Below are 222,724 nucleotides of genomic sequence, written 5' to 3' on the forward strand. Positions count from 1 at the left end.
AGCGCGTTGACGCGAACGCCCTGTTCAGCGGCCTCTAGCGCCACCGCGCGAGTCAGCCCGACGACACCGTGTTTGGCCGCCACATACGGTGCCACCGAACCCATGCCGACCACACCGAGGTTCGAGGCGTTGTTGAGGATCGCGCCGCCGCCCGAGGCGACAATGGCCGGAACCTGGTGGCGCAGACCGTAGAACACGCTGGTCAGATTGAGTTCGAGGTCGGCGCGCCACCCCGCCTCGTCGATCTGCTCGACCGGGCCGAAGGCGTTGACGGCGCCCGCATTGTTGAATGCCGCGTCCAGACGCCCGTATTCGGTGATTGCCGCCTGCGTCAGTCGGGCCACATCGTCCTCGATGGTGACATCGGTCGGTACGAAGATCGCCCGGCCGCCCGCCGCGCGGATATCGGTCGCGACCTGCTCGCCCGCGTCTTTACCACGGGCGCCGAGTACCACCGCCGCACCCTCGGCCGCCGCTCGCGTGGCCACCGCCTTGCCGACACCCGAGCTGGCCCCGGTGATGAGCACCACCTTGTCCGCGAAACGCGTAGACATCGTTTTCGAATTCCCTTCTCGCCCTGATGATTTCATGGTCGATGAGATGGCGTGGGATGTTGTTTCGTCCGTGCGCTCGCTCATCGCTGAATCCAGTCAACTGGGCGGGGAGTGGTAGTGCTAGCGGAAATCAGCCGTTACATTTGATGTGTCATGCTCCCGTGTTCGGGATGCTCGCACTATGAAATCAATAGCGTTGGCAATGATTTGGTTACCGACCAGTCGGTGTGGGTTGTCGGTTCTGGGCGGTTCGATTGTTTAAGGCAGATGAGGGGCCCGGTTCGAGTTACTGTGCGGTAGCGGAATCTGGCTTACTGCAGTGGAATCGGGCCTTCGGTCGCGAAACGCCGATCGTCCAGAGGACTGAATGAATCTTTCTCGTGCGATCTAGCTGGGGATTTGACGGAGAGTCAACGGAAGTCAAACGTTTCATATCAATTCGACATCCGAATCAATCCGGTAGCAGCTAACCTGTGGGTGCTGTTTGGGAAGCGACCGCGGCCACATGGATCTCCTATGTGATGGACGTGGTCTCGGTGCGTTGACGGGATAGCGAATGACTACAGGTCTGGGTTTCAGCATCGGTTCAGTGAACTCTGTTTCCGCCATGGTGACCGGCGAGCGACCGTTGTCGTCGGTGCGGACGCGCCGCACGGCGGTGACCTTCGACAGTGCGGGTGGCATCCGAATCGGTGGAATCCCCCAATTCGATATGGCGGTGACGGATTTCGCTGATCTGGCGCGAGATCCGGAGTCGGTCATCGTGGGCGGTCGCTTCTGGTCGCCCGCGAACCTGGTCGCCGCCGTGGTGAACGGCCTGCTCGAATCCTTCCCGCCGACCGCGGGAGCCGTGGCCACCTATCCCGCATGCTATTCCGATAAGCAGCTGTCGCTGCTGCAGCAGGCATTGAATCTAGCCGGGGCCGCGGATGTGCTGCTCGTACCCGAACCAGTCGCGGCCGCGGAGTGGCTCGAACAGGAACGCGGACCGCTGGAGTCCGGATTCGTGCTGGTGTACGACCTCGGTGGGTCCAGCCTCGATGTGTCGATGGTGCGGGTAGGACCCGATTGGGACGATCATCCGATCGTCGGAAAGTCCGTGCGCTCATACGATTTCGGCGGTCGACCGCTCGGTTCGATGATCGCGCGCTATGCCCGGGTCGCCGAACCCGGCGACAACGGTTCGATGCTGCAGATGACCTCGATTGTCGATATCACGAGTATGCGCGACCAGCACATCCGGGATTCCCTCGATGTGGTGCACGAATGCGTGGAATCGACGGGGCGGTGCCTGTCCGATATCAGCTGCATCCTGCTGGTCGGCGGTGCCACCCGTCCCGTCGATGTCGCGCGGACTCTCGCCGAACTCGGCCGACCGGTGGTGATGTCGACCGATCCGGGCCAGACCGTCGCCGTCGGGGCCGCCAGCTATGCGGCCCGCACCTTCGCCCCACTCGCGACCGGTGGTCGGCATCGAGCGCCGAAGATAGCCGTATTCTCCAGTGCCGCAGTGGCTTCCGCAGTGGCGGTATCGGCCGTCACGGTATTCGGCGGCCCGAATATTTCGCAGATGCCGTCCCTGGTGGATGCCTCGCCGGGCAGCTTCCCGATGGACAACTTTCTGTTCGAGCCCCATGTCGAGGCGCTCGCCGGGGCCGGTTCCGCTGCGGTTGGTTGGGCGAGCACAGCGGCGGGCTTCGGCTCTTCCGGCCGACCGGCATACGGGATCGCGCCCGTCGCCCATACGACACCTCTCGGACCATCGATCGGCCCCTCCGTAGCCGAATCACATGGCGGACGACACAGCGAACCACGCGGTGGGACCGCATATTCCGGTGGTGGCACCTACGCCAACCCGGCGCAGTTCCTGAACCCCCTGCCCTTCACCCGAAGTCCGCGGGCGATCCCAGCCGCGCCCGCTGTTGGCACGCCTATTCCGAGCGTTAGCCTTCCGGGCTCGGTTCCCGCCCCGGGTAATTCGGTACCCGGTGGCACCGCGACGACCCCGGGTACCGGAATTCCGGCGACTGGCGGTACCTCGACTGTTGACGGTGCACCGGGCTCGACGACGAACGAAACATCCACCGAAACTGCGACATCGGGCGGCAGCGGGTCCGGCGGTAGCCCGGGTAATGCATCCGGCGGTGCGACTTCGGGCACCAGCGGTGCAACGTCGGGGGATTCCACGAGCGGCGGTTCGTCGGAAAGTACCGCCGATGGGGCGACAAATACTGGCACTTCAGGTGGTTCGACGGGCGGCAGTACCTCGGGTGGTTCGGCGAGCAATGGTGCTTCGAGCTCGACTGGTGGCGGTGGTTCGGCGAGCAATGGTGCCTCGGGCTCGACTGGTGGTGATGCTTCGGGTGGTTCGGCGAATGGCAGTGCCTCGGGCTCGACTGGAGGTGGCGCTTTGGGTGGTTCGGCGAATGGCGGTGCCTCCGGAGGCTCCACCAGCGGTGGTGCTTCGGGAGGTTCGACGAGCGGTGGTATGTCGGGCGACTCGACCAATGGCGGCAGGTTCGGCGGTTCGACCGGTGGCGGCACCTCAGGCGGGACCAGCGTCGGTTCGGCCGGAGGCACCTCGGGCAGCGGAAGGTCCTCCGGCGGGACCACTTCCGGCGGTAGCACCGGTGGCACCTCGTCCGGCGGGATTTCCTCACACGGTACGGGCGGCTTCGGTGGCGGCGGCGGTGCCCGCAGGTAGTCCGCTGTAGTACTCCTCGAGCGACCCGCAGTGGGGCCTCTGCGCAGCGAACTGCGATCGTCCACTGAGCGAGGCCCGAGGGGGTTGGAGCCTGCTATGGCTCCGATCGGCGGAACGGGCATTGGCCGATTGTGGGCGTGGCCCGCAGGGTGACCGTCCGGCAGTAACTTTCGGGCGTATCAGCAGTGCCTAGGCTTGCGCGGCGCAGCCTCACAAGAGGCGCGATCGTCCCGCCGCGCGGGTGGCCGAGACGGGCGCTGGAAGTGCGCGAACCCCGAGATGGGATGCTGCTGTTCGTGCCGTCGGTGCATAGGCGGCCTTACAGCTGCTTTGGTGCGGTGGCACTTCGTGCCGAAATCCTTTGGTGATCAGTGTGGAGCTGCTCCAGTGGATGTGGCCTAGCCGAGGTTGGAGTCCGCAAGTTCGCAGTGGGGCGCGAGCCCGGAAGATATCACCGCCGCAGGGTCGGCGGTTGGGTGAAAGTCGCTGGTCTGGACGGCTGTTGGTTGCGCGGCGGACGGTCACGTGACGGCGTTGATCAGCACTGTTTGTCGGGGATTCGCACATCTTGTGGCGCTGGGAAGAGGGGCGGTCTCGATGAAGAAGTGCTGCTGTTGACGTCCGGGGTATCGGCGAGGGGTGGGGACATTCGGACCGGTCGAATTCCGGTGACGCCGAGTGCCATAGCGATGCACAATGGGTTGGTGGTACATGGGGGACCTCAGCTTATTGCGCTGGATGTCGATGGAACGTTGCTGCAGACGGGATCGCCGGTCAGTGAACGGGTGATCGGTGCGGTGCGGGCGGCGGTGGAGGCGGGGGCGCATGTGGTTGTGACGACCGGGCGGACATTGATGACGACGCGGCCTGTGCTGCAGGAGCTCGGGCTGATCGACGGACATGCGTTGTGTTCCAACGGCGCAGTGCACATTGATGTGGCGAAGGGGGAGCCGGTGGCGGTGCAGACCTTCGACCCGGCCCCCGCGGTCGTGGCCTTGCGCGCGCTGTTTCCGGAGATGATCTTCGCGGTGGAGAAGGTCGGCATCGGCACCTGGGCGACGGGGGCGAGTCCGGGTGAATTCTCGATCGGCGAATACGTTCTCGTCGATGACGGCGCATTGAGCAGCGAGCCCACCCCTCGACTCAACGGCTGGTGGCCCGACGGTTCCCTGGAAGAGATGCTGCGCCTGCTCACCCGACTGCGGGTACCGGGTGCCAGCTGGGTGCACGGCGAATTCGGCCCGTGGCTTACCGTTTCCCGTCGCGGCGTCTCCAAGGGGTGGGCATTGGAGCGGCTACGCACCGCACTCTGCATCCCCCGCGCCGCCACCCTCGCCATCGGCGACGGCTACAACGACCGCGAAATGCTGCACTGGGCAGGACATTCCGTAGCAATGGCGAATGCCCCGAACGAGGTCCACACCTGGGCCGACGAAATCGCCGACGATGTCGCCGAAGACGGCGTCGCCAAAATCCTGGAACGCTGGTTCATCCACTGACCTGGACCGTGCTCACCATGCGTTGGTGGCGGCAAACATCGAGAGAGCCCCTCAACCAGAGCATTCTCGAGGCAGGGCGAGCCATGGGCCTGTGGAGAGGCGGTACTCGAGAATGTGCGACCACCAATGCTTCTCGGGGTGGTGAAGAGTTCGGGTGGGATTGCGAGGGCGGGCGGATCAGCGAGCACTGCCGCCACCATTGCCTTCTTCAGAGCAAAGTGAACCTCGGGCGGGGTTGGTAAGCGCGGGCAAAACCTCGAGAGCGCCGGGCTGCCAAGCATTCCGAGGCACGGCATGCTCAGGGTGGCGTCGTGAAGGAGTGGGCAAAGCCTGAGAAAGGCCCGTCACCGCCGTCAGTATCGGGGGCAGGGCATGTCTCGGGTGCTGTCACGGAGGGGCGAACCGCGAGGGTGCCCCGCCACCGAGGATTCTCGGGGCAGGGCATGCTTCGGGGCGTCGCGGAGGGGTGGTTGGGTGGGTAGATCATGCGAGCAACTTCGCCATTCTCAGAGCAAGTGAACCTTGGCAGGCGTCGCGAAAGGGCGAGCAACCAGCGAGAGCGCCGGGCTGCCAAGCATTCTCGGGGCAAGGTATGCCTTGGCGCGAAGGTGGGCAAACCGCGCGAACGCCTGCCATTGCATTCTCGGGCAGCTGGGGCAGGCGCTTTAGGGGCGGCTGAGTATCGCCAGGTAGTGGGGGTTTTGCATGATGCCGAGGATGTTGCCGAAGGGGTCGACCACTGATGCGGTGATGAAATCTCCGTTGCCGCGTGGGGTGATCGGCTCGTACTCCTCGGCTCCGAGGGCGAGTAGGCGGTCGAAGCTTGCCTGCACATCGTCGACATGCCAGTGCAGGATGGATCCGCCAGGTGCGTTCTGCGCACCGGCGGGTGCGAATTTGCGGTTGATGATTCCCAGTTCGTGCTGGTAGTCGCCGATGCGGAATTCGTAGTATCCGCCGGGCACTGCGTAGTACGGGGCGTAGCCGAGCAGGTCGGTGTACCAGTCTTTCGCGGCCTCGAGGTCGTCGGCATAGAACGAAACGGTGGCCATTCCTCGCAACATCTTGGTCTCCTCTGATCGGGGTCTTGTGATCCATAGTTGCGCCTAAAGTGCTCACCGAATGAGCACTTTAAGCGGCAGAATTGTGCTCATGCGAGCAGACCGATTGGTGGCGACCCTGTTGCTGATGCAGACCCGTGGGCGCGTGACGGCTGCCGAGATCGCCGCCGAACTCGAGGTTTCGGTCGCGACCGCGCGCCGGGATCTGGAGGCGCTCTCGGCGGCAGGAGTTCCGGTCTATCCGCAGTCGGGCCGCGGTGGTGGCTGGTCGCTGGTGGGCGGCGCACGCACGGATCTCAGCGGCCTGACCGAACCGGAGGCGCGGGCGCTGTTCCTTTTGGCCGGACCGTCCGCGAGCGCGGTGCCCGAGGTTAAATCGGCGCTGCGCAAACTGGTGCGTGCCCTCCCGCGGACCTTCCGCACCGATGCACAGGCCGCGGCCGACGCGATCGTGATCGATCCCGCGCGCTGGGGTGAGCGCGATCAAGCTCGGCCGAAGCTCGTCGAATTGTTGCAGCGCGCGGTGGTCGAGCGCCGCAAGGTGCAACTGACATATCAGCGGCCGGGGGAGCGTACCCGGCGCGTCGTCGACCCGTGGGGCCTGGTCGACAAGGACGCCACCTGGTATCTCATCGCAGGCACCGACCGTGGTAGGCGCACCTTCCGCGTCGACCGAATCGTCGATGCCGCGATAACAGACGAAATTGCCCACCGCCCAGTTGATTTTGATCTGTCCACGGCGTGGCAGGCGGTCGTCGGCGAGGTCGAACAACGTCGTGCCGCGACATCGGCCATCGCACTCATTGCGCCGCAACTACTTCCGATTCTGCGCAAGCAGCAGGGGCGACATTGTGCGGTGGACGGTCCGGTCGCCGACGGACGCGTTCAGGTCCGTATTACCGCGCCGACCCCGCGCATGATCGCCCAACAATTGGCGGGCTGGGGTGCCGAAATCGAGGTGCTGGCACCGCGATCCGTACAGGCGGAGTTGGCCGTGCTCGGCGCCGAACTCGTCGATCGATACCGTGAGTGACCGCGCGGCGAATCGAATCTCGCAGATCGATTCGTGCACCGCGAGTGATCACGATATGCGCTTCGCGACTAATGAAAACGCTTGTGTCACAGGGATTTACCATTGCAAAGCAGTCCGCTATAAATAGTTTCAGCCGGTTCATCGCGGACGGCCAGTCGATAAATACGACGTCGGGCCAATGCGCGCCGGACGCCATCCCGCAGGTGCTGCCCTGACTTGCATTCACTAGGGGTTCGGCGTTTGCGAGCGCCGATCAGGTATCAGGCTCGGCGGGTGCAAACGCCGAGAAGATGCGCACTCGGCGTACGCAAACGCCGAGGAGGAAGACCGCTGGGCCGCGTCCGAGTAGACGCGGCCCGTCCGGTCCGATCAGTGTGCCGGTTGGGGTAGCAGTCCGTGCAGTGCGCGCACCATCTCAGTGGCCACTACCGCATGCCCGCTCATCGTGAAATGGATGAGATCAGCGCTCATCACATCCGGCCGCAGCCGCAGCGGATGGTCCCATAACTCCACCAGCACGGCGTCGTAACGCGTGGCCAACTCGCGGGTGATGTCGTTGAGCGCCGCCATCCGTTCCCGCATCGGGCGCATCGCGGCCATCCGCTCCACTTCCCACACATCGGCGAGGGTGAAGGTGCTCACCTGCGCTCCGCTGCGGGCCAGCGCGCCGAAGATCGAGTCGAGATTCGCGCGCAGCTCGTCGAGATTGCCGCCGGGAGCGAACAGATCGTTTCCGCCGCAGCTGATGTGCACCAGGTCCGGCGCGAATTCGAGCACCCGCGGCAGTTGGTCGGCGCGCACCTGTGCGGATGTTGCGCCGATCCGGCCGGTATTCAAATAGGCCAGAGCGGGATTGGCCGCCGTCAACACCGTGGCGACGCGATCTGCCCATCCGGTGGTGTCGTACCCGGGACACGGATCGCCGACGCCCTGGGCGATCGAATCCCCGAGTACCGCGTAGCGCTGCCAGGTCGCATCGGCGAGCAGTTCGAGTGCGGCGGTGCGCGACAACAGCATCGGATCGTTGGCTTCGGTCCGAATATCTTCGTGTGTCAAGGTGACTCCTAGCTTTGAGCGGGAACGGCAACACGGACGCGCGCTGGAATCGCGATTACCAATGCGGACGCGATACCGATGCCCGCGCAAACAGCGAACAGCGTGTGGAAGGCGGCCAGCGCATCGTCGGCATTGGCGGCGAATACCGCGGCAAGCACCGCGACACCGAGCGCGCCCCCCACCTGTCTGGCCGTCAGATTCATCCCGATTCCAGCCGCAAAGCGTTGCGGCGGAAGCGAACTCGCGGCCGCGGTGCCGAGCACCGTCACGACGATCCCGACGCCGCCGCCACCGAATAGCCCGGCCGGTACCCACGCGGACCACAGTGCCGGTGTCGGTCCGAAGGCATCGGTGCTCATCCAGACATTGGTGCCGGTGTACATCAGCGCCCCGAGGACACCGAGCCAGCGCCGAGTGCTCGCCGCCGTGACGCGACCGGCGATCGTCGCGGTCACCATCGAGGACACCGCGCCCACCGTCAATGCGGCCGCCGAACCGAGCACCGAATACTGCCAGATCGCATCGAGGAACAGCGGTCCGGCGAGCAGCCAGGCGAACATGGTCGCACCGAACACGAACGAGGCGGCATTGGCCAGCGCATACGGCCTGCTCTGCCACAACTCGACCGCGATGGCCGGATTATGGTGACGCGCGGAGCGAACCAGCGCGGCCAGGATCAGCAGTGCGCCGACGCCGAGCGCGGCGAGTGTGCCGGGTGCGGTCCAACCCCATCGCTGCCCCTCGGTGACTGCGGCGACCACACCGCCGAGTCCCATGGCAATGGCAATTGTGCCGACCGGGTCGGGCAGCGCACTGCCGGGTTGGCGGGTGTCGGGCACCGGAACTCGCAGCCCAGGCACGATCAGCGCGATCGCCACCGGGATATTGATGACGAATACCGCTCGCCAGCCGAATGTCTCGACCAGCGCGCCGCCGATCGCCGGACCGACCACGGCGGCGAAACCGCCTGCGGCCGACCAGGCTCCGATGGCCGCGCCAATCTTTTCCCGCGGCGTAACGGTGAGGACGAGTCCGAGTGCCGATGGCACCATCAGCGCGGCCGTGGCACCTTGCAGCAGGCGTCCGGCAATGAGCCAGCCCGCGGTGGGCGCCAGGCCGCACAGCAGAGATGTCACGGCGAAACCGACCAGTGCGATCAGGAACAGTCTGCGCCGTCCGATGGTGTCGGCGAAGCGGCCCGCAGGGGTGAGCAGTGCCGCGAAGGCGATGGCATATCCGCTGACCACCCAGGTCAGCGTGGTTGTCGCGGTACCGGGAAAGTCGCGGGCGATCGAGGGGAAGGCGATATTGACGACGGACAGATCCAGGAAGGCGATGAACGCTGCGCCACAGGCGATGACGAGCGTGCGCACGGCGGCCTTCGAGGTCGGCGGACTGTCGGTCCGCGCGGACACTTCGGTCATGGGGGAGATCCTTCGGTGAGGCGAAATCTAAACGTACGACCGTTCGTGCAATAAAAGTACGACCGTGCGTTCGTATTTGCAACCCGATAGTGGAAGAATGACGACATGGCAGAGTCGACAACCACCGCGCAGGGCACTGATCAGCGCCTCGCCAAAGGCGCTCGTTCCCGGGCCTCGATTGCCAGACATGCCGCCGACGTCGCCTCCATCGAAGGGTTGACGGGCTTGAGCATCGGTCGTCTCGCGACCGACCTAGGCATCAGCAAAAGCGGTATAGCCACCCTGTTCGGCACCAAAGAAGCACTGCAGGTCGCAGCGGTGAAGGTGGCTCGCGAGGCCTTCGTCGAACGAGTGATCGCGCCGAGCCTCACCGAACCGCGCGGCCTACCGCGCCTGCGCGCCCTCATGGATCGCTGGTTCGACCACATCACCGACCCGACATTCCCGGGCGGGTGCTTCCGGGTGGCCACCATCGCCGAATTCGACAGCAGGCCCGGACCCGTCCGCGACGCCATCGCCGAGGATCACAGCGAATGGCTCGACTTCTTGGCCAAGCAGATTCGGCGCGCTCAGGAACAAGGCGATCTCACCGACCGCGACGCCGATGCCATGGCTTTCGAATTCGACGCGGTGATCAGCGCAGCCAATACCGCCCAACAGATGGGTGATGAGCGCGGTGTCGCCACCGCGCACACCATCGTGAACGCGCTACTGAGCTGAGCTCCCTGCGACATCCACCGATGCGTGCTTACGCACCGGGACTCAGTAGGCGTGATCTGGAGCAGGTGCGGTGAATCGCGGCAAATCGGCGATGAGTTCGGACAGCTGACGGCCGGTTCGCAGCACGGTGCCGTCCGGACGGACCAGAGCACCGCGTCCGCGCCTGAGCCAGCGTCGCAGGTCGGTCCTAGCGATAACGACCACACCGCCGCGCTGTTCGATCTCGCGGCGCTGTGCCGGTGTCGGGTGGATAGCGGTGACGATCGCGAAACGGCCCGCCGCGATATCGTCGAAACGACGGCCGTCGAGCAGTGCGTTCGGGACGAGTTTGCCCGCCAGACCTCGGTAGAAGCGATGCGCCACAACAAGTTCGGATCGGTGTAGCGGCGGCGTCTGGCCATTGGTGACCAGCTCGGCGAAGCCGGGCAACCGGTGCAACCGTGGCGCGATGAGTCGGCGCAGCAGATTTCCGAATTCGCCGCCGTCGGTCATGGCACGTCCGATGAACTTGGCGAGCCGAATCATGGCGTGCGCGTGCGGCTTTCGCTCGATCTCGTAGGTATCGAGCACGCTCGCGGGCAGGTCTTCGCTGAGAACGCCCGCGAGCTTCCAGGCGAGGTTGGTCGCATCGCGTAGCCCAGCGCCCATGCCCTGGCCGATGAACGGTGGGGTCAGGTGGGCCGCGTCGCCGAGCAGGAAGATCCGGCCGCAACGCCAGCGGTCGGCGAGCTGGGCGCGGAAGGTGTATTCTGCGACTCGCACGAGCCGCAGTTCCTCGGCCGGGGTGTTCCCGATCCACGGCGCGATCAGTGGCTGCAGGCTCGTCAAATCGCGGTAATCTGTGGCGGTTTCACCGGGACCGAGCCGGAATTCCCAGCGGTAGCGCGTGGTTCCGATTCGCATATAGGTCGCGGCGCGAACAGGATCGCAAACCTGGTGTACGCCTTCCCATTCTCCGAAGTCGGCAGTGGTGTCGACATCGATGACGAGCCAGCGCTGCGCGAAGTTCAGGTCGCGCAGCGTGGCTCCGATGGCGGAGCGGACCACGCTGTTGGCGCCGTCGCAGCCGAGCACATATCCGGCCAGGACCGACTCGACGGCACCAATGACGCGATCGGTGAAATCAACACGCACGCAATCATTTTCCTGCGTCACGGTGACGACCTCGGCATTGCCGCGGAGGGTGATGCCGGGATACCGTCGCACATTCGCGCGCAGGATTGCTTCGAGCTCCGGTTGGTCGAATAGGTTCGCCTCCGGGTACCCATTGGCGCCGCCCGCCCGATCGCGATCGAATTGAGCGAGTACCCGCATATCGGGATCGATCAACCGCAGGCCGAGCGCGGGGCGCGAGATCGCGTCGAAGTCGTCGCCGACGCCGAGACGTGCCAGGATCCGGCGGATTTCGCCGTCGAGATGGACCGCCCGTGGCTGCGGGTATATGTCGTTCCACCGTTCCAGCACCAGGGTTTCGATACCGTATTCGGCCAGTAGTGTCGCCACGGTGAGCCCCGTGGGGCCCGCGCCGACGACGACCACCGGAACCGCGTTCATCGGCTCGCTCCACTCACGAGATTCATTGCCGGACCACGACTTTCCAGCCGATGGCGTATCGGCCGAGGACCTCGGCCGCGGCATCTTCGGCGGTGGGGTCCACTTCGACGGTCGCGACGATCGCCCCGTCTTCTACTGCCGCCGTGACGGACCGCACGCCGGCGACCTGCTCGAGTGCGTCCTGCAGTTCCCGTCGAGTAGCATCCGCGCGCAGCCCGAGCTTGTACGGCTTACCGACATCGGTAACGGGCAAAGCGTCCAGGATCACAACGGATTTCGGCACCGCCGCCGGTTCGGGCACCCGCTCGCCCGCCCACGCGAGCAGTTCGGATTCGGTGATATCGGCACCGGCTCCGAGCGTGACATAGGCGATAGGTACTTCACCGGCGTGGACATCGGGACGTCCGACCGCACCGGCCGCGGTCACCTGCGGATGTGCCAGCAGGGCGTCCTCGATCAGCGCCGGGTCGATATTGTGCCCGCCACGGATGATGAGATCCTTGGCGCGGCCGTGCAGGTGGATGAAACCGTCCGCATCGATGTGCGCGAGGTCGCCGGTATCGAGCCAGCCGTCGACCGTGGTGCCGAGCCCGTCGAGAATGTGGCCGCGCTCATCGCGGCCGGTCACGTAGCCGGCGAAAACTGTTGGGCCACTGATCTCCAGTACTCCGATCGCGCCGGCGGACAGCGGCTCCCGGTCGCCCGCGCGCACCACACGCACACCTGCTGGTAGGGCATCCGCTGCCCGACCGCACCCGGTCGCGGAACGTCCGGATAACTGCGCGCGCTCGCGCAGGTCGCCTCGGTGAGTCCGTAGCCTTCGACCAGGGTGACACCGGTGTGTGTCTGGAAGTTCGCCCGCGTCGCGGGCGGCAGCGGTGACGCGCCGACCATCGCATAGCGCAGACTGCTGATCTCGGCGTCGACCGGGCATTGCGCCAGCACGGCATATACGGTCGGGACCGCGCTCATCGCGGCCACACTATAGTGCGCCACGATCTTCCAGAATTCGCCGTACAGCGCGAGATCGCGGTAGCCGAGCGGTCCGGCCCACACCACCGGCTGCCCCTTGAACAGCGGCGCGAGCAGCGTCACCACCAGGGCATTGACATGGAACAGCGGGAGTGCGGCGAAGATCGTCGCATCCGCGTCGAGCAGGGAGTTGGCGGCGATCATCCACGCATTGGCGATCTCACCGGAGTGGGTGTGGGCGGCCAGTTTCGGTACACCAGTGGTGCCGCCGGTGTGGAACAGCGCGGCTAGATCGTCGGAGGCCGGGAGCTGTCCGGCGAATGTGTCCGAATCTTCCTCGGCGGCGAGCTCATCCAGATAGCCGAGGTGTACACCGTCGATCACCGGCAGCGGGTGCGGCTCGGCGGCGCCGGTGGGGCGCAGTACGAATACGGCGTCGAGCAGTGCGTCATTCGCCAGCGCGAGCGCGGATTCCCATGTCTCGGTGGCGAGTTCGGGCCCGGACGCGATCAGCACTCTGGCACCGGAGCGGCGCAGCAGCTCCACGATGTGCCGACCGGACATCGCGCCATTGATGGGTGCGGCGATACCGGCCAGCTGCGCGGCGAGCGTCGCGGGAATCAACTCCGCGCAGTTGGGCGACATCAATGCGACCGCATCGTCGCGTCGGATACCCAACCGGTACAGCAGATTCGCATAGCGGTGCACCTCGGCAAGGAGTTCGGAGTAACTGCGCCGCACGGGTTCTCGCCACCGAGCCGCCTCCGGCAGTACGGTGAGCGCGTTTCGATCGGACCAGAGTTCGGTGGCCCGGACCAGCAGTGCGTAGGTCGATTCCGGCAGGCCGCGTTCGGCCAGTGGCACGGATTCGATCTCGGCCAGGTCGCCGGGGCCGCAGTAGCGCGGCCACAGCAGATCCGTTGTCGTCATGTTCACCGTGCGTACCGCACAACCGTGCGCTGGCGACCCAGGTCGATCGCGCCGTCATCGGTGGCCACGGTGGCCTCGATGACATCGCCGTCGCGCAGATACTTAGGGTTCTTGGCCTGACCCTTGAAGAACAGCTTCCACTTCGTCGCCGCCGGGAGCAGGGAGGCGATGATCTCGACCGGCTTCGGTGGGGCACTGATCGCGGTGCCGATAGGGGTGCCGGTTAGCAGCAGATCGCCCGCATCGAGTCGCTGGAATCGGGTCAGCGCCTGCAGTGTCTCGACGGGGGAGTAGATCATATCGGCGACCGTCATGTCCTGGCGCACTTCACCATTGACCCACAGCCGCAACCGCAGATCGGTGAATCGCTTCAGCTCGTCGGCATCGAGCAGCACCAGCGCCGGACCGACCGGTGTAAAGGTCGGATACGACTTCGCCTCGTAGAACTGGGTTTTCGGCAATTGCACATCGCGTGCCGAAACATCATTGGTCACAACGAGACCGGCGACGTAATCGCCGATATTTTCGGCGGTGATGGCGGTCCCGACCGGCATCACCTTACCGAAGACCAGTCCGATCTCCACCTCGTAATCCAGCAGCCGCACATGCGCGGGCCGGATGACATCGTCGAGCGGGCCGCTGATCGAACCCGAGGATTTGCGGAAGAACGTCAACGGTACGGTCTCCGGGTCTGCGCCCGAATCCCGCACGTGGGACGCGAAATTCGTCATCTGTGCGACCACCCGGCACGGTGCGGTCACCGGTGACACCAGCGCGAGGCTCTCGACAGGGACGATCTCGGTACTCGATGCACTCGCCGCCAGCGCCTGCCGGTCGGCGAGCAACTGACCGGTGGTGGTCGCCGCGGTATCCACCCGCGCGGCCCCAGCCGGCGTCGATACCCACCAGGCGTCGGCGGTTCGGAGAACGGAAATGGTCATGAGTTGGCAACTTTCAGTAGACCGCGTAGGCGGTGCAGATCGAATTCGTTGTCGGCACGCAGCGCGTCGAATACGCCGCGCAATTCGCGGACCGATTCCCGGCCGGGTTTGAGGCCGAGGAAGTCCTTGGTGGCGGGCGGTCCCCATTGGGCCAGCCCGGATGCGGTCATCGGCGCCCAGCCGGGCTCCAGCGTGGAGTCGAACATGTCGCCATCGCTGAAGTGCTCGACCAGGAACCCGTCCGGGTCGCGCCAGTAATCGAATATCTGGCTGCCCTGGATATGCCTGCCGATACCCCACGACCGGTGGTACCCGTGGTCGAGCAGGTATTCCCCGCCCGCCGCCAGGGCATCTAGGTCGGCGACCTGATAGGCGGAGTGCACATACCGGTTGACCGGGCCGAGCACCAGCGCGAGCGTGTGATGGTCGGCGGGGGTGCGGCCGCGGTCACAACGGATGAAGCTCATGATCGGGCCGCGGTCACGTTGTTTCGGGTAGTAGAGGAAATCGCTGACGATCAGGCCCAGGTGTTTCAGGTACCAGTCGAGCGTCTCCCGGTAGCGGGTCGTCTGCACCACCACATGCCCGAGCCGCTGCACCTTCGCGGGTTCGCGCGTCGGGCGTTGGGTCTGGTTGGCGCGCGGCGTTTCGTGGCCGAAATTGAAGGTGTGTGGCTGCTGGGCGGGCAGGGCGGCGAGCACATGGGTATCGGCGACCACCCGCACCCGCAATCCGCTCGGGTCCGGCAGGTCCACGGCGACGCCACCGATGCTCTCCGGCAGCGGTACCGGCTCGGGTCCGTTGGCCTGGGCGAGCCGGAACAGGTCCGTCGAACCTGCCGCTTGGAATGCGGGACCGATGAACCTCGACCGGCTGCCCCGGCGGATGACCACACACGGCGCACCCGGGTCGGTGCCACGCAACTGCAGTTCGTCCGCGGTGCGCAGCACGGTTGTGAAACCGAACGCGCAAGCGAAGATTTCGGCGGCAGCCAGGTCGGGCTTCTCGAACTCCAGCCACGCCAGGTCGTGCACCTTGATGATCGGATTCCTGGCCCGCCCCGGATGCTCGCCCGGTGCGGCGCCGAACTCGCTGTGCAGACCCGTATGCGGGTCATGCTGGTCGATCATCGCCCTCTCCCTTCGCTAACTGAATATATCGTCACTTACGAGTGCATATTCAGTCAAGAGGTGCTGAGGAATTCGTCATTACTGACTCGACGAGCTAGGATGACGGGATGGACCAGGGAGAGGCGATGGGCGAGCAAACCGGTACCGAACTCAATCGCTTGGAGCGGCGCAAGGCACGCACCCGGGCAGCGCTGGTCGGTGCGGCTCAGTCCTTCCTCGCCGCCGGGAAACCGAATGTGCCGATCCTGGAGATCACCCAGGCGGCTGATGTCGGGATGGGGTCGTTCTACAACCACTTCGAAAGTCGCGAGGATTTGTTCCGCGCCGCGATCGAGGAGGCGCTCGATCGACACGGCTCAACCCTCGACATGCTGACCGAGGGGATGGACGATCCCGCGCATATCTTCGCGCAGAGTTTTCGGTTGACCGGGCGCCTGCACCGCAGAAGTCCCACGTTGAGCAAGGTGCTGCTCAATCACGGTCTGGCTCTGGTCAGTTCCACGAAGGGCCTCGCGCCCCGCGCGCGCCGCGATATCGAGGCCGCGGTTCGCGCGGGACGGTTCCAGGTTCGCGATGTGGAATTGGCCATGACCATCGTCGCAGGTGCCTCGCTATGCCTGGGTCAGCTCCTGCACGACAAACCGGAACGCGACGATGCCGCGGCCGCGGACGAGGTCACCGAGGATCTGCTGCGCATGTTCGGCATTCCCGCAGACGAGGCGCGCGAGATCTGTCAGCGGCCCCTGCCGCCGATCGACGCACTGCCGGACACTGCGGCCTGAATCTCCGAAGCCGCTCAGGCTTCGGTCGCCGCACGCTGCAGTTGCTCGGTGGCCTCGGCCTTGATCCGCTCGAACTGCTCGCCCATCCGCGCGGCCAACGCCTGCGCGGCCGACAGTGGACGCACCATCACCATGAAGTCATCGATCTTGCCGTGTTCGTCGAAATGCAGGAAGTCGCAGCCGGTGAGCTGCTTGCCGTCGACGGTGGCCTCGAAGACGAAGGCATGGTCGCGGCCGTTCGCGTCGGCGATCTCGCGCACGTAGCGGAAGTCCTCGAAGACGCGGATGACGGCGCGCAGAATGGCCGCGGTGATCGCCTTGCCCGGATACGGCTTGAACGCGACCGGACTGGTGAAGACCACGTCATCGGCCAGCAGTGCCTCGATAGCGGTCTCGTCGCGGGCCTCCACGGCTGCGCGGAAGGGATGCATAACTCCACCTGTCATAGTCAATTATTTGCTTATCAAGTTCGAACAGTATCGGCGTACGCGAATCGCTGTCCAGTGTTGATTAGACAATAATTTGAATAATCATCGAAAGTGGTAACGTGAGCGGATGGCGTTACGTGACGCGGTGCTGGCCGCTCTGCTGGAAGGGGAGGCGTCCGGCTATGACCTGGCCAAGGGCTTCGACGCCTCGGTGGCCAACTTCTGGATGGCGACGCCCCAGCAGCTGTACAAGGAACTCGAGCGGATGGCCGCCGACGGCCTGATCGAGACTCGGGTGGTGCAGCAGGAGCGTCGCCCGAACAAGCGTCTGCATGCCATTACCGCGGCCGGGCGCGCCGCGTTGCATACCTTCATCGCCGAGCCCGCCAAGCCGACCGCCGTTCGCGACGAATTGATGGTCAAGGTGCAGGGCATGGACACCGACAACGCGCCGACCGTGCGCGCTGCGGTGGCCGAAAAGCTGGCATGGTCGAAGGCGAAATTGGCCCGCTACGATCGCCTACGCGCCCGCTTACTCGACGGACGCAGCGAGCAGGCGTACCTGGCCGAGGCCGAGCGCATCGGCCCCTACCTGACGTTATTGCGCGGAATCTCCTTCGAGCAGGAGAACATTCGCTGGGGAGAGTTTGCGCTTGCCGCCATCGACCGGCGCATTGCTGCGGGACCCGCGACGGCCGATCTGGACGCGATCGCCCCGCGGTGAGGTAGATATTCGGTGCAGTGGTCCTGCGCGGCGAGCAGGGCGCGTTCCGCCGGGGCCCGGCGTGCGGTGTGCCGGAATTCGCGGGTGCGCAGTCCCGTGCGGGTATGTCGAATTCAGCGATCGCTGGCCGGAGCGGCGGGTTAGCGTGCGGCGCTGAGTCGTACGAGAAGTGATTGTCCGAACGGAACTGCTCCGAGACCGTTCGAAGATCAGGCGGACAGGCTCAATGTAGCGCTGAGCGCGGTGTCGTAACGGTCCCAAACAATTTCGGTAAACGCCGTATCCGGCCCGATGACCTGCGCATGCACCACATCGGGCGCAGCGGCCACCAGGCGATCGGTGAGCAGCCCCGGCGCGAGGAACCACGGCGCCACCAGCACCTCTTCGGCACCCCTTGCGCGCAAACGCGAAATCGCTTGGGTGACAGAGGGTTCGGTGGTCGCGAAGCAGATCTCGGTAAGCCAGCCGGTCATTCTCGCGAGCTGTCGCGCAACCTCGCTGGTCCGTGCATTCGCCGCCGCCGATGCCGCCCCAACCGCCGCTACGACGACTCCGAGCGGCCGCCTGTCACCCGCCGGTTCCAGCGCAGCCGAAGTGCGGTCGCGGAGGGTGGTGATGAGCCGCGGGTCCGGTCCGAGAACATCGGCTTGGGTGAGCACGAGCTGTGGGTGGTCGGTGCGGGCAGCGGCGAGCAATCCGGGGAGATCGACTCGCGCGTGATAAGCGCTGCCCAGCAGCAGCGGTGCCACAACGGCATGCGTATGTCCTTGCACAGCAACGGCCTTCACGACCTGGTCGACCGATGGCGCATTCAGATCGAGGAATGCGAGCCGCACATCGATATCCGGCCGGGCGGCGGCGATATCGGCGACGACCGCCGACATGGTCGCGGGCGAGCGCGGATCCCGACTGCCGTGCGCCACCGCGATGAGCGCCGGTCTTGGGTGTGCATATCCGCTGATCGGGCTAACACGAACAGGCCCGAACATCGGTCTATTCGGTCCGCGCCGGTGACCCGATAGGCGCTCCAGCTCCGCCCACATGGACCCGCCCGGCAGCCACGCCACCGAGCCGATACCGCCGGGCGAATTCACCTCAGACTCCGACCTCGACCGCGGTCAGCACGTCACCGACCAGACCGGCCGCGAGGGTATTGCCGCCCGCCGGATCGATGAGCAGGAAGCTGCCGGTATGCCGGTTGACGCGGTAGTCGTCGGCCGCGATCGGCTCGGCGACGCGCACGGAGATGCGGCCGATATCGTTGAGCGTCAACGACTCCGGGCTCGCCTGCGCGGTCAGATTCTGCTCGTCGAACCGCTCGACGAGCGCGCCGACGATCGCCTGCGTGGTGCGGGTGCCGTGCTTGAGCAGCAGTCGCGCGCCGGGACGCAGCGGCTTATCGCCGAGCCAGCAGACGGTCGCGTCGAAGGAGTCGATCGGCTCCGGCGCATCGGCGGGAGAGGCGATGATGTCACCGCGCGAGATGTCCACATCGTCGGCCAGGATCAGCGTGACGCTGCGGCCGACCTGTGCGACGGCAAGCTCACCATCGGGGGTATCGACCCGCTCGACCGTGGAGCGAATGCCCGAGGGCAGCACCACGATTTCGTCGCCCGGCGAAACCGAGCCCGCCGCGATCTGGCCCGCGTAGCCGCGGTAGTCCGGGTATTCGGCGGTGCGCGGACGAATCACGTACTGCACCGGGAAGCGCAGGCCGAGCGCATGCTCACCCGAACTGTCGGCATCCACCGGCACCGATTCGAGGTGCTCGATCAGCGAAGGCCCGTCGTAGTAAGCGGTGTTCGCCGAGCGCGAGGCGATATTGTCACCATGCAGCGCGGAGACCGGAATCTCCAGCACATCCTCGCTGGCCCAGCCGAGTGTGCTGGTGAGGGTATTGAATTCGGCCGAGATCGCGGCGAATACGGTCGCCGGATCATCGACCAGGTCGATCTTGTTCACCGCGAGCACCAGCTTGGGCACGCCGAGCAGTGCGAGTACCGCGGCATGCCGACGGGTCTGCTCGATGACGCCCTTGCGCGCGTCGACGAGCAGGATCACCAGCTGCGCGGTGGACGCGCCGGAGACGGTATTGCGGGTGTACTGCACATGCCCGGGCGTATCCGCGAGCACGAAAGACCGCTTGGGCGTTGCGAAGTAGCGGTAGGCGACATCGATGGTGATGCCTTGCTCGCGTTCCGCGCGCAGCCCGTCCACGAGCAGCGAAAGATCCGGCGTGGCAAGACCTTTGTCCACCGACGCGCGGGTGACGGCGTCGATCTGGTCGGCCAGTACGGATTTCGTATCGTAGAGCAGCCGTCCGACCAGGGTGGACTTACCGTCGTCGACAGAACCGGCGGTGGCCAGCCTCAGTAGGTCGGACATATCAGAAATATCCCTCTCTTTTGCGGTCTTCCATGGCGGCCTCGGACACTCGGTCGTCGCCGCGGGTGGCGCCGCGTTCGGTCAATCGGGACGCGGCCACCTCGGCGAGAATCGCCTCGTTATCGGTCGCGTCGGAAAGAATTGCGCCGGTGGATGATCCGTCGCCGACGGTGCGGTAGCGCACCGAACGGGTCTCCAGTACCTCGCCGTCGCGCGGGCCGCCCCAGACACCGGGCGTCATCCACATGCCGTCGCGCTGATAGACCGGACGCTCATGCGAGTAGTAGATGCTCGCCAGATCGATATCCTCACGCGCGATGTAGCGCCAGATATCGAGTTCGGTCCAGTTGCTCAGCGGGAACACCCGGACGTGCTCGCCGGGAGCGTGCTTGCCGTTGTACAGATTCCACAGCTCGGGTCGCTGCCGCTTCGGATCCCACTGCCCGAAGGCGTTGCGCAGCGAGAAGATTCGCTCCTTGGCGCGCGAACGCTCTTCATCGCGACGACCACCGCCGAAGACCGCGTCGAAGCGGTGCTCGGTGATGGCGTCCAGCAGCGGAACTGTCTGCAGCGGATTGCGGATACCGTCCGGGCGCTCGGTGAGCCGACCGTCGGCCAGGTAGTCCTCGACCTTCGCGACATGCAGTCGCAGGCCATACTTTTCGACTATCTTGTCGCGGAATTCGAGAACCTCGGGCAGGTTGTGCCCGGTGTCGACGTGCAGCAGCGCGAAGGGCAGCGGCGCGGGCCAGAAGGCCTTGAGCGCCAAGTGCAGCAGCACCGTGGAATCCTTACCGCCGGAGAACAGGATCACCGGCCGCTCGAATTCGCCTGCCACCTCACGGAAGATGTGGATCGACTCCGACTCCAACGCCGCGAGGGTGTCGAAATCGGTGATGCCCAAGGAACGTGCGCTGATGGTTTCGGTCATGCTGTGTCCTTCTTTGCATGCCCGAGGGGCCCTCCGTGGTTACGCAGGCTGCCTCCTCCGGGCCCTGACTCGGTCATGCTGTGTGCAACCCGCATTCGGTCTTGGCGAGGCCGGCCCAGCGGCCGCTTCGCGGATCGGAACCCGGCTGTGGCTTCCGTGTGCACGGAGCGCAGCCGATGGACGGATATCCCTCTTCCACCAGGGGATTGACGAGGATGCCGTGCTGTTCGATATAGGCCTGCATCTCGTCATCGGACCAGGCGGCGATCGGGTTGATCTTCACCAGCCCGAACGCCTCGTCGAACGAGATGAGCGGGGCATTGGCCCGGGTCGGGGCTTCCACGCGGCGGATGCCGGTGACCCAGGCGTTGTAGCCGCCGAGCGAGCGCTGCAGCGGCACAACCTTGCGCAACCGGCAGCATTCACCGGCATCACGCGCGAACAAATCCTTGCCGAGCAGCTGATCCTGTTCGGCCACAGTGTTTTCCGGCCGCACATTGATCACATTCACGCCGTATACGGCCTCAACCGCATCGCGGGTGCCGATGGTCTCGGCGAAGTGGTAGCCGGTATCCAGGAACAACACATCCACACCCGAATGCACTTGGGCGGCAAGGTGAACCAGGACGCCGTCCTGCATATTCGAGGCGACGATGTAGCCGGTGCCGAAGGTGTCCTCGGTCCATCGCAGCAAATCCAGTGCGGTGGCATCGGGCCCGAGTTCGGCCGCGCCTTTTTCGGCGATCGCCCGCAACTCGTCTTCGGACAGCTTCGCGGGCAGGTCCGCCGTTACTTGATCTGTTGTCACGCTTGGTCTCCCATTCACCGAAGGTCGGCCTCGTCGGCACGAACGGCCCACTGGGCGAACCGTTCGCCGTCCTCGCGGTGCTTGATGAAGTTGCGCACCACCCGTTCGATGTAGTCACCGAGCTCGTTGGTGGTCACCTTGTGCTGACGCAGTTTGCGACCGAAGGCGCTGTCGAAGCCGAGGCTGCCACCGAGATGAACCTGGAAACCCTCGACATGATTCCCGGAGCCGTCATCGATCAGCTGACCCTTGAAGCCGATATCGGCGACCTGCGCACGCGCGCAGGAGTTCGGGCAGCCGTTGATATTGATGGTCACCGGAACATCCAACTGCGCATTGAGATCCGCGAGCCGCTCCTCCAACTCCGGCACCAGCGCCTGGGACCGCTTGCGGGTCTCGGCGAAGGACAGTTTGCAGAATTCGATTCCGGAGCAAGCCATCAGGTTCCGGCGCCACAGCGACGGACGTGCCTGCAGCCCAAGGGGTTCCAGCTCGTCGATCAGTGCGTCGACCTTATCGTCGGCGATATCGAGAACGATCAGCTTCTGGTACGGGGTGAACCGGATCCGGTCCGAACCGTACTTCTCGGCCGCCTCGGCGACCTTGGTCAGCACGGTGCCCGAAACCCGGCCCGCGATGGGGGAGAACCCGATCGCATTGAGCCCGTTGCGCAGCTTCTGCACGCCGACGTGATCGATCGGCTTCTTGGGCTGCTCCGGCGCCGGACCGTCGATCAGCTTGCGCTTCAGGTACTCGTCTTCGAGCACCTGACGGAACTTCTCGATGCCCCAGTCCTTGATCAGGAACTTCAACCGGGCCTTGGTGCGCAGGCGGCGGTAGCCGTAATCGCGGAAGACCGAGACGACGGCCTCCCACACATCGGGAACCTCCTCCAGCGGCACCCATACGCCGACGCGCTGGGCGAGCATCGGATTCGTCGACAGACCGCCGCCGACCCACAGATCCAGCCCCGGGCCGTGCTCCGGGTGATTCACCCCGACGAACGCGACATCGTTGATCTCGTGCACCACATCCTGCTGGCCCGAGATCGCGGTCTTGAACTTGCGCGGCAGATTGGAGTATTCCTTCTTGCCGATGTAGCGGCGCACGATCTCGTCGATCGCGGGGGTCGGGTCGATGACCTCGGTCAGCGATTCACCGGCCAGCGGCGAGCCGAGCACGACACGCGGGCAGTCGCCGCACGCCTCGGTGGTCTCGAGGCCGACGCCTTCGATCCGCTTCCAGATCTCGGGGACGTTCTCGACCTCGATCCAGTGGTACTGGACATTCTCGCGATCGGACAAGTCGGCGGTGTCGCGGGCGAATTCGGTGGAGATCCCGCCGAGGGTCTTCAGTTGCGCGACATTCAATGCGCCGCCATCGCAGCGGATTCGCATCATGAAGTACCTGGCTTCGAGAATGTCGATGTTCTCGTCACCGGTCCAGGTGCCGTCGTAGCCCTGTTCGCGCTGGGTGTAGAGACCCCACCAGCGGAACCGGCCGCGCAGATCGCCCTTGTCGATGCTGTCGAAGCCTTGCTTGGAGTAAATGTTCTCGATCCGGGCCCGGACATTGAGCGGGTTGTCGTCCTTTTTGGACTGCTCGTTCGGGTTCAGCGGCTCGCGGTAGCCGAGCGCCCACTGGCCCTCGGCCTTGCGGCGCACCGGCTTACCCGTGCGGACCCGCGGGCCCGTCGCTGCCTCGGTCCGGGGACGATCCGGACGGACGCGTCGTTCGGAGGCCGGGCGGACCGGCCGCGCGTGCTGCCCAGGCCGGGATTCCGGCTGGGGCTGATCCGTTGGACCGGCGTCGGTGCTCGACGTCATGGGGTCGCTCCTGCAGGGTGGGGGTACATCCGTGCTGAAGACGTGAGGGGCTGACTCACGCCTGCGGTGTCAGCGGGCCGATGTCCGTCGAAATCGGGAGATCACCGGGCAAACCCGGGAATGCGCGCCGCTGAGCTACCGGTGGGAACCGGGCAGACAGCAGGCACTGCAGACGCGCTTGTAGTCGACGTGGCGACGTGCCACAAGTCGTACTCCAGATCCGCGCATGCGGCTATTGTGCCACGTCAGAGTGGCCCTTCCGACCGCGCGGCCATATTTCCCGCGAAATCGAGGGAAATTCCCTGGACTATGCGAGCTGATTGTGACGGCTGTCATACTTAGCGGCCTGAATGCGTCGCATGATTCGTCAAGATCGTCGCCGGTGAACCGGGTCACTCGGATTGACCTCGAGTTGGGTTCAGGTAGCAAGCTCTGGGGCATGAGCACCGATACCGATCTCGACGCCATCCGCGAGGTTGTCGCCACCATCCAGCACTCCCAGCAAAACGAGCTCGTCGACGAATTCGTCGGCCTGTTCCGCGAGGATGCGATTTGGACGACCGGAGGCGGCAAACGCCTGTTCGGCCGCGCGGCCGTCGCAGAGTTCACCGCACGGGTGCTGCCGGGTGCGATGCGGGACGGTACCGCGACCTACGAGGTCGAGCACGTGCTTTTCATCCGGCCGGACGTCGCCGCGGTCAAGGTGGTCCAGCGGTACTTCGACGGGGACGGTCAGTTGTCCGGTCAGGGTTCGCCGATGTACGTCATGGCCAAGGAAGACGGCCGCTGGCTGCTCACCGCCAACCAGAACACCGTGGTCGCCGACTGAACCCGCCCGCAACGGTCGAGGGGAGCGGCGGTCACACTGGAGGGGTGAGTTCCATCGCCCCGATCGAAACCGAAGCGCCTGCCCTGGTGCTGCGCGACTTCGGCGGCGGCCCGTTCGGGATTTACATCCACGTGCCGTTCTGTGCCACACGCTGCGGGTATTGCGATTTCAACACCTATACCGCGGGTGAGCTGGGCACCTCGGCGTCGCCGCAGTCCTGGCTCGAGGCGCTGCGCGGTGAGTTGGCGACGGCGGCCGAACGGTTCGCTGCGCTGCCGACCGCCACGCCCGAGGTGGCGACGATCTTCGTCGGCGGTGGCACGCCGTCACTGCTCGGTGGTGACGGCTTGGCGGATGTATTGGACTCGGTGCGCGCGAACTTCACCCTCGCGGCCGATGCCGAGGTGACTACCGAATCCAATCCGGAGTCGACTTCATCACAGTTCTTCGAACGCATTCGCGCGGCCGGGTTCACCCGGGTCTCGCTCGGCATGCAATCCGCGGCCCAGCACGTGCTGAAGGTATTGGACCGCACCCATACGCCGGGCCGGGCGGTGGCCGCTGCGAAAGAAGCACGCGCTGCCGGATTCGAGCATGTGAATCTCGACCTGATCTACGGCACGCCGGGCGAACGTGACAGCGATCTGGACGCGAGCCTGGACGCGGTGCTGAACGCGGGCGTCGACCATGTCTCGGCCTATTCGCTCATCGTCGAGGACGGCACCGCACTGGCCCGCCGCGTGCGCCGCGGCGAACTTCCCGCCCCCGACGACGATGTGCTGGCCGCCCGCTACGAACGCATCGACTCACGTCTCGATGCCGCGGGCCTCACCTGGTACGAGGTCTCCAATTGGGCCGCAGGCGATTCCGCGCGCTGTCGGCACAACCTCGGCTACTGGGACGGCGGTGACTGGCTCGGTGCGGGCCCCGGCGCGCACAGTCACGTCGGCGGGGTCCGCTGGTGGAACGTCAAACACCCTGCGCGCTATGCCGATACCGTCGCGCACGGCGGTTTCCCGGCCGCGGGCTGGGAAGTCCTCACCGCCGACGAGCAGCACACCGAACGTGTCATGCTCGCCATCCGCCTGCGCACCGGTCTGCCGCTGAACGAATTGGCCTCAATGGAATCCGCCGCCGCAACCCGAATCATCGCCGACGGTCTGGCAGTTCGCTCCGCTGACCGTCTGGTCCTCACCGACCGTGGCCGCCTACTCGCCGACGGCGTCGTCCGAGACCTCCTGACCTGAGCGTATTCCGATCTTCGCGCGTGGTGTATCGCCGGGCCCGGCTCGGCGCGGCATAGTGAATTCTTCCCACTTCACTGCCGCGTCGATAGGACGCTGCCCGTTGCGCTATCACAGATCGGTAAAGACGCGTAGGCTGCGGATCAACCCAAGGAGTCCTATGCCAACGGCACGACACATCACCCTTATCTCCGAGCAGAGCGAGTTCGCCGAGGCGCGGGCAGCGGAGAAGGCCGAAACTGCGCGGCAGTGCGCGATAGCGGCCCGGACGGTCGCCAGTCACTCCCGGGACGCGGCTGATTGCGAGTCCTTACTCGCCATGCTCGGCCTCGATGCGCTGGCGGGCAAGATGGCAAGAACCGGGTCCGAGCTGTAGCTGCGGGTCCGTCGCGGTGGCGTGCCGTCGCTCGTAGGGTGAGATTCCGCAGCGACGGCTGCTCCCGGGCGTTGATACACGCCCGAATACGGGCGGCTGATGATCTGTCGCGAATGGTCGTAGTGGGCGTTCGTCCCCACGCGGTGTAACCGACCTGGCGGTCCGGTTATCTGTTGGTGCTCGGCAAAAGGTGACAACATCAAGAGCCGACAGCTATCAACGACCGACAGGCAGGACTCAGATGAATATCACCCGTATTCTCCGCGCCTGCATCGCGGCGCTCATCTCAGCTTTTACACCCGTGCTCGTGGCCGCGCCCGCGACCGCCGAACCCTTCCCGACGATCGTGCTCGTGCACGGCGCCTTCGCCGATACCACGAGTTGGAACGGCGTAGCCGCGACGCTGCGCGACCACGGTTACCAGGTGGTGGTTCCCGACAATCCGCTGCGCGGCCCTGCCTACGACGCCGCGGCCATCCAGCGAACCCTCGACACCGTCTCCGGACCCGTTGTCCTGGTGGGCCATTCGTATGGCGGCTTCGTCATCAGCAATATCCACGACACGAAAGTTCAAGCGCTGGTATACATTGCGGCCTTCGCGCCGGTACAAGGCGAATCCGCACTCCTCGAAATCAACCCCATCAGCTTCCCCGGCAGTCAGTTGCTGCCCCCGGCGCTCCAGGTGCGCCTCGTCGACGATCCAAATGGCGTGGCAGGCAGGAACCTCGACGGCTACGTGGCCCCCGAATACTTCAACTCCGTCTTCGCCCAAGACGTATCCCCCGAAGTAGCCGCCGACATGATCGCCCACCAACACTCCCTGGCCGTATCCGCCAACCTCGAACCCTCGGGCGCCCCCTCCTGGTCCTCGACCCCCAGCTGGTATCTCGTCTCAGCCGACGACCGCGTAATTCCCCCTGCCTCCCAACGCTTCATGGCAAACCGCATGGGTGCGCATATGTCGGAGATCGGCGCCTCCCACGCCTCCTTGGTCTCCCATCCCAACGAGGTCGCCGCTGTAGTAGAGAGTGCGGCCCGCTGACGGCTCCGGAAGCGTCCGCAGATTGCTCAGCACCGGCGTCCGCTCCTGGGCTCCGCCATCGAGGCGAGTCTCATGGTGGTTCGCCCCGCCTTGACCACGACCACTTGATTCGACTCGGCGCACACGCATGAGCGCTACCAGGTGTTGCTGCGCCGTTCCTCCGAGGCTTTTGGAGGGTGCACGGTCGATCCATCTGGTGATTTGGGAGGTTGTTCGCGGCTTTCGAATCCCCCTGTGACGCTGCCTGCGGCGAGAGTAGCGGTCGGATCTCGCTCCGGCGCAACGTCAGTCGGCCCCGAGGAGACCTGGGTCACAAGCGTCCATGGTGTGCGAACGGGCAATTGTCGAGTAGGCAATTAGACTGGATAAACAGACGTACCAAGTAACCTGCATCGAATTCGGGTCGATGCGGACGGTGCGCACGTGACCGTTACGACCTACCCGAGTACGAGCGAGGAGGTGGGGCCCATGTCGAGCACCGAAGATCGGCGCTTCGAGGTCCTGCGTGCGATCGTCGCGGACTATGTCTCGACCAAGGAGCCGATCGGGTCGAAGACCCTGGTGGAGCGGCACAACCTCGGGGTATCCAGCGCGACGGTCCGCAACGATATGGCGGTGTTGGAGGCTGAGGGCTACATCACCCAGCCGCACACCAGTTCCGGTCGCATTCCGACCGATAAGGGCTACCGGCAGTTCGTCGACCGCATTTCCGAGGTGAAGCCGCTTTCGCCGGCCGAGCGCCGGGCGATCATGGAATTCCTGGAGTCCGGTGTCGATCTCGACGATGTGCTGCGCCGCGGTGTCCGGCTGCTTGCTCAGCTGACCCGCCAGGTCGCGGTCGTTCAGTATCCGACGGTGTCGGCCTCCACGGTCCGCCACATCGAGGTGGTCGCGCTGAATCCGGCTCGGTTGCTGCTGGTCGTGATCACCGATACCGGTCGCGTCGACCAGCGTCTGGTGGAACTCGGCGCGCTCATCGATGACCAGGACCTCGCCGCACTGCGGGGCATGCTCGGTGGCGCGATGGATGGCAAGCGCCTGTCCGACGCCTCCGCGGCCGTCGCCGAACTGCCCGAGCGGGCGCCGGTGCGCCTGAGGGATGTGCTGGTGCGCGTCTCGACCGTGCTCGTCGAGACCCTGGTGGAGCATCCGGAGGAGCGGTTGGTCCTGGGCGGCACCGCCAATCTGACCCGCAATGCCGCCGACTTCGTTTTCCCTGGTTCGCTACGTGATGTGCTCGAGGCATTGGAAGAGCAGGTGATAGTGCTGAAGCTGCTCGCCGCCGCACAGCATCCGGGTACCGTCACGGTGCGCATCGGCGAGGAGACGCAGGTCGAGCAGATGCGCGGAACCTCGGTGGTGTCGACCGGCTACGGTGCTGCGGGTGCGGTGCTCGGCGGTATGGGCGTGCTCGGTCCGACCCGAATGGACTATCCGGGAACGATCGCATCGGTCGCGGCCGTTGCCCGTTATATCGGTGAGGTGCTCGCGGAGCGCTGAGGGCCCCCGCCGCTGATACGCTCGATTCTTCGGCGGATAAAGTTGAGTGCATCCGACTAATGCTGTTGCAAACCAAGGACTAGAGAACTCAAGTGGCACGGGACTACTACGGACTGCTCGGCGTCGCGAAGAACGCGACCGACCAGGAGATCAAGCGCGCCTACCGCAAGCTTGCGCGGGAGCTCCACCCCGACGTCAACCCCGACGAGGCGGCGCAGGCCAAGTTCAAGGACGTGTCGGCCGCCTACGAGGTGCTGTCGGACCCGGAGAAGCGGCGCGTCGTCGATATGGGCGGCGACCCGTTGGAATCCGGTGGTGGCGGAGCGGGCTTCTCCGGCGCCGGTTTCGGTGGGCTCGGCGACGTCTTCGAGGCCTTCTTCGGCGGTATGAGCGGCAGCACCGGCGGGACGCGCAAGCCGCGCGGCCGGGTGCAGCCCGGCGCGGATTCGCTGCTGCGGACCCGGCTCAGCCTGGCCGAATGCGCGGTCGGTGTGACCAAACACCTGACCGTCGACACCGCCATCCTCTGCGATATCTGCCACGGCGCCGGCACCAACGGCAAGTCCAAGGCGGTGCGCTGTGAAACCTGTGGTGGTGCGGGTGAGGTCCAGTCGGTGCAGCGTTCGTTCCTCGGTCAGGTGCTGACCTCGCGTCCGTGTCCGACCTGTCGTGGTGCGGGTGAGACCATTCCCGATCCGTGCCACAAGTGCGGCGGCGACGGCCGGGTGCGGGCGCGTCGCGAGATCGCCGCGCCGATTCCGGCCGGTGTCGCCAATGGCATGCGGGTGCGGCTGGCCGCGCAGGGCGAGGTCGGTCCCGGTGGTGGGCACGCGGGCGATCTATATGTGGAGATCGTCGAGCAGCCGCACGATGTCTTCGTTCGCGACGGCGATGATCTGCACTGCACCGTCCGGGTGCCGATGGTGGATGCCGCACTCGGCACCACCGTTGTCATCGACACCATCCTGGACGGCCCGACCGAGCTGACCATTCCGCCGGGCACCCAGCCGGGTGAGATCTCGGTGCTGCGCGGCCACGGCATGCCGCGGCTGCGCTCCGGTGCACGCGGTGATCTGCTCGCGCATCTGGACATCGTGGTGCCGACCAAACTCGACGCCAAGACCACCGATCTGTTGCGCAAGTACAAGGGCATGCGCACCGGTGAACGCGCCGAGGTGATGTCGGCGCAGTCCGAGCACAACAGCGGCCTGTTCGCCCGGCTGCGAGCGTCGTTCAGCGGGCGATAGCCGTTGGCCGCCACGGTCTTCTATCTTTCCGATATTCCGCAGCCGGGTGCCATCGCGGTGCTGGACGGGCCGGAGGGACGCCATGCCGCGACGGTCCGCCGCATCCGGGTCGGCGAGCCGATTACGCTGTCCGACGGTTCCGGTCTGCTCGCAGCGTCGGAAGTCGTTGCAGCGCAGAAGGATCGGCTCGAGCTGAAGGTGCTCGACCGGGTGCTCGCCGCGCCTGCGACGCCGCGGGTGACTGTCGTGCAGGCGCTGCCGAAGTCCGACCGTTCGGAGCTGAGCGTCGAGCTGATGACCGAGGCCGGCGCCGATGTCATCATCCCGTGGCAGGCCGCGCGCTGCATCGCAAACTGGGAAGCCAAGGCGGGCAAGGCCGTTGAGAAATGGCGCGCCGCTGCCCGCACGGCAGCTCGGCAGTCCCGCCGCGCCTATATCCCCGAGATCGCAGACCTGCACCGCACCCGCGACCTGCTCGACAAGATCCGCGCGGTCGTCGCCGCGGGTGGAATCGCGGTGGCACTACACGAATCCGGCACCGCCCGCTTCGTCGAGCTGCCTTTCGATACGGCCACCGAAATCTTGCTCATCGTCGGCCCAGAAGGCGGTCTAGACGACTCCGAGCTCACCGCCTTCGCTGGTGCGGGCGCCGACGTAACCCTGCTCGGTCCCACCGTCTTGCGCACCTCCACTGCCGCCGCCGTCGCCCTCGGCGCCTTGGGTGCGTTGACCTCCCGCTGGTAGCCGGTCGGGGCGGTACGGCACCGTGAAGATCGCGAACACGCAGAGTGTTGCGACCGCGAAGCACGCCAGCGCGTACCAGAGATTCCCGATGGGGTCGCCATTACTCGTCGAACCGTCGACGGCAGCGAAGTAATCGGGCAGCGCGGTCACCCAGAGCAATGCCATCACGCCCAGATAGACGACGCTGTAAATTCGCACGAAGCCGTTCGAGTAATCCGAGTGGTCGTCTCGTAGCCGCAGCCACTGTCGAGTGAGAACCGGAATCGCGACGATGCTGACGATGACCAATTCGGCCGCATAGAGGAATCCACGCACCGAGGTGCTACCGGCACCGAAAACCGTTGCCGGGATGGGCAATACGCCGGTTCCCAAAGACCCGAGGATACCGATGACGACGGTGCGCCACACCAATTGCGGTCCGGAGAAGCTGCGCCCTTGGTCGACATGGCGACCGACGAACAACTGGACGAAGAACGCCAGCGACATCGGCCACAGCGCGGCGAATACCACCACGCTCGGTAGCGGTACCGAATCGAACATCGGTTGATTGAGCGAGTTTTCGATCGACCACTCCCACCAGCGCAGCTGCGGTCCGAGATGGTCGAAGATCTCATAGAAACCGTGGTGTACGAAGCCCACGCAGACCGCGCCGACGAGAACGCCGTATCGACGGAAAACGCCGAGCATTCGAACGATTTCGAAGGCCAGTGTGGCCATCAATGGATAGATCGCCACGATATAGAGGGGAAGTCGACCCCAGAGGAAATCCACGGTGAAGACGTTGTGCGCGAACATGGTGTCCACGTGTTCGTCGATGCCGAAGGCGGCGGGGAAGTACAGCGGCGGTTCGATAATGAACAGGTACGCCGTCGCACCGAACCAGACCACGAGATTGGTGGGATCGCCGTGCCGACGCAACCGCACAATCGCGTAGATCAGTGCCAGCACAGCGCCGAGGACGATGGTGAACTCCAGCACCGGCAGCGTCCAGTTCTCCAATGCGAACGGATTTCGCACCTCGACGAGTCCACCGGCCTCCTGACAGGAAAAGCCGAGTGCCTTCGCGAGTTCGTCGAAGGTGGGTGCGCAATGATCGGCCATCAGTCCCCCTGCACTGCGACGGTATCGGCGGTGTACCAGTGCGATACGTCGTAACCGGCGTTATAGCGTTCGAACCACACATCGGCGAGTGCGGGAAGTTTCTCGTGATCCGGATTGTGCTTGGGCAATTGACTGCGGACGATGCCGACCATCGCGACCAGTTGTTCGCCGAGTCGCAGATCGTCGAACGCGCGCGACATCGGACCGTTGTCCTCGACGGGCAGTCGCAACAACTTCCGCAGCTTCTGCTTACTCCGGTGCGTCGCAAACATCGCCAGTGCATCGATGCGCCGATCCTCCTGCGGCACATGCTTATTGAATCCCGCGCAGGCCACCTTGATGACCTTCATGACGTGCCGGAAGATCGACGGAGCCATGCGCATGCGGTAGGCGTCGCTGCCGACAATGGAATCGAAGATGATCAGCGCAGAACTGCGATGTTCGACTTCCTCGACGAAGTGCCAGATGAACAGCGATGCGACCCGGTCGTCTCCGGGACGGAAGAGAGTCGAATCATTGTCGAGCATCAGTTTGAACACCGGGGTGAAGGTGGCCTCCAGGTCGGCGGTGTAGGCGAGCCGATACTCCAGGGAGGTGTTCACGGTGAGTCGGTCGAATTCCGCGATTACTTCGTTGAGAGTCTCTTGGAGCCCGGGGTATCGCCTGATCAGAGCGTTGGCGTGCTGGCGGTGGGCGGTCGAGTGCTGCCCCTCCTGCCGCACGAACGCGTCGGCTTCCTCCGCGACCTCGGGATCGGTTATCCGCGGCATGGCCTCGCGAATCATATTGACGATCATCTTCTCGAAGCCGATCGCCAGGAAGGACACCGCATTGGCCATGGACGAGAAGGCCGGATTCTGTTCGTTCCACAAGAACGGAACGTCGTAGTCCGCGAATGCGAATCGCATCTTTCGGATTTGTAGATCGGTCACTTGGCTGTACCTCGTGTTTCGAAAGGGGGCTGTAGCCGTGTTCGGACACGCCGAAGCTTCGATGAGTGATCATACACAAATCGGCTCGAGTGTATGATGAGAATTGCTCGGGCTGGGCAAAGATCCCCCTGTGGTAGCGTCGAGTCCCTGATCAGGACGGTCGGCGGGGTTGTCCCGCTGTCGGTTTCGCACGCGACGGACATTGGTTCGAGCCGAGGAAGCGAGCAGTGGCAGGAAGGCGTGGGTGGGGCGGGAGCCCGCCGGACAGCGATGAAGAAGCGTCCCGTCGAATAGTCGCCGCCGCGGTCGATCTCATCGGACGGACGGGTTCGGAGATCAGCATTGCCGACGTCGCGGAGTCGCTGGGGGTCATCCGTCAGACGGTGTATCGATACTTCCCCAGTTCGGACGCACTGATGCAGGCTGCGGCGATCGCTTCGGTCGATGGTTTCCTGGATCGGCTGACACAGCAGGTCAGCGGCATCGAGGACCCGGTCGAAGCCATGACCGAGGGCGTGGTCTACACGCTGGCCGAGGTGCGTCGGACGCCCCACCTGGGCATTCTGCTTTCGAGCACATATTCGAATGTGCACCCCGAAAGCCTTACCTCCCAAGAGGCGCAAACCTTCGGCATGACGATGATCAAACGCTTCGACGTCGATTGGGAGCGGTACGGATACGACGACACATCGCTGCACGAACTCGTCGAATACATTCTGCGAACGATGCAGTCGTTCTTCGTTTCTCCGGGCAATCCGCCACGGAGCGACGGTGAGCTGCGTCGATATTTACGACGCTGGATGGGAGCCGCGATCATCGCGCAACCGAAGCCGAACGGACGACGCGGGGGCTGACCCGGTTGTTGCGGTGTGTCGGGGCGTGCTGCCATTCGACTGCGGTCGTCGCGGGCCGACCCTCGATTGGGTCAGCGCTGCCACGGGCCGTTCGGCGCGCCGGGGGCGGGCTGCTGCTGCCAGGGGGCGTTGGGTGTGCCGGGCGCAGGCTGCTGCGGGTGGGCGTTGGGTACGCCAAGAGCGGGCTGCTGCTGCCAGTTGGTGTTGGGTGCGGCGGGGGCGGGCTGCTGCGGGTGGGTGTTGGGTGCGCCGGGGGCGGGCCACTGTCCGTTAGGGCCTGGGGAAGGCTGCTGGTACTGGGCGGAACCCATTTTCTCGGCGTTGGCGCGTGCGATGAGGCCGGTGACTTAGGGTACGGCGAGGGGTGTCGATGCGCCGCACCAAGTGCATTCCATGTAGTGCTTGTTACCGAGTGGGAGGATCGGGATGAAGAAGACTGTGAATGTGGTGGCGAGTCTGCGCAGCGCGTGCGCGGCGGGGTTGCCGCAGCGGCCGCAGAGCAAGGTGATCATGGCGAGCGTGTGGAGACGCCTCTGCCAGCCGAAGATCAGCATGTGAAACCCCCGAAGAAAGAGAATCTGATGTCGGTCACAGTAGTTGATCGGCCAAGCGACCTATCTAGTTAACAGGCGGCCACCTCTGCGGTTGGCGCATATGGCCCGAACCCTGTGGTGTTATCAGTGGAGCGGTATCTGGCGACATTGCTATTCGATTGCTGAAAACGTCCGAACTCAGGTGCGTACAGCCCGTTCGCCCTAGGCTCCGAGATCATTGGCCTGCGACCCCGCGGTCATGAGCGCCGACACCGCAGGTGACTGTCGGATATCACGCCGTCGGCGCGGCGCATACTTCGGAAGCGGCAACGGTTTCGACTCCGCTGCGAGCGTGAATCGTCAAGTACCACACCAGAACTGCGGCCACGACCAGCAGCGCCCCGACGCAGGCCGCCAGACCGACCCATCCTCCCTTCGCATATGCGATGCCTGCCGTACCACCGATGATGGCGCTTCCGAGGTAATAGGTGAACAGGTACAGCGACGATGCGGCGCCACCGGGAGCTATCGCGCCGACCCAGGTGCTCGCCACCGCGTGGGCACCGAAAAACCCTGCGGTGCAAAGGCTTATCCCCAAGATGACCGCGATCAACTGGTCCGGAATGGTGACCAGTATTCCGATGCCCATCAGTGCGACGGAGGCCGCGAGCACACGGTGCTTACCGATCCGATCGGCCCAACGCCCTGCCGCGGCCGAGGCGAGCGTGCCTGCCAGGTACAGCAGGAACACCGAACCCGCAACGGCCGCAGGCAATTCGAACGGCGGCCGGGTCAGCCGATAGCCGAGGAAGTTGTAGATCGATACGAATCCGCCGACCAATACGAAGGCCAACCCGAACAGCGCGAGCAGCCCGCCGTGCCGCAACGGCGCGCCGATATCGCGCAGCACGGTGCGCATTCCGGCGGGTCGGGCGACGAACCCACGCGACGGCGGCAACCCACGCACGAACCAAACGGTGCAACCGGCCGCCGCAACGCCAACCGCGGCCTCGGCCCAGCGCCACGAGGCCAGATCCAAAGCGAATGCCGGAATCAACCGCCCGGACAACCCGCCGATCGACGTGCCCGCGACATAGACGCCCATCGCCGCGCCCAACCCGTCCCCACTGATCTCCTCCGCCAAATACGCCATCGCGACGGCAGGCACTCCGGCCAATGCCACGCCCTGCAGCGCCCGCCCCGCCAGCAGCACCTCCAGCGATGGACTCAACGGCAGCAGCAGACCGATGGCCGCAGACATCACCGCCGACCCCGTCATCACCCTGGTCCGTCCGATCCGTGCGGACAACGCACTGACCGGCACGATCGCCAACGCGAGAAACCCGGTGGTCAACGACACGGCCAGCGCGGCCTGCGCCGGGGCGACTCCGAATGCGGCCGACAGGCTCGGCAGCAACGCCTGCGCGCTGTACATCGACACGAAGGTGGCCAGCCCTGCGGCGAACAGCGCTGTAGTGATCCGACGTTCGTGCGATGTGCTGGTCATGGCACCAGGATCGAGACTCGCCATTAAGAAAGGAAATGAATAGTAATCTGGTTTCTAATGTGCTAGATGCATAAGGAAAGGTCCGGACGTGCTGGGTGACGACCTGCTGTGGTTCACGACACTCGCCGAGCTGGAGCGCGTCGGCGCGGCCGCCGAGCGGCTGCATATCGCCCAGCCGACGCTCTCGCGCATGCTGGCCCGTCTCGAGCGCCGTCTCGGCGTCGAACTCTTCGACCGCCACGGAAAACGCATCGTGCTGAACGAGTTCGGCCGGACCTACTACGAACACGCCCGCCGTGCCCAGTCCGAACTCGATGCCGCCGCGCAGGCCGTCGCCGATCTCGCTGATCCCGCGAAAGGCGTTGTCCGCCTGTCGTTTCAGCACTCCTTCGGCAGCTGGCTGATCCCGCAACTGATCGGCGGCTTCCGGCGCGGTTCGTCCCGCATCTCGTTCACCCTCTGGCAGGGTGCGTTCGATGCGGTAATCGATCAGATAGTGGACGGCACAGCGGATTTGGCGATCGTGTCGCCCCGTCCGTCGGTCCCGGGCATCGGCTGGCGCAAACTGCTCGCGCAGCCGCTCGCGCTGGCCGTGCCCGCGGAACATCGGCTCGCCGCCCGCCGACAGATCCGTCTCGCCGATCTCGGCGACGCCGAATTCATCACCATGCACTCGGGTTTCGGTATGCGCCGCATTCTCGACGAACTCTGCGCCACCGCGAATATCCGCCCCCGCATCGCCTTCGAATCGAGCGATCTGCGCACCGCCGCGGGTCTGGTCGCGGCTGGACTCGGCGTCGCGCTGCTGCCGCTGGAAGATCCCACGCCCGCAGCCGGTTCGCTATCAGGCATCGTGACCGTCCCGCTCGCCGATGCCGCAGCGGCCCGTGATGTGGGGCTGATCTGGTCGGCGACCGCTCCGCCATCGGATGCGGTGCGTCGATTTCGTGACTTCACCGAGGATTGGGCACGTCGGCGCGGGGGGATCCCGATGCCACGACGGTAAGTAGCGACCGCCAGGCAATCGCCACGCTGGCCGCTGACCATTTTCGAGCGACCTGCAAGCAATCGCTACGGCGTAGGTAGCCGTTTATTCAATGCGTGTTGTCAGTGGGGCGCGTTAAACTTTCATCAACGACGCAGCAATTCGAGACCGGAAAGCAGGCTATAGCCACTTTTGAGAACACAAGGCGAGATCGGCGACCCGACCACCCCCACGGCAGGCATCGGTGCCGCAGACAACGGTTCGGGCCCGGCAGCGCGCACCGTGCGTTCCAGCATCGAACTCGCTCCCGAATCCGTCTTCCCCTTCCTCGGTTCGGCCGACCAGAACCTGCGTGAACTCGAGCAGTTGCTGGATGCAGATATCCATGTCCGCGGCAATTCCGTCACCCTCACCGGCAAGGCGGCCGATGTCGCGCTCGCCGAGCGGGTGATCGAGCAGCTCGTCGCGCTGACCGGTCGCAATCGAGTGGTGACCCCGGAGGCGGTGCGCCACACCGTATCCATGCTCACCGAGGGTTCCTCGGAATCCCCGGCTGAGGTGCTGAGCCTGGACATTCTGTCCCGGCGCGGTAAAACCATTCGGCCCAAGACGCTCAACCAGAAGCGCTACGTCGACGCGATCGACGCCAACACCATCGTGTTCGGCATCGGCCCCGCGGGCACCGGCAAGACGTATCTGGCGATGGCCAAGGCCGTACAGGCACTGCAGACCAAGCAGGTCAACCGGATCATCCTCACCCGTCCCGCCGTCGAGGCGGGCGAGCGTCTTGGCTTCCTGCCAGGCACACTCAACGAGAAGATCGACCCGTATCTGCGACCGCTCTACGACGCGCTGCACGACATGATGGATCCGGAGGCCATTCCGAAGCTGATGGCGGCCGGTGTCATCGAGGTCGCACCGCTGGCGTATATGCGCGGTCGCACGCTGAACGATTCGTTCATCATTCTCGACGAAGCGCAGAACACCACGGCCGAGCAGATGAAGATGTTCCTCACCCGGCTCGGATTCGGCTCGAAGATCGTGGTGACCGGTGACGTCACCCAGGTCGACCTGCCCAATGGCGCGCGCTCGGGTCTGCGCGCGGCGAGTGAGATCCTGACCGGCATCGAAGATATCCATTTCGCCCAGCTCACCAGCAGCGATGTGGTTCGGCACCGGTTGGTCTCCGATATCGTCGACGCCTACGAGCGGGCCGAGGCCGAACGGGTCACCCAGGTCGGACCGCACTATCCGGGCAATCGCGCACAGCGTCGTGCCGCGAGCCGGGGAGATCGGCGATAGTGGGACGGACGTGTCCGGGCCAGCCGCGCGGTGCGGACCCGGGCACACCGAATACCCTGATCAGGTGAGCATCGAGATCGCCAACGAGTCGGGTGTCGACGTACCCGAAGAAGACCTGGTCAGTGTCGCGCGATTCGTGATCCGCCGGATGGATGTGCATCCGGCGGCCGAGCTGTCGATGGTGCTCGTCGATCTCGACACCATGGCGGATCTGCACATGCGCTGGATGGACCTACCCGGCCCGACCGATGTCATGTCCTTCCCGATGGACGAACTGGAGCCCGGTGGTCGCCCCGACAGTGCCGAACCGGGTCCGTCCATGCTCGGCGATATCGTGTTGTGCCCCGAATTCGCCGCGGGCCAGGCCCGCAAGGCCGGTCACTCGCTCGATCACGAACTCGCGCTGCTCACCGTGCACGGCGTGCTCCACCTGCTCGGCTACGACCATGCCGAGCCGGAGGAGGAGAAGGAGATGTTCGCGCTGCAGGCGCGGCTGCTCGAGGAGTGGTATGAAAGCCTGCGCGAGGCACAGCGGCGAGCCGAATTGGCCGAGCGCGATGCCCGGCTGCTGGGGAAGGCCGGTTTCACAACGCCCGGTGAGGCGCTAGGCCCCGCGTGAGTTCGCTGACCCTGATCCTGCTGGCGGTTCTGCTCGTCCCGGTCGGTGGAGTGTTCGCCGCAGTCGATTCGGCGCTGAACACCATCTCACCGGCACGTCTCGACGATATGGTCCGGGCGGAGCGGCCCGGCGCGGTGCGGCTGACCAGGATCGTGGCCGATCGGCCGCGATATGTGAATCTGCTTGTGCTGCTTCGTATTCTGTGCGAGATCTGTGCGACGGTGCTGTTGGCGGCGGCATTGATTCCGCTGTGGGATGACAATTGGGCGCTGCTGTTCACCGCCGCCGTCATGGTGCTGGTGGACTATGTGGTGATCGGCGTCGGACCGCGCACACTCGGTCGACAGCACGCCTACTCCATCGCCTTGGCATCGGCGCTGCCGCTGCAGTTCATCGGCACGGTGCTCGGTCCGGTCAGCAGGCTGCTGATCCTCATCGGTAATGCGATCACCCCGGGTAAGGGATTTCGCAATGGCCCCTTCGCATCCGAGATCGAGTTGCGGGAAGTTGTCGAGATGGCGGGTGAACGCGGTGTGGTGGCCGACGATGAACGCCGAATGATCCAGTCGGTCTTCGAACTCGGCGATACCCCGGCCCGCGCGGTGATGGTGCCGCGTACCGAAATGGTCTGGATCGAGGCGGATAAGACCGCGGCACAGGCGATGTCGCTCGCGGTGCGCAGTGGTCATTCCCGCATTCCGGTGGTCGGCGAGAACGTCGACGACATCCTCGGCGTGGTATATCTGAAAGATCTTGTGCCGTATGCGGATAGAAGTCGCAAGGTGCAGGTGCGCGATGCCATGCGTCCGGCGGTGTTCATGCCCGACTCCAAACCGCTGGATAGCCTGCTCGATGAAATGCAGCGCCGCAGAAACCATATGGCGCTGCTGGTCGACGAATACGGCGGCATCGCCGGGCTGGTGACCATCGAGGATGTGCTCGAGGAGATCGTCGGTGAGATCGCCGACGAATACGACACCGACGAAACTCCGCCCATCGAGGACCTCGGCGAGGGCCGCTACCGGGTTTCGGCGCGGCTGTCGGTCGACGATCTGGCCGAACTGTACGGCCTGGAAATCGAGGAGGAGGACGTCGATACCGTCGGCGGCCTACTCGCACACGCACTGGGCAGGGTGCCGCTGCCCGGCTCCAAAGCCGTTGTGCACGGTTTGCTGCTGCGTGGTGAAGGCGGTGCGGACGCGCGGGGACGGGTGCGGGTGCACACCGTCGTGGTGCGCAAGGCGCAGGAAAAATCGCATGCCGAGAAGTCCAACGGCAAGCGCAAAAGTAACGGATCCGAGCGGGAAATCCCGTCCGATCGTGATGAGAACGGAGATAGCGAATGACCGAATTGGATGCCGAGGACACCAAACTCGTGGTGCTTGCCAAGGGCGCGCTCGGCCGCACCGACGGCAACTCGGGCGCGGCGATCCGCGATACCGACGGCCGCACCTACGCGGCCGGTGATGTCGCCTTGGAGTCCCTGCGACTGACCGCGCTGCAGGCGGCGGTCGCGGCCGCGATCTCCAGTGGTGCAGAGGGATTCGAGGCGGCCGTGGTCGTCGGCGGCAGATTATCGGATGCGGGGGTCTCCGCGGTTCGCGAGGTTTCGCCCGAGGCGCGCATCGTCTTCACCGATCGTTCGGGTGCGGTCTTCGAGATCGTCGACGATGCCGCGGGCGCGGAGGTGCAGGGTGGCTGAGAAGACCACCGAATTCCGTTCCGGGTTCGTCTGTTTCGTCGGCCGCCCGAACACCGGCAAGTCGACCCTGACAAATGCGCTGGTCGGGCAGAAGATCGCGATCACCTCCTCGCGTCCGCAGACCACCCGCCACACCATCCGCGGCATCGTGCACCGCGATCATGCCCAGCTCATCCTGGTCGATACCCCGGGGCTGCACCGGCCGCGCACCTTGCTCGGTCAACGCCTGAACGACCTTGTCCGCGATACGTATTCCGAAGTCGACGTGATCGCGCTGTGCATTCCGGCCGACGAGAAAATCGGCCCCGGCGATAAGTGGATCCTGCAGCAGATCAAGCAGATGGCGCCGAAGACGACCCTGCTCGGTGTGGTCACCAAGATCGACAAGGTGAGCCGCGACCAGGTCGCCGAACAGCTGATGGCGCTGTCGCGACTACTCGGCCCGGACAACGATGTCGTACCGGTCTCCGCCGTCAAGGGCGAACAGGTCGAGGTCCTCGTCGACGTCATCGCCTCGAAAATGCCAGAGGGTCCGGCCTTCTACCCCGACGGTGAGCTCACCGACGAGCCAGAGGAAACCCTCATGGCCGAACTCATCCGCGAGGCCGCCCTGGAGGGCGTGCGCGACGAGCTCCCGCATTCGCTGGCCGTGGTCATCGAAGAGGTCCTTCCGCGCGAAGAGAACGAAGACATGCTCGACGTGCACGCCCTGCTCTACGTCGAACGCCCCTCGCAGAAGGCCATCGTCATCGGCAAGGGTGGCGCGCGACTCAAAGAGGTCGGCACCAACGCCCGCCAACAAATCGAACACATCCTTGGTGTCCGCATCTACCTACACCTGCACGTCAAGGTTGCCAAGGATTGGCAGCGCGACCCGAAACAGCTTGGCAAGCTGGGGTTCTGACGGCAGGGATACCCCGAAAATGGGGAGCATTCGAGCCCGCTGTGGCAATGCGCCCGCACTGTTATAGTCGGCCCGTTGGCGGCTGTCCGTGCTGATTCCGGGCCGCCGGGAGTGCTTCGGAAGGTTCGCGACGCAAGTGCGGGAGGTCTGGACCTCGCCCGATCGCTGACTCACCACCACGGTTCGGGGCGGTGGCGTTCCCAGCGTATCTCCGATTCCAGTTGTGCCGCAACGGAAACCAGGAGTGGTTCGGTGTTCGCGGTGCCCATGAGTTGCGCGCCTACCGGCAGGCCATTATCTGTGAAACCGGCCGGAACATTCACCGCCGGCCAGCCGAGTACATTCCAGGGCCAGGTGTATGGGCATGCGGCTGTGATGAGGTCGTTGGTGGCGTTGACGCCGATGCCATCGATCTCTTCGGCACGCGGCGGGGGAGTCGCGGTGGTCGGGGCGAGCACCAGATCGTAGTCGCGGAAGAAGCCGCCGATTCGCTTGTGCAGCAACGTTTCCGCTTGACGTGCCGCGAACAGTGCGGGCCCGCTGAGTGCACGGCCGAACCGGACATTCGCGGTAGTGCGTGGATCCACTTGTATGCCGGGCATTCTGTCGTGGACGTGGCTGACCCCTGCCAGCGAGCGCGGTAGGAAGGAAGCGCCGATCATGATGCCGTAGTGCAGGTCCGCCACGGTTACCGAATGACCGAGGCGACGCAGTGTGGTGGCGATGCGCTGCACCGCGACTTCGACCTCCGGATGCAGCGCGGTTCTGGTGGCGGTGAACGGGATTCGCAGCGAGAGGGCGATGCGCAGTCGTCCCGGATCGCGGCCGACGGCATCGGACACGGTGAGTGGTTCGGGTGTGTGCAGATCGCCGGGATTCGGTCCGGCGGCGGTATCGAGCAGCAGTGCGGCATCGGCGACGGTGCGTGCCAGCGGTCCGTTCACGGTGAGCCCGTGGAATGCCTCGGCGGCCGGCCAGGTGGAGATGCGGCCGCGCTGCGGTTTGATGCCGACGAGATTGGTCCACGCGGTCGGGATGCGGACCGAGCCCGCGCCGTCGGAACCCAGTGCCGCGGGTACCAATCCGGCCGCGACGGCGGCCGCGGAGCCGCCGGATGAGCCGCCCGGTGTGTATTCGGCACCCCATGGGTTGCGGGTGTGGCCGAAGGCGGCACCGCTGGTGAACGGCAGTTGGCCGAGTTCGCAGGTATTGGTCTTGCCGACGATCACCGCACCGGCCGCGCGCAGCCGTCGAACCGCTTGCGCGTCTTCGGTTTTCGGCGGGAGATCGCCGCCGCAGCCGAATGCCGTTGGCTCACCGGCGATATCGGTGTCGTCCTTGATCGCGATCGGTACGCCGAGCAGGGGGAGTCGTGCACCCGAGGCCAGGCGCTCGTCGGCCGCTGCCGCTTCGGTGAGTGCCTTTTCGCGCCGGACGATGCGGAAGGCATTGAGGGTCGGCTGGCTCGCCTCGATCCGGTCCAGCGCGGCGCCGACCGCGGCCACGGAGCTGATCCTGCCCTGTGCGAGGGCGGCCGCGAAGTCGGCGAGGCCGAGTTCGGCGGTCTCGAATGGGCGCAGGGTGGCGTCGGACACCGTCATGTGAGCTCCGTCTCCTTCAATCGTTCGTTGCACCGTAGCGCGGAGTTGGTCAACCGTCCACATCGGCTCACGAATCTCCACCCCAGGTAGGAGGCTGAACTGTGGACATACATACCGTATGTATGTAATGGTGGAAACACACTGCCAACACATGGAGGAACCATGGGAATCAGTACGTCACTCGGCCGCACGCATGAGGTGGATCTCCCCGGCGGCCGCATTCGGTTTCACGACACGGGGCAGGGCGCGCCGGTCGTTTTCGTACACGGTCTGCTCGTCAACTCCGATCTCTGGCGCAAAGTCGTTCCCACCATCGCGGCGGCGGGCTATCGCTGCCTCAGTCCGGACCTACCGCTCGGCTCACACGAAATCCCGGTCCCCACAGCCGATCTCACGCCCACCGGGGTCGCCGATCTGATCGCCGAGTTCCTGGAGCGACTCGACCTCATCGACGTCACCGTGGTCGCCAACGACACCGGCGGCGCGATCACCCAACTGCTGCTGACCCGTCGACCGGAGCGGATCGGCCGCGTCGTGCTGACCTCGTGCGACGCCTACGAGGCGTTCTTCCCGCCTGCCTTCGCGGCGCTGCCCGTGCTGGCGCGGGTGCCCGGCTCGCTACGGCCGCTGACCGAGTTGATGCGGATTCGTGCGCTGCATCGTCTGCCGATCGCCTTCGGCTGGGTGGCAAAGCGCCCGGTCCCGCCGGAGATCGCCGACTCCTACCTGTGGCCGAGCCGGAATTCGGCGGCGATCCGCAAGGATCTGCGCCGGTTTCTGAAGACCGTGCATCGTCGCTACACGCTCGACGCCGCCACCCGATTTCCGTCGGTGCGGATTCCGGTGCTGATCGCCTGGGCCCGCGAGGACAAAATCTTCCCGGTGAAATTCGCCGAACGCCTGGCCGCGGAGCTGCCGAACGCGACGTTGAAGTTCATCGACGACTCCTACACCTTCCTGCCCGAAGATCAGCCCGAGTTGCTCTCCGAAACGATTCTGGAGTTCACTCGGGCGCATGCAACGCCGTAGTCAGGAGGATCGCTCCCGTGCCACCCGAGCCGCGCTCGAACAAGCCGGTCGCCGGTTGTTCGCCGAGCGCGGTTTCGCGGCGACCTCGGCCGAGGAACTCGTGACCGAGGCGGGAGTCACTCGCGGTGCCCTGCACCACCACTACGGTGATAAGCGCGGACTGTTCCTGGCCGTGCTCGAGCAAATAGAGGTCGAGACCACGCAGGAAATCGAAAAAGCCATCGGCGCAGGGAATCCCGATGACATCCTCACCTCGATGGCCATCGGCCTGAATGTCTTCCTGGAGATCTGTCAGCGCCCGGAGATGATCCGTATCACCCTCTACGACGCCCCCGCCGTCCTCGGCTGGCAGGCGTTTCGCGAGTTCGAGGCGCGCCATGGGCTGGGATTGGTCATCGCCGAATTGGAACGCGCCCGCGATGCGGGGCTGATCGCCGACGCGCCGATTCCGGTCCTGGCTCAACTGATTTTCAGCGCGGTCGCCGAAGCGGGACTGATCGTTGCCCACGCCACGGATAAGGCGGCCGCGCAAGCGCAGGCGCAGCAGTCGCTGATGCTGCTCATCGGAGGGATTCTCCGCACCTGACATTTGCCCGGTGTCGCATAACTGGTGGTCTCCACACATAGGTCGCAACTTGTGTGGGAGGGCACGGGTTGTGTCGAGTCGGCTATTGGATAGGGAAGTCGAAGTATGTGGTTGGGAATGGCTCGGTCTTCAAGGTGAAGTGCCACCATTCCTCGGGGAGGTTTTTGAAACCGTGCTCGTCCATGAGGTTTGCGAGCAACTCCCGGAGTGCGCGCTGGTTACCGTTCGGTGTCGGGTTGGCCGTATGCGCGAGCGGGTCGAAGCAGTCGTAGCCGGTGCCGAAGTCGAGGCTGTTGTCCCGGAAGCGCTGGTCGGCGGGCAGTGTGCAGGCGCGCAGCGGATCACCGCCGTGATACTGCTCCTGATCGGCGGGCGGAAGCGCGACGATCGTGAGATCCAAGGTGCTGCCCCGGCTATGTCCGGACTTCTCCGCGATGTACCCGTCCCGGAACAGATTCGCCTTGTCCACCATCGGATAGAACTCCGCGCGCATCTTGGTATCGCCGAGATCCTTTGCCCAACTGACGAATTGGTCCACCGCCCGCTGCGGCCGATAGCAATCGTAGGTCTTCAGCCCCAACCCCATCGGACGCAATTCCCGCTGCACTTCCGCAAGCGCCGCACCGGCCTGCTTCGTCAACAAGCACTTCGGCGCCTCATACCCATTGATCCGCCCACCGATGAAGTTGTGCTCCCCGAAGTACCGCGCATCGACAACGATCGTCGGATCGAGCTCCGTCACCGAAACGAATGCCGTCTCATCGGCCGCGGGCGAGCTCGGGTCGTCTGTGCAACTCGCGACCGCGACAGTCGCGACCGCCGCCAAAACCGCTGAGCAGAACCGAATTCCGCGCATTCGCAGATCATAACCACCGATCTACGTTCTCGGACCGAGTTCCGCGCGCAACCGCCCGCCCAACTCTGCCGCCTCCGCAGCCGACCACGGAATCACCCCGTTCTCCGCCATCAACGCATGAAACTGCTGACGCTCATACGGCGTCCCGGGCGTAAGCGGCTGCACATGCCAGTGCACATGCGTATTCCCCTGCTGGCTACCGAGCGAGAGCAGATAGGTGCGCTCGGACGGCACGACGGCTTCTACAGCACGCGCGACCCGATAGACCACCGCCTGCAATCGCAGGAACGCGTCCTGTTCGAAATCCCGGACAACATGCTCGATATGCGCCTTCGGAGCCACCAGGACGTGCCCGTACATCGTCGGATATCTCCCGAGAAATGCGATATGCGTGCCGTCATCGAAGACGACCTCGTGCTCGGAACCGGGTGCACCCGCCACCAGGCCGCAGATGAAGCAGCCACCCGATCGCACCCGCGTTAGGTAGGCAGCCACGTCGAACGGAATTCGATCTCCACGCACGTTCCCCTCCAGTTGGATCTATGACGGTCCTCGCGAGCCATACTCGTCCGCGTCGCCCGAGGGGCACCGGCAATCCGTTCGACTCGCCGACTACCCATACGAGCAGAAAGATCAGGCCTTCGTCGACGCCGTCGCCTGCGCTCGATGACGAGTGAGGCGTGCTCGAACACCGCGAATGGCGTCGATGTGTTCCGAAGGCCGTGCCTGGGCGTGAGGGTCGGGGGTTCGTGGGAGGATAGGGGCGTGCGGTTGTATCGGGACGAGGCGGTTGTGGTTCGCCAGCATAAGCTGGGGGAGGCGGATCGCATTGTCACGTTGTTGACGCGGCAGCACGGGTTGGTGCGGGCGGTGGCCAAGGGGGTGCGGCGGACCAAGTCGCGGTTCGGGGCGCGGTTGGAGCCGTTCGCGTATGTGGACGTGCAGTTGCATCCGGGGCGCAATCTCGACACCGTCACCCAGGTGCACACCATGGAGGCATTCGCCGCCGATATCGTCGACGACTATGGGCGCTACACCACGGCATGCGCGGTACTGGAGACCGCCGAGCGGCTGGCCGGTGAGGAGCGCGCACCCGCACCGAAGCTGCACGCATTGACCGCGAGCGCGCTGCGGGCGATCGCCGCCAAACAGCGCCCGCACGAGCTGATTCTCGACGCATATTTGTTGCGCGCCATGGGTTTTGCCGGTTGGGCTCCCGCACTGGACGAATGCGCGCGCTGTGCGACGCCCGGCCCGCATCGTGCCTTCCATGTCGCCGCCGGCGGCGCGGTCTGCGTGCACTGCCGCCCACCCGGTTCGGCCACCCCGGCCCCGGGCGTGCTCGACCTGCTGATCGCCCTGCTGAAGGGCGACTGGGATTACGTCGAGCAGGTCCCCGAACAAGTCCGCAGACAGGCCAGCGGCCTGGTCGCCGCCCATCTGCAGTGGCATCTGGAGCGTCAGCTGCGCACCCTGCCGCTGGTCGAGCGCTCACCCGGAACGAGCACGGTATCCGCTACGGCCGGACAAGCGGGCTGAACGGCGCCAGGTCCGAGGGCCTGAGCGCCCATTCCCTCGCCACTCACGGGGGATCCCGCGGAATTCTGCGTTGAATGGTCGCTCGGACCAAACCGCCTGCACATCCGATCAGGTGGTCCGCACAATCTCTCCACAACCATCAGGCAGGATAGTTGCCGTGATCCTCCGTCGAGACTCTGCCGCGCCGACCAGGTCGACCAGCGCACGGTCGGGTGCCGAACGCACCGTCCGTCCGCCGTCGCCGCATCCATCGGGGGCGACGCCACCGGAACTGCCGCCGGAGCTGGTGCCCAATCATGTGGCGCTGGTGATGGACGGCAACGGTCGTTGGGCGCAGGAGCGCGGGCTGCCGCGCACCGCGGGGCACGAGCGCGGCGAGGCTGTCCTGATGGACACCGTCGAGGGCTGCATCGAGATCGGTGTGAAGTGGCTCTCGGCCTACGCCTTCTCCACCGAGAACTGGCGGCGCAGCCCGGATGAAGTGCGCTTCCTCATGGGGTTCAACCGGGACGTCATCCGCCGCCGCCGCGACGAGATGCACGAAATGGGTGTGCGAGTGCGCTGGGCGGGGCGGCGACCGCGCCTGTGGCGCAGCGTGATCAACGAACTCGAGACCGCGCAGGAGCTGACCAAGGACAACACGGTGATGACCCTCACCATGTGCGTCAACTACGGTGGTCGCGCCGAAATCGCCGATGCGGCAAGGGAAATCGCGCGTCGCGTGGCCGCAGGTGAGATCGATCCGGAGCGGGTGACCGAGGCGACGATCGCCAAATACCTGGACGAGCCGGATATGCCGGACGTCGACCTGTTCCTGCGCCCGTCCGGCGAATTCCGTAGTTCGAACTTCCTCATCTGGCAGTCCGCCTATGCCGAGTTCGTCTACCAGGACACGTTGTTTCCCGATTTCGACAGGCGCAACTTGTGGGAGGCCTGTCTCCAGTACGCTTCGCGTGATCGCCGCTTCGGGGGGACCAAGTGAACGGCGGCAGCAAATGAACGGCGGCACCGATATGGACGCAGCAGTCACCCCCGAACAAGAGCTACAGGCCCGCGCCGGCGCCTGCCTATCGCTCTACGACGTCGATGTGCGCGTCGACCCGGAGGGTTCGATCGGCTTCGAATACCAGGGCGCGCTGTGCTCGTTGCGCGCGGTAACGCTGGCACCCGGCCTGGATGTGCTGACGCTGACCTGCGTGCTGGCCTGGGACCGCCCGCTCAAGCCGCAGCTGCACAAGCGAGTCGCCGAGCGCAACAGTGCGCTTCAGTTCGGTTCGATCACGCTGATCACCCGCGGCAATCAGGCCGATGTCATGTTGCGCTATACCTTTCCGGCCGCCGGTCTGGACGATCAGGCGCTGGCCACCATGCTGCTGCTGGTGCTCTCCGGCGCGGGTAAGGCGCGGCAGGGACTGCTGCCCTGAGTCGTCGACCGCATGGCCGCTGACTGCATGGCCGTTGACTGCATGACAGATGTCATGGCAGGTTCGTGACACACGTGCGAGGTATCGGCCCCCGGTTTGCGTGACCGTTGAGTCATGACATCGGCACTGACATCCACGGCCATCTTGGCCGCGGCGGGCGGCTCGGGCAGGCACCGGGCGTCGTTTGCGATCGAACTGCGCGACCTGCACAAGAGCTTCCGACTCCAGGGCGGCGGCGAGGTGCATGCCGTCGACGGACTCGACCTGGTGGTCGCTCCGGGGGAGATCATCGCTTTCCTCGGCCCCAATGGCGCGGGTAAGACCACCACCATCGATATGCTGCTCGGGCTGGCAACGCCGGACTCCGGCAGTGTCCGGGTTTTCGGCGGCCCACCAGCGGAAGCGCTTGCGGCAGGCCGCATTTCGGCGGTCATGCAGTCCGGCGGCCTACTGCCTGATCTGACCGTCGCCGAGACCGTGCAACTGGTGGCCACCCTGCACGCGCATCCGCGGTCGGTCGATGCGGTGCTCGCGCGCGCCGGTATCGCCGATATCGGCGGTCGGCTGGTCGGCAAATGCTCGGGCGGCCAGAAGCAGCGGCTGCGCTTCGCACTCGCGCTGCTGCCGAATCCGGATCTCATCGTGCTCGACGAGCCGACCACCGGCATGGATGTCGAAGGGCGCCGGGGATTCTGGAATGCGATGCGCGAGGATTCCGATCGCGGCCGCACCGTCCTGTTCGCTACCCATTACCTCGACGAGGCCGACGCATACGCCGATCGGATCGTGCTGGTGCGTGCGGGTCGCGTCGTCGCCGACGGCAGTGCCGCCGAGATCAAGAACCTGGCCGCGGGACGCGCCGTCAGTGCGACACTGCCCGGTGCCGATCCTGCCCGCCTGCTCGCGGTCCCGGGCATCGATGACGTCGAGCTGCGCGGTGACCGAATCATCGTGCACACCAAGGATTCCGACGCCATCGCCCGCTATCTGCTCACCGAGACCACCGCAGTCGATCTCGAAATCACCTCGCACAATCTCGAATCCGCATTCCTGGCGCTCACCACCGGAGACAATTGAAATGACAACCGTTGCCCCACAAGCTGTTTCGACGCGCATCTCACTCGGCGGCTTCAGTCTCGGCTTCCTGCGCCTGGAACTGCGCCGCATGCTGCGCAATCGGCGCACCATGATCTTCACACTGGTCATGCCGCCGCTGTTCTTCGTCATCTTCGGCGTGCAATCCGATTACCGGACAGAGTCATTCGGATCGGGCAATGTGACCGGCTATGTGATGGTGTCGATGGCGGTGTACGGCGCGATGCTGGCCACCACTAGCGGCGGCGCCATGGTCGCGATCGAACGCGCGCAGGGGTGGAGCCGCCAATTGCGGCTCACCCCATTGCGTCCCGTCGCCTACATAGCCACCAAGGTCGCCGTCGCGATGGTGCTCGGGCTGGTCTCGGTTACTGCGGTCTTCCTCATCGGGGGAATCTTCGGCGCCCACCTGACGGTCACCGCCTGGGTGAGCTGCTTCCTGCTCGCGTGGATCTGCTCGCTGGTCTTCGCCGCCTTCGGCCTGTTCGTCGGCTACCTGCTGCCCTCGGAGAATGTCATGCAACTGCTCGGTCCAGCCCTCGCGGGCCTGTCCTTCGCGGGCGGCCTGTTCATGCCGCTGCACGGCTGGTTCGAGACGGTCTCCAAGATCTTCCCGACAAACGGCGTCGCCACCTTGGCCCGCATGCCCTTCGGCGACACCAGCGCAGGATCGATCGCGCTGGCCATCCTCAATGTCGTCGTCTGGGCCACGATCTTCGTCGGCGGCGCGGCCATTCTGTTCCGCCGTGACACCGCACGTTGAACGATCGGGCACGACCAGCCGCCTGCCCAGGAGGGTGGGCGGCTATGCAGTGCTCAGTGCCCGCGGCCAGTGGCCCTACGGTGCCGGGGTCCGCCGTGACGTGCTGGGCGGTGTTGTGCGGTGGCGTCGTGCGAGTTGACCATGTGATGCGAGGTTGCCGGGCGCGGCTGTTCAGCGATTCCGCATCGGCGGGCAATACGGTGTCGCGCGGCCACGAGGCTGGGCGGGTGTGCGGTGCTGGGCGGCTGTGCCGTGCAGGGTGGCACGCCGTGCACGGCGCTGACATGCGAGTCGGGTACACGATGCGGTGTCGGCGTTCGGACGGGGATGCCGTGGCGTGCGAGGCAGTTGCGCGATGCGGAGTGGCGATGTGGCCCCGGCCCGGCATATGGAGCCAAGAGGCGATGGCGTGTCGGGCGCGGTGCGAGGCAGCGTTAGTGCGCGCTGTGCGCGGCAGCGATGCGGTGTCGGTCCGGAATGCAGAGTGAGGATGCTGTGGCGTGCTGGATGTTGTGTGAGGCGGTTGCGCTGTGCGGGGTAGCGATGCGGTGTCGGTCTGGAGTGCGGAGCGAAGAGGAGATTGCGCGCCGGGCGTTGTGCGAGGCGGTGGTGATGCGCGAGGTGGTTGCGCTGTGTGGGGTAGCGATGCGGTGTGTCGTCCGGAGTGCGGAGCGAAGAGGAGATTGCGCGCCGGGCGTTGTGCGAGGCGGTGGTGATGCGCGAGGTGGTTGCGCTGTGCAGGGTAGCGATGCAGTGTCGGTCCGGAAGTGCGCAGCTAGGAGGCGATGGTGTGGCGGTGACTGTACGAGGCGGCGTTGACGTGCCGGGCGACAGTCACATGCGAGGCGGCGGGGTGATGCCGGGCGGTCATCCTGGGTCGGTTGGCGCGGCGGAGCCGCTCGGCTGGGGAGATCGTGCGGGGCGTGGGGTTTCGGCGGCGCGGACAAGTGCGGGTTCGGTAGCGTCGAGACTCGTGATCGACCACTGTGCGCGCAACCGGGGTCTGGGTTCGGCGTGTGTGCTGTTGGTGTGGGAGTGCCGATGCGGGTGAAGTCCGTGCTGCGGGGTGGTGCGGCATCCGAATTACTCGATCGGGTGGTCCGCGACGGCGGAATCGGGGCGAACGGGAAGCGGCGCGGATGGTTCGGCGGGTTCATGTCGGTCATCTGGCTGTCGTACATGATCGGACCGATCATCCAGAGCTGGCAGGACGCGGATCAGCCGACGGCGAGTCTGGCGACCGCGACACTGCTCGCGTACGCGGCGCTGATCGTCGGTTCTTTTATTGTCTTCCGGCGGACCGATGGCACCAGCCAGTTGGTGGAGCGTCCGGTCGATCGGCGCATGTGGCCGGTGCTCGTCGGTATGACGGCGTGCAGCGCGGGGTTGATGGCATTGCTAGGCGCGGTCGCACTGCCGACATTGATCTTTGTCAGCGTGATCGCGATCTTTCATATGCCCTCGCGGGAATCCGGTTATGTCGCGTTCACGGTGACGCTCGCGATGTTGCTCGTGCCGATGGTGCTGCCGCGCCTGTCCGGGGTGCCGTTCTACGTGTCGTTCGTACCCGCCCTGATCTGGATGGCCAGGCAGTTGGGCGTGCGTGGCGAGCGGTTGGCCGAGCTGGCCCGACGGCAGCAGGCCGAACTCGCGATTGTCGAGGAACGCAACCGGGTCGCGCGCGACGTACACGATATCCTCGGCCACTCACTTACCGTGATCACGGTGAAAACCGAACTCGCACAACGTCTTATCGATGTGGATCTGACGCGGGCGAAGGCTGAGATGGCCGATGTCGAGCGGCTGGCGCGGGAGGCGCTGGCTGGAGTGCGGGATACCGTCGGCGGTCTGCGTGAGGTATCGCTGCGCGGTGAATTAGCCAATGCGCGAACCGCACTGGCAGCCGCCGATATCGACGCCGCGCTGCCGGATGCCGTACCCGATACACGCCACAGCGAATTGTTCGGTTGGGTGCTGCGCGAGGCGGTCACCAATGTGATTCGGCACAGTGCCGCACGACACTGCACGGTCACGGTGACCGATACGAGCATCGAGGTCGTCGACGATGGTCGCGGGCTGGGGACCGTCGAATCCGGGTCGGGACTGTCCGGCCTGCGCGAACGGGTGCGGGCCGCTGGGGGAACATTGACGCTGTCGTCCGAGGGAGGTGTTCGTGTTCGTGCAACGGTGCCCGAGTGATCCGGAAATGGGTTTGCACTCGTGCAGTTTCCGCTGCGATTCGGCCGAAAGTGCACGCTCAGGCCAATTCCCGTCGTCGAAGGACCACCTCGCATGATCCGTCTGCTCCTCGTCGACGACCAGGCACTCGTCCGTGGCGCACTCGCCGCACTGCTCGGCCTGGAATCCGATCTGGAAGTCGTCGCGGAGGTCGGCCGCGGTGATGAAGTCCTCGATGCGGTCGCGCGCACCACACCCGATGTGGTGCTGCTGGATGTGGAAATGCCGGGCATGGACGGCATCGCGGTCGCGGCGCAACTGCATGCCGCTCATCCGGATCTCCGTATCCTCATGGTTACGACCTTCGGCCGTCCCGGCTATTTGCGGCGCGCAATCGATGCGGGCGCAAGCGGATTCGTCGTGAAGGACACCCCGGCCCGCGAACTCGCGGACGCGGTGCGCCGAGTCCACATGGGCTTACGCGTTGTCGATCCCGCCCTCGCCACCGAAACCTTGACCGTCGGTACTTCGCCACTGACAGCCCGCGAACGCGAGGTCCTCGCCGCCGCGGCCGACGGTGCTACCGCCGGCGCCATCGCCAAACAGTTACACCTGTCGGAAGGCACTGTCCGCAACCACCTTTCATCCGTCATCGGCAAAACCGGAACCAGCACCCGCGCCGAAGCCGTCCGCGCCGCCGAACGCCTCGGCTGGCTCTGAGCGCTCGGCGGGTGACAGCCGGACTGTGCTGCCGCATAACCAATGCCTACCTTGCGAGGCTGCAACTAGTGCGAGGTAGCAACTGGATATGCGACCGTGCCTCGCTCTGACTGAGGCGCCCGCGGATCCGAGGCTCGCGTCGAACGGCCGGAGTGCACCTCGGACTATGTGTCGCCGGTGTGGGCGGCCAATTGGCCGAAGGGCAGCAGGGTCGCGACGCCGCGAGCCAGGGTTTCCGGATCCACGTCGCCGATGATCAAGTGCTGCAACATGAATCCCGGCACCAAGCCGATGATCGCCGTTGTGACCGCGTGGATATCGGTATCGGGCGGTAACCAGCCGACCTCCACCATGCGTTCGACGTATTCGTACCACCGATCGCGCATCGCGCGCACGGCGTCCTTGACGTATTCGGCTGCCTCCTCGTGCACCAGCGCCAGCGCCCACGCCTGCGGTGCGAGCCGGACCGGACCTTCCGGACCGCTGCGCTCGACTATGTACTCGGCGATGACCCGGACGAGCTGGGCCGGCGTCGGCAGCGGATCGGACCGGATTGCCCTGGTCATCGTGGCGCGCAGCTCGACCGTTGTCTCGGCGGCCAGGGCGGCGATGATGTCGTTCTTGCTCTTGAAGTACCGGTAGACCGCCCCGGCCGAGAGGCCCGATTCGGTGAAGATGTCCTGCATCGACGTCTCGTAGAAACCCTTGCGGGCAAAGCAGAGCTGCGCGGCGTCGAGGATCTGCTGCCTGCGACGTTCCAGGTGTTCTTCACTGACTCTGGGCATGGCTCCAAAGTAAAACGAATGCTCGTTCTTGACAACCTCGAGAGGTCGTGCGACGGTATCCACATCGAAAGAGAACGGTCATTCGATTTTCGGGAGAACGTCATGAATACAATCCAGCGGGCAGTCGGTGTCGGCGTCGCCGCGGCCCTGCTCCAGGCATTGATGTTGATCGCCTTCGCCTGGCCAGCGGCCCATATCGCGCCGCGCGATCTGCCCATCGCCGTCAGCGGCCCGCTGGCCGCCGTGGTCGCCGACAAACTGACCCAGCACGATCCCGATGCCTTCGATATCAGCAACCCCGCCGACGAAGCGGAGGCGCGCGAGGCGATCGAGAACCGGGACGTCTACGGTGCCGTCATCACCGGCGGCGGCGCCCCGCGCGTATTGGTCGCCTCCGGCGCGAGTCCCGTTGTGGCACAACAGCTCACCGCGATCGCCCAGCAGCTGTCCGGTGCGCCGGCCCCGGCGGTCGAGGATGTGGTGGCCGCCGATCCGGACGATCCGCGCGGCACCGCCTTCGGGGCGATGGTATTGCCGCTGGTCATGTCCGGTATCGCGGCGGGTGTCGTGCTCAGCCTGTTGATTCCGTCGGTCGGTGGTAAGACGATCGGACTGATCACCTTCGGCATCGCGGGTGGGCTGTTGAGCATCGTGATCATCCAGGCCTGGATGTCGGTTGTTCCCGGCCCCTATCTGACGCTGGCCGCCGTCGCGGGCCTGGTGTCCTTCGCGGTCTCCGGTGCGGTCGTCGGCCTGTCCAGTGCGATCGGCCGCGCGGGCATCGGTATCGCCGCGCTGACCATGCTCCTGGTCGGCAACCCGTTCTCGGCCGCGACCTCGGCTCCGGAACTGCTGCCGCAGCCGTGGGGAGCCATCGGCCAACTGCTGCCGCCGGGCGCCGCCGCATCACTGCTGCGCTCGGTTGCCTTCTTCGACGGCGCCGCCGCCACCAAACCACTTGTGGTCCTGGGCATCTGGGCTCTGGCCGCACTTGCCCTCTTGGGTGTAGGCGCACTTCGCGAACGCCGTTCGGCTGCGGAGTCGACCCCGGTCCGCTCCGGCGACCCGGTCGCCGTCTGATCCCAAAACGCTCCGAAATCGACTGCAGGCCGCCACTACCGGGTAATCCGGCGGTGGCGGCCTGTGTCATGTGTCAGCCGCGACGCATCGCGTTCACGGCGTGAGCGATCCGTATCCCTGGGACCCGCACTTGTTGTGCGCGCCTATAAAGGAGCGGCGAGACAAGCGGGCCAGCGCCGTTCGAGTTATCCGAATGATATTGGCCCGCTGGTATTCTCAGGAGATGGTGAAGGAGAAATTCGGGGCGCTGCCCGCACCCTTCTCCGCGTCGTAGGCCACCACGTAGGTACCGGTGGGCGGGGACGGAACCACGAAAACGACGTAATTCTTTGCGTTGTCGATAGTTTCGTTGGTATTCAGCAGTTCGTTGATCGGCCCGCGGATATCGGCCGGAATCGTTTGGCCGTCCGGGGTTTTCACGGTGAAGTAGTCGTAGAAGACATTCAGTCCGCCCGCCGAGATCCCGGGGCCACCAATGATCTTGATGCGCAACGAGAGATCCATCTTGTCGCGCTCGTTCTTGGTGTAGCTCGGAGCCACTGTGCCGCTGGTGATTTCGATCGTCGTCTGATCCTGCACCAGTTTGCCGGTGACATTCAGCGTCTTCGGCGCGACACCTTCGACCTGAGTCGAGGCCTTCAGTGGAATCTTGGTCTGGTTATCCGAGGCCTGTCCGTAGATCACGGTAATGGTGTCGAGCAGGTGCTCGGCATCGTGCAGCGTCTTGACCGACGTGGTGACATTTCCGGTGGCCGAACCCTTTCCGGGCACGGTCGGCGAGTCGAAGCTCGCTCCGGCGTCGATCTCCTTGTCGACCTGCAGGTAGGTGTTATTGCTGATCGTCTTGTTGTCGGGCGTGGTGTTCTTGTAGGTGATATCGATCAGCACCTTGGCGCCGCCGAACTCGTCGGGCACCACGGTCGCTTTGTCCACCGTGATATCGAAGCCCTCGTACCATCCGGTCTTGCCGATACTGCGGACGGTCGACTGACCGGTTTTCGCCCCCGGCTGCCTCTGGCCGACGGTGCTCTGCGCGGACGCCGTCGTGGTCGGTCCCGACTTGGCGTCCTTGTCGTTGCACGCGGTCATGAGCAGGGCGGAGCTGCCGATGAGCACGGCCGCTCCGATTGTGGTGATTTTCCGGCGTCTGTCCGCCGCAAAAATGGTCGATCGCACGCTGCCTCCCAGAAGATTTCGATCTCAGTGCGCGACGCCCGGAACCCCCGGACGTTATGTGATTCGCAGTGAAATCTTCCTCGGCACCGGCGCCGTTAACTGTGTGACTGTCGTCACACGTTGGAGCGGTCCGCCTTCGCGCATTCGCAGCAGGTTCCGAAGATCTCCATGGTGTGGCTGACCTCGGTGAATCCGTGTTCGCCCGCGATGGTTTCGGCCCATGCCTCGACCGTCGGGCCCTCGACCTCGACGGTACGACCACAGTGTCGGCAGACCAGATGGTGATGGTGTCCGGTGGAGCACTGCCGGTAGACGGATTCGCCGGTGTCGGTGCGCAATACGTCGACGAGTCCGGCATCGGCCAGCGACTGCAGGGTGCGGTAGACGGTGGTCAACCCGATGCCCTCGCCGCGGCGGCGCAATTCGTCGTGCAACTCCTGCGCGGAGCGGAACTCCTCGATATCACCGAGCAGCGAGGCGATCGCACTGCGCTGTCGGGTACTGCGAATGCCAACCGGCTTCTCCGGCAAGGCCGTCTTATCTGGCACGATCACCCTTCCTCGGCATGGGCCACGGCGTCGACAACGATATGCGCCAGGTGGTCGTCGACGAGTTCATACAGCACTTCGCGGCCGGAGCGTTCCCCGTGCACCACGCCCGCGGACTTGAGAATCCTCAGATGCTGGCTGACCAGCGGTTGGGTGACACCGAGGACATCGACCAATTCGTGTACGCAACGCGGCGATTCACGCAATTGCAGCACAATGGCGATGCGCACCGGGGCGGCGAGTGCGCGCAGCAGTTCGCCCGCGTCCTCCAGGACGCTCCGCGTCGGCACCGGCACTGGCGCGGGTGATCGGTACGGGTTGTGCGGATGGGCGGTGGCGGTCTCGGCGGTCATCGAACCAACTCCTTATTGGAAAGCATTACCATTTTGATATGCACAGGTGCGCATGTCAAACGAGGCCTGCCTCGGAGTGTCGAACGAACGTCGGTGAATGCGGCGCGAAAACCGAATGGCCCGTGCGGTGGAAGACGGCTGGGACCTGGGCGATAGTCTGTAGTCAACGCTATAGGTTGTGGTCAACGCTATATGTTTGTGATCAACGCTGTGGCGTCGGGGCATACCGCATCGGGCCTCACCCGATCCGGCCGATCTGAATCCGACTCGTACTGGATGGAGAATTCTCGCGTGGCACCCAAGTCGAAGGTGGACACCGTTGCCAACCTCGCCAAGCGCCGGGGTCTGGTGTACCCGTGTGGTGAGATCTACGGCGGCACCAAATCGGCGTGGGACTACGGTCCGCTGGGTGTCGAGTTCAAGGAGAACATCAAGAAGCAGTGGTGGCGCTCCATGGTCACCAGCCGCGAGGATGTGGTGGGCCTCGACTCGTCGGTGATTCTGCCGCGTCAGGTGTGGGTCGCCTCCGGCCACGTCGGCGTATTCAACGATCCGCTGGTCGAATGCCTGAACTGTCACCACCGGCACCGGCAGGACCACCTGCAGGAGGCCTACGCGATCAAGCACAAGATCGACGATCCGGACTCCGTCTCGATGGAGCTGGTGGTGTGCCCGGACTGCGGCACAGTCGGTCGCTGGACCGAGCCGCGTGACTTCAACATGATGCTCAAGACCTACCTCGGCCCGGTCGAGTCCGAAGAGGGCCTGCACTACCTGCGTCCGGAAACCGCACAGGGCATCTTCATCAACTTCGCCAATGTGATGACCACCGCGCGCAAGAAGCCGCCGTTCGGCATCGCGCAGATCGGCAAGAGCTTCCGCAACGAGATCACCCCCGGCAACTTCATCTTCCGCACCCGTGAATTCGAGCAGATGGAGATGGAGTTCTTCGTCAAGCCGGGTGAGGACGCGCAGTGGCACAAGTATTGGATCGACACCCGGTTCGCCTGGTACACCGACCTCGGCATCGACCCGGAGAACCTGCGGCTGTTCGAGCACCCGAAGGACAAGCTGTCGCACTACTCGGCAGGCACCACCGATATCGAGTACCGCTTCGGCTTCCAGGGCAATGAATGGGGTGAGCTGGAGGGCATCGCCAACCGCACCGACTTCGATCTGAAGACCCATTCCGAGCATTCCGGCAATGACCTGAACTACTTCGACCAGACCACCAATGAGCGCTACACCCCGTACGTCATCGAGCCCGCGGCAGGCCTGACCCGCTCGCTGATGGCGTTCCTGGTCGATGCGTACACCGTCGACCAGGCGCCCAACGCCAAGGGCGTCATGGAGGAGCGCATCAGTCTGCGGCTGGACCGCAGGCTCGCGCCGGTCAAGGCGGCGGTGCTGCCGCTGTCGCGGAATGCGGATCTGACGCCGAAGGCGAAAGATCTTGCCGCACAGCTGCGTAAGAGCTGGAATGTCGAATTCGACGATGCCGGCGCCATCGGCCGCCGCTACCGGCGCCAAGACGAAATCGGCACGCCGTTCTGCATCACCGTCGACTTCGACACTCTCGAGGACCAAGCGGTCACCGTCCGCGAGCGCGATTCCATGACGCAGGAGCGGATCGCGCTGGACAAGGTCGAGGGCTACCTGGCGCAGCACCTCATCGGCGCCTGAATTCGATAGCGATCAACGCCCTGTCGCGCTGCGGCAGGGCGTTTTCGTAGCTTGCACCGCAGGTGAATTCAGCGCCTGTCCGGTTTCCGGTCCGACTGGAGGATCAGTCCGTTCCCGCTCGGTAGCAGTAGCGCCCCAGGACACCGCGACCAGAACGGCCAGAAGTATCAATTTTCGCACGGTCTGCGTCCTCTGCCAGCAGCCTTTCCTCACCCACGGGTGTCAGCTCAGGGCTGGTGCCGTCGGTGGCAGTACGCCTCGACGGTCGTCGGTGCATGGAAATTTCCCACGCGGTTACTCGGTTGACGGCGTATGTCACCGAGTAGGCGGGAGCCGGATATGGCAAGAGCTGTGAAGTTCGATCGTTATGGCGGAATCGAAGAACTGAAGGTGGTCGAGGTGCCGACACCGCAGGCGGGGCCCGGTCGGGTCGTCGTCGAGGTGGTAGCGGCCGGTATCAATCCGGGGGAGGGGTATATCCGTTCGGGCGCGCTGCACGAGCGCTGGCCCGCGACATTTCCTTCGGGTGAGGGCACCGATTTCGCGGGTCGCGTCGTCGAGGTCGGATCCGGCGTCGGCGGGATCGAGATCGGCGCCGAGGTGCTCGGATTCACCGATGAGCGGGCCAGTCATGCCACGCACGTGGTGGTGCCCGCCGAACAGGTGACACTCAAGCCCGGGAAACTGGATTGGGATGTCGCGGGATCGTTGTATGTCGTTGGGACAACGGCTTTCGCCGCCGTGCGGGCAGTGGACCCGCAAGCGGGCGATACCGTCGCGGTTTCGGGTGCCGCGGGTGGCGTCGGCTCGGTCGTCGTACAACTCCTGCGGGCCAGGGGCGCAACGGTTCTCGGCATCGCGAGCGAGGTCAATCACGATTGGCTACGCAAGGTCGGGGTGATTCCGGTGGCCTATGGTGAGGGGCTGATCGACCGGATCCGGGCGGCCGCCCCTGCGGGCGTCGACGCGTTCATCGATACCTTCGGTGCCGAATATGTCGATCTCGCAATCGAACTCGGCATTGCGGTCGATCGCATCGACACCATCATCAATTGGGAGGCTGCCGAGCGGTACGGCGTGAAGACCGACGGCAACGCTGCCGCGGGCACCATCGATGTGCTTGCCGAACTTGCCGATCTGGCCGCCGCTGGCACCGTCGAGGTACCCATCGCGGCTGTTTATCCGCTCGACAAGGTCCAGGAGGCGTATCGCGAACTGGAGCAGCGCCACACGCGCGGCAAGATCGTGCTGCACCCTTAGCCGGACACGTCCCAGAATTCGTATTCGTGGCGCATGCCCTGTAGGAATAACTCTTCCGCACGCGCCGGGTCGCCACCCGCCTCATCGAGCATCTGCCCGCAGCGGCGGGTGAGCGCCGCGAATCCGGGGTCGGCGTAGGTGTCGACCCAGCGCCGATAGCGCGGTTCCGATGGCGGATTCTCGGCGAGGATTGCGCCGAGGGTCGAATAGCCCCACATGCACGGATACAGCGCCGCCAGTCCGTCGGCGTAGCACGCGGCCGACTCCAGCAGGAATGCGGTGTAGGCCGCGCACGGCGCACCCTTCGTCGCACCGTCGAGATCCGCGCCGAATTCGGCGGCCAGCGACCGATGCAGGGACAGCTCCTCGTGATAAGTAGCGTGCGCGAGATCCACCAGGTCGCCCAGATGCGCTGCGGGCGCCTGCGAGGCCAGCCGGGCGAATACCCGCACATAGTCCAGCAGGAACAGATAGTCCTGTTCGAGCCAGGACCGGAAGACCGATGCGGGCAGATCGCCTCCGGCGATGCCCGCCACCGTCGGATGCGCCAGCTGGCTTATAACCAGCGGAAAACCGAGCTCCTCCAGGTGCGCCGAGAGACTGATGTGTGCCGCGGGACTCATGTGGGCAGTCTCTCTCAGTCGGAGGGGTTTCGGGATTGCGCCCCGCTTGTAGTTGCCGCACGCTGGGCCATGTGTTGTGGGAAGAGGAGGTTTTGGTGCGGGTGTTGGGTGCCTCGGAACAACGTTTCGTGCGGGCGGGGACCTACACCGGACGATCCGTGACGGTCGTCGGTGATCTCGATACGAATGCATTGGGGGCGGCGTTCACCGCACTACAGCATGCCTACCCGGTGGTTAGCTGCCGGATCGGCGAGGACGCCACCGGCCGCGGATATCTACTCCGACGTGGCGAAACCCCGGAGATCGGTATGACGTCGAGTCTCGGTGATCCGGATCCCGTCCGCATTCCGGAGCCTATCGATCCGGCCGGACAGCTGGCCTACCTGGATGTGGTGCACTCCGAGCGGGGCCGCTCGCGCGTCACACTTTTCGCCCACCACAGCATCGCTGACGCGGGCCACTGCGTCGAACTGCTGTCCCGACTATGGGACTTCTACACCGATTACGTCGAATCCGGGACGACAACCGTTGTGCCGCACGACTATCCGCAGTCGCTGGAATGGCATGTATCGGCGCGCGGGATCGCCCGCTCTTCGGTCTCCGGCTTCGAGGACGTCACCAAGCCGCTGCAACCCGTGGTCATTCCGCCCGCACCCGCGATCCCCGCGCCGCCCGCGCTGGACCGGCCGCGACGCATCATCTTGGACGAGGATGCGAGCGCCCGCATCATCGGCCTCGGGCGCTATCCGGGAGTGACCGTCAACGGGCTCGTAACCGCCGCCCTGCTACGTGCCTTCGCTTCGGAAAAGGCCAGGGCCACCGGCGATCCGGTGCTGCTCGGCTGTCTGTATCCGGTGGATATGCGCACCCGACTGGATCCGCCGGTCGCGCGCGCAGAGGGCACAAATATGGCGGGTCTGGCCTCTTTCGCCGCGACGGTCGACCTCTGCGTGGACATCCTCGAACTGGCCCAACACATTTCGGCTCGATTGCAACATGACCTGGCCGAGGGCATTGTCCAGCAATCGGTGCTGCACTTTCCGGATTACTTCGGCCCCAACCGGATCCACTCCTTGGCCGGGCATATCGCGGTGACGAATACCGGTGCCGTGCCTGCCTTCCGCATCCCCGCGAATATCGCGCTCACCGACTACGAGATCGTTTACGTCTCCGCCCATCCGCGTCCGTCCGCGGGTGCCTCGGCGGCAATCACCTTCCTGGTCTACACCTTCGAAGGCCGACTAACGGTCGGGGTACTCGGCCGCGACGCCGACCGGCTCGTGTCCGCGGTGCGCAGTGAATTGACGGCTCTCGCGGGGGAGGCCGTCAACTCCTGAGGCCACTATTGATAGGTGGCGTGCGTCGGGCGCATGACGAGCACGACCCGGCGCGGATGGTCGGCGACCGGGCGTTGATACGGCAGGTCGTAGCGGCGTGCGAGCACATCGAAGAATTCGCCGTCCGGATCGGGTTCGATGGCCTCGATGACGCCGCGGACCTCGAGGTAGCGGTAGGGCTTGTCCGGATCGTTGATGCTCACCGCGACTTCGGGATTCTGCTTGGTATTGACGGCTTTGCGTCGATCGATCGTGGTGGTGAAGCGCAGGCGACCGCCATCCCACACCTGCCATACCGGCGTCACCTGCGGAGTGCCGTCCGGGTTCAGCGTGGCGAGATGGGCGAACAGCGGCCGGGATAGCAAATCGGCGTGACTCTCGGGGATTACGGGGTTATCCATACTTCAAAGACTATCAAGGCTTTGATAGTTCAGCTATCTTTGACACTTATGAAATTGCCTGCGCAGCAGCGGCTCGGTCTGGACCTCAAGCGCGCCGAGCAGGAGCTGATGGCCGTCAAACACGAGGCGGTCAAACCGCTTACGGTGCCGCAGTACGCCGCTCTCTACGCGCTGTCGGAGAACCCGGGCATCTCCGCTGCCGCCCTCGCCCGCGAATGTCTGGTGACGCCGCAGGCGATGACGGTGGTCCTCAAAAATCTGCAGGAGCGCGGTTTCGTGGAGCGCACACCGCATCCCTGGCACCGCGGTGTGCTCGAAACCCGCCTCACCCCCGCGGGTCGCAAAGCTTTCGCCAAGGCCGATGCCAAGGCCGCCGCGATCGAGCGCCGTGTGGCCGCCGCCTTCAGTGCGAAGGAGCGCGAACTGTTGCGAGAGTTGTTGGCCCGGTTCATCGAGGCGCTGCAGGAATGAGGAGGCGGTAGGTTCGTAGATGTGTCGAGGAGAGCGGGTGTTCGAACGGTGCGGACCAACGGAGAACGCGGGGGCGTGCTCGGTGCCGCCGCGATCGGCGTCGGGGCGCTGGGCGTCGGCGAGTTGATCGCGGCCTCGCGCGGTGATTCGCTGATCGATGCGATCGGTCGGGTCATGGCCGATACCGCGCCGGTGCCGGTGGTGGAGACGACCGTCGCCTTATCCGGTAAGCACGACAAGGTCGTGACGCGCATCGGCGTCGGGGCCGGTGCGGTCGCCGCGACGGTCGGGCTCGGTGTGCTTTCCGATCAAGCGCGTACCCCTGCCCTCGCAGCCGTCGGTGCCGCCGCAGCCGCTTTGGGTTTCCGTCGATCGACCCGATCGTCCGCCACCGTCGCCGGTGCGGTCGCCGCCGCAGGTGTGCTCGGCCTCGGGCTGCGTAGGCGCCCGCGTGGACCGCTCGGCGCGCTGCTGTGGGCAGGCGCCGGTGCCGGACTGTTGGCCGGGGCGCGGGCGCTGATTCGCGACCACGACCGCAGACACCGCGATGCGATCCGTCGGGTCGGCCCGGTGGGTGGGATTTCGATGGTGCCGCGGGATGGGTTGGAGGACGAGCCCGGTCTGTCGTCGCTGATCACCGCGAACCGAAGTTTCTACGTGGCCGATGTCAATCTGAGTCCGCCGCGGATCGATCCGACGCGCTGGCGGCTGTCGGTGACCGGCAAGGTCGCGCATCCGCTGCGGCTGTCGCTGGCCGAATTGGCCGCGGACGCAGTGGAATTCGATGCGGTCATGGTGTGCGTGCATAATCGGCCCGGTGAGCGTCGCGCCGGTAACGGCCGCTGGTACGGGGTTCCGCTGGCCGAGTTGCTCGAGCATGCCATACCCGAAACCGGTGCGACCCGGCTGGTCACCAGGGCCACCGACGGCTACACCATCTCACTGCCGGTGGAGCCGCTGCGCTCCGGTGCGTGGCCCGGATATCTGGTGATCGGTGTGAACGGCGAGCCACTGGCCCCGGAGCACGGATTCCCGGCGCGCGTTTTCGTGCCCGGCCTCTACGGCCAGTACACCGGCGCGAAATGGCTTGCTGAACTGGAACTGACCGACGACAACCATGTCGACTACTGGTGGAAGCGCGGTTGGCCCTCGGATCCGATCTGGGTGACACCGCAGGCCCGCATCGACGTCAGCTCGCCCGGCGCGGGCACCACCAACATCGCCGGTGTCGCATGGGCGCCCCCGCACGGCGTTGAGTCCGTCGAGCTCCGCATCGGCGAAGGCGATTGGCGCCCAGTAGATCTCGGCACCGAACTCGCCCCCGCCGCCTGGCGCCGCTGGCGCACCACAGTCGACCTGCCTCCCGGCGAACACACCGTGCAGGCCCGCGCCATCAGCCGCTCCGGCGAGATCCAGGACGGCGCCCCACGCTCACCCTTCCCCTCCGGGCCAGCCGGCTTTCACACCGTCACGATCAAAATCTGACTGTCCGTCAAGTTGCCGTCGCCCAGCCAATTGGGAGCACGGCTAGCATCGAAGCGTGATCACGATCGACCTGCCGTACACCGGTCACGTGTCCCCTGGATCGAATCCGCAACAGCGGGACGTCCCCGGTGCCCGCATTATCAAAATGTCCGTCGGTGGCATGGACAATAATTGTTATCTAGTGCAGTGCACCGCCACAGGCGCGGCACTGCTCATCGACGCAGCCAACGAAGCCGACCGCATTGTCGAACTCGTCAACCAGGAGACGCCGGGCCGCATCGCCTTGGTCGTCACCACCCATCAGCATCGGGACCATTGGTGGGCCCTGGAAAAGGTCGCCGCCGCCATCGGCGCGCCGACCGCCGCGCATCCACTCGATGCCGAACCGCTGCCGGTGCGCCCCGATCGACTACTCGCCGACGGCGACCTCATCGAGGTAGGCGACCTGGCCTTCGAGGTCGTCCACCTGCGCGGTCATACCCCCGGTTCGGTTGCCCTCGCCCTGGTAGACGGCCCGGGCGTGCACTTGTTCACCGGCGACTCCCTTTTCCCGGGCGGCCTCGGCCGCACCACCAACCCGGAAGATTTCAACTCCCTCTACACCGACGTCACCACCAAGATCTTCGATCGCTATCCCGATGACGCCGTCGTCTATCCCGGTCACGGTGATGACACCACGCTCGGCGTCGAACGTCCGCACCTCGGCGAATGGCGCGAACGCGGCTGGTAGGACTTATGCGGTGCGCGGGTTGAGGCTTTCGAACATCCGCTCACTGCTGTGGGCGCCGTAGCCGTCGGCGACCTGGCGATCGACGAGATTCTTGATCGCGCCGACAATGTCCAGGTCCACACCCGCATCGCGGCTGGTCGACACGATGGCATCCACGGCGGCCTTGGTGAAATCCAAGGGTTGGAACGGTTTCGAGTAATCGCCGGAGTCGATGGTGGCTCCGGCTCTCGGGAGTGATCCGGTCATCGCGGCGATCCAACCCGATGCGCGTTGGCCGAACTCCGCTGCCGACATGCCGATCGTGCGAACCATGGCTGCCCCGTGGTAGAAGCCCGCGAACATGGCATACATCCCGGCGAGCAGGGCGAAGTCGACAAGCGCGGCCTGCCCGGCGTCCGCGCCGAAATACTCTGCGCTGCCGAGCAATTCGAGCGTCGCGCAATGGTCGTCGAAAAGCTGGCGGGAGCCGCTGTAGAGCACGGACGAGCCGGGCCGGCCGATCATCGGCGGGACGGCCATAATGCCGCCGTCGAGGAAGTCGATGCCGTGGTTCGCGGCCCATTCGGCCAGCTCGCGCGACCCGCGCGGCTCGGTGCTGGTCAGGTTGACCAGGGCGCGCCCGGCCAGGCTATCGGTCACCGGATCGAGTACCTCGTGCACGGACCGATGGTCCAACAGGCAGGCAACCACGAGATCGCTCGCGGTCACCGCTTCGGTCACCGTCCGCGCCGACTTCGCCCCTGCCGCAATGAGTTCCGCGTCCCGACCGGCACTGCGATTCCAGACCGTTGTCGGGTGTCCGGCCCGTACGAAGGCCGCGGCCAGCGCCTGTCCCATCGCGCCGAGCCCGAGGACCGTCACCGATGTCGTCATATATCCACTCCTCAAAGTTATCGAGATGCTGGTCGGCGCCGGAATCCATTCTCGATAGCCGCTGCACTATCGACAAGTACTGACTAATAAGTTCAGTACTAACCAAAAGGTAAGCATTGGCCGATCGATATCCGCCGGTTACGTTCTCGTCGACGGTGACCTGGCAGACTTGATGAGGTGAATTCGGCGACCCTGGCCTCGGCTACCGGAACCGGCCCGTCCCGCGGCGTCGGAGGCGGGCTGGTGCGCTGGGCGCGGCGGCTGGTCCTGGGCGCGATCTTGATGGGCGCGGTGCTCGTCGGCGGCACAGCATTCCGGGTGTGGCAGGTGGCGCGAATCGACGACTACACCAAGGCGGATGCGATCGTCGTCCTCGGCGCCGCGCAATACTCCGGCACACCGTCGACGGTGTTCGAGGCGCGACTGGATCAGGCCTACAAACTGTTCAAGGCCGGTGTCGCACCCAAGGTGATCACCGTCGGCGGTAAGCAGGAGGGCGATCTTTACACCGAGGCCGCCTCCGGCAAAAACTATCTGGCGGAGCGCGGCATACCGAGCGACCGGATCCTCGCGGTGGAAACGGGTTCGGACACCCTACGTAGCATCGAGGCCGTCGCGACCGCCATGAGCGCCCGTGAGATGTCCTCGGCGGTGCTGGTCAGCGATCCGTGGCATTCGCTGCGCACCAGAACCATGGCCCGCGACGCCGGGCTGGATGCCTGGACCGCCCCGACCCGGACCGGCCCCGCCGTCTACACCAGAGAATCGCAGGCACACGGAATCGCAAGGGAGACCGGGGCTTTGCTCTGGTATCAGCTCACGCACTTCTCGTCGGACTTCAAATACTCAGCGGGGCAGTGAGATTCGATGTATACCGAACACGCCCGCGAGCGAATGGTGGTGGAGGGAGCCAAGACCGCCGGACTGGGCCCGCCGCGCAGTGAATTCGAAACCGGCCACCGCACCGAATTCGCCCGCGACCGCGCCCGCGTACTGCACTCCGCGGCGCTGCGCAGACTCGCCGACAAAACCCAGGTCATGGGGCCGCGTGACGGCGACACCCCGCGCACGCGCTTGACCCATTCGATCGAAGTGGCTCAGATCGGGCGCAGCATCGCCGACGGTCTCGGCTGTGATCCAGATCTGGTCGACCTGGCCGGATTGGCGCACGATATCGGCCATCCGCCCTACGGCCACAATGGCGAGAAAGCCCTCGACCTCTTCGCTGACGCATACGGCGGATTCGAGGGCAATGCACAGAATCTGCGCATCCTCACCCGGCTCGAACCGAAGGTTTTGGATGCGGACGGCACGAGCGCGGGCTTGAATCTCACGCGCGCCGCACTCGACGCGGCTATCAAATACCCTTGGGGTAGAACAGGTTCGGGCACCAAGTTCGGTGCCTACGATATCGATCTGGATCGGCTGGAATGGGTGCGCAAGGACGCGCCGGACCGTCGCAAGAGCCTCGAGTGTCAGATCATGGACTGGTCCGACGATGTCGCGTACTCGGTGCACGATGTGGAAGACGGCGTGATCGCGGGGCGCATCGAATTGCGCGCCCTGGCCGATCCGTCCGAACAGGCGGCACTCGCCGAACTCGGGCACGGCCAGCATCCCACGCTTTCGGTGGACGACCTGATCGGTGCCGCTCAGCGGCTTTCAGAACTGCCCGTAGTGGCTGAAGCCGCCTCCTACGACGGCACCCTCGCCAGCTCGGTTGCGCTGAAGCGCCTCACCAGTGAACTGGTCGGCCGCTTCGCCACGGCCGCGATCATGGCCACACGGGAGGTCGCCGGGGCAGCGCCGCTGTCCCGTTATGCCGCGGATCTCGAGGTTCCACCGATCGTCGCCGCCGAGGTCGCGATGCTCAAAACCGTCGCCCTGCGCTACGTCATGTCCGATCTCGTGCACAAGCAGCGCCAAGCCGAGCAGCGCGAGCGGATTCAGGCGGTCGCGACCCGACTGCTGGCGACGGCACCGCACGGGTTGGATCCGCTGCTGCTCCCGTGGTGGCACGCCGCGACCGACGACACCGCGCGGGTCCGGGTAATCGTCGACCAGATCGCGTCCTACACCGAGAGTCGACTGGAGCGAGTAGACGCGTGACCAGCCGCTGGGCGTGTCGAGGCCGGACTAGCCTAGACTGACCGCCGTGGCCGGACGACTCCCAGATCGCGATATCGCGGCAATACGCGAACGCGTCCGGATCGAGGATGTGGTGGGGGAGTACGTCGCGCTGAAGCGGGCGGGTGCGGACTCCATGAGGGGCCTGTGCCCATTCCACGACGAGAAGTCGCCGTCATTCCATGTGCGGCCCAACCACGGCCTGTACCACTGCTTCGGCTGCGGTGAGGGCGGTGACGTCTTCGCCTTCCTGCAGAAGGTCGAGCACACCGGTTTCGTCGAGGCGGTGGAGCAGCTCGCCGATCGGATCGGCTACCAGATCAACTACGAAGGCGGCGGCACCTCGGTGCAGCGCGACCGCGGCACCAGGGGACGGTTGGTTGCCGCCAATGCCGCCGCGCACGAGTTCTACATGGCCAAATTGCGCGAGCCCGATGCCGAGGTTGCGCGCAAATTCTTGACCGACCGCAACTTCGACGGCAATGCCGCCCAGCAATTCGGCTGCGGCTATGCCCCGGCGGGCTGGGATACGCTCACGAAGCATCTGCTGCGTAAGGGTTTCGACTTCAAGGAGCTCGAGGCGGCCGGGCTGTCGCGTCAGGGCCAGCGCGGACCGATCGACCGCTTCCATCGGCGGCTGCTGTGGCCGATCCGCAATCTCGGCGGTGATGTCATCGGCTTCGGTGCGCGCAAGCTGTTCGACGACGACACCATGCCCGGCAAATACATCAATACGCCGGAAACCTTGCTGTACAAGAAGTCTCAGGTGCTGTTCGGCCTGGACCACGCCAAGCGCGAGATCGCCAAGGGCCACCAGGCGGTAGTGGTCGAGGGCTATACCGACGTGATGGCCATGCATCTGGCCGGGGTGAAAACCGCCGTCGCCTCCTGTGGCACCGCCTTCGGTGACGAGCATCTCGCCCTGTTGCGCCGACTGCTCATGGATGACAACTTCTGGCGCGGCGAAATCATCTACACCTTCGACGGTGACGCGGCCGGACAGGCGGCGGCATTGAAAGCCTTTGCGGGCGACCAGAAGTTGGCCGGGCAGACCTACATCGCCATCGCCCCCGACGGCCAGGACCCGTGCGAACTGCGCCAGCGCTCCGGCGACGGCGCCGTGCGCGACCTGGTAGCCCGGCGAACCCCGTTGTACGAGTTCGTGATTCGCGGTCTGCTCGCCGACCACAACCTGGATACCGCCGAGGGACAGGTGGAGGCGCTGCGCCGTGCCGTGCCGGTGGTGGCGCAGATCAAGGACAACGCGCTGCGCAAGGCGTACGCGACCAAGCTGGCGGGCTGGGTCGGCTGGGACGATATCCAGACCGTCGTGCGGCGCGTCGGTGAGGAAGCCAAGCGCAATCGCAACGGTGGTCGCCCGAGCGGTCGTGGCCCAGTAGCGGGCACGCCGCAGCCCAGCGCGGTCGTCGCCGAACACCCCGCAGCCCGTCCCAACCCGAACGACCCGACGCTGCTGCCGCAACGGCAGGCGCTCGGCGCGGCACTGCAGTATCCGGCGATGGCGGGCGCGGTTTTCGATTCGATCGAGAACGAGGCCTTCACCCATCCGGCTTACGCGGCCGTGCGCGCCATGATCGCCGAGGCCGGTGGCACGGCATCCGGGCTCAGCGGCGCCGAGTGGGTCAACGCCGTATCGGACGGGACCGATGATTTGACCATGCGGGCCTTGGTCTCCGAGTTGTCGGGCGAGCAGATGCCGGTGAAGTCGGCCAATGACATTCCCCGGTTCGTCACCGGGGTGCTGGCCCGAGTTCAGGAAGCCTGGGTCGGCCGTCAGATCGCGGAGCTGAAGTCGAAGCTGCAGCGTGTGTCCTCGACCGAGCAGGCCGACGCGTATATGGCGCTGTTCGGTGACCTCGTGGCGCTGGAGCAGTACCGCAAGAGTTTGCTCACCCAGGCGATGGGGAATCACGACGATTTCGCAGCGGGCTGACTAGCTCCGGAGTCCGGGTAGCCACTGCGTGCGATTCGTCGTACCGCGCATGTCGTAATCAGAGAAGTAGCCGCGCTGACGGCCAGCCGCTGCGGTTAGCGGTGCACCCGAGGACGACTAGGTGCACCACTTCGACTGCTAACCGGCACATTTCCGGCTCGAATCCCCCGAATTCAGCGGCGCAGCTGATCCTGCGGCACCAGAATCGTGGTCCGCTCATCCAGCGGCACCATCGGCTCCAACTTCGCCTGGGTACTGAGCTTGTCCGACAGCTTCTGTCGCCCGAAGAGAACCAGCTTGCGAGTCACCGGGCTCCCGGTGACCGCGCGGGTCGCCGCACTGATCTGTTCATAGCGACCCCGCCCGGCCTTCGTCCCGAGCACGTAACCGGCCGCAATGCCGATGATCAACCGCAGCATCTCGTAGAGCTCCTCCCAAAGTGCCTGTGCGCGGCTACCATCCTGCCCGACGCCGGGTACACCTGTCGATCCGGATCCACCCCCACCGCGCGCCACCCCCAGACACGCCGAAGCCCCCGCATGTCTCCAGGTAGAGACGCGATTTGGGAAGGCGAGCGCCGATACGCTAAAGTTTCACCTCGGCCCGCCCAGTACGGACGAGCCAAGGATAGTCCCCTATAGCTCAATTGGCAGAGCAGCCGACTGTTAATCGGCAGGTTTCTGGTTCGAGTCCAGATGGGGGAGCTTTGACCAGGGCGAACTTATCAGTTCGACCCTGGTTTTGTCCGTTTTGGGGGTCGAACGACACGGAAACGACACGTTTTCAGCCGGAGAGGCGTCCCAAGGCCGCCGTGAAGTCGGGTGCTTCGGTCGGTTGGTCGATGTAGTGGCGCTTGGTGACCGAGTCGTTCGCGTGGCCGAGTTGTTGGGCTGCGGCCTGGGGGCCGTATTCGTCGGCGATGAGGGATGCGACGGTCTTGCGGAAGGTCTTGGGCGTGACCCAGGCGAACTTCTCCCCGCGGGCCTGTCGCCACAGCCGGTTGAAGTTGTGCGGGTCCCAGATCCCGCCGTCGCGGTTGGGGAAGACCAGGTCCAGGTCATTGTCGACCGCTTCGGCTTGACTCGCCGGAGGGTCTCGACGACGAACTGGGGCAGGACCACTGTCCGATAGCCCGAGTCGGTCTTGGTCCATTCCTGGCGGATAAGTCCTTTGCCTTTGATTCGAATGATTGTGCCGGAAAAGGTGATTCGCGCCGGTTTGTTGTCGAGGTCGACATCGGCCCAATGCAGGGCGAGTGCTTCTCCGGGGCATGGGCCGGTTCCGAGTTCGATGTCGGCGACGTCGAGGACCCGCGGGTTGCGTTTGGGGCCGTGGGTGTAGGCCAGCGCGCCATCGAATAGCTTTTCCGGCCACCCACGCCTGCAGCTGCGCGCGCAGCTCTGTGAGGGTCTCCATGTCGGCTGCACGCGATTTCTGGCGCTTCGAGGAAGGTCCGCGACCTCGCGGACCGGGTGCGGTCAATGGCGTCATGGCGGACGGCCATGCTCATCATCTCGGAGGGAATGACCCGCTGTCGCCGCGCTTTCTCACGGTGGTCGTCGAGCACGATCCGTTTCAGGTGCGCATCGATACGGATGTGGTGGCATCCCACAGGCGCAGGCCGCCGAGCGCTGATTTGATCTTGACGGTTCCCTCGCAGTTCCGCGGGTGTTGCAGTGTTGACATACGCTGCCGAACTGCAAGGGGACCGGCCGCTTTTGCAGGTAGCGGGGATACCGGTGCGGGGGAGAGAATAGATGCCTGATGTTATGTGCACCATCAGTATTTGGGTATGTCCCTGACATGCGCCGTGTCCGTCCAGCGGGGTGCCCGAAGCGGGCAGTGCCGTTGTGAATGAACCCTTGCGCCCTTTTTGTTGGAATAACGGGCAGCCTCCCGAAATCTCTGCCTCGATATCCGATTCGTGACCAGGGGGACTCGATGAATCCCACGGCAACCATCCGCCCGGAATCTGTGGAGCGAGCCGACCTCGGGCCGCCGCCACGTACTCGGGAGTGTCCATGACCGATACCACCGCTTCGGTCACCGAAAAGCCGAGCCAGGCTAGGCCGCATTGCTGGGGCTTCGGCATCGACGTGGGCGGTAGCGGCGTGAAGGGCGGCGTTGTCGATCTCGGCACTGGGCAGCTGATCGGCGACCGCTTCAAACTCCCGACCCCGCGGCCGGCTACTCCGGAGGCTCTCGCCGACACGATCCACGAGGTGGTGAAGCATTTCCAGTGGGACGCGCCGCTTGGCGTCACCTATCCGGGTGTGGTCAGCGGCGGCGTCGCCCGTACCGCCGCGCACCTCGACAAGTCTTGGATCGGAGTGAACGCCCAGGAGGTGATCAGCGCCGAACTCGGCGGACAGCCGGTGACCCTGCTCAATGACGCCGACGCGGCGGGATTGGCCGAAGTCGAGTTCGGTGCCGGCAAGGACAGCGACGGCGTCATTGTGCTGCTGACGTTTGGCACCGGCATCGGTTCGGCGGTAATCCACAACGGGGTGTTGTTGCCCAACACTGAATTCGGTCACATCGAGGTCGGCGGAATGGAGGCCGAGCGTCGGGGCGCCGCGTCGGTCAAGGAAAGGCACGCCTGGAGCTACAAACGGTGGGCCCCGGAGGTGACGAAGGTGCTGGTCGCCATCGAAAACGCGATCTCGCCCGACCTGTTCATCGCCGGTGGCGGGGTCAGCCGCAAGGGCGACAAATGGATTCCGTTGCTGAAGAACCGCACGCCGGTGGTGGCCGCCGCGTTGCAGAACACTGCGGGGATCGTCGGGGCGGCAGTGGCTGCGCGTGCCGATCCAACGCGCGCAACGAGCCCGCTCGGCGGCAGCGGTCGTCTTCGCTGGGCTTGATGAGTGGGACCCGGCCGTGGTTGTCGCTGCGGTGTCTGAACATGCGCCTTCGGCGCCGCCAGCTGACTGAATCGCGAACCACGTCGGTACTGCCAGATGTGGTCAAGAGTTTTGTCGAGACCTTCTGCCACTGAGGCGCATCTCCATACCCATGTGTTCGGCGAAAGCCGGCGGGGCGGCGGTGCCTACGTTAGGGAGCACTCCGCCTCGACAATGTCTGCCACGCCGGCTGCACGGAACGGTCTCCCTGACGGGGGACACCGAGGGTCAGAACTGGACGCTGGCGTGCATTTCCCAGACCAGGATCTCGGCGGGCTCGCTCGCGGTGACCTGCTGGCCGCCGGTAGCGGTGAAGCGCACCGCGTCGCCGGTATACAGCGGGCCGGCACTCTCCAGTGTCACCGCGCCGCGGGCCACGAACAGGTGCAGGAACGGTGCGTCGGGCAGGTGCACCGACTGTCCTGGGGCGAGCCGCGCGACGTACAGGGCCGCGTGCGAGTTCCGGATCCGGATCGCGGCGTGGCCGTCATGTTTGCGCATACCCGAGGCGACCGGCAGCAGACCACCGGACAGCAGTTCCGCCTCGATCTCCAACTGCTCATAACCGGGGGTGATACCGGCCTCGTCGGGCACCACCCACATCTGCACGAAGTGCACCGGGTCCTGGTGGACGTCGCCGCTGAGCCGCCACGAGTCGTTCTTCTCCGAGTGCAGGATGCCGGTGCCGGCGCTCATGCGCTGCGCCAGGCCGGGGTAGATCACGCCGTTGTGGCCGGTGGAGTCCTGGTGGACCAGCGAGCCCTCCAGCACCCACGTGACGATCTCCATGTCGCGGTGTGGATGGGTGTCGAACCCCGTACCGGGATCGACGATGTCGTCGTTGTTGACCAGCAGCAGCCCATGATGAGTGTTGGCCTGGTCGAGATGGTGGCCGAAGGAGAACGAGTGTTTGGAATCCAGCCAGCCGAAGTCGGACTTGAACCGGTCCTCGGCGCGGCGGATGTCGACGGTGGGAGTCAAGTCGATGGTGCTCATGAGGTGCCTTCCTCCAAGATCGGTGCCGGCCTGATCACCGACCCACAATTTGGTTTCCATGGAAACTAACCCGCGTCGGAGCGGAACTATTCCGCCGGCGATCACGCCGCATCCGGTTGTCGCTTCCATTTGTTAGTTGCTATGTCCACCACCGGCGCTCTCGGGTTGTCACCGTTGTCGTCTGTCTTCCAATTGCCTTCGAAGGCCGTCAGTTCGGCCGGCTGGCGCTGGCCTATGAAAACCCCGGTCTCCTCACTGGCATTAGCTGGATCGGCATCAGGATCGCCAGGACCTCGAGCGCGATCGAGACCGTTGACCTCCGATCAGGACATGCGTGGACGGCGGAGCGTCACTGGTCGTTAGGGCCTCGAAACAGCTTGCCGAAGGCCGTCTACCGGCGCCCCTGTTCCGGCAGGACCAATCGGTTTCCGTTTTTCGCCTTGTCGGACCGTTTCATGCCTGTGGCGCGGTCGGGAGGATTGGCGGTGTCGAATATCCGGCGGCCGGCCGGTCGCGCCGATCCGAAGGAATTGATATGGCCACTGCTGTAGGAATCGATCTGGGAACTACGAATTCTGTCATCGCGAGCTGGCAGGGCGGGGAGCCGGTGGTGATCGCCAATGCCGAGGGCGCGCGCACCACACCGTCGGTGGTTGCCTTCACCGAGAGCGGTGAGCGACTTGTCGGTCAGCTTGCCCGCAGACAGTCGATTTTGAATCCGAAGGGCACGATCTATTCGGCGAAGCGATTCATCGGTCGCCACTTCGACGAAATATCAGAGGAAGCCAAGGCGGTGAGCTTCGACGTCGTCGAGGGTGAGGGCGGCGTTGCTAGGTTCGATGTGCGAGGCAAGAAGTATGCGCCCGAGGAGATCAGCGCGCTGGTGCTGCGCAAGCTGGTCGATGACGCGAGCAAATATCTCGGGGAGCGGGTCAAAGAAGCGGTGATCACCGTGCCCGCCTACTTCAACGACGCACAGCGCAATGCCACCAAGGACGCGGGCCGGATCGCGGGACTCGACGTCCTGCGCATCATCAACGAGCCGACCGCCGCAGCATTGGCGTACGGATTGGACAAGCAGACCCACGAGACGGTGCTCGTATTCGATCTCGGTGGTGGCACTTTCGATGTCAGTCTGCTCGACGTCGGTGACGGTGTGGTCGAGGTCCGCTCCACCGCGGGCGATTCCCATTTGGGCGGCGACGACTTCGACCGGCGCATCGTCGACTATCTCGCCGACGAATTCCAGCGCGCAGAGCACATCGACCTACGTGCCGATCCGCAAGCGCTGCAACGACTTTTCGAGGCGGCAGAGAAGGCCAAGGTCGAGCTGTCCTCGGTGTCACAGACACAGGTGAATCTGCCCTTCGTCACCGCCGACGCGAACGGACCCAAGCACCTCACCACCACGATCATGCGCTCGAAGTTCGATGACCTGACCGCGGATCTGGTGCAGCGCTGCCTCGGCCCGGTGGAGCAGGCCATGAAGGACGCCAAGGTCACCGCCAATGACATCGACGAGGTGATCCTGGTCGGCGGTTCCACCCGTATCCCGGCGGTACAGGCGCTGGTGCGCAGGCTCACCGGCGGCAAGGACCCGAACATGAGCGTCAACCCGGACGAGGTCGTCGCGCTCGGCGCGGCCGTCCAGGCCGGTGTGCTCAAGGGTGAGGTCTCCGATGTGCTGCTGCTGGACGTAACGCCGCTGTCGCTCGGCGTGGAGACCCAGGGCGGCGTGATGACGAAGATCATCGAGCGCAATACCACCATTCCGGCCCGGCGCAGCGAGGTGTTCTCCACCGCGGAGGACAACCAGCGCGCGGTCGATGTGGTGGTGCTCCAGGGCGAACGTGAGCGCGCCTCCGACAACCGCGTGCTCGGCCGGTTCCGACTGGAGGACATCCGGCCCGCACCACGCGGCCAGGCGCACGTCGAGGTCACCTTCGACATCGACGCAAACGGCATCCTCAATGTCACCGCACGCGACAAGGACACCGGTAAAGAGCAGAGCATCACGATCAGCGAGCAGTCCAATTTGGACCAGAGCGAGGTCGACCGGATGCTCGCCGAGGCCGAGCAGCACCGCCGCGAAGACGAGGAACTGCGCAAGGCCGTCGATGCCCGCAACGCGTTGGATTCGGCCGCGTACCAGGTGGAACGGCGCCTGGCCGAACTCGGTGACAGCGCGCCGCCGCACGAGAGGGCACGCGCCGAGATGCTGATCGCCGACGCCAGACAGGCCGTCAAAGAAGAAGCGCCGCTGGATCGCGTGCAGTCGCTCACCTCGGAACTGCAGCAATTGCAGTACGGGTTGCAGCCCGCGCAAACCGGCGGCGGCGACGGACAGTCGAGCTACGCGGGCGCGGGTGGAGGCGCGGGCTCACCCGGTGACGACGACGTGATCGACGCCGAATTCGACCGGAGCTGAGGGATTTCCGATGGAAACCTCCGCAGACCAGTCGACCACCGACACCCCCGATCCGGATGCGGCGCCCGAACAACCCGCAGCCCAGATCGCACAGTTGGAAGACCGCTGGCGCCGCGCCGCCGCCGATCTGGACAACCTACGCAAGCGCTACGCCAGGGATCTCGATCGAGAGCGCGCGGACGAACGATCGAAGGTGGCAGGTGCCTGGCTACCGATGCTGGACAACTTGGAACTGGCGCTGGCGCACGCGAAAGGCGATGCGGACCCACTCGTCGCGGGCGTTCGCGCGATCCGGGACCAGGCGGTGCAGGTACTCGAACAGCTCGGCTACCCGAGGCATTCGGAGGTCGGGGTGCCGTTCTCCCCGGAAATGCACGAGGTGGTCAGCGTGGTCGACCGGCCCGATTTCCCGCCGGGAACCGTGGTCGAGGTGCTGCGCCCCGGATACGGCGAGAACGGACGGCAGCTGCGTCCGGCGGCCGTGATCGTCAGCAGACGCGAGGAGTGAGCGTCGATGGCGCGCGACTACTACGAGGTCCTCGGGGTTCCCCGCGACGCCGACAAGGACCAGATTCAGCAGGCATATCGCAAGTTGGCGCGGCGATATCACCCGGATGTGAATTCCGATCCGGCGGCGGAGGATCGGTTCAAGGAGGTCAGCGAGGCGTACGAGGTCCTGTCCGATCCGTCGACGAGGAGTCGCTACGACCGCTTCGGTGAGGACTTCCGGCGGGTGCCGGAGGACTACGACGAACGGGTCGGCGCGGCCACCGGTGGTTTCGGTGGCGGCAGCGGTGGTTTCGGTGGCAGCAGGGGCGGTTTCGGTGGCGGGACCCGCGTGCACTTCGGTCGCGGTTTCGACGGCAACGTCGACTTCAGCGACATATTCGGCGACGTCTTCGGTGGCCGTGGCGGCGGATACGGACCGATTCCGGGTGCCGATCAGGAGGCGGTCCTGGAGCTGACCGTTGAGGAGGCCTACCGCGGCGGCAAGCGCAAGCTCGGGCTCGACGGGCGCAGCTACGACGTTGATATCCCGGCCGGGGTGATAGACGGCCAGCGGATCCGGCTGGCCGGGCAGGGCGGCAGGGGCAGTGGCGACGCGCCTGCTGGGGACCTCTACCTGGTCGTGCACATCAAGCCGCATCCGCGCTTCCGGTTGGTTGGCCGCGACATCTACGTCGATCTGCCCGTGTCCCCGTGGGAGGCGGTGCTCGGCGCCACCGTCGCGGTCCCGACTCCGGGCGGCGAGGCAAAAGTCAAAGTGGCGCCGGGCTCCTCGACCGGGCGCAAGCTGCGATTGCGTGGCGCGGGCATGCCCAATGCCCGCGGCGCCGACGGCAACCTGTACGCCGAGGTCAAGGTCATAGTGCCGTCGAAACCGACCGCGCGGGAACGGGAGCTGTTCGAGCAGTTGGCCGCCGAATCGACCTTCGATCCGAGGAGAGAGCAATGAGCGCGCCCACACCGCAATACGTGATCGTGCGGCAACCGGGGCTGCGGCTCGACGATTTCGCACAGCGGTCCGGTCTGCATCCGGACATGGTGCGCAGATTGGTCGCGCTCGGACTGCTCGACGGTGCCCGCGAAGGTACCGAACTTCGCTTCGAACCGTCCGCGGTGGCCGTTGTCGCCCGAATCCAGCGCTTGCGGTCCGGGCTCGGATTGAACTATGCGGCAATCGGGTTGGTGCTCGATCTGCTGGACCGAATCGAAGAACTCGAAGCCGATCCTCGTAGAAGGAGGACGTCCCGATGGACACCAGCAAGTTGACGGAGAAGTCTCGGGAAGCCTTGAGCGAAGCGCAGAACGCGGCGACGCGATTGGGGCACAGCGAGGTCGACGGCGAACATCTGCTGCTCGCCTTGATCGACCAGCCGGACGGGCTGGTGCCCCGGCTGCTCGACCAGGCGGGCGCGGATCTCGACGCGTTGCGCGCTGACCTGAATCGCGAGTTGGTCCGCCGACCCAAGGTCAGCGGGCCGGGCGCCGCGCCGGGGCAGGTGATGGTCACCCGGCGGTTGGCGGCGCTGCTCGAATCGGCCGAACGAGAAGCCAAGCGGCTCAAGGACTCCTATGTTTCGGTGGAGCACCTGGTAATGGCGCTGACCGAAGAGGGATCGGGCACTGTGGCGGGCCGGCTCCTCGCGGGTCAGGGCATCACCGGAGAGTCGTTCTTGCAGGCGCTCACCGCGGTTCGTGGTAATCAGCGGGTGACCTCGGCGACCCCGGAGGGCGCTTACGAGGCACTGGAGAAATACGGCCGCGACCTCGTCGCCGAAGCCAGCGCGGGCAAGCTGGACCCCGTTATCGGCCGGGACGCCGAGATCCGCAGGGTGACACAGATTTTGAGCAGGAAGACCAAGAACAATCCGGTATTGATCGGTGATCCCGGCGTCGGCAAGACCGCGATCGTGGAGGGCTTGGCCCAGCGCATCGTCCGTGGCGATGTGCCAGAAGGCCTGCGCGACAAGACGATCTTCTCCCTCGATATGGGTTCGTTGGTGGCGGGGGCGAAATATCGAGGCGAGTTCGAGGAGCGTCTGCAAGCCGTGCTGTCGGAGGTGAAGGCGGCCGAGGGCCGCATTCTGCTCTTCGTCGACGAGCTACATACCGTGGTCGGCGCGGGATCGGTCGGCGGTGAAGGATCCCTCGACGCGGGCAATATGCTCAAGCCGATGCTCGCCCGCGGCGAGCTACACATGATCGGCGCCACCACCATGGACGAGTACCGCAAACACATCGAATCCGATGCGGCACTGGAACGTCGATTCCAGACTGTGCTGGTGGACGAGCCCAGCATGGAGGATGCGGTGTCCATCCTGCGCGGCCTGCGCGAACGCCTCGAGGTCTTCCACGGCGTGAAGATCCAGGACGGCGCGCTGGTGGCGGCCGTGACCCTGTCGCATCGCTACATCACCGACCGCTTCCTGCCGGACAAAGCCATCGACCTGGTCGACGAGGCATGTGCTCGGCTGCGCACCGAAATCGACTCGATGCCAGCGGAACTCGATGAACTCACCAGGAAGGTGACCCGGCTGGAGATCGAAGAGGCGGCACTGTCCAAGGAGACGGACGCGGCAAGCAAGGCTCGTCTCGAGGAGCTCCGAAAGGAACTTGCCGATCTGCGGGCCGAGGCCGACTCGAGACACGCCCAATGGGAGGCCGAACGGCAGGCGATCCGGCGGGTGCAGGAATTGCGTGGACAACTCGAGCAACTGCGCCACGAAGCCGAAGAGGCCGAACGCAATTACGACCTTAATCGCGCGGCCGAGTTGCGCTACGGCGAGATCACCAAGCTGGAACGCAATCTGCAAGCGGCAGAGGAACAATTGCGAACCAAGCAGGGCAAGCAGCCGCTGCTGCAAGAGGTTGTCACCGAGGACGAGATCGCCGAAATCGTCGCCGCGTGGACCGGAATCCCGGTAGCCCGGCTAAAAGAGGGCGAGCGGGAGAAGTTGCTACGGCTCGATGAAATCCTGCACGAGCGGGTGGTCGGGCAGGAGGAGGCGGTGCAACTTGTCGCGGACGCGGTGATCCGGGCCCGGTCGGGAATCCGCGATCCACGCAGGCCGATCGGATCGTTCATCTTCCTCGGACCCACCGGCGTCGGCAAGACGGAACTCGCGAAGACCTTGGCCGCGGCGCTTTTCGACAGCGAAGACAATATGGTGCGCCTGGACATGAGCGAGTACCAGGAGCGGCATACGGTCAGCAGGTTGATCGGTGCGCCTCCCGGCTACGTCGGTTATGACGAGGGCGGGCAGCTCACCGAGGCGGTGCGCCGCAAGCCGTATTCGGTGGTGCTGTTCGACGAGATCGAGAAGGCGCACGCCGACGTGTTCAATACTCTGTTGCAGGTGCTCGACGACGGTCGGATCACCGATTCGCAAGGCCGACAGGTCGATTTCCGCAACACCGTGATCATCATGACCTCGAATATCGGCTCCCACCATCTACTCGAGGGTGTCACCGCCCACGGCGAAATCAAGCCGGACGCGCGGGATCGGGTACTCGCCGAGCTGCGGGGACACTTCCGTCCCGAGTTTCTCAACCGCGTCGACGACATCGTGCTGTTCACGCCGCTGACGCTGCCGCAGATCGAGCACATCGTCGAGCTGCAACTCGAAGAACTCCGACAGCGCCTGGCGGAACGGCAGATCAGGCTCGACATCACTCCGGAGGCGCGCAGGCTCATTGCCCAGCACGGATTCGATCCGGTCTACGGTGCGCGGCCGTTGCGCCGCTACATCGCGCACGAAGTCGAGACGAAGATCGGCCGGGCGCTCATGCGCGGCGATATCGGTCAGGGCGGCGCCGTCACGGTCACCGTGGACGGTGCCGATCTCGCGGTCGCGTACACCGCGCCCGCGATCGCGGCATGAAAACGAGGTACGACGATGGAAACCGCGAAGATCAAATGCCCCAACTGTGGGAAGTTCAACCGGGTTCCGGCCGCGGCGGAGGGCACACCGCGATGCGGTAACTGCCACAAACCGCTGCCATGGATCGTCGCGGCGGGGGACGACGACTTCACCGAGGTGACCGAAAAGTCTTCGGTGCCAGTCCTTGTCGACCTGTGGGCAACCTGGTGTCGGCCCTGTCTGATGGTCAGCCCTGCGCTCGAACAGCTCGCGACCGAACGTGCCGGTCGGCTGAAGCTGGTCAAGGTCGACGTCGATGCCGCACCCCGCACCGCCGAGCGGTTCGTCGTGCGGGCGGTGCCGACCTTGCTCGTGCTCGACCACGGCGAGGTGCTGGCCCGGCAGGCGGGCGCCGCTCCGGTACCGGAACTGCGGAGGTGGCTGGACCAGGGCCTCTCCGATCGAGCGGATAAGGGGGTGACCGCATGACCTCCACCTATACCGATCCCCACGTCGCGGCGATCCAGCCGGTGGCGCCGCGGACACCGCAGGGCTGCGAAGAGTGTCTTCGGCTCGGCACGCCATGGCTGCATCTGCGGCTGTGCCTGACCTGCGGGCACGTCGGCTGCTGTGACTCATCCCCGATGCGGCACGCGCGAGCGCACGCCACCGGGACCGGCCACCCCATCGTCCAATCGATGGAACCCGGCGAGAATTGGCGCTGGTGCTACGTCCACCAGAACTTCGTCTGATGAACGTCGAAACCCCGGACGATATCGGCGCGTTTCCGCGATTGTCGGACGCGCAGGTGGCGACGCTCGCCGTCGGCGGCGCCCGGCGAGCGGTGCGTGCCGGTGAGACGTTGGTGCGCGCCGGCGCGCCGAGCGACGAGTTCTTCGTGATCCTGTCCGGCAACGTCGCGATCGTCGATGACGATGCGGGGGAACGCCGGGTGCTGCGCATCCACGGGCCCGGCCGATTCCTCGGCGAGCTGGGCCTGCTGGAAGGTCAGGTCGCGTTCTACACCGCGGAGATGATCGAAGACGGCGAGGTGCTGGTCGTCCCGATCCAGCGGGTACGCGCGCTGGTCGAACACGATCCGGTGCTCAGCGACCTCATTCTGCGCGCTTATCTGATCCGCCGCTGCCGGCTGCTCGGTATCGTCTCCGGGTTCCGAATCATCGGTTCCTGCTACTCGCCCGACACCCGGCGGCTACGCGAGTTCGCGATGCGAAACCGATTGCCGCACACCTGGATCGACCTCGAGCGCGACAGTCGGGCCGAAAAACTCCTGCGTGATCTCGGGGTCGCACCCGAGGACACTCCAGTCGTCATCTGGCGTGGCGAGCGGGTGCTGCGCAATCCGACGAATGCCGAATTGGGGCGCCTCATCGGCCTACCGGTGCCGGACACGCTGCGCGAGGTGTGCGACCTCATCGTGGTGGGTGCTGGCCCGGCCGGCCTGGCCGCCTCGGTGTACGGCGCCTCGGACGGGCTCGACACCTCGATGCTGGAGGCGATTGCGGCGGGTGGACAGGCGGGCACCTCTTCGCGCATCGAGAACTACCTGGGCTTTCCCGCGGGCATCTCCGGCACCGAGTTGGCCGAGCGAGCGGTCATCCAGGCCGGAAAGTTCGGTGCTCGATTGCTGGTGTCCGCGGAGGTAGTCGGGCTGGAAGCCGAGGATGGACACCATCTGCTGCGGTTGGCCGGTGGCGGCGCGCTGCTCGGCCGCACCGTCGTCCTGGCCACCGGCGCCCGCTATCGCAGACTCGCCGTGACCGGAATCGAGCGCTTCGAAGGCGCCGGCGTGTACTACGCCGCGACCCATCAGGAGGCGTCGATGTGCGGCGTGGACCCGGTGGCGATCGTCGGCGGCGGTAACTCCGCAGGGCAGGCAACGGTGTTTCTCGCCGGTCACGTCGAGCACGTGCACCTACTCATCCGGGATGGCGATCTCGGCAAGAGCATGTCCCGGTATCTGGTCGAGCAGATCGAGCAGCACCCGCGTGTGACGGTGCACCGCAACACCGAGGTGCGCGAGGTAGCCGGTGTCAGCGAACTCGAAGAAATCGTAGTCGAGAACAATCGCACCGGGGAGCGGGAGGAGCTCGCGGTGCGCGCCCTGTTCGTTTTCATCGGGGCCGTGCCGTGCACAGTTTGGTTGGCGGACACTGTCGCGCTAGACGCGCACGGCTTCGTCCGGACCGGTCCGGATGCGGTGTACCCGGCCGAGGATCAGCGCGATTCCGGCCGTCGACCGCTACCGCTCGAAACAAGCAGGCCCGGCGTCTTCGCGGTGGGCGATGTCCGTAGTGGCTCGGTCAAACGAGTCGCGTCCGCCGTCGGTGAAGGCGCGATGGCGGTGCGCCATATTCACGAGTACTTCGAGAGGAGCTGACCGAAATGCCGGTAATGGGCGTTGTCAAATTTCAGCGTTTCTTCCGAGCCGCGGCCGGGCTGCAGGTGGACCGCAATGATCTCAAGCGCTACACCGAATTCATCGACGACAAGATCTATGACCTGTTCGTCGTTGCCAAGGCGTCGGCGAAGGCGAACTCGCGCGATGTGATCGAATCGTGGGACCTGCCGATCACCGCGGGACTGCAGCAGAGCATCCATCGGTTCGAGAAGCTGGATGAGGAGATCGAGCTGCAACCGCTGCTCGACCAACTCGCCGCGCGCCCGCCGCTCGACCTCGCCCTCTCGGACGACACCGAGCGTCGGCTGCCGCTGATCGCCGGTGGTCTGAGCGTGGCGCTCGCGCAGACGTTCGTCGCGATCGCACCGAAGGTCAAGAATCCGGGAACCGCCGAATGGTCCGTGGTATTCGAGATATTTCATCGGCTGCTTTGATGCGGCAACGGCATATTCGGCATGGGCGGCAAACGCCGGATTGATCGGTGTACCGTCGATGATCAACGCCCGCAGAATTAATCCGCACCTGGATGTTGTCGTTCGAAGTGGATCGGTGCGCGTGGCGGCGAGTGGAACGGCCGAAAATTTCGGGGTGGGCGCGGCCGAGGACGCCGCAGCGCCGGGTCCGACCTCGAAACCTGCTGCCACAGGCCAGAACCCGCCATGAATCAGCAATTGTTGAGTTATCCAATCGCCGACAGCTTGGTGCGCGCACAACTGGCGTCGCTGCACGGGCTGTGCAGGCTGTCGGCGGCGCTGTCGAGCGAGCACGAAGAAGTCGAAATACTTCGAATGGCCGGTGCGGCTGTCCCGTCCCTCGGCTCGTGTCGCACGCGGGCGAGCTATCACCGGGTAGACGGCGAATTCCTGCGGTACCCGCAGACGCGACCCGCACAGCCCGGCCTGGACACGCAGGTCAGTGCCCAGGGCGGCGAGGGCAGCGTGAACCTGGCCGACGAGAAGTGGGGGTGGGCGTTCGTCCTGCGAAGTTCGTCCGGAGCGGTCGGTTCACTCATTGTCGGCTCCGACCGCGCGCCGCGGCCAGACGAGATATTCCTGCTGGAAGTGCTGGCGCAGCTCACCGGTGCGGCTCTGGCCAATGCGACCACGCACGAACGGGCTTCCGCCCACGCGACCGAGCTCACCCAGATCAACGAGCGCTTGACCGCCACGGTGCGACGCCTCGAACGGCAGACGCGGGTGCACGAGGTGCTCGCCGGAGCCGCCGCGTACGGACAGGGCGAACAGGGTATCGCCGACGCCCTCGCTCAGCTGACCGATTTGCCCGTCGCGGTCGAGGACCCCTTCGGCAATCTGCGGGCCTGGTCTGGACCCGGCCGACCGGAACCCTATCCCAAAGCCGCACCGGAGCAGCGTGATCAACTGCTGCATCGTCTCGCGACCCACAATGCGCCGCTGCGGGTCCAAGATCGGGTGATCATGCTGGTGAAACCACGTACCGAGGTCCTCGGCACGCTCGCACTGATCGACCCGGACCAGCGCGTGGTCGAGGCTCAGCTGTTCGCACTGGTGTACGGCAGCACCATGCTCGCCCTCGAACTCGCACATCAACGCAATCTCGCCGAGATCGAACTGCGGCTACGTCGCGAGCTCGTCGACGATCTCGCCTCCGGCACCGACAATGACAGCGCCTACGCCCGCGCAGAAGCATTGGGACACGACCTGCGCGGACCGCACTACGTCGTCCTGGTGCACAGCGCGCGCCGCGCCGACGACACGATCGCAGAGGCCGCGAGCCACGCCGCGTCGGCCCTGAGTCTGCAATATATCCTGGGCCGCCACGGCGGCACGGTCGTGCTGATCACCGACCGCAGACCGGATCCGGGCGCCTTCCACCACGCAATCCGCGAACGCGTCGACGCGACGCCGATAACCATCGGCATCAGCGGCCGGTGCGAGCAGCCGAGCGATTTCGCGCGATCGTTCGCCGACGCACTCCGTGCCGTCCAAATCCGGCTGCGGTCGCGGATACCGGACGGCGCGACGGCATTCGAAGAACTCGGCTTCTATCGTCTGGTCGACGCGGCGCGCGCCGACGGTCAAGTCGACGACTTCATGCGCGAATGGCTCGGTGCCCTCCTGGATTACGACGCCACCCGGAACTCGGACCTCGTGTACACCCTGGCCCAGTATCTCGAATGCGGCGGCAACTATAACGATTCCGCCGCCGTGTTACACATCCATCGCAGCACCCTGCGCTATCGCCTCGGCCGCATCCGCGAACTCACCGGCTTCGACCTACGTGATGTGAATATCCGATTCAATCTCCAAGCCGCAACGCGCGCGTGGCAATTCCTGTCCGCCGTCCCTGATCCGTGACGTTGTTGCGACCGCCAGTTGCGGTCTCTTCCTTGACTTCCCGGATCAGGGCTTGGTCGATGGATTCGCCGGAATCGACTTTGCCGCTGGGAAGTTCCCAGATCCCACCCATGAAGTCGTCGGCGGGGCGTTGCAGCAGAAGGACTTTGCCGCTGTGTTGGACGACAGCTCCCACGGCGAGTTGTTGCACCTCGTCCCGGTCGGCTTCCCGCGTCAACTTCTCCAGCAGCGTGGTCTCGATCATCGAGTTCTACCCCTTCAAATCGGCGTGGTGGGTGATGACTTTGTAGAGCGCTTCGACGTAGCGGTCGACGAGCGGCAGGTCCTCGTCTCGATGCCAAACAGGGAGTCACGTCGGCCTGAACGGCACACGAGGGTGGTGTGGTGGAGCTCTTCGGCTCTTGGGTAGTCGCCGGGAGCGTAGGCCAGTTCGCCGGTGAAGGCCGGGAACAGCGGACCTGGCCACGATCCTCTACGACAGTGAATTCTTCGATGACGTGCCGGTCGAGGAGTTCGTCGTGGATGTGCTCGGCGATGCGATGACGGCCTACGAGGTAGTCATCCAGATGTGAAAGCTGTTGCAGTGCAAGGGCTGCAGCCAGCGGGTGGATGCGATGCTCAAGTCCCATGCCCGTCACGGCGTAGCGACTGAGGTCCGAATGCGCTGGGATCCGAACTGCGCAATATGCAGGCCCGACAGTGTTTCCGCTTCCCGTCAGTGGTGAGTCCGCCGCACGCGGGCGGATATACGATGCGCATCGTTCACGCAGTGCGCCAACGGATTTCGTCGGTCGAAGGATACCCCCTCAGCTGCCTGCGTTCGTTCGAAGGAGCCGCCATGACCAGATACGCGCATTTCGTCGGTAGCCTGCCCGAGGCCCTGATGACCAGCGATCGAGACGTCCTGGAATGGTTCGCCGACCAGAGTGACGGTTGGCCACTGACCGCAGTGCCGCGCGACCTCGATGCCGACTGGGTCGTCGCCTATCTGCGTACTCTCGAAGCACGCGACGCCTTCAGCATCGTCCGCACGGGCGACTACGCCGACTACAGCGACATGCGCAGCTACGGTGTGCGGCCCGGCCACATCCTCGAACCACGCGATGCGGCGATGGGGCGAGTCGAGCGGATCGGTGCGATTGTCTCGGAGTTCGAGTCGCTGCAGCGCAGCCGTCCAGAGTTGGCGGACAAGCGGGTTCAGATCAGCCAGCCCAACCCATTGGATCTGGCCCTGTACGTTTTCGCCGGCGCGGCGGTCTCGCTCGGCCTTCCCATGGGGCCCGCAGTCCGCAACCTCGGTGTGGTCGTCACCGCTCTTCAGCATCTGCCCGTATTCACGGACGCAGTGCTGCAGGAGATGTCCGAGGTGACCGCTCGGTACGGCGATCGCGTTGTGTGGCAGGTGGAATCACCGATCGCAACGCTCGGCATGGTCAAAGCCGAGCAACTGCGGGCGCAGTGGTCACTGGGACCGCTGCTGGCACGCCAGCTCGGCGGCTTTCTCATCCGCACCCACGAGATCGGCGCGGCAACAACCCTGCACCTGTGCTACGGCGACTACAAGCACAAGAACCTGCTGACCCCCCGCGGCTTGGCGCCAGTGGTGAACCTACTCGGCCACCTCTCCCGGCTACTGCGCAAACGCGGAGTGCCCCTGCCGGTCGTACATGTTCCCTGCGCCTACGGTGCCGATCCGGCCCCGTTGGATCCGGCGTTCTATCGCCCGCTGCGGCGACTGGATCCCGGCTGGCAACTGATCGCCGGTGTCGTCTCTGCCGACGATGTCGACGACAGCATCCGCGCGCTGACACTGTTCGAACAGGCCTCCGGCCGAGCCACACATGGGGTAGCCACCGCGTGCGGGCTCGGCCGACGAACCGTCGAGGACGCTCGGGCGGCCGCCGCAGCCACGGTCACCACGGCACGTGCCGACGTCGGCGCACCTCGCTGACCACGCGGTCCGCGTAGCGCAACGGCTCTCCGGACGGAAGATGTAGCGGCCACGCGGACCAGGGGATAAACCAGAGTGTTTGATCGACCTAGTGCACATTTTCGACTCCGTGTTAGCAGGTGTCGAGAAGGCAGCGGGCAGCGTGAGGTCGAGCCACGGTCGGAACCATGAACAGTCGTCGGGTTCGTCCTGGAGGAACTTCTGGAACGGCTCGGACTCCTCTGGAGGCTTGTAGGTGTCCTGAACTTCCAGGTGGAACGCCTACGCTGGCAGGAGTGGAATAGGCGGTCGAACGCCTCATCCTGCGCGAGTTGCACCGTAGGACGTCCTTTTGCCTTCATGAGGGAAACAATGGATAGCGAGAGCTTCGGGCCGTCCGCAATCGCTCTCGCTTCCTCGATGACCGGGTCGTCGAACGTTTCCCTATCGCCGCGTGTTGACCGAGTACCCGGACGACATTGTCGCTGAACACTTCGAGTTGGCCGACGGATCGTGAAACGACTGACGCGCCTCGACTGGTGGGGCTAGGGCGCGTTGAGGTTTCGGCATGTCTGGTGTCAGGTGATGCGCACGGAGATGGTGGTGCGGGTGGTGACCGATGGCGGCCCTGAATAGCGCTCGCTGCGATCTGCACCTTGACGAGATCCTCTGGGCGACGGTCCGCCCGGTCATGGTGCAGCGTGGCGGCAGGGAATTGCCGGTTCCCGCTGAGCCTCCCGAGCATCCAGAAATGCCGATGAGCGTACATTTGCGCAGAGCCGTGGGTTACCTATTTCATCGACCATACGGATCGAACATATGCCATGGACATGCGGCAAACTGTCACCTATGCTCGGAGATATTCCGAAGTCTTTCGATAATTCGTGTGGCTGGCGGATATAAATATATGGTTCCAAATCTCTTTTCGTATGAAAGGGATATATCTATGGGCACAAGCAAATGCCGGGCTTCCGACCCGCGTCGACAGAAGATGGTATCGATTGTCGTGGCGGCAGCGGTTCCAGTGGCGCTCGTGCTCGGGGGAACCGCGATCGCGCAAGTCGGCGCTACGTCGGCCACAGTGACCCGGTCCGGCTACCTTCAGTCCGTCTACTCACTAACCGTGCCGCCTCCGCCGCACGTGCCGTCGCCCGATGAGCCGCTGCTCGAGCCTCACCCAGAGCGGCCTAATCCAGAGCAGACCCAGCCTGAGCAGCCTCCGCCGGACCAGTCGATCCCGTGATTCGAGCTCCTCGAGCCGAGTAACACTCGCCGAACCGCTCTCACAGACGAGCGCGCGTACCGAGTCGAGCGATGTCGCGCGCTGAAAGATCCGCAGGAGATCAAAATCCCGGATAGCCCATGCGACCTCGCGCCTGCGGCCGACGTCGACCCGAGCGGTCAGTGAATCCGACGGCACTGGCGTGTGCGGTGACCTCGCTGCCCAGCGTCACTCGGTCATATTGGAATTGCTGTACGGCTGCCTGAGCGGCCGGCGAGAACGCGTCACCGGCACGGCAGCAGCACGCCCGTGAACCCCGCCCGCGCTCTGATACTCCTGCCTTCCGGCACCTTCGCATCCCCCGTAGGCCGCACGGAACTCGCGTGGCATGGCCCGAGAAACAATCGTTCGTACGGGAGCCACAGCACGGCTGCTGGCATTCCTCGGCCACATCGCGGATCAATTCGATTGTGAACCAAACGCTTTCGTGTCCCATCGGGAATACGTTGCGTGTCGCGGCCGCGGTGGCGGCGTAGTCGAAAACCATGCCGCCCAGCCGGATGGTGCCCAACACTTCCGAGCCGGAGCCATGCGTCGTGCCGTCATGGTCTGGGCTTCCTCGGGCAACGGCCGAACGAATGTCGCTGACGAAATATTCAGAAGCTCTTGACTGACTGTATCTTCGTGAGTGACGATATCGTCAGTGAACGCGCAAGTGCGGGGCGTTTGCCACCGCGGTCGAAGACGGTGTCGTCGCAACCATCGAACTCGCCCCGGCATCGACGAAGGTCGGTGGCTGACGTAGCTGGCTATGCAATCGAATGGAAAGTAGGTGTGCGCCGATGACAGTCGCATCCATCGTGTTCGCCGTGCTGTTGGCGATCGGGTTTCTACCGCTCGGTGTGGTCAAGGTGTTGGCCGTGGCGGACATGCGTCAGCGTGGCGAACATTTCGGCTACTCGGTGACCGCCTTCCGCGGCATCGGCGTCCTCGAGATTGCCGGGGCGCTGGGCATACTGGCCGGCACGATGTGGTGGCCGCTCGGGGCGGCGGCCGGAATCGGACTGATGCTGTTGATGATCGGCGCTCTTATCACCCATATGAAAGCCGGTGACAGTGTCGGTGAGTACGCACCGTCGATCGGCGTCGGCGTGCTGGCGGTCGCCTATGTCGTGACTGCGTTCGGTGCGCACCTATGACCGCTCGAAAGGGAATTCCGATGCGTAATCGAGCCCATGTCCCGGCCTACCGCCCCGACATCTACTCGCACCAGGGGATTCTCGATCCCTATCCGCACTACGCGCGGCTGCGCGAGCTCGGGCCGGTGGTGTGGCTTGCCAAGCAACGCGCCTATGCGCTGCCGCGTTATGGCGAATGCAAAGCCGTCCTGCTCGACGATCAGACCTTCGTCTCCGGAGCCGGCGTCGCCTTGAACCCGGTGGCCAACCGACTCTCGAAGGGCACCACCCTCAACAGTGACGGCGAGGAGCACAAACGCCGCCGCGCGTTGCTCGCCCGCCGGTTGTCCCCGCGTGCACTGCGAGCGATGCGCGAATCGGTCGACCAGCAGGCGGTCGCGGCCGTCGAGCAGGCGCTCGCGCGGGGACGTATCGACGGGGCCGAACTGGCGGCCGCGCTGCCGATGTCGGTGGTACCGGATCTGATCGGCTGGCCCCAGCACGGTCGGGAACACTTGCTGCGGTGGGCGGGAGCAACATTCGACGCGCTAGGGCCACTCAACCGGCAGTCCATTCGCACCGCGCCGTCGGCGGTCGGGATGATGCAGTTCACGCGGCAGCTCGCCCGCGAGCGGGACCTGCTGCCGGGCAGCGTCGGGGTGGACGTGCTGCAGGCAACCGACGACGGCAAGCTGTCCCAAGCTGAATGCCCGGCCCTGCTGATCGATTACCTTGCCCCGTCGTTGGATACCACGATCAGCGCTATCGCCAGCGCCATGTATCTGTTCGCACGCCACCCCGAGCAGTGGCAGCTGCTCAAGGACGATCCCACCCGCATCCCGAACGCGGTGAACGAGGTTGTGCGTTTCGAATCACCGCTGCGTGCGTTCTCCCGCAAGACAATTCGTGATGCCGACATCGCCGGAACCAGCATCCCGGCGGGCGCACGGGTGGTGGTGATCTATTCCTCGGCCAATCGTGACCCGCTGGAATGGGATGACCCCGACACCTTCGATATCCGCCGCGACGCGACCCGCCAACTCGGCTTCGGTCACGGCACGCACGGTTGCGCCGGTCAAGGTCTCGCGCGGCTGGAAACCCAGGCAATGCTCGCCGCACTCGTCGAGCGCGTCGAGCGCATCGAGATCGCCGGTGAGCCCGAATGGGCGATCAACAACATCATTCACCGCTTCGAACGCCTTCCACTGCAACTCATTCCAGCTCGATAGAAGGAATCCATCATGAAGATCTCCATCGACTACTCGCGGTGCGAGGGACACGGTCTGTGCGCCGTGCAGGCGCCCGAGATATTCAGCCTCGGTGACAACGCTGAGCTCATCTACCGTTTCGATGGTGCCGAGGTGCCCGGTGATCTCGTGACCGCCGCTCGTACAGCCGTGGACTCCTGCCCAGTCGCGGCGCTACGGGAGATCTCATGAGTCCCACCCGCCTGCTGCGGTCGAAATGGATCACGCGGTTCGACGCCGAAAACGCCGCCGAGACCACTGAACACTGTGAGCGGCCCGTCACGACGGGCCGCTCACCGCTTGTGATCGATTATCGAGTCTGTGGTGGGCCGATCTCGGTGGCGCCAGCGCTCGATTCCTTACTTGTGGGTCGTTACGTCCGGGAATCCGGGGAGGCGTTTGCGGCAGTGCCCCTTAGCGCCTCGTCCGGATAGCTTGCTGCGCCACCCGCTCCGGCTGCTCGTCGAATGCGGCGTGGGCGACCACCATTCGACTGCGTTCGACGGAACCCTCCGAACCAAGGATCGATACCGCAGACGCCATCCGGTCGCGGTACTAAAACGTGAATTCTGTTCCGTAGCCGGTTGTCTGGGCGGTTCCGCCGGTACCGTCGGCGCGTACGGTGACGAAAGGCATGGCTGATGCGGGCGATATACATCCGCTGATGTTCAGTGGCGTGTTGGTGTGGCCGAATGTGTATGGGAACGTGACGTCCTGATCCAGGCTGGCGGCACCGATAACCACCGCCGTGACGTTTCCCGGTGCGAGGCTTACCGTAATCGCTCCGGTGAGACTGGCATTGACGCCGACATTCGGTGAAATTGCGACAGTGACGCTGGGCGAATCGCCAAGGGTCAATGCGAGCTCGGGTGCGATACCCGCGCTGACACCGACGCTCGGCGCAATCCCGATGGAGACGCCTTGGCTGATATCCACGGCGCAACCGACCAGATATCCGATCGCAATTTCCCCGTCGCGAACGGATGAAACGCCGTCGACAGACACCGAGTAATTTCCGGACACTTTGACTGCGTGCACGAACGGGATTCCCGTTGCTATATCGCCTCCGGCCGGGACGACATTGTTCATATCCACCGCTGCGACGACGTGCATGCCACCGGCATCGACTTCTCCGGATGCCGCATCAGCGGGTGTGATGGCAATGCAAGTCGCTGCACCGACAATCGCGGTGAGCGTTGCAATACTCCTCAGATACTTCCTGGTCATAGCACTCCAGTCGACTAATTACCGACACAGACTGTTCCGAAAAAAGATCGCTCGCGACACCGGACTCGAAGTGTTTACCCGCCCAGTAGGTTCGATACGGGACCAGCACTCGAACCTGTCGGCAGACCCTACCGCACCTACGGGACAACCGATCTCATGCGCGGTGTTACTCATTCGGCCTGTCGACCACCCGGGATATTCACAGCGGTGGCGCGAACTGACCGTCCCGATCCTGCGGAGGACGACGTCGATCGTCGCGGCACTGCCCGCCGATACGGTTGCGGATAGTTGTGCTCGGCATTCGCCACGCCGGTGGTGGTTGATGTGTCGCCGATACCGTAAACGGCTGGTATCAAACGGAATTGATCAAGCTGCGTGCCCCTGGCACAGTGCCGACCACATGCTCAGAACCCGCTCACCCAAACCTGCTGGGCTGTCACGCAAGTGCCTCGTCCAGAAAGCTTGCCGCGCCACCCGCTCCGGCTGCTCGCCGAGCGCAGTGATGCGGCGGTCGCATGCGGCGTGGTCGACCACCATTCGACTGCGTTCGACGGACCCCTCCGAGCCAAGGCTCGGTACGGCTGAAGCTATCGGGACGCGGCACTAGGAAGGCTTCGAACTCACCGAGGCGACTCACCCCGGTCGTTGCCGCGGGTTTCGATAGCTTTGACGGTCTTATCGAGGGCTTGTTTCAGTACACGTTTGCCGACGGTCCCGACCACGACTCCGAGGACCCGTCCCTTGAGATTCTTTCCCTCGCGCACCATGACCACATCCACATCGGTCTTCCCGTCAGACCGGCGCGTGAAGGTGTAGGTGTGACCCGAGTGTCCGCCCCATATGTTCGAGTCGGTGGTCGTCATGACGACGCGGTCGGGGTTCGACCAGTCGTAGTGCAGTCGTTCCCAGATGCCATGCGAGCCCTCCGTGACATCAGCGTCGCGTCGGCCCTGGTCGTGCACCTGGAGGTATTTGTCGGCGCTGTTGCCGAACAGTTGTGAGCGGCCCGGCCCGAAATCGGTGAGCGCCGCCACGAACTGCTCCGGTGTCGAACTCGTGGTCTCCTTGAAGTGGATCGTGGACATCGTTGCTCCTTTGCTTTTGGGTGACTGCTGCATCGGGGTATTCGCGCACGTCGTAGCGCACGCTGGCACCGGCCCACAGCACCCGTTCGCCGGAGGTAATTCGGACCGAGTGATCGCCCTCGACGTGCGCGGTGTTCCTATTGATGAAGCATGAGCTTCGGTACATGCCAGCGCAAGGCCGTCCGATAGCGCATCGAGACCGTCGATGGGGTATCGAGCAAATGATCTACCAGCTCGCAACGATTGTCACCTGGGGCCAAGAACTGCGGACGTATGATTTTCACGGCGTCGTAATGGGCCGAGTGGGGGTGCGACGCCGCGCGGGATGGATGACGGCTCGTCGGTTGCACATTGGCACGACCAAGTGGTGCGACGAGGGTGACACGGTGCTGTTGGCACCGTCGTTGCAGGCGATAGTTCGAGAAATGCCGGTGCCGCTGCCTCGGTCCGCTCTGGTGAGGTCCGCGACGCCGCCGCTCCCCAAGGGAAAGCGAGCATACCGATGTCTACTCATCAGGCTGTTCACGTGCAGTCCGCCGATGCGGCGTTGAAACTGGTCGATGTCGAAACAGACGCACCGCCGCGCGACCATGTGCGCCTCGCGGTCTCGGCCTGCGGGATCTGCGGCACCGACCGCGCGTTCGTCAGTGGAGCATTTCCGAATATGTCGTGGCCGCTGACACCGGGGCATGAGATTGCTGGCACCATTGCCGAACTCGGTGCCGGCGTCGACAACTATGCCGTCGGTGACCGCGTTGCCGTGGGCTGGTTCGGTGGGCATTGCGGCAAATGCGTGCCGTGCCGCGAAGGCGACTTCATCCACTGCCAGAACATCCAGGTCCCCGGCTGGCAGTACCCGGGCGGATACGCCGAGTCGGTGACCGTACCGGCCAATGCGCTGGCCCGCATCCCCGACGCGCTCTCGCTGGCCGAGGCCGCGCCGATGGGTTGTGCCGGTGTCACCACCTACCACGCGCTTCGCGAAACCCGGGCGGTGCCCGGCGACCGCGTCGCCATTCTGGGTGTCGGCGGACTGGGCCACCTCGGCGTGCAATTCGCTCACGCGATGGGCTTTGAAACGATCGCGATCGCACGCGGCGCGGACAAAGCCGAAGATGCCCGCGCGCTCGGCGCCCACCACTACATCGACTCGACCGCTGGCGATGTCAGCCGAGCACTACGGGGACTCGGCGGTGCGTCGGTTGTCCTCGGGACCGTGGGCAACGCCAAAGCCATGGGCGAAACCGTCGATGGGCTACTACCGCGCGGCGAGCTCATCGCCATCGGGGTCTCCGCCGAACCGCTGCCGATCAGCCCGATGCAGCTGATCGCCCGCGGGCTCAGCATCACCGGCCACGCCTCCGGCACCGCCCGCGATATCGAGGAAACAATGCAATTCGCGGTCCAATCGGGCGTGCGCACACGGATCCAGCAACGGCCGCTGAATCAAGCCGGCGAGGCATACACCGAGATGGAACGGGGACGGGCCCGATACCGCATGGTCCTCACGGTCTGACCGATTGGTGCTGACGGTTCCGGATCAGCTGTGGCCCCCACCGCGCCGAGAACGTCGGCCGTGCCCGACCCATGAGGCCATTTTGCCGGAACAGCAAGATCGCGTGCCAGATCGTGGTGAGCGTGGCAAGAATTAGCGCCTGGGACGCAGAACACCTGGTCGCGACGGGACGGCGTCGACACGTCCTGCTCATTCGCCGCACCGCCTGAACCTTGCACCCAACGAAGGAGACCGCCGTGCCCACCACGACGCGCCGCAAACGCCGCGGCGACGCCCCGTGGACGTGCGTGTGCATTCGGCTATGCATTCCGTGGATACGGCAATATGCTGCTGATCGTGTCGAATCTGCGGATCAGTGAGGTTGCCGCGTTGATGGGTGTCAGCGATGACACCGTGCGGCGGTACATCGATCAGGGCCGACTCAACGCTATTCAGCTGGATAACGGGCGCATGGGTGTGAGTGGCCGAGAGCTGGCGGAATTTCTGCGAGCCAACTCCGACGCCCCGGAGCCGGGTGCCACGGTCGCGATCTCGGCGCGGAATCGGATGCGCGGGATCGTCACACGCATCGTGAAGGACACGGTGATGGCTCAGGTCGAAATGCAGGCCGGGCCGTTCAGGTTGGTGTCGCTGCTGAGTCGGGACTCGGTCGACGAGCTCGGCCTCGAGGTCGGCAGCGTCGCGGTCGCGTCGGTCAAGTCCACTCATGTTGTTGTAGAAATCCCGGAAAGTTGACGAGGATGATTCGTTCGCTGAGCGCGGTTGCTCTGACCGGGGCTGTCGCGTTGACATTGATCGGCTGTGGATCGGACAAGTCGTCCGATACGGCCCGCACCGACAAGATCTCCGGAACGGTGACGGTATTCGCGGCCGCGTCGTTGACCGAGACGTTCACCGAGTTGGGCAAGCAGTTCGAGGCCGCCCACCCCGGCGTCGAGGTTGTTTACAGTTTCGGTGCGAGTTCGGCGTTGGCGGAGCAGATCAAGCAGGGCGCCCCAGTCGATGTATTCGCCTCGGCGGCGCCGAAGAATATGCAGCAGGTCCTCGACGCAGGCGATATCACGGCGCCGCCGGTGACGTTCGCACGCAATCGTCTCGAAATCGCGGTCCCCAAGGGCAACCCCGGCCATATCACCGGACTTGCGGACCTCGGCAAGACCGAACCCAAGATCGCGCTGTGTGCCGAGCAGGTGCCCTGTGGTGCCGCCGCGAAGACCGTATTCGAGGTCGCCGGTGTGCACCCGCGGCCCGATACCCGTGAGGCCGACGTCAAGGCAGTGCTGACGAAGGTCACCCTCGGAGAGGTGGATGCGGCGCTCGTTTACCGCACCGATGTCAAGGCCGCCGGTGACAAGGTGGAGGGCATCGACTTCCCCGAGGCGGACATGGCGATCAACGACTATCCGGTCGCGCCGCTGGCCAAGGCTCCCAACGCCGCAGCCGCTGCGGCGTTCGTCGATTTCGTCCGGTCCGACCGAGCGCGCACGGTGTTCACCGAAGCGGGATTCGACAACCCGTGATCCGGACGTCGGCGCGAGGGCGGGCAGCGCGCGGGCGGCGACCGCTCGTTCTCGTGCTGCCCGCCGTCTGCGGTTTGGCGTTTCTGTTGTTGCCGCTGGCTGGGCTATTGCTGCGCGCGCCTTGGCGTGGTCTGCCCGAGCGGTTGTTCAGTGCCGAGGTCGGCCAGGCGCTGCGGCTGTCGCTGGTATGTGCGAGCTCGGCGACTGTCGTCTGCGTTCTGTTCGGGATTCCGTTGGCGTGGCTGCTCGCTCGCGGTGAGATCCGCGGCATCGGGTTCGTGCGGGCACTGGTGACGGTTCCGCTGGTACTGCCGCCGGTGGTCGGTGGTGTCGCACTGCTGCTGGTATTGGGCAGGCGCGGGATCATCGGGCGCTATCTGTATGAGTGGTTCGATGTCTCACTGCCTTTCACCACCGCCGGGGTCGTCGTCGCAGAGGCATTCGTGGCGATGCCGTTTCTGGTGATTTCCGTCGAAGGTGCGCTGCGGGGAGCCGACCCCCGCTACGAAGAAGCCGCGGCTACCTTGGGTGCGTCGCGTTGGCTGACTTTCCGGCGAGTCACGTTGCCGTCGGTGATGCCGGGGGTGATCGCGGGTGCGGTGCTGTGCTGGGCGCGTGCGCTCGGTGAGTTCGGTGCCACGATCACTTTCGCGGGCAACTTTCCGGGTAAGACGACGACCATGCCGTTGGCGGTCTACCTCGCATTGGAAACCGATCCCGAGGACGCGATCGTGCTCAGCTTGGTGCTGCTCACGGTGTCGGTGGTCGTACTGGCGGCGTTGCGGGATCGGTGGACGCGAGGAGCGGTATGACACTCGAGGCCGAAATACGCATCACCCGAGACAAATTCGAACTCGATATCGCCGTCAGCGTGGCACCGGGTGAAGTCGTCGCACTGCTGGGCCCCAACGGTGCGGGCAAGACCACGGCATTGCGGGCACTGGCCGGACTCACCCCACTCACCGGTGGCAACATTCGTCTCGACGAAAATACGTGGGACGCACCGCCGAAGCTGTTCATCCCGGCCGAGCGGCGAGCGATCGGCGTCGTATTCCAGGACTATCTGCTGTTCACGCACATGTCCGTCCAAGACAACGTCGCCTTCGGACTGCGCGCTCGTGGGCACCACCGCCGGGCCGCGCGTGAGCGCGCGAAGTATTGGCTCGAACGAGTCGGCCTCGCCGAGCATCTGCACGCCAAACCGCGCGCGCTGTCGGGCGGCCAAGCTCAACGCGTCGCGCTGGCCCGCGCGCTCGCCACCGATCCGCGACTGCTGCTGCTGGATGAACCGTTGGCGGCACTCGACGCCAGCACCCGCTTGCAGGTCCGCTCGGATCTGGCCCACCATCTCGCCGACTACAACGGACATACCGTGCTGGTCACCCATGACCCGCTCGATGCCATGGTGCTGGCCGACCGCCTCGTCATCGTCGAAAACGGCAGCATCATCCAGGAAGGTCCACCCAGCGAAGTCGCCCGCAGACCACGCTCGGACTATGTCGCAAACCTGGTGGGCCTCAACCTCTATCGCGGCACAGCCCACGGCAACACGATCGATCTCGACGACGGCGGCACACTTACTGTGGCCGAACCGGCCGAGGGCGCTGTCCATGTCGCGTTCCCGCCGACCGCGGTGAGCCTGCACCCTGAGCAGCCGACGGGCAGCCCGCGAAATACCTGGCCGGTCACCGTGGTCGGGCTCGAACAGCACGCCAACACCACCCGGGTTCGCCTCGATGGCAGCCCGTCCGTGCTCGCCGATGTCACTCCCGCGACCGTCGCTGATTTGCGTCTGCAGACCGGTGTGCCTTTGTGGGCCGCGGTCAAGGCCACCGAAACGCACACCTATCCGGCGTGAAATGCCCTAGTTACGCACGTTAAATTTCCCTCTGCGGACGGTTCGGGTCCGCAGAGGGTTGGGGTTCAGAGGGTGTCGAAGAACTCGAGCCTCGGGGGTGCGGCCAGAAGTGGCGTCATGAGCTTACCGGCGGCGCGGAAGTGGTCGGAGCGGGTGTGCGCCTCCAAAGCTTCCTTGTCGGAATAGATTTCGAAGAAGCGGTAATTGTTGGGATCGGCCTGCGAGCGGGTCAGCTGGTAGGTGTGATTGCCGGGCTCGTTGGCCCGGACCTGCGTGACGAGGTCGGCGACGACGGATTCGAACTCGGGGCCGGCCCCGTCCTTGACGGTCACATCGGCAGTTACGGCGAGCATGGTTCTCCTCAGGGTGAGTAGATGACGGACTGATGGTGTCATCGATGCTGCGGACCGCGATGCCCGCCCGCTCGGCGGCGTCGAACCAACGCGGATCGGTTCTCTCCTCGAGGAGGGGATCAGCGAGGGGAATCGGTGTGCAGCCAGTGCCATGCGACGACACCGACCCACAGTTGGAAAGCGAGCGTGCTCACGGCCAGCACCGGAAACAGCGCGGAGTGGATGAGTGTTGCGCTGCCCGCCAGGCTCAGCGCGAGCACCGCTGTGCCGGCGCGGTGCAGCCACCGCACGCCGGGCGCACTCATGCGGCGCAGACTCAGCACGATCGCGGCGACGAACAGCAGTCGCGGCATCGCCGACAGCGCGAGACCGAAGGGTGATGGATTTGCGAATGCCCAGCGTCGACGGGGCCGAAGCGACGCCGTCGACGCACTCGGCGAGGGCTGTCGGTCGCGCGGCCGCGGGCGAACCGGTGGTTTCCCGGTCGTATGTGAGACGCCGCTTTGGCCGGCGTCGTTGGCCGGGCAGCTGCTGCCGGGCCGGGCCGACGGGCGTCCGATCAGCGCTCGACAGGTTCAGCGCCGGTGAACATGTCGATAAGGCTGTGTGGGGCGTTGCTGTCGAGGTAGAGCGGGAGAAGTTGTGCGGCATCGGCGGCGGCTTCGGCGCTACGGGAGAACAGGGCATCCTCGTATTCGGTGAGTGCGGCCTCGATGTCGTCGGGGCGAGCGGCGATGGCCTTGCCGAGCTCGGCGCCGTCGAACATGGCGAGATTGGCGCCTTCGCCGGAGGGCGCCGTCAGGTGGGCGGCGTCGCCGAGCAGGGTGACGCCCGGGACACGGTCCCACCGGTGGTCGCTCGGTAGGGCGTGGATGGTCCGCAGGACCGGTGCGGTCTCACCGTCGGTGATGAGCGCCGTGAGCTCCGGCGCCCAGCAGTCGAACTCCTCGGCGACCCGGGCGGTGGCCGTGCCGGGATCGGAAAAGTCGATGCCGTCGCCCCACTCTCGGGGCTTGTTGAGTTGGACGTAGGTATGCAGGACGCCGCCCGGTTCCCGGTGGGCGACGATCCCCTTCCCGGGCGCGAGCGCGAACATCGAGCCTGCGCCGACGGCCTTCGCGCTCGCAGGATGGCGCTCGTCACTGTCGAACAGGTACGTCTCGATGAACACCGTGTCGAAGTACTCGGGCTCAGCGCCGGACAGCAGGGGACGCACGCGCGACCACGCGCCGTCCGCGCCGACCAGGAGGCCGGTCGTCCGGGTCGATCCGTCGACGAAGGTGAGCTCATGCCGGCCGTCGCCGAGGGAACCGACAGCGGCGACCTTTCGCCCCCAGGCGACCGTGTCGGTGGGCAGCGAGTCGAGCAACATCTGGCGCAGCCGACCGCGGAGCACCTCGGGCCGCCCGCCGGTGCCGTCGTCGGGCCGGTCGAACAGGACGGTTCCGTGCATATCGAGCACCCGGATCGCCTCGCCGCCCTCGTGGATGAGGCCGAGGAACTGGTCGAACAAACCGGCGTCCTTCAGGGCGAGCTGGCCGTTGTGGTCGTGGATGTCGAGCATGCCGCCTTGTGCGCGGGCGGTCGGGGAGGCCTCCGCTTCGTAGATGGTCACCGGGATCTCGTGGATGTGCAGGACGCGCGCGAGCGTGAGCCCGCCGAGTCCTGCGCCGATGATCGTGACTGGTGTGGCCATCTCGATTCCTTTCGCCGGGCAGCTTTGGAACAGCGTTCCAATATAGTTTGGTACGGCGTTCCAAACATGTCAAGATGAGGACATGACACAGCGGCGTGCGGACGCTCTGTCCCAGGAGCGCATCGTCGAAGCAGCCGTGGAGTTGCTCGACGCCGAGGGTGAAGCCGGGTTGACCTTCCGCCGACTCGCCGGGCACCTGCGGACCGGGCCCGGCGCGATCTACCACCACGTGGCGAACAAGAGCGAGTTGCTCATCGCCGCCACCGATGCCGTTCTCGCGCCCGCGATGACCGCCGGTGTAGCCGATGACGTGCGGGAGGAGGACGCGGTCAGAGCGGTCGCGCTCGCCGTCTTCGACGCGATCGACGCGCATCCGTGGGTCGGCACGCAGCTCTCCCGCACCCCGTCGCAGCCGGCGATGCTGCGGATCTTCGAACGCATCGGACGGCAGGTTCGAGCGCTCGGCGTTCCGGAAACCGCCGAGTTCACCTCGGCGTCCGCGCTGCTGAACTACATCCTCGGCGTCGGTGGGCTCAACGCCGCGAACGCCCGCGTCCTGGAGCAGGGCACGAACCGGACCGATTTCCTCACCACGGTGTCGGTCGCGTGGGCGAACCTCGATCCCCAGCAGTACCCGTTCACCCGTGACGTTGCCGGGCAGCTGCGCGACCATGACGATCGTGAGCAGTTCCTCGACGGCATCGACCTCATCCTCACCGGCATCCGCATGCTCGGGCGCCGTTCCCGGTCGAGCTAGAGTTTGCTGCTACCAGTATTGATACCGTTTTCCATCGGTGTCGGCGATGAAGATGACCGCATCGGCGCCGCCCAGCTCTGCCGGGTTCAGTGGGATGTGGCCGGGCACAATCGGTTTGCCCGTGCCGATCGACGGGGGCAGCGCGGCACGCAGGGCCGGTGTCGGGAACAGAGCACGACGGGTCGTCGCCTCGGCCAACATGCCCTGGAGGGTGCCCGGGGCGCTGTCGGGGTTGGCGTCGGTTGCCAGGAATGCGTAGCGCTCGCCGAGGGTGAGTCTGACGAGTGCTCCGGCGCTTCCCCAGCTCACCTCGCCCTCGTCATGCGCGCGTTGTAGGTGGGCGTTGTGCGCGAACACCAGGCTAGGCCCGCGTTGCTGCTCCTGGGCAACGATCGCGAGCAGGTTCTCGGCCATCATCTCGGCGCGCACGCTGAGCAACAGCGCGATGCGATCGGGCACGGGACTGGCCATGGCCGCGTGATAGCGCAGCAGGCCCTGGGCGGTGCGCGCATGTGCGACGGCGCTGGCGTAGCCGGTTGGGTCGGCGGCGTGCAGGTCGGGTGCCGCGCGGCGCAGCGCACTCGCGAGGTCGTCGGCGATGATGCGCAGTGCGCGGGCGCGATCGGAGTTGCCGATGGACACTGCCGGGTCGAACATGGCCGCCGGGTTCGACCAGTCCGTGTCCTGGCCGAACAACGTGTCGAGGTCGCGGGCCGATTCGGGGCGCAGCGCCGCGGGCAGGTAGTCGTTGACCGAGGACAGTGCGTGTCGCGGGCCCGGTGCACCGGCGTACTCCACCGGTGCCTCGAAGCCGTAGAAGCGAACCCGGTCCGACGGTGTGCGGCCGGCGTTGTGCGTGCGGAGCCATTCGACGAGTTCGCGGTTGCCCGGCACAGCGCCGAACCCGTGGCTGAACCCGGTCGCCAGCACCTCGTCGATTTCGGCGGTGGATCCGTCCACGTAGTCGTCGACAACGGATGCGGCAAAGAAATCGGTCTCCAGCACGATCGATCGATACCCCCGTTCGACGAGGTGAGTGAGGATTTCGTTGCGCAGCAACGGGAATGCCTCGATCCCGTGTGTGGGTTCGCCGAGGGCGAGCAGGGTCGGCGGCTCGGTGTGTGCGGCGAGCAGTTCGTCGAGGGCTTGGCCGAGGCTTGCCGGGTCGTCGAGTTGGTGGCCGATTCCACGTAGTGACGCGGCAGTAGACATGAACACCCCTTCCGGAAGGAACTGCCCTCAACGCTATCGTTGAAGAATCGGGTGAAGCTTCTAGGACTTCTACCTGGAATCAATACATCAAAGCCTCAATCGGAGGTTCGAGCTGCGGCCCATCGACCTCGCCCGAGAACACGGATTGTCCGCCCAAGCGATCCGCAACTACGACGACGCGGGCATCCTCCCGCCGACCGAGCGCAGCCAGACCGGCTACCGGCGCTACACGCCCCTGCACGCACAAGCTCTGCGTGCCTTCCTCGCGTTGCGCGGCGGCCACGGGCACCAGCAGGCGATGGAGATCATGCGCTCGACCAATCGAGGCGATAGCGAGTCCGCCTACCGGCTCATCGACGCCGCGCACGTCGCGCTACTCGCCGAGCGCAACACCCGCACCGAGGTCGCCACCGCCCTCGGCGCCCTGTCCACTACTCCCACTCCCATCAGTGGTCGACCCCTGACCGTGGGCGAACTCGCGCGCCGGCTCGGCGTGCACCCGGCTACCCTGCGCACCTGGGAGACCGAGGGCATCCTGCGCCCCGAACGCGACCGGGTAACGGGCTATCGCGAATACGGACCGGACTGCGTGCGCGACGCGCAGATCGCACAACAACTCCGCCGAGGCGGATACCTGCTGCACCAGGTCGCGCAGTTCCTCGACGCGCTGCGCGACGCAGGCGGTACGGACGCGTTGAGCGCCTTCCTCGACGCCTGGCAGGATCGGCTGACCACACGAAGCCGCAACCTTCTCGCCGGCGCGGCCCAACTCGACGCCTACCTCGCCCTGCTCGATCTGACCTAGCGAGCGTGGCCGACGAGCGAGAGCGACGTCGATGTCGGACGCCGGCCGAGCTCCAGCAGTGTGGGCGGACGGTGTGGGATCGTGGCTTTGGTGCGGGCTGCCGGAACTCCTTCCGGCCATCCGATCGGGATACCGATCACATCCCGGGAAATTCCACCAACGGCGCGGGATAGATATCCGCCGGCACTGCGGCACGCCAGGGCCGGTGCACCGCAGCGCCCGGCAGATGGGCCAGCTCCGGAATCCAGCGCCGGACGTACTCGCCATCCGGGTCATGGCGCTCGGCCTGCCGAAGCGGGTTCAGCACCCGATTCGGCCGGGTATCGGTGCCGGTGCCGGCCACCCACTGCCAGTTGAGCTGATTGTTTGCGACATCGGCGTCGACCAGCCAGTCCCGGAAGTGCTCGGCGCCGATGCGCCAGTCGATTCCGAGCGTCTTGGTCAGGAAGCTGGCGGCGATCAACCGGGCCCGGCCGGGCATCCAACCCTCCTCCAGCAGTTGGCGGAGCCCGGCATCAACGACGGGATAGCCGGTTCGGCCGCCGCGCCAGGCCGCGGCCGCAGCGGGATCCTCCCGCCAGGCCGTGCGCCGCGACCGGTAGTCGTGCCATCCGGCATCGGGCCGAGCAGCCAGCAATTGGTGGTGGAAGTCCCGCCACGCCAGCTGGCGGGCGAACGCCTGACCGCCCGCGCTCGACAGATCCGTCCGAGTGCGCACCTCGGTCGGCGACAAACAGCCGAAATGCAGGTACGGGGACAACCGCGAGGTGGCGTCGGAGGCCAGATCGTCGCTGTGGTTCGCGTAGTCGAGGACCGCCCCGGACAGCCACTCGGTCAACAACTTTCGGCCGGTGATCGCGCCGCCGACCGCGAGCCGGGGCGACCCGGTACGGTCGCGGGCGGCGTAGTCCGGCAGCGGCTCACCGGTCACCGGCGTCGGAACAATGAGTTCCCGTGGTGCGTGCAGCGGGCGGCGCAGCGGCGTGTTCAGCCACCGGCGGTAGTACGGGGTGAACACAGCGAAATGATCCCGGCCGGACGATGGGGACAGCTCCGCCGGATCGACAGCGGTGATCGAGCCGGGATGGGCGTGCAGCAGGCAACTGCGTGCGGCCAGCCGCTCCCGCAGCGCCGCCTCGCGTTTGCGGCTGTACCAGCTGACATCACGGGCGACGTGCACGCTGTCGGCGTGAACATCCCGCACGATCCGATCCACTTCATCGACGACGTCGCCGTAGCGAACCACCAGCCGGCCACCGGCAGCGTGCAATTCGGTGTCCAGTTCGGCCAGCGCAGCCGCCAGGAATCGGGCCCGATTCGGTGACGAGCGACCGGCGACGATCTGCTCGTCGACCACGAACAGCGGCACCACTGCGGCACCTTCCCCGACCGCGGCGGTGAGCATCGGATTGTCGCGCACCCGTAGGTCGCGGGTGAACAGTGCGATGGTGATGGTCATCGAATCGAACCTCGCTCAGGCCGTGCACAGTGGCGCGACAGCCTCGACTCCGCTTGTGGTGGGCGAGGTCAGGTAGAGGCAATCGTTTTCCCCGGCCGCGCCTATCGCGGCGCGTACGCTGCGCCATTCGTCGGCATCGAGCGTTCGAGTCCGCGCCAGGACGAACCCGGAGATCCGGTGTGGGTCGGTGACCAGCGCCCAGGAATAGTCCGGCCCGAGTGAGGTCACGATGTAGTTCGGCTGGCCGTAGAGCTGGTCCTGCGTGGGCACACCCGGAAAACTCACGTGCAGCTGGGCTTCGGTGACCGGATCGGACACGGTGGCGGTGCCGGTGATCTCGTTCGGGGTACCGGCCCAGGTGGTGCAACTGTTGTGCACCGATACGTTGCCCTGCGGGTCCAGCGCGTATTCGGCGTGGGTGTCGCGGGCACAGTTGAGATTGAAGAACTGAGGCACCGCCGCGAGCTGATACCAGGTGCCGAGATAGCGGTTCAGATCCAGGTGGGTTACCGGAGCCGGGCCGGCCCAGGCCGCCGGCGCGGTAAGGGATAGTGCCGCGGCCGTGGACGCGGCGACGACGGCGAGTCGGCGGAGCGGACGTAGACCAGGCACGATCACTGTTCTCCTTCGAGGTCGATGGAATTCCCACCCTACCACCTATCGATGCATAATCGATGCAGTCGGAGCGAGTAGACTCCGGCCCGACACCGAGGAATCGTAGGAGAGCCCGATGCGAATCCACTGGGTACGTGGTGCCGTCCACGACATCCGGTGGCGGGCAGGCAGAATGAGCCCATGACCGCCGGTACCACCTCCGATTCCGCAGTGGGGTACACCGTGCGTGCGGTCGCCGACCGCCTCGGCATCCCGATCGCCACCCTGCGCAGCTGGAACCAGCGATATGACATCGGACCGACTCGCCGACGACCGGGGCAGCACCGGCTCTACACCGAGGCCGACATCGCGGCGCTGGAACGCATGATCGCGCTCGTGCGCGCCGGTGCCAGCCCGGCCGGTGCCGCCGCGGCGGTGCAGGGGCCGGCCGTCGCGGCGGGCGACCGAAAACCTTTGCTGGCAGCGGCCTTCGCCCTCGACTCCGCTACGGTGTCCGGGCAGCTGGCCGCGCATTTCCGCGACTACGGCGTGCTCGAAACCTGGAACGAACTGTGCCGCCCCGCGTTCGCCGAGATCGTCGCCGAACAGCGGCGTGGCGTCGGCTGTATCGACGTCGAACACTTACTGTCCTGGTGCGTCACCGCGGTGCTGCAGCGCAACTATCCGCCGCTGCCGGCTCCGGAACAGCCCACGGTGGTGCTCGCCTGCACCAGCGGTGAGGCGCACGCGCTGCCGCTGGAGGCGTTGCGCGCCGCCCTGGTCGAACGCGGTGTCGGCGCACTCATGCTCGGCGCCGACGTACCGGCCGGCGCCCTGGCGAACGCCTTGACCCGGCGGCCGGCACCGACCGCCGTGATGCTGTGGTCCCACCAGGAATCGACTGCGCTCGTCTCCGCCGTCCGTACCTGCGTCGACGCGGGCGCGGACGTATTCGTCGGGGGTCCGGGGTGGGAGGCGGTGCGGCTGCCGGCGCCGGTTCGCACACTCGGCAGTCTCGACGACGCCATCGCACAATTCGCCTGATTTCCGCACTAGGGTCGACCTGGACCGATTTGCGAACCCCTGCCCGAATACCCCGCGTCGGCTTGCTTCACGACAGTCATCAAACGATGCATACTCGATGCATTTTGTCGGTGCTGTGGCGCTGGCCGCGGCTGGAATCGCGGGACTGCTTGGTCGACGTGGCTGCTCTTCTCGTCACCGACTCGATGTGGAGATGCCACCGATAGCTGCCCGAATCCGGCGCTACGGGACTTATTCTGCCCACATGGCAGGGGCACCGGCGCTCTCGGCGCGACCAATCCGACGGCGGATGCTGCTGCTGGCCGTCGGTGCTGTGCTGGCGGTGGGTGGGGCCGCCACCCGACCGTTCAGTTGGTCGGCAACCGTGCTGGTGGTGGTGCCGGTGGTGTTGGTGTTGGTGTTGGCGTTCCGCACGAGACCCCAGCAGATTCCACGCACCGTCCGGCTGCGGCGTGGAGTGGCTGTTTGGTCAACGCTGTTGGTCGGCGCTTCGGCGTGGGAAGTGTATGCCTTTGTGCGGCAAACGGATTGGACACGGCCGAGCGACCTGCACCCGACTTTGTCGACACTGCTGGATCCGGCACTCGAGCATTGGCCGCTGCGGGTGGTCGGATGGCTGGTGTGGTTGGGCGCCGGCTGGTGGCTGGTGTCGAGATGAGCGATCGGGTGATCGTCATCGTCGGGTTCGTGCTGGTGCTGGTGGTTACGCTCGGCGTAGTCGTGATCACGCATGTGCGCCGGGATCTGGTCGCGCCGGTGGGTGAAACGATTGCGTACCTCACGCGGACTCGGGTGGCGAGGATTGCCGGTGTCCTCGTGTGGGCATGGGTCGGCTGGCACTTTCTCGCACGGTAGGGGTAGCCGGGGAGTCGTTGCCGTCGAACGTGCCCGAACTCGGTTCGTGGATCTGATCACATTAATCCAACTAGCTACGTACGGAGACAGTAGATTATTGCTGCGGGATGTCGATCGGGTACCTTGGAGGCGTCGAGGCTGAATGTCCCAAAGTTGTTCGTGGTCAAGTTGATTCGTTGGGCAGGAGCTGCATAGGTGAGTCGGACGGGTTGTCGTCGCCGAACCGCAGTGTTGTCTCTGCCATCGCAGTCCGTACTCGGATGGCGAGGGAGCGGCAGCGGCGCCATCGTGAGCCTCATCGGTCGGTTGCGGCTCGGTGGCTCTGCGCTCGCACTGCTTGCCGCAGTGCTGCTCGTAGCGCCAATGTTCGACTGTGCGCTGGCGGAAGAGCACTCCCACGCACACGCGAGTCACGCTGCGGCGCAATCGGCTATTCCGCTCTCGGCAGATCTGCACGCCGCCGCCATCCATCCGCCCATTTGTGCCTGTTCGCTACATGCCGGGCATTGTGTGCTGAAGTCATTGCTGCCCAACGGAATTGGTCAGGTTCCCGCCCTGCTGTTGGTTATGTTGGCCCTAGTGGCGGCCATGGGTTCCGTCGCCGCGGCGACCCCAGCCGGGCTGAACGTGCGCGGCCCGCCGGTCATCCGTGTGCCCGCTGCTCGCGGCCGCGTCATTCTGACGCATCTCTGTATCGCTCGACGCTGATCGGTCAGCGCCAGGCCGACGTTTGCTGTCGTCGGCCGGTGTCCGCTGCCCGCTCACGTCCTTACCGCCCAAGGGCGGATTCGATACAGGAAGCGACAGTCATGGACAAGATCGTGCTCGATAAGCGCGTCGAGACACCCGCGCTGGCTCTGGTCACCGCACCGATGGCGGCCCGACATCCACAAGCTTTGGTGGGCAACACTCCGGTGGTGTGGGTCGGCGCGCCGCTGGCGCCCGCAGATCGCGGATTCTGGGCCAAGCTCGAGGGATTCAATCCCGGGGGGATGAAAGACCGGCCCGCACTGCATATGGTGCGCCGTGCCGAGCAACGTGGTGATTTGGCGCCGGGTGCGCGGATTATCGAATCTACCAGCGGCACACTCGGTCTCGGGTTGGCGCTGGCCGGAATGGTTTATCGGAACCCGGTCACCGTGGTGACCGATCCGGGACTGGAGCCCATCGTCGCGCGCATGCTCGCCGCCTACGGTGCGCGGGTGGATCTGGTATCCGAACCGCATCCGACCGGAGGCTGGCAGCAGGCCCGCCGCGAACGGGTCGCGGAACTGCTCGATCGCGAGCCGGACGCATGGTGCCCGGATCAGTACAGCAATCCGGACAATGTCATCGGCTATGAATCCCTTGCGCTGGAACTGGTACAGCAGCTCGGCCGGATCGATGTGCTCGTATGCGCGGTCGGGACCGGCGGGCACTCGGCGGGGGTGGCTCGGGTGCTGCGCGCGTTCAATCCGGACCTGAAGCTGATCGGCGTGGATACGGTGGCGTCCAGCATTTTCGGTCAACCGGCGGGTCCGCGCCTGATGCGCGGCCTCGGTTCGAGCATCCATCCGTCGAATGTCGACTACGCCGCATTCGACGAAGTGCACTGGGTCGCACCCTCGGAATCGGTGTGGGCTTGCCGAACCCTGGCCGCGACTCACCATGCCAGCGGCGGATGGAGTGTCGGTGCGGTCGCGTTGGTTTCGGGTTGGGCGGCGCGAACGCATGACGCGGGCACCCGCATCGCCGCTGTCTTCCCGGCCGGCCCACACCGATATTTCGACACCGTCTACAACGACGCGTACTGCGCGGAGCACGGCCTGCTGGATGCCACGCCACCGATCGAGCCCGACACCATCGGTCATCCAGCGGAGCGGGTGGTTCGCTCATGGACCCGCTGCAGCACAGTCGTCGACCCACGAAACCTCGTGCGGGACAAGGGGCCAGCGGCGTGACGGTATTCGCGAAGTTCCGCAGCTTCGATCTCGCCGCGCGGTTACTGATGATCAACCAGTTCGGCATCAATCTCGGCTTCTACATGTTGATGCCGTACCTGGCCGGGTATCTGGCGGGCCCATTGGGCCTGGCGGCGTGGGCCGTCGGGCTCGTGCTCGGAGTGCGCAACTTTTCCCAACAGGGCATGTTCCTGGTCGGTGGCACATTGGCTGACCGCCTGGGGTACAAGCCGCTGATCGTCGCTGGATGTCTTTTGCGCACAGTAGGTTTCGTGCTACTGGTGTTCGCGACTTCATTGCCCGGACTGCTGATCGCCTCGGCCGCAACGGGTTTCGCGGGCGCGCTGTTCAATCCAGCGGTGCGCGCGTACCTTGCCGCCGATACCGGCGAGCGCAGGGTAGCGGCGTTCGCCGTGTTCAACATCTTCTACCAGGCGGGGATCCTGGCGGGTCCGCTGGTCGGATTGGCATTGATGGCGCTCGATTTCCGAGTCACGGCCGGTGCGGCGGCGGTGGTCTTCGCTGGGCTGACGGTGGCGCAGGTGTGCGCGCTGCCGACCCGGCGCGGCGAGCAGACCACGGAGCGAACCACCGTGCTGGAGGATTGGCGCACGGTATTCGGCGACCGGCGTTTCGTCGCATTCGCGGTGGCGATGATCGGTTCCTACGTGCTGTCGTTCCAGGTCTATCTCGCGCTGCCGCTGCAGGCCGAATTCATCGCCGGTGCTCGCTCGGACACGCTGACCTCCGCGATGTTCGTGGTGTCGGGCGCGGTTGCCGTTGCCGGACAATTACGTATCACAGCGTGGTTCCGTGCTAGGTGGGGGTCCGGGCGCAGTCTGGTCGTCGGTATGGGCGTGCTGGCGGTGTCGTTCGTGCCATTGGCGGTAGTACCTGGCCCGGGGCGATTCGGTGTGGCCGCCGCGGCAGCGGTGCTTTTGCTGGTGGCGGCGCTGCTCGCGGTCGGCACGGCCGCGGTATTCCCGTTCGAGATGGACACGGTTGTATCGCTGTCCGGCGGAAAGCTGGTGGCGACCCACTATGGCTTCTACAACACCGTGGTCGGCATCGGAATCCTGGTCGGCAATCTGGCCACCGGCGTTGTGGTGGGTGCGGCCCGCGCAGCAGGCTTGGATTGGGCGGTGTGGATCGGACTAACGCTCATTGGGATCGTCGCGGCGTTCGCGCTACACCGGTTGGACCGCAGTTCGGCAGGAAAACACACTGTGGCGCAGCCACATTCGGACCCGCACGTGGGCCGCTATCGAGGAACCGTACAGGCAGCGAGCGTGATGCGGGAATCGACAAGCCGCACATCGGAATCCACGGGCCGACGTCGGATGCCGCCCACCCCGGCCGCGCGGCGGTAACCACGGTGGGAGGCCGGAACCAACCGGCCTCCCACTCGGCGACGAGGTCTATTGCGGACTCGTATCGGGGCAGGGGTCATGGAGTGGTGGGCAGGATCGGGGGAACGTATTCGAATGTCATTCCGAGCAACCATACGAGAAGCAGTACTACCGGCAGGTGGAATAGGAACTGCAGGAACGTGAATCCGACGAGGTCGCGTGCCCGCAATTTGAGCACTGCCAGCAGCGGCAGCATGAAGAACGGGTTGATCAGGTTCGGCAGTGCCTCGGCCACGTTGTAGATCTGTACCGTCCAGCCGAGATTCATGTGGACATCGGTTGATGCCTGCATGACGTAAGGTGCTTCGACCAGCCATTTTCCGCCGCCGGACGGGACGAAAACGCCGAGTACGACGGTGTAGACGGCGATGACGATGGCGAAGCTTCCGCCGCCGCCGATGTTCGTGAAGAAGTGCGCGAGGTGTTCGGAGATGGTGAGTCCGCCCCGGCCTTTGGCTTTGGTCAGGATCGCCGCCATGGCGGCGTACAGCGGGAACTGCACGAGAATTCCGGCCGTGGCGGGTACGGCGAGGGAGATGGCCTGCAGGAACTTACGCGGGGTCCCGTGCAGCACCAAGCCGAGCATGAGGAAGACGAGCAGATAACCATTCAGGCTGCTGACCACGGTAAGTACCGGTTTGCTTGTGAACTGGGAGATCAACCAGCCCACCGTCATCACCCCGGCAAGGATCGGCAGGACACGGCTGTACTCGAGCCATTCCCCGGGACGGGACCGTGGTGTCACGTCCTCGGGCCGGTCATCCAGATCGATGTCCAGATCCTGTGCGGTCCTGATCGCCGCGTCCTTCGGCGCCGAGAAGTGTGCGATAACCACCGTGAGCGCCATGATTAGGGCGCACATGAGCAGGGACTGCCAGGTGAAGATCGTGTGCCCGAAGTCGAGGACACCCGTGATTTTCAACAGGGCCGGAGGCAACGAGGTTGCGGTGGCCTGTAGCTGCGCGGCCGAGGAGGATATTCCCAGCGCCCACACCGCGCCCAACCCCATGAACGCCGCCGCGCCCAGCGCGCGATAGTCCACGCGCAGATCGGTCCGGCGGGCGATGGCACGGGCCAGCAGACCGCCGAAGACCAGGCTGAGTCCCCAGTTCAGAAACGATATCGACATCGACAGGAATGCCACGAAACTCACTGCGCTGCTGGCAGTTTGCGGCACGGTGGCGAGTCGGTCGATCAGCCGGGCGACAGGTGGGGAGGTGGCGATGACGTATCCGGTGAGCACCACCATTGCCATCTGGAGGGTGAACGCGGTCAGATCCCAGAAGCCGTCGCCGAAGGCGTTCGCTACTGTTCGCGGCGACGAGCCATTGGCCAGTGCGGCGACGGCCACAATGAATACACCCGCCAGTGCGACGACGTAGGCGTCCGGGAACCACTTCTCCGTCCACCTGGCCAGTGACTGCGCAACCCGCGCAAGGCCCTTCTCACGGCTGATTGCTTCAGCCTTTTCGGGGCCGGTTTCCGTGCTGGTGGACGTCATCTCGTGGTTCCTCATCTTTCTCTCCGCACGAGGCTGCCCGATGCATGTGACGCACCGCACAAGGCTCGCTTGGCGAGTATCGAGGGCCCGTTGCGTCCAGACAAGAGAGAAATGCGCAGGTACGGTCTGCAAAAATGCAGAAACAGGCGGTGGTATGGCGCTCAGCCGAGTTCGGCGAGCTTGCGCCGCAGCACCGTCCGCTCGCGCTCGTTGCCGCACAGCTTTGCCGCGCGCTCCAGTTCGGCGCGCGCCTCATCGGTGCGTCCCAGGCGGGTGAGCAGCTCACCGCGAACGCTCGACAGCAGATGCGAATTCGACAGCGCCCCACCCGCCGCCAACCTGTCCACGATCGGCAGCGCCGCGGCGGGTCCCTGGGCCATCGAGACCGCCACCGCCCGGTTGAGGTCGACCACCGGCGACGGGGCCAGTCTGCCGAGCGCCTCGTAAATGACCACGATGCGCTCCCAGTTCGTCGTCTCGACCGAGGCTGCGACGGCATGACATTCGGCGATCGCCGCCTGCAAGCCGTAGGCCCCGAGGCCACGGCCGACCTGCCCCGCGCGGGCAAGGGCAGCCCGCCCCCGGCGGATCGCGGCGCGGTCCCAGCGACGACGGTCCTGCTGCTCCAATAAGATCGGCTCACCATCCGATCCGGTGCGGGCCGGGAAGCGCGCCGCGGTCAGTTCGAGCAGCGCGAGCAGACCAAAGACCTCGGACTCGTTCGGCACCAGCCGGGCCAGCACCCGCGCGAGCCGCTGTGCCTCGCCCGCGAGCTCGAATCGGATCAGCTCGCCACCGGAGCTGGCCGAGGAACCTTCGGTGAAGATCAGATAGATCACGCTGAGCACCGAGCCGAGGCGCTCGGCTCGCTCTTGGGCCGACGGCACCTCGAACGGCACCCGCGCCGCCGCCAAGGTCTTCTTCGCGCGGGTGATCCTGGCCTGCACGGTGGCAGTCGGCACGAGGAACGCCTTGGCGATCTCATCGCTGGTCAGACCGCCGACCACCCGTAGGGTGAGTGCCACCCTCGCCTCCCGGGACAACACGGGGTGGCAGGAGATGAACATCAATGCGAGCACGTCGTCATCGATCCGGTCCGGATCCCACAGCATGTCCTCGGACTCGCGAGTGGGTTCGCTCCCGGAGACCACATCGCCCTCGCCCAGATCCCGGGCGAGGGCGGCATATCTCTCGTCGAGGGCGCAACGCCGGCGGAACGCGTCGATCGCCCGACGCCGCCCGACCGTGAGTAACCACCCCGCGGGGTTGCGCGGCGCGCCGTCACGTGGCCATGTCACCAGGGCCTCGGCCAGCGCCTCCTGGGCGAGGTCCTCGGCCAGCGCGAAATCGCCGGTGTACCGCGCGAGCGCACCGACGATCCGCGCCGACTCGATCCGCCAGATGGCGGCGACGGCCGCACGGTCGGTGTGATCAGCCATCGCCGTTCGATCCGCTCAGAGCTGACCGGTCGCTTCCCGCCACTTCCGTTCTTTCTGGATCCACTCGTTGTCCTGCGGGAACTCATCGATCGTGGTGACCCGGCGGATCTCGGTCTTGAAGCCGGGACCGGTGATCGGCGACCGTTTGGCCCACTCCACGGCTTCCTCCTTCGATGCCACGTTGAGAATGTAGAACCCGCCGAACAGCTCCTTGGTCTCGCCGTACGGTCCGTCGGTGACCACGGGCGTCTCCGTGGAATAGTCGACGACCACGCCATCGGCGGCATCATCGAGCCCCTCCGCGGCGACCAGCACGCCCGCCCGGATCATCTCCTCGTTGTACCGACCAACGGTCTCCAGCATCTTGTCGAAGTCGATATTCGCCATCCCCGCATAGGCCTCGTCGGTGGCGCGCCAGATCAGCATGTACTTCATGGGTTTGTCTCCTCGACTAGTCGGGTCCCTCTCGGACCCTCTCACCCCTTAGTCGAACGGGGAACGTCGAAGATCGACGCGCCGCCGAAAATTCTTTGCGAGGCCACGAGCATGGCCAGGGGCGGAATTCGACAGTCAGCTGTTGTGCTGATGCCGCAGGTAAGTGAGCCGCTGGCCTGGCTTCACCCTTGCCGACCGGCTTGTCGGCGTTGAAACAGCCGGCGGATTCGGCTTCGGATGCCGGGGGTGTCCTGAGGGAGGGGAGTGACGGGTTCCTCGGTCGAGGTTGCTCGAGCGAATCGCACGTGTAGTTGTTCGCGGACTTGGTCCGGAGTGTAGGCGCGGCGGCGTCGTTCGGCGCGCACGATCACTACACCGGTTGCGACTACACCGGCGGCACCTGCCAATCCCACTGCCTTCCACCACCTCATACGAATAGGCTACGTCCATGACGGGGACGAGCATCAGTCTCGATCGGGCGCTCGAGCTCACCAGAACTGGCGATATCTGGTTGTTCCGTGGGCATTCGACGGCCGACCGTGCGATTCGGATGACGACGAACAGTCCGGTGAACCATGTGGGAATGTCGGTTGTGCTCGATGATCTGCCCGCGTTGATCTGGCATGCGGAGCTCGGTCGATCACTGCCCGACATGTGGTCGGGTGTGGCGCACCGCGGCGTGCAGTTGCACAACCTGCGTGACGCGGTGTTGGTGTGGACACATCGCTACGGTCAGCAGGCGTGGTTGCGCCAATTGAACCGTCCGGCAACCAAAGAGATGGAAGACGGCGTGCTGCGCACCATCGCTCGACTCGATGGAACTCCCTTTCCTTCCACCGCCGGTCTTGCTGGACGATGGCTACGCGGTCGAGTGCGGCTCCCACGCCGCCGGGCGGGTCGAGCGGTTGTCCAGGAGTTGGAAAACGCGTATTGCGCGGAGATCGTGGCCGCGACCTACCAGTCGATGGGACTGTTATCGCAACAGCGAAGCCCCAATTGGTATGACCCCGGTCGGTTTTGGAGTGGCGACGGACTGGAGCTGAGTGGCGGCTATGAACTGGGTGGCGAAATAGCCGTGCAAACACCCGCAAGCGCCTGACCGCGGACGATGGCGTGCGCAATTCCCGGTGTTCACACGAGAGATGCTGCGCGAGAGTGTAGGTCGTTGCGACGCGGTGGGCTTCAGGAAGCGTGGAGTCCGTCCAGCACGAACCGCAGGGATCGCTGCCATGCCGATTCGCCGGCGTTGTCACCGAGCAGCGACAGGGCCCAGACAAGCTTCACCACGTCGTCGTCGGTGGCGTCGGCGCGTAGCGTCCCGTCGCGGCGCGCGCGGTCGAGCACTGTCGACAGATGGGTCATGCCCCGCGCGCATGCCTGGGCCAGTTGTGATGGGGACGTGTCGGTCTCATTGGACACGCGTTGCGATGCCTGGATAGTCGAGGATCAGGCCGTGTTGGTCGTAGGTGAGGCTGCAGGCGAAGTCGAATGCGGGGGCGGCATAGTCGTAAACCTGTTCGCTGGCACGCGAATACGTCTGCTCCAAGTGGTCTACCGCAAGCCCGACCGCTCGGACGTATGCGGCCGGTGCGGCCGCCGCATGTCCGATCGGCAGGCTCAGCCGGTGCACCGGAAAGGTATTGGTCACCGCTGACGCCTCCAGGTCCAGATCCAGACAACCACGCAGATGCGGCGCGGGCACCCCATCGATCTGCCAGTGGCCTATGCCATCCGCCTCGATAACGATGGTGCGGGTTACGCCCTCAGTCCGGCCGGTGATTCGCGCTGACCTGGTCAACCACGATTGGTCCACGTCGATCACATAGTCCACAATCCAGGATTGACTGCCCTCGGTGGCCGTGGTGACGCCCGCAACCCGCCGTCCGCCATGGTCTGCGGTGAAGTAAGCGACCTCGAAACCCGTTCGAGCCCCTACGTGCCGCCACGACGCAACACTCGGCAAATCTAGGAAAGTCATCGGCAATAGGCAGTCGGTGCCGCAGGCTACGGGTTTGCGACCGGGCTCAGGCAGCTGGCCGGTGGGTCGACGAGGACGCAGAACGATGGGGGACGGGTGGGGCGGTAGTCGGCGGGGAGGCCGCCTGCTGCGATGAGCTGGGTGTAGGTGCCGACGCCGTCGGTGGGGCGGCGGGTGAGGGAAGGGTCGGTGCGCACGTCGACGGTGTAGAGGCCGAAACGTGGTGTGTAGCTGCCCCATTCGTAGTTGTCGGTGAGGCTCCAGTAGTTGTATCCGATGACGTTCATGCCGTCAGCTTTGGCGCGTTGGATCCAGTAGACGGTGTCGCGGAGGTGATCGCTGCGGGTGTAGCCGTCGCCGCGGGGGATGCCGTTTTCGGTGGGCATGCCGTTCTCCACGATGTAGAGCGGTTTGTTCGGGAAGCGGCGCGAATAGTATTGCAGCGCATAGTAAATGCCCTCGGTGCGCACGGGCAGCTCCCAGATGCGTTGTCCGGGCAGCTGCGGCATCGCCGACCCGATGGCCCTGGTGATGGAACTCAGCAGCGACTGCACCGGATCGTAGGCGAAGTAGTAGTCGACGCCCACGTAGTCGAGCCGGTTCGCGATACGATCGACGAACTCGCCGTTGACCTGCGCCTCCGAGCCCGCGACGTAACCGACGTTGCTGGTCACCTGAGCACCGGGCTCGACCTCGTGGATGTAGTCGTAGATGGCGTTGTGGGCCTGCGCGAGGCGGTCGAGCATCTCGGGCCCGCTCGCCGCGCCTCGGCTGGTCTCGTGCACGATGTAGGCGACCGGCTCGTTCACGGTGACCCACAATGGATTTCGCGATGCGTAGCGGTCGACGACCGTACGCATATTGGCCAGCCAATCCCCGACCATGCCCGGGTTGCGCCAGCCGCCGCGGTCGGCCGCCCAGCCGGGGTAGACCCAGTGGTCCAGGGTGATCATCGGTCGCATCCCGGAAGCCACGATCTTCGCGATCACCGCGTCGTAGAAACCGAACGCGCCCGCATCCCAGGTGCCCGGCGTGGGTTGCACACGAGCCCATTCGATTCCGATCCGGAACACCTTCACACCCAGCGCGGCCGCCAGGTCGATGTCGGAGGCGTATCGGTCGTAGAAGTCGACCGAATCCTGCAGTGCGTCGGCACCGGAATTCGCGATGTAACGCGTCCAATTGCTGTCCGGCGCATGACCTTCGGACTGAAATCCGGAGGAAGCGACACCCCAGAGGAAATCCGAGTCGAGTGCCGGTAGGGCGTTCGAGCGGATCGGCGGGACGGCGGAGGAGTTTGTGCAGAGCAACAAGGTCGACGCGGCGGCGGCGAGCGCGGCCAGGACGTACCGACGGAACCGGGATCGCATCAATTCAGGGTAGCTCGGTCGCCGCCAGCGCTGGACGAATCACGAATGCTGGCCTGATTTGCCGCATTTGCAGCCGTGCTATTCGTCGGCCTTCCAGCCGTGCCAGAACGCCCGCGTGCCCCGTGCGACGACGGTTTTCACAGCTGCTGGGCGCAGGTCGGTTCTGTCGATCTGATCGATTGGGAGCCAATCGAATTCGAGATGGTCTTCTTGGCTGACCGGTGTGCCGTCGAGTTCGGCATTGAAGATGAGATTGACTTCGTGGTGTGCAGTGCCACGATCGCTGTACCCGTGCTCGACTACACCGGCGAAGCCGACGATCCTGCTGGCGGTCCCGAGTTCTTCGGCGAGTTCGCGGATCAGTGCGGATTCGACCGGTTCGCCGGGCTCGACGTGCCCGCCGGGGAGGAAGACCCAGCTTTTGCCGCGTTCGCGTGCCACGAGTATCCGAGCGCCGTCACGGATGACAGCGCGGGCGATGATTTCGGTGGTGGCGTTCATCGGTTGCCCATCGTGTCAGAGATCGCACCGGGCACGGTGCCCACCGCTCGGGGAGCGAAAAGGGAGAAGCGCCTACTGCTTCGAGTCCGTCTCGCTAGTCCAGACGGGCCGGGCGGTCTCGGAGTTCGATGCTTCTCCCAACAGGTGAGCCTTCATCCGCTGCGAACCCGCTCGCGCGGTGTCGATGATGTGCGCGGCCTCGCGCCCGGTCAGCCCGAGTCGCTTTGCCAGCTCGATCGGCACTGTTTCAGCGTCGCCGATCAGCTCGACGAGCAGACGATTGCGGGCTTGCTCTGCCGCGTGGATCTCGTTCTGAGCGGCTCGGAATACTTCCGAGCGCTCTGGTTCGCGACCGCCCTCGGCGCGTGCGAACGTCTCGCCGGTCGACAGCAGGCGGGCACGAGCGTCCGCGAGCCGCAACCTGACCTCCGCCTCGCGGTGTTCTGACATCGCAATCGACCCCCCCAGGTGTGAAGACCGTCGGTTCGAGCGTATCGGTACTAGTCGTCCGTTCGATCTCGGTGTGTTCCTGGGGTACCAGTGATAGTCGACAGCGTCGAACTGTTACTGGATTCCGGCTGAGTTGGTGGTGCCCAGCGGCACCTTGGCGATCTCGCGCCATTCATATTTGTGGTTGTCCCGATTCAGCTCGATCAGTGATACGGCTTTCACCTGCTCGACAACCTCGATGTCGCTCAACTGATTTCGGGTGAGTAGGTCACGCAGGACGGCCATCGGTGCCGCGCCGGTGGAGTAGGCGAGAGTGAGGTGGGGTTGAAACCGGTCGTGGCGTTCGGGCACGTTGTCGATGCCCCACACGTCCGCGATGGCTTGTTGGAGCGCGTGGCGCACTTGCTGGAAGCTTTCGGTGTTCGAAATCGGCATCCCGACGGTTTCTGCATCCACTGTGGGCGGCCCGATCCGCGCGTCGAACGGTTGACGCCGGGAAAGGTGTTCGGCGGCGGCATCAGCGATTCGCTCGGTGTCTCGCGCCGCGACCTCATCGGTGAACCCGATGCCCTGGATCGTGATGTGTAGTCCCTCTTTGCCAACAGGGTCCATCGTCGGAATTTGCGCCAGCATTGGTTCGAACAGGTCGACGAGACGTCGAACCTGGGAGTTGTCGGTGAAGGTCACGTGCCAGGTATAGAACGACCGGCCCACTCTCCAACCTGGACGCCACCACCAATGATCATGCGTTGAACCTTCAGCCATGTGAGTCAGTTTCCGTTCGTCCCGGCTGCAAGCGCTGGCAAGGGCCCGAGATCGGCGAGTTGTCGAAATGCCGACGCGACATGTAGACCAGTGCAGAACAGCAAATTACCCGCTCTTAACCATTCTCACGCCGGTTCCGCACTGTTATGGACCGATTCCTTTGCTGCAGGCTCATTTCAACACCTGACGCAGGTCGCAGGCAATTTCCATCCAATGCGCGAGATGTCCGAGCTCTAGGCACGCGGTTGGACGCTACTGCCGGGGCTGCATCGATTGCCGTAAGAGGGGACAAGATGCCGACGCGATTGGACATCGCAGAACTGACGACTCGCGACTGCGGTGCGCAGCTCTCATCGAGGACATCGACCGGGAGCAAGCCCCGTCCATCGTCACTACTCATAGCGGACGTGGACCGCCGTGCCGGCCGTTCCGCGCGGCACTCGGCCGTCTCTCCGATGTCATCCGCTGATCCGAGCCCGCGATCATGGCGTACATCTCTCGGCGTCGGGTACCACGATCGCAACATCGGCGGGAGGAAACCATGACGAATGCAAGTCTGCCGCAACGTGTTCCGTTAATCGGGCCGGTAGCGGGATATAGCGGCGCACCTGTGGATGTGGTCGAGATGTTCGCGGATGCGGTTCGTGAGTGGGCCGAGCGGTCTGTGTCCGCACAGTCGTCTCGGTGCCGGGGTGTCGATTCCTCCGGCATCGGGCGTACCAACCAGAAAGGGGTGTGATGCGCCGAGATAGGTTGCGCACCAGTCGAACTCGGGATGGACGCAAGGTCGCGGTGTGGCGGTTGGCGGGGAAGTCCGCGCGCATCGTGCGCGTGCAATTCATTTCCGAATCTTTCACCGCGTACCGCTTGCCTTCGCGCACACCGCTTCCGGAAGTGCAACCGGGAACAGTCATATTCGAGCCGTACCCAGATCTGGCCGCTGCTCGGGAGTTACTTCCCAAGCACGGCGACCTGTGGGACGCGCTTCGTGACGACTACTGGGCAGCGCTGATCAATCTGACGGACCTGCCGAACTCGTTGGAGGCGTAGATCAGATGGTCGAGATAGATCTGTCCCATCGAAGCGAAATCGCCCCATCCGTGCGGGCATTGCTCGCCGTCTTCCATGAGGACACTCGCCACAAGCTCGCGCTCGCGCCTACTGACAGCACTCCGATCTATGAGCGGTTCTCCGATGGCTGGCTGAGCCGGGTTGACGAAAACGGCTGGATTTCCGATTTGGACGCGGATTTGGATAAAGACGACGCGATCACCGTCATGCCGACCAGCGTTCACGACACAGAAAGGTCATGAGTGTGATCGGCGGCCGTTGCCTGTACGCGAGATTTGCTGCCCACCAAGGGATTACAGGGGAACAGACCTTGCAACTAACCGCCGGGCGAACGTCGCGGTTCGGTCATTCTCAGGGGAAGTCATGACCAAACTCGTCCAATTCCTTACGATCGGCGCCGCTTTAGCCGTCGGCCTGGCAATCCAACAGCCAGTAGTGGCTGCCGAACGTGGTACTTCACCTTGCGAATTATGCGGCCGCAACCGATTCCAAGATGCCCGATCCGCGCCTCAACATCGCGACTTGGACCCAATGTGAGCCCGGAGCATGGCAGGGCGTGGCTACGATGTGGGTGGCCGTGAATGGTGTGACTGTCAGCTCACCCGGGACGCAGACCATGCCCCCATCATCACTTGCTGAAAGACGGGACCGGTAATGAAGCTCCGACGAGGTACCTGGTCACAGCGTTGGTACTGGCTCCGGCGCGATATCGGGGTGTTGACCGAACGCTTAGCGCCGAGTGCAGCAACCGGCTACCCGGTGCGTCGGGAGTTCGGTGGGTGGGCCGTGCGCCCACTGCGTGGCTGGCGTCGGTGGCGGTGGATTACGCCTCCGATGTACTACACCCGCGCTATCCCGGCCAGCGACGAGAATGCCGCGTTGGACTGGGGGATGGAGCGCCTGGGTATATAGCGACCCTACCGGCCACCGGAGCCTGGCCCGGCCGAGTTCGCCGTTCGGTTGAGGGATCACTGAGCGCGAGTCATGCGTTGGTTGCAGTAGTCGAGACAGGATTCCCGATCGAAACATCATTCGCTCATCATGGGCAGTCCGACGGCGGGCAAGGCGCTGCCACGGCGCCGGGTTCCATAGTCCTGACCGGGGCAATCGTTGGTGTTGCGTTTCTTCTGTGCGTCCACCTCGACTGGGCTCCGTTCGTTGGGAACTTAACCGGTCCTGATCAGCTTGTAGTTCTGGTGATCGGCGGGGTTCTGCTGGGTGTTTCGCTCCTGAGGTGGGCGATCAAGACGCTGTATCTGCTCGGGCGAGAGCATCGGTGGTCCTGGAAAGTCGCTGCGGTGCCGTTGATTGTGGTCGCGGGGCTGGTAGCCGGGTTGATTCTTCGGCCTGCGAGCTTCGGCTCCGCACGGGCGGAGATGGAAGGTGTCGCGGTCGAGATGCTGCGCGAGGATGGCCCGAGTACCCGCCGCGACGTGAGTCCCGGCGGGCTCGACATCAGTTTGGTTCACCGTGAGTCCGATGGGCGCGTCTACTTCTATGAGGCCGATGGTTTCGTGGGTTCGACTGTCCGCGGTTGGGTCTATTCGCCCGATAGCGAACCGGTAGGCAGTGGCGGGCGACGGTTCGAAAAGCTGTCTGGAGATTGGTATTCGTTCGTCTTCGATATCGAATGACGTCGTCGGTGGCTCGACTCCACCGTGCGCGATCGTGAAATATCAAGTGGCAGTGCCCATCTGCACGACTATCACCCGATCATCGGGCGTGTGGGCGATGGCGGTGGGACACAGTCACGGCCCGGATCTGATCCAGAGCGCGGACCGGAAGCGATCAGGAATCGAGAAGCGCCGGTTACGGGGTAGAAAATAGCGTTGCTGACATGAACATCACCGTTAACCAAGCCGCTATCGAATCCGTCATCCTCGAGGTGCCCGACACCGCGGCCGCAGAGGCCTTCTACACCGCCGCGTTCGGTCTCGGCGACAAGCTGCGCGTCCGCGCATCGGAGGCGCCGACGACCGGCTTTCGTGGCTTCATCCTGTCGCTCGTGGTTTCGCAGCCGAGTACCGTCGACAACCTCATCGGCACCGCTGTCGACGCGGGCGCGACGATAGTGAAGCCTGCCAAGAAGAGCTTCTGGGGCTACGGCGGCGTCGTCCAGGCTCCGGATGGGGCGATCTGGAAGATCGCGACGTCGTCGAAGAAGGACACCGGCCCGGCCACCCGTGAGATCGACGATTTCGTGGTTCTGCTCGGGGTCGACGATGTCAAGGCGACCAAGCAGTTCTACGTCGATCGGGGCCTGACCGTGGCAAAGAGCTTCGGCAGCAAGTATGTCGAGTTCGACACCCCCGCATCCTCGATCAAGCTGGCGCTCTACGGACGACGTGCCGCCGCCAAGGATGCCGGTGTGTCCCAGGAGGGAACCGGGTCGCATCGGATCGTCATCGCTGGCAATGCAGGCGCCTTCACCGATCCGGATGGGTTCGCGTGGGAATCTCACTTGGCGTCCCAATAGCACTCCACCACCGCTGTCGTGAACGGGAACCGCACCGGTGTCGTCCCGAAGGCGATCCGGCCTGCGGTCTCGGCCGCGGTCGCGATCATTTCGGCGACCGTCGGGGCTTCCTCGGCGGGGCAGTGCACGATTACCTCGTCGTGTTGGAAGAAGACCAGTTCGGCGCGGAGTCCGGCGTGTGTCATCGCATGACGTACGCCCGCCAGCACCAGCAGGGCCCAGTCGGCGGCGCTGCCCTGCACGACGAAGTTGCGCGTGAAGCGGCCACGAGCACGCGTGGCGGAGGTACTGCCATATCCCCCCTCCGCCTGCGCCTCCGCCTCTGGCGATGCGATGGAGGCTGGCGGGCAGGTGCGGCCCAGCCAAGTGCGCACCAAGCGGCCCTCTTCACCGGCGCGGGCAGCGTCGTCGACATATGCCACCGCGGCCGGATAACGTCGGCGGAGTTCGGCCATGTGGGTCAGGGCATCGCCGGAGGTCTGGCCGTAGATGGCGCCCAGCAGGGCGATTTTGGCCTGGGCGCGGTCGCCGCCGAAGACACCGGCGTATAGGTCTTCGCCGCGACCGGCAACCTCCATCAATCCCGGGTCGCGGGAGATCGCGGCAAGTACTCGTGGCTCCATTTGGTCGGCGTCGGCGACCACCAGCCGCCATCCCGGGTCCGCGCGTATCGCTTGACGGATCACCTTGGGAATCTGCAGGGCGCCGCCACCATTGGTGGTCCAGCGGCCGGAAACCGTTCCGCCGGGCAGATATTCGGGACGAAAGCGGCCGCCGTGCACCCACTGCTCGAGCCAGGACCAGCCGTGGGCGGTGTACAAGCGGTACAGCGATTTGTACGCGAGCAACGGCGCAACCGCAGGGTGGTCGATCCGCTGGAGCTCCCATTTTCGGGTGGAGGACAACAAGATCCCGACGCGGGCGAAGGCTCTGATGATGTCGTTGGGCAGGTCTGGCCGAACGCGCACACTTTCCCCGAATGCCCGCGACACTTCATCCGCCAACTCCGCCATCCGGCGCGGCTCCATCCCGCCCGGAAACCGCTCACCCAGCAGCTTTTCCAGCAACTCGCGGTGGACGTCGGCGCGCCAGGGTATACCGGTTCGGGACATCTCCGTGGCAACCAGTATGCCCGCCGATTCGGCAGCGAGAAGCAGCCGCATCCGCTCCGGATGTTCGGTCTTCGCCGTACGTGCTAGCTGACCCGCGTAGACCGCCAGCAGAGCGTCGAACTCATCCGTGCCTGGTGGCAGAGGTACCGGACCCGATTCGAATAGCGATGGCTGGGTCTCGGCGGCACGTGTGGGCGCATCCGGCGGGACAGGCAGGTTGTGCAGTCGTGCCCAGGCCGCCGCCAACGAGCGAGCCTGCCCCGACTGTCCCTCCTCATGTCCGATCAGCAGCGCCTCCGCGGCCTGCACGTCATAGCACCGCTCGACCCGCACCCCCGCCGCCGACAACGGCCGGTAGATCTCGGCCGTGGACCGCCACACCCACCGCTCGACCTCCGGGCGTGAGCGCACTGCCTCAGCTAGCGAGGGCTCACGTACCACTGGTCCCGCGGGCCGACCGTCCTGATCGAGTGGACACAGGCGCGCACCACCGTCGCCCGTTTCCGCCACCGCCCATCTCACATCGCTGAGTCTTGCACCGGGGACAGACATCCCTCGATAGCGGAGTCGGCCGCTGCCGTGTCGCCGTCGGGGATCTAGGCGCATCCAGCGACGGCCGTCGAGGGGGACGACGGGTGGTCATCGCCCGGACTGGGCTGCCGCGGCGCGGTTATCGAGTTGCGCCAGCGTCAGCGGATGGCGTGGTGCGTGATCCAGTACGGTGCTGGATCGGACGCGCAGGTGGTCGTCGACGTGGAGTAGTTCGCCGGGGGCGAGTGCTCGCCAGCACGGGTCCTCGTCGGTGCGTTCGCTGGCTACGACGACCGCTGGGAAGTCGCGCAGGTGTCCGCTGCGGGTGCGGATTCCGGCCCGTCCGGCCTGGTCCAGGTGACGATCGCCTTGCGGGCCGCCCGCGGCGCGTTCGAGGACGAAGAGGCCGTGGGTGTCGGGGTAGCGCAGTGCCCATAGGTTTGTCGCCGTGGTGAGTACCAGGTTGAGGGCGTAGACCGGTAGGCGATCCGCGATCCACCTGACGGCGTCGGTGATGCCTGCGGTGACGTCGCCGTCGTGTTGGTCCGTGCGTTGGGTGATCAGTGCGAAGAATCGTTCGGAATCGGTGTCACCGTGTACCAGGTCGAGGTAGTCGCCGAGTTCGGAGTCCAGTTCGTCGAGGCCGTGCAGCACACCGTTGTGGGCGAACAGGCGGCCACGTTGTTCGAATGGGTGGGTGTTGCGTGGTTGCAAGCCGCCTGTGGTGGCGTAGCGGATGTGTGCGACGAACGTCATCGATTCTCGTTCGCGCGCTTCCCGAGCGAATTGGACGTCCTCGTATGCGGCGATGGGTTGTTTCTCCACCAGTGGGGCTTCGTCGGCGGTGAAGGTGCCGAGACCGACGCCATCGGGTTCACGTCTGCTCTGTATCGACAGACTGTCCGGAGCATCCAGCAACCAGAATGTGGCCCGCACTCGCTGCGGTGCGGCCGACAAACCGAACAAGCGACACATGGGACTCCTGCCTGGGCGTTGTCCGCGTGTGATGACTGTCCCGCGATCGTAGTCCCAGGTCAGCCGATCTTTGCGTTCCGGTCCGGAATCCCGGGGTCCGGTCCGGAATTCCTGTCCGGCCGGTGGACCAGGGGGTTCAGGGTGTGAGCCGGTGCGGCTTCTCGATCGAGAAGGAGCGCGCTCATATCGTGATCACGACGCATCAGCGCGGGGCGGGCTGTCTGTAAACCGCGTGTGCGCAAGTGATTTCGATCCTGAGGGGGACTGGTTATGTGGGAGTGGAGCAAACATGTCGCCGAGCACGCCGCGGCTGCGGCGTGGACCCGTCGACAGGAGGTGTACCGACCGACGATTTGCGACCCGGAACCTGAGGCTGTACCAGGCAGCACATGTGCCGCGAACGGGGGTTGCGCCGCAGCTGAGGACAACGGTGGGGAAGATTCGACTGACAGTGATGAGCAAGCCGAGCGGGCAGCAGTGCGGCCAATTCCCCTGCTGTCGTGGTCTTTCCGACTCCGAAGGTGCCGTTCAGCCAGATGATCACGTTTTCGAGCGTATCGGGCTCGGCGTCGCAGCAGACGGTGGCGACGCCGAACCCTGGTCGGCTCAACTCTTGGCGAGCGCTTCGCCGCGGATCCACTCGAGCAGGGTCGGGTTGTCGGCGGTGGTGATGACGCCGATGGTGGTGCGGATGTAGCGGTCGTCGTCCAGCAGGGCGAGCATGCTCGCGGCCAGGTCTGCGCGGGCGGTGAACCTGCCGTCGGCGTGGCCCTCGACGACGGTGTAGTCGGTGACCGACGGCAGATGGTAGAGCCCGCTCGGGCGCACGATCGTCCAGTCCAGATCGGTGGCCTGGATCAGGGATTCCATTCGCCGCATGTCGTCGTACAGGGTCTTACCCACCACCCGCGTCACATATGGCAGTAGGACGCGGTTGAACAGGAACCCGCCGTCGGAGTACGGCTGCGGATCGACCCCGCTCGAGCTGACGACGGTGAGCCGACGCACTCGATGCCGTTCCATCGCGGCGACGATATGGGCCACACCACGCGAATAGGTGCTGATAGGTTCCTTACCGGCGGGCACCCCGAGCGTTGACAGCACCGCATCCCGGCCCGCGACAACGGCGTCGACGGCACCCGGATCGAGCACATCGGCACCAACTATCTCGAGCCGATCATGATGCAGCGGAAACGAATCCGGCTGCCGGGTGACCGCGACGACCTCATGTCCGGCGGCGAGCGCCTGGCCGGTCAGCAGGCGGCCGGTGGGACCATTTGCTCCGAAGACTGTGATACGCATGAAGATTGGTCCTTACGACACCAGAGCCGTGCGCAGCGGGGCCAGCGCCCGCGCCCACGCCAACAGCTCGTCGATCAGCCCGTGTACTGCCGCAATGTGCAGCTCACGCGGTTGGAAGTCGGCGGAGTTCACGAAGTCTTCGCGCAGTGTCAGCGCCACCTGCGGCCTCTCGGCATCCTTGACCTTCCTGGCCACCCGGTTCGCCACCGGCGTGCCCGAGTAACCGCTGCCCACAACGACGACCTGCATGTCGGCCTCCTGTTTTTTGGTAACTGGACGAACACAAGACGCTCGCGGCCGCGGTCCTGTAACACCCGCGGCTACGTGACGTGCATCACCGATAGTGGTGTCACAAAGCGGGCGGGACCGGCGTCCTGTGTGTATGGCACAGTCGAGAGCAACGAGTGACGCAGGCGAAGTCGAGCGCCTGGACCCCGCCACCGAGGCGTTCGTCGCGCACCGCAAGCTGCTGTTCACCGTCGCCTACGAGATGCTCGGCTCGGCCGCCGACGCCGAGGACGTCGATCATGTCCGAGCGATGCCGTCCAGTACTGATGCTTCTATCGCCTGTTTCATTTCCTTGATGCCGTATTCGGTGCGGATTCGGATATCGGAGGCGATGGTGTCGGGCAGGATGTCGGTTGTCCAGATCAGGCGGCCGCGCTCACCCTCGCTGTGGACCTCGAAGGATGCGTGGTGGTAGTCCAGGGATGGTCTGGCGCCTTCCATGACGGAGTAGGCCAGGCGGCGGGTTCGGTCGTCGATGGAGATGATCAGTTCCCGGATGACGTGGCCGTCGGGAAAGGTGAGGAAGCGTTCCACGCCCTGGATGCGGGTGTCGGCGACTCGGCCTGGGAGCAGGCGTGTGTGCACGGCGCCGACATCGCGTACCACATCCCAGATGTGTTGTGGGGAAGCATCGATGACGATTTCGGTGCGGATGGTGGCCATGGGTTCGAGTCTTCCTCATCTCGGGTGGAGCCGCGCAGAGCTGCATGTCCGTCGGCGTCGCCGGAGCCGGTTCCGCCTGATCCGATGAACCGAATCTATTGAGCCGTTAAGTAACGGCACGTCAAACAGTGGAAGGGTGGCTGGTGGTTATCGCCCGGAATTTACTGTGGTGTCGGAGAATAGGGCGGTTGGTGATCACTCCTCCGGTCCGATGGGAGCCAGCGCTGTGCACGATGACCGTCGGTTGATCGAAAGCCGCCTCGGGCGGGTTCTTACAGAGCGGATCGTTCCGGCGATATATCCGGAATCGGTGCCGCTGCGGGCGTCGATCTGGGTCGCGCCGGATGAGCCGGTGCCGGTTGCCGAGGGCTTGGCCGCGCCCCGGACGCCTATCGAATCCGGTGCCAGGTGGGGCGCACCCTGGGGGACCAGCTGGTTGACGGTCGAAGCCACGGTTCCTACCGAGTGGGCGGGCAAAACCGTCGAGGCGATTATCGATCTGGGTTTCGACCGGAATATGACGGGCTTTCAATGCGAGGGTCTGGTCTATCGGTCGGACGGATCGCCGGTGAAGGGGCTGCATCCGCGCAACCAGTGGGTGCGGGTGGCGTCCCCGGCGGTCGGTGGCGAGCAGGTGTTGTTGCATGTCGAGGCGGCTTCGAATCCGATCATCCCCTTCTTTGCGCCGATGGCTCTCGGTGACAAGTCCACAGCTGATGACGAGCCGCAATACCGGCTGGGCCGAATGGATCTCGCGGTTTTCGACGACGAGGTATGGCAGCTGGTACAGGACTTGGAGGTCCTCGGCGAGCTGATGCACGAGCTGCCCGAGGAGCCTGCTCGCCGCTATGACATCGTGCGTGCGATCGAGCACGCACTCGATACCGTCGATCTGCGGGACGTGAACGCCACCGCCACGGCGGCGCGTGAATGCCTGGTCGATGTGCTGGCGAAGCCCGCGGTACCGTCCGCGCATACGATTTCCGCGGTCGGGCACGCCCATATCGATACAGCGTGGCTGTGGCCGCTGCGCGAGACGGTGCGCAAGGTCGCGCGTACGACCGCGAATATGACCGCGTTGCTGGCCGACGAGCCCGAGTTCATCTATGCGATGTCTCAAGCCGCGCAGTACGACTTCATCAAGCGGCACCGTCCCGAGGTCTACGAGCGGGTCGAACAGGCGGTATCGGAGGGGCGGTTCGTACCCACCGGCGGGATGTGGGTCGAGGCGGATACGAATATGCCGGGCTCGGAGGCGATGGCGCGGCAGTTCGTGCATGGTAAGCGGTTCTTTCTGGCGGAATTCGGTGTCGAGAACGAAGAGGCTTGGCTGCCCGACACCTTCGGGTTCGCCGCCGGGCTACCGCAGATCATCAAGGCGGCCGGTTCGAAATGGCTACTGACACAAAAGATTTCGTGGAGCCAGATCAATCAGTTTCCGCACCATACCTTTCTTTGGGAGGGGATCGACGGCACCCGGATCTTCACCCACTTCCCGCCGGTCGATACCTACAATTGCTCGATGCACGGGCGTGAGATCGCCCATGCCGCACGGAATTTCAAAGAAAAAGGCCGCGCGTCGATGTCACTCGCCCCGACCGGCTGGGGTGACGGCGGTGGCGGTACGACACGGGAGATGATCGCCAAGGCCGCCAGGATGGCCGACCTCGAGGGTTCGCCGAAAGTGCTGTGGGACTCCCCATCCGGCTTCTTCGTCAAGGCCGAGGCCGAATACGAGAACCCGCCGGTATGGGTGGGGGAGCTGTATCTCGAGTTGCACCGCGGCACGTTGACCAGTCAGGCGAAGACCAAGCAGGGAAACCGGCGCAGTGAGCACCTGCTGCGGGAAGCCGAGCTGTGGGCCGCCACCGCGGCGGTGCGCAAGAACCTCGAGTACCCGTACGCGGCATTGGACCGGATCTGGAAGGCGGTGCTGCTGAACCAGTTTCACGATATTTTGCCCGGCTCTTCGATCGCATGGGTGCACCGTGAGGCGGAGCGGACGTATGCGGCGGTGGCCGAAGAATTGACGGGAATTATCGAGCGGTCGCAATGGGTGCTCGGCGGTGAGCGGGCGGGGCCGAATGTGTTCAACCCGACGCCGCACACCTGGCGATCGGTTCCGGCCGGTGCGGCGGCTGCGATGGATGCGGGTGACCCGTGCTCGGTGGTCGAGCGTGCGGGTGGCGGGTTCGTCCTCGACAACGGCCTGGTGCGGATCGAGGTGGACGCGCGCGGCCTCGTCATATCGGTATTCGACCTCGACCATCAGCGCGAGACGTTGCCACCGGGTTCGGCCGCGAATCTGTTGCAGCTGCACCCGGATTTCCCGAATTCTTGGGACGCTTGGGATGTCGATCTCTTCTACCGAAACCGGGTCACCGACCTTACCGAAGCGGAATTCGTTGCAGTAGAAACGGATTCGAAGGGCGCGGCGGTGGTGCGGGTCGGCCGCTCATTCGGGTCTTCCAAGGTCGAGCAGTCCCTGACACTGCGGGCGGGCGCGCTCGGACTGGATATCGACACCACCGTCGACTGGTACGAGACCGAGAAAATCCTCAAACTCGCCTTCCCCCTGGACATTCACGCCGACCGATATGCGTCCGAGACCCAGTTCGGGCATATCTTCCGGCCCACCCACACCAACACCAGTTGGGAGTACGCGAAGTTCGAGGCCTGCAATCACCGCTTCGTTCATTTAGCCGAGCCCGGCTGGGGTGTGGCGCTCGTCAACGACTCCACCTACGGCCACGACGTCACTCGAACCGTTCGCGCCGATGGTGCAACGACGACAACATTCCGGTTTTCACTGCTGCGGGCACCGCGATTTCCGGATCCGGAGACCGACCAGGGTACGCACCACTTCCGGCACGCACTGCTCCCGGGCGCTTCGATCGCGGATGCGGTGCGTGCGGGCTATCGCATCAACCTCGCGACCTCGCGCCCCGGTGTCGCCGAATCGGTTGAGCCACTGTTCATTATCGACAATGACGCGGTGGTGACCAGCGCCGTCAAACTCGCCGACGACGGCAGTGGCGATGTCGTGCTCCGCGTCTACGAGGCTCACGGTGGCCGGGCCTCGGCGCTGGTCACCGCAGGTTTCGGTGTCGCTGGGTTCCACACCTGCGATCTACTCGAACGCCCGCTGCGAACGGACGCCGCCGCTGTGCCCGAGGGCGCTGGAGTTCGCTTGCGGCTGCGGCCTTTCCAACTCGTCACCCTTCGGTTCGCCCGTTCCGCTGAAGGCGGGTGAACATCGGTCGGTACGGCCGCGCCTGGACCGGCACGCACTGGTCGAGTTGCTATCTCGGGCGACGCCACCAACGCCTGACTGGACTCTCAGAACTGGGAAGGGCGGTAACCGCTATTTCGTATCATTTGACATGAGCGACAAACGATTTCGCTCGTTAGGAGAATTACTGATGAAGTCAACCAACCGCACCGTGGTGTCCGCTGTGTCCGATTTGCGGGGCACTCCGCTCGGGCAGCTTTCGGGGCAGAGCCTGACGGACCTGCTGGCGAATCTGGCCAACTCCTCGACCACCGGTATTTCGTTCAGCTCCGCTCTGATCTGATCTGATCAGGTATTCACCGTCGATACCGGCTGGCCCGTGAACCGTAAACCGCTTCCCTTTCGTCAGTTTGTGATCAAGGTGCACAGCCGGTGCGATTTGGCGTGCGATCACTGCTATATGTATGAGCACGTCGACCAATCCTGGCGTGGCCGCCCGATGGGGCTCGCCCCGGAGGCGGCCACCAGGATTGCGTTCCGCATCGCCGAACATGCGGCGGCCCATGGGCTGCCCGAGGTCGCCATCGTGCTGCACGGCGGCGAACCGCTGTTGCTCGGTGTGGACCGGACCAGGCAATTCCTGGCTGAGCTGCACGCGGCCATCGCTCCGGTGGCCCGCCTGAATCTGCATATCCATACCAACGCGGTCCTGCTCAGCGAGGCATACCTCGACCTGTTCACCGAATACCATGTGCGGGTTGGTGTTTCGCTGGACGGCGATCGCACCGCCAACGACCGGCATCGGCTGTACCGCAACGGACGCAGCAGTTATGACCAGGTGATCGCGAGCCTCGAGCTGTTGCGTAAGCCGCAGTACCGCCCGCTGTATTCCGGTCTGCTGTGCACGGTGGATATCGCCAACGATCCGATCGCCGTTTATCGCGGGCTGCTGGAGCAGGAGCCGCCACGCATGGATCTCCTACTGCCGCACTCGAATTGGGAGCATCAGCCGCCTGGCTTGCGGATACCACGTGACCCGGAGAATCCGACGCGGGGTGGTGGCGAGTACGCGCAATGGCTCATCGCTATGTTCGACGCATGGAATGCCGACGGGCGACCAGTGCCGTTGCGCACCTTCGAATCGGTGGTGGCGGCCATGTACGGCCGTCCGAGTACCGCTGAGGCCATCGGACTGGATCCGGTGGATCTGCTGGTGATCGAAACCGATGGCACACTCGAGCAGGTCGATTCGCTCAAAACCGCCTTCGAAGGCGCCGCGGCGACCGGACTGAACGTATGGGACAACAGCCTCGACGAGGCCGCCGTGCTCCCGGGAATCACCGTGCGTCGCGACGGCATCGATGGCGTCAGCGCCACGTGCCGGTCCTGTGACGTGGTTCAGGTCTGCGGTGGTGGCTTCTATCCGCATAGATACCGCCCGGGCACGGGCTTCGACAACCCGTCCGTCTATTGCGCCGATCTGAAGGAGATGATCGATCACGTGGCCGAGTCCGAAGCCGCAGCGGGTAGAGGCGGCGCGCAAACCTCCGCACATGACGCCGTTGCCGCGGCGCACAGCTTGTCCGATGACGAATTCGACCAACTGGCAGCCGGTTTCGGTGACGCGGCCACGGTGCGCTGGCTGGCGCAGGCGCAATCTTCGCTGCAACGCGAATTGTTGGCCGCGGTGGGCCGATTCGGTCCACAGGATGACGAAAGATTCACGGCCGCATGGGATGTGCTCGTCTCGCTGGACGCTTCGGCTCCCGAAGCGGTGGCCGCGGTGCTCGCCCATCCGTACACCCGGGTGTGGGCCATCGCCCTGCTGGAGGGGGTGAGCAAGGGCGAGACGGCGGCCGAGGATGTCTATCACCTGCAAGCGGTCGCCGCGAGTGCGGCGCTGCACGCGGGTAGGGACTTGCGGCTGCCGGTGCCCGTGCGCGATGGCCTCGCACCACTTCCGACCTTCGGTGCACTGAAAGCTGGTGTCGACGAACAGGTTTGGATAGACACCGGCTCGGTCGAGGAACTGGATCTGCTACACCCATTGCGTAGGCTGACGGCCACCGACCTGACCGTCCCGCTGGAGGACACCGACCCTTACCGCGTCGGCCACAGCTATGCCGCCGATCGGCTCAGCGATGCCGAGGCGCACCGGTGGCAGCTCGCCTTCGCCGAGGGCATCGACTTCATCGACACACATCTGCCCATATACGCGCCAGGCCTGCGCGTCGGCTTACGCGCGGTCATGCCGATGGAGCCGGATGAGAAATACGACCGAAGTGCTTCCATGCGACTGGCTTTCGGCGCTGTGGGCATCGGGTTGCGACGGGCGCTGGTATCGGCGGCACTGCCGCTGATCCACGAATTCCAGCACGTGAAGATGGGCGCCATCCTCGACATGTTCGAATTGTTCGACCGCTCCGATACGGCGCTGCGGTATTACGCACCGTGGCGGCCGGATCCGCGTCCGATCGAGGGGCTGTTGCAGGGCACCTACGCGCATATCGGCGTGACCGACTTCTGGCGGGTGCATCGTGCACAAGCCGAGGGAACGCAGCGCCAGGAGTCGGAGCGGGAATTCGTGCGGTGGCGCATGATGACCGCGGAAGCCATTCGCCAACTTCAGGATTCCGGATCACTGACCCCGCTGGGGGAGCGGTTCGTCGCGGGCATGAGTGCGACGGTGCAGCGATGGCTCGCCGAATCGGTGGATTCAGCCGCGGAAACTACTGCCGTGCGTGCCGCCCGAGCGCACCGCGCCGCATTCGATGAGCGCATGAAGGTCAGCCGTGACCGCGATTGAGGCGCATAGTCTGTCGGAGAATCAATTCGCGCAGCTGGCAGCGGGTTTCGGTGATACAGCAACGGTCAATTGGCTGGTGCAGGCCCAAGCGTCGGTGCAACGTGAATTGTTGGCGGCGGTAGGCGGGTTCGGCCCGCACGACGATCCGCGCTTCGCCGCCGCGTGGGATGTGTTGGTGGGTTTGGACGCATCGGCACCGGATGCGGTGGCGGCGGTGCTCGCACACCCCTACACCCGGGTGTGGGCGTCGGCACTGCTCGAAAACATCAGTCGCGGGGAGTTCGTCGCCGCGGATGTCTATCACCTGGAGTCGATTGCGGCCAGCGCCGCGCTGCTGGCAGGTGCGGATCTGCGACTTCCGGTGCCGGTGCGCGACGGTATGGCGCCATTGCCGATGTTCGGTGCGTTGCGGGCCTCCGAGCGGGTGTGGATCGATACCGGTCGGGAGCTCGCGTTGGCCGAGGCGGTGCGCAAACTGACCTACGGCGAGCTGACCGTGACATTGGAAGACACAGATCCCTATCGGGCGCTGCCCTATCTCGGCAGCGAAATTCACCCGACCGGGCGGTTGAGCGATGCGGAGGCCGAGCTCTGGCAGCAGGCATTCGGGGGCGCTGTCGAATTCCTCGAAGCGCATCTGCCTGCCTATATGCCCGGCTTGCGCGTGGGTCTGTGCACGATATTGCCGCTGCAACCGGATGGCCCGACCGACCGAAGCGCCTCGGCCAGGCTGGCATTCGGTGCGGTAGGTATCGCGGCCCGACACCTGGATCCGCAATCACTCGCCGAACTGCTGGTACACGAATTCCAGCACGTGAAGCTCGGCGCGATGATGGATGCCTTCGAACTGTACGACCGCGCCGATATCGACCCGCGCTACCACCCACCGTGCTTTTCGCATCCACGCCCGATCGAAGGCCTTCTGCACAGCACCTATGCTCACCTCGCCATCACCGACTTCCGGCGCGTCCAGCGCACCATCGCGACCGGAGCCGCCGCCGAGGCCGCCGAGCGTCGTTACGTCGAGGCCCACACGCTCACCGTCGAAGGTATTACCCAGTTGGAGGCCGCCGCATCCCTCACCCCCTTGGGCCACACCATCGTCGCCGCCATGCGAACCAGGGCTGATTTGGACCGATGACCATCATGCGTCGGTGTAGGCGGTCTCTCGGGTGATGCCACCACCGGCGCACGGCCATTTATTTGCGTTCGGGGTGCGGTGGGGCGGGGTGAGTGCATAGGCTCACGGAGTTTGTCTGTTCGAATGCCTGGAGTTTCTCGATGACGATGCCGTCTTCGGCGCACGGCCGTGCACCGTTCACTTCGCCGATCGATACCGATGGGCCGCGGGTGGCGTTGTATACGCCGGAGTTCGCGACGGATCCGCATCGGGCGTATCGGGAGATGCGGGAGCGGTATGGGGCGCTGGTGCCGGTGGATCTGGCGCCGGGGGTGCCCGCCACACTGGTGGTCAGCTACTACTCCGCACTGCAGATCCTCAACGACCCGGATCATTTTCCGGCCGATCCGCGCACCTGGCAGCGGAGTGTGGCCGCCGAATGCCCGGTGCTGCCGATGATGCAGTGGCGACCGAATGCCTTGCGCAATGCTGGTGAAGCACATGCCAGGTATCGGCAGGCCAATGTCGCGGGCCTGGAGAAGGTCGATCAGTACCGACTGCACGAGACGGTGGCGAAACTCGCTATTCCGCTGATCAATTCGTTCTGCGCCGACGGGTCGGCGGATCTGGTGCGCCAGTACGCGTTTCCGCTCGCCTTCGCGGTGCTCAACGCCATGCTCGGCTGTCCGGCCGATATCGCACAGCAGGCCGCCACCGGTATGGCCGCGATCTTCGAGGGCATCGATGCCGAGCACGGCAATCAGTTACTGGCTGGGGCAATGCTGGAGTTGACCCAGCTCAAGCGTGCCGAGCCCCGCGACGACATCACCACGCGGATGCTGCGGCACCCGGCGGCACTCAGCGATATCGAAATGGTGCATCAGCTCGGCACGCTGTACGGCGCGGGTATTGAGCCGCAACAGAATCTGATCATCAACACCCTCCTGCTGATCCTCACCGACGAGCGGTTTGGCGGCAGTGTGCTCGGCGGAACGTTGTCCACCAGGGACGCGCTCGACGAGGTGTTGTTCAACGATCCGCCGATGGCGAATTTCTGCTTCAGCTTTCCGCGCCAGCCGATCCTCGTCGACGATGTCTGGCTACCCGCCCATCAGCCGGTCGTCATCAGCATCGCCGCCTGCAATACCGACCCGGCGATCGTCGCGAATCAGTACGCGGGCAATCGCTCCCATCTGTCCTGGGGCGCCGGACCACACGTGTGCCCCGCGAATTCGATGGCCTACCTGATCGCGCAGGACGCCATCGACCAACTACTCGACGCGTTGCCCGAGATCCGCCTAGCGGTGCCGCACGAACAGCTGACCTGGCGGCCGGGACCGTTCCACCGCGCACTCACCGCACTCCCGATCACGTTCCCGCCTTCCCCGCCATTGTTGTCCTAGGACCGACGATGCCTCCCCGGCACGCGCCGGGCGTGTCAGGCTCGGTTCATGCGACTGAGTATTTCCCTCGCCGACTTCACCTGGCCGGATTCGCCGGACGCGATCGGTCCGCGGGTCGACCGGATTTCGCGCGCCGCCGATCAGTCCGGGCTCGACTCGGTATTCGTCATGGATCACCTATTCCAGATCGGTTCGAACGGCCCGGCGGAACACGACATGCTCGAGGCCTATGCCGCGCTGGGATATATCGCTGCGCGGACCGAGCGAGTCCGGTTCGGTGCTTTGGTCACCGCCGTCAGCTACCGGGACCCGGGGCTACTGATCAAGAGCGTCACGACCCTCGACGTGCTCTCCGGTGGCCGCGCCTGGCTCGGCATCGGCGCGGCATGGAATGGCGATGAAGCCGCGGGTCTGGGCCTGTTCTTCCCGCCGACCTCTGAGCGATACGAGCGACTCGAGGAGACGCTGCGAATCGCGAAGCAGATGTGGACGGGCTCCGAAGAGCCTTTCCACGGAGAGCATTACACCCTCGAACGCCCGCTCAACGTACCCAATGCACTGACCCGCCCGCACCCGCCGATCATGATCGGCGGTCAAGGCGAGCGAAAGACACTGCGCCTGGTTGCCCAATACGCCGACGCCTGCAACCTCTTCGGCGGATCCGTCGACACCGTCGCAGCCAAACTCGAAGTCCTGCGGGGACATTGCCGAGCCGTCGGCCGTCCATATGCGGACATCGAAAAGACCATGGTCGCGTACTGGTATCCAGATAAATCGGTTAGCGAACAGGCGGATTCATTCGCCCGCTTCGCCGAGGTCGGCATACAGCACGTCGTACTCGGCCGCCCCGGCCCGTTCGTGGACGAGGACTTCGAGCAGATCGCCGAATTGGTACACGCTGTCGCCGACCTCTGATTTCGATCAGCCGATCGAAGCTCGGTATGCAGTGGGTGGTGGCCAGGTGAAGTTCACCGGGCGCTGGTCGAATGGGTGGCATTGTTCGCCAGGGAGGAAGAGTCCATGACCAGCATTGATACTCATACCGTCGCCAACCGCGTCGAGGAATTGACGACCGTATTCGAGCGGGGGCTGCAGGAGAATCTGGGGGTCGGCGCATCGCTGGGGATTCGGCTGGAGACCGCGGGGGACGGGTACACGCGGTACTACCTGGATCCCAATCCGGCCACCATCAATGCCATGTTCACCGTGCACGGCGGGGTGATCGCGACGCTGATGGATACCGCGATGGGCAGTGCGGTCTTCACGAAACTCGGTGACGGCGTGGCCTATACGACGTTGGAGCTGAAGGTGAATTTCATTCGGTCGGTGACATTGGACGGATCGCGACTCACGTGTGAAGCCAATGCGATTCACCTCGGGCGTCGCACCGCGACGGCGGAGGGGCGGATCGTGGATGCGAACGGCAAGTTGATCGCACATGGTTCGACCACGATTCTGGTGCTGAATCAGGAGCAGTGAGCAAGTAGCCCTGCCTCCGCGTCTGTGGAGGCAGGGCCATTTATCAGGCCAGCGCGTTGCACTCGCCGATGAAGCGAACCAATTCGTCGAGCCGGTCGGATCTGGCATCTACCGTCCGGTCGATCACCTTCACCAGATGCTCATAGGCCTCGGTGTGGTCGTAGGAGGCCACATCGGCGATCTTCAGTGCCCACCGCCAGTAGCCGCGCATGGTATCGGCCAGTGGCATGCGGAAATTGGCGATGACATCGCGGATCGGTTCTACCGTCGCATCGCCCTGCACCCGCAGATAGCGCCCTACCACATCGGCCATGAAGCTGAAATGCCTTGCCTCGTCACGGGATAACCGTGCCAGTACCGCCGCGAGAACAGGTTCGTCGACCACATCGCGCAGGTGCTGGTAGTACATCTGCGTCGCCTTCTCCTGCACCAGCGCATAGGCGAAGAACTGCACCGGATGGTCGTAGGTCAGATCGAACGGCTTCTGTCCTTCGATCGCCAATTCTTCACGGAGAGAATGGCGTTCGGCGAGTCCGGACGCTTCCTGGTATCGAGTGAGGGCGCGTGCGTGGGTGTCCTCCTCCAGCGCCCATCGCGCGGTGAAGTGGTAGAGCTCGCGGTTGTGGATGAAGGTGGCCCGATCCACGGTGTCGTCTACCGGGAAATGCCGGTGGTATACATCGAAATAGCCGGGCAGATGGTCCTCGATGAGGGTGACGAACTGCACTGCCGAGCGCTGCCCCTCGGTGAGCCGATCCGCATCCGCGAGCGACCAGTCGAAGGCGGTCTCCACATCCCAGGCCCGCGCGGCCGGGGAGGCGGCGAGGAAGCCGTCGACCGCGGCCGCCACTTCGTCGACCGGAATCAGTGCTGACTTCATATTCATCTGCCTCTCCTACCGGGCATTGCGACAGGTCAGCGCGTAATGCTTGGTCGTATAGCCCCATCCGGCATTGGCGATCTCCAGGTAGTGCCGCAGCTTCGCGGCGAGCCCCGGACCGTGCGCGTCGATGTGTTCGGCGGCCGCGTCCACATTGGCGATCCAGTCGTCGATGGTGCGGCGGTAGTGCTCGGTGAGATCGTCCACCGCGATGATCGACAAACCGGCGTCCTCGGCGGCGGTCAGCAACTCCGACAGTGGGCGTAGATCACCCCAGCCGAATATGTCCTCGCGGACGAACTCGGTGCCGACGCGGGTGTCGAAGGCATTGCGGGCGGCGGCATTTCGGAAACAGCTCTCCGAGACATAGAGTGTGCCACCACGCCGCAGCACCGACCGTGCGCGCCGGAAGACCGCGCTGAGGTCGGGCATGTGCACGATCGAGCCGAGCAGGGTCACCGCGTCGAAGCTGCGAACCGGCAGGTCGAGCTCTTCGAAGTGGCCGACCCTGGTGTGCACCCGTTCGGTGACACCACGTGCGAGGGCCTGTTCGGCGATGTACTCGTGCTGGCGCGGTGCCGGGCTGACTCCCATTGTGTCGCAACCGAATTCCTCGGCCATGAACAGGATCAGCGAACCCCAACCGCATCCGACATCGAGCAGTCGCTCCCCGCCGCGCAATCCGAGCCGATCGGCGACGAAGCGCAGCTTCTGCCGCTGCGCTTGTTCGAGGGTTTCGGTGTTTACCCGCCCCGCCGACTCCGTTGGCTGCCGTCCCACAGTCGGCGAGTTGTACAGCGCCGAACTGTATTTACGCAGCGGATCGAGGAACTGGCCGAAGATATCCGGATCCAGGTCGTAGTGCTGGTTGGTATCGGCCGTGACAGTCATGGCTGCACCTCGCTAGCGGTCGGCTTCGCCATGACTGCTCGAGCTGTGTCTTTGGTTCGCACGCTCATGACTGCACCTCGTGCAGGGCCCGATCGACCACCTTGACGACATCGGCGAGCGTGGCGAGACCGAAGACATCCTGGTCCTCCAGTTCGACGTCGTAGGTGCGTTCGATCTTGGCGACCATGCGCAGCACGCGCACCGAATCGACACCCGCCATACCGCGCAGGTCGACGTCGGGTCGTAGGTCGGCCTCGGCGATGCCGGTCTCGGTGGCGGCGATATCGGTGACGGTGCGCAGGATGTCGTCGGCGGTGCGGGTCATTGTTGGACTCCATTCGAAGAGAGGGCATTCGCCGTGGTCAATGCGTGCGAGAGCAGGGCGACCTCGTCGTCGCGGAGGGTGAGTTGATGGCGGACCGCATCGAGTTCGAACGGCTGATAGGCCGCGCTGGAGGTGGCGCACACGCTGCCCTCGGCGTCCAGGATCTCGGCCGATGCCTGAATCGGCTGCTCGGAATCGGATAGCGTTGCCACACAGTGGTATTCGTGGTCGATCAGCAGCGGCGAGATGAACCGGGTTCGCTGGGAGACCGTGAATGCGGGATGGTGGCGGGCCAGCACGATCAGATTGCCCATCACCTCATCGCAGATCACGCCGATGAGTCCGCCGTGCACCACGCCCGGATAGGACTCGAAGCTGCGTCCGAGCCGGAACCGGGCCTGCAGACCGTCCCGATGCGGTTCGAACTCGAGCCGCAGCCCGGATGCGTTGTGCGGGGAGCAGCCGAAGCAGTGGTAGTCCGGAATCACCGACCATGGCACCTGAACCGAACTATGTCGCTCCATGAGCTAGGCGATCGCGTCGGCTAGGGCCCGGCGGACCTTCGCGTTGGAGGACAGGTCGAGGCCGGTCATATTGGCGAAGGTGCGACGCACCTTGTCGTGCAGCACATCCAGCTCGCCCTCGGCGGCGACCTGTTCGAGGAACAGATCGAATCCGGTGTCGATGGTCTCGTGGTCGCCGAGTTCGCTGATGCCCGCCTTGAAGGTGCTCACCGGATGCTTGATCTTGGCCTCGGAGCTGTAGACGTAGAGGGTCTCCAACACCGAGGGCAGTTCCTCGGGCCGCTGCTGCAGCCGTTTGGTGGCGTAGTGGATGAATTCGCGGGCATGTCCGGCCTCATCGCGACTCGCATTGAGCAGCAGGCCCTTCAGCACCGGTTCCTGCACCCAGTTCGCGACGGCGCGGTAAATGTGGTTCACCGTGAGTTCGGAGATGATATTCGTGGCCAGGGTGGCCGAGGGGGTGGTGCCGGGCGCGTACGGCTCGCGCATGGAGTCGACGGCCTTCTCGTCCACGCTCTCGCCGACCGCGCCGAGCCAGGAGCGAAAAGCATAGTGGTGCTGCACTTCCTGATAGCCCCACACCACGGCGAAGGTGGAGAAGTCGTAGTCGTCGACGAATTCGTTCATGAAGCCGTGGACCGCGGCGATGACATTGGATTCGCCCATCGTCGCGCTCTTGGCCAGCGTCACGTATTCGGGCCGCACCAATGCGCGGTCGACGACATCGAGGTCCAGATCGGTCAGCCGCCAATGCAGGCGCTCGTAGTGACGGAAGACGTCATAGCTGTGCACAGGAGACTCCAGTTCGGTCGAGTGCGTTTGTCATTGCCGTTGGGAGATGAGGTCGCGGGCGGCGAGGCGCTGTAATTTGCCGCTGCTGGTGCGTGGAATGCTGCGTGGCGCAACGAGATATACCTCGACTGCGGCGAGCCCGAGCGCTGTGGCGATGCGGCGGCGGATCTGCTCTACGAGTGCGTCGGCTGTCGCGCCGGTGCACTCGGATTCGGCGATCAGCGCCATCACATCCGCGCCGGCGGGATCGGTTGCGGCGGTGCAGCGGCCCTTGTAGATGCCGTCGAGGTCACCTACGGCGGATTCGACATCCTGGGCGTAGTAGTTGACGCCGCGCACGGTGATCATGTCCTTGCACCGGCCGGTGACGAAGAGTTCGCCATTGCGCTGGTAGCCGAGATCGCCTGTGCACAGCCAGCCTTCGGTATGCAGTTCGACCACGCTCGACGGGTCGGCGGTCAGATAGCCGTCGGTGACCGAGGGACCCTGGATGTGGATTTCGCCGACAGCGCCATCCGGGAGTTCCTCGCCGGTACCGAGATCCACGATCCGCAGCCGCAGATCGGTCACGGCGGAGCCGACACCGGCAACGGCACGCGCACCAGGCGTGCCCGGTGAAACAAGTTGTGCCCGAGCATCATCCGCGAGCGTTGCGCGATCCACCCATTCGAACAGCGGTTCCCGGCCCAGCGGTGGGAAGGCGACGGCGAGGGTCGCCTCGGCCATGCCGTAGACCGCGAACATGGTTGCGGGCGCGAAGCCGGCGGGCGCGAAATGCTCGCAGAACGCGTCGACTACGTCGCGGGAGATCGGTTCGGAACCGTTGCAGGCAATGCGCCAGCGCCGCAGGTCGTAGTCGGTGACCTCGTCCGCCGGGATAGCGTTGAGCAGTGCCTCGTAGCCGAAATTGGGCATGGCGGTGATCGTGGTGCCGCTGGTCGCGAATTCGGCGAGCCAGCGTGCCGGATCCTTGACGAATGCCAGCGGCGACCAGACATGCGCCGGAATTCCGCGCAGGATCGCGGACAACGTACCGAACAGGCCCATATCGTGGAACAGCGGCAGCCAGAACCCGCCCTGATCGGTCAGGTCGAGCGCGATGCCGGTGCGGATCGAGGCCAGCCCGCTGAGGGCGTTGTGATGGGTCAGGCGAACGCCTTTGGGAGTGGCGGTGCTGCCGGAGGTGAACTGCACGATGGCCAGGTCGTCGGCGTTGATGGCTGGCAGCGCAGTGCCGTCCTCGGTGAACAGCGTTGCGGTGTCCACCAATTCGACGTCCACCGCCGTGTCGAGCAGAGCTGCCAGCTCGGCGAAGCGGTGCGACACCAAAACCGTGCGCATCCCGGCGGCCGCCACAATGGTGGCGAGCTTCTGCGGATATCCGCTCAGCTGCGCGGAACCGGCGGGCAGGGGCAGCGGAGTCGCGGCACCGCCCGCCGCAGCGACACCGAACAGACCGATCAGGAACTCGGGCGCGTTCGGGCACAGAATGCCCACCGGCTCGCCGCGGCGTATCCCACGCCGGACCAGCGCCGTGGCAGCTGCGCGGGAGAGTCGCTCGAGTTCGGCGTAGGTCAGCGTTTCCGAAACCGACCAAAATGTGGCGGTCACCTCGGGGTGCTCGGCCGCGATCCGGGCCAGCCGCCCCGGCAGCGTTTCGACCGATTCCGCAGAATTCATGTCCGCCACGACAACAGTGAATTGTGACAGCGCATTGAACGCATTGTGAATTACGGTCTGCGATAAACATCCGCGATCATTCAATCGCGTTGCCCGATAAGGTATTCGCGCTATGGCGCGATAGGAACGGACAATCGGCGCCGTACCGCCGGGTGCGACGGCACCACGATGGACCGGAATTGTTTTCGCCCGGTGTCCATTTCGCTTTCCATTCAGGAGTTGCCGGTGAGTTCCGACCATTCCGCGGTCGAGGAGTTGACCCCGGTTCAGCTGGCGGTCGTCCAGAGCGTCGCACCGCATTTGCGACACAATCCGTATGACAGTTATGCGGTGCTGCGCGACGCGGGGCCGTTTGTGCCCGGACCGCACGATATGCACTTGGTGACCCGTCACCACGAGGCGCAGACGATCATGCAGGATCCGCGCTGGAGCCACGCCGAGGAACCGCAACTGCTGCACGGCGACAGCGATGTCGAACTGCCCGGATCGTTCCTCTGGATGGAGCCGCCGGAGCACACCCGATTGCGCGGACTGGTCAGCAAGGCATTCACCGCCCGCACCGTCAGCGGCATGCGGGCCAGGGCCGAACAGTTGGTCGACGCTCTGCTGGCGAAGATGCTCGCCGCGGGCGAGGTCGATCTGCTGGATGCGCTGGCCTATCCGCTGCCGCTCACCATGGTGTGTGAACTGCTCGGTGTTCCGGCGGACGCGCACGAGCACGTACGCCAGATCTCGACCGGCATCGCCCGCGGCCTCGATCCAGACCTGCTGCTCTCGCCGGCTGAATTGGCCGCACGCACCGCGGCAGTACACGCCTTCCTGGAGTTCTTCGGCGATCTGGTGGAGCAGCGCCGCAAATCCCCGCGCGAGGACCTGATCACGGCGCTCGTGCAGGCCGATGATGCGGGCGCCCGGCTGACCCGCACCGAATTGCTCGGCACGCTGCTGATTCTCGTCGTCGCGGGGCACGAGACGACCGTCAACCTGATCGGCAACGGTGTGCTCGCGCTGATCCGCAATCCCGAGCAGTTCGAGCGGCTGCGCGAATTTCCGGAGCTGTGCGAATCCGCCGTCGACGAGGTGTTGCGCTATGACGCGCCAGTGCACCTCACCACTCGCACCGCGCATGACGTGATCACCGTCTCCGGGCGGACTTTTGCACCCGGTGATGCGGTGATCGTCCTGCTGGCCTCGGCCAATCGCGACGCGCGCGCCTTCCCGGACGCCGACAAGTTCGATATCGCGCGGTATGCGAGGGGCCGAAAGGCCGAGCGGCACTTGTCCTTCGGCCTCGGCTTGCACTACTGCCTCGGTGCGCCGCTGGCCCGGCTGGAGATGCAGGTGGTGCTGCGTGCCATCGCCGACCGCGTCGCGGCCATGACTCTGCTCGACGAACCGTCGTATCGGCCGAATGTGGTCGTGCGCGGCATGTCCGAACTTCATGTGCGGCTGGAGGAAAAATGAATACAGCAGATTCCGTGAGGGGTGGCGGTCGGACGGGTGGGCGCGCGGCCGTTCCCATCACTTTCGACGCCTTCGATCCCAGCGAACGGGCGGACCCGTATCCGGCATACCGTCGGGTGCGCGATGCCGCCGCACTGTTCCCGTACGAATTCGGCGATGTGCCGGTCACTTTGATCACCCGCTATGAGGAATGCGCCGCCATCCTCACCGGATCGGACTGGGGTCACGGCTATGCAGCCGGAATCAGCCCGTTCCGGGACACCACCGCCGCGATTCCGGGCTCGTTCGTCCGAATGGATCCGCCCGAACACGGCCGCTACCGCAAGCTGGTCGCGAAGGCGTTCACGCCGCGACTGATGGCGCAGCTGGTTCCGGTCGCCGGTCAGGTTGTCAGCGATCTGGTCGACGCGGCGGTGCGGCGTGGCGAACTCGATGTACTCGACGATCTCGCGGTACCCCTCGCGGTGGCGATGGTGCCGGTCCGGCTGCTCGGCGCCGATCCGGCCGATGGCGCGCTGTTTCGCGAGTGGCAGCTGGCGATCGCACGGGGCAGCGATCCGGATTCACTGCTCGACCCGCGGGAGGTGGCCGCCCGCGGCACCGCGGCAATGGAGTGCATGGGTTACTTCGCCCGGCTGATCCAGCAGAAGAAGGCGCATCCGACGCCGGATCTGTTGAGCGCGCTGGTGGCCGCGAGCGCCGACGGCGAGCAGCTGACCGAGCCCGAGGTGATCGGCATGTCGCTGTTGACGCTGGTCGCCGGCATGGAGACCTCGATCAACCTGATCGGCAACGGCATGCTGGCACTGCTGCGCAATCCGGCTCAGCTGCGAATGCTTCGGGACAATCCGGCGCTGATCGGGCCGTCGCTGGACGAAATGCTGCGCTATGACGCCCCGACCCAGTTCACTATCCGAGTGGCCCTGGCCGACACCGCCGTCGGCGAGCACGAATTCCGTCGCGGTGACGGCGTGGTCGTGCTCACCGCCTCGGCCAGCCGAGACGATCGGGTATACCCGGACGCGGACACCTTCGATGTCACCCGCTATTCCGGAAACCGCCCGGCGCGTAAGCATCTCGGCTTCAGTCTCGGCATCCATTACTGCGTCGGCGCGCCGCTCGCGCGAATCGAGGCGGAGGCGGCCCTCGGCACTCTGCTGGACCGGGCCCCGAAACTCGAACTCGCCACCGATGCCGTCGAATACCGGCCCAGCCTGATCCACCGCGGCATCATGTCGCTGCCGGTGTCCCTGTGAGCGAGCGAACCATCGATGCGGCCGAACATCGCTCGGCCGTGGTGGAGCCGACTGTCAGCGAGGCGGAGTCATGAGCGAGCGCAGTGAGCCAACGATAGGCGCGGCCGAGCATCGCTCGGTCATGACGGAACCGAGCGCCCGCGAGGCGCAGTCATGAACGAGCGGCGGCACGCGGTGGTGCTGGGCGCGGGCATCGCCGGATTGCTCGCCGCCCGTGTGCTTTCCGAGCACTACGCCCAGGTCACCATTTTCGAGCGCGACATGGTGGTCGGTACCGAGCCGCGGCGCGGCGTACCGCAGGCACGGCACCTGCACGGGCTGCTGGATCGCGGCCGGACCATCATCGAACAGCTGTATCCGGGTTTCACCTCCGAGATGGCCGCTCGGGGCGCTACCACCGCCGAAGCGTTGGTCGGAACCCGTTGGTACGTAGGCGGATTGCGCGTCGCGCCCACCTCGACCGGACTCACCTCGGTAATGGCGACCAGACCGCTACTGGAAGAGGTACTGCGGCAACGAACACTCGCCGTGCCCGGTGTGCGCCTGTGCGAAGGCATGGCGCGCGGCCTCATCGGCGACCCGCAGCGGGTGCGTGCGGTATCGGTCTCGGGCGGATACGGCGCGCAGGCGTACGCCACGGACCTCATCGTCGACGCGACCGGCCGCGGCTCCCGCGCTTGCGTATGGCTGGCCGCCCTCGGTGCGCGGATACCGCTGGAAGAACGCCTCGAGGTCGATCTCGGCTACGCCTCCCGACTCTTCCGCTGGCGGCCGGGCCAGTTGAGCGGCCATTCCTCGGTGATCATCTCCACCGGCCCGAATGGTCGTGGTGGCGGCGCGATTCGGGTCGAGGACGACCGCTGGCACATCACACTGGCCGGGATGCTGGGCGACCACCCGCCGACCGATCCGGACGGCTTTGCCGAATTCGCCGAAACCATCGCCGCAACCGATATCCACGAACTCATCACCACCTCCGAACCGCTCGATGCCGCCGTACCGCACCGGTTCCGATCCCCGGTGCGCCGCCGCTTCGAGCGTCTTCCTGCTGTGCCGCAAGGCTTTCTGGTTCTCGGTGACGCGCTGTGCAGCTTCAATCCGCTGTACGCGCAGGGCATGGCTGTGGCCGCGCAACAGGCCCTGGTTTTGCGCGAATGTCTGCGGGCCGGATCCGAGGCCGAGCTACCTGCCCGGTTCTACTCCGCCGCAGGCAGAGTGGTCGATGTCGCGTGGCAGCTCGCGGCCAGTGCCGATCTCAGCCATTTGGGCGTCATCGGCCCGCGAACGACGCGCACGCGCCTCACCAATGCCTATGTCGCCCGAGCGCACCGCGCCGCACATATCGATCCGCAGGTCGCGCGCACCTTTCTGCGGGTCGCGAACCTCGTCGAACCGCCAGCAGCACTGCTGCATCCGCTGGTCGCGAGCCGAATCCTGCTGCGCGGCAACATGAAACCGGACGCGGCGCCCGAACGCGCACCGATCCTCATCGAACCGACGCGGTGACGGGTCCGCAATGTCGCGCCCCGCACCGCCACATTCCGACCGGCCGCACCGCCAGTTCGGCGGTGCACCGCACAGAAGGGACCACCCTGAAATGTCGCATGCGAATACGGCGGTGGCGGAACAGGATTCCGCCATCCAGACCGCCATCGCTCAGCTATTCGGTCCGGAAGGCAGACCCGACCCGTACACACTCGCACGGGTCCTGCGCGAAGCGGGCCCGCTGCATCAGACCCCACTCGGCCACCACCTGCTGACCCGCTACGAGGACTGCGCGGCCGTGCTGTCGACCACCGCGTGGAGTCATGCGGAAGAGGCGGCGATGATGCACCCCACCGTGTCAGCGGAGGATGCGCCGGAGGAACTGCCGACTTCGTTTCTCTGGATGGAGCCGCCTGACCACACCCGGCTGCGCAATCTGGTGACCAAGGGCTTCACCCCGCGCATGGTGACCAGGCTGCGCCCGCGCATCGAGCAGCTGACCGAGGAACTCGTCGACAATGCCCTGGCGGCGGGCGAATTCGATCTCGTCGAGCTGATCGCCTACCCGCTCCCGCTGATCATCGCCTGCGAGTTGATCGGTGTGCCGCCGGAGGCCTACGAGCAGGTGCACCGGTGGTCCCAGGACTTGGCGCGCGGCTTCGATCACGACTACACGCTGCCCGAGGCGGCGCTGAAGGCCCGTAGCGCCGGTTCGCGCGGGTTCATGGGCTACTTCCGTGAGTTATTGAACCAGCGGCGCCACGATCCGAAGGACGACCTGCTGAGCGCGCTGTCGCAGGTCGAGGACCGCGGCGATGTGCTCACCGAACAGGAACTGCTGGCCACGTGCATCACTACCTTCGTCGCCGGACATGAGACCACCGCCAATCTGATCGGCACCGGCATGCTGCAGCTGTTGCGCAATCCGGGCGAAATCGCCGCACTGCGCGCACGTCCCGAGCTGACCGCGTCCGCGCCGGACGAACTGCTGCGGCTGGAGCCGTCGGTGCAGATCACCACCCGCGCCGCCACCCGGCCGATCACCGTCGCGGGCCATGAGTTCGAAACCGGCGAAGGGGTTGTGGTGCTGATCAATTCGGCCAACCGCGACGATGCCGTGTTCCCCGATCCCGACCGGGTCGACGTGGCCAGGTATTCCGATCCGATGCGTCCGGCCAAGAAGCACCTCGGCTTCAGCCTCGGTATCCACTACTGTCTCGGCGCGCCCCTGGCACTGCTGGAAATGGAGGTGCTGCTCGACGTTCTGTTGCGCAAAGTGCGTGATATCGAACTACTTTCGGACGAACCGCCCTATAAGCCGAATGTGGTCATTCGCGGCCTGGAAGCCCTCCCGACGAGGTTCACCGCCAAGTGAGTTGTGCTCGGACCCGGTGTGATAGCACACCGGGTCCGCAGGTGAGATATTCGCTATTGTCTCGGCCCATCGTTTCGGGGATGCTGAATGGTCGCGGCCCGCGATAGCACACCCGCGCACGCACCGGGGTCAGTTCACCCGGCCGCAATGGTCTCGGCGATATCCGTCCGATCGCGGTTCATCCGCGGTTACCTGGCTCCGCTAACGTTTCGGGTACGCGGAATAAGGAGCCGGCGGCATGGAGTTCCGACATCTGGTCTCATTCATCACTATTGCCGAAGAGCTGCATTTCGGCCGCGCAGCGCAGCGCCTGCATCTCACGCAGCCCAGTCTCAGTGCCCAGCTGCAGAAGCTGGAGAAATCACTCGGCGTGCAACTGGTCGCACGTAACTCCCACGAGGTCAAACTGACCCCGGCGGGCCGAGAATTCGAGAGTCAAGCCCGCCTCATCGTCGCCCAGATGGACCGGGCCGCCCAGGTCGCCAAGGCGACCGCCGAGGGGCGCGCGGGCACCCTCAATATCGGTTACAACCTTCCGGCCAGCCGACATGTGCTGCCGGAGGCGCTAACCAGAATGACCGAACGGCATCCCGATATCGTGGTGTCGCTGTGGGAGAAGCGCACCGGCCCGCAGCTGGCGGCGCTGTCCGACGGCTCGCTCGACCTGGCGCTGGTCTACGGCCACCCGAGCACCCCGGACTTCGGGTACCGCCGATTGCTGCACCGGGTTCCACTGGTGGCTGTGGTCGGGCGCAGACACCGCTGGGCCGACCGGCCCGGCGTGCCCTTCGCGGAATTGGCCGGACAGGAGTGTGTGCTGTTCGCCCGCGAACAGTGTCCGGCCATGTACGACTCCATCTTCCGCGCGGCCGCGGACACCAGGATCAGCCTGGCCGTCGCGCATACCGCGGATGATCCCGGTGCCACCGCCCACGTGGTTTCGGTGCGTCCGTTCGTCGGATTCGCCTCGTTACCGCGCGCGATCTCGATGGGGATGGGTGCGCCGGGCAGTAGCTCGGTGGCGGTCAAACTATTCGATCCGGTGCCGACATTGGATTTGTACGCGGTGTGGCGTACGGATGAAACGAATCCGGCGGTTTCGTTTTTCCTGGAGTGCGTCGATTCCCCCGAACCGGCCCGTATAGATATTGCCCGTGCGCTCTCGGCCTGAGTGCTTCGATAGGCCATGACATTCGCGCGGTAGGAACCTCTGTATCGGCGGGGACGTAATTCATTGCCGCCGACCAGAATTCGACATTGTGAATACAGTGTCAGTGACCGAGAACGGAATCGACCTACCGGACGACGCGAGTTTGTACTCGGTGATTTCCGGTGCGGCCGCGGCACATCCGCAACGGCATTCGCTGTGCGGCGCGGACGGAACCCAACTCACCTGCGCCGAGGTGGACCGGCGGGCACGGGCGCTGGCCTCGGCGCTGGCCGGGCGTGGGGTGCGAGCCGGGGATCGGGTCGCGATCCTCGGCCGCACGAGTCTGGAGTGGGCGCTGCTGGATTGCGCGCTGCTCGCGCTCGGTGCGGCGGTCGTTCCGGTGTATCCGACCTCCTCGGCGGCGCAGATCGAGCACATCCTGCGCGATAGTGGCAGCGCGTATTTCGTCGGCGAGGACGAGTCCGATGCGGCGCGCCTGCGTGCCGCGGGTGCGGGCGAGGTCTGGACCTTCGCGCTGATCGCGGAGTGGACGGCGACCGAGATCGACGCCGATCTCGATGCCCGCATCGCCGCGGTGCACGCCGACGACCTGGCCATGATCGTCTACACCAGCGGCACCACCGGTGTCTCCAAGGGGTGCCTGATCACGCACCGCAATATGTTCGTGTCCTCGGCCAATACCGTGCGGCAGACCGGCGCGCTCTTCGACGGCACGACCGTACTGGCGCTGCCGCTGTCGCATGTCTTCGGGCAGACCATCCTGTTCGCATGCTTATTCGGCGGCAGCCGCACCCATCTGCTGCCCGGTATCCCGGACCTGGTGCCGATGCTGCCGACGCTGCGGCCGACCTTCCTGGCGCTGATTCCCTACGGGCTGGAGAAGATTCGCAAGTACTGCCGCACCCTGCTCTCCGGCACCGAGGAGCAGGAAGCGGTGACGCGCGGCCTGGCATTGCTAGGTGACCAGGCGCCACCGGAGCCGTCCGACCATCCGGTGGCGGCCGCGCTCGGTGGGCAACTGCGCTACGTCATCTCCGGCGGCGCCTCGCTCGACGAATCGACGATCGGGTTCTACGCCGGATTCGGTGTGGTGCTGCTGAACTGCTACGGGCTCACCGAGGCGGCGACCGCCGTGACGGTCAGTGCCCCGGAAACCAACCGGCTCGGCACCGTGGGGCGGCCGATCCCCGGCACCTCGGTCGCCATTGCGGACGCCGACGGTGAGGTGCTGGTCGGCGGACCGCACGTCTCGCCGGGCTACTGGGGTGCGGCGGCGGACCAGGCCGTCGTCGACGGCGCAGGTTGGCTATACACCGGCGATCTCGGTGAACTCGATGCCGACGGCTATCTGCGGATCACCGGCCGTAAGAAGGAGATCCTGGTGACCTCCGGCGGCAAGAATGTCGCGCCCGCGCCGCTGGAGGACCGGGTGCGCCTGCATCCGCTGGTGAGCAACTGCATGGTGGTCGGTGACGGCCGCGATTACGTCACCGCGTTGGTGACGCTGGATCCGACACAGGTGCAGCGCTGGCGCCGTGACCATCCCGAAGGCGATCTCGAAGCTGCCGTGCAGTCCGCGGTCGACGATGCGAATTCCCTTGTCTCCCGCGCGGAATCGATCCGCGCATTCCGAATTGTGGGCGGCGACTTCACCGTCGACGACGGATTGCTCACCTCGTCTCGGAAGCTGCGCAGAGCCGCGATCGTCGCGGCCTACTCCACCGATATCGATTACCTCTACCCGGCACGCCAACCCGCGCAATAGGCGCGGTGCGATCTCGAAATCGAATTCGACTACCGGAAAGTGATGCGAACATGTACGACGTCATCGTTGTCGGAACTCGGGTTGCGGGTTCCCCGCTGGCCATGCTGCTCGCCAGGAAGGGTTACCGGGTCCTCGCCGTGGACCGCGCGACCTTCCCGAGCGACACCCCCTCGACCCACTACATCCACCAGACCGGACTCGGGTTGCTGCAGTCGTGGGGTTTGCTGGACCAGGTGGTGGCCTCCGGCTGCCCGCCGATCCGGCACCTGAACTTCTCTTACACCGACATCGTAATCAAGGGTTTCGCCGATGTGTCGGCCGACGGCATCGACGCCGTGTACTGCCCGCGCCGCACCGTGCTGGACAAGATCCTGGTCGACGCGGCCGGTAACGCCGGCGTCGAGGTGATCCACGGGTTCTCCGTCACCGAGTTGGTATTCGACGAGGATCGGGTGGTCGGCATTCGCGGGCGCGTCCGCGACGGCGCCGAACAGGAGTTCCGTGCCGGTCTGGTGATCGGCGCCGACGGATCGAATTCGACCGTGGCCAAGGCGGTCGGCACCGAGGTCTACGACGGCTCCCCGGCGGCGTGCTTCGTCTACTACTCCTACTACGACGGCGTCGACTGGGGTATGCAGCACCGCACCGGATTCGGTGAGCAGCAGTTCGCGGCGTGGCCGACCAATGACGGACTCTCGCTGGTCGCGGTGATGCGCAAACGGGACCGGTTCCGCGACTTCCGCACCGATCCGGATGCCGGCGTGCAGGAGATCGTCGACCAGATCGACCCGGAACTCGGTGCGCGCCTGCGGGATACCGGCAAGCGGGTCGAGCAGTTCCGGCCCATGCTCTACCCGGACAACTATCGTCGCCGCTCCTACGGACCCGGTTGGGCGCTGGTGGGGGACGCCGGTTACCACAAGGACCCGTTCACCGGTTGGGGCATTACCGATGCCTTCAAGTACGCCCAGCTGCTGGCCGCTCTGGTCGACGCGGGCCTGTCCGGCGCCCGGCCGCTCGATGCCGCGCTGGCCGAGTACCAGCTGCAGCGCGATGCGCAGAGCGCGAGCACTTATGAACTGACACAGAGCATTTCGGAGCTGTCGCTGACGCCCTACTACGATTCGGTATTCCGCGCGACCAGCTATGACGAGGACTACTCGAAGAAGTTCTTCGGAATGATCGCCGGAATCTACTCGCCGGACAAGTACTTCGGCGAGCAGGAGCTGACCGAGCTGTATGAGAAGGTCGACTTCCCGGTCGAAGCGCGGCATGTCACCAAGGACGGGGTGTCGGCGTGAGTGGATTAACAGCCCTGGGGGACAGCTTCGTCGAGGGTCGCGGCGACGCCACGGCCGGTGGCGGTTACCGCGGCTGGGTGCCCCGACTGGGCGGCCAGCTCGGTCTGCGACCCGCTGCCGTGCGCAACCTGGGAGCGCACGGTGCCACCACCAGCATTGTGCTCCAACAGCAACTGCGCCTGGCTGTTTCGGCGCGTTCGGGCCTCTTCGGTGTCGTCGTCGGCGTGAACGATCTGGTCAGCGATTTCGATCCGAATCGGTTCGAACGCAACCTCTGGACGCTGTTCGACACGCTAGGTAGCACTGGCGCAACGGTTTTCACGGCAAGCTACCCGGATATTCCGGCTCGGCTGCCGGTGCCGGAGGGCTTCCGCGCACTGCTGCGCGAACGGTTCGTCTTCGCCAATACCGTGCTGGCCGATGTCACCGCTCGAACCGGCACGCTGCTGCTGGATATCGCCGCGCAGTCCGAGTGGGAGCGGCCCGAAGTGTGGACCGCCGATGGTCTGCACCCGAGCTCCCTCGGTCACCACATGTTCGCCGCGGGTGCGGCCGAACTCATCGCATCGCGTACCGCGACCACCGTAGCCGCTTGATCTTTCCACCCGGTTCGAGAGGAACTTTCGTGACAGACGACAGACGCCTGGCGCGCAACCCGATCGCCATTGTCGGGATGTCCGGGCTGTTGCCCAACGCGCACAATCATCGAGAGTATTGGCAGAACATCGTCGACGGAGTGGACTGCACCACCGAGGTGCCCACCTCGCGCTGGAGCCTCGACGATTACTTCGACGCCGATCCGGACGCACCGGATAAGACCTACTCGCGTCGCGGTGCGTTTCTGCCCGATATCGACTTCGACCCACTGGAATTCGGGCTGCCACCCAATCAGCTCGAAGTCACCAGCACTATGCAGACGCTCAGCCTCGGAGTGGCGCGCGATCTGCTGATCGACGCGGGCGCGGTCGATTCCGCCTGGTACGACCCAGGCAAGACCGGCGTCGTGCTCGGCACCACCGGACCGGTGCCGCTGATGCATCCACTGGCGGCACGACTTTCGACACCGGTGTTGAAGGAGGCGGCGCGCTCGGTCGGGCTCTCCGATTCCGACGCCGATGCGATCGCCGATAAGTTCGTCGCGGCTTTCGCGCCGTGGGAAGCGAATTCGTTCCCGGGCCTGCTGGCCAATATCACCGCGGGTCGGGTCGCCAATCGGCTCGGTCTCGGCGGTATCAACTGCACCGTCGATGCGGCCTGTGCGGCATCGCTTGCCGCACTGCGGACGGCCGTTGCCGAACTGCAGGACGGCCGGGCCGACATGATGATCACCGGCGGTGTGGATACCGAGAACACCATCTTCATCTACATGTGCTTCAGCAAGGTGGGGGCGCTGTCGGCGAACGGGCGAATCAGCCCGTTCTCCTCCGACGCGAACGGCACCCTGCTCGGTGAGGGCATTACGATGCTCGCCCTGCGGCGGCTGGAAGACGCACGTCGCGACGGCAATCGGATCTACGCCGTCATCCGCGGTCTGGGTTCCTCCAGTGACGGCCGGGCGAAGAGCATCTACGCGCCACGTGCGGGCGGGCAGCGCGTCGCCCTCGATCGGGCTTATGCCGATGCGGATTGCTCACCGGCGGATGTCGCGCTCATCGAGGCGCATGCGACCGGCACACCGGTCGGGGACAAGACCGAGCTCACCGCCCTGAAATCGCTGCTGTCGGACGCGACTTCGGAGTCCCGCTTCGCAGCGCTTGGCAGTGTGAAGTCGCAGATCGGGCACACCAAGGGTGCGGCGGGCACCGCCTCGGTCATGAAGTTGGCGCTCGCACTGCATCAGAAGGTGTTGCCGGGCACCATCAATGTGGACGCACCCAATGCGGAGATCATGCCGGACGACGCGCCCTATTACGTGAATACCCGGACGCGGCCGTGGATCCGGGATCCGCAGCGGCCGGTGCGTCGGGCGGCGGCGTCGGCATTCGGGTTCGGTGGCACCAACTTCCACGTCGTGTTGGAGGAAGCCGACTCGGCTCGCACCGAACCGGTATTGCACCGCACCGCGCGGGCGCATCTGTGGCATGCGCCCGATGTGGCTGGGTTGATTGATGCGGTTCGAAGCGTGGATGGCGTTGACGGCGGCGATATTCCGGAGCACCACGCACGCATCGGATTCGTCTCGGTGGACGATGAGAATGCGGCGCACCTGCGGGCGCTGGCGGTGGACGAACTGGTGCGCAACCCCGAGGCCGTGACGTGGGATCACCCGGAGGGCGTGTACTTCCGGGCCGCCGCACTGCCGGAGCGCAAGATCGGTGCGCTGTTCGCTGGACAGGGCAGTCAGTACGTCGATATGGGAGCGGATGCGGCGCTGAGCAATCCGGCGGTCGGCGCGGCCTTCGATGCGGCCAATATCGCATTCGCCGAAGCGTCGGTGCGACTATCTTCGGTGGTGTTTCCGCCGCCCGCTTTCGACGAGGAGACGTCGTCGGAACAGGAAAAGTCTTTGCGCCGAACCGAATTCGCGCAACCTGCGATCGGGGCGCTGTCGGCGGGACAGTTCCGGGCGCTGGCGGAGTGCGGGTTGCGCGCCGACGGATATCTGGGGCACAGCTTCGGTGAACTCACCGCGCTGTGGGCTTCAGGTGCGGTCGGGACCGAGGACTTCTTCGCCCTGGCTCGGGCGCGCGGTGCGGCGATGACACCGGCAGCCGGTGTCGAGGCCGGGACCATGGTGGCGCTCGGCGCGTCGAGGGATATCGCCGAGGAACTGCTCGCCGGCGTCGACGATGTGTGGATCTGCAACCATAATGCGCCCGATCAGGTCGTTGTCGGCGGCGGGCCGGATGGGATCGCCGCCGTAGTCGAGCGGGCCGGCGCGCGTGGGGTGGCGACGCGGGCACTGCCGGTGTCGGGTGCGTTCCACACGCCGTATGTGGCGCATGCGGTGGACGCGTTCGCCGGCGCGACCGCGGCGGTGACGATCAGTGCGCCCGACGCGCCGGTCTATGCGAATACCCCTGATGTCCGCTATGGCGGCGATGTCGCGGCCAATCGCGCGCTGCTCACCGGACAGCTCAGTAAGCCGGTCGAATTCGTCGCCGCGCTGACCGCGATGCGCGCCGATGGCTGCACGGTATTCGTGGAATTCGGGCCGAAGCAGGTGCTGACCTCATTGGTGCGGCGCACCCTCGGCGACGATGTCATCGCCATCCCGACCGATTCCGGTCCCATCGGCAATAGCGATCTCGCGCTGGTACGGGCGGCGGTGCGGCTCGCCGTGCTCGGCTTCGGCCTGCACGGCATCAATCGGCATGCCGCGCCGATGCCTGCCCCGCGCACCTCGAATCGTGCGATGACCGTGACGATCTCGGCCCCCGAGTATGTGCCCGAGAGTCGGCGTGCGGCGTACGTGGCCGCACTCGATGACGGTTATCGCGTCGGTGTAGCCGCACCGACTCCCGTCGACACCGTGGTCGATCCCCAGCCCGAAACGCTGCCTGTGGCAGCGACGTTCGCCGAACCTACGGAGACGACTGTGTATCAGCCCTACGAGTCGGACGCGCTCGACAGTGCGCTCGTGCAGCACCTACAGACCCACCGTCAGTTCCTCGACGGTCAGCTGGATATGGCCCGCGGCCTGGCCGGTGCGCTGGGCGGCGGATCGCTCGATGAGGCGACCTTGCGTGCGATCGAAGCCGTGAAGGATCACGGCGTGGCGATCAGTGAAAGTCATTCGCGGGCAAGTGAAGTGCTCGCACAACTGGCGGAGCTGGAGAGTGGATTCTCGCCTGTTGCGCGGACGGCGACCGTGACGCGGCGGGTGGAGTCCACTCGGCAGGCGGCGATCGAATCGGCACCTGAGCGGCGGCCGTTGGTTTCGGGGGATGTGGATACATCGGGTGCTGCCGAAACCGATGCGGCGCATTCGGGGGTTTCCACCAACGGTGGACCGGTTGCTCCGAGGTCCAACGGTGGCACTTCCGCCGCTCCCGAATTCAACCGTGGCGCTGCTACCGAGTTGCGGGCCAATAGTGGCTCGGTTGCTACAGCGGCAGGGAATGGCGCGTCCGGCGCGGCATCCAGCTCTCAGGCATCCGCCGAGGCACTGCTGAGCGCGTTGCGTGAGGTAGTTGCCGAGAAGACCGGCTATCCGGTCGAAATGGTGGATCCGTCGATGGATCTGGAGGCCGATCTCGGGGTGGATTCGATCAAGCGAGTCCAGGTGATCGGTGCGCTGCAGGAGCTGTTCCCGCAGCTGCCGAATCTCGGGCCGGAGCAGTTGGGGACGTTGCGCACGCTCGATCAGATCGCGAGTTTGTTGGGTGAGAGTGGGGCGGCATCAGGGGTCCCGGGTGCACCCACGGCTGCTGGCGGAGTTGCTGGGGTGGCCGCGCCTACGGTTGGTGCCGGAATTGGTGCTACGGCCGCCCCCACGGTTGGTGCCGCGGCTGCTGGGGTGGCTGCACCTACGGTTGGTGCCGGAATTGGTGGCACAGCCGCAGCCACGGTCGGTGCCGGAGCTGCTACGGCGGCCGCACCCACGGGTGACGACCTGCGGATCGCGTTGCGTGAGGTAGTTGCCGAGAAGACCGGGTATCCGGTCGAAATGGTGGATCCGTCGATGGATCTGGAGGCCGATCTCGGGGTGGATTCGATCAAGCGAGTCCAGGTGATCGGCGCGCTGCAGGAACGGTTTCCGGAGTTACCCAGCCTCGGTCCGGAGCAGCTTGGCACGCTACGCACAGTGGATCAGATTGTCGACGAACTCGCGACGTCGGTGGGTGGTGATGTCTACCCAAAAGCTGAGGCCGCGGCCGAAACGCCGCGGTATACCGTCGAACTGATCACCCTGCCGTCGCTGGACCGGGCCGTTGCCCCGTATCGCGAGGGCGCTGCGGTCGCGCTGGTCGACCTCACCGGCCAGGCGGAGGCGGATGCAGACTGCGCCGCCATCGAATCCGTGCTGACCGAGCAGGGATGGTCGGTGCATCGGACGGATTCGGCAGGCTTATCGGATCTCGATTCCGTCGATATCTGCCTCGCGGTGCTGAGCTGTGAGTTCGCCGATTGGGAGGCCGCGCAGCGATGGCTCGTCGCGGCGGTGCTGACCGCCGGTCACGCGGTGCCACGCTTGGCGAAGACCGATAATCGGGCGGCCTTCGTCACGGTTACCCGGATCGACGGTCACCTCGGCTTCCTCGGCACGGCGGGTCCGATCGCCGCCTTGCTCGGCGGTGTCGGCGGTGTGGTGAAAACCCTTGCGGCCGAACAACCCGAGCTGTTCTGCCGGGCGCTCGACATCGACCCGGAAATCACACCGGCCCGACTGGCCGAGCTGGTCACCGCGGAGTTGCACGATGCCGCGCGTGACACGCTCGAGGTCGGTATCGATGCGGCGGAGCAGCGGCGGACGCTTGTGCCGAGTGCACATGCGCCCGCCCGTTCGGTCACCATCGTGCATTCGAGTGACGAGCAAGGGCCGAGTGTGCTTACGGCACAGGATGTTCTGCTCGTCACCGGCGGTGCGCGCGGCGTCACCGCCACATGTGTCCGGGCGCTGGCACAGCACAGCGAGGCGCGCTTCGTGCTCGTCGGCCGCTCCGAGCTGACACCTGAACCAGACTGGGCTGCAAACGTTTCCGACGCCGAACTCAAGTCGGCGGCGGTGCGTGCACTGGTCGGCACCGGAGCAAAGCCACGGGATATCGAGCGTGCGTGCGCGCAGGTAAGGGCCGCCCGCGAAATCAGCGACACTCTGACCGAATTGGGTTCGCGGGCGGAGTATCTGGCCGTCGACGCCACCGATGAAGCGGCGGTGCGCACCGCACTCGCACCGTGGCACGACACCATAACCGGCGTTGTGCATGGGGCAGGTGTGCTGGCGGACTCCATGCTCACCGATAAGACGGCCGAATCCATTCAGCGGGTGCTGGATCCCAAGATCTCCGGGCTGGCCATTGTGCTGGCCGCGCTCGGCGAACTACGGCATCTAGTGCTGTTCACCTCGGTGGCCGGACTGTTCGGTAATGCGGGTCAGGCCGATTACGCGACCGCGAACGAGGCACTGTCCCGATTCGCGGTGAGCTATCGGCGACGCCATCCCGACTGCCACGTCACCGCCATCGACTGGGGCGCCTGGGACGGCGGCATGGTGACGCCCGAACTGCGCGAACATTTCCACGCTCGCGGCATCGCCCTGCTGGACCCCCAGACGGGCGCGACGGCCTTCACCGAGCAGTTCACGGCGGACCGGCGCGACGACGCCGTGGTTCTCATCGGTCCGGCCGAAAGCCTTACCGGTGATACGACAGTGCATCCACCCGCGGCCAAGGCCCGGCGGATCATCACCGGGCTCACCGACGATCCGATTATCCAGGCGCACCGAATCGGCGAACATATCGTGCTGCCAGCCACTTTTGGTATCGGCGCGATGGTGAATCTGGCCGAGCGCAGCTTGCCCGGTCGAACGGTTATCGGTGCCAGGGATTTCCAGGTCCTCAAGGGAATCGTGTTCGACCATCCGATGGATGAACTCGAACTCGAACTCGAACTCGAACTCGTGCCGGCCGAGTCGGTCGACGGCGTGGTGCTGGTCGAGGCGACTGTCCGCAGTGGCGATGCGCTGCACTTCCGGGCGACGCTGCTGCTGGCTGCCGAACCAGATCAGCCACCGACCAAGGCGATCCCGACCGGATCGGTCAGCGACGCCAATATCTACCGCGATGCCATCCAATTCCACGCACCGGCCCTCCAGGGCCTGCGCACGGTACTGGCGGCGTCGGACGAGGCGATCGTCTTCCATTGCGCGTTGCCCGCCGCGAGCGTGGCCGACGGAGCCTACGGCGGCCGCCTGCACGATCCGGTCCTCGCCGACCTGATCCTGCAGGGACCGCCGGTACTCGGCTACCGACTCCTCGGGGCAGCCTGTCTGCCATTGGGTGTCGGCCGCGTGGACTACTACCGGCAGTTGCCCACGGACGAGCCGTTCCTGCTCACCGTGGACAACCCACGGACCAGCAGCTTCGACGTCCGGATCGACGCCACCGCTACGACATCGGATGGAACAGTGTTGCAACGCTTCTCGGACGTCACCGTGGTGACGACGCCGGATTTGACCGCGAAATTCCAGGCTTCGGTGCGGGGGTGGTTGTCATGACGGCTATCGAGTTCGACGGGGTGCCTTTCGATCCGATCGGCACTGTCTCGGCCAGGGGCACGGCGACGGCGGTCCATGAGAGCCCTGCGGTCCACGGAAGCCGGGCGGTTCACGCGAGTTCGGCGGTGGACGCGAGTTCGGCGGTGGACGCGAGTTCGGCGGTGGACGCGAGTTCGGCGGTGGACGCGAGTTCGGCGGTGGACGCGAGTTCGGCGGTGCACGGGAGTTCGGCGGTGCACGGGAGTTCGGCGGTGCACGGGAGTTCGGCGGTGCACGGGAGTTCAGCGGTGCACGGGAGTTCAGCGGTGCACGGGAGTTCAGCGGTGCACGGGAGTTCAGCGGTGCACGGGAGTTCAGCGGTGCAGGGGAGCTCAGCGGTGCACGGGAGTTCGGCGGTGCAGGGAAGTTCGGCGGAGCACAGGAGCGCAGCGGTGCACGAAAAACCCCCGGTACACGAGATCCTGGCCGCGCACCAAACATCTGCGGAGCGTGAAACGCCAAGGGGGCATGAAACGCCTGCGGTGCGAGAAGTTGCAACCTCGACTGCTGTGGCAAAGGCACGTCCGCAAGCTCCGGGACCTCTCACCGAGATCCGCTCGGGCGTCGTGGCCGCCCACCGCGCCGCGCTCACCGCTCAGGTCGCACTGCAACGGGCGATATGGCACCGGACGGTGCACCCTCAGGGCCCGGCGACGGATAAGGGGCACAGTGGCCCGTCCATCTCCGCCGCAACCATCGCTGCCGCACCGGAGTGTGCATTCAAGCCGCTGGCCCGCACCGCCCGCGCCAGCCTCGATCGAGCGGCACTGGTACGCCTCACCCAGGGCGATGTCACCGGTGTGTTCGGATATCGTCGCTCCGGCGTCGAGTTCGTGGCACGACTCGCGGCGGCAGGCCCCTTGGTCCTCACCGAGGTCGTAACCGTCGAACTGCGCGGCGGCACCGGAAACGGCCGCGTGGTAGCGCGTTTCGACGGCGATACACGAGCGGCCGCAGTACAGGCGGCGGAGGTATTCGCACTGTTTACCGGCATGCAGCTGTACCTCTCGCGGAGCATGTTTGTCAGTGCTCCGGGTATCGGCGAAAGCGACACTGGCACAGTCGAATTCACTGTCACAGAAATCGACCTGGTGCCCCGGCCGCATGTCACCGGCACCGCGACCATCGCGGGTTCCGCTCCGCTACAGGTCACCGTGACGGTGGCCGAACCGGCAGGCACGGGCGTCGGCCCCGGTGCGGCGGTACCGGGTCTATTGCTCAATGAATTCCACATGTCCCACCTCGCCCGCGGCGATCAAGCCATCGCCATGGGCCCCGAATTCGGTGAATACACCGGTGTCCGAGCAACCCGTCTGCCGACGGGCGGGTTGCTCCTGGTCGACCGTGTCCTCGAATTCGACGGTGCCCGAGGCAAATTGGATGGCGCGACGTACCGCACGGAATACGACTCACCCGCCGATTCCTGGTACTACGGCGATACCGCGAATGAATCCATGCCGCATTTCGTGTACATGGAGACCTCGCTGCAAGCGGCACTGCTGATGGGTTACTACGCCGGTCCCACTCTCACTCAGCCGGGTGTCACCCTGAGCCTGCGCAACCTCGGCGGCACGGCAACCGTCCTGCGCCGGGTAGATCTGCGGGACAAGACGATCGAGCAGACATCGCGCCTGCTGTCTACGACGATCCTGCCCGGCTCGTCACTGCAGAACTTCGACTACACGCTGAGCGTGGACGGAGAACCCTTCTACACCGGCGAGACCATGTTCGGGTACTTCAGCGACGAAGCGCTGGCGAACCAAACCGGCCTCGACGCCGGGCGCTCGGTACCGACCTGGCTGGATGAGCATCCGCAAGCAACCCGGACCATCGATGTCGCGGCTCGCCGAGCGGATCCGAACGCGGCGTTGTGCGCCCGGCGCACCCTGGCACTGATCGACCGCATCGACGTAGTCGATGATGGCGGGAAATACAGTGCGGGATATCTGCATTCGCTGCGCGAAATCAACCCGTCGGACTGGTATTTCGCCCGGCACTTCCACCTGGACCCGGTGATCCCGGGATCGCTGGGGGTGGAATCGGTCATCCACGCTATCCAAGAGTGGATGCTCGACGCCGGATACGCAGACACGATCGCCGATCCCGTCTTCCGCATCCCCAGCGATATCGCCTTCAGCTGGCGCTACCGCGGCCAATTCCTGCCGACCGACGCAACGGTGCGGCTCGAGGCGCACATCAAGGAAATCCGCAGGGGCGCAAACGGTGTCACCGTCATTGCGGACGGTTCGCTGTGGAAGCCAGGTCTGCGCATCTACGAACTCATCGACCTGGCGGTCGAACTCGGTGAGCGAGAGGAGCGGCCGTGACCGTATCGTCGACCAGCGTCGTCGCGGAAAGCGCTGACGACATCATGTCCGTACTACTCGATGTGCGGCAACCGTGCTGGATCGTGCGGCACGACGGCCGAGTGGGAGCCACATCCGATGCGGCGGTCGCGGCCCGATCGCAGGTGCTCACCGCGGTCGCACCACTGCCACCGGAGTCGCTCGGGGACAGGCAGTTCCACGCGACCCACGGCGTGCGCGCGGCATACGCGGCAGGTGCGATGGCCAATGGCATCGCCGCACCGGCCTTGGTTGCGGCGATGGCGCGTGCGGGCTACCTGGCGTCATATGGTGCGGCCGGGGTGACGCCCCCGGCCGTGGATGTGGCACTGTCGGAACTCAGTGCGCTGGGAAAACCGTTTGCCTGCAACCTGATTCACAGTCCGTCCGAACCGGCGCTGGAGCGCGCCATCGTCGATTCCTGCCTGCGCCACCGCGTACGTTGCGTCGAGGCCTCGGCATTCATGAGCCTGACCACCGAGGTCGTGCGATACCGAGCGGCGGGCCTCGGCATCGATCGGCACGGCCGGATCGAGGTACGCAATCGCCTGATAGCCAAGGTGTCCCGAGTCGAGGTCGCGGAACCCTTCCTACGGCCGGCACCTGTCGCGCTGCTGCGCCGACTGGTCGAATCCGGTGATCTCACATCGGAACAGGCTCGCCTGGCCGAGCTTGTGCCGATGGCCGACGACATCACCGCGGAAGCGGATTCCGGTGGCCACACCGACCGCAGACCTCTGCTCGTGCTGTTTCCGGAACTTGTCGCCGCACGCGATCGAATTGCCACCGCCGTCCCCGCAGCGGCGGCGGTACGGATCGGCGCCGCAGGCGGCATCGGCACACCCGCCGCAGCAGCAGCGGCCTTCGCACTCGGTGCCGCATATGTGGTGACCGGCTCGATCAACCAGGCCACCCGCGAAGCCGCCCAATGCGAAACAACCAAACAACTACTGGCCCAAGCGGATTTCGCCGACTGCACAATGGCACCGTCCTCCGACATGTTCGAACTCGGTGTGCAGGTCCAGGTCCTGCGTCGAGGCACCATGTTCGCCGCCCGCGCCCAACGCCTGTACGACACCTACCGCGCCCACACCGGATTGGACGACATCCCCACCGACCTACGCCGCGATCTCGAGGGCGCCCTCTTCCGCCGCCCACTCGAAACGGTCTGGCAGGACTGCGTCACCTATTTCACCGAACGCGACCCCGGCCAACTGATCGGCGCAGACGAAGATCCAAAACGCAAGATGGCCTTGGTATTCCGGTGGTATCTCGGCTTGTCCTCCGGCTGGAGCATCCGTGGCGAAGCCGACCGCGCCACCGACTACCAGGTATGGTGCGGACCAGCCATGGGCGGCTTCAACAACTGGGTAGCCGGAACCTACCTCGCCGGCCTCAACAACCGTCACGTAGCCGATATCGCCGATCAGATGATGCTGGGCGCCGCCTACCTCACCCGAATCGCCCAACTCCGGACCGCGGGCGCACGCCTACCAGCCGAATGCACCCGCTTCCTGCCGCAACCTATGCAGCAGCGCTGACCAGCGCAACGAGCGCGTCCTCCGAATGATCCGCGTCGGACTCGGAATCACCACGGTCGCGGTGTATTTCGAGTCCGACGCCGAGGGGGCACGTCCCGGCTGCTCGCCCTATCCACACCACAGCGGATGGTAGCTAGCGCAACCGCAATCCCGACATTGTCGGTCTCCGGTTGGGCATCACAGTGCCCGTGCGGCACTTCGCCATGTTTGCGCAACGAAAGGTTGCGCGTTTCTGATCCTCATGGCAGAGTAATGCGCAACAGATGGTTGCGTATTGGAGGTCTGATCAGATATGAGTGGATTGCTGCTCGAAGATAAGTGCGCTGTGATCTATGGAGGCGGGGGCGCTATCGGCGGCGCTACCGCACGGGTATTCGCGCGGGAAGGCGCGAGGGTCTTCATCGCCGGGCGGACGCAGGCGAAGCTCGACGCCGTGGCGCGCGATATCGCCGCCACGGGCGGAAAAGTCGAGACCGCGCAAGTTGACGTTTTCGATCAGCAGGCGGTCGAAAAGCACGCCGATGCGATCGCGGCGACGGCCGGCAACATCGACATCGCCCTCAACGCCGTGAGTGTCATGCACGACCAGGGGACATTGCTCGCGGACCTCTCGCTGGAGGAGTTCATGCGGCCGATCGACGGCTTTCTGCGGACGCTGTTCATCACAAGCAAGGCTGTGGCACGGCACATGGGTCGCGAGCGTCCTGGCGTCATCCTGACTTTGTCCGAGCCGGGTTCCAAGCTGGCTGTAGGCGGCATCTTGGGGCACAGCGTGAGCGCGGCCGGCAAGGAGGCCTTCTCGCGGAACCTGGCCGCGGAGCTGGCACCCAGCAACATCCGGGTCATCGGCATCCGTCCACACGCTGTCGTCGATGCGCCGGCAGCGGGTTCCTACACCAAGGATCTCTTCGAACAAACCGCGGCAGCGGCCGGGCTGTCGGTCCAGGAATTGCTCGAAGACGGGGCGATGGCGCAGGGGACGCTTCTGAAAAGGCTGCCTACGCTGTCTGATATTGCGGAGACGGCCGCGTTCCTGGCTTCAGATCGAGCTGGAGCCATGACGGGAGCAATCGCCAATCTGTCCGGCGGCGCACTTGTCGACTGAGTTTCGGTTTCGAGGTGCAGACGGAGTCGGCATGGCCCGGGAGGCGCGCCTGAGCCTGGCACAACATCGACACCGGCGCTCGCGGTGACACCACGGTTCTTCACTACTTCAACCCCGACCGCACGAAGGCGTTCACGATGTGCCGCTGCAGCAGCAGGTACATCAGCAACACCGGCAGGCAGGCCAGGCTGGCCAGCGCCATCATCGGCCCCCACTGATCACCTTCGGTGCCCATGAAGCTGCGTAAACCCAGCTGGAGCACGCTGTTGGATTGGCGGAGAACGACTGCGGGCCAGAAGTATTCATTCCAGGCGTTGATGAACAGCAGGATGGCCAGGGCGGCGAGGGCGGGGCGGAGGTTGGGGACGACGACGGTCCACAGGATGGACCAGGAGGAGCGGCCGTCGATTTTGGCGGCGGCGACGAGTTCCTTCGGAAAGCTGGCCATGTGCTGGCGCATCAGCAGCACCGCGAGTGCCGAGCACAAGGTCGGCAAGACTACGCCGATCAGGGAGTTGACCATCCCGAGCCGGGTGAGCAGCACATAGTTCGGCAGCATCGTCACCTGGAACGGAACCAGCCAGGTCCCGACGAACGCGAGGTACAGGATCCGCTGGAACGGAAAGGTGTACATCGCGAACGCGTAGGAGGCCAACAGCGCCACCAGCAGCTGTCCGGCCGCGGACAATGCCGCCACGAAGAAGGTATTGCCGATCAAGCCGAGTACATCGACCTTCTCGGCGGCATCGGTGTAGTTCGCGAACGAGATCGGCCAGGGGAAGGGCGAGAGCGAGGTGACATCCTCGGGCCGCCGCAGCGAGGTGGCGAACAGCCAATAGATCGGAAAGACGCACACCACAGCGGTGACCGCGAGCAGCAGATGGCTGCTCGCGGTCCGCAAACGATCAATCATCATGGAAGGCAACCCTTTCCGAGATCCACACCAGGATCCCGGCGATCACTCCGAATCCGGCGAACAACAGCACGCCGGCCGCCGCACTGAGTCCGGCGTCGAAACTGTGGAAGGCGTAGTCCCACAGCAGGTAATAGATATTGGTGGTGGCCTGGGCCGGCCCGCCCTGTGTCATCGAGTCGATGAGCGGGAAGGTCAGTGTGGGACTGAGCAGTACGGTGGTCAGCACCAGGAACAGCAGCGTGGGGGACAGCAGCGGCAATGTGATCCAGCGCCGGATTTGTCCCGGACTCGCGCCGTCTACCTGCGCCGCCTCGTCGTAATCGCCACTGATACCGGCCAATCCGGCCCACACCACGAGCACCGCGAACCCGAGCAGCTGCCAGCCGGTGATCCCGATGACGACTGCGTGCGCGGTGCCCGCGTCATATACCCAGTTGCGATTCGAGCCGAGCACTTGATCGATGAAGCCGCTGCCGGGATGCAACAGCCAGCGCCAAACCGCCGCTGCCGCGACGGGAGCCACCAGGAACGGCACGAATATGAAGGCGTGATAGATGGTCCGGCCCCGCACCCTTCTGCTCGCCAGCGCGATGAGCACCGGCAGGACAACGGTGAACGGCAGCATGCCCACGATCAGCACCCCGGTCCGCCCGACCGAATCCCAGAATGCCGGAAGTGCCACCAGCCGTGCGTAATTGCCGGTGCCGACCGGCTTCATCGGCGAGGTCGGCAGGAGATTCCACGAGTAGGTGGACAACTCGAATGCCTGCACCAGCGGCCGATAGATCCACACCACCAGCAGAAACAGCGCGGGCGCGAGATACAGGTAGGGCACCACGAACTGCCCCGCCCGGCGGAACCGGGCGCGGCGGCGGGTCTGCGGCACCGGCACGGTATCCGGTGCCGCAGCGGGCATTTCGACTACGAACATCTACCTGGCCTCAGCGGCCAGCGCGGCCAGCTGTTCGAGTACATCGGCTTCGGCGCGGTCGTAGACGGTTTCGGCGGGCGTCGCCTCGATCGCGGTGGCCACCAGTGTCGTACCGAGCAGATCGATGCGGCTGTAACCGAATCCGGTCAGGCCCCGGTGCCGTCCGAGCGGCGCGATCGTATCGATGCGGTACGCCAGTGCGGGCCCGATCCACACCGGAATGCCGCCGAGCGCGGCCGCACCCGTCAGGTGGTTGTGCCCGCAGATGATCAGCCGCACATCCGATCCCGCAAGCACTTCCTCGAGTAACTCCGGCTGCTCGAGCCGCAGATATTCGGTCGCGGCGACCGGTGACGGAATCGGCGGATGGTGCAGCACCAGCAACGTGCCGTGCGGTGCGGGTTCGCGCAACTGATCGGTCAGCCAGTCGAGCTGTTCGGGCTCGAGCCGCCCGTCGTGCCTGTGTGGTGTGCTGCTGTCGAGCGAGATGATCCGCAGTCCCGCGACGTCGACCACCTGGTCGTGGGTGACGTCCGGGTCGACCGAATCCAGACCGAGCAACTCGATGCCGAACGCGGTGCGCTCGTCGTGATTGCCCATCGTGTACACCGTCCGTGCGCCGAGTTCGGCGGCCACCGGCTCCACCGCATCACGCAGCCGCCGATATGCCTCCGGTGACCCGTTATCGGTCAGATCTCCCGATAACACCAGCGCGTCGATGCGCTGCCGCGAGGCCCGCAGCTGCTGCAGCACCTGGGTGAGGTTGGCGTAGGTGTCGATCATGCCGTGTACCCGTTCCCCGGTGGCCCGGATGTGGGTATCGGTCAGCTGAACGACGGTCACCGTGCTCATGACGCGGGCAGGAGTTTGGCGCCCTGGTCCCGGGCGGTGGTCAAGGTTGGCTGGGGATCTTTGCCCTGGAACACGATCGACTCGACCGCGTCCATCATGCCGTCGCGGATCTGCAGATAGTTGGTGCCCGGCATGGAGGTCCACGGCTCCATATTCGCCAGCTGCGCGACGTTCGGCTTCAGCAATGGGTTCTGCTCCGACCAGGTCTTCAGCCCGTTCGGATCGTCCATCAAGCCGGTGCGCAACGGCAGATATCCGATGCCCTGCGAGATCTTGGTGTAGGCGTCCTCACTGGTGAGGAACTTGATGAGCTCCCACGACGCCCGCTGCTTGGCCGGGTCATTGGACAGAATGTGCAGCGACGCACCGGAATTCGTCGGCACGGTCGGCTTGCTGCCGAAACTCGGCATTGGTGCCGCGCGCAGATCCCACTTGTCCTTGGCGCCGGTGACGAAGGTGCCCTGGATCGCGCTGGTCTCCAGGATCATGCCGATCTCACCGCGTGCGAACGCTTCATAGCCCTGCTTCTGGTTGAACTTCGGCATACTTCCCGAATCGACCAGCTGCTTGCTCATCTGGGTGACCTCGACCGCGGGCGCGTCCGCGAACGACAGCGCCTTGCGGTCGTCGGAGATGACCCGGCCGCCATTGGAGCGCACCATCGACTGGAAGCACCAGTCCTTGGCGGTCTTGGTCAGGCAATCGATATACACACCGCCCTTGCCGGTCTTCCCGGTGATCGCGGCGGCAGCATCGGAGACCTGCTGCCAGGTGGCGGGCGGCTTGGCCGGATCGAGCCCGGCCTCGGTGAACAGCGAGGCATTGAAATACAGGACGGGCGTGGAGAATACGAACGGGACACCGTAGGTGTGGCCGTCCCAATCCGCGAGCGTGCGCGCCTTCGGGGCGAACGGGTACTTGGCCCCGTCGAAGTTGCGCTGCACCTCCGGCTCGGAAACCAGCGTGTCCAGCGGTTTGGCGCCGAGCTGGTGGATGGTGTAGTCCAGATCGCTGAAGCCGAGCTGCGCGACATCCGGTGGGGTGCCCGCGACCATCTGGTTCTGAATGCTGGAGATGGTGTCGGTGGCCGGATTCGGGCTATTACCCTGCGGCTTCTGCGCGGTCACCTTGATATTCGGGAACTTCTTGCCGAAATCGGCGATCAGCGCGTTGAAGGTGTCGGTCCACGCGCCGGCGAGACCGTAGTTGTAGGACTCGAACACGATGGACACCTGCTGATCCGGCTTCAGTTCCGGGATCTGGGCGGTGTCGGCATTCGAGTCGGTGGTGGTGCTCCCGAGTCCGCCGCAGGCGCTGAGCGCGACGGTCGTTGCGAACACCAAGCCCAATACGGGCACGGTGCGTTTCACGGTGGTTCTCCTCATCGATGAAGGGGGTGTTACGAATCAGGCGACGGCGACGACAGTGCCATCGGTTACCGAATCCCGTTGCGGCTCTCGCCAATTCAGGCGCAGTCCGGATTCAGGGTGGAACAGGTGCAGGTGCGCGGGATCCACGCGCAACCCGATCGGCTCCTCGGCGCGCACGCCGGCCGGACGCGGTGCGCGGGCGCACAATGTCTGCTCGCCGGTGCTGAAATGGATCAGTTCCTCGCTGCCCAGGTTCTCGACCATCGTCACGTGCCCGCGGATGGCGGGGTCGGAGGAGTCGATGCGCAGTTGTTCGGGGCGGATCCCGGCGACGACGTCGACGTCAGCATCGAAATCCGCTGCGGTGATGTCCAATTCGGTGTCAATGCCATCGGCCACCAGGAACAGGCGGCCGTCGCGCTGGGTGACCGCCGCGGGAAACAGATTCATCGGCGGCGCACCGAGGAATCCGGCGACGAAGGTCGAGCGGGGACGGTCGTAGAGTTCGGTCGGGGTGCCGACCTGCTCGACCTGACCGTCATTGAGCAGTGCGATCCGGTCCGCCATGGTCATCGCTTCGACCTGGTCATGGGTGACGTAGAGGAATGTCGCTCCCAATCCCCGATGCAGCGCAATCAGTTCAGCCCGAGTGGCACTGCGCAATTTCGCGTCCAGATTGGACAAAGGTTCGTCCATCAGGAACGCACCGGGATCACGAACCATGGCTCGAGCCAAGGCAACTCGTTGTCGCTGTCCGCCCGATAACGCGGCGGGTTTGCGGCGCAACAACTCGTCCAATCCCAGCGCTGTCGCCACCTCCGCAACCCGCGCAGCGATTTTCGCGCGCGGTGTGCGCCGCGCCCGCAAGGGAAAGCCGATATTCTTCGCCACCGTCAGATGCGGATACAGCGCGTAGCTCTGGAATACCATGGCCAGGTCCCGCTGCTGCGGTGCCCGATGGGTGATATCGGTGTCGTCCAGCTGGATTCGGCCACCGGTCGGATCCTCCAGACCCGCGATCATTCGCAGCAGGGTGGATTTGCCGCAGCCGCTCGGTCCGAGCAACACCATGAACTCACCGTCGGCGATCTCCAGGCTCACCTCCCGCACGGCATAGGTCGTGCCGAAGTGCTTGGATACCCGCTCGATGCGCAGTCGTGCCACCAGATCCCCTAGACCGGCAGCTCGCCCGCGACGACCCAGGTCGCCACCCGGGCCGCGATCGCCGGTGCATCCTTGACCCACTGGAAGTGATCGCGGTGCTCGACCGGCGCATGCTCGTCGATATGCCACTGGGTGACCCGGGCGTTCGGCATCCGGGAGACCAGGAAGTCGACGTTGGACTTCGGCCCGAGCACATCCTCCGACAGCGAGATGACCAACACCGGCAACGTCATCCCGCGCAGCAACGTATTATATTGCCGCGCTGTGCCTTTCGGACGATAATAGCTGGTCAGCGAGTGCATCGACCAGTCCCGCATCACGCGGCCCGGCATCGGTGCGGGGATCAGTACGCCGCCGGGCCAGTGCCCCTTCCAGCGCGAAACCAAGCCGATCCACTGGATCTGGCTCAGCGCCTCGAACCAGCGGCGCGGCCCGAATGCCCACCAGAACACCGTGCCGGTCCCGATCACGGTCACTCCGGCGACCTGGTCGGGCTCGGCGGCCGCGAACAACAGCGCGAGCTGGCCGCCGAGACTGTGCCCGAACAGGTGGATCGGCACCTGCGGAAAACGGGCGCGGACCTCGGAAACTACTGCGGGCAAATCGATTTCCAACATTTCGCGGTAGCCGAAATCGCTGTGCTGCCCGAACTCCGGCTTTGCCTCACCGTGGGCCCGCAGATCACAGGTGGCGACCGAAAGGCCTTGGGCATGTAGTTCTTTGGCGAGGCGCAAATAGCTCTTCGCCTTCAACGCCATGGCGGGCAGTATCAGCACCACCGGCGCATCGGACTTCTTGGCGGGTAGGAAGCGGACGATGAACTCGACGCCATCGGCGGTCGATACCGTGGTCGACTCCAAAGTGCTGAATTCCGAATTTTTCTGGGGTGCGGCGCTGGTCACTGGTCCGCCTCCGTGATCGCGATATCGCAGACGTAGTCGAAGGTGAACTTCGCGACGATCACATCGGCCTCATCGAGCAGCACTGCCTTGCCGGACAATTCGAAACGGTTCGAAGCGGTGGCGGCCAGCACATCGGCGAGTTCACGCTGATCGACGGTGGCGATGGCGCGGATCCGCCCGACCGCCGGTTTGCGATAGGACGCCGTGCCAGCGCGCAGCACCAGTCGCTCGACGGTGTCCAGGCGAGTCGCGGCCGCACCGACGAAGGCCGCCGCGCCACCGATATCGGCGGCGGTGAACAACGCACCGGCGTGCACGGTGCCCATATGGTTGCGCACGGTGTCCACGGCGGGAATCTCGACGACCGCCCGCTCCGGTGAGATCTCGGTGATCAGAGTGCCGACGTGTCGTCCGAACGGCACCATCTCCTGCGATACCGCCCGTAGATATTCGTAATCGACCGCAGCACAATCGAGTTCGGGATAGGCGGCGGCGAATCCGACGATTTCACGCGTAGGCCCACCCGTCACCCGGCCGCCACCCCTCATGGAATCGCTTCGCGATATCGTAGTCATTTCTCTCCTTCAGCGATTGCGCAGTGCGCGACGGGCAATGGACCAGCGCAGTACCTCGGATGGCCCCTCATAGATGCGGAAGGCCCTGGCCTCCACCAGGAATCGGGCGACCAGGTAGTCCTCGCAGACACCGAGTCCGCCGTGTAGCTGCACCGCCCGATCGAGCACCCGCCAGACCGCCTCCGAGACGAAGGTTTTCGCGATCGACGCATCGTGGCGCGCCTGCGAGGATGTCGGCCCCTGCTCGTCGATGGTCTCGGCCGCCGTGCGGATCACGCCACGGGCCGCGGCGATGTCGATCTCGTTATCGGCGACGAGTCCCTGCGCCAGACCGTGATCGGCGATCGGCACACCGAAGGCCTTTCGGGTGCTGATGTGTTCGATGGCGAGGTGGTGCGCGCGCACGGCGAGGCCGAGCCAGTTCATGCAGAACACCAGGCGCGACGGCGCGAGCCGAACCTGGGCGAGTACAAGTCCCTGACCGACCGCGCCCAATACGGCGGAATCCGGTACCGCACAATCGACGAAGGCGACCTCGCAGTGTCCGCCCGGTGCACTGGAATGGTCGAGCGTCGGCATCCGACGACCGATCTTCAGCCCCGGATTGTCCTGGTCCACCAGGAACATGGTGGGTCCGTCACTGGTCTGCGCGACACAGATGGTGAAGGCGGCGCCCTGCGCGCCGGTGGTGAAATGCTTGGCGCCGTTGATGATCCAGCCGTCATCGGTCTCTTCGGCAACGGTCTGCAGCATGCCGGGATCGGATCCGGCGCCCGGTGCGGGTTCGGTCATCGCAATGGCTGAACGCACCTCACCGGCAGCCAGCGGCGCGAGATAGCGCTGCTGCTGTTCGGCATCGGCCACATGGGCGAGCAGGTGGATGTTTCCGTCGTCGGGTGCCCAGGCGTTCACCGCGATCGGGCCGAGCAGACTGGCACCGGCCGCTTCCAACACCCGCGCCTGGGCCCGGGTGTCCAGGCCGAGTCCGCCGTACTCCGGGGCGGACAGCGGGCCGAAGACGCCCGCCTCCTTCGCCTTCTTCTGTAGTTCGAGCCGCAGCGCGTCGTCCATGACGCGCCCGTCGACGACGACCTCGCGTTCCACCGGAATTACCTGGTCACGTATGAACTGGGTGGTCTTGTCCACCAAATGCGCCACAGTGGTCATGGCGTCAGTTTCGGTGGGCGGGCGGCGTCCGAGTCGGGTCGATAGTCAACGTCGATTGTGCGAATCGACTGCGCATTCGTCCGGTGCGGATCGGTGCTGTCTCGGCGACGGTAGTCGCGAAGACGAGATAGCCGAGGGGACCAGATGACGGAGTTTCCGGTGCGGGTGTCGGCCCGCCGTGACGAGGCCGAGGGTGTGTTCTCACTCGAGCTGTGCGCGGTTGCGGGCCGAGAACTGCCGTCGTGGACACCGGGCGCGCATATCGACGTGGCGGTCGGCGGCGCGGGGGTCCGCCAATACTCGCTCTGCGGTGATCCGGCGGATCGGCGGCACTGGCGGATCGCGGTGCTGCGCGAACCCGAGGGACGTGGTGGGTCGGAATATCTGCACCTGACCGCATTTCCGAATACCGAGCTGCGTATTTCACGCCCTCGCAACAACTTCGAGTTTCTTGTGCGCGACAGCTATGTATTCGTCGCGGGCGGTATCGGGATCACCCCGATTCTGCCGATGCTGGCCGCTGCGCAGGCTTCGGAGGCACGGTGGGAGTTGTACTACGGCGGCCGGACTCGAGGACATATGGCGTTCGCGGACGAGATCGCACGCCGCTATCCACGGGCGCGACTGCTGCCGCAGGACGAGCACGGACTACTGCCGATCGGCGACATCCTCGCCGAGCACTCCGATTCCGCGATCTATTGTTGCGGGCCAGAACCGCTGCTGGCGGCCGTGGAAACCGAGGGGGCGCGGCGCAATTCGGACGTGCATGTCGAACGGTTCGTGCCGCGGCCGGTGGCATCCGTAGCGCGCGACTCCTTCGAGGTCCGATTAGCGAGTAGTGGAGAAACTTTCCGCGTCGGCGCCACTCAGTCCATTGTCGACGTCCTCGATGCCGCAGGGATCGAGATCATCACCTCATGCCGCGAAGGCACCTGTGGCAGTTGCGAAACCGCTGTGCTCGCAGGCGATATCGACCACCGCGACTCAGTGCTCACCGTCGAAGAGCAGGCACGCGGCGACACGATGATGCTGTGCGTCTCCCGGGCGGGGTCGGAGGTGCTCGTCCTCGACCTGTGACCGAGCGCAGCGAGGCAAACCACCTGACGGGTCGCAGTCGAGCCGAGCGCCAGCGAGGCAGAGCTGTGTGACCTCTGAACCTGTCGGCGCGATCCGCGACCGGCATGCGGCGCGCTCGCGCGCCGACGTCCCCGAAAATCCGAGAGGAAAGTAATAACGATGAGGAAAATCGTTGCGGCGGCCGCCGGACTGGTCGCCGCAGTCGGGATCGCCGCCGGTACGGCCGGTGCGCAGCCCGACGGTGACGAAGCGGTCGGATTCACCGCCGCCGCCACCGATACCCAGACCATCATCGAGACCGACGCGGGCGCCATGGTCGTCGAGGACGGCGTCTTCAAGATCAAGGCGAGCAACGGCACCGTGCTCACCGGCATGCCGCTGAAGTTCCGCGTCGACGACTTCGAATTCCCGATCGTCGCCGATATCGCCGACCACTCCGCCACCCTGACGCCACAGTTCGACATGGGGCACGCGACCTACAAGCCGGTCGCGCTGCCCTTCGAGGACAAGGCGCCTTGGAAGAACGAGTACGACCGTGAGCAGGCCGCCTGGTCCCGCATGACCAGCACCATCACCATGGGCGCCACCATCGGCACCCTGGTCGGCGGCCTCAGCGGCGGCGCCATCGGCTGTGTCCTCGGCGGTATCGCCGGCGCCACGGTCGCCTCGGCCGCCATCATCGGCCTGTTCGGCGCGTTCATCCCGGCTGCCGCCATCGGCTGCCTCGGTGGCATCGTCGCGGTAGGCGCCCTCGGCACCCTGGCCGGTCAGATCTTCATCACAGCCCCGGTCGCCATCGGCGCGGCCATCCAATACTTCTCCACTATCAACCAGCCGCCGTTCCCGCCGGCCAAGTAGATAGCGAAGAAGAACCCAACGGCGTTCGTTGGGGGACACCCGACCCCGCCCGGTTCCTCACCCCGGGCGGGGTCTTCGCGCTGTGCTGGCGGCCCAGTCGGCGAAAATGTCGGCGGCCACGAGTACTCTCGGATTTCAAATGTATGTGGGGGCAGGATGTTTCGCGGCCGCGACATCGAGAATTCGGGAGGTGCGTCCGCGGTGAGCGAAGCGCAACCGTCGTCGACGATTTATGAAAACGTAGTCGAGTTCGTCGAGAATTACCTGGGCCCGGTCTATCGGCGGCACGTGAGTGATCTCAGTGACGCGCAGTGGTGTCCGGAATGGTGGAAGCACGCCGAGGCCACGATACGTCTGGATGCCCTGTGGCGGGCTTGGGAGTACTACCGGCTCGATGGCGGAGCAGGCATCAGCGTGTGGCTCAACGATCACGCCGATCGGCACATGCGCAGACTACTCGACCAACGCGGCCCCTTCACGTACTGCAACGTAGGTGATGGTCACCAAGACATGCTCGATCCGATGCCCTTGAAATCGCCGCCACCACATCTGTTTCCCGATCCCATCCGGTCCGACTCCGAAACCGCTACCGACAGCGGGCGGGTCACTGTCTACAGGGATGTCGTCGAGTATGTCGAGAACTATCTGAGCTTGGTCTATCGGCGGCAAGTGAGCGGCTACGTGGTGTGGTGTCCGGAATGGTGGAAGCATGCCGAAGCCATCGCCCGCCTGGACGCCCTCTGGCGGGCTTGGGAGTACTACCGACTCGATGGCAGAGCAGGTATCAGCGTGTGGTTTCTCGAGCACGCAGACCCACACATGTTCGAATTGCTCGATCGACGCGGCCCGTTCGAATACTGCGGCGAGCTCGGCGGTCACCAAAACACGCTCGCTCCGCTGCCATTGCGGTCACCGCCACCGAACATATTCCGTGATCCGATCGTGGCGGATCTCGAAACCGAATCGGACAGTGCATAAGTCATCGGCTAGGTGGTCGAGCGGATGGCGCGGCGGGCGGCGATGGAGCCGAAGGTTTCGCGGTCGGCGAGGAAGCCTTCGAGGGCGAAGGTGGCGGCGCCGAGGCTGACGGGGTTGTGGGGGAGAGTGCACAGTTGCAGGGTTACCGCGGCGAAGGGGTCGGACATGGCGTGGTGGGCGGCTACGCGGCGGGTTGCGTCGAGCAGACGTTCGCCGAGGACGTTCGCGACGAGGTCGCCGAACACCATGGTGCGGGGGTTGAAGAGGTTGACCAGGTTGGCGACGGCGACACCCAGGTAGTTGCCGGTCCTTTCGATGACCGCGCTGGCGATGGGGTCGTCGCTGGCGGCGATGGCCGCGATGGTGGCGGTATCGTCGGCCGCGAGTAGTGGGCTGGCCGGTGCGATTTCGCGCAGAGTCCGCACGATGCCGCGTGCGCTCACATAGGCCTCGACGCAGCCGTGACGTCCGCAGCGGCATTCGCGTCCGTCGATGACGAGGTTGGTGTGCCCCCACTCGCCGGCACTATTGGTCACGCCGCGATAGAGCGTGCCGTCGATGACGACGCCGATACCGACTCCGGCGCGCAGCGTGACGACGATCAAATCGTCCACATCCCGCCCGGCTCCGAACCAAAGATGTGCTGCCGTACTGGCTTTCAGTGGATTGTCGAGATACAGCGGATGCGGCACCCGCGGTTGCAGCAGCGATTTCAACGACACGTCGTGCCAGTCCCAGTACGGCGAGAACACCGAAACACCGTCTTCGGGTTCCACCAATCCCGGCACGCTCAATCCGACGCCGAGCACCCGCTCCGCATCGTCGGCGGTCAGCTCGTCGATGCCGCGAACGATCAGCTCGGTGACATCCTCGGGCCGGGTGGCCGCGGGATCCACCGGAATCTCCACCGACCGCAGCACCGACATCGCCAGGTCGAAAAGGTCGAAATGAATACTGGTTTCGGCGATATCGACCCCGACGAGGGTGCCGCGCGCCGGATTGATCGCGAGCTGTGCGCGCGGCCGCCCGATGCCGGGCGCGTCGTAGCCGAGTTCGGCGAGCACCCCGACATCGAGCAGTTCGGCGATCATATTGCCCACGGTCGCGAACGAGAGCCCGGTGGCGCCGGCGATCTCCTGACGGCTGGTGTGGCCCTCGGCGGCGTAGACCGCCTGCAGTACGTAGAACCGATTCCGGCGGCGGATATCGCGCGCGGTCAGCTGGTACACGGTCGGGCCATCTCCTTCCGATTGATATTCGCAGACGCTACCCGAGCACTTCTGACAACACTATTTACAACGGTTATCCGAAGTCCTACTGTAACCCAGGTCACTACAAGACGCCGAGTGCCCGGCGCAGTATTCAGAGGAGCACCCCATGTCCTGGACCCACCGAAGCCGTTGGACCAGAGCCGTTTTCTGCGGGGTATCGCTCGCGCTGGCCGCATCGGCCTGCTCGTCGGGCAAGGACGATTCGCAGGCGACCGGTCCGCAGCACACCACCGGTGCGATCAGCCTGGTTTACGCGCAGAAGCAGGGCGATCAGGAGTACTTCATCGGTGAGGCCGAGGGCGCGAAGGCGAAGGCCAAGGAGCTGGGCATCGATCTGAAGGTGGTGAATCTCGGCAATGACGCGAACAAGGCGGTCACCGAGGTACAGAACGCGGTCAACCAGAAGGCCAGCGGTGTGATCGTCGTGGTGCCCGATCCGTCGGTCGGTCCGCAGGTCGCCCAGCTCGCGAAGGCCGGTGGTGTCGCGCTGCTGACCTCCGATGACCAGGTCTGTACGAACGGGCCGGATCCGTCGTCCTGCGCGAAGGACAATCTGGTGCCGCGGGTCGGCTTCAGCGGCACCCAGATGGGCACCGAGGTCGGCACCCGCGCCGGTCAGGACTTCAAGAAGGCCGGGTGGAAGCCGGAGGAGACCGCGATCATCGATGCCTGGAAACAGGATGTGACCGTGTGCACCGACCGGGTCAAGGCCAACGAGAAGGCCTTCAAGGAGGCCGCCGGCGTGGACGTCAAGGTGATCGAGGTCGGCACCGACAACACCCCCTCGGACGCCCAGAACAAGATCTCGGCGACGGTATCGGGCAATCGGTCGGTGAAGAACTGGATTGTCATGGGCTGCAACGACGAGAACGTCAGCGGCGGCGTCGCGGCGATCCAGAACGCCGGATACTCCGCCGACAATGTGCTCGGCGTCGGCCTCGGCGCCTATCTGGCCTGCAAGGAATGGCGCGGCGGCAAGCCGACCGGCTTCAAGGCGGCGCTGTTCATCAATGGCAAAGACGTTGGCGCACTGTCGGTTCAGACGATCTACGACTACCTGAAGAACGGCAAGCAGATGCCGCCCGAGGCCTACGCGCCGACCAAGATGGTCGACTCGACCAACTGGCAGCAGGCGGGCGTCACATGCAGCTGACCGGACTGCGGGTCTCCGGGCTGAGCAAGAGCTTCGCCGGGGTGCCGGCCCTGCGCGAAGTGAGCCTGGATTTTCCCGCTGGTGCGGTGACCGCCCTGATGGGTGAGAACGGGGCGGGTAAATCCACCCTGATCCGCATCCTCGGTGGCGATCACCGCCCGGATGGTGGCCGGCTCGAGTTGGATGGTGTGCGACTCGAGCTGGCCACCCCCGCCGACGCGCGGTCGGCCGGAATCCGGGTCATCGGCCAGGAACCGGAGATCGTGCCGCATGTTTCCGTCGCCGAGAATGTCTATCTCGGATCGCTGCCGCGACGCTCGGGCCGTCTGCTCGACCGAGCCGCCCTGCGCGAACGGATGCGCGCCGACCTCGCCCGACTCGGCTTCGACCGTGACCTCGATCCGGACACCGTCGGTTCGAAACTCACTGCGGCGCAACGCCAATTGGTGGAGATCATGCGAGCGCTGACCACCGATGCCAAGGTGATCGCCTTCGACGAGCCCACCTCGTCGCTATCGGACCACGAGACCGAATCGCTGTTTGCGCTGATCGGTCGATTGCGCGAGCAGGGCCTCGCGGTGATCTATGTGTCGCATCGGATGCGCGAGATCTTCCGGCTGGCCGATCGGGTCGCGGTGCTGCGCGATGGCGCGCTCGTCGGTGAGCGGGCCACGGCCGAGACCACCGATCGCGAGATCGTGCGGATGATGGTCGGCAGGGATCTGTCGACGCTATTCGCGCGCAAGCACAATACGCCGGGCCGGGTGGTCCTGGACGCGGATGCGGTGACCACCGACGATGTGACGGAGGTGAGTCTGCGGGTGCGCGCCGGTGAGGTGGTCGCGCTGGCCGGGCTGGTCGGCGCGGGTCGCTCGGAACTGGCCGGGGCGCTGGCCGGTGATCTGCCGATCCGCTCCGGCGAGGTGCGAGTGGACGGTAAGAAACTGCGTCTGCGGCAACCGCGAGATGCGGTGCGGGCCGGGATGGGGTACGCGCCGGAGGAGCGCAAGGCGCAAGCGCTGCTGCTGCATCGCGGTGTGCGCGACAATATTTCGCTCGCGATGCTCGACCGCCTACGGCGGCTGCGGTTCGTCCGGGGCGGCGAGGAGCGGCGACTCGCGCGTCAGTACGTCGACTCGCTCAGGGTGCGAACGCCTTCCATCGAGCAGGAGGTGCGCAAGCTCTCCGGTGGCAATCAACAGAAGGTCGTGCTGGCCCGCTGGCTGGCCCGAAAACCAAAGGTGCTCATCCTGGATGAGCCCACCCGTGGCGTCGATGTCGGCGCGAAAATCGAGATCTACCACATCATCGAGGAACTGGCCGAATCCGGCGTCGCGGTACTGGTGATCTCCTCGGAGCTACCCGAAGTGCTCGGCCTGGCCGACCGGATCGTGGTCATGCAACACGGCCGGGTCACCGGCGAACTGGACCGTGAAGAGGCCAGCGAGGAGGCGATTCTCGCGCTGGCCATGGCCGCCGACCTATCGCATACATCGCGAGGAAACCCATGACAGACCAACAACTTTCGATCCCAGCCGCCGTAGCCTCGCCTTCGGTGCTGGCTCGCGGCGCGGCAATGCGTCGGCTGGTGCAGGCAATCGGCACCGGAAATCTCAGTCTGATCGGCGCACTGGTGGTGGTCGTCGCGATCTTCGCCTGGCTCAACGACGGCTATCTGGATCCGGCGAATCTAGCCGGAATCGGTGAAGCGGTAACGGTTTTCGGTCTGCTCGCGGTGGTCCAGACGGTTGTGATCATCTGTGGTGCGCTCGATATTTCGGTCGGCTCGCAGGCCGGTGTCGCGTCGGTGATCAGCGCGATGGCCTTCACCGCGACCGCTGACAACCCCTGGTTGGGCATTCTTGCCGCGATCGGTGTCGGGCTGGTGCTCGGAGCGATCAATGGGTTGATCATCGTCTACGGACGCGTCAATCCGGTGATCGCGACACTGGCCACCCTGGCCGCGTTCAAGGGCGTCGCGCAGTTGATATCCGGTGGTAAGGCACAAGGTTTCGTGCTGGGCGACGATGTGTTCATCTTCATCGCTCGCGGCAAGATCCTGGGTCTGCCGGTGCCGGTGGTCATTCTCGCGGTGGTCGCGATCGGTATGCATGTGCTGCTGAAGTACACCGATATCGGCCGCAATATCTATGCCATCGGCGGGAACGACACGGCCGCAAGGCTTTCCGGGATCAATATCAACAAGTACCTGATCGCGGTATTCGTGCTCGCGGGTGCGGTGGCGGCGATTGCCGGGATCATTCTGACCGCGCGGACCGGTTCCGGGCAGCCGGTCTCGGGTAGTGAAGGGCTCGAGCTGAAGGCGATAACCGCGGCGGCGTTGGGTGGGTGTGCGCTGAAGGGCGGTAAGGGCACGATCGGTGGCACTCTGCTGGCCGTTGTGCTGCTCGGTGCGCTGGACAACGGGCTGAACGTTGTTGGTGTGAATACGTTCTGGCAGAACGTCGCTCAGGGTTCATTGCTGGTGGCGGCGGTTGTTATTCAGCAGCGGCGCAGCGGGGAACGTGCGGTCGGGTTGCCGACCTAGAACCCGTCAGGAGCGAATGATGATCGAACTGAAAGCCGCTCGGTGCTCGCCGAGGCCGGGCAGGTTGTGTGAGGGACCGGTCTGGGATGACCGCACCGATGAGGTGCTGTGGGTGGATATTCCGGCGGGACGCATTCATCGCGCGACACTGCGCGACGGTGACCTCGTGCAGAGGTCCACCGTGGCAGTGGGAAAGCGGGTCAGCGCGGTCGTGCCGTGCGCATCGGGCGGGCTGATCGCGACTGCCGTCGACACCTTCCTGCATATCGCTGACGGCACAATGACCGAAGTAGCGACGCTATCGCTGCCCGATGACGGGGTACGGCGGCGTATGAACGATGCCAAGGCCGACCCGTGCGGGCGACTGTTCGCCGGGACCATGTCCGAGGACGAAATCCCGGGCACCGCGGCGCTTTATCGACTCGATCCCAATGGGGGGCTGAGTACCGTGCGTCAGCAGGTGACGATCTCCAATGGTCTCGGCTGGAGCCCGGACGGTGCCACGGTGTATTACGCGGACAGCCCGACACATCGAGTCGAAGCCTTCGACTACGACTCGGCCACCGGCACTTTCAGCAATGGACGCACCTTCGCGGAGTTTCCGGACGGTCTGCCCGATGGTTTGACTGTGGACGCAAAGGGTTTCGTCTGGGTCGCGGTGTGGGGTGCGGGGCAGGTGCGTTCGTTCGATCCATCGGGTCGGCCGCATGCGGTGATCGATGTCGGCCCGGCGCAGGTCTCCAGTTGCGCCTTCGCCGGACCGAACCTGGATGTTCTCGTAATCACCACGGCCGCGGAGGGTTCCGCTGATCCGGATGCTGGGCGGCTGTTCACCTGTGAGCCGGGCGTGACCGGTCTTGCGACGAATACCTACTCCGATGCGAGGTTGGTGAGTAACCCATGACCGCTGATCGCGTCCTCACCCTGAATCCGCCGGTAATCGCAATCCTGCGCGCTCCGACGGCCGCTCGGTTCGCCGAGGTGACCGCCGTACTGCACGAGTCGGGCATCACGGCGGTGGAGTTCACGCTCAACTCGCCGGGGGCACTGGAGGCACTGCGCGACTGCGCCGGATTTGCCCACGCGGTCGGCGCGGGCACAGTGCTCACGGCGACCGATGCCGCTCGAGCTGTGGACGCGGGTGCGGCATATCTGATCACCCCGACGGTATGCCCCGAGGTCATCGCGGAGGGCCGCCGCATGGGTGTGCCGGTGATCTGCGGCGCGTTCACGCCCACCGAGATCCACGGTGCGTGGCAGGCGGGCGCGACCATGGTCAAGGTCTTTCCTGCCTCGGTCGGCGGTCCCGGCTATGTGGAGGCGATTCGGGGTCCGCTGAAGGAGATCCCGCTGGTGCCGACGGGCGGTATCGGGCTCGCCGATGCCAGGGCGTATCTGGATGCGGGTGCCAGGGCGCTCGGCATGGGCTCGCCGCTCGTCGGTGACGCGTGCACCGGCGGTGATCTGGATGCGTTGCGTGAGCGTGCGTCCGCGGTACGGAAGGCGTTGCTGTGATTGCTGTTTCGTGGGATCCGAATGCTGAGCCCCGCAGCGTGCGAAGGTCACGGCGATGACAGGCGGATTGGTCACTTTGGGCGAAGCACTCGGTGTCGTCGCCGCCACTGAGCCAGGCCCTTTGGCTCCCGGTGCGACAATGCGGATGGATTTCGCGGGCGCGGAAGCGACGGTCGCCATCGGCGTCCGCAGGTTGGGGCACGAGAGCGCATGGGTGGGCAGCGTCGGTGCCGATGCGGTCGGCACCATGGTGCTCGATCGACTCCGCGCCGAACAGGTCGACATCTCGCGATGCCGAATCGATCCGGAACTGCCGAGCGGGCTGATGTTGCGTGAGCGGCGAACCGCCGACCACATGCGAGTCACCTACTACCGCAAGGATTTAGCAGGATCTCGATTAGCGGCCGCCGATATCGACACTGCCCAGGTCGCCGCCGCGCGGGTACTGCATCTCACCGGCATTACCCCGGCACTGAGCCCATCCGCCCGCGACGCCGTCCACACCGCACTCGACGCCGCCGTCGATGCCGGGGTCACCGTCTCCCTCGATATCAACTACCGCCGCGCATTGTGGTCGGAAGCGGATGCGGCCGTGGAAGTTTCGAAGCTGGTGTCCCACGCCGACATCGTCTTCGCGGGTACGGACGAAGCAGCCCTCCTGGTACCGTCCGCTAGCCCCGGCATGATGGCGGAATCCCTCGCCGCACTGGGGCCTTCGCAAGTTGTGATCAAACTCGGATCCGAAGGCGCACTCGCACTGCACGACGACGAGCTGATCCGGCAGCCAGCGGTGGATATCCGCAGCGTCGACCCGGTCGGCGCGGGCGATGCGTTCGTCGCGGGCTACCTCGCCGGTGTGCTCGACAACGGCTCCGTGCGCCACAGCCTGCAATTGGCCGCCACCTGCGGCGCATTCGCCGTATCCGTACCCGGTGATTGGGCTGGTCTGCCGTTCCGGCACGAACTCGGCCTGCTCATCGGCGCCGACATCAACCGATAGGGAAGAGCATGAGTCGTCTGGCAGACCGGGTCGCGGTCGTCACCGGGGGTGCGTCCGGCATCGGTGCGGCCACCGCCCACCGGCTCGCCGCCGATGGCGCGGCGGTCGTCATCGCGGATATCGCTGAGGCGAGTGGGCGCGAGGTCGCCTCGAAGATCCGTGCAGCCGGTCATCGAGCCGAATTCGTCCGCTGCGATGTGTCTTCGGAGGATTCTTGGATCGAGCTACGCAATAGCGTCAACGAGCTGTTCGGACCGCTGGACTTCCTGTGCAGCAACGCGTCCCGACAGGCCACTATCCCGGCCCACGAATTGACCAGGCAGGCATGGGATGACGGCCTCGCGGTCAACCTGACCCCGCTGTTCCTCGGCCTGCACACCTTCATCGACGATCTGCGCAGCCGCAGCGGCAATGTGGTCGCGGTCTCCAGCGTGCACGCCCACTTCGGGCTTCCCGGTTATCCGGTCTATGCCGCCGCCAAGGGCGGTTTGACCGCCTTGGTCCGGCAGCTGGCCGTGGAGTACGGGCGCGCACGCGTGCGGGTCAATGCCGTGCTGCCCGGCCCGATTCTCACCCCGGTATGGGATGACGTAGACGAGGCAGGTCGGCGGCTGTCCGCCCAGGCCACCGCGCTGGACCGGATGGGCGCACCCGAGGAGGTCGCCGCCGCGGTGGCCTTCCTCGCCTCCGACGACGCATCCTTCATCACCGGTGCCAACCTGGTCGTCGACGGCGGCTGGAGCGTGCGAAAGGAGTCCCGGTGAAGATCACCGCACTCACCACCTACCTGGTCGCCCCGCGCTGGTGCTTCCTGAAGATCGAGACCGACGAGGGCATCACGGGCTGGGGTGAACCGGTCCTCGAAGGCCGCGCTCACACCGTCGCCGCCGCGGTCGACGAACTGGCCGACTACCTTGTCGGCAAGGACCCGATGAGCATCGAAGCGCACTGGCAGATGCTTACCAAGGGCGGCTTCTATCGGGGCGGACCGATCCTGTCGAGTGCGGTCGCGGGCATCGACCAGGCGCTGTGGGATATCACCGGAAAGGCACTGGGCGTGCCGATTTGGCAATTGCTCGGCGGTGCGGTCCGCGATCGGGTCCGGGTATACAGCTGGATCGGCGGCGATCGACCCGACGATGTCGCGCGCGCGGCGGTAGAACGAAAAGAACAGGGGTTCACCGCGATCAAGATGAACGGCTCCGCCGAATTGGAGCTGATCGATACGCCGCGCGCGACCCGAGGCATCGTCGATCGCGTCGCGGCGGTGCGTGAGGCAACCGGCGACGATTTCGATATCGCCGTCGATTTCCATGGCCGCCTGTCCATTCCGATGGCGCGGCGTGTGCTACCGCTACTCGAACCGTATCTGCCGTTCTTCGTCGAGGAACCGCTCGTCCCGGAGTGCAGCAGCCAGATCGGCGAGATCACCCGCACGACAAGCATTCCCATCGCCACCGGCGAACGACTCTACTCGCGTTGGGATTTCAATGTGGTGCTCGATCAGGGCATCGCCGTCGTCCAGCCCGATCTCTCGCACGCGGGTGGCATCTCCGAGGTCCGCCGCATCGCCGCCCTTGCCGAGGCTCGCGATATCGCCCTCGCCCCACACTGCCCCCTCGGCCCTATCGCCCTCGCCGCCAGCCTCCAGGTCGGCTTCGCCACCCCCAACCTGCTCATTCAGGAGCAAAGCCTCGGCATCCACTACAACACCGGCTCGGACTTGCTCGACTACCTCGTCGACCCGACGGTTTTCGCTTACCACGACGGCTATGTCGACCTGCTCCAGGCCCCTGGCCTCGGCATCCAGATCGACGAAGCTGCGGTGACTCGCGCTGCCGAACAGGGCCACCGTTGGCGAAACCCGATCTGGCACCGCAAGGACGGTTCCTTCGCCGAGTGGTGACGCTCCACAGCTGAACCCCTTCATTGCCGCGGCTGCGTGTAATTCGTCCACTGGTACCCATCGAACCACCGCACCAGCCCTGGATTCGCATGGTCCGGATACCACCCCGGTGCCATCGCAGGCGTCGGCGATCCCCCTCCCGACCCGGACTTCACGATCAACACGATGACCACCGGCACCGCCACGACCGCAAGCAGAATCAAGATGTGCAGAAAACTGACAGCACCCATGCGGTCAGTATGCAGTACGCCCAACAACCACCTCACACCATGGGAGTCTGATCAACATCCGTTTGGTGCCGGAGCTCCTGCGAACCGGTCCGCGAGATATTCAACCGCATCCTGTTGGTGGACAAGGCCTTCCAATATATGGTCGAGCCAACCGTCGCGGATGATCTGTACGCTCGCCCCGCCTGCGCACCACTGACGCATCATATCGTCGGCTTGACTCACCGGCACGATTTCGTCGAGAACGCCGTGAAAGCTGTAGATCGGTACACGTGGCACGAATCGGCCGAGTGTATTGCGCGCCAGGACATCAGCGACGCGTGGATCACCGAGGAGGTCCGGCACGGCCGACGGGCTATGTAGGCCGGCGAAGGCGGGACTGGTCAACGATTGCTCGGTGCACATCTGCCGAATCTGTGAGAACACGTGCGGACCTCGAGGATTGAGTAAGGACGCGATACCGACCTCGGGATACTCGGCATGGAGAATTGGTGCCAGCAAGGTGGTATGCGACTCTCGCGCCTGCGATAGCGCTTTAACTGACCGGGATTCACTTCTTCCTCGCACGGTAGGCGGCGACAGCGTTGCGATTTCCGCAGGCTGTGCTGCAGTAGCGGCGCGATCTATTGCGTGACAGGTCGAGAACGAGGCCTTCGCAGCCCTCGTCGGCGCAGAGGGATAGCCGGCTCAGCTCGTCGGAGCGGACCAGATCGATCATTGCCATTGCGGTCTCGACGGCGATGCGAACCGGGAGCGGAGCCTGCGCGGGTACCGCGTGGATGTGGTAATCGACATCGCCGTGCCGAACCAACTGTGGCAGGGCACGATGCATCGCCAGCGTCTCGTTGATCAGCCGCACCGTCGTGTCGCGATCACTGGTCAGCATGTGACGTAGCGGCGTGCGCAAGGCGCGCACCGCGGCGAGCTCGGCGGCGTCGCCGGCGTGCACGCCGGTGTAGACGTGTTTGTCGAAAAACTCGTCGAGCTGGGCGATCTCGGTCAACGTATCCGGCTCCTCCGCGGAATTCACCAGCTCCACCGCCGCAACCAACGCCGCCTCAGTGTCATGGGCAAAGGCCATGTTGACATATTACCTGGCCGACCTTAGCGTCATTAGTCATGGTTGCGATGACTCATGACAGCACTGCGCAGCGGCTGCGGACCGGACTGCTTTGCGCGGTGGTGTCCGCGTCCTCGTTCGGGCTATCGGGATCACTGGCTCGCGGCTTGATGAATGCGGGCTGGAGCTCCGCGTCCGTGGTGGCGGTCCGGGTGCTGGTTGCCGCGGCGGTTCTGGTTCCGATCGCACTGGTGCAGTTGCACGGTGACTGGGATCTGTTGCGCCGCAACGCATCCTTGATCACCGCGTATGGACTGCTCGCCGTGGCCGGTACCCAACTCGCCTACTTCAACGCCGTAGCCCATATGCAAGTCGGCGTGGCGCTGCTCATCGAATACACCGCGCCGGTGGCCGTGGTTGGCTGGCTATGGCTGCGTAATAGCCAACGTCCGAGCGCCGCAACGGTTCTCGGCGCAGTACTCGGGATGGCCGGTCTGATCCTGGTCATCGACCTGCGCTCCGGCCTGGCCGCCAGCGGCATCGGCATCGCATGGGCCCTCGCTGCCATGATCGGCGCCGCCGCCTACTTCCTGCTCTCCGCCCACGGCGACGGCACCCTGCCGGGCACGGTACTCGCCGCCGGTGGTCTCCTCCTCGGCGGACTCGCCCTCCTCGCGGCAGGCGCGATCGGCATCGTCCCCCTCGACGCCACCACCAATCCCGTTGTCTTCCAATACTTCACCGTCTCGTGGTGGCTCCCCGTCCTCGCGCTCGGCACGATAACCGCCGCCCTCGCCTACGTCTCCGGCATCGCCGCCACCCGCCTCCTGGGCTCCCGCCTCGCCTCCTTCGTAGCCCTCTTCGAAGTCCTGGCCGCACTCGCTTTCGCCTGGGTCCTCCTCGGCGAATCCCCCCGCCCTCTCCAACTCCTCGGCGGCACCCTGATCCTCATAGGAGTAATCACCGTCCGCCAAGGCGAAACCACCCTCGCGCCGGGGACCTCGAGCCGAAAGCTTCGTCTGGAGGGGTGACGCGCCGCATTCGGGCGATGCGGCACACCGGCTCGAGCCATGACGGGGACCACATCTGTCGCAACTGGCCCACGGGCGCGGCTTGACCTTCACGTATACGTCAATCCTTAGCGTCGCTCCCATGACTGTTATGACGCGAACCGCACGGGCTGTCCAGCTTTCCGCACGACCGGGCGGGTTTCCGAAACTGGCCGACTTCCGACTGGTCGAGCAGCCGGTGCCCGATCCGTCGTCGGGGCAGGTGCTGGTGCGGAATCTGTACATGTCGATTGATCCGGGCATGCTCATGCAGATTGGCGCCTACCCGGGAATTCCCATGCCGCCGTTCGCTGTTGGCGCGACGATGTTCGGGGATGCGATTGGTGAGGTCGTCGCCTCCGCGGATCCGGCTGTTCCGGAGGGCGCGCTGGTGCTGCATCGGCTCGGTTGGCGCGAGTACGCGGTGGCCGAGGCGAGCGCGATCCGGATCGTGGATCCGGAGGCGTATCCGTCGCCGTCCAGCTATCTCGGATTCGGGCTGGTCGCCTACGCGGGCCTAACGGGCGTGGCGGGTCTGCGTGCCGGGGATACGGTTTTCGTTTCCAGCGCGGCGGGCGCCACCGGTGGCATGGCCGGCCAGATCGCGCGGCTGCTCGGCGCGGGTCGGGTCGTCGGTAGCGCCGGCTCGGCGCGAAAGGTGCGCCATGTCGTCGAAGAGCTCGGCTTCGACGCGGCCTTCGATTACCACGACGCACCTCTGGTCGAGGAGTTGCGAGCGGTCGCGCCGGACGGGATCGATGTGTATTTCGACAATGTGGGTGGTGCTCAGTTGCGGGCGGCGATCGAGGTGATGAATGTGGGTGGACGCATCGCGCTCTGCGGTGCTCTCGCTCGGCAGCGGTCCGGAGGTCTGCCCGACGAGGGGCCCGGAGATCTGCTGCCGGTGATCGGTAAGCGGATCACGCTGCGTGGCTTCACCATGCTCGACCATCTGGATCTGGCGGCGGAATTCGGGCAACGCTTACGTCGCTGGGTTGCCGATGGGCAACTCGTCCAATCCGAGACCCTCGTCGACGGGCTGGAGAACGCCCCGCGGGCATTGCTCGATCTGGTCCGAGGCCGCTACACCGGGAAGGTGGTGGTACGTCTCGCGCGTTGACCGTACCGACGGAAGGAAAACAGATGCTGATCGGTGAACTCGCGACGCGCACCGGTACCACCACCCGCGCCCTGCGCTTCTACGAAGAGCAGGGGCTGCTCACCTGCGACCGCACCACCTCGGGGTACCGCACTTACGACGAAAACGCGATCAAACAGGTGAACAACATCCGCGAATTGCTCGACATCGGTTTCACCATCGACGATGTCCGGGCCTTCCTGCCCTATCTGGACCACGACTTGCCCGCCGTATTCCCTTTCGAACCGCGCTGCGCCACCGGATACGCGGCTGTCGGACCACCGCGAGTTGCCGAGTTGAACGCGCGCATTACTCGGTTGACGGAACTGCGGGATCGGCTGCTCGACCGCATGCCCTGGCTCGCGGCCGACGCCCCAATTGCTCGGCGCGACGACGTCCAGTAGCAACGCGGACCGGTGACTGTGAAGGGGAAGTGTTCCGAATTCGCCCGCTGCCGCGATCGGCGTGGCAGGATCGGGATGCGACGGATGGGGATGGGATGACTGAAACTGATTCGACGGCAACGGTATTCACGACGATCGCGGAGGCGCGGGCGGGGCTGCGGCGCGGGGAGGTCGGTGCGGTCGAGTTGGTGGACGGGGCACTGGCAGCCGCCGATGCGCATGACGAGACGTTCGGTGTCTTCTTGGCTCGATTCGAGCAGCGGGCTCGGGCGCAGGCGGCCGAGGTGGATCGCAAGATCGCGGCGGCGGAGGCGCTGGCGCCGTGCTGATGCTCACCGATGACCGTGTCGCCGACAATATCCTCGGCGGCAGCCTATCCACCCGCGGCGCCCTGGATCAGGTGCTGTTCACCGACCCACCGTTGGCGAACTATTGCATCACCTATCCGCGACAGCCGATCCTGATCGAGGAAATGTGGCTGCCCCCACACCAACCCGTTCTCATCAGCATGGCGGCCTGCAATAACGACCCCGAGATCGTCGGCGAGCACACCGGCAACCGGTCACATCTGGCATGGAGCGCGGGCCCGCATGCCTGCACCGCAAAGTCCATGGCGTACTTGATAGCTCAGGACGCCATCGACCAATTACTCGATGCGATACCGGAACTCGGACTCGCCACCCCGGCAGCGGACCTGAAATGGCGACCGGGCCCATTCACCGCGCATTGACCGCGCTTCCCGTGACATTCCCCAAGTCACCGCCGTGGACCATCTGACAGCGCCTCAGCCGCAGCAGCCGCAATGGCGCCCGCAACGCCACTGAGCGCAGGCGAATCGACCTTCCACTGCTGCCAATAGAGCGGCACATCGATATACGAATCCCCATCGATCGGCACGAGGTCCCGACCACTTCGAGTCTGCAGATCGGGCAACATCCCCCACCCCAGCCCGATCCGAATCGCCTCCGCGAATCCGGCCGACGACGGCACATAATGCCGCGGCGGATCCACCGGCTGTCCACATCGCCGCCGTAGATGCCGATCCTGCAGATCATCCTTCCGATCGAAAAGTACAACGGGCGCAACGGAATATGCCTCGGCGGTCGGCCCATCCGCGAACCAGGTCCGCGCGAACCGCGGATTCGCCATGGGCCGATACCGCATGGCACCAAGCCGCTTTACTCGACATCCCTGCACTGCCGACGAGGTGGCGGTGATCGCCGCCATCACCGTCCCGTCGCGCAGCAATCGAGTCGTATGTTCCTCATCCTCGCGATGTATCTCGAAACACACACCGGCGGGCGCCTGCCGCAATGCGGGCATCACCCAGGTTTCCAGCGAGTCGGCATTGACCGCGATCGGCACCCGGATCGGCCGACCCGCCGGCCGATCGACATCGCCGAGTTCGCGTGCGGCATCCCCGGCGAGCAGCTCGATCTGTCGCGCCAAACGCAGCACCGCGAGCCCGGATTCGGTGGGCCGCACCGGTTTTGTGCGTTGCAGCAGAATGCGACCTGCGGCATCCTCGAGCGCCTTGATGCGTTGACTGACCGCCGACGGCGTCACGCGCAGACTGCGCGCGGCGGCGTCGAAGGTGCCCTCGGTGACCGCCGCGTTGAGCGCGCGGAGCTGATCGAACTGCAGGTCCATTAAGAAATCCTAAAGGTACTTCAGAATCTTTAGCTGGTCTGGTCAGGTCTTCGAACCTAGCGTCGATACATGTGACGGCATCATCGGCGGCCCTGGCGGCCATCTCGGGACTCGGCTTCGGACTCTCCTTGATCGTGGCGATCGGCGCGCAGAACGCCTACGTTTTGCGCCAAGGTCTGCGCGGCCAGCATGTGCTCGCGGTGGTCGCGGTCTGCACCGTGTCCGACATCGTGCTGATCGCGGCGGGAGTCGGGGGGTTGGGTGTCGTAGTCGAATCCGCCCCCGTCTTGCTGACGGTGATCCGCTACGCCGGAGCCGCTTTTCTACTCGGCTACGGCATTCTCGCCGCCCGCCGCGCCGTCGCGGCATCGAGTCTGACCGCCGACTCCACCGGCGCCACCGTCGCACTCGGCGCGACCATCCTCACCTGCCTGGCCCTGACCTGGCTCAACCCGCACGTCTACCTGGACACGGTGCTGCTGCTCGGCTCCTTCGCCAATACCTACACCAGCCCGGACCGCTGGTTCCTCGGCGCGGGCGCGATGGTCGCCAGCATTATCTGGTTCACCTCGCTCGGCTATGGCGCCCGCAAACTCGCCCCGCTATTCGCCCGTCCGATCGCTTGGCGCGTACTCGATTCGGTGATCGCGGTCGTGATGTTCGGTCTTGCGCTGGGCTTATTACTCACCGGCTAAGCTGGCAGGACCTGCAACGCTGGGGGATCGGATCGCGATCAGTACGTGGTGGGGGTCGCCGCCCCGGCGGGAGAGGTGGGCTGGCTGTGAGTTATCCGTACGGCTATGGGGAGCCGCCGCGGCAGGATCCGGCGCCGTGGGGACAGCCGGTGGGCTATCCGGCGCAGCAGGGCTGGGGGCAGACCGGCTATCCGATGGGGTATCCCAGCGCGCCGCCCCCGAGCCCGCCGCCCAAATCGAAGACCGGTGTGATCGTCGCGGTGGTGCTCGGGCTGGTCGCCGTGCTCGGCGTCGGACTGGTCGTTATCACCGCGCGCGACAAGGACCAACCGCAGGCGTCGAATGCGACGGCCACTGTGGTCCCGGCCACGAGCGCGCCGCGCGCGACCACCCCGCGAACGACCGCGACAACGCCGCCCCCTGGCCAACCGCCCCCTGGCCAACCGTCCTCGGGCAAGCTCACCTACACCGACTTCGCCGGGGACTGGAATTTCAAATTCGACAGCGTGGAATTGCACGCCGACTGGGTTGAGGGCCGCGATCACGCCAACTGCCGCGATTTCGAGGTGAACGGCAAGCTCACCGGCTTGGGCTGCCAGTACGCCGCCGAAATGGTGTATCGGGCCGAGGGCGGCGGGCTGAAGATCACCCAATTCGTCCTCGCGATGTCGACCCAGGGCCAGGCCACGGCCGCGCTCGGCAAGTTCACCGATGAGGACCTGCACCTGCGACCGGGCACCTACATCGACAATTTCGTCACCGGCAAATGGCGCGACGGGACCGAAAAGGAATTCGTCGTGGTCACCGTGGTCACCGCCAATGCGGCTGTCGCCGCGGACACGGTCAAAAAGTATCTGCAATATCGGCACGCGGATACGCTCGGCGCGCTGGCGTTCCGATAGCTGTGCCGATGAACCGGCTGCAAGGCTGTGGCAGTGTCGGTGCCATGCGATGGCGAAGCTGGAAGACGACCGCCGCGATCTGCGCGTGGGGCATGTTGCTCGGTGGATGCGCGCACGACGCATCCGGTTCATCGGCGCGCACCACGACGCCGCAGATAAGCGACGAACCGACGACGAACCCGCCGAGCTTCATTGCCGATGACCGCGTCGTCGTCATCGACCCGGGACACAATGGCGGCAATGCCGCCCAGCCTGGCGAGATCAACCGTCAGGTGCCGGACGGTCGCGGAAAAACCAAGGCGTGCAACACCACCGGCACATCCGCCACCGACGGCTATACCGAGCACGAATTCACCTGGGATGTCGCCATCCGTGTCCGGGATACCTTGGCCGCCCGCGGAATTCGCGTCGTGCTGACCCGCGACGACGATGCCGGTGTCGGCCCCTGTGTCGACGAACGCGCCGCGATCGGAAACCGCAGTGGTGCGGCGGCTGTCGTCTCGATCCATGCCGACGGCGCTGTCGCGGGCGCGCACGGCTTCCACGTCGCGTACTCGTCGCCGCCACTGAATCCGGCACAGGGTGAGCCGTCGCAGCGACTGGCAACGACGTTGCGCGACATCATGATCGGGTCCGGCTTCGTCCCGTCGACCTATGTCGGCTCCGATGGCATGAATCCGCGCGCGGATCTGGCGGGACTCAACCTCTCCGAACGTCCGGTCGCGCTCGTGGAATGTGGAAATATGCGCGATCCGGGTGATGCGGCGCTGATCGAATCGCCCGATGGGCGGGCGAGGTATGCCGACGCCATTGCCAATGCGATCTCGGCGTATCTCGGATAGGCCCGTGCCGGTGATCGGGATCACTACTTGTTCGCTATGTACCCCTATCGTCGTTGAGTTAACGACGTTACGCTAACGCTGTTACGTGAGATGCAGTCGAACAGGGGAGCCGCTCATGCTCGTACGGATCGCACATCTGTCCACCAGACATCCGCGCACAATCCTGCTCGCCGCCGCCCTATTGGCCATACTTTGCGGCGCATTCGGCGCCTCGGCGACCTCGCATATGAAGACCGCCGGTTTCACCCCGGGCGACGCCGAGTCGTCGCAGGTCGCCAAGCTGGTCGCGGATAACTTCGGCGGCGCGGAACCCAACCTAATCCTGCTGGTTCGCGATGATGCCGGTGCGGACAGTCCGGCCGCGAAGGCGGCGGGCGCGAAGTTGATCGACACCTTGCGTTCGCGCGGCGATGTGATCGGCGTCCAGTCCTATTGGAACGCTCCGCAGTCCCTGTCGTCCGCATTGCGCAGCAAGGACGGTAAGAGCGCGCTGGTGCTCGGTTACATCACCGGCGAGGAGTCCGTGGCCCAGAAGGCCGCCGGTGCGATCGCCACAGAGGTCACCGGCACCAATGACGGTGTCAGCATCTATCAGGGCGGCCTCAGCTCCATCTACCACGACTCCAACGAGCAGATCACTCACGATCTCGCGGTCGCCGAGAGTGTGGCCATCCCGCTGTCGTTCATCGTGTTGATCCTGGTTTTCGGCAGCCTGGTCGCGGCCTTCCTGCCGCTGGCAGTCGGCATCTTCGCGATCTTGACCACCCTGGCCATCCTGCGCACCCTCACGGTTTTCACCGATGTGTCGATCTACGCGCTGAATTTGACCACGGCACTGGGTCTTGCGCTCGCGATCGACTACAGCTTGTTCATTGTCAGCCGCTATCGCGAGGAACTCGGCAATGGACTCGATATCGAGGCGGCAGTGGTGCGGGCGGTACAGACCGCGGGACGCACCGTGCTGTATTCGGCGCTGACCGTCGCGCTGTCGGTGGCCGCGCTGGGCGTCTTCAACCTGTACTTCCTGAAATCCTTTGCCTACGCCGGCGTTGCGGTGGTCGCCGCGGCCGCCGCCGCATCGATCCTGGTCCTGCCCGCGGTGCTGATGTTGCTCGGGCATCGGGTTAATGCATTGGATCTGCGAAAGCCGTTGGGCCGCTTGCTCGGCCGTGACCTGCATGCTGCGCGCGCACCCGAGCAGACCTTCTGGTATCGCACGGTGCAGTGGGTGATGCGCCATGCCGCACCGGTCGCCATCGCGATCGTCGTGCTGATGCTAGCGATCGGTTCCCCGTTCCTCGGCGTGAAATTCGGCTATCCGGACGATCGAGTGCTCAACGCGGGCACCTCCGCCACCAGCCGCACGGTCGGCGACGCACTGCGCTCGGACTTCCAGTCCAATGCCGCGAACAATGTCACCGTGGTGCTCGACGACTACCACGGAAATCCGTCCGCCATCGGCGATTACGCCGCCACACTGTCGAAGGTGGATGGCGTGTCCGGAGTGCTCTCGGGTGTCGGTCTGTACACCGGCGGACTGAAGGTGGCGGCCGGATCGCCGCAGATGACGAATGACACCGGCGCATTCCTCACTGTGGCAACGACGGTCGATCCCTTCACCGCCGCGGGCAAGTCGCAACTGGAGCGGCTTCGTGACGTCCCGAGCCCGGGACCGGCGCTCTTCGGGGGCAGTGCGGCGATAAACCGCGACTCCCTCGAAGCGCTGGGTGCGCGACTGCCACTGGCCGGCGCGCTGATCGTGCTCGCCACCTTCGTGGTGCTGTTCCTGTTCACCGGAAGTGTGTTGCTGCCGCTGAAAGCCCTTGCCCTCAATACGCTTTCGTTGACAGCAGCGTTCGGTGCGATGGTCTGGATCTTCCAGGATGGGCACTTGTCCAGCGTTTTCGGCAATGACGCGACCGGTTATCTGGTCCCGACCATGCCGATCCTGATGTTCTGTCTCGCCTTCGGAATGTCCATGGACTACGAGGTATTCCTGCTTTCGCGCATCCGCGAGGAGTGGGTGGCCTCGGGACGCACCGCCGCGGACAACACTCGCGCGGTCGCGCTGGGTGTCGCGCGCACCGGCCGGATTTTCACCGCGGCCGCGCTATTGATGGCCATCGTGATGGCCGCCATGGTCACCTCGAAGGTATCGTTCATCCAGATGACGGGCCTGGGGCTGACTTTGACGGTGCTCGCGGACGCCACGCTGATCCGCGGCCTGCTCGCGCCCGCACTCATGCGGTTGCTCGGCACCGCGAACTGGTGGGCGCCCGCGCCACTCGCCCGGCTGCATGCCAAGATCGGCTTGAGCGAGGGCGAAACCGCAACGGGCACATCCGAATCAGATAATCATCTACTAGCCGGACGAACGTGAATTTCACCCGCAGGCAGCGTTCGGCACGTGGCTCCGGTGCGGAGCTACGCGCCGAAATCCTCGATGCCACAAAGAAACTGCTGGCTGACGCAGGTCACGTCGACGCGGTTTCCATTCGGGAAATCGCCAAGATCGTCGGCGTCACCGCGCCGTCGATCTACCGCCATTTCGCGGATAAGGATCAGCTGATCGAATCCGTGGTGGCCCAGGTATTCGAAGATCTGGACGCGGTAATGCTGGCCGCATCCGATCCGAATGAGTCGCCGATGGAGCGTCTGCGTCAGCAGGGCCAGGCGTATGTCCGGTTCGCCAGGGAGCATCCGGAGCAGTACCGCCTGGCCATGACGCCTGGTGAGACGGCGGGCGCGGTCGACCAGGTGCTGACCAGCAGTGCCTTTGCCCATCTCGCGGCGACCGTCACCGAGTGCATGAACCTCGGCGTGGTCACGCCGGGTGACCCGGTGCCGGTCGTCTTGGAGCTGTGGTCGAGCGCGCACGGCATCGCCTCCCTGCTGATCGCGAAACCCTATCTGCCGTGGGGAGATGTGGAGGCGTTCACCGATCGCGTACTGCGCGCGATCTGCGTCGGACGCGTTGTCATCGATAACGTGCTCGGCGAAGATGTGTCCCCCGACGCCGTCGCCCAGTGGGCGGTGGCGAACCGGCGTCAGAGCTGACGTCCGGCTCTGATCAGCACCGCGCGGCGAATATGCTTCATCTTGTCGATTCGGGGGATAAGGCAACCATCCGAGCGAACTGCCGCGAAGCAGAAGGAGTCGCCCGCGGTACCGCCCATCATGTCGGTAGCTTGTCGCGGATGTTCTGGACGTGCCGCGAGTATAGCGGCCAGCGCATCGCGACCACATCGAGGATTGTCCCGATGCGCGCCGCGTCCTCCAACAACGTCGGTGGTACAGGCGGGCGCAACAGATATTCGATGTCGGTGAGTAAGCGGGACGAGTCCTCTTCATCCATATGAGCTGCCTCGCGGGTGATCTCCGCTAGCTGTGATTGATCGCCCATCCGATAGGCGGCGATTCGAACCTGCGGTCCGATCTCCTCATCCCGGCCGAATTCCTCTGCCAGAGCGGACATTTCGGCACGCGATAGGTCACCCGTCCGGCCCAGAGAGTCGATTGCATACCGCCGCACCGCCCCATACTCGTCAATATCGCGCACGCACTTGACCAGAGCAGCGGTTCCGTGCCCTGGATAGCTGCCCAACGCTTCGGCCAGGGAAGCGCGCACCAGCCACGACGGGTCCGCGCGCAGCAGATCCACGAGGACGTCGACTGCGGGACTGAACCGAACGAGGCCGAGCGACTCTGCCGCTTCGTTGCGAACCATCTCGTCTGAGTCCGACAGCATCCGCAACAACACTGGCCCGACAACTGAAACCTGCGCCACCCCCAGAAATCCGATCGCGCGCGCCGCTTCACTTCGAACGGCGACATCACCCGATTCGACGAGCGGCAGGATGTCTGCGACGGCCCGATCGTCGCCGAGCTTGATCAATTCGATCATCGCACGGACCTGCTGACCAGGATCGCCCGATGTCAGCGCTGAATTGAGCTGGGAAGCTCCGTCCATTTTGTCCTCACATCCTTCGATCGCCATCGACATGTACAACTTGACCCAGGCCACTGCGATCCACTATCGCCCACCGCCGCCACTAGACTGTCGGCACTCGTGTTGCTTCTGCGTTTTCTTGATTCTCTGTCGCCTCTTGGCATCGTTTTCTGCCTCGTCCCACAGCTTCGCCAGGGCCTCGCACGCTCCGCTGGCCGCGCCGGATTCTATTAGCGCCCGCATTTCGTTTTCGATGCCTGTGTCGGCCACCCTCTGTTTTCCGCCCTTCGCCATTTCGGCGACGAAGACTCCCGCAACGCTCACCGCAGTAAGCGAGGCTATCTCGTCCAACGATGTTTGAATATTGAGAGGATGAACAGAGTTCACGGCTGCGGCGATTCCCACGCCGACCTCGAGGGTCTGGAACAATCTACATATGTTCCACAGGTTGCGAATCCGTGTCGCAGCGGTGGCAACCGCGGCTGTTCCGGCGGCTGTTCCGGCGGCGGCCTCGGCTTCGGCGGGGCCCAGGGTTGCCAGACCAGCTGTCAGAATCTCGGTCAAGGCAACTGCTGCCACAGTGCCGACCGCAATCCAGAACAACTCCTTCATCAAACTGTTGACGTGACTGTCCAGATCCGACCTGAATGCCACCAGATTCGTATGATGATCTCCGACTGCTCCGGACAGGGACATCGATACCGACGCGATAGCGGCTGCGCCGTTGGCCAAGGTGGTGAGGTGTGCCTCGACGTCGGCAATATCCGGCGCCTCGGTTTTGGCTGAGTGGATAGCGGCGATGATCGCCTTGATATCTGCCTGTGCGTTCTTGATGGCCGATGATTCAGCGAACTTCTTCCAGGCTTCCCCAGCGGACTTCACACGATCTGTGTCGCCGTTCGGGACCGTGTATCCGATCTGGTCCAACAGGCCGGGCACACTTGTGTCAAGCCCTTTGGCTGTACCGCCAAAAGCTGACGGTGCTGGGGTGATGTCGTTCTGGAACACCACACCTTGCGGAACGTGAAACGGTGGAGTCGGTGCGGCGCCCTTCGATGGATCCGGATTCGCCTTCCAATTCGAATACACCCAATTGTTGCCAGCGGTATTCAGAATATTGGAGAAATTCGCGAGAGCGTTCGACATCGAGGCGCAGGTACTTAGGAGATCTGTTGCGTTGTCGTCGTATTCGGCGGCCCACTTGGCCGCCTTGTCGTAGCTACCCGCCATCTGGCCGGAATCCTGCAGCGAGTTCCACAGCGTCGACAGCGCGGTCAGGATCTCGCTGTTTATTGTCCCGCACTTGGCGGCGGCGTCGTAATATGTCTGCGGATCGACATTGATAGCCACCTACGCTCCGCTCCGCATCATCTTGGAATTTACTTCCGCCGCTTCGGAATACGCTTCGTGTGCCGCCTTTGCTGCATCAGTCATGTCGCGGATTCCTTCCGCGAACTCCCGCGCACCCGTGATCCACTGCTGATGAGCTTCCGAATACGCTTGCGCGGCGATACCTTCCCATCCGGTGCCGCGCAGGGTCGCGATCCGTTGGTCGATTTCATCGAGGTGGTCGACGATAAATGCGGCCAAACCGGACAGTCGAGCAATGATCTGCTCGAGTTCGTCGAGCTCTACGGCGAAAGGATTGGTCATGATTGGGATGGCAGATCGAGGCTGGACGTGGATAAGGCCCCTGCGTTCGATTCGTCACGATGCTGGTAGGTTTCGGCTGTGACACCGAGCTTCTCTGCCAGCCCGGTAAGAGCGGAGATTATCTGTCTGCCGCCGTCGCTGACTTCGTTCCACCCCGTATTGAAGCCGGTGGCCGCGTCGCCGGTCCAACTGCTCGTCGTGAGAGATTCGACCTCGCGGGCAGCCGAGTCGAGCGCCGACCCGAGAGTGTCGGCGATACCGAACACATAGGCACCGATGTCACGGACTTGATCAGGAACGACCGACAACGCCTGGCTAGAACCAGGCGTCCCCCCTGGTGTACTCATAGCACCGAACTCTACCAGCCGAACTCTTCTGCGTAGCCATCCAAATTCGCCATGGGGGTTACTCGTTGGACTCATGCTCACTCTGATGGCAGACGGCCACGTCACGACTTCCTAGGTTCGTCGGGGCCGTCTTGATGTGTTCTTGCCAGGGCTCAAGCAGTGAGGCTGAACTGCAGTGAGGCTGAACTGTCCATCCGTGGTGCCATCCGTAAGGCATCCCATTCACCTCGCGTGCAGGTCACCGCTAGCACCGCTGCCGACGTCCCCGGGCAATGATAATCGGCGGTGAGACACCAATGGGCGCATGGCAAATGGTGCACGGCGCGCCGGTCCCGCCGAACCATTCACCCCCGCCGATGCCCATCTCACGATGCAACTGCACCGCGATCACGACTGTGAGCGCAAGCATCCGGCTTTCGATGCGCTGGCGGCCGCCGTGTGGAATCGGCGCCGATTCCACACGGCGACAACAACTCTGGAGAGTACATTGATGAACCAACGCGGCTAAGGTTGCGTGATCCGCTGATCCGAGTGCAGCTGTGCAATCGAGCGACCTCGGCGATCACCTGCTGCCCGGCGCTGGAGCCGGATCGCGGTCTCCGATTCTGATGTTATCGGTGCTGGGAGTTTCCGAGCTGACGGTGCCGCTGCGCTCAAGGCTGCGAAGGCGAGAGTGGCGGCTACTGTGCGCACCGCATGCGAGAGCTGCCAATGGTCACGGATGTTCGCCCAGTCGTCGGGTGGTGTGGTGACGATCCAGTCGCGTTGGTCGGCATTGATCGGCAGGTTGACGATAATCGTCAGGATCAACACGCCCGCGAGCAGGGCGAACGCGGTGATCGGGAGCCAACGGGTCGAGCCTCGGTCGCGGAGACGAATCGCGATGATGAGGGCCGTGGCGATCAGAGCGGGTAGCAGGGTGACGGTGGCGAGGACGTCGAGCCATTCCAGTTCGATCTGCCGGACCTGGGTATAGACGGCGGCGCTGGCATCACGCATAGATAGTTCGAGGACGAGGACGGCGATCAGGAATCCGGCGAAGATACCGCTGAATATCTGGGCCGCAAAATGGGCGATTGTGCGCATGGCTGGCACTCAATTCTGGAAGGCGGCAGCGTTATCGGCGGCCCAGTCGGCGAAAGTTCTTGTGCGGCCGAGGATTTTCTCGACATCGTTGGTGACGGGTGCGGGCTGGCCGACGCCGTCGGCGTAGCGGGCCAGCAAGGAGTCGACGAAATCCTCCGGAAAGCCGCGCGCCACCATGCCCTGCCGCACCACGGAGGCGGGGACTTCTTCGTAGCGCAACGGCCTGCCGATGACCTCTCCGATGATCCGAACCATATCCGCATGGGTAAGTGATTGGGGTCCGGTCAATTCCACTCGTTGCCCCAGCAGATCGTCGGTCAGGAAGGCATGCGCCGCGACCGCCGCGATATCGCCTTCGTGTAGCGGACTCTCGGCGAATCCGGCGTAGGGTCCGCGCACCACATCACCCGCGCGAATCTGAGCATTCCAGCCGCTCTGCACGACATTGTTCGCAAAGCTGCTGGCGCGCAGACTCACCCACTCCATACCGCTGTCGACCACCGCCTGCTCGGCCTCCCTGTTCCGATCGCCGCGGAAGCGGGACGGCTGTGCGTCGAGCGGGTCGTCGATATTGATGGCCGAGAGGGCGACAAGCCGGCGCACGCCACACTTAGCAGCCAGTTCCGCGAACTCGAAGGCCGCGTCGCCGACGGCGCGTGGATGCAGGAATGCCGCGGACGCACCGCCGAGAGCATCGGCAAGCGTGTCCGGCCAGGCGGGATCCCCGGCCACCACCTCGACACCCGCGGGCAGCGTGGCATTTTCGGGCGACCGGGTGATAGCTCGTACTCGAACCCCCTGCGCGGCAATCAGTTCGACGAGCGGACGGCCGACTGCTCCGGTGGCCCCGGTGACAACGATCATGACATTCCCATCTCTTTGAGAATCGTATCATACGAATCTCATATTAGATTATCGCGCGAGTCCTGAGATATGACTTCCGTAACATCGAAATGTTGGCAACAAGCCGTTCAACGCGGCAGCGGACACCGCCACACGCAAGAGCATCGCCGCTGCGGTCGGCGGCAGAGGCGTGCTCGCCGGGTCCTACCGCTTGTTCGTGTGCCGTTTAGTTGCCCCGGGACCTGCGGGAAGGGTTATGGGGTTCGTATGGCGTTGTGTGCCTGCACTATTGGTGGCGGCGCTGTGGGAGCTTCGCAGGCGCAGTCTGGCGTCTGAGCCGATTCCGACGAGTGCAGCGCCAACACATTCGGGGGCATGGTGTCTGCCGACGATCGGTGGAAGCTCGAGATTGCCGAGAAGATCAGGCAGTCGATCCCTGTGCCTTCTTCAACGAGGACGCGATCTCCGCCCGATGTCGTCGCCCTCGGGCCCGAAACATCGGTGGGGGATTCCGAGATCAGTTTCTGGCAGAACGAGCAGAGAGTGCTCAGCTCGAACATCACTGTCGACCTTGATGGTCCGGGTCTCGCGCCGAGCGACCGGCAACGTAACGTCGGGATCAGTCTTCGAGGTCTGCCCAATTGAGTGCGATCGGGAACGGATATGGGAGTGTGATCTCCGGATGGACTTTCGGGGACCATTCACCAACCTGGGCGTACTGTCGTGGCCGCAGAGGTGTGACGCCATCGGGCAGGTCGCTGGGAGTTGCCAACACGTGCTGAAGCGTGACCTCGGCTCGGCGGTGTTCGCTACTCGCATGCCACTGAATCTGTTGTGCGGGAAGGCCTTCCGTCAACAACAGCAACGGCCCCGCGTCGACGTCATGGTTTCGTCGTGCGGGGCCGCTTTGTGGTGTTCGGTTTTTGCCCGGCTCAGGCAGGGAGGTTGAACTCACCGTCGGTGATGCCAGCTGTGAAGGCATCCCATTCGCCGGGCGTGAAGATCAGCGCCGGGCCGGTCGGGTTCTTCGAGTCGCGAACGCCGACGCTGCCCTCGTCGAGCCACGCGACCTCGACGCATTCGGTTTGACCGCTGCTGTGGCTGCTCTTGAACCAGTTCGCCCTGGACAGGTCGGTATTCACGCTGCATAACTCCTTGCTGCCCGCCTGAGCAGGTCACGCGATCTCGTTTCATCCAGGCATGCACTCCGGATGGCTGTAGCAAGCTCAGCATAACGCTGTACATCGTCGACATTCTCGAGGTAAAGGTCAGCCTTACCGGCACCTTCGAAATAGACCAGCGGTGGCTCCACGGTCTGGCCTTTGGTATCGGTGCCGAAGTCGAGGATCATGAACGGGCCGTGCAACAGTCCCTGCATGCACCCGCTCGTGAACGGGTGGATCCGAATTGAGACGTTCGGCAGTTTGCCGATTTCGGCTAGGTGTCGCAGCTGAGCGGCCATGATGCGAGGGTTGCCGACGACGCGGTGTAGAGCTGATTCGTGAAGTAACAGTTCGAGTTTCACTGGGTCGGACTTGCGGGTGAGGATGGCCTGCCGTTTCAGTCGCAGCTCTACGCGGCGGTCGATATCTTCCGGGCTGCTGTCGCGGTAGAAAGAGCTGATCAGCGCACGCGCGTAGTCGGCTGTCTGTAACAGCCCCGGGACGATCTCATGGTAGGCAATCAGCTGGCGCGCAGCGGCTTCGAGCCCGAGGTACATGTTGAATGTGGAATCGGTGTAGAGGCCGTCGAACGCCGTGTGCCAACTCTTTACCTGCGCCTGCTCAGCGAGTTTGAGCACGCGGCTGGTTTCGCCCTGTGGGACCCCGTACGTTTCGCACAGAGCTCGGATCTCGCGAACCTTGACCTTCGCCACTTGCGCGGTTTCGATGCGGTGTAGCCCGCTCTTGCTCAGCTCGGCCAGCCTCGCGGCCTTGTCGATGGATAGCCCTTGCCCCTCGCGGGTTTCGCGAAGGAAGCGTCCAAGCTGTCGCCGGGGCAGGGTCGAAGGATTATCTTCGCTGGTCAAAGTTCTTGCACCTCCTGCAGATCTGGGACGTTCGTGACTCGAATGTGGCACGCATTGTCGGTCTGATTCGGGATACGTCCTGGGGATTTGGGACGACTATGTTTGGGAGTCCCAGATAGCTCCTCTAAGCATAGCGTTCGTGGTGTGCTTGGCCCCGACGTTCGGATGACACCGCAGGTTGGCGCCCCGAGAACAGCGCCAATCCGCCGCAACCACAACAACTTCAGCTGTCCGCCTCGCGGCTCGAAGTTCCCGCGAGCGAATACCGCGATCGTTGTCGCCGGACGCCCGACACCCAGCCCACCGACCAGGTTCCGGGGGAGCCATGACACATACGCAAACCGCCAGCAGCGCCAAGCCGAAGGCCATCGGGTTCGTCCGCGATGACGTGTCCGGTCCGGATGCGCCACGCCACGCCATCGATATACAGCGGCATGCGAACACGCGCGGCTATCAGTACGTCTACACCGTTAGACCACCGGACGATATCGACGATCCGATCGGATATGCACTCGCGATGGCGGCCGGTCTCGAGGTCGAGGTGATCGTTGTCTTCGACCTCGAGCATGTCGGCTGTCGGCCCGCATCGGTCTGTGACGCGGGTTTCGATCTGGAAACCGTATGCCCGCAAGGTATCTGGATGCGCTCCAGGCCCGGCGTCGAACCGGGTGCGGCGTGATGACCGACGACACGATCCTCACCCCGCCCACCATCTGTGGCCGCGCTGAGGTGCAGTTGGCGCACCAGCAGATGCGGCGACACCGCGCGTGCCGGATCGAGCGTTGCGCGTGGAAGTGGGCGGCCTACTACACACTCGTGCGGCATGGCCGGATCGCGCCGCAGGCGTTGAGCCCGCGCGAGCGCGCCCACCGGCGCGGCATCGATTTCCCGGCCGAGACCATCGAGCGCTGCCTGCCCATCGGTACGCCCGGACTCCAGATGTTCCAGCAGGTCCTCGACGGGCTCACACAGCTAGCGCTACCGCCGACTCATCCGCGCGAGGATCGTGGGCGGTGAACAACCATGGGCGCGTGGCAAGTGGTGCATAGCGTGCTCGCGGTCATCGGGGGCGGCGCGTTCGCGATGGTCGGGGTGGCCTGCGTGTGGCCGGTCGACCGGCCGCGCCGCCACCGGCCCGCCGCGGGGCGCTGCCGCCTACGTCCGATCGAATGGCCGAAGGCATGGACATGCGGCCCGCCCGACCAACCGTTCACCCTGGCCGACGCCCATCTCGCGATGCAACTGCACCGCGACCACGACTGCGCCCGCAAGCACGCCGCGTTCGACGCGCTGGTGGCGGCCGGACGTATCCATCCCGATTCCGCACGCCGCCACAGACTGTGGGGGAGACCATGGTGAACACCGCATCCGGATGCGATTGCTACGCAGTGCGTTTCCTCGGGCCGCCCGTGCCGGATATCGACTGATCCGTGCCGAGCAGCCGCCGTACGGGTGGCGACTATTGGCCTTCGACGACGGTCGGCCGCGGGCTCATGCGCCCTGCCCGGCACGCAGTATCGATCAGGAGAACGTCTTGTGCGGAACTCCCACGGTCAGGCCACCGTCGATGACGAATTCAGCGCCTGTCGAATAGGACGATTCATCGCTGGCCAGATAGGTCACCAATGCCGACACCTCGGACGGATCGGCGGCGCGCCCCAGCGGGATCTGCAGGAAATCCTCCGGAATACCGTCGGTCATCGGGGTCCGGATCAGCCCGGGATGAATCGAATTCACCCGAATTCCGTACTGCGCCAACTCGAGTGCGGTCGATTTGGTGAGTCCGCGGACCGCGAATTTGGTGGCGGTGTACCCGTGCAGGCCGGGGCTGCCGCGCATCCCCTCGACCGAGGAAATATTGATGACCGAACCGCCGCCCGCCTCGATCATCGCGGGTGTGGCGGCCTGCGTGCCGAGGAAGGTGCCGGTCAGATTGATATCGATGATCCTTTGCCACTCGGACAATTCGAAGTCGACGAGCAGATTGCCATTGACGATCCCGGCATTGTTCACCAGGACATTCAGCGAACCGAAGCGCTGCACGGCCTCGGCGACCGCATCCTGCCACTGCTGCTTTTCGCGCACGTCGAGGTGGACATACGCGGCATTGTCGCCGATTTCCTCGGCCAGTGCCGCGCCCTCCTCGTCGAGGATGTCGCCGAGCACCACCCGCGCGTCCTCGGCCGCCAGTGCCCGCCCGTGCGCGGCGCCCATGCCCCGCGCCCCGCCACTGATCAGTGCCACCTTGCCGGTCAACCGCCCCATCGCGGCCTCCTCTCGATCCCGTCGACTAGTGAAACACGTTACAGATAATTCTCGATCGAATCTCGCCTCGGTATCGGCCAGTGGAACTCGGTACTACTGTTCGGTCTATGAGTGAACCGCCGTCTTCGGCATGGGATCGCTGCGCACCGTAGCGGGCACAGCTCTCGGCGTGAGCCGCTGGATCGAGGCCCCCAGGCCCGCATCGACGCCTTCGCTGAGCCAACCGAGGGTCGGCAGTGGATCCACATCGATACCGAGCGTGCCGCCACCGGCCTGTATGGCACCACGATCCTGCATGGCTACCCCACTCGCTGCTTCCGTCGCTGATGGCCGAGCTGATCACCCTCGAGGACGCCTCGGTACGCATCAACTACGGCCTGAACAAGGTGTGCTTCCCCGCGCCCGTGCCCGGCGGTTCCCGCGTCTGTGGCCGCCGCCCGGATCGTGAACGTCGACGAGGTTCCCGGCGGCCGGTAGATCGTCGACCAGGCGACCATCGAAGGCGAGGGTGGCGCTAAGTCCGCCTGCATCGCCGAATACATCGTCCGCGCCCGCGCCTGAACGGTCCCCTATGGCATCATCGATGTAGAACGTGTTCTAGTAAGACCGCGAGGAGGTCGACGATGACGAATCCGAATCCCGCGGTGGTCGCCATGCGGCGATTCTCCCGGCGTGCCGGGGTGCCCGATATCGCAGAGGTGCCCGGCGGGCGGCTCGTCGAGCTGCCGGGGCGTGGGCGCACCTACGTTGTCGATATTGCGGGCCCTGAGGGCGCACCGACCCTGATCCTGCTGCATGCCACCGCCTGCACGGGCTACCTGACATGGTTCCCCGCCCTCGCTGCGCTGGCCGAGCGTTACCGGGTGATCGTGTTCGATCAGCGCTGGCACGGCCGCGGCATCCGCTCGGAGCGGTTCTCGGTGCGCGACTGTGCCGACGATGTCGTCGCGGTGGCGGACGCGCTCGGCATCGAGCGGGCGATCCTGGCCGGATACTCCCTCGGCGGTGTCGTGGCATTGCTTGCCGCACACCGGCATTCGGATCGTGTGAGCGGCCTGGTGCTGTGCGCGACGCCGTATCGGTTCCAGGAGAAGTTGCGCGAGCGCGCTTTTCACCTGACCTTCGGTGCGTTGGCCGGAGCCATCGGCCCCTATTCGTACCGTCGTGCCGCGGAGTACGTGGGTCGGTTACCCGAATTGCCGGAGTACACCTGGGCTCCGGGAAAGCTGAATCGCTGGGCGCTCACCGAATTTCGCAGTAACAGTGGCTGGGCCATGGCGCAAGTCATCGCGGAGGTCGGCCGATTCGATGCGACCGCTTGGCTTTCCACGCTGCGGATGCCGACCGCCGTCGTGATCACGACGCGGGATCGTGCGATTCCGGTCTATCGGCAATTGGAGATGGCGACCATGATTCCCGATGCGAGCATTCATCTGGTCAAGGCCGGTCACGCATCCTGCGTGCTCGAGGCCGACCGCTTCGTGCCGGTACTGCTGGAGGCATGCGCCGCCGTTGCCGCACGGCAGCAAGAAACTTCGAATGCGGCCCTGTCCGGCGGCGATGGCGAACAGGGCAGCGGTGGACATTAGCCCAGATCGCGTGCCGCGGTCAGCAATTCATCGACAACGCCGGGGACCGCATCGGCGATCGCCTGCAGATCGGGCACCAGTTCCCGGCAGGCGATGAATCCGAAGTCCAGATCACCGTTGTTGGACAGCGCGGTGACGGTCAGTCCCGCGCCGTGGAAAACCGGTCCGAACGGATACATGCCCTCGACTCGATGACCGAGGAAATACAACGGCATCGGCGGGCCCGGCACATTCGACACCACCAGGTTGTGCACCACCGGATGAAGCTCGGCCAGTTTCAGCGACGAGTAGACGCGCGCGGCCAACTGAAAGGTATTCGGCGGAGCGTACTTCGACCAGTCCATCAGGAAATCCGCGCCGACGAATTCGTGTTCTTGTTTGGCGTCGCGGTTGGCCTCGGCCACGTGCCGCAGGCGTTCCACGGGGTCGGCGATGTCGGTGCCGAGCTGGGAGAACAGCGAGGAGACCTTATTGATGCCCGCGGTGTGGCGGGAGGTGTCGTGCACCGACACCGGCACCGAGGCGATCAGGGATTTGTCGGGCAGTTCGTCGTGCTTGTCGAGATAGGTGCGCAGCACGCCCGCCACGATGGTGAGGACGACATCGTTGACCTTCACATCGAAGGCGGTCTTGATCTCCTTGATCGCGTCGAGCTCGGTCTCGGCGCAGGCCACCACCCGATCCGGACTGATCGCGCCGTTGAACGGGGTGCGTGGTGCGGTCAACGGTAAGGCCATGCCCGCCTGATTATTTCGGCGTCGCTGAGCGAAACCGGCGAGCATGCCAAGGGTTTTCGGCAGCATGCCGACCAGGCCGAGCTTGTTCGGCAGGTTGAGCACCGCCTCCGCCGCCAGCCTCACGTCGCTGGGCTGGGGTTCGGGGTGCCAGTCCTCGGCCGGTTCGGGCTCGCTCATCCCGGGTTCCAGATCGCACAGATGCATCATCATGTTGGTGCCGGTGATGCCGTCCACGACGGCGTGGTGGTACTTGCAGATCACCGCCACTTTGTCGTCGGTGAGACTCTCCACCACGCTCATCTCCCACAGCGGACGGCTGCGATCCATCGGCACACTGGCGATCTCGCCGACCAGGTCCGCGAGTTCCCGGCGTTCCAATGGGCGCGGCGTTTCGATGCGTCGGACGTGATGGTCCAGATCGAAATCCGGGTCTTCCACCCAGACCGGATGGTCGAGATTGAACGGCACCTCGTGGATCCGCCGTCGCATCTGTGGGATCAGCGGCAGCCTGCGGCCGAGTTCTGCTTTGAATTCTTCGAAGGTGTACTGCGCGCCCCCTGCGGTGGGATCCAGGATCAGCAGTGCACATACATGCAGGTGCTGGGTCCCGGTCTCGAGGTACAGGAAGCTGGCATCCAATCCGGTTAGTCGCTCCATAGCCAAAGCCTACTAGAACGTGTTCTAGTTTACTGCCTGATCGCGGGGATCTCGGTCACAGTGGAGCGATCTATCGTCAAGCCGGCTTTCCGGTGCAATGGGCGCTGGCCGTCCATGTGTGTAACCGAGGGTTTCATATATGTGTATGATGATTGCTACAGCCATGAAGGAAGGTACGCAATGTCGCGGGATGGCTGAGACGCGGCGGTGAGATCAAGGAGTATCGATGAAGCTACTTCGTAGGGCACGTCGGCGGGTGGACGTCGATCCCGGTGAGGTCGCCCTCAACGCACGCAATGTGCGGTTCGACTGGGCGGATACTCCCTTGCATTGGATGCCCGCCGAACCCATCGCCTCGCATCTGATCAATGCGTTGAACCTGTTGCTGCCCGAGGGCGAGCGCATGTTCTGCGCCGCTTATTCCGAGGCGCTGCCCTACGTCAAGGACGAGAAACTGCGCGAGGCCATGCTCGGCTTCATCGGTCAGGAATCCATGCACGCCGAGACGCATGACAAGGTGCTGCACGAGGTGCTCGCCGCCAACGGCGTCGATCCGCAACCGTACGTGCGGCAGGCGGAATACCTGTTCCGCAAGTCACTCGGACCCAAGGATGTCATTGGTGTCGCGCAGCGGCAGGTCATGGTGGAGCGACTGGCGATCATCGCCTGCCTGGAACATTTCTTCGCCTACCTCGGCGATTGGGTGCTCAATGCCGATCTGGAAAAGTTCGGCGCCGATCCGCGCGTGGCCGACCTGTTCCGCTGGCACGGCGCCGAAGAGGTCGAGCACCGGCACGTCGCACACGATGTGGCCGTCTACTTCGGCGCGGGTTATGTGCGGCGGGCGGCCATCATGACGATCGTCTTCCCGATCTTCATCACGCTGGTGGTGCGCGGCACCAAGTTCATGGTGCACCAGGATCCCGCGCTGCCCGACCTCGGTTATCCGCGCCTGATCACGCGGGTTTTCGGTTCGATGTGGCGCGGTGCGCTGCCCGGTGTGCCCTCACTGCTGTGGAGTGCGCTGACGACGTTCAAGCCCGGCTACAATCCGCAGGCCGTCGGTTCGACTGCGCAGGCGGTAGCGTATCTGGCCAAATCGCCCGCAGCCCAGGCGGTTGCGTCTTGAACTGGCGACCGATGCCCGAGCAGCGGCCAGCCGACCTGTTCGGTAAGCGCGACCAGGATCGGGCGGTCCGGGTTCTCGATACGGTCGCCTCGGCGCGGCTGCGGTGGACCACGATCATCAACCGCCGCGATCTGTCTCCGCGCGCCGACGACCATCGGCTGCTGCTGGTGGTGACCGGTCGACGTATCGAGGCGCACGACCAGGATGTAGTGAGCCTGCGGCTGGAATCGCCGGATGCGCGCGAACTTCCGCCGTGGCGACCGGGTGCGCATCTCGATCTGGAGTTGCCGTCGGGGCGGTTGCGGCAGTATTCGCTGTGTGGTGATCCGGCCGATACCCGGGCGTATCGGATTGCGGTGCGCCGGATTCCGGACGGCGGCGGTGGTTCGGTGGAAGTGCACGACGAGCTGCCGGTCGGATCGCGCATTGTGGTTCGCGGTCCGCGCAATGCGTTCCCGTTCGCGGTTCCCGGACACGGATCACCCGCCGCCCGTTTGCATTTCATCGCAGGCGGGATCGGTATCACGCCAATTCTGCCGATGGCGCGCTTGGCGATGCGGCTCGGCATCGACTGGTCGATGGTGTACACCGGGCGCACTCGCGACACTCTTCCGTTTCTCGACGAGATCGCGGGATTCGGCGATCGGGTCACCGTGCGCACCGATGACGCACACGGATTGCCCGATGCCGCAACGCTGCTCGCAGGGATCACCCGCGATACCGCCGTGTACTGCTGCGGCCCGGTTCCGATGACGATTGTCATCGCCGATGTGGTGCGCGAAATGCCCGGCGTCGAACTGCATTCCGAGCGATTTTCGCCGCCGCCCATCGTCGACGGTATGCCATTCGAGCTCGAATTCGCCTCCACCGGTGAAGTTGTCGAGGTGCCCGCCGATAAGTCGGCGCTGGAGACGATTCTGCGGACTCGCCCGGATCGGCCGTATTCATGTCGCCAGGGCTTCTGCCGGACCTGCAAGGTGCGGGTGCTCTCCGGTGAACCGGAGCATCGCGAGAGCGTGCTCAGCGCGGCCGATCACGAGGCGGGGGAGATGCTCGTTTGCGTCTCGCGTGCGCGGGGTGGGCGATTGGTATTGGACCTGTGAGTAGGAACCTCGAGGAGTTACTTCAATGACGACGACCGACCTGGACTCGGCCGCGACGCGGCGAATCGTGCGCAGCGGCGAATTCGATATCGCCGTCTTCGAATACGGCGATCCGAGCGCGGAAACCATTGTGCTGGTGCATGGTTGGCCGGACACTCACTATCTCTGGAATGCGGTGGTGCCGCTGCTGACCGAGCGCTTCCACGTCGTCACCTACGACACCCGCGGCCACGGCGAGTCCACCCCCACCCGCCGCGCCCAAGACTTCCGCCTGGATGCGCTGGCCGGTGACTTCTTCGCCGTCGCCGACGCGGTGAGCCCGGATCAACCGGTGCACGTCCTCGCGCACGACTGGGGTTCGGTCCAGGTGTGGGAGGCGGTGTGCGAACCGCACGCGGCTGAGCGGGTCGCCTCGTTCACCTCGGTCTCCGGACCGAACCTGGATCATCTCGCGAAATGGGTGCGCGCCAGGCTGTCCCGGCCCACGCCGCGCAATCTGTGGCAGCCGCTCACCCAGGCGCTGTCGTCGGGCTACACGGTCTTCTCCATGACGCCCGGGCTCAGTCAGGTGTTCCGGGTTGTCGCGCACGAAAAGCGTTGGCAGCGCATCGTTTCGATCATGAACGACACCGCGCCGTCGAATATCGTTCTCGGCCCGACATTCCGTCGTGACGTTGTGGCGGGCCTGCTCATCTACCGTGCCAATATCCTGCCGCGGATGCTCGCCCCGCGCGAGCGCCGCACCGAGGTGCCGGTGCAGTTGATCGTCGCCGGCCGCGATGTCGCGGTGCGGCCCGCAGGCTATGACGATGCGCGCAAATGGGTTTCGCGGCTGTGGCGCCGCGATGTGCCCGCCGGACATTGGATGCCGTTCTCCCATCCCGAATTGCTCGCCACCGCGACCACCGAGCTCATCGACGCGGTCAACGGCGGTGTGGCGCCGCGCGGCCTGCGTCGTGCCGAAATCGGGCGCGGCCGAAAGCCGTTCGAGGATCAGCTCGTGGTGATCACCGGCGGCGGCAGCGGTATCGGTCGCGAGACGGGCCTGGCATTCGCCCGGCTCGGTGCGGAAATCGTGCTGTCGGACATCAATCTGGATGCGGCCAAGCAGACGCGCGAGCTGATCGCCGCCGAAGGCGGTGTGGCGCATGCCTATCAGCTCGATGTCTCCGACGAGGAAGCGGTGCACCTGCACGCAGTCGATGTTCTCGCCGCGCACGGTGTGCCCGACATTCTGATCAACAATGCCGGAATCGGCCAGGCCGGTGGGTTCTTGGATACGCCGTCGGCCGAGTTCGAGCGGGTCATGCGGATCAATCTCGGCGGCGTGGTCAACGGGTGCCGCGCCTTCGTTTCGGCGATGGCCGAGCGCGGACTCGGCGGGCATATCGTCAACCTGTCCAGCATGGCGGCCTATAGTCCGCAGCAGGGGTTCAGCGCATACTCCACCAGTAAGTCGGCGGTATTCATGTTCTCCGACTGCCTGCGTGCGGAACTGGCCGGGCGCGGCATTTCCGTGCACACCATCTGCCCCGGTATCGTGCACACCAATATCGTTGCCACGACAAGGTTTTCGGGGGTCAGCGCGGAGGAGGAGCAGCGCAAACAGGAGCGGTACGACAAGCTGTACCAGGCACGGCGTTACGGGCCGGAGAAGGTGGCGGCGCAGATCGTGCGTGCGGTCGAACGGAATCGCAGCATCGTGCCGGTCACCCCGGAGGCGCGGCTGCAGTACCAGTTCAACAAGTTCGCCCCGGCGGTGGTGCGGTTCTTCGCCGCGCGGGTGAAGCTCACCTGAGCGCCTGACGTGTGCCCGCGAGTTCGGCCTCGATGGCCGCAACTCGCTCGACACCGATGCCCCAGGGGTGTTCGACGCCTACCTTGCTGTCGAGATCCCAGAGCACGCACCGCTCGCCGGGCTTTGCGACCATCGACCACGCGACTACCGTGCGGCCGAGTTGTTCGCCCATGGATCCGTGCGAAACACCTTTCGTCGCAACGCCTTCCGGGAAGTGATGGAGAAACCGGCCGTATGCCGCGGCACAGAATGCGGCATACATCTGCGTGCACAGAATGAATCCGTGCCAGGCCTCGTCCACCGCATGGGAGGGCATGCCGATAACCTGACCGTCGCGCATGGCCGCGCCGCAACAGCGCAGCCACTGCCGCAGCCCGGTTTCCACCAGTTCCCGAGGCTGCCACGGGCTGGTTTTGAAAACCGCGTCCGGAAATTCGAGTGCGGCCACTACCCGGTCGACATCGCTCAGGTCGATTCGGCGGTCGGGACGGTTTCGTAAGAAAGCCACGATTCACTCTACGGCTAATGGGTGACTGTTCGGCGAGCCGTTGCTTTTCATGGGTTCAGTGTGCGGGAGAGGGCCTATACCATTTCGGAATGGCGGTTTTCTTCGTTGTACTCCTGGTCATCCTTGTGGTCGGCGGCGGCATTGCGGCATTGGTCGCGTATCTGATCACGCGGGCGACCCGCAGGCCGTTGCCGCCCGGGCGGGCGGGGTACGGGGGTTCCAGTGAATCACCGTGGGTTTATGGGGCCGCCGGGTTCGAGTCAGGAGCGGGGTTCGATCCGGGCAGTGGTGGAAGCCATGGGCATGGTCACCACGGACATGGACATGACCACGGCGGCAGCAGTTGTGGTGGCGGCGGAAGTAGCTGTGGGGGCGGTAGCAGCTGTGGTGGTGGGAGCAGTAGTAGTTGCGGCGGTGGCGGGAGTAGCTGTGGCGGCGGGTCCTGAATCCTGGCTCTGCTGTTGCTCTCGCTGATGGGCGGGATAGCCGGGTTGGTGCTGCTGGTGTCCTCCTGCCGAGTCGGACGCCGCGACGCGGGTTCGCTAGTTCTTCGTCGTGGGATGTGGGAGGTTCGGGCAGCAATGGCTCGGGCGGTTGCGGGGGAGGGCGATAGTGGTTGTGGCGGGGCAGTATCAGTGGCGGCGGCGTTGCGGCGGGGGCGGTATCAGTGGCGGCGGTGGTACCAACGGCCGGGGCGTTGTGGCGGTAGCAGCGCCGGCAGCAGCAGCGGGGTCGTAGCGCCGGCAGCGGTAGCGGGGTCGTAGCGCCGGCAGCGGTAGCGGCCGTATCAGCGGTAGCTGCAGAGGCGGTTGTGGTGGTGGCAGCAGCTGTCGTGGCATCGGTTCCTGACCCGCTGGTTCCACTGCATCGTGCTCCCCTTGGCTTCTAGTGCCTCGCCTTTGCTGCGCCACCCGCTCCGGCGGCTCGCCGAGCGTAGTGATTCGGCGGTCGAATGCGGCGTGGGTGACCGCCATTCGACTGCGTTCGACGGACCCTCCGAACCAGGGCGCGATACGGCAGAAGCTATCTGGACGCAGTGCGAGTGGGTGCCCGGCGGGCGTGTTGGGATCTGAGGTCGCTTCTATTCCAAGTTCTGCGCTGAGCGTAATCGCCGCCCTGGGCTTGACCTCAATCCTGCTTCAGGTTCCAGGCTGGTCCATGTCGGATCGAGTCAGGAATTGATGGAGGTTGTCATGCGCGCTGTGCACGCTGCGGAATTCGGTGGGCCCGAGGTTCTTTCGGTGCGTGAAGTGCCGGAGCCGGTTGCCGAGCCGGGACAGGTGGTCGTCGACGTCGCGGCCGCCGACGTCATGTTCCTCGATGTCCAGCTTCGAAGTGGTTGGGGCACCGAGTTTTTCCCGCTCGAACCGCCGTATGTGCCGGGTGGTGCGGTCGCCGGGGTAATCACCTCGGTCGGTCCGGACGTCGACCCGAGCTGGATCGGCAAACGCGTTGTCACCGACACCGCCGCCAGCGGCATCGGCGGCGGCCAGCCGATCGGCGGCTACGCGGAGCAGGCACTCGCCAAGGCCGAAACCCTGGTCACCGTACCCGAAGGACTGAGCATGTCGGCGGCGGTAGCACTCGCCCACGACGGCAAGACCGCGCTGGCCATCTTCGATCGAGCCGCGATCCAGCCCGGTGAATGGGTGCTCATCACCGCGGCGGGTGGGGGATTGGGCACCTTGCTGATTCAGCTGGCCCGCACGGCCGGAGCGAATGTAGTGGCCGCGGCACGTGGCAGCGCCAAGCTGGAGCTCGCGGCGCGTCTCGGCGCGAATGCTGTCATCGACTACTCCGAGTCCGACTGGTCGACGAAGGCGCGTGCCGCGACCGGTGGGCCCGGTGCGAACGTTGTATTGGACGGTGCGGGTGGCGAATTGGGTGCGGGCGCCATCGAAGCCGCAGTCGACGGCGGTCGCTTCATCGGATATGGCGCTGCCGCAGGACAATTCGCTGACTTCGATCGAGAAGCGGTGGCAGCACGCGGAATCAACGCGCTCGGACTGTTCGATCTGACCGGGAACGGCGATATCGATTGGCTCGCCCTGACCGCCCGTTCACTGGCCGAGGCAGCGGCTGGACGGCTGGAAGTCGTTATCGGCCAATCCTTCCCGCTCGAGCAGGCCGATCGCGCGCATGTGGCAATAGAATCGCGAACCGCCACAGGACGCACAGTTCTTACGGTCTGAACGGCCTTCCGTGACAACTTGTCTCACGTACGTGCAAGTAACCCCTTCGGGGCGCTAGGGTGCCCGCGTGGAAACGCTGATTGTCGTAGTCGTCGTCCTCGCAGTGCTCGGTCTCGTCGCTCTCAGCGTGCACTGGGCCAGCCGCCCGCCGCGCAGCGAGACCGGTTGGGACCGTGGTGATGTCGACGACGACTACGACGGTTGGGAAGCCGACTGAACTCACCCGACCGGAGTCAACACCACCACCGCGATCGGCCGCTTGGTCATCTTCTGGTACGCGCTGTAACGTCCCCGATTGACCTTGTCGACAATCGCCCAGCGCCGCGCATAATCTGGATCGTCGGGCAGCGTCGCCCGCGCGATCACCGCTATCTTGCGCCGGCCGACCTGAATCTCACACTCCGGCTTGGCCTTCACATTCGCCAACCACCCCGGTGGCCGCGGCGACCCACCATTCGACGCGGTCACCAAATAATCCGCCCCATCCCGCCCATACGTCAGCGCGGAAGTCCGCCCCTGCCCCGTCTTCCGCCCCACCGTCCGCAACAACAACGTCGGATTCCCGAACAGCACCCGATGCCCCACCACCCCACCACTGTTCTCATAAACCCACTGATGCACCTTCAGCACATTCGCAAACACACTAGCCACAGCCCACCCTCCAGCCTGTTCCCGGTTTACACCCCACCCTAACCACCCCCACCCTCCCCACCCGGTCACCACGCCACCCCTATCCGAGTGGTGCCCACCCCACCCCACCCGGTACCATCCCCAACGCTATCGATATCCACCACACAAGGGGCGGTAGCTCAGTCGGTTAGAGCCGTGGACTCATAATCCATTGGTCGCGGGTTCGAGCCCCGCCCGCCCCACAAACAGTCATCTACCAGCGGAAACGCTGAAATCTACAGTCGAGTTCGTCCAGAACAGCGCTTCGTCAGCAATGTATTTTGCGAGTAGGGTCCGGCCATGGGGCTGGATCTGGACGACATACGCGAGCTAGCGGAAGACTTCGCTACCGAGCTGCGCCGCAAGAACCGGAGCAAGCAGACGATCGACGGCTACCTCACGCGGATCCGGTACTTCGCCGACTACCTCCAGGCGCACGAACTGCCGACCGAGGCGCCGGACATCACTCGCGCCCACATCGGCGGCTACATCGAGGACCTGCTCACGCGGCCGAATCGGCGCACAGGTGAGCCGCTGTCGCCGGAATACGCGCGCGGCCAATACCGGTCGCTGCAACTGTTCTTCAAATACCTTGCGGCCGAGGACATCATCGACGCCAATCCGTTCGACAAGATGAGTCCGCCAGCGGTCCCTGAGCAGCAGGTGCCCGTTCCGAGCATGGATGCCGTGAAGGCACTGCACGCCGAGTGCGATGGTACCGATTTCAACGCGCGCCGCGACACCGCGATCATCCGGCTGTTCGCTGATACCGGGATGCGCTGTGGGGAACACCGCTCGAGGTGGACTCGCTGGACTTCAACGAGAACACCGTGCTGGTGATCGGCAAGGGCGGTCGACCACGGACGTGCCCGTTCGGCGACAAGACCCGGACGGCGCTACGGAGGTACCTCCGGGTTCGGGCGAAGCATTCCGGCGCAAAGAACGACAACCCAGCGCTCTGGCTTGGATACCGCGGCTCGATGTCCGACTCCGGCATACGGCAGATGCTCGAACGCCGTTGCGACGCCGCGGGTATCGAGCGACTCCACCCGCATCAACTGCGCCACTTCTTCGCCCACACCTGGCTCGACAGCGGAGGCCAGGAGCAAGACCTGATGATGCTCGCCGGATGGCGGTCCCGACAGATGCTCGGCAGATACGGCGCCGCCGTCGCGGACAGCCGGGCGAAGTCTGCGCACCGACGTGCGCGGCTAGGCGACAAACTGTGAGATTCCCGTACAACGAAGGGCGCGAGCTGGGTTTGACGCCGGGCCGTCGCCCTCAGAGCGGCTACGGTGACGACATGGCTGGAGAGCTACTGGAATGGGCCGAACGGACCGCGCAAGAACTGCTGAGCGACCTCCCCACCCGACTCGCGCATGTCGCGGGCGTCGCGCGTCGTGCTGAGCTTGTTGCAGGCTTGGTCGATGATGGCGACCTGCTTGTCGCCGCCGCTTGGCTGCACGATGTCGGTTATTCGCCGCAGTTGGTGCGCACAGGGTTTCATCCTGTTGACGGTGCGGAGTTTCTTCGGGACCAGGGGGCGCCGCCCCGGCTGTGCGCGCTCGTCGCAAATCACTCATGCGCACGAGTCGAGGCGCGGAACCGCAAGGTTCCCATGCCGTGGCCGGATGAGTGCGGTCCGCTTCGCGATGCCCTTTGGTGGGCTGACATGACCACCACGCCGACTGGCGATACCACCGATATTTCAAGCCGCCTCGCCGAAGTGTGCGAGCGCTATGGACCAGACCACATCGTCTCGCGTTCTGTAACCGAGGCTGCGCCGGAACTGTTGGCCGCAGGCGCGCGGACCATGGAGGCCGCCCATCGCTCCGGTAAATGGTCACCCGGCCGCTCGAGGACGGGGGCGGGCAGGACCATACGTCGGGATTGATGAGATCCTGGGAGTTCGAACTCGATGGAAGGAACGGGTAGAGACGTGATCGGTGCTGTGGTCTTCGATGTGGGCGAAACGCTGGTCGACGAGACCCGGGAATATGGAACTTGGGCTGACTGGTTGGGGTGCCGCGGCACACGTTCGCTGCAGTTTTCGGTGCCGTCATTGCGTCCGGCCTCGACTACCGCGAGACCTTCCAGGTGTTTCGGCCTGGGTTCGATCTCGACCTCGAGCGGCAGGCTCGGGCTGATGCTGGCCAGCCCGAGTGGTTCGGAGAAGACGACCTGTATCCCGACGTGAGGCCTGCACTGTCGAAGCTCCGCGAGATGGGCGTGTGGGTCGGAGTCGTCGGTAATCAGACAGTCCGCGCCGGAGGTCTGCTGCGCGGGCTGGATCTGCCGACCGATTTCATTGCCACGTCAGATGATTGGGGAATCCAGAAGCCTGCCCCCGAGTTCTTCCACAAGGTAGTCGAGGCGGCGGGCTGCGCCGCGGCTGAAATTGTCTATGTGGGGGATCGGATTGACAACGACGTAGCACCAGCAAAGCGAGTCGGGATGCGGACTGCATATATACAGCGCGGTCCGTGGGGTGGATCCATCGCGAAACAGAAGAGGTCACGGAACTCTCCGATTGGAGAATTCGTGACCTCAACGAGCTGCCAGGGATTGTCGGCGTTGAGAACGCGGCGACCTAGCTCTGCTGCCTCATGAGGTGGTTCGTTTCCGCCAGCCGTGGTGGTAACTCGTCGGTCGCGTGCACGAGCCAGCGTATGAACGCAACCACGTTCGCGTTTGGGCTCGAACCGACCTGAACGACTGCGGCTTTCGTTCGTTGTAGACCGCGAGTCCGGCCGGACGGTCATGACCGCCCCGACCAACTCCCGCGATGAGACTCCGAACAGCTCGCGCTCGATCTCCCCATAGAGCCAACCGCACGAGAAACCGTGGCATTTGCCCCCTCTTTGGAACCACCACGTTGCTAGTCATGGGACCACCGAAGGCAGGTGATCCGCCGCGGGAACATATTCCAGATTTGCCGCGCGGTCTGATCATGGCTGCTGCGGCCGAACATCCCATAATGCCGAATATCGTGCGTCGCCGCGCGGGTGCCAATCGGACGACCGGCTTGTTGGACACCGAAGTTTTCGAAGCGCTCACTGACTCCCGGACACCCGTCGAGCGCGCAAGTCACACCTGAGCTTGTGCCAATCTGAGGAAACTGGCCCGCACCCGACCATTCTCGGCCTAGCGGGCCTCACAGTGCCGGTGCCAGGCGTCGTCCACGGCTGCGCGCAGGTCGTCGGTGCTGGCGGGAACGGTTGTGCGCCAGGCGATAACGCCGTCTGGGCGGATCAGTGCACCTACCCGATAGGCGGCGGTGAAGCGAGCGCGGTGGGCCATCGCGACGTTGTCGAGGAGGATTGTGCGGTCGGTGATTCCGGCCACCGGCCCAGGTGGCGGGTGATGAGTGTCATGGATGAAGGTGAAGCTGGTGGGATCCAGCAGAGCGAGCAGGCTCCCGCCGTCACACAGTGCGATGTGTGGTGCCCGGGTGCCCGGATCGCCGCTGGGCGTCGCGGGGTTTTCGACCAGCGCGTCCGGGGCGATGTCCGGTGAGCCGTTCTGCGGGTATCGGAAGCCGAGTGTCAAAGTGGCGGTATCGATCTGGCCCGGCGGATCGGGGTGGCCGGGCACCTTCCCGGCGCGCAGCACGGCTTGGGCGATGGTCAGAGCGCCGAGGGGCCGCCGCTCCCGTTCGTAGGTGTCCAGGAGGCAGGCGGGCGCGTCGCCACGGCACACCGCCGCGAGCTTCCAGGCCAGGTTGTGCGCGTCCTGCACGGCGGTGTTACCGCCGAGGCCGCCGTATTGCGGCATGGTGTGCGCTGCGTCGCCTAGCAGCAAAACGCGGCCGTCGCGGTAGCGATCGGCGAGGTAGGCACCGGCGGTCCAGGTGAGGACGTCCTCGATCTCGGGTCGTAGTTCGTCGAGACCCGTTGCGGCGCGGAGAATCGTCGTCAGCCGTCGTCGTAGCGTCGCCGTGTCGTCCGGATCCCAATCGGGGCGGAGGTAGGTGCCGAGCTGCCAGCGCCGCTGGTCGGCGTCGCCGCGCGCGAACAGGAACGATTCCGCGCTCCGGAGGAAGATGGCGTCCGCGCGGCGTCCGCGTAGCGCGGGTTCGAGGTCGGCGCGAAACAGCGCGCTCACGGCGGTGCCGGGCACGGGCTCGCCACGCCACCCGATGCCGCGCAGGCCACGTATCGAACTGCGCGCACCATCGGCCGCGACGACGTAGCGGGCACGAACGCGCCGAGACGTGCCGTCAGGCCGAACCAGCCGCGCGGTGACGGCGTCCCTCGTCTCGACGAGATCGGCGACGGTTGTCTCGAACGAGACCCTCGCGCCGAGTTCGACAGCGCGGCGATACAGGATCGGCTCCAGACGCTGCTGGTCGCACGAATACTGTTGCACCGGAGCGAGATCGGTGGCTTCCGAGGTGGGCTCCGCAGGCGGAATCCACGCCGTGTGCTCATCCACCAGGCGCTCGGCGACCGCGAACCCACCTTGCTCCTCACCGGCCGCGCGCACCTGCTCGAGCACACCCAGCGCCGTGTAGAGCTCCATGGAACGGGCGTTGACCAGCCGAGCTTTGGGATGCAGCGCCGTCCCGGGGTGCCGTTCAGCCACCAGCACCTGGGTGCCGTGCAGGGCCGCGAACGCGCCGACAGCCAGACCGGCGAGCCCGGCGCCGACGACGAGTACCTCCGTGTCGCAAAAGTTCTCGTCACCGTTCATGTCGCTGTCCGCCATGGCTTGGGTCCCGCGGGCCGCCGCACCCGGGTCACCCGAGCGTCCGCTGACAACGACCGGACGAGCCGCTCCAGATGGGTGGTGAACTCGGTGATCTCGGTCGGTGTCCAACTGTCCAGATGCGCGCTGAAACTTTCGGTGAGCTCCGCGCGGAACCGGGCACGAGCCTCGGTCCCGGCGTCGGTCACTTCCACGCTGTATGACCGGCCGTCAGTGCGTGAACCCACTTGCCGGATGAGACCGGCCGAAATCAACTGTCCCACTGCGCGACTGATCGACTGAGCCGGAACTCTCAGCTCGGCCGCCGCGTCCGACGGACGGACCGCGCCCTGCGCCGCCAAATTCAACAGGCCCAACGCGACCTGTCCGTACGGCCCTGCCGCGGCGGCACGGCGCTGCAGGCGCGTAACAGTGTCCAGTGCTCGGATGATCCGCCACACCGAATCAGTTACTTCCATCCATTAACTATATTGATCCTGACGAGGGATGACCAGAAGCTGTGCGGGCAGCGTCGGTCCGGCGCCGCGGGCCGTGGGTGGACGCGCAATCATGCCGAGGAGCGAGTATTCGCCACCTGCGCGGTCGGGCACCGCGTCAGGACCGATGGAATGCGAGCAGGTCGTTGTTGAGCTGTTCGCGGTGGGACAGATGCAGCATGTGGGAGGCGTTCTCGTAGATCATGAGTGTGCTGTCGGGGATCAGTTCGGCCGAGCGTTGCCCGCAGGTCGGTAATGGTGCGAAGGAATCGTGGTCGCCATGCACGATGAGTGTTGGCATGGTGATGCGGCTGGCCTCGCCTCGGAAGTCGGCGACCAAATTGACTCGGCTGCATTCCACTGCGGCATGTAGTGAAACCTGCATCCAGTCTCGGATGGTGGCGTCCTTCTCGGATTGTGGAATGTGACAACCGGGCAGACCGTCACCGAAGGATAGTGCGGCGTTGTCGGCGACCCACTGTCCGTAGCCGGTGCGGAGCTGGTTGAGCAGTTCGGCCGCATGCATCGGATCGACATCGAGATGGGGTGCGGTTGCACCGACCAGCGCGATCCGCGAAATCCGACGCGCCCCGTGACGGCTCAAATACCGGATCACCTCCCCGCCGCCCATCGAATGTCCGACCAGTGTGACGTCATTGAGGTCGAGCCGGTCGAGTAGCGCGGCCAGATCATCGGCGAGAGTGTCGAAGTCGTATCCGGTCCCGGGGTCGTCGGATCGTCCGTGACCACGCCGGTCGTAGGCGACGGCGCGGTAGCCGTATCCGGTGAGGTGCAGCATCTGATGCCGCCACATATCGCTGCTCATCAGCATGCTGTGCACGAAAACGATAGGTTGACCGACACCGTAGTCCCGGTAGAAGAGGTCGATCCCATCCGGTGCTGGGAGGTAGGGCATTGTGGGCTTCCTTGTCTCTGGAAATCTCGTGACGTGGAACCGGCAAGTTATCGGTCGGCCAGCGGCTGAATGGTCAGCTGGTAGTCCTCCCGGATCCGGCCCTCGGCATCGAGGATCAGGAACACCCGTGCGGCCCAGGCGATCTCGCCGACAGTGGAAGTAATCAGCCGAATGGTGAACGAGACGGCGTCGCCGTGGCGGCGGAGATCACCGGCATGGGCTGCGCGGTAGGTGTCGCTGCCGACGAATTCGGTGTGGGCGTGCGCGATTCGGGCGACGAGCTCGTCGAGTCCATCGAAGCGGGCGCCCTCGACATACTCCACACCGTCGTGGGCCCAGAGCTCGGCAACGGCCCGGCGGCGCAGCTGGGCGTCGGATTCGTTCCAGACCGCCGTGTAGCGGTCGGCGACAGTCGTGATGTTCGTCATGGCGGCAGTGTCCTTTCCGCGGTCCCGATGGGCCGCTGTCACCACGTTCGGTGTTACCGCAGCCGCAGAGTCAACTCGAATACCGTGAAAGACCCTCCCCCAAGGGGAGACCGCACAATGACGATCATGACCGCGTACATGTCCATCGGTGACTTCTCCCGCGCCACTCATCTGACGGTCAAAACGCTGCGCCACTATCACCGGATCGGACTCCTGACCCCCGCCGACATCGATCCACACACCGGATACCGCCGCTACGCGAGCGAGCAACTGGCCATCGCGCAGGTCGTGCGACGCCTCCGAAACCTCGACATGCCGCTGGAACAGATCCAGGCCGTGGTGGCGACCCCCGATCCACACACACGCAACGAGCGAATCGTGGCACACCTGGACCGCCTGCAGAAGCAACTCGGCCGAACCCAACGTGCCGTCGATCAGCTGCGTGATCTATTGACGCACAACACATCCGACGACAGCGCCGTCGAGTTGCGCGCCGTTCCCGCCATCGCAGCGGCCGCGATCACCGAGGTCGTCGACGCCACCGACAGCGTCACCTGGCTGCAAGGCGCGCTCGGCGAACTGTATGCGACCCTCATCGCCCAACACCTGCCCCCGACCGGTCCGGCCGGCGGGATCTACGCCGACGAGATATTCACCGACCACCGCGGCCGGACGACCATCTTCGTGCCCTGCACCGGCACCGTCCACCCCGTGGGACGTGTCCATCCGACCACGGTCCCCGCCGCTGAGCTGGCGATCATGACCCACTACGGCTCCCCGGACAGCGTCGATCGCACCTACGGCGCCCTCGCCACCTACGTCGCCCGCCACGCCCTCGGTGTTCCCGGCCCCGTCCGCGAGTACTACCTCACCGGCCAGCGCGACACCCCCGACCCTGCCCAGTGGCGCACCGAAATCGCCTGGCCGATCTTCCTCACCAACACCCCAATCCCCAATAGGATTCGGAATCAACCTCACTGAACAGCGCATGAACCAACGCGGGCAGCGCGTCGACCCGGCGCAGCCGTACACACCGCACTCCGCATGACGGGACATCCGGTAATGCCGCTTCCCGCGCTGACCGAATCGGCCAGCGCGAAGGGGCGGAAGATCAACGCGCAGAGGGCTTCCGGCATCAAGCAGACATACGCACATGCCGAATGAGGACGTTTCGGGTTCGCATGAAGGACGGCTCGTCGTGAGATGCGTCCGGAGCGTCGTGCCGCCCGCGCCCGTCGAGAACCCACCGGTCGATCAGAATCGGCGGGCCAGGGCCGGCGACCGTCGCGGAGGACCGCGATATGGGTGACGCGGAACCGACCGCCTGCCGGTGGCACGACCTCGGCCTCGTGGGCGCTGACTAGGAACGGTTCGGATCGACCGATGTGCAACATGGACATGTTGAGCTCGTTCCCTCCTAGGCAATGACGAAAAGCACAGTGTGCGTGCGGTATCGGGTGGACCTGTGATGCCGGAGGTCAGGAGGTGGCCATCTCTTCTCGGCGGGCTGTGATGGCCTGGTGCACGGTGAGGAAGAACAGCACGAATCCGATCGTCAGCAGGATGTGACCGCCGCCGGCCA

Annotated in this window: 217 protein-coding genes, 2 tRNA genes and 5 pseudogenes (1 of these 224 only partly in view); 132 read left to right on the forward strand and 92 right to left on the reverse strand. The window is 65.1% G+C overall.

Annotated features, from left to right (window positions below):
• A protein-coding gene (locus ACIBJI_RS12180) for a glucose 1-dehydrogenase (protein WP_364339213.1) crosses the window boundary here: on the reverse strand, positions 1-554 show its 5' portion. Its footprint begins 208 nt before the window's first position; only the first 554 of its 762 coding nucleotides appear in the window; its start codon is at positions 552-554; its stop codon lies off the left edge, out of view.
• A 589-nt stretch (positions 555-1,143) separates the two neighbouring features.
• On the opposite strand from ACIBJI_RS12180, the gene ACIBJI_RS12185 reads away from it, so the two are divergent.
• Positions 1,144-3,258: an Hsp70 family protein gene (locus ACIBJI_RS12185; RefSeq protein WP_364339215.1), complete on the forward strand. Its 2,115-nt coding sequence runs from the start codon at positions 1,144-1,146 to the stop codon at positions 3,256-3,258.
• Between the two features lie 689 nt (positions 3,259-3,947).
• Positions 3,948-4,757: an HAD family hydrolase gene (locus ACIBJI_RS12190; protein WP_396955993.1), complete on the forward strand. Its 810-nt coding sequence runs from the start codon at positions 3,948-3,950 to the stop codon at positions 4,755-4,757.
• 665 nt (positions 4,758-5,422) lie between these two features.
• Here ACIBJI_RS12190 and ACIBJI_RS12195 read toward each other — a convergent pair.
• Positions 5,423-5,821, reverse strand: a complete 399-nt coding sequence (locus tag ACIBJI_RS12195; protein ID WP_364339217.1) for a VOC family protein — start codon at positions 5,819-5,821, stop codon at positions 5,423-5,425.
• A gap of 88 nt (positions 5,822-5,909) precedes the next feature.
• On the opposite strand from ACIBJI_RS12195, the gene ACIBJI_RS12200 reads away from it, so the two are divergent.
• Positions 5,910-6,851: a YafY family protein gene (locus ACIBJI_RS12200; RefSeq protein ID WP_364339219.1), complete on the forward strand. Its 942-nt coding sequence runs from the start codon at positions 5,910-5,912 to the stop codon at positions 6,849-6,851.
• A gap of 369 nt (positions 6,852-7,220) precedes the next feature.
• Here the strand turns inward: ACIBJI_RS12200 and ACIBJI_RS12205 are convergent, their stop codons facing one another.
• Both ACIBJI_RS12205 and ACIBJI_RS12210 read right to left on the reverse strand, forming a co-directional pair.
• Positions 7,221-7,907, reverse strand: a complete 687-nt coding sequence (locus ACIBJI_RS12205; protein ID WP_364339221.1) for an SGNH/GDSL hydrolase family protein — start codon at positions 7,905-7,907, stop codon at positions 7,221-7,223.
• 8 nt (positions 7,908-7,915) lie between these two features.
• Positions 7,916-9,331, reverse strand: a complete 1,416-nt coding sequence (locus ACIBJI_RS12210; RefSeq protein ID WP_397084030.1) for an MFS transporter — start codon at positions 9,329-9,331, stop codon at positions 7,916-7,918.
• 105 nt (positions 9,332-9,436) lie between these two features.
• Here ACIBJI_RS12210 and ACIBJI_RS12215 point away from each other — a divergent pair, with 105 nt between their 5' ends.
• Positions 9,437-10,051: a TetR/AcrR family transcriptional regulator gene (locus tag ACIBJI_RS12215; RefSeq protein ID WP_397084033.1), complete on the forward strand. Its 615-nt coding sequence runs from the start codon at positions 9,437-9,439 to the stop codon at positions 10,049-10,051.
• Between the two features lie 42 nt (positions 10,052-10,093).
• Here ACIBJI_RS12215 and ACIBJI_RS12220 read toward each other — a convergent pair whose 3' ends face one another.
• The 4 genes and pseudogenes from ACIBJI_RS12220 to ACIBJI_RS12235 all read right to left on the reverse strand — a co-directional run bounded on the left by ACIBJI_RS12220 (position 10,094) and on the right by ACIBJI_RS12235 (position 15,578).
• Positions 10,094-11,605, reverse strand: a complete 1,512-nt coding sequence (locus ACIBJI_RS12220) for a bifunctional 3-(3-hydroxy-phenyl)propionate/3-hydroxycinnamic acid hydroxylase (protein ID WP_364339228.1) — start codon at positions 11,603-11,605, stop codon at positions 10,094-10,096.
• A 22-nt stretch (positions 11,606-11,627) separates the two neighbouring features.
• A pseudogene (locus tag ACIBJI_RS12225) lies at positions 11,628-13,507 on the reverse strand (acyl-CoA synthetase).
• 2 nt (positions 13,508-13,509) lie between these two features.
• The gene (locus ACIBJI_RS12230) at positions 13,510-14,448 is read right to left on the reverse strand and encodes a fumarylacetoacetate hydrolase family protein (RefSeq protein ID WP_364339230.1); all 939 of its coding nucleotides are present in this window, start codon (positions 14,446-14,448) and stop codon (positions 13,510-13,512) included.
• Entirely contained in the window at positions 14,445-15,578 is a 1,134-nt protein-coding gene (locus tag ACIBJI_RS12235) for a VOC family protein (RefSeq protein WP_364339232.1), read from the reverse strand. Before ACIBJI_RS12235 ends, ACIBJI_RS12230 begins: the two co-directional genes overlap by 4 nt.
• 107 nt (positions 15,579-15,685) lie before the next feature.
• Between ACIBJI_RS12235 and ACIBJI_RS12240 the strand changes: the two genes are divergently transcribed.
• Entirely contained in the window at positions 15,686-16,360 is a 675-nt protein-coding gene (locus ACIBJI_RS12240) for a TetR/AcrR family transcriptional regulator (RefSeq protein WP_364339234.1), read from the forward strand.
• Between the two features lie 14 nt (positions 16,361-16,374).
• Here ACIBJI_RS12240 and ACIBJI_RS12245 read toward each other — a convergent pair whose 3' ends face one another.
• Positions 16,375-16,791: a nuclear transport factor 2 family protein gene (locus ACIBJI_RS12245; protein WP_364339236.1), complete on the reverse strand. Its 417-nt coding sequence runs from the start codon at positions 16,789-16,791 to the stop codon at positions 16,375-16,377.
• 124 nt (positions 16,792-16,915) lie between these two features.
• Between ACIBJI_RS12245 and ACIBJI_RS12250 the strand changes: the two genes are divergently transcribed.
• Positions 16,916-17,512: a PadR family transcriptional regulator gene (locus ACIBJI_RS12250; protein ID WP_364339239.1), complete on the forward strand. Its 597-nt coding sequence runs from the start codon at positions 16,916-16,918 to the stop codon at positions 17,510-17,512.
• A gap of 209 nt (positions 17,513-17,721) precedes the next feature.
• Here the strand turns inward: ACIBJI_RS12250 and ACIBJI_RS12255 are convergent, their stop codons facing one another.
• From ACIBJI_RS12255 to ACIBJI_RS12275, 5 genes are all read right to left on the reverse strand, one after another.
• Positions 17,722-18,501, reverse strand: coding sequence for a sirohydrochlorin chelatase (locus ACIBJI_RS12255; protein WP_397084248.1), 780 nt, complete (start codon positions 18,499-18,501; stop codon positions 17,722-17,724).
• A 106-nt stretch (positions 18,502-18,607) separates the two neighbouring features.
• On the reverse strand, positions 18,608-19,897 hold the full coding sequence (locus ACIBJI_RS12260; protein ID WP_364339241.1) for a GTP-binding protein: 1,290 nt from the start codon (positions 19,895-19,897) through the stop codon (positions 18,608-18,610).
• 1 nt (position 19,898) lies between these two features.
• Positions 19,899-20,828, reverse strand: coding sequence for a sulfate adenylyltransferase subunit CysD (gene cysD / locus ACIBJI_RS12265; protein ID WP_364339243.1), 930 nt, complete (start codon positions 20,826-20,828; stop codon positions 19,899-19,901).
• A 73-nt stretch (positions 20,829-20,901) separates the two neighbouring features.
• Positions 20,902-21,636 carry a phosphoadenylyl-sulfate reductase gene (locus ACIBJI_RS12270; protein ID WP_364339245.1) on the reverse strand — a complete coding sequence of 245 codons (735 nt, stop codon included), beginning with the start codon at positions 21,634-21,636 and terminating at the stop codon, positions 20,902-20,904.
• A gap of 14 nt (positions 21,637-21,650) precedes the next feature.
• Positions 21,651-23,462, reverse strand: coding sequence for a nitrite/sulfite reductase (locus tag ACIBJI_RS12275; protein WP_364339247.1), 1,812 nt, complete (start codon positions 23,460-23,462; stop codon positions 21,651-21,653).
• Between the two features lie 439 nt (positions 23,463-23,901).
• Between ACIBJI_RS12275 and ACIBJI_RS12280 the strand changes: the two genes are divergently transcribed.
• The 7 genes from ACIBJI_RS12280 (at position 23,902) to ACIBJI_RS12310 (ending at position 30,444) form a co-directional block, all read left to right on the forward strand.
• Entirely contained in the window at positions 23,902-24,291 is a 390-nt protein-coding gene (locus tag ACIBJI_RS12280; RefSeq protein WP_396955816.1) for an SgcJ/EcaC family oxidoreductase, read from the forward strand.
• A gap of 44 nt (positions 24,292-24,335) precedes the next feature.
• Complete coding sequence (gene hemW / locus ACIBJI_RS12285) at positions 24,336-25,538, forward strand: radical SAM family heme chaperone HemW (RefSeq protein ID WP_397084036.1); 1,203 nt, start codon at positions 24,336-24,338, stop codon at positions 25,536-25,538.
• A 157-nt stretch (positions 25,539-25,695) separates the two neighbouring features.
• Entirely contained in the window at positions 25,696-25,911 is a 216-nt protein-coding gene (locus ACIBJI_RS12290; protein ID WP_397084038.1) for a hypothetical protein, read from the forward strand.
• A gap of 241 nt (positions 25,912-26,152) precedes the next feature.
• Positions 26,153-26,953 (forward strand): alpha/beta hydrolase, encoded by an 801-nt coding sequence (locus ACIBJI_RS12295; RefSeq protein ID WP_364339254.1) that lies wholly within the window; start codon positions 26,153-26,155, stop codon positions 26,951-26,953.
• A gap of 468 nt (positions 26,954-27,421) precedes the next feature.
• On the forward strand, positions 27,422-28,453 hold the full coding sequence (gene hrcA, locus ACIBJI_RS12300; RefSeq protein ID WP_364339256.1) for a heat-inducible transcriptional repressor HrcA: 1,032 nt from the start codon (positions 27,422-27,424) through the stop codon (positions 28,451-28,453).
• Positions 28,454-28,545: 92 nt separating this feature from the next.
• Positions 28,546-29,700, forward strand: coding sequence for a molecular chaperone DnaJ (gene dnaJ / locus ACIBJI_RS12305; protein WP_364339258.1), 1,155 nt, complete (start codon positions 28,546-28,548; stop codon positions 29,698-29,700).
• 3 nt (positions 29,701-29,703) lie between these two features.
• On the forward strand, positions 29,704-30,444 hold the full coding sequence (locus tag ACIBJI_RS12310; protein WP_397084040.1) for a 16S rRNA (uracil(1498)-N(3))-methyltransferase: 741 nt from the start codon (positions 29,704-29,706) through the stop codon (positions 30,442-30,444).
• Here the strand turns inward: ACIBJI_RS12310 and ACIBJI_RS12315 are convergent.
• Both ACIBJI_RS12315 and ACIBJI_RS12320 read right to left on the reverse strand, forming a co-directional pair.
• Positions 30,424-31,545: pseudogene (locus ACIBJI_RS12315) on the reverse strand (hypothetical protein); the annotation flags it as partial. The gene ACIBJI_RS12310 and the pseudogene ACIBJI_RS12315 sit on opposite strands and share 21 nt — an antisense overlap.
• Complete coding sequence (locus ACIBJI_RS12320; RefSeq protein WP_397084042.1) at positions 31,545-32,477, reverse strand: metal-dependent hydrolase; 933 nt, start codon at positions 32,475-32,477, stop codon at positions 31,545-31,547. The pseudogene ACIBJI_RS12315 and the gene ACIBJI_RS12320, both read right to left, overlap by 1 nt.
• 227 nt (positions 32,478-32,704) lie before the next feature.
• Here ACIBJI_RS12320 and ACIBJI_RS12325 point away from each other — a divergent pair, with 227 nt between their 5' ends.
• Entirely contained in the window at positions 32,705-33,331 is a 627-nt protein-coding gene (locus tag ACIBJI_RS12325) for a TetR/AcrR family transcriptional regulator (protein ID WP_397084044.1), read from the forward strand.
• Positions 33,332-33,678: 347 nt separating this feature from the next.
• Here the strand turns inward: ACIBJI_RS12325 and ACIBJI_RS12330 are convergent, their stop codons facing one another.
• Positions 33,679-33,795 carry a hypothetical protein gene (locus ACIBJI_RS12330; RefSeq protein WP_397084251.1) on the reverse strand — a complete coding sequence of 39 codons (117 nt, stop codon included), beginning with the start codon at positions 33,793-33,795 and terminating at the stop codon, positions 33,679-33,681.
• Between ACIBJI_RS12330 and ACIBJI_RS12335 the strand changes: the two genes are divergently transcribed.
• A complete protein-coding gene (locus ACIBJI_RS12335; protein ID WP_396956005.1) occupies positions 33,758-33,889 on the forward strand; it encodes a hypothetical protein in 132 nt (43 codons plus the stop codon). The genes ACIBJI_RS12330 and ACIBJI_RS12335 overlap by 38 nt on opposite strands.
• A gap of 267 nt (positions 33,890-34,156) precedes the next feature.
• On the opposite strand, the gene ACIBJI_RS12340 is transcribed toward ACIBJI_RS12335, so the two are convergent.
• Positions 34,157-35,371, reverse strand: a complete 1,215-nt coding sequence (locus ACIBJI_RS12340; protein WP_397084046.1) for an MFS transporter — start codon at positions 35,369-35,371, stop codon at positions 34,157-34,159.
• A gap of 88 nt (positions 35,372-35,459) precedes the next feature.
• On the opposite strand from ACIBJI_RS12340, the gene ACIBJI_RS12345 reads away from it, so the two are divergent.
• The 6 genes from ACIBJI_RS12345 (at position 35,460) to era (ending at position 40,883) form a co-directional block, all read left to right on the forward strand.
• Positions 35,460-36,377 carry a LysR family transcriptional regulator gene (locus ACIBJI_RS12345; RefSeq protein ID WP_364339276.1) on the forward strand — a complete coding sequence of 306 codons (918 nt, stop codon included), beginning with the start codon at positions 35,460-35,462 and terminating at the stop codon, positions 36,375-36,377.
• 219 nt (positions 36,378-36,596) lie between these two features.
• Positions 36,597-37,658 (forward strand): PhoH family protein, encoded by a 1,062-nt coding sequence (locus tag ACIBJI_RS12350; protein WP_364339787.1) that lies wholly within the window; start codon positions 36,597-36,599, stop codon positions 37,656-37,658.
• A gap of 64 nt (positions 37,659-37,722) precedes the next feature.
• Positions 37,723-38,277: an rRNA maturation RNase YbeY gene (gene ybeY, locus ACIBJI_RS12355; protein WP_364339278.1), complete on the forward strand. Its 555-nt coding sequence runs from the start codon at positions 37,723-37,725 to the stop codon at positions 38,275-38,277.
• A complete protein-coding gene (locus tag ACIBJI_RS12360) occupies positions 38,274-39,623 on the forward strand; it encodes a hemolysin family protein (protein WP_364339281.1) in 1,350 nt (449 codons plus the stop codon). The genes ybeY and ACIBJI_RS12360 overlap by 4 nt, the downstream gene beginning before the upstream one ends.
• Complete coding sequence (locus ACIBJI_RS12365) at positions 39,620-39,979, forward strand: cytidine deaminase (RefSeq protein ID WP_364339283.1); 360 nt, start codon at positions 39,620-39,622, stop codon at positions 39,977-39,979. The genes ACIBJI_RS12360 and ACIBJI_RS12365 overlap by 4 nt, the downstream gene beginning before the upstream one ends.
• Positions 39,948-40,883, forward strand: a complete 936-nt coding sequence (gene era / locus ACIBJI_RS12370; RefSeq protein ID WP_364339285.1) for a GTPase Era — start codon at positions 39,948-39,950, stop codon at positions 40,881-40,883. Before ACIBJI_RS12365 ends, era begins: the two co-directional genes overlap by 32 nt.
• A 170-nt stretch (positions 40,884-41,053) precedes the next feature.
• Here era and ACIBJI_RS12375 read toward each other — a convergent pair whose 3' ends face one another.
• Entirely contained in the window at positions 41,054-42,484 is a 1,431-nt protein-coding gene (locus tag ACIBJI_RS12375) for an amidase (protein WP_397084048.1), read from the reverse strand.
• Positions 42,485-42,646: 162 nt separating this feature from the next.
• Between ACIBJI_RS12375 and ACIBJI_RS12380 the strand changes: the two genes are divergently transcribed.
• Entirely contained in the window at positions 42,647-43,513 is an 867-nt protein-coding gene (locus ACIBJI_RS12380) for an alpha/beta fold hydrolase (RefSeq protein ID WP_397084050.1), read from the forward strand.
• Positions 43,500-44,099, forward strand: a complete 600-nt coding sequence (locus ACIBJI_RS12385) for a TetR/AcrR family transcriptional regulator (protein WP_364339291.1) — start codon at positions 43,500-43,502, stop codon at positions 44,097-44,099. Before ACIBJI_RS12380 ends, ACIBJI_RS12385 begins: the two co-directional genes overlap by 14 nt.
• 82 nt (positions 44,100-44,181) lie before the next feature.
• Here ACIBJI_RS12385 and ACIBJI_RS12390 read toward each other — a convergent pair whose 3' ends face one another.
• Together ACIBJI_RS12390 and ACIBJI_RS12395 are read right to left on the reverse strand one after the other, a co-directional pair.
• Positions 44,182-44,955 carry a M15 family metallopeptidase gene (locus ACIBJI_RS12390; protein ID WP_364339293.1) on the reverse strand — a complete coding sequence of 258 codons (774 nt, stop codon included), beginning with the start codon at positions 44,953-44,955 and terminating at the stop codon, positions 44,182-44,184.
• Between the two features lie 21 nt (positions 44,956-44,976).
• Complete coding sequence (locus ACIBJI_RS12395; protein WP_364339295.1) at positions 44,977-45,477, reverse strand: HIT family protein; 501 nt, start codon at positions 45,475-45,477, stop codon at positions 44,977-44,979.
• A 243-nt stretch (positions 45,478-45,720) separates the two neighbouring features.
• On the opposite strand from ACIBJI_RS12395, the gene recO reads away from it, so the two are divergent.
• The 7 genes from recO (at position 45,721) to ACIBJI_RS12430 (ending at position 52,674) form a co-directional block, all read left to right on the forward strand.
• The gene (gene recO, locus ACIBJI_RS12400) at positions 45,721-46,494 is read left to right on the forward strand and encodes a DNA repair protein RecO (protein ID WP_364339297.1); all 774 of its coding nucleotides are present in this window, start codon (positions 45,721-45,723) and stop codon (positions 46,492-46,494) included.
• A gap of 160 nt (positions 46,495-46,654) precedes the next feature.
• Positions 46,655-47,476, forward strand: coding sequence for an isoprenyl transferase (locus ACIBJI_RS12405; RefSeq protein WP_364339789.1), 822 nt, complete (start codon positions 46,655-46,657; stop codon positions 47,474-47,476).
• 13 nt (positions 47,477-47,489) lie between these two features.
• A complete protein-coding gene (locus ACIBJI_RS12410; RefSeq protein WP_364339299.1) occupies positions 47,490-47,918 on the forward strand; it encodes a YbjN domain-containing protein in 429 nt (142 codons plus the stop codon).
• 114 nt (positions 47,919-48,032) lie between these two features.
• The gene (locus ACIBJI_RS12415) at positions 48,033-48,995 is read left to right on the forward strand and encodes an ABC transporter ATP-binding protein (RefSeq protein WP_397084053.1); all 963 of its coding nucleotides are present in this window, start codon (positions 48,033-48,035) and stop codon (positions 48,993-48,995) included.
• Position 48,996: 1 nt separating this feature from the next.
• Positions 48,997-49,776, forward strand: a complete 780-nt coding sequence (locus tag ACIBJI_RS12420) for an ABC transporter permease (protein ID WP_364339303.1) — start codon at positions 48,997-48,999, stop codon at positions 49,774-49,776.
• Between the two features lie 1,041 nt (positions 49,777-50,817).
• A complete protein-coding gene (locus ACIBJI_RS12425) occupies positions 50,818-51,975 on the forward strand; it encodes a sensor histidine kinase (protein WP_397084056.1) in 1,158 nt (385 codons plus the stop codon).
• Between the two features lie 93 nt (positions 51,976-52,068).
• Positions 52,069-52,674, forward strand: coding sequence for a response regulator transcription factor (locus ACIBJI_RS12430; RefSeq protein ID WP_364339310.1), 606 nt, complete (start codon positions 52,069-52,071; stop codon positions 52,672-52,674).
• 164 nt (positions 52,675-52,838) lie between these two features.
• On the opposite strand, the gene ACIBJI_RS12435 is transcribed toward ACIBJI_RS12430, so the two are convergent.
• Entirely contained in the window at positions 52,839-53,459 is a 621-nt protein-coding gene (locus ACIBJI_RS12435; protein WP_364339312.1) for a TetR/AcrR family transcriptional regulator, read from the reverse strand.
• Between the two features lie 102 nt (positions 53,460-53,561).
• Between ACIBJI_RS12435 and ACIBJI_RS12440 the strand changes: the two genes are divergently transcribed.
• Positions 53,562-54,539, forward strand: a complete 978-nt coding sequence (locus ACIBJI_RS12440) for a hypothetical protein (protein ID WP_364339314.1) — start codon at positions 53,562-53,564, stop codon at positions 54,537-54,539.
• A 216-nt stretch (positions 54,540-54,755) separates the two neighbouring features.
• Here ACIBJI_RS12440 and ACIBJI_RS12445 read toward each other — a convergent pair whose 3' ends face one another.
• From ACIBJI_RS12445 to ACIBJI_RS12455, 3 genes are all read right to left on the reverse strand, one after another.
• Positions 54,756-55,655 carry a hypothetical protein gene (locus tag ACIBJI_RS12445; protein ID WP_364339316.1) on the reverse strand — a complete coding sequence of 300 codons (900 nt, stop codon included), beginning with the start codon at positions 55,653-55,655 and terminating at the stop codon, positions 54,756-54,758.
• 173 nt (positions 55,656-55,828) lie between these two features.
• On the reverse strand, positions 55,829-56,269 hold the full coding sequence (locus ACIBJI_RS12450; RefSeq protein ID WP_397084059.1) for a Fur family transcriptional regulator: 441 nt from the start codon (positions 56,267-56,269) through the stop codon (positions 55,829-55,831).
• A complete protein-coding gene (locus ACIBJI_RS12455; protein ID WP_062991218.1) occupies positions 56,266-56,616 on the reverse strand; it encodes a helix-turn-helix transcriptional regulator in 351 nt (116 codons plus the stop codon). The genes ACIBJI_RS12450 and ACIBJI_RS12455 overlap by 4 nt, the downstream gene beginning before the upstream one ends.
• Positions 56,617-56,907: 291 nt before the next feature.
• On the opposite strand from ACIBJI_RS12455, the gene ACIBJI_RS12460 reads away from it, so the two are divergent.
• Together ACIBJI_RS12460 and ACIBJI_RS12465 are read left to right on the forward strand one after the other, a co-directional pair.
• Positions 56,908-58,299, forward strand: a complete 1,392-nt coding sequence (locus ACIBJI_RS12460) for a glycine--tRNA ligase (protein ID WP_364339320.1) — start codon at positions 56,908-56,910, stop codon at positions 58,297-58,299.
• A 339-nt stretch (positions 58,300-58,638) separates the two neighbouring features.
• Positions 58,639-59,559: an NADP-dependent oxidoreductase gene (locus ACIBJI_RS12465; RefSeq protein ID WP_364339322.1), complete on the forward strand. Its 921-nt coding sequence runs from the start codon at positions 58,639-58,641 to the stop codon at positions 59,557-59,559.
• Here the strand turns inward: ACIBJI_RS12465 and ACIBJI_RS12470 are convergent.
• Complete coding sequence (locus ACIBJI_RS12470) at positions 59,556-60,182, reverse strand: transcriptional regulator (RefSeq protein WP_364339325.1); 627 nt, start codon at positions 60,180-60,182, stop codon at positions 59,556-59,558. The two genes, ACIBJI_RS12465 and ACIBJI_RS12470, sit on opposite strands and share 4 nt — an antisense overlap.
• A gap of 71 nt (positions 60,183-60,253) precedes the next feature.
• Here ACIBJI_RS12470 and ACIBJI_RS12475 point away from each other — a divergent pair, with 71 nt between their 5' ends.
• Positions 60,254-61,519, forward strand: a complete 1,266-nt coding sequence (locus ACIBJI_RS12475) for an acyltransferase (protein WP_364339327.1) — start codon at positions 60,254-60,256, stop codon at positions 61,517-61,519.
• 5 nt (positions 61,520-61,524) lie between these two features.
• Here ACIBJI_RS12475 and ACIBJI_RS12480 read toward each other — a convergent pair whose 3' ends face one another.
• Positions 61,525-61,920 (reverse strand): PPOX class F420-dependent oxidoreductase, encoded by a 396-nt coding sequence (locus tag ACIBJI_RS12480; RefSeq protein ID WP_364339329.1) that lies wholly within the window; start codon positions 61,918-61,920, stop codon positions 61,525-61,527.
• Between the two features lie 48 nt (positions 61,921-61,968).
• Between ACIBJI_RS12480 and ACIBJI_RS12485 the strand changes: the two genes are divergently transcribed.
• From ACIBJI_RS12485 to ACIBJI_RS12495, 3 genes are read left to right on the forward strand one after another with little or no spacing between them, the layout of a single operon-like run.
• Positions 61,969-62,391: a MarR family transcriptional regulator gene (locus ACIBJI_RS12485; RefSeq protein ID WP_364339331.1), complete on the forward strand. Its 423-nt coding sequence runs from the start codon at positions 61,969-61,971 to the stop codon at positions 62,389-62,391.
• 48 nt (positions 62,392-62,439) lie between these two features.
• A complete protein-coding gene (locus ACIBJI_RS12490) occupies positions 62,440-63,876 on the forward strand; it encodes a molybdopterin-dependent oxidoreductase (protein ID WP_364339333.1) in 1,437 nt (478 codons plus the stop codon).
• A gap of 55 nt (positions 63,877-63,931) precedes the next feature.
• Positions 63,932-64,606 (forward strand): MBL fold metallo-hydrolase, encoded by a 675-nt coding sequence (locus ACIBJI_RS12495; protein ID WP_364339335.1) that lies wholly within the window; start codon positions 63,932-63,934, stop codon positions 64,604-64,606.
• A gap of 3 nt (positions 64,607-64,609) precedes the next feature.
• Here the strand turns inward: ACIBJI_RS12495 and ACIBJI_RS12500 are convergent, their stop codons facing one another.
• Positions 64,610-65,479, reverse strand: a complete 870-nt coding sequence (locus ACIBJI_RS12500) for an NAD(P)-binding domain-containing protein (RefSeq protein WP_364339338.1) — start codon at positions 65,477-65,479, stop codon at positions 64,610-64,612.
• A gap of 282 nt (positions 65,480-65,761) precedes the next feature.
• Here ACIBJI_RS12500 and ACIBJI_RS12505 point away from each other — a divergent pair, with 282 nt between their 5' ends.
• Genes ACIBJI_RS12505 through dnaG form a run of 3 tightly spaced genes read left to right on the forward strand, consistent with a single transcriptional unit; the run spans position 65,762 to position 69,560 of the window.
• Positions 65,762-66,340 (forward strand): YdcF family protein, encoded by a 579-nt coding sequence (locus ACIBJI_RS12505; protein ID WP_364339791.1) that lies wholly within the window; start codon positions 65,762-65,764, stop codon positions 66,338-66,340.
• 6 nt (positions 66,341-66,346) lie between these two features.
• Complete coding sequence (locus ACIBJI_RS12510; RefSeq protein ID WP_364339340.1) at positions 66,347-67,588, forward strand: deoxyguanosinetriphosphate triphosphohydrolase; 1,242 nt, start codon at positions 66,347-66,349, stop codon at positions 67,586-67,588.
• A 46-nt stretch (positions 67,589-67,634) separates the two neighbouring features.
• Positions 67,635-69,560, forward strand: coding sequence for a DNA primase (dnaG, locus tag ACIBJI_RS12515; RefSeq protein WP_364339342.1), 1,926 nt, complete (start codon positions 67,635-67,637; stop codon positions 69,558-69,560).
• A gap of 173 nt (positions 69,561-69,733) precedes the next feature.
• Here the strand turns inward: dnaG and ACIBJI_RS12520 are convergent, their stop codons facing one another.
• Positions 69,734-69,979, reverse strand: coding sequence for a hypothetical protein (locus ACIBJI_RS12520; protein WP_063040910.1), 246 nt, complete (start codon positions 69,977-69,979; stop codon positions 69,734-69,736).
• A gap of 212 nt (positions 69,980-70,191) precedes the next feature.
• Here ACIBJI_RS12520 and ACIBJI_RS12525 point away from each other — a divergent pair.
• A tRNA-Asn gene (locus ACIBJI_RS12525) sits at positions 70,192-70,264 on the forward strand.
• 79 nt (positions 70,265-70,343) lie between these two features.
• On the opposite strand, the gene ACIBJI_RS12530 is transcribed toward ACIBJI_RS12525, so the two are convergent.
• On the reverse strand, positions 70,344-70,712 hold the full coding sequence (locus tag ACIBJI_RS12530; RefSeq protein ID WP_364339345.1) for a tyrosine-type recombinase/integrase: 369 nt from the start codon (positions 70,710-70,712) through the stop codon (positions 70,344-70,346).
• Between the two features lie 869 nt (positions 70,713-71,581).
• Here ACIBJI_RS12530 and ppgK point away from each other — a divergent pair.
• Positions 71,582-72,424, forward strand: coding sequence for a polyphosphate--glucose phosphotransferase (ppgK, locus tag ACIBJI_RS12535; RefSeq protein WP_396955831.1), 843 nt, complete (start codon positions 71,582-71,584; stop codon positions 72,422-72,424).
• Positions 72,425-72,691: 267 nt separating this feature from the next.
• Here ppgK and ACIBJI_RS12540 read toward each other — a convergent pair whose 3' ends face one another.
• Entirely contained in the window at positions 72,692-73,459 is a 768-nt protein-coding gene (locus ACIBJI_RS12540; RefSeq protein WP_364339349.1) for a pirin family protein, read from the reverse strand.
• 535 nt (positions 73,460-73,994) lie between these two features.
• On the opposite strand from ACIBJI_RS12540, the gene dnaK reads away from it, so the two are divergent.
• The 10 genes from dnaK (at position 73,995) to ACIBJI_RS12590 (ending at position 85,009) form a co-directional block, all read left to right on the forward strand.
• The gene (gene dnaK, locus ACIBJI_RS12545; RefSeq protein ID WP_364339351.1) at positions 73,995-75,887 is read left to right on the forward strand and encodes a molecular chaperone DnaK; all 1,893 of its coding nucleotides are present in this window, start codon (positions 73,995-73,997) and stop codon (positions 75,885-75,887) included.
• A gap of 10 nt (positions 75,888-75,897) precedes the next feature.
• Entirely contained in the window at positions 75,898-76,395 is a 498-nt protein-coding gene (locus ACIBJI_RS12550) for a nucleotide exchange factor GrpE (RefSeq protein ID WP_364339353.1), read from the forward strand.
• A gap of 6 nt (positions 76,396-76,401) precedes the next feature.
• Positions 76,402-77,343, forward strand: a complete 942-nt coding sequence (locus ACIBJI_RS12555; protein ID WP_364339355.1) for a J domain-containing protein — start codon at positions 76,402-76,404, stop codon at positions 77,341-77,343.
• Entirely contained in the window at positions 77,340-77,660 is a 321-nt protein-coding gene (locus ACIBJI_RS12560) for a chaperone modulator CbpM (RefSeq protein WP_364339357.1), read from the forward strand. The genes ACIBJI_RS12555 and ACIBJI_RS12560 overlap by 4 nt, the downstream gene beginning before the upstream one ends.
• Positions 77,642-80,272 carry an ATP-dependent chaperone ClpB gene (gene clpB, locus ACIBJI_RS12565; protein ID WP_397084064.1) on the forward strand — a complete coding sequence of 877 codons (2,631 nt, stop codon included), beginning with the start codon at positions 77,642-77,644 and terminating at the stop codon, positions 80,270-80,272. The genes ACIBJI_RS12560 and clpB overlap by 19 nt, the downstream gene beginning before the upstream one ends.
• A 15-nt stretch (positions 80,273-80,287) precedes the next feature.
• A complete protein-coding gene (locus tag ACIBJI_RS12570) occupies positions 80,288-80,740 on the forward strand; it encodes a thioredoxin domain-containing protein (RefSeq protein WP_364339361.1) in 453 nt (150 codons plus the stop codon).
• Positions 80,737-81,003, forward strand: a complete 267-nt coding sequence (locus tag ACIBJI_RS12575; RefSeq protein ID WP_397084067.1) for a UBP-type zinc finger domain-containing protein — start codon at positions 80,737-80,739, stop codon at positions 81,001-81,003. The genes ACIBJI_RS12570 and ACIBJI_RS12575 overlap by 4 nt, the downstream gene beginning before the upstream one ends.
• Positions 81,003-82,652 (forward strand): FAD-dependent oxidoreductase, encoded by a 1,650-nt coding sequence (locus ACIBJI_RS12580; protein WP_397084069.1) that lies wholly within the window; start codon positions 81,003-81,005, stop codon positions 82,650-82,652. Before ACIBJI_RS12575 ends, ACIBJI_RS12580 begins: the two co-directional genes overlap by 1 nt.
• A 14-nt stretch (positions 82,653-82,666) precedes the next feature.
• The gene (locus tag ACIBJI_RS12585) at positions 82,667-83,107 is read left to right on the forward strand and encodes a DUF1931 family protein (RefSeq protein ID WP_364339795.1); all 441 of its coding nucleotides are present in this window, start codon (positions 82,667-82,669) and stop codon (positions 83,105-83,107) included.
• Positions 83,108-83,332: 225 nt separating this feature from the next.
• A complete protein-coding gene (locus ACIBJI_RS12590) occupies positions 83,333-85,009 on the forward strand; it encodes a PucR family transcriptional regulator (protein WP_397084071.1) in 1,677 nt (558 codons plus the stop codon).
• Here ACIBJI_RS12590 and ACIBJI_RS12595 read toward each other — a convergent pair.
• Positions 84,951-85,253, reverse strand: coding sequence for an NUDIX domain-containing protein (locus ACIBJI_RS12595; RefSeq protein WP_364339369.1), 303 nt, complete (start codon positions 85,251-85,253; stop codon positions 84,951-84,953). The genes ACIBJI_RS12590 and ACIBJI_RS12595 overlap by 59 nt on opposite strands.
• Positions 85,254-85,536: 283 nt before the next feature.
• A pseudogene (locus ACIBJI_RS12600) lies at positions 85,537-85,638 on the reverse strand (hypothetical protein); the annotation flags it as partial.
• A gap of 209 nt (positions 85,639-85,847) precedes the next feature.
• Here ACIBJI_RS12600 and ACIBJI_RS12605 point away from each other — a divergent pair.
• The gene (locus ACIBJI_RS12605) at positions 85,848-86,960 is read left to right on the forward strand and encodes a hypothetical protein (RefSeq protein ID WP_397084074.1); all 1,113 of its coding nucleotides are present in this window, start codon (positions 85,848-85,850) and stop codon (positions 86,958-86,960) included.
• Positions 86,961-87,116: 156 nt separating this feature from the next.
• On the opposite strand, the pseudogene ACIBJI_RS12610 reads toward ACIBJI_RS12605, so the two are convergent.
• A pseudogene (locus tag ACIBJI_RS12610) lies at positions 87,117-87,212 on the reverse strand (hypothetical protein); the annotation flags it as partial.
• A gap of 1,791 nt (positions 87,213-89,003) precedes the next feature.
• On the opposite strand from ACIBJI_RS12610, the gene ACIBJI_RS12615 reads away from it, so the two are divergent.
• Genes ACIBJI_RS12615 through ACIBJI_RS12625 form a run of 3 tightly spaced genes read left to right on the forward strand, consistent with a single transcriptional unit; the run spans position 89,004 to position 90,778 of the window.
• The gene (locus ACIBJI_RS12615; RefSeq protein WP_397084076.1) at positions 89,004-89,360 is read left to right on the forward strand and encodes a DoxX family protein; all 357 of its coding nucleotides are present in this window, start codon (positions 89,004-89,006) and stop codon (positions 89,358-89,360) included.
• 20 nt (positions 89,361-89,380) lie between these two features.
• The gene (locus ACIBJI_RS12620; RefSeq protein ID WP_364339375.1) at positions 89,381-90,568 is read left to right on the forward strand and encodes a cytochrome P450; all 1,188 of its coding nucleotides are present in this window, start codon (positions 89,381-89,383) and stop codon (positions 90,566-90,568) included.
• Positions 90,569-90,580: 12 nt separating this feature from the next.
• Entirely contained in the window at positions 90,581-90,778 is a 198-nt protein-coding gene (locus ACIBJI_RS12625) for a ferredoxin (RefSeq protein WP_364339377.1), read from the forward strand.
• A 363-nt stretch (positions 90,779-91,141) separates the two neighbouring features.
• Here ACIBJI_RS12625 and ACIBJI_RS12630 read toward each other — a convergent pair whose 3' ends face one another.
• On the reverse strand, positions 91,142-91,813 hold the full coding sequence (locus ACIBJI_RS12630; protein WP_397084079.1) for an MspA family porin: 672 nt from the start codon (positions 91,811-91,813) through the stop codon (positions 91,142-91,144).
• Positions 91,814-92,433: 620 nt separating this feature from the next.
• Positions 92,434-92,898 carry a hypothetical protein gene (locus ACIBJI_RS12635; protein WP_364339382.1) on the reverse strand — a complete coding sequence of 155 codons (465 nt, stop codon included), beginning with the start codon at positions 92,896-92,898 and terminating at the stop codon, positions 92,434-92,436.
• A gap of 502 nt (positions 92,899-93,400) precedes the next feature.
• Here ACIBJI_RS12635 and ACIBJI_RS12640 point away from each other — a divergent pair.
• The 5 genes from ACIBJI_RS12640 to ACIBJI_RS12660 all read left to right on the forward strand — a co-directional run bounded on the left by ACIBJI_RS12640 (position 93,401) and on the right by ACIBJI_RS12660 (position 97,792).
• Positions 93,401-94,414 carry an alcohol dehydrogenase catalytic domain-containing protein gene (locus ACIBJI_RS12640; protein WP_397084081.1) on the forward strand — a complete coding sequence of 338 codons (1,014 nt, stop codon included), beginning with the start codon at positions 93,401-93,403 and terminating at the stop codon, positions 94,412-94,414.
• Between the two features lie 336 nt (positions 94,415-94,750).
• Positions 94,751-95,149, forward strand: coding sequence for a TOBE domain-containing protein (locus ACIBJI_RS12645; RefSeq protein ID WP_364339797.1), 399 nt, complete (start codon positions 94,751-94,753; stop codon positions 95,147-95,149).
• 5 nt (positions 95,150-95,154) lie between these two features.
• Positions 95,155-95,934: a molybdate ABC transporter substrate-binding protein gene (gene modA, locus ACIBJI_RS12650; protein WP_364339386.1), complete on the forward strand. Its 780-nt coding sequence runs from the start codon at positions 95,155-95,157 to the stop codon at positions 95,932-95,934.
• The gene (gene modB / locus ACIBJI_RS12655) at positions 95,934-96,746 is read left to right on the forward strand and encodes a molybdate ABC transporter permease subunit (RefSeq protein WP_364339801.1); all 813 of its coding nucleotides are present in this window, start codon (positions 95,934-95,936) and stop codon (positions 96,744-96,746) included. Before modA ends, modB begins: the two co-directional genes overlap by 1 nt.
• Positions 96,743-97,792: an ABC transporter ATP-binding protein gene (locus ACIBJI_RS12660; protein ID WP_364339388.1), complete on the forward strand. Its 1,050-nt coding sequence runs from the start codon at positions 96,743-96,745 to the stop codon at positions 97,790-97,792. Before modB ends, ACIBJI_RS12660 begins: the two co-directional genes overlap by 4 nt.
• Positions 97,793-97,857: 65 nt before the next feature.
• Here ACIBJI_RS12660 and ACIBJI_RS12665 read toward each other — a convergent pair whose 3' ends face one another.
• The 3 genes from ACIBJI_RS12665 to ACIBJI_RS12675 form a co-directional block, all read right to left on the reverse strand.
• Positions 97,858-98,145: a putative quinol monooxygenase gene (locus tag ACIBJI_RS12665; RefSeq protein ID WP_364339390.1), complete on the reverse strand. Its 288-nt coding sequence runs from the start codon at positions 98,143-98,145 to the stop codon at positions 97,858-97,860.
• Positions 98,146-98,264: 119 nt separating this feature from the next.
• Positions 98,265-98,498 carry a hypothetical protein gene (locus ACIBJI_RS12670; RefSeq protein WP_364339392.1) on the reverse strand — a complete coding sequence of 78 codons (234 nt, stop codon included), beginning with the start codon at positions 98,496-98,498 and terminating at the stop codon, positions 98,265-98,267.
• Between the two features lie 206 nt (positions 98,499-98,704).
• Positions 98,705-99,841, reverse strand: coding sequence for an FAD-dependent oxidoreductase (locus tag ACIBJI_RS12675; RefSeq protein ID WP_397084085.1), 1,137 nt, complete (start codon positions 99,839-99,841; stop codon positions 98,705-98,707).
• 82 nt (positions 99,842-99,923) lie between these two features.
• On the opposite strand from ACIBJI_RS12675, the gene ACIBJI_RS12680 reads away from it, so the two are divergent.
• Entirely contained in the window at positions 99,924-100,598 is a 675-nt protein-coding gene (locus ACIBJI_RS12680) for a helix-turn-helix domain-containing protein (RefSeq protein WP_364339396.1), read from the forward strand.
• Positions 100,599-100,607: 9 nt separating this feature from the next.
• Here ACIBJI_RS12680 and ACIBJI_RS12685 read toward each other — a convergent pair whose 3' ends face one another.
• Positions 100,608-101,810 carry an erythromycin esterase family protein gene (locus ACIBJI_RS12685; RefSeq protein WP_397084087.1) on the reverse strand — a complete coding sequence of 401 codons (1,203 nt, stop codon included), beginning with the start codon at positions 101,808-101,810 and terminating at the stop codon, positions 100,608-100,610.
• 112 nt (positions 101,811-101,922) lie between these two features.
• Here ACIBJI_RS12685 and ACIBJI_RS12690 point away from each other — a divergent pair, with 112 nt between their 5' ends.
• On the forward strand, positions 101,923-102,615 hold the full coding sequence (locus ACIBJI_RS12690) for a MerR family transcriptional regulator (protein WP_364339803.1): 693 nt from the start codon (positions 101,923-101,925) through the stop codon (positions 102,613-102,615).
• A gap of 136 nt (positions 102,616-102,751) precedes the next feature.
• Here the strand turns inward: ACIBJI_RS12690 and ACIBJI_RS12695 are convergent, their stop codons facing one another.
• Both ACIBJI_RS12695 and ACIBJI_RS12700 read right to left on the reverse strand, forming a co-directional pair.
• Entirely contained in the window at positions 102,752-104,074 is a 1,323-nt protein-coding gene (locus ACIBJI_RS12695; RefSeq protein WP_397084089.1) for a cryptochrome/photolyase family protein, read from the reverse strand.
• 15 nt (positions 104,075-104,089) lie between these two features.
• Positions 104,090-104,692 carry a lipocalin family protein gene (locus tag ACIBJI_RS12700; RefSeq protein ID WP_364339402.1) on the reverse strand — a complete coding sequence of 201 codons (603 nt, stop codon included), beginning with the start codon at positions 104,690-104,692 and terminating at the stop codon, positions 104,090-104,092.
• 177 nt (positions 104,693-104,869) lie between these two features.
• Here ACIBJI_RS12700 and ACIBJI_RS12705 point away from each other — a divergent pair, with 177 nt between their 5' ends.
• The 6 genes from ACIBJI_RS12705 to ACIBJI_RS12730 all read left to right on the forward strand — a co-directional run bounded on the left by ACIBJI_RS12705 (position 104,870) and on the right by ACIBJI_RS12730 (position 109,877).
• On the forward strand, positions 104,870-105,712 hold the full coding sequence (locus ACIBJI_RS12705) for a MerR family transcriptional regulator (RefSeq protein ID WP_364339404.1): 843 nt from the start codon (positions 104,870-104,872) through the stop codon (positions 105,710-105,712).
• Between the two features lie 244 nt (positions 105,713-105,956).
• Positions 105,957-106,370: a hypothetical protein gene (locus ACIBJI_RS12710; protein ID WP_397084092.1), complete on the forward strand. Its 414-nt coding sequence runs from the start codon at positions 105,957-105,959 to the stop codon at positions 106,368-106,370.
• Positions 106,367-106,567 carry a DUF6186 family protein gene (locus ACIBJI_RS12715; RefSeq protein ID WP_396955846.1) on the forward strand — a complete coding sequence of 67 codons (201 nt, stop codon included), beginning with the start codon at positions 106,367-106,369 and terminating at the stop codon, positions 106,565-106,567. Before ACIBJI_RS12710 ends, ACIBJI_RS12715 begins: the two co-directional genes overlap by 4 nt.
• A 288-nt stretch (positions 106,568-106,855) precedes the next feature.
• Positions 106,856-107,275: a hypothetical protein gene (locus tag ACIBJI_RS12720; RefSeq protein WP_364339410.1), complete on the forward strand. Its 420-nt coding sequence runs from the start codon at positions 106,856-106,858 to the stop codon at positions 107,273-107,275.
• A gap of 101 nt (positions 107,276-107,376) precedes the next feature.
• Positions 107,377-108,507 (forward strand): PLP-dependent cysteine synthase family protein, encoded by a 1,131-nt coding sequence (locus ACIBJI_RS12725; RefSeq protein ID WP_397084095.1) that lies wholly within the window; start codon positions 107,377-107,379, stop codon positions 108,505-108,507.
• Complete coding sequence (locus tag ACIBJI_RS12730) at positions 108,504-109,877, forward strand: MFS transporter (RefSeq protein WP_397084097.1); 1,374 nt, start codon at positions 108,504-108,506, stop codon at positions 109,875-109,877. Before ACIBJI_RS12725 ends, ACIBJI_RS12730 begins: the two co-directional genes overlap by 4 nt.
• A gap of 76 nt (positions 109,878-109,953) precedes the next feature.
• Here ACIBJI_RS12730 and ACIBJI_RS12735 read toward each other — a convergent pair whose 3' ends face one another.
• From ACIBJI_RS12735 to ACIBJI_RS12745, 3 genes are all read right to left on the reverse strand, one after another.
• Positions 109,954-111,417 carry a short-chain fatty acid transporter gene (locus ACIBJI_RS12735; protein WP_397084099.1) on the reverse strand — a complete coding sequence of 488 codons (1,464 nt, stop codon included), beginning with the start codon at positions 111,415-111,417 and terminating at the stop codon, positions 109,954-109,956.
• 161 nt (positions 111,418-111,578) lie between these two features.
• Entirely contained in the window at positions 111,579-112,856 is a 1,278-nt protein-coding gene (locus ACIBJI_RS12740; protein ID WP_397084101.1) for an RNA polymerase sigma factor, read from the reverse strand.
• Between the two features lie 15 nt (positions 112,857-112,871).
• A complete protein-coding gene (locus ACIBJI_RS12745) occupies positions 112,872-113,291 on the reverse strand; it encodes a YciI family protein (protein WP_396955850.1) in 420 nt (139 codons plus the stop codon).
• 448 nt (positions 113,292-113,739) lie between these two features.
• On the opposite strand from ACIBJI_RS12745, the gene ACIBJI_RS12750 reads away from it, so the two are divergent.
• The gene (locus tag ACIBJI_RS12750; protein WP_364339422.1) at positions 113,740-114,390 is read left to right on the forward strand and encodes a hypothetical protein; all 651 of its coding nucleotides are present in this window, start codon (positions 113,740-113,742) and stop codon (positions 114,388-114,390) included.
• A gap of 83 nt (positions 114,391-114,473) precedes the next feature.
• Here the strand turns inward: ACIBJI_RS12750 and ACIBJI_RS12755 are convergent, their stop codons facing one another.
• The 6 genes from ACIBJI_RS12755 to ACIBJI_RS12780 form a co-directional block, all read right to left on the reverse strand.
• The gene (locus ACIBJI_RS12755; protein ID WP_397084104.1) at positions 114,474-114,653 is read right to left on the reverse strand and encodes a hypothetical protein; all 180 of its coding nucleotides are present in this window, start codon (positions 114,651-114,653) and stop codon (positions 114,474-114,476) included.
• A 46-nt stretch (positions 114,654-114,699) separates the two neighbouring features.
• Positions 114,700-115,269: a putative glycolipid-binding domain-containing protein gene (locus ACIBJI_RS12760; RefSeq protein ID WP_364339426.1), complete on the reverse strand. Its 570-nt coding sequence runs from the start codon at positions 115,267-115,269 to the stop codon at positions 114,700-114,702.
• Between the two features lie 26 nt (positions 115,270-115,295).
• Entirely contained in the window at positions 115,296-116,639 is a 1,344-nt protein-coding gene (locus ACIBJI_RS12765) for a family 1 glycosylhydrolase (RefSeq protein ID WP_364339428.1), read from the reverse strand.
• Positions 116,640-116,717: 78 nt separating this feature from the next.
• Positions 116,718-117,140 (reverse strand): NUDIX domain-containing protein, encoded by a 423-nt coding sequence (locus ACIBJI_RS12770; protein ID WP_397084106.1) that lies wholly within the window; start codon positions 117,138-117,140, stop codon positions 116,718-116,720.
• Between the two features lie 72 nt (positions 117,141-117,212).
• The gene (locus ACIBJI_RS12775) at positions 117,213-117,590 is read right to left on the reverse strand and encodes a hypothetical protein (protein WP_397084108.1); all 378 of its coding nucleotides are present in this window, start codon (positions 117,588-117,590) and stop codon (positions 117,213-117,215) included.
• A gap of 114 nt (positions 117,591-117,704) precedes the next feature.
• Complete coding sequence (locus ACIBJI_RS12780) at positions 117,705-118,277, reverse strand: 2'-5' RNA ligase family protein (RefSeq protein WP_397084110.1); 573 nt, start codon at positions 118,275-118,277, stop codon at positions 117,705-117,707.
• A gap of 816 nt (positions 118,278-119,093) precedes the next feature.
• Between ACIBJI_RS12780 and ACIBJI_RS12785 the strand changes: the two genes are divergently transcribed.
• From ACIBJI_RS12785 to ACIBJI_RS12805, 5 genes are all read left to right on the forward strand, one after another.
• Positions 119,094-119,405 (forward strand): hypothetical protein, encoded by a 312-nt coding sequence (locus ACIBJI_RS12785; RefSeq protein WP_364339436.1) that lies wholly within the window; start codon positions 119,094-119,096, stop codon positions 119,403-119,405.
• Between the two features lie 5 nt (positions 119,406-119,410).
• A complete protein-coding gene (locus tag ACIBJI_RS12790) occupies positions 119,411-119,668 on the forward strand; it encodes a hypothetical protein (protein WP_397084113.1) in 258 nt (85 codons plus the stop codon).
• A 412-nt stretch (positions 119,669-120,080) separates the two neighbouring features.
• The gene (locus ACIBJI_RS12795) at positions 120,081-120,338 is read left to right on the forward strand and encodes a hypothetical protein (protein WP_397084115.1); all 258 of its coding nucleotides are present in this window, start codon (positions 120,081-120,083) and stop codon (positions 120,336-120,338) included.
• 77 nt (positions 120,339-120,415) lie between these two features.
• Positions 120,416-121,060 carry a DUF1109 domain-containing protein gene (locus tag ACIBJI_RS12800; RefSeq protein ID WP_397084117.1) on the forward strand — a complete coding sequence of 215 codons (645 nt, stop codon included), beginning with the start codon at positions 120,416-120,418 and terminating at the stop codon, positions 121,058-121,060.
• Positions 121,061-121,263: 203 nt separating this feature from the next.
• The gene (locus ACIBJI_RS12805) at positions 121,264-121,902 is read left to right on the forward strand and encodes a glyoxalase (RefSeq protein WP_364339444.1); all 639 of its coding nucleotides are present in this window, start codon (positions 121,264-121,266) and stop codon (positions 121,900-121,902) included.
• Here ACIBJI_RS12805 and ACIBJI_RS12810 read toward each other — a convergent pair.
• From ACIBJI_RS12810 to ACIBJI_RS12830, 5 genes are all read right to left on the reverse strand, one after another.
• Complete coding sequence (locus tag ACIBJI_RS12810; protein ID WP_397084120.1) at positions 121,884-123,536, reverse strand: bifunctional 3'-5' exonuclease/DNA polymerase; 1,653 nt, start codon at positions 123,534-123,536, stop codon at positions 121,884-121,886. The genes ACIBJI_RS12805 and ACIBJI_RS12810 overlap by 19 nt on opposite strands.
• A 117-nt stretch (positions 123,537-123,653) precedes the next feature.
• Positions 123,654-124,520 (reverse strand): class II glutamine amidotransferase, encoded by an 867-nt coding sequence (locus tag ACIBJI_RS12815; RefSeq protein WP_397084122.1) that lies wholly within the window; start codon positions 124,518-124,520, stop codon positions 123,654-123,656.
• A gap of 606 nt (positions 124,521-125,126) precedes the next feature.
• Positions 125,127-125,822, reverse strand: coding sequence for an NAD(P)H-binding protein (locus tag ACIBJI_RS12820; protein WP_364339450.1), 696 nt, complete (start codon positions 125,820-125,822; stop codon positions 125,127-125,129).
• A 12-nt stretch (positions 125,823-125,834) separates the two neighbouring features.
• Complete coding sequence (locus ACIBJI_RS12825) at positions 125,835-126,071, reverse strand: hypothetical protein (protein ID WP_364339452.1); 237 nt, start codon at positions 126,069-126,071, stop codon at positions 125,835-125,837.
• 276 nt (positions 126,072-126,347) lie between these two features.
• A complete protein-coding gene (locus tag ACIBJI_RS12830) occupies positions 126,348-126,773 on the reverse strand; it encodes an SRPBCC family protein (RefSeq protein ID WP_364339454.1) in 426 nt (141 codons plus the stop codon).
• Positions 126,774-126,999: 226 nt separating this feature from the next.
• Here ACIBJI_RS12830 and ACIBJI_RS12835 point away from each other — a divergent pair, with 226 nt between their 5' ends.
• The 7 genes from ACIBJI_RS12835 to ACIBJI_RS12865 all read left to right on the forward strand — a co-directional run bounded on the left by ACIBJI_RS12835 (position 127,000) and on the right by ACIBJI_RS12865 (position 136,813).
• On the forward strand, positions 127,000-130,026 hold the full coding sequence (locus ACIBJI_RS12835) for an alpha-mannosidase (protein WP_397084125.1): 3,027 nt from the start codon (positions 127,000-127,002) through the stop codon (positions 130,024-130,026).
• Positions 130,027-130,195: 169 nt separating this feature from the next.
• Positions 130,196-130,348, forward strand: coding sequence for a hypothetical protein (locus ACIBJI_RS12840; RefSeq protein WP_364339458.1), 153 nt, complete (start codon positions 130,196-130,198; stop codon positions 130,346-130,348).
• 69 nt (positions 130,349-130,417) lie between these two features.
• Positions 130,418-132,811 carry an FxsB family cyclophane-forming radical SAM/SPASM peptide maturase gene (locus ACIBJI_RS12845; RefSeq protein WP_397084127.1) on the forward strand — a complete coding sequence of 798 codons (2,394 nt, stop codon included), beginning with the start codon at positions 130,418-130,420 and terminating at the stop codon, positions 132,809-132,811.
• The gene (locus ACIBJI_RS12850) at positions 132,798-133,952 is read left to right on the forward strand and encodes an aKG-HExxH-type peptide beta-hydroxylase (RefSeq protein WP_397084129.1); all 1,155 of its coding nucleotides are present in this window, start codon (positions 132,798-132,800) and stop codon (positions 133,950-133,952) included. Before ACIBJI_RS12845 ends, ACIBJI_RS12850 begins: the two co-directional genes overlap by 14 nt.
• 140 nt (positions 133,953-134,092) lie before the next feature.
• Complete coding sequence (locus ACIBJI_RS12855; RefSeq protein ID WP_397084132.1) at positions 134,093-135,334, forward strand: cytochrome P450; 1,242 nt, start codon at positions 134,093-134,095, stop codon at positions 135,332-135,334.
• 48 nt (positions 135,335-135,382) lie between these two features.
• Positions 135,383-136,249, forward strand: coding sequence for an LLM class F420-dependent oxidoreductase (locus tag ACIBJI_RS12860; RefSeq protein WP_364339467.1), 867 nt, complete (start codon positions 135,383-135,385; stop codon positions 136,247-136,249).
• Positions 136,250-136,354: 105 nt separating this feature from the next.
• Positions 136,355-136,813 (forward strand): PaaI family thioesterase, encoded by a 459-nt coding sequence (locus tag ACIBJI_RS12865; protein ID WP_364339470.1) that lies wholly within the window; start codon positions 136,355-136,357, stop codon positions 136,811-136,813.
• Between the two features lie 43 nt (positions 136,814-136,856).
• On the opposite strand, the gene ACIBJI_RS12870 is transcribed toward ACIBJI_RS12865, so the two are convergent.
• From ACIBJI_RS12870 to ACIBJI_RS12895, 6 genes are all read right to left on the reverse strand, one after another.
• Complete coding sequence (locus ACIBJI_RS12870; RefSeq protein WP_397084135.1) at positions 136,857-137,699, reverse strand: acyl-ACP desaturase; 843 nt, start codon at positions 137,697-137,699, stop codon at positions 136,857-136,859.
• 9 nt (positions 137,700-137,708) lie between these two features.
• Positions 137,709-138,584: an SAM-dependent methyltransferase gene (locus ACIBJI_RS12875; protein WP_397084137.1), complete on the reverse strand. Its 876-nt coding sequence runs from the start codon at positions 138,582-138,584 to the stop codon at positions 137,709-137,711.
• A 64-nt stretch (positions 138,585-138,648) separates the two neighbouring features.
• A complete protein-coding gene (locus ACIBJI_RS12880; RefSeq protein ID WP_364339476.1) occupies positions 138,649-138,909 on the reverse strand; it encodes an acyl carrier protein in 261 nt (86 codons plus the stop codon).
• Positions 138,906-139,433 (reverse strand): PaaI family thioesterase, encoded by a 528-nt coding sequence (locus tag ACIBJI_RS12885; RefSeq protein ID WP_364339478.1) that lies wholly within the window; start codon positions 139,431-139,433, stop codon positions 138,906-138,908. Before ACIBJI_RS12885 ends, ACIBJI_RS12880 begins: the two co-directional genes overlap by 4 nt.
• A gap of 3 nt (positions 139,434-139,436) precedes the next feature.
• On the reverse strand, positions 139,437-140,225 hold the full coding sequence (locus tag ACIBJI_RS12890) for a ferritin-like domain-containing protein (RefSeq protein ID WP_396955877.1): 789 nt from the start codon (positions 140,223-140,225) through the stop codon (positions 139,437-139,439).
• 30 nt (positions 140,226-140,255) lie between these two features.
• Positions 140,256-141,905: an AMP-binding protein gene (locus ACIBJI_RS12895; RefSeq protein ID WP_397084139.1), complete on the reverse strand. Its 1,650-nt coding sequence runs from the start codon at positions 141,903-141,905 to the stop codon at positions 140,256-140,258.
• Between the two features lie 225 nt (positions 141,906-142,130).
• Here ACIBJI_RS12895 and ACIBJI_RS12900 point away from each other — a divergent pair, with 225 nt between their 5' ends.
• From ACIBJI_RS12900 to ACIBJI_RS12955, 12 genes are all read left to right on the forward strand, one after another.
• Positions 142,131-143,369 (forward strand): cytochrome P450, encoded by a 1,239-nt coding sequence (locus ACIBJI_RS12900; protein ID WP_397084141.1) that lies wholly within the window; start codon positions 142,131-142,133, stop codon positions 143,367-143,369.
• The gene (locus tag ACIBJI_RS12905; RefSeq protein ID WP_364339487.1) at positions 143,366-144,625 is read left to right on the forward strand and encodes a cytochrome P450; all 1,260 of its coding nucleotides are present in this window, start codon (positions 143,366-143,368) and stop codon (positions 144,623-144,625) included. The genes ACIBJI_RS12900 and ACIBJI_RS12905 overlap by 4 nt, the downstream gene beginning before the upstream one ends.
• A 153-nt stretch (positions 144,626-144,778) precedes the next feature.
• Positions 144,779-146,131, forward strand: a complete 1,353-nt coding sequence (locus ACIBJI_RS12910) for an FAD-dependent oxidoreductase (RefSeq protein WP_397084143.1) — start codon at positions 144,779-144,781, stop codon at positions 146,129-146,131.
• Positions 146,132-146,222: 91 nt separating this feature from the next.
• Positions 146,223-147,485 (forward strand): cytochrome P450, encoded by a 1,263-nt coding sequence (locus ACIBJI_RS12915; protein ID WP_364339491.1) that lies wholly within the window; start codon positions 146,223-146,225, stop codon positions 147,483-147,485.
• A 238-nt stretch (positions 147,486-147,723) separates the two neighbouring features.
• Positions 147,724-148,656, forward strand: a complete 933-nt coding sequence (locus ACIBJI_RS12920) for a LysR substrate-binding domain-containing protein (protein WP_364339493.1) — start codon at positions 147,724-147,726, stop codon at positions 148,654-148,656.
• A gap of 88 nt (positions 148,657-148,744) precedes the next feature.
• Positions 148,745-150,421, forward strand: coding sequence for an AMP-dependent synthetase/ligase (locus ACIBJI_RS12925; RefSeq protein ID WP_364339495.1), 1,677 nt, complete (start codon positions 148,745-148,747; stop codon positions 150,419-150,421).
• Positions 150,422-150,471: 50 nt separating this feature from the next.
• Positions 150,472-151,722, forward strand: a complete 1,251-nt coding sequence (locus ACIBJI_RS12930) for an NAD(P)/FAD-dependent oxidoreductase (protein WP_364339497.1) — start codon at positions 150,472-150,474, stop codon at positions 151,720-151,722.
• A complete protein-coding gene (locus tag ACIBJI_RS12935; protein ID WP_364339499.1) occupies positions 151,719-152,318 on the forward strand; it encodes an SGNH/GDSL hydrolase family protein in 600 nt (199 codons plus the stop codon). Before ACIBJI_RS12930 ends, ACIBJI_RS12935 begins: the two co-directional genes overlap by 4 nt.
• 29 nt (positions 152,319-152,347) lie before the next feature.
• On the forward strand, positions 152,348-158,881 hold the full coding sequence (locus ACIBJI_RS12940) for an SDR family NAD(P)-dependent oxidoreductase (RefSeq protein ID WP_397084146.1): 6,534 nt from the start codon (positions 152,348-152,350) through the stop codon (positions 158,879-158,881).
• A complete protein-coding gene (locus ACIBJI_RS12945) occupies positions 158,878-161,247 on the forward strand; it encodes a beta-ketoacyl synthase (protein ID WP_397084148.1) in 2,370 nt (789 codons plus the stop codon). The genes ACIBJI_RS12940 and ACIBJI_RS12945 overlap by 4 nt, the downstream gene beginning before the upstream one ends.
• Entirely contained in the window at positions 161,244-162,806 is a 1,563-nt protein-coding gene (locus ACIBJI_RS12950; RefSeq protein WP_397084150.1) for a PfaD family polyunsaturated fatty acid/polyketide biosynthesis protein, read from the forward strand. The genes ACIBJI_RS12945 and ACIBJI_RS12950 overlap by 4 nt, the downstream gene beginning before the upstream one ends.
• Positions 162,807-163,098: 292 nt before the next feature.
• Positions 163,099-163,911, forward strand: coding sequence for an SDR family oxidoreductase (locus ACIBJI_RS12955; RefSeq protein ID WP_364339507.1), 813 nt, complete (start codon positions 163,099-163,101; stop codon positions 163,909-163,911).
• A gap of 103 nt (positions 163,912-164,014) precedes the next feature.
• Here the strand turns inward: ACIBJI_RS12955 and ACIBJI_RS12960 are convergent, their stop codons facing one another.
• Genes ACIBJI_RS12960 through ACIBJI_RS12995 form a run of 8 tightly spaced genes read right to left on the reverse strand, consistent with a single transcriptional unit; the run spans position 164,015 to position 171,788 of the window.
• Positions 164,015-164,827 (reverse strand): carbohydrate ABC transporter permease, encoded by an 813-nt coding sequence (locus ACIBJI_RS12960; protein WP_396955890.1) that lies wholly within the window; start codon positions 164,825-164,827, stop codon positions 164,015-164,017.
• Entirely contained in the window at positions 164,817-165,758 is a 942-nt protein-coding gene (locus tag ACIBJI_RS12965; protein ID WP_364339511.1) for a sugar ABC transporter permease, read from the reverse strand. Before ACIBJI_RS12965 ends, ACIBJI_RS12960 begins: the two co-directional genes overlap by 11 nt.
• A complete protein-coding gene (locus ACIBJI_RS12970; protein ID WP_364339513.1) occupies positions 165,759-166,610 on the reverse strand; it encodes a metallophosphoesterase in 852 nt (283 codons plus the stop codon).
• A complete protein-coding gene (locus tag ACIBJI_RS12975) occupies positions 166,607-167,980 on the reverse strand; it encodes an ABC transporter substrate-binding protein (RefSeq protein WP_364339515.1) in 1,374 nt (457 codons plus the stop codon). Before ACIBJI_RS12975 ends, ACIBJI_RS12970 begins: the two co-directional genes overlap by 4 nt.
• A gap of 36 nt (positions 167,981-168,016) precedes the next feature.
• Positions 168,017-169,144: an ABC transporter ATP-binding protein gene (locus ACIBJI_RS12980; RefSeq protein WP_397084153.1), complete on the reverse strand. Its 1,128-nt coding sequence runs from the start codon at positions 169,142-169,144 to the stop codon at positions 168,017-168,019.
• Positions 169,145-169,152: 8 nt separating this feature from the next.
• On the reverse strand, positions 169,153-170,046 hold the full coding sequence (locus ACIBJI_RS12985; protein ID WP_397084155.1) for an alpha/beta fold hydrolase: 894 nt from the start codon (positions 170,044-170,046) through the stop codon (positions 169,153-169,155).
• Positions 170,043-170,621, reverse strand: coding sequence for a YiiD C-terminal domain-containing protein (locus ACIBJI_RS12990; RefSeq protein ID WP_396955895.1), 579 nt, complete (start codon positions 170,619-170,621; stop codon positions 170,043-170,045). Before ACIBJI_RS12990 ends, ACIBJI_RS12985 begins: the two co-directional genes overlap by 4 nt.
• Before the next feature lie 9 nt (positions 170,622-170,630).
• Positions 170,631-171,788: an acyl-CoA dehydrogenase family protein gene (locus ACIBJI_RS12995; protein ID WP_364339523.1), complete on the reverse strand. Its 1,158-nt coding sequence runs from the start codon at positions 171,786-171,788 to the stop codon at positions 170,631-170,633.
• Positions 171,789-171,932: 144 nt separating this feature from the next.
• Here ACIBJI_RS12995 and ACIBJI_RS13000 point away from each other — a divergent pair, with 144 nt between their 5' ends.
• The 3 genes from ACIBJI_RS13000 (at position 171,933) to ACIBJI_RS13010 (ending at position 174,701) form a co-directional block, all read left to right on the forward strand.
• Positions 171,933-172,865, forward strand: a complete 933-nt coding sequence (locus ACIBJI_RS13000) for a PDR/VanB family oxidoreductase (RefSeq protein WP_364339525.1) — start codon at positions 171,933-171,935, stop codon at positions 172,863-172,865.
• A 159-nt stretch (positions 172,866-173,024) separates the two neighbouring features.
• Positions 173,025-173,723, forward strand: coding sequence for a hypothetical protein (locus tag ACIBJI_RS13005; RefSeq protein WP_364339527.1), 699 nt, complete (start codon positions 173,025-173,027; stop codon positions 173,721-173,723).
• A 201-nt stretch (positions 173,724-173,924) separates the two neighbouring features.
• Positions 173,925-174,701 carry a DUF4913 domain-containing protein gene (locus ACIBJI_RS13010; protein WP_364339529.1) on the forward strand — a complete coding sequence of 259 codons (777 nt, stop codon included), beginning with the start codon at positions 173,925-173,927 and terminating at the stop codon, positions 174,699-174,701.
• A gap of 8 nt (positions 174,702-174,709) precedes the next feature.
• Here ACIBJI_RS13010 and ACIBJI_RS13015 read toward each other — a convergent pair whose 3' ends face one another.
• Positions 174,710-175,930, reverse strand: coding sequence for an ROK family protein (locus ACIBJI_RS13015; RefSeq protein ID WP_364339531.1), 1,221 nt, complete (start codon positions 175,928-175,930; stop codon positions 174,710-174,712).
• A 148-nt stretch (positions 175,931-176,078) separates the two neighbouring features.
• Here ACIBJI_RS13015 and ACIBJI_RS13020 point away from each other — a divergent pair, with 148 nt between their 5' ends.
• From ACIBJI_RS13020 to dgoD, 8 genes are read left to right on the forward strand one after another with little or no spacing between them, the layout of a single operon-like run.
• Positions 176,079-177,125 carry a substrate-binding domain-containing protein gene (locus ACIBJI_RS13020; RefSeq protein WP_397084159.1) on the forward strand — a complete coding sequence of 349 codons (1,047 nt, stop codon included), beginning with the start codon at positions 176,079-176,081 and terminating at the stop codon, positions 177,123-177,125.
• Positions 177,116-178,636: a sugar ABC transporter ATP-binding protein gene (locus tag ACIBJI_RS13025; protein ID WP_364339535.1), complete on the forward strand. Its 1,521-nt coding sequence runs from the start codon at positions 177,116-177,118 to the stop codon at positions 178,634-178,636. The genes ACIBJI_RS13020 and ACIBJI_RS13025 overlap by 10 nt, the downstream gene beginning before the upstream one ends.
• Positions 178,633-179,673: an ABC transporter permease gene (locus ACIBJI_RS13030; protein ID WP_364339537.1), complete on the forward strand. Its 1,041-nt coding sequence runs from the start codon at positions 178,633-178,635 to the stop codon at positions 179,671-179,673. The genes ACIBJI_RS13025 and ACIBJI_RS13030 overlap by 4 nt, the downstream gene beginning before the upstream one ends.
• 19 nt (positions 179,674-179,692) lie before the next feature.
• Positions 179,693-180,577 carry an SMP-30/gluconolactonase/LRE family protein gene (locus ACIBJI_RS13035; RefSeq protein ID WP_364339539.1) on the forward strand — a complete coding sequence of 295 codons (885 nt, stop codon included), beginning with the start codon at positions 179,693-179,695 and terminating at the stop codon, positions 180,575-180,577.
• Positions 180,574-181,188 carry a bifunctional 4-hydroxy-2-oxoglutarate aldolase/2-dehydro-3-deoxy-phosphogluconate aldolase gene (locus tag ACIBJI_RS13040; RefSeq protein WP_397084161.1) on the forward strand — a complete coding sequence of 205 codons (615 nt, stop codon included), beginning with the start codon at positions 180,574-180,576 and terminating at the stop codon, positions 181,186-181,188. Before ACIBJI_RS13035 ends, ACIBJI_RS13040 begins: the two co-directional genes overlap by 4 nt.
• A gap of 55 nt (positions 181,189-181,243) precedes the next feature.
• Entirely contained in the window at positions 181,244-182,188 is a 945-nt protein-coding gene (locus tag ACIBJI_RS13045) for a sugar kinase (RefSeq protein ID WP_397084163.1), read from the forward strand.
• An 8-nt stretch (positions 182,189-182,196) separates the two neighbouring features.
• Positions 182,197-182,952: an SDR family oxidoreductase gene (locus tag ACIBJI_RS13050; protein WP_364339545.1), complete on the forward strand. Its 756-nt coding sequence runs from the start codon at positions 182,197-182,199 to the stop codon at positions 182,950-182,952.
• The gene (gene dgoD / locus ACIBJI_RS13055) at positions 182,949-184,094 is read left to right on the forward strand and encodes a galactonate dehydratase (RefSeq protein ID WP_397084165.1); all 1,146 of its coding nucleotides are present in this window, start codon (positions 182,949-182,951) and stop codon (positions 184,092-184,094) included. Before ACIBJI_RS13050 ends, dgoD begins: the two co-directional genes overlap by 4 nt.
• A 20-nt stretch (positions 184,095-184,114) precedes the next feature.
• Here dgoD and ACIBJI_RS13060 read toward each other — a convergent pair whose 3' ends face one another.
• From ACIBJI_RS13060 to ACIBJI_RS13070, 3 genes are read right to left on the reverse strand one after another with little or no spacing between them, the layout of a single operon-like run.
• Positions 184,115-184,324, reverse strand: coding sequence for a DUF2510 domain-containing protein (locus tag ACIBJI_RS13060; protein ID WP_364339550.1), 210 nt, complete (start codon positions 184,322-184,324; stop codon positions 184,115-184,117).
• A 51-nt stretch (positions 184,325-184,375) separates the two neighbouring features.
• Positions 184,376-184,822, reverse strand: coding sequence for a lipase family protein (locus ACIBJI_RS13065; protein WP_397084167.1), 447 nt, complete (start codon positions 184,820-184,822; stop codon positions 184,376-184,378).
• Positions 184,823-184,871: 49 nt separating this feature from the next.
• Entirely contained in the window at positions 184,872-185,402 is a 531-nt protein-coding gene (locus ACIBJI_RS13070) for a CGNR zinc finger domain-containing protein (protein ID WP_397084169.1), read from the reverse strand.
• A 38-nt stretch (positions 185,403-185,440) separates the two neighbouring features.
• Between ACIBJI_RS13070 and ACIBJI_RS13075 the strand changes: the two genes are divergently transcribed.
• The 5 genes and pseudogenes from ACIBJI_RS13075 to ACIBJI_RS13095 all read left to right on the forward strand — a co-directional run.
• Positions 185,441-186,412 carry an EamA family transporter gene (locus tag ACIBJI_RS13075; protein WP_397084171.1) on the forward strand — a complete coding sequence of 324 codons (972 nt, stop codon included), beginning with the start codon at positions 185,441-185,443 and terminating at the stop codon, positions 186,410-186,412.
• A 121-nt stretch (positions 186,413-186,533) separates the two neighbouring features.
• Positions 186,534-187,550 (forward strand): NADP-dependent oxidoreductase, encoded by a 1,017-nt coding sequence (locus tag ACIBJI_RS13080; protein ID WP_397084173.1) that lies wholly within the window; start codon positions 186,534-186,536, stop codon positions 187,548-187,550.
• 23 nt (positions 187,551-187,573) lie between these two features.
• Entirely contained in the window at positions 187,574-187,972 is a 399-nt protein-coding gene (locus tag ACIBJI_RS13085) for a MerR family transcriptional regulator (RefSeq protein WP_397084175.1), read from the forward strand.
• Positions 187,973-188,067: 95 nt separating this feature from the next.
• A complete protein-coding gene (locus ACIBJI_RS13090) occupies positions 188,068-188,301 on the forward strand; it encodes a hypothetical protein (protein ID WP_397084177.1) in 234 nt (77 codons plus the stop codon).
• Positions 188,295-188,749, forward strand: a pseudogene (locus ACIBJI_RS13095) (cytochrome P450); the annotation flags it as partial. The gene ACIBJI_RS13090 and the pseudogene ACIBJI_RS13095, both read left to right, overlap by 7 nt.
• Here the strand turns inward: ACIBJI_RS13095 and ACIBJI_RS13100 are convergent.
• Entirely contained in the window at positions 188,729-189,622 is an 894-nt protein-coding gene (locus tag ACIBJI_RS13100; protein ID WP_364339558.1) for a LysR family transcriptional regulator ArgP, read from the reverse strand. The pseudogene ACIBJI_RS13095 and the gene ACIBJI_RS13100 overlap by 21 nt on opposite strands.
• 71 nt (positions 189,623-189,693) lie before the next feature.
• Here ACIBJI_RS13100 and ACIBJI_RS13105 point away from each other — a divergent pair, with 71 nt between their 5' ends.
• From ACIBJI_RS13105 to ACIBJI_RS13125, 5 genes are all read left to right on the forward strand, one after another.
• Complete coding sequence (locus ACIBJI_RS13105; RefSeq protein WP_397084180.1) at positions 189,694-190,317, forward strand: LysE/ArgO family amino acid transporter; 624 nt, start codon at positions 189,694-189,696, stop codon at positions 190,315-190,317.
• A gap of 86 nt (positions 190,318-190,403) precedes the next feature.
• Complete coding sequence (locus tag ACIBJI_RS13110; RefSeq protein WP_397084182.1) at positions 190,404-191,219, forward strand: hypothetical protein; 816 nt, start codon at positions 190,404-190,406, stop codon at positions 191,217-191,219.
• Between the two features lie 44 nt (positions 191,220-191,263).
• Positions 191,264-192,061 (forward strand): N-acetylmuramoyl-L-alanine amidase, encoded by a 798-nt coding sequence (locus ACIBJI_RS13115; protein WP_397084184.1) that lies wholly within the window; start codon positions 191,264-191,266, stop codon positions 192,059-192,061.
• 115 nt (positions 192,062-192,176) lie between these two features.
• Positions 192,177-194,441, forward strand: a complete 2,265-nt coding sequence (locus tag ACIBJI_RS13120; protein WP_397084186.1) for an MMPL family transporter — start codon at positions 192,177-192,179, stop codon at positions 194,439-194,441.
• A complete protein-coding gene (locus ACIBJI_RS13125) occupies positions 194,438-195,118 on the forward strand; it encodes a TetR/AcrR family transcriptional regulator (protein ID WP_364339568.1) in 681 nt (226 codons plus the stop codon). The genes ACIBJI_RS13120 and ACIBJI_RS13125 overlap by 4 nt, the downstream gene beginning before the upstream one ends.
• Before the next feature lie 118 nt (positions 195,119-195,236).
• Here ACIBJI_RS13125 and ACIBJI_RS13130 read toward each other — a convergent pair whose 3' ends face one another.
• The 4 genes from ACIBJI_RS13130 to ACIBJI_RS13145 all read right to left on the reverse strand — a co-directional run bounded on the left by ACIBJI_RS13130 (position 195,237) and on the right by ACIBJI_RS13145 (position 198,010).
• Complete coding sequence (locus ACIBJI_RS13130) at positions 195,237-195,956, reverse strand: HEAT repeat domain-containing protein (protein WP_397084189.1); 720 nt, start codon at positions 195,954-195,956, stop codon at positions 195,237-195,239.
• Positions 195,957-196,094: 138 nt separating this feature from the next.
• Positions 196,095-197,360: a polymorphic toxin type 34 domain-containing protein gene (locus ACIBJI_RS13135; RefSeq protein ID WP_364339572.1), complete on the reverse strand. Its 1,266-nt coding sequence runs from the start codon at positions 197,358-197,360 to the stop codon at positions 196,095-196,097.
• The gene (locus tag ACIBJI_RS13140) at positions 197,361-197,663 is read right to left on the reverse strand and encodes a WXG100 family type VII secretion target (protein WP_364339574.1); all 303 of its coding nucleotides are present in this window, start codon (positions 197,661-197,663) and stop codon (positions 197,361-197,363) included.
• Complete coding sequence (locus tag ACIBJI_RS13145) at positions 197,660-198,010, reverse strand: WXG100 family type VII secretion target (RefSeq protein WP_364339576.1); 351 nt, start codon at positions 198,008-198,010, stop codon at positions 197,660-197,662. The genes ACIBJI_RS13140 and ACIBJI_RS13145 overlap by 4 nt, the downstream gene beginning before the upstream one ends.
• 304 nt (positions 198,011-198,314) lie before the next feature.
• Here ACIBJI_RS13145 and ACIBJI_RS13150 point away from each other — a divergent pair, with 304 nt between their 5' ends.
• Positions 198,315-198,518, forward strand: coding sequence for a hypothetical protein (locus ACIBJI_RS13150; RefSeq protein ID WP_364339578.1), 204 nt, complete (start codon positions 198,315-198,317; stop codon positions 198,516-198,518).
• On the opposite strand, the gene ACIBJI_RS13155 is transcribed toward ACIBJI_RS13150, so the two are convergent.
• On the reverse strand, positions 198,515-199,096 hold the full coding sequence (locus ACIBJI_RS13155; protein WP_364339580.1) for a DUF1772 domain-containing protein: 582 nt from the start codon (positions 199,094-199,096) through the stop codon (positions 198,515-198,517). The two genes, ACIBJI_RS13150 and ACIBJI_RS13155, sit on opposite strands and share 4 nt — an antisense overlap.
• A gap of 9 nt (positions 199,097-199,105) precedes the next feature.
• Entirely contained in the window at positions 199,106-199,960 is an 855-nt protein-coding gene (locus ACIBJI_RS13160; RefSeq protein WP_364339582.1) for an NAD(P)H-binding protein, read from the reverse strand.
• Positions 199,961-200,314: 354 nt separating this feature from the next.
• Here ACIBJI_RS13160 and ACIBJI_RS13165 point away from each other — a divergent pair, with 354 nt between their 5' ends.
• Positions 200,315-200,584, forward strand: coding sequence for a hypothetical protein (locus tag ACIBJI_RS13165; protein WP_397084193.1), 270 nt, complete (start codon positions 200,315-200,317; stop codon positions 200,582-200,584).
• 287 nt (positions 200,585-200,871) lie between these two features.
• Here the strand turns inward: ACIBJI_RS13165 and ACIBJI_RS13170 are convergent, their stop codons facing one another.
• Both ACIBJI_RS13170 and ACIBJI_RS13175 read right to left on the reverse strand, forming a co-directional pair.
• Entirely contained in the window at positions 200,872-201,081 is a 210-nt protein-coding gene (locus tag ACIBJI_RS13170; protein ID WP_397084195.1) for a DUF397 domain-containing protein, read from the reverse strand.
• Positions 201,078-201,968 (reverse strand): helix-turn-helix transcriptional regulator, encoded by an 891-nt coding sequence (locus ACIBJI_RS13175; RefSeq protein WP_364339586.1) that lies wholly within the window; start codon positions 201,966-201,968, stop codon positions 201,078-201,080. Before ACIBJI_RS13175 ends, ACIBJI_RS13170 begins: the two co-directional genes overlap by 4 nt.
• A gap of 325 nt (positions 201,969-202,293) precedes the next feature.
• Here ACIBJI_RS13175 and ACIBJI_RS13180 point away from each other — a divergent pair, with 325 nt between their 5' ends.
• From ACIBJI_RS13180 to ACIBJI_RS13190, 3 genes are read left to right on the forward strand one after another with little or no spacing between them, the layout of a single operon-like run.
• Complete coding sequence (locus ACIBJI_RS13180; RefSeq protein ID WP_364339588.1) at positions 202,294-202,647, forward strand: hypothetical protein; 354 nt, start codon at positions 202,294-202,296, stop codon at positions 202,645-202,647.
• Positions 202,647-202,985, forward strand: coding sequence for a hypothetical protein (locus tag ACIBJI_RS13185; protein ID WP_364339591.1), 339 nt, complete (start codon positions 202,647-202,649; stop codon positions 202,983-202,985). Before ACIBJI_RS13180 ends, ACIBJI_RS13185 begins: the two co-directional genes overlap by 1 nt.
• A 6-nt stretch (positions 202,986-202,991) precedes the next feature.
• A complete protein-coding gene (locus tag ACIBJI_RS13190; RefSeq protein ID WP_364339593.1) occupies positions 202,992-203,327 on the forward strand; it encodes a hypothetical protein in 336 nt (111 codons plus the stop codon).
• A 162-nt stretch (positions 203,328-203,489) separates the two neighbouring features.
• Here the strand turns inward: ACIBJI_RS13190 and ACIBJI_RS13195 are convergent, their stop codons facing one another.
• Positions 203,490-204,233 (reverse strand): glucose 1-dehydrogenase, encoded by a 744-nt coding sequence (locus ACIBJI_RS13195; protein WP_397084198.1) that lies wholly within the window; start codon positions 204,231-204,233, stop codon positions 203,490-203,492.
• Positions 204,234-204,338: 105 nt separating this feature from the next.
• Positions 204,339-204,530, reverse strand: a complete 192-nt coding sequence (locus tag ACIBJI_RS13200; RefSeq protein WP_364339597.1) for a hypothetical protein — start codon at positions 204,528-204,530, stop codon at positions 204,339-204,341.
• A gap of 326 nt (positions 204,531-204,856) precedes the next feature.
• On the opposite strand from ACIBJI_RS13200, the gene ACIBJI_RS13205 reads away from it, so the two are divergent.
• The gene (locus ACIBJI_RS13205; protein ID WP_397084200.1) at positions 204,857-205,822 is read left to right on the forward strand and encodes an alpha/beta fold hydrolase; all 966 of its coding nucleotides are present in this window, start codon (positions 204,857-204,859) and stop codon (positions 205,820-205,822) included.
• Here ACIBJI_RS13205 and ACIBJI_RS13210 read toward each other — a convergent pair.
• Positions 205,819-207,216, reverse strand: a complete 1,398-nt coding sequence (locus tag ACIBJI_RS13210) for a wax ester/triacylglycerol synthase family O-acyltransferase (RefSeq protein ID WP_397084202.1) — start codon at positions 207,214-207,216, stop codon at positions 205,819-205,821. The genes ACIBJI_RS13205 and ACIBJI_RS13210 overlap by 4 nt on opposite strands.
• 226 nt (positions 207,217-207,442) lie before the next feature.
• Here ACIBJI_RS13210 and ACIBJI_RS13215 point away from each other — a divergent pair, with 226 nt between their 5' ends.
• Genes ACIBJI_RS13215 through ACIBJI_RS13225 form a run of 3 tightly spaced genes read left to right on the forward strand, consistent with a single transcriptional unit; the run spans position 207,443 to position 211,246 of the window.
• A complete protein-coding gene (locus tag ACIBJI_RS13215) occupies positions 207,443-208,345 on the forward strand; it encodes a metal-dependent hydrolase (protein WP_364339603.1) in 903 nt (300 codons plus the stop codon).
• An 11-nt stretch (positions 208,346-208,356) separates the two neighbouring features.
• Positions 208,357-209,448: a PDR/VanB family oxidoreductase gene (locus ACIBJI_RS13220; RefSeq protein ID WP_397084205.1), complete on the forward strand. Its 1,092-nt coding sequence runs from the start codon at positions 208,357-208,359 to the stop codon at positions 209,446-209,448.
• 25 nt (positions 209,449-209,473) lie between these two features.
• The gene (locus ACIBJI_RS13225; RefSeq protein ID WP_397084207.1) at positions 209,474-211,246 is read left to right on the forward strand and encodes an SDR family oxidoreductase; all 1,773 of its coding nucleotides are present in this window, start codon (positions 209,474-209,476) and stop codon (positions 211,244-211,246) included.
• On the opposite strand, the gene ACIBJI_RS13230 is transcribed toward ACIBJI_RS13225, so the two are convergent.
• Positions 211,239-211,754 (reverse strand): hypothetical protein, encoded by a 516-nt coding sequence (locus ACIBJI_RS13230; RefSeq protein ID WP_364339609.1) that lies wholly within the window; start codon positions 211,752-211,754, stop codon positions 211,239-211,241. The two genes, ACIBJI_RS13225 and ACIBJI_RS13230, sit on opposite strands and share 8 nt — an antisense overlap.
• A 1,193-nt stretch (positions 211,755-212,947) precedes the next feature.
• Between ACIBJI_RS13230 and ACIBJI_RS13235 the strand changes: the two genes are divergently transcribed.
• Together ACIBJI_RS13235 and ACIBJI_RS13240 are read left to right on the forward strand one after the other, a co-directional pair.
• Positions 212,948-213,946, forward strand: a complete 999-nt coding sequence (locus ACIBJI_RS13235; RefSeq protein ID WP_397084209.1) for a zinc-binding dehydrogenase — start codon at positions 212,948-212,950, stop codon at positions 213,944-213,946.
• 67 nt (positions 213,947-214,013) lie between these two features.
• Positions 214,014-214,163, forward strand: coding sequence for a hypothetical protein (locus ACIBJI_RS13240; protein WP_397084211.1), 150 nt, complete (start codon positions 214,014-214,016; stop codon positions 214,161-214,163).
• A 2-nt stretch (positions 214,164-214,165) separates the two neighbouring features.
• Here the strand turns inward: ACIBJI_RS13240 and ACIBJI_RS13245 are convergent, their stop codons facing one another.
• Entirely contained in the window at positions 214,166-214,597 is a 432-nt protein-coding gene (locus tag ACIBJI_RS13245) for a nitroreductase family deazaflavin-dependent oxidoreductase (RefSeq protein WP_364339615.1), read from the reverse strand.
• 147 nt (positions 214,598-214,744) lie between these two features.
• Between ACIBJI_RS13245 and ACIBJI_RS13250 the strand changes: the two genes are divergently transcribed.
• The 5 genes from ACIBJI_RS13250 to ACIBJI_RS13270 all read left to right on the forward strand — a co-directional run bounded on the left by ACIBJI_RS13250 (position 214,745) and on the right by ACIBJI_RS13270 (position 217,225).
• Positions 214,745-214,818: transfer RNA gene (locus tag ACIBJI_RS13250), tRNA-Ile, on the forward strand.
• A gap of 97 nt (positions 214,819-214,915) precedes the next feature.
• Positions 214,916-215,455 carry a tyrosine-type recombinase/integrase gene (locus tag ACIBJI_RS13255; protein WP_397084213.1) on the forward strand — a complete coding sequence of 180 codons (540 nt, stop codon included), beginning with the start codon at positions 214,916-214,918 and terminating at the stop codon, positions 215,453-215,455.
• Positions 215,452-215,844: a tyrosine-type recombinase/integrase gene (locus ACIBJI_RS13260; RefSeq protein ID WP_397084255.1), complete on the forward strand. Its 393-nt coding sequence runs from the start codon at positions 215,452-215,454 to the stop codon at positions 215,842-215,844. Before ACIBJI_RS13255 ends, ACIBJI_RS13260 begins: the two co-directional genes overlap by 4 nt.
• Complete coding sequence (locus ACIBJI_RS13265) at positions 215,841-216,509, forward strand: HD domain-containing protein (RefSeq protein ID WP_397084215.1); 669 nt, start codon at positions 215,841-215,843, stop codon at positions 216,507-216,509. The genes ACIBJI_RS13260 and ACIBJI_RS13265 overlap by 4 nt, the downstream gene beginning before the upstream one ends.
• A 203-nt stretch (positions 216,510-216,712) precedes the next feature.
• Positions 216,713-217,225 carry an HAD family hydrolase gene (locus ACIBJI_RS13270; protein WP_397084258.1) on the forward strand — a complete coding sequence of 171 codons (513 nt, stop codon included), beginning with the start codon at positions 216,713-216,715 and terminating at the stop codon, positions 217,223-217,225.
• Between the two features lie 534 nt (positions 217,226-217,759).
• Here the strand turns inward: ACIBJI_RS13270 and ACIBJI_RS13275 are convergent.
• The 4 genes from ACIBJI_RS13275 to ACIBJI_RS13290 all read right to left on the reverse strand — a co-directional run bounded on the left by ACIBJI_RS13275 (position 217,760) and on the right by ACIBJI_RS13290 (position 221,142).
• Positions 217,760-219,322, reverse strand: coding sequence for an FAD-dependent monooxygenase (locus ACIBJI_RS13275; protein WP_397084217.1), 1,563 nt, complete (start codon positions 219,320-219,322; stop codon positions 217,760-217,762).
• Positions 219,304-219,780 (reverse strand): MarR family winged helix-turn-helix transcriptional regulator, encoded by a 477-nt coding sequence (locus tag ACIBJI_RS13280; protein ID WP_397084219.1) that lies wholly within the window; start codon positions 219,778-219,780, stop codon positions 219,304-219,306. Before ACIBJI_RS13280 ends, ACIBJI_RS13275 begins: the two co-directional genes overlap by 19 nt.
• Before the next feature lie 136 nt (positions 219,781-219,916).
• The gene (locus ACIBJI_RS13285) at positions 219,917-220,714 is read right to left on the reverse strand and encodes an alpha/beta fold hydrolase (protein WP_397084221.1); all 798 of its coding nucleotides are present in this window, start codon (positions 220,712-220,714) and stop codon (positions 219,917-219,919) included.
• Positions 220,715-220,761: 47 nt separating this feature from the next.
• The gene (locus tag ACIBJI_RS13290) at positions 220,762-221,142 is read right to left on the reverse strand and encodes a hypothetical protein (protein WP_397084223.1); all 381 of its coding nucleotides are present in this window, start codon (positions 221,140-221,142) and stop codon (positions 220,762-220,764) included.
• Between the two features lie 126 nt (positions 221,143-221,268).
• On the opposite strand from ACIBJI_RS13290, the gene ACIBJI_RS13295 reads away from it, so the two are divergent.
• Positions 221,269-222,123 (forward strand): MerR family transcriptional regulator, encoded by an 855-nt coding sequence (locus ACIBJI_RS13295; protein ID WP_397084225.1) that lies wholly within the window; start codon positions 221,269-221,271, stop codon positions 222,121-222,123.
• The last annotated feature ends 601 nt before the right edge of the window (positions 222,124-222,724 follow it).

This window comes from Nocardia sp. NPDC050408 (assembly GCF_044458905.1).
GTDB lineage: Bacteria > Actinomycetota > Actinomycetes > Mycobacteriales > Mycobacteriaceae > Nocardia.

Excerpts from the sequence above, each read along its gene's own strand:
- ACIBJI_RS12190 (WP_396955993.1), top strand. The coding sequence starts at position 3,948 with ATGCACAATGGGTTGGTGGTACATGGGGGACCTCAGCTTATTGCGCTG.
- ACIBJI_RS12195 (WP_364339217.1), bottom strand. The coding sequence starts at position 5,821 with ATGTTGCGAGGAATGGCCACCGTTTCGTTCTATGCCGACGACCTCGAG.
- ACIBJI_RS12200 (WP_364339219.1), top strand. The coding sequence starts at position 5,910 with ATGCGAGCAGACCGATTGGTGGCGACCCTGTTGCTGATGCAGACCCGT.
- ACIBJI_RS12210 (WP_397084030.1), bottom strand. The coding sequence starts at position 9,331 with ATGACCGAAGTGTCCGCGCGGACCGACAGTCCGCCGACCTCGAAGGCC.
- ACIBJI_RS12215 (WP_397084033.1), top strand. The coding sequence starts at position 9,437 with ATGGCAGAGTCGACAACCACCGCGCAGGGCACTGATCAGCGCCTCGCC.
- ACIBJI_RS12220 (WP_364339228.1), bottom strand. The coding sequence starts at position 11,605 with ATGAACGCGGTTCCGGTGGTCGTCGTCGGCGCGGGCCCCACGGGGCTC.
- ACIBJI_RS12230 (WP_364339230.1), bottom strand. The coding sequence starts at position 14,448 with ATGACCATTTCCGTTCTCCGAACCGCCGACGCCTGGTGGGTATCGACG.
- ACIBJI_RS12235 (WP_364339232.1), bottom strand. The coding sequence starts at position 15,578 with ATGATCGACCAGCATGACCCGCATACGGGTCTGCACAGCGAGTTCGGC.
- ACIBJI_RS12240 (WP_364339234.1), top strand. The coding sequence starts at position 15,686 with ATGGACCAGGGAGAGGCGATGGGCGAGCAAACCGGTACCGAACTCAAT.
- ACIBJI_RS12245 (WP_364339236.1), bottom strand. The coding sequence starts at position 16,791 with ATGCATCCCTTCCGCGCAGCCGTGGAGGCCCGCGACGAGACCGCTATC.
- ACIBJI_RS12250 (WP_364339239.1), top strand. The coding sequence starts at position 16,916 with ATGGCGTTACGTGACGCGGTGCTGGCCGCTCTGCTGGAAGGGGAGGCG.
- ACIBJI_RS12255 (WP_397084248.1), bottom strand. The coding sequence starts at position 18,501 with ATGTTCGGGCCTGTTCGTGTTAGCCCGATCAGCGGATATGCACACCCA.
- ACIBJI_RS12260 (WP_364339241.1), bottom strand. The coding sequence starts at position 19,897 with ATGTCCGACCTACTGAGGCTGGCCACCGCCGGTTCTGTCGACGACGGT.
- cysD (WP_364339243.1), bottom strand. The coding sequence starts at position 20,828 with ATGACCGAAACCATCAGCGCACGTTCCTTGGGCATCACCGATTTCGAC.
- ACIBJI_RS12275 (WP_364339247.1), bottom strand. The coding sequence starts at position 23,462 with ATGACGTCGAGCACCGACGCCGGTCCAACGGATCAGCCCCAGCCGGAA.
- ACIBJI_RS12280 (WP_396955816.1), top strand. The coding sequence starts at position 23,902 with ATGAGCACCGATACCGATCTCGACGCCATCCGCGAGGTTGTCGCCACC.
- ACIBJI_RS12290 (WP_397084038.1), top strand. The coding sequence starts at position 25,696 with ATGCCAACGGCACGACACATCACCCTTATCTCCGAGCAGAGCGAGTTC.
- ACIBJI_RS12295 (WP_364339254.1), top strand. The coding sequence starts at position 26,153 with ATGAATATCACCCGTATTCTCCGCGCCTGCATCGCGGCGCTCATCTCA.
- hrcA (WP_364339256.1), top strand. The coding sequence starts at position 27,422 with ATGTCGAGCACCGAAGATCGGCGCTTCGAGGTCCTGCGTGCGATCGTC.
- ACIBJI_RS12335 (WP_396956005.1), top strand. The coding sequence starts at position 33,758 with ATGAAGAAGACTGTGAATGTGGTGGCGAGTCTGCGCAGCGCGTGCGCG.
- ACIBJI_RS12340 (WP_397084046.1), bottom strand. The coding sequence starts at position 35,371 with ATGACCAGCACATCGCACGAACGTCGGATCACTACAGCGCTGTTCGCC.
- ACIBJI_RS12365 (WP_364339283.1), top strand. The coding sequence starts at position 39,620 with ATGACCGAATTGGATGCCGAGGACACCAAACTCGTGGTGCTTGCCAAG.
- era (WP_364339285.1), top strand. The coding sequence starts at position 39,948 with ATGCCGCGGGCGCGGAGGTGCAGGGTGGCTGAGAAGACCACCGAATTC.
- ACIBJI_RS12375 (WP_397084048.1), bottom strand. The coding sequence starts at position 42,484 with ATGACGGTGTCCGACGCCACCCTGCGCCCATTCGAGACCGCCGAACTC.
- ACIBJI_RS12380 (WP_397084050.1), top strand. The coding sequence starts at position 42,647 with ATGGGAATCAGTACGTCACTCGGCCGCACGCATGAGGTGGATCTCCCC.
- ACIBJI_RS12385 (WP_364339291.1), top strand. The coding sequence starts at position 43,500 with ATGCAACGCCGTAGTCAGGAGGATCGCTCCCGTGCCACCCGAGCCGCG.
- ACIBJI_RS12390 (WP_364339293.1), bottom strand. The coding sequence starts at position 44,955 with ATGCGCGGAATTCGGTTCTGCTCAGCGGTTTTGGCGGCGGTCGCGACT.
- ACIBJI_RS12410 (WP_364339299.1), top strand. The coding sequence starts at position 47,490 with ATGAACGGCGGCACCGATATGGACGCAGCAGTCACCCCCGAACAAGAG.
- ACIBJI_RS12415 (WP_397084053.1), top strand. The coding sequence starts at position 48,033 with ATGACATCGGCACTGACATCCACGGCCATCTTGGCCGCGGCGGGCGGC.
- ACIBJI_RS12420 (WP_364339303.1), top strand. The coding sequence starts at position 48,997 with ATGACAACCGTTGCCCCACAAGCTGTTTCGACGCGCATCTCACTCGGC.
- ACIBJI_RS12425 (WP_397084056.1), top strand. The coding sequence starts at position 50,818 with ATGCGGGTGAAGTCCGTGCTGCGGGGTGGTGCGGCATCCGAATTACTC.
- ACIBJI_RS12430 (WP_364339310.1), top strand. The coding sequence starts at position 52,069 with ATGATCCGTCTGCTCCTCGTCGACGACCAGGCACTCGTCCGTGGCGCA.
- ACIBJI_RS12435 (WP_364339312.1), bottom strand. The coding sequence starts at position 53,459 with ATGCCCAGAGTCAGTGAAGAACACCTGGAACGTCGCAGGCAGCAGATC.
- ACIBJI_RS12440 (WP_364339314.1), top strand. The coding sequence starts at position 53,562 with ATGAATACAATCCAGCGGGCAGTCGGTGTCGGCGTCGCCGCGGCCCTG.
- ACIBJI_RS12455 (WP_062991218.1), bottom strand. The coding sequence starts at position 56,616 with ATGACCGCCGAGACCGCCACCGCCCATCCGCACAACCCGTACCGATCA.
- ACIBJI_RS12465 (WP_364339322.1), top strand. The coding sequence starts at position 58,639 with ATGGCAAGAGCTGTGAAGTTCGATCGTTATGGCGGAATCGAAGAACTG.
- ACIBJI_RS12470 (WP_364339325.1), bottom strand. The coding sequence starts at position 60,182 with ATGAGTCCCGCGGCACACATCAGTCTCTCGGCGCACCTGGAGGAGCTC.
- ACIBJI_RS12480 (WP_364339329.1), bottom strand. The coding sequence starts at position 61,920 with ATGGATAACCCCGTAATCCCCGAGAGTCACGCCGATTTGCTATCCCGG.
- ACIBJI_RS12485 (WP_364339331.1), top strand. The coding sequence starts at position 61,969 with ATGAAATTGCCTGCGCAGCAGCGGCTCGGTCTGGACCTCAAGCGCGCC.
- ACIBJI_RS12500 (WP_364339338.1), bottom strand. The coding sequence starts at position 65,479 with ATGACGACATCGGTGACGGTCCTCGGGCTCGGCGCGATGGGACAGGCG.
- ACIBJI_RS12505 (WP_364339791.1), top strand. The coding sequence starts at position 65,762 with ATGGGCGCGGTGCTCGTCGGCGGCACAGCATTCCGGGTGTGGCAGGTG.
- ACIBJI_RS12510 (WP_364339340.1), top strand. The coding sequence starts at position 66,347 with ATGTATACCGAACACGCCCGCGAGCGAATGGTGGTGGAGGGAGCCAAG.
- ACIBJI_RS12520 (WP_063040910.1), bottom strand. The coding sequence starts at position 69,979 with ATGCTGCGGTTGATCATCGGCATTGCGGCCGGTTACGTGCTCGGGACG.
- ACIBJI_RS12530 (WP_364339345.1), bottom strand. The coding sequence starts at position 70,712 with ATGGACCAAGACCGACTCGGGCTATCGGACAGTGGTCCTGCCCCAGTT.
- ppgK (WP_396955831.1), top strand. The coding sequence starts at position 71,582 with ATGACCGATACCACCGCTTCGGTCACCGAAAAGCCGAGCCAGGCTAGG.
- ACIBJI_RS12540 (WP_364339349.1), bottom strand. The coding sequence starts at position 73,459 with ATGAGCACCATCGACTTGACTCCCACCGTCGACATCCGCCGCGCCGAG.
- dnaK (WP_364339351.1), top strand. The coding sequence starts at position 73,995 with ATGGCCACTGCTGTAGGAATCGATCTGGGAACTACGAATTCTGTCATC.
- ACIBJI_RS12550 (WP_364339353.1), top strand. The coding sequence starts at position 75,898 with ATGGAAACCTCCGCAGACCAGTCGACCACCGACACCCCCGATCCGGAT.
- ACIBJI_RS12555 (WP_364339355.1), top strand. The coding sequence starts at position 76,402 with ATGGCGCGCGACTACTACGAGGTCCTCGGGGTTCCCCGCGACGCCGAC.
- ACIBJI_RS12560 (WP_364339357.1), top strand. The coding sequence starts at position 77,340 with ATGAGCGCGCCCACACCGCAATACGTGATCGTGCGGCAACCGGGGCTG.
- clpB (WP_397084064.1), top strand. The coding sequence starts at position 77,642 with ATGGACACCAGCAAGTTGACGGAGAAGTCTCGGGAAGCCTTGAGCGAA.
- ACIBJI_RS12570 (WP_364339361.1), top strand. The coding sequence starts at position 80,288 with ATGGAAACCGCGAAGATCAAATGCCCCAACTGTGGGAAGTTCAACCGG.
- ACIBJI_RS12575 (WP_397084067.1), top strand. The coding sequence starts at position 80,737 with ATGACCTCCACCTATACCGATCCCCACGTCGCGGCGATCCAGCCGGTG.
- ACIBJI_RS12580 (WP_397084069.1), top strand. The coding sequence starts at position 81,003 with ATGAACGTCGAAACCCCGGACGATATCGGCGCGTTTCCGCGATTGTCG.
- ACIBJI_RS12585 (WP_364339795.1), top strand. The coding sequence starts at position 82,667 with ATGGGCGTTGTCAAATTTCAGCGTTTCTTCCGAGCCGCGGCCGGGCTG.
- ACIBJI_RS12590 (WP_397084071.1), top strand. The coding sequence starts at position 83,333 with ATGAATCAGCAATTGTTGAGTTATCCAATCGCCGACAGCTTGGTGCGC.
- ACIBJI_RS12595 (WP_364339369.1), bottom strand. The coding sequence starts at position 85,253 with ATGATCGAGACCACGCTGCTGGAGAAGTTGACGCGGGAAGCCGACCGG.
- ACIBJI_RS12605 (WP_397084074.1), top strand. The coding sequence starts at position 85,848 with ATGACCAGATACGCGCATTTCGTCGGTAGCCTGCCCGAGGCCCTGATG.
- ACIBJI_RS12615 (WP_397084076.1), top strand. The coding sequence starts at position 89,004 with ATGACAGTCGCATCCATCGTGTTCGCCGTGCTGTTGGCGATCGGGTTT.
- ACIBJI_RS12620 (WP_364339375.1), top strand. The coding sequence starts at position 89,381 with ATGCGTAATCGAGCCCATGTCCCGGCCTACCGCCCCGACATCTACTCG.
- ACIBJI_RS12625 (WP_364339377.1), top strand. The coding sequence starts at position 90,581 with ATGAAGATCTCCATCGACTACTCGCGGTGCGAGGGACACGGTCTGTGC.
- ACIBJI_RS12630 (WP_397084079.1), bottom strand. The coding sequence starts at position 91,813 with ATGACCAGGAAGTATCTGAGGAGTATTGCAACGCTCACCGCGATTGTC.
- ACIBJI_RS12635 (WP_364339382.1), bottom strand. The coding sequence starts at position 92,898 with ATGTCCACGATCCACTTCAAGGAGACCACGAGTTCGACACCGGAGCAG.
- ACIBJI_RS12640 (WP_397084081.1), top strand. The coding sequence starts at position 93,401 with ATGTCTACTCATCAGGCTGTTCACGTGCAGTCCGCCGATGCGGCGTTG.
- modA (WP_364339386.1), top strand. The coding sequence starts at position 95,155 with ATGATTCGTTCGCTGAGCGCGGTTGCTCTGACCGGGGCTGTCGCGTTG.
- ACIBJI_RS12660 (WP_364339388.1), top strand. The coding sequence starts at position 96,743 with ATGACACTCGAGGCCGAAATACGCATCACCCGAGACAAATTCGAACTC.
- ACIBJI_RS12665 (WP_364339390.1), bottom strand. The coding sequence starts at position 98,145 with ATGCTCGCCGTAACTGCCGATGTGACCGTCAAGGACGGGGCCGGCCCC.
- ACIBJI_RS12670 (WP_364339392.1), bottom strand. The coding sequence starts at position 98,498 with ATGCCGCGACTGCTGTTCGTCGCCGCGATCGTGCTGAGTCTGCGCCGC.
- ACIBJI_RS12675 (WP_397084085.1), bottom strand. The coding sequence starts at position 99,841 with ATGGCCACACCAGTCACGATCATCGGCGCAGGACTCGGCGGGCTCACG.
- ACIBJI_RS12680 (WP_364339396.1), top strand. The coding sequence starts at position 99,924 with ATGACACAGCGGCGTGCGGACGCTCTGTCCCAGGAGCGCATCGTCGAA.
- ACIBJI_RS12685 (WP_397084087.1), bottom strand. The coding sequence starts at position 101,810 with ATGTCTACTGCCGCGTCACTACGTGGAATCGGCCACCAACTCGACGAC.
- ACIBJI_RS12695 (WP_397084089.1), bottom strand. The coding sequence starts at position 104,074 with ATGACCATCACCATCGCACTGTTCACCCGCGACCTACGGGTGCGCGAC.
- ACIBJI_RS12705 (WP_364339404.1), top strand. The coding sequence starts at position 104,870 with ATGACCGCCGGTACCACCTCCGATTCCGCAGTGGGGTACACCGTGCGT.
- ACIBJI_RS12710 (WP_397084092.1), top strand. The coding sequence starts at position 105,957 with ATGGCAGGGGCACCGGCGCTCTCGGCGCGACCAATCCGACGGCGGATG.
- ACIBJI_RS12715 (WP_396955846.1), top strand. The coding sequence starts at position 106,367 with ATGAGCGATCGGGTGATCGTCATCGTCGGGTTCGTGCTGGTGCTGGTG.
- ACIBJI_RS12725 (WP_397084095.1), top strand. The coding sequence starts at position 107,377 with ATGGACAAGATCGTGCTCGATAAGCGCGTCGAGACACCCGCGCTGGCT.
- ACIBJI_RS12735 (WP_397084099.1), bottom strand. The coding sequence starts at position 111,417 with ATGACGTCCACCAGCACGGAAACCGGCCCCGAAAAGGCTGAAGCAATC.
- ACIBJI_RS12740 (WP_397084101.1), bottom strand. The coding sequence starts at position 112,856 with ATGGCTGATCACACCGACCGTGCGGCCGTCGCCGCCATCTGGCGGATC.
- ACIBJI_RS12745 (WP_396955850.1), bottom strand. The coding sequence starts at position 113,291 with ATGAAGTACATGCTGATCTGGCGCGCCACCGACGAGGCCTATGCGGGG.
- ACIBJI_RS12750 (WP_364339422.1), top strand. The coding sequence starts at position 113,740 with ATGACGGGGACGAGCATCAGTCTCGATCGGGCGCTCGAGCTCACCAGA.
- ACIBJI_RS12755 (WP_397084104.1), bottom strand. The coding sequence starts at position 114,653 with ATGACCCATCTGTCGACAGTGCTCGACCGCGCGCGCCGCGACGGGACG.
- ACIBJI_RS12760 (WP_364339426.1), bottom strand. The coding sequence starts at position 115,269 with ATGACTTTCCTAGATTTGCCGAGTGTTGCGTCGTGGCGGCACGTAGGG.
- ACIBJI_RS12765 (WP_364339428.1), bottom strand. The coding sequence starts at position 116,639 with ATGCGATCCCGGTTCCGTCGGTACGTCCTGGCCGCGCTCGCCGCCGCC.
- ACIBJI_RS12770 (WP_397084106.1), bottom strand. The coding sequence starts at position 117,140 with ATGAACGCCACCACCGAAATCATCGCCCGCGCTGTCATCCGTGACGGC.
- ACIBJI_RS12775 (WP_397084108.1), bottom strand. The coding sequence starts at position 117,590 with ATGTCAGAACACCGCGAGGCGGAGGTCAGGTTGCGGCTCGCGGACGCT.
- ACIBJI_RS12785 (WP_364339436.1), top strand. The coding sequence starts at position 119,094 with ATGCGCCGAGATAGGTTGCGCACCAGTCGAACTCGGGATGGACGCAAG.
- ACIBJI_RS12790 (WP_397084113.1), top strand. The coding sequence starts at position 119,411 with ATGGTCGAGATAGATCTGTCCCATCGAAGCGAAATCGCCCCATCCGTG.
- ACIBJI_RS12795 (WP_397084115.1), top strand. The coding sequence starts at position 120,081 with ATGAAGCTCCGACGAGGTACCTGGTCACAGCGTTGGTACTGGCTCCGG.
- ACIBJI_RS12805 (WP_364339444.1), top strand. The coding sequence starts at position 121,264 with ATGAACATCACCGTTAACCAAGCCGCTATCGAATCCGTCATCCTCGAG.
- ACIBJI_RS12815 (WP_397084122.1), bottom strand. The coding sequence starts at position 124,520 with ATGTGTCGCTTGTTCGGTTTGTCGGCCGCACCGCAGCGAGTGCGGGCC.
- ACIBJI_RS12820 (WP_364339450.1), bottom strand. The coding sequence starts at position 125,822 with ATGCGTATCACAGTCTTCGGAGCAAATGGTCCCACCGGCCGCCTGCTG.
- ACIBJI_RS12825 (WP_364339452.1), bottom strand. The coding sequence starts at position 126,071 with ATGCAGGTCGTCGTTGTGGGCAGCGGTTACTCGGGCACGCCGGTGGCG.
- ACIBJI_RS12830 (WP_364339454.1), bottom strand. The coding sequence starts at position 126,773 with ATGGCCACCATCCGCACCGAAATCGTCATCGATGCTTCCCCACAACAC.
- ACIBJI_RS12840 (WP_364339458.1), top strand. The coding sequence starts at position 130,196 with ATGAAGTCAACCAACCGCACCGTGGTGTCCGCTGTGTCCGATTTGCGG.
- ACIBJI_RS12855 (WP_397084132.1), top strand. The coding sequence starts at position 134,093 with ATGACGATGCCGTCTTCGGCGCACGGCCGTGCACCGTTCACTTCGCCG.
- ACIBJI_RS12860 (WP_364339467.1), top strand. The coding sequence starts at position 135,383 with ATGCGACTGAGTATTTCCCTCGCCGACTTCACCTGGCCGGATTCGCCG.
- ACIBJI_RS12865 (WP_364339470.1), top strand. The coding sequence starts at position 136,355 with ATGACCAGCATTGATACTCATACCGTCGCCAACCGCGTCGAGGAATTG.
- ACIBJI_RS12870 (WP_397084135.1), bottom strand. The coding sequence starts at position 137,699 with ATGAATATGAAGTCAGCACTGATTCCGGTCGACGAAGTGGCGGCCGCG.
- ACIBJI_RS12875 (WP_397084137.1), bottom strand. The coding sequence starts at position 138,584 with ATGACTGTCACGGCCGATACCAACCAGCACTACGACCTGGATCCGGAT.
- ACIBJI_RS12880 (WP_364339476.1), bottom strand. The coding sequence starts at position 138,909 with ATGACCCGCACCGCCGACGACATCCTGCGCACCGTCACCGATATCGCC.
- ACIBJI_RS12885 (WP_364339478.1), bottom strand. The coding sequence starts at position 139,433 with ATGGAGCGACATAGTTCGGTTCAGGTGCCATGGTCGGTGATTCCGGAC.
- ACIBJI_RS12895 (WP_397084139.1), bottom strand. The coding sequence starts at position 141,905 with ATGAATTCTGCGGAATCGGTCGAAACGCTGCCGGGGCGGCTGGCCCGG.
- ACIBJI_RS12905 (WP_364339487.1), top strand. The coding sequence starts at position 143,366 with ATGAATACAGCAGATTCCGTGAGGGGTGGCGGTCGGACGGGTGGGCGC.
- ACIBJI_RS12910 (WP_397084143.1), top strand. The coding sequence starts at position 144,779 with ATGAACGAGCGGCGGCACGCGGTGGTGCTGGGCGCGGGCATCGCCGGA.
- ACIBJI_RS12915 (WP_364339491.1), top strand. The coding sequence starts at position 146,223 with ATGTCGCATGCGAATACGGCGGTGGCGGAACAGGATTCCGCCATCCAG.
- ACIBJI_RS12920 (WP_364339493.1), top strand. The coding sequence starts at position 147,724 with ATGGAGTTCCGACATCTGGTCTCATTCATCACTATTGCCGAAGAGCTG.
- ACIBJI_RS12930 (WP_364339497.1), top strand. The coding sequence starts at position 150,472 with ATGTACGACGTCATCGTTGTCGGAACTCGGGTTGCGGGTTCCCCGCTG.
- ACIBJI_RS12945 (WP_397084148.1), top strand. The coding sequence starts at position 158,878 with ATGACGGCTATCGAGTTCGACGGGGTGCCTTTCGATCCGATCGGCACT.
- ACIBJI_RS12955 (WP_364339507.1), top strand. The coding sequence starts at position 163,099 with ATGAGTGGATTGCTGCTCGAAGATAAGTGCGCTGTGATCTATGGAGGC.
- ACIBJI_RS12960 (WP_396955890.1), bottom strand. The coding sequence starts at position 164,827 with ATGATGATTGATCGTTTGCGGACCGCGAGCAGCCATCTGCTGCTCGCG.
- ACIBJI_RS12965 (WP_364339511.1), bottom strand. The coding sequence starts at position 165,758 with ATGTTCGTAGTCGAAATGCCCGCTGCGGCACCGGATACCGTGCCGGTG.
- ACIBJI_RS12970 (WP_364339513.1), bottom strand. The coding sequence starts at position 166,610 with ATGAGCACGGTGACCGTCGTTCAGCTGACCGATACCCACATCCGGGCC.
- ACIBJI_RS12990 (WP_396955895.1), bottom strand. The coding sequence starts at position 170,621 with ATGACTACGATATCGCGAAGCGATTCCATGAGGGGTGGCGGCCGGGTG.
- ACIBJI_RS12995 (WP_364339523.1), bottom strand. The coding sequence starts at position 171,788 with ATGACCACTGTGGCGCATTTGGTGGACAAGACCACCCAGTTCATACGT.
- ACIBJI_RS13000 (WP_364339525.1), top strand. The coding sequence starts at position 171,933 with ATGACGGAGTTTCCGGTGCGGGTGTCGGCCCGCCGTGACGAGGCCGAG.
- ACIBJI_RS13005 (WP_364339527.1), top strand. The coding sequence starts at position 173,025 with ATGAGGAAAATCGTTGCGGCGGCCGCCGGACTGGTCGCCGCAGTCGGG.
- ACIBJI_RS13020 (WP_397084159.1), top strand. The coding sequence starts at position 176,079 with ATGTCCTGGACCCACCGAAGCCGTTGGACCAGAGCCGTTTTCTGCGGG.
- ACIBJI_RS13025 (WP_364339535.1), top strand. The coding sequence starts at position 177,116 with ATGCAGCTGACCGGACTGCGGGTCTCCGGGCTGAGCAAGAGCTTCGCC.
- ACIBJI_RS13030 (WP_364339537.1), top strand. The coding sequence starts at position 178,633 with ATGACAGACCAACAACTTTCGATCCCAGCCGCCGTAGCCTCGCCTTCG.
- ACIBJI_RS13035 (WP_364339539.1), top strand. The coding sequence starts at position 179,693 with ATGATCGAACTGAAAGCCGCTCGGTGCTCGCCGAGGCCGGGCAGGTTG.
- ACIBJI_RS13040 (WP_397084161.1), top strand. The coding sequence starts at position 180,574 with ATGACCGCTGATCGCGTCCTCACCCTGAATCCGCCGGTAATCGCAATC.
- ACIBJI_RS13045 (WP_397084163.1), top strand. The coding sequence starts at position 181,244 with ATGACAGGCGGATTGGTCACTTTGGGCGAAGCACTCGGTGTCGTCGCC.
- ACIBJI_RS13050 (WP_364339545.1), top strand. The coding sequence starts at position 182,197 with ATGAGTCGTCTGGCAGACCGGGTCGCGGTCGTCACCGGGGGTGCGTCC.
- ACIBJI_RS13060 (WP_364339550.1), bottom strand. The coding sequence starts at position 184,324 with ATGGGTGCTGTCAGTTTTCTGCACATCTTGATTCTGCTTGCGGTCGTG.
- ACIBJI_RS13070 (WP_397084169.1), bottom strand. The coding sequence starts at position 185,402 with ATGGCCTTTGCCCATGACACTGAGGCGGCGTTGGTTGCGGCGGTGGAG.
- ACIBJI_RS13075 (WP_397084171.1), top strand. The coding sequence starts at position 185,441 with ATGGTTGCGATGACTCATGACAGCACTGCGCAGCGGCTGCGGACCGGA.
- ACIBJI_RS13080 (WP_397084173.1), top strand. The coding sequence starts at position 186,534 with ATGACTGTTATGACGCGAACCGCACGGGCTGTCCAGCTTTCCGCACGA.
- ACIBJI_RS13085 (WP_397084175.1), top strand. The coding sequence starts at position 187,574 with ATGCTGATCGGTGAACTCGCGACGCGCACCGGTACCACCACCCGCGCC.
- ACIBJI_RS13090 (WP_397084177.1), top strand. The coding sequence starts at position 188,068 with ATGACTGAAACTGATTCGACGGCAACGGTATTCACGACGATCGCGGAG.
- ACIBJI_RS13100 (WP_364339558.1), bottom strand. The coding sequence starts at position 189,622 with ATGGACCTGCAGTTCGATCAGCTCCGCGCGCTCAACGCGGCGGTCACC.
- ACIBJI_RS13115 (WP_397084184.1), top strand. The coding sequence starts at position 191,264 with ATGCGATGGCGAAGCTGGAAGACGACCGCCGCGATCTGCGCGTGGGGC.
- ACIBJI_RS13120 (WP_397084186.1), top strand. The coding sequence starts at position 192,177 with ATGCTCGTACGGATCGCACATCTGTCCACCAGACATCCGCGCACAATC.
- ACIBJI_RS13140 (WP_364339574.1), bottom strand. The coding sequence starts at position 197,663 with ATGACCAATCCTTTCGCCGTAGAGCTCGACGAACTCGAGCAGATCATT.
- ACIBJI_RS13145 (WP_364339576.1), bottom strand. The coding sequence starts at position 198,010 with ATGAGTACACCAGGGGGGACGCCTGGTTCTAGCCAGGCGTTGTCGGTC.
- ACIBJI_RS13150 (WP_364339578.1), top strand. The coding sequence starts at position 198,315 with ATGGCAAATGGTGCACGGCGCGCCGGTCCCGCCGAACCATTCACCCCC.
- ACIBJI_RS13155 (WP_364339580.1), bottom strand. The coding sequence starts at position 199,096 with ATGCGCACAATCGCCCATTTTGCGGCCCAGATATTCAGCGGTATCTTC.
- ACIBJI_RS13160 (WP_364339582.1), bottom strand. The coding sequence starts at position 199,960 with ATGATCGTTGTCACCGGGGCCACCGGAGCAGTCGGCCGTCCGCTCGTC.
- ACIBJI_RS13165 (WP_397084193.1), top strand. The coding sequence starts at position 200,315 with ATGGTGTCTGCCGACGATCGGTGGAAGCTCGAGATTGCCGAGAAGATC.
- ACIBJI_RS13180 (WP_364339588.1), top strand. The coding sequence starts at position 202,294 with ATGACACATACGCAAACCGCCAGCAGCGCCAAGCCGAAGGCCATCGGG.
- ACIBJI_RS13185 (WP_364339591.1), top strand. The coding sequence starts at position 202,647 with ATGACCGACGACACGATCCTCACCCCGCCCACCATCTGTGGCCGCGCT.
- ACIBJI_RS13190 (WP_364339593.1), top strand. The coding sequence starts at position 202,992 with ATGGGCGCGTGGCAAGTGGTGCATAGCGTGCTCGCGGTCATCGGGGGC.
- ACIBJI_RS13195 (WP_397084198.1), bottom strand. The coding sequence starts at position 204,233 with ATGGGGCGGTTGACCGGCAAGGTGGCACTGATCAGTGGCGGGGCGCGG.
- ACIBJI_RS13200 (WP_364339597.1), bottom strand. The coding sequence starts at position 204,530 with ATGCAGGATCGTGGTGCCATACAGGCCGGTGGCGGCACGCTCGGTATC.
- ACIBJI_RS13205 (WP_397084200.1), top strand. The coding sequence starts at position 204,857 with ATGACGAATCCGAATCCCGCGGTGGTCGCCATGCGGCGATTCTCCCGG.
- ACIBJI_RS13210 (WP_397084202.1), bottom strand. The coding sequence starts at position 207,216 with ATGGAGCGACTAACCGGATTGGATGCCAGCTTCCTGTACCTCGAGACC.
- ACIBJI_RS13215 (WP_364339603.1), top strand. The coding sequence starts at position 207,443 with ATGAAGCTACTTCGTAGGGCACGTCGGCGGGTGGACGTCGATCCCGGT.
- ACIBJI_RS13220 (WP_397084205.1), top strand. The coding sequence starts at position 208,357 with ATGCCCGAGCAGCGGCCAGCCGACCTGTTCGGTAAGCGCGACCAGGAT.
- ACIBJI_RS13225 (WP_397084207.1), top strand. The coding sequence starts at position 209,474 with ATGACGACGACCGACCTGGACTCGGCCGCGACGCGGCGAATCGTGCGC.
- ACIBJI_RS13235 (WP_397084209.1), top strand. The coding sequence starts at position 212,948 with ATGCGCGCTGTGCACGCTGCGGAATTCGGTGGGCCCGAGGTTCTTTCG.
- ACIBJI_RS13255 (WP_397084213.1), top strand. The coding sequence starts at position 214,916 with ATGGGGCTGGATCTGGACGACATACGCGAGCTAGCGGAAGACTTCGCT.
- ACIBJI_RS13275 (WP_397084217.1), bottom strand. The coding sequence starts at position 219,322 with ATGGCGGACAGCGACATGAACGGTGACGAGAACTTTTGCGACACGGAG.
- ACIBJI_RS13280 (WP_397084219.1), bottom strand. The coding sequence starts at position 219,780 with ATGGAAGTAACTGATTCGGTGTGGCGGATCATCCGAGCACTGGACACT.
- ACIBJI_RS13285 (WP_397084221.1), bottom strand. The coding sequence starts at position 220,714 with ATGCCCTACCTCCCAGCACCGGATGGGATCGACCTCTTCTACCGGGAC.
- ACIBJI_RS13290 (WP_397084223.1), bottom strand. The coding sequence starts at position 221,142 with ATGACGAACATCACGACTGTCGCCGACCGCTACACGGCGGTCTGGAAC.
- ACIBJI_RS13295 (WP_397084225.1), top strand. The coding sequence starts at position 221,269 with ATGACCGCGTACATGTCCATCGGTGACTTCTCCCGCGCCACTCATCTG.